Annotated in this window: 205 protein-coding genes and 6 tRNA genes (1 of these 211 only partly in view); 92 read left to right on the forward strand and 119 right to left on the reverse strand. The window is 65.7% G+C overall.

Features of this window, described 5'->3' with window-relative positions; translation table 11 throughout:
- Positions 1-294 precede the first annotated feature (294 nt).
- From AC3WJR_RS08855 to AC3WJR_RS08865, 3 genes are read right to left on the reverse strand one after another with little or no spacing between them, the layout of a single operon-like run.
- Complete coding sequence (locus AC3WJR_RS08855) at positions 295-1362, reverse strand: lipocalin-like domain-containing protein (RefSeq protein ID WP_492724267.1); 1068 nt, start codon at positions 1360-1362, stop codon at positions 295-297.
- Positions 1362-3887 (reverse strand): FtsX-like permease family protein, encoded by a 2526-nt coding sequence (locus AC3WJR_RS08860; protein ID WP_492724269.1) that lies wholly within the window; start codon positions 3885-3887, stop codon positions 1362-1364. Before AC3WJR_RS08860 ends, AC3WJR_RS08855 begins: the two co-directional genes overlap by 1 nt.
- Positions 3880-4674: an ABC transporter ATP-binding protein gene (locus tag AC3WJR_RS08865; RefSeq protein ID WP_492724271.1), complete on the reverse strand. Its 795-nt coding sequence runs from the start codon at positions 4672-4674 to the stop codon at positions 3880-3882. Before AC3WJR_RS08865 ends, AC3WJR_RS08860 begins: the two co-directional genes overlap by 8 nt.
- 85 nt (positions 4675-4759) lie before the next feature.
- On the opposite strand from AC3WJR_RS08865, the gene AC3WJR_RS08870 reads away from it, so the two are divergent.
- Positions 4760-4963: a DUF5818 domain-containing protein gene (locus tag AC3WJR_RS08870; protein WP_492724273.1), complete on the forward strand. Its 204-nt coding sequence runs from the start codon at positions 4760-4762 to the stop codon at positions 4961-4963.
- Positions 4964-4969: 6 nt separating this feature from the next.
- Here AC3WJR_RS08870 and AC3WJR_RS08875 read toward each other — a convergent pair whose 3' ends face one another.
- The gene (locus AC3WJR_RS08875) at positions 4970-6265 is read right to left on the reverse strand and encodes an MFS transporter (RefSeq protein WP_492724275.1); all 1296 of its coding nucleotides are present in this window, start codon (positions 6263-6265) and stop codon (positions 4970-4972) included.
- A complete protein-coding gene (locus tag AC3WJR_RS08880) occupies positions 6262-7140 on the reverse strand; it encodes a TauD/TfdA dioxygenase family protein (RefSeq protein ID WP_492724277.1) in 879 nt (292 codons plus the stop codon). Before AC3WJR_RS08880 ends, AC3WJR_RS08875 begins: the two co-directional genes overlap by 4 nt.
- A gap of 206 nt (positions 7141-7346) precedes the next feature.
- Here AC3WJR_RS08880 and AC3WJR_RS08885 point away from each other — a divergent pair, with 206 nt between their 5' ends.
- Positions 7347-7760, forward strand: coding sequence for a hypothetical protein (locus AC3WJR_RS08885; protein WP_492724279.1), 414 nt, complete (start codon positions 7347-7349; stop codon positions 7758-7760).
- Between the two features lie 27 nt (positions 7761-7787).
- Positions 7788-8855 carry an extracellular catalytic domain type 1 short-chain-length polyhydroxyalkanoate depolymerase gene (locus tag AC3WJR_RS08890; protein WP_492724281.1) on the forward strand — a complete coding sequence of 356 codons (1068 nt, stop codon included), beginning with the start codon at positions 7788-7790 and terminating at the stop codon, positions 8853-8855.
- 25 nt (positions 8856-8880) lie between these two features.
- Here AC3WJR_RS08890 and AC3WJR_RS08895 read toward each other — a convergent pair whose 3' ends face one another.
- The 3 genes from AC3WJR_RS08895 to AC3WJR_RS08905 are packed head-to-tail and all read right to left on the reverse strand — an operon-like array spanning position 8881 to position 10909.
- Positions 8881-9249: a hypothetical protein gene (locus AC3WJR_RS08895; RefSeq protein ID WP_492724283.1), complete on the reverse strand. Its 369-nt coding sequence runs from the start codon at positions 9247-9249 to the stop codon at positions 8881-8883.
- The gene (locus AC3WJR_RS08900; RefSeq protein ID WP_492724285.1) at positions 9249-10118 is read right to left on the reverse strand and encodes a metallophosphoesterase family protein; all 870 of its coding nucleotides are present in this window, start codon (positions 10116-10118) and stop codon (positions 9249-9251) included. Before AC3WJR_RS08900 ends, AC3WJR_RS08895 begins: the two co-directional genes overlap by 1 nt.
- Positions 10115-10909, reverse strand: a complete 795-nt coding sequence (locus AC3WJR_RS08905; RefSeq protein ID WP_492724287.1) for a hypothetical protein — start codon at positions 10907-10909, stop codon at positions 10115-10117. Before AC3WJR_RS08905 ends, AC3WJR_RS08900 begins: the two co-directional genes overlap by 4 nt.
- 215 nt (positions 10910-11124) lie before the next feature.
- Between AC3WJR_RS08905 and AC3WJR_RS08910 the strand changes: the two genes are divergently transcribed.
- Positions 11125-12240: an alpha/beta fold hydrolase gene (locus AC3WJR_RS08910; RefSeq protein ID WP_492724289.1), complete on the forward strand. Its 1116-nt coding sequence runs from the start codon at positions 11125-11127 to the stop codon at positions 12238-12240.
- Positions 12241-12322: 82 nt separating this feature from the next.
- Here AC3WJR_RS08910 and AC3WJR_RS08915 read toward each other — a convergent pair whose 3' ends face one another.
- Complete coding sequence (locus AC3WJR_RS08915; protein WP_492724292.1) at positions 12323-12844, reverse strand: hypothetical protein; 522 nt, start codon at positions 12842-12844, stop codon at positions 12323-12325.
- A 292-nt stretch (positions 12845-13136) separates the two neighbouring features.
- Here AC3WJR_RS08915 and AC3WJR_RS08920 point away from each other — a divergent pair, with 292 nt between their 5' ends.
- Positions 13137-13601 carry a hypothetical protein gene (locus AC3WJR_RS08920; protein WP_492724294.1) on the forward strand — a complete coding sequence of 155 codons (465 nt, stop codon included), beginning with the start codon at positions 13137-13139 and terminating at the stop codon, positions 13599-13601.
- A gap of 346 nt (positions 13602-13947) precedes the next feature.
- On the opposite strand, the gene AC3WJR_RS08925 is transcribed toward AC3WJR_RS08920, so the two are convergent.
- The 10 genes from AC3WJR_RS08925 to AC3WJR_RS08970 form a co-directional block, all read right to left on the reverse strand.
- Positions 13948-14745 (reverse strand): MetQ/NlpA family ABC transporter substrate-binding protein, encoded by a 798-nt coding sequence (locus AC3WJR_RS08925; RefSeq protein ID WP_354284542.1) that lies wholly within the window; start codon positions 14743-14745, stop codon positions 13948-13950.
- A gap of 17 nt (positions 14746-14762) precedes the next feature.
- Positions 14763-15428 (reverse strand): methionine ABC transporter permease, encoded by a 666-nt coding sequence (locus tag AC3WJR_RS08930; protein WP_492724296.1) that lies wholly within the window; start codon positions 15426-15428, stop codon positions 14763-14765.
- Positions 15425-16159, reverse strand: a complete 735-nt coding sequence (locus tag AC3WJR_RS08935; RefSeq protein WP_492724299.1) for a methionine ABC transporter ATP-binding protein — start codon at positions 16157-16159, stop codon at positions 15425-15427. Before AC3WJR_RS08935 ends, AC3WJR_RS08930 begins: the two co-directional genes overlap by 4 nt.
- Complete coding sequence (locus AC3WJR_RS08940) at positions 16156-17172, reverse strand: LLM class flavin-dependent oxidoreductase (protein ID WP_492724304.1); 1017 nt, start codon at positions 17170-17172, stop codon at positions 16156-16158. Before AC3WJR_RS08940 ends, AC3WJR_RS08935 begins: the two co-directional genes overlap by 4 nt.
- Positions 17172-18077: an ATP-grasp domain-containing protein gene (locus AC3WJR_RS08945; protein ID WP_492724307.1), complete on the reverse strand. Its 906-nt coding sequence runs from the start codon at positions 18075-18077 to the stop codon at positions 17172-17174. Before AC3WJR_RS08945 ends, AC3WJR_RS08940 begins: the two co-directional genes overlap by 1 nt.
- 112 nt (positions 18078-18189) lie before the next feature.
- Positions 18190-19539 (reverse strand): FAD/NAD(P)-binding protein, encoded by a 1350-nt coding sequence (locus tag AC3WJR_RS08950; protein WP_492724311.1) that lies wholly within the window; start codon positions 19537-19539, stop codon positions 18190-18192.
- A gap of 145 nt (positions 19540-19684) precedes the next feature.
- Entirely contained in the window at positions 19685-20032 is a 348-nt protein-coding gene (locus tag AC3WJR_RS08955) for a hypothetical protein (protein WP_492724313.1), read from the reverse strand.
- A 15-nt stretch (positions 20033-20047) separates the two neighbouring features.
- On the reverse strand, positions 20048-21541 hold the full coding sequence (locus AC3WJR_RS08960) for a L,D-transpeptidase family protein (RefSeq protein WP_492724315.1): 1494 nt from the start codon (positions 21539-21541) through the stop codon (positions 20048-20050).
- Positions 21542-21700: 159 nt separating this feature from the next.
- Positions 21701-24484 (reverse strand): autotransporter outer membrane beta-barrel domain-containing protein, encoded by a 2784-nt coding sequence (locus AC3WJR_RS08965; protein ID WP_492724317.1) that lies wholly within the window; start codon positions 24482-24484, stop codon positions 21701-21703.
- A gap of 93 nt (positions 24485-24577) precedes the next feature.
- Complete coding sequence (locus AC3WJR_RS08970; RefSeq protein WP_492724319.1) at positions 24578-25003, reverse strand: flagellar biosynthesis repressor FlbT; 426 nt, start codon at positions 25001-25003, stop codon at positions 24578-24580.
- 245 nt (positions 25004-25248) lie between these two features.
- On the opposite strand from AC3WJR_RS08970, the gene AC3WJR_RS08975 reads away from it, so the two are divergent.
- Positions 25249-26070: a flagellin gene (locus AC3WJR_RS08975; protein ID WP_354284522.1), complete on the forward strand. Its 822-nt coding sequence runs from the start codon at positions 25249-25251 to the stop codon at positions 26068-26070.
- Positions 26071-26409: 339 nt separating this feature from the next.
- Here the strand turns inward: AC3WJR_RS08975 and AC3WJR_RS08980 are convergent, their stop codons facing one another.
- Genes AC3WJR_RS08980 through AC3WJR_RS08995 form a run of 4 tightly spaced genes read right to left on the reverse strand, consistent with a single transcriptional unit; the run spans position 26410 to position 30312 of the window.
- Positions 26410-26721 carry a cytochrome o ubiquinol oxidase subunit IV gene (locus AC3WJR_RS08980; RefSeq protein ID WP_492724321.1) on the reverse strand — a complete coding sequence of 104 codons (312 nt, stop codon included), beginning with the start codon at positions 26719-26721 and terminating at the stop codon, positions 26410-26412.
- Positions 26718-27320: a cytochrome c oxidase subunit 3 gene (locus AC3WJR_RS08985; protein ID WP_492724323.1), complete on the reverse strand. Its 603-nt coding sequence runs from the start codon at positions 27318-27320 to the stop codon at positions 26718-26720. The genes AC3WJR_RS08980 and AC3WJR_RS08985 overlap by 4 nt, the downstream gene beginning before the upstream one ends.
- On the reverse strand, positions 27317-29404 hold the full coding sequence (locus AC3WJR_RS08990) for a cbb3-type cytochrome c oxidase subunit I (protein ID WP_492724325.1): 2088 nt from the start codon (positions 29402-29404) through the stop codon (positions 27317-27319). The genes AC3WJR_RS08985 and AC3WJR_RS08990 overlap by 4 nt, the downstream gene beginning before the upstream one ends.
- Positions 29401-30312, reverse strand: a complete 912-nt coding sequence (locus AC3WJR_RS08995) for a cytochrome ubiquinol oxidase subunit II (RefSeq protein WP_492724328.1) — start codon at positions 30310-30312, stop codon at positions 29401-29403. The genes AC3WJR_RS08990 and AC3WJR_RS08995 overlap by 4 nt, the downstream gene beginning before the upstream one ends.
- A 333-nt stretch (positions 30313-30645) precedes the next feature.
- On the opposite strand from AC3WJR_RS08995, the gene AC3WJR_RS09000 reads away from it, so the two are divergent.
- The 3 genes from AC3WJR_RS09000 to AC3WJR_RS09010 all read left to right on the forward strand — a co-directional run bounded on the left by AC3WJR_RS09000 (position 30646) and on the right by AC3WJR_RS09010 (position 36794).
- Complete coding sequence (locus AC3WJR_RS09000; protein WP_492724330.1) at positions 30646-33108, forward strand: TonB-dependent receptor; 2463 nt, start codon at positions 30646-30648, stop codon at positions 33106-33108.
- A 568-nt stretch (positions 33109-33676) separates the two neighbouring features.
- Positions 33677-35440, forward strand: coding sequence for an ABC transporter permease (locus tag AC3WJR_RS09005; protein ID WP_492724331.1), 1764 nt, complete (start codon positions 33677-33679; stop codon positions 35438-35440).
- 34 nt (positions 35441-35474) lie between these two features.
- Positions 35475-36794, forward strand: a complete 1320-nt coding sequence (locus tag AC3WJR_RS09010) for an ABC transporter ATP-binding protein (protein ID WP_492724332.1) — start codon at positions 35475-35477, stop codon at positions 36792-36794.
- 264 nt (positions 36795-37058) lie between these two features.
- Here AC3WJR_RS09010 and AC3WJR_RS09015 read toward each other — a convergent pair whose 3' ends face one another.
- A complete protein-coding gene (locus AC3WJR_RS09015) occupies positions 37059-37406 on the reverse strand; it encodes a hypothetical protein (protein WP_492724334.1) in 348 nt (115 codons plus the stop codon).
- Between the two features lie 118 nt (positions 37407-37524).
- Here AC3WJR_RS09015 and AC3WJR_RS09020 point away from each other — a divergent pair, with 118 nt between their 5' ends.
- Positions 37525-38784 carry a hypothetical protein gene (locus AC3WJR_RS09020; RefSeq protein WP_492724336.1) on the forward strand — a complete coding sequence of 420 codons (1260 nt, stop codon included), beginning with the start codon at positions 37525-37527 and terminating at the stop codon, positions 38782-38784.
- 57 nt (positions 38785-38841) lie between these two features.
- On the opposite strand, the gene AC3WJR_RS09025 is transcribed toward AC3WJR_RS09020, so the two are convergent.
- The 5 genes from AC3WJR_RS09025 to AC3WJR_RS09045 form a co-directional block, all read right to left on the reverse strand.
- Positions 38842-40047, reverse strand: coding sequence for a glycosyltransferase family 4 protein (locus tag AC3WJR_RS09025; protein ID WP_492724339.1), 1206 nt, complete (start codon positions 40045-40047; stop codon positions 38842-38844).
- On the reverse strand, positions 40044-41090 hold the full coding sequence (locus tag AC3WJR_RS09030) for a Gfo/Idh/MocA family protein (RefSeq protein WP_492724341.1): 1047 nt from the start codon (positions 41088-41090) through the stop codon (positions 40044-40046). The genes AC3WJR_RS09025 and AC3WJR_RS09030 overlap by 4 nt, the downstream gene beginning before the upstream one ends.
- Positions 41091-41093: 3 nt before the next feature.
- Complete coding sequence (locus AC3WJR_RS09035; protein WP_492724343.1) at positions 41094-42242, reverse strand: Gfo/Idh/MocA family protein; 1149 nt, start codon at positions 42240-42242, stop codon at positions 41094-41096.
- 131 nt (positions 42243-42373) lie between these two features.
- Positions 42374-42449, reverse strand: a tRNA-Ala gene (locus AC3WJR_RS09040).
- A gap of 158 nt (positions 42450-42607) precedes the next feature.
- Entirely contained in the window at positions 42608-42925 is a 318-nt protein-coding gene (locus tag AC3WJR_RS09045) for a TIGR02300 family protein (protein ID WP_354284600.1), read from the reverse strand.
- Positions 42926-43033: 108 nt separating this feature from the next.
- Between AC3WJR_RS09045 and aroA the strand changes: the two genes are divergently transcribed.
- The 6 genes from aroA to AC3WJR_RS09075 all read left to right on the forward strand — a co-directional run bounded on the left by aroA (position 43034) and on the right by AC3WJR_RS09075 (position 47984).
- A complete protein-coding gene (gene aroA, locus AC3WJR_RS09050; RefSeq protein WP_492724345.1) occupies positions 43034-44371 on the forward strand; it encodes a 3-phosphoshikimate 1-carboxyvinyltransferase in 1338 nt (445 codons plus the stop codon).
- A complete protein-coding gene (locus tag AC3WJR_RS09055; protein WP_492724347.1) occupies positions 44368-44625 on the forward strand; it encodes a CBU_0592 family membrane protein in 258 nt (85 codons plus the stop codon). Before aroA ends, AC3WJR_RS09055 begins: the two co-directional genes overlap by 4 nt.
- Positions 44622-45245, forward strand: coding sequence for a (d)CMP kinase (cmk, locus tag AC3WJR_RS09060; protein ID WP_492724349.1), 624 nt, complete (start codon positions 44622-44624; stop codon positions 45243-45245). Before AC3WJR_RS09055 ends, cmk begins: the two co-directional genes overlap by 4 nt.
- Before the next feature lie 409 nt (positions 45246-45654).
- Positions 45655-47382, forward strand: a complete 1728-nt coding sequence (gene rpsA / locus AC3WJR_RS09065; protein ID WP_354284491.1) for a 30S ribosomal protein S1 — start codon at positions 45655-45657, stop codon at positions 47380-47382.
- A gap of 154 nt (positions 47383-47536) precedes the next feature.
- A complete protein-coding gene (gene ihfB / locus AC3WJR_RS09070; protein ID WP_354284489.1) occupies positions 47537-47818 on the forward strand; it encodes an integration host factor subunit beta in 282 nt (93 codons plus the stop codon).
- An 83-nt stretch (positions 47819-47901) separates the two neighbouring features.
- Positions 47902-47984 (forward strand) — tRNA-Leu (locus tag AC3WJR_RS09075).
- Between the two features lie 140 nt (positions 47985-48124).
- On the opposite strand, the gene AC3WJR_RS09080 is transcribed toward AC3WJR_RS09075, so the two are convergent.
- Positions 48125-49237 carry an acyltransferase family protein gene (locus tag AC3WJR_RS09080; RefSeq protein ID WP_492724352.1) on the reverse strand — a complete coding sequence of 371 codons (1113 nt, stop codon included), beginning with the start codon at positions 49235-49237 and terminating at the stop codon, positions 48125-48127.
- A 265-nt stretch (positions 49238-49502) separates the two neighbouring features.
- On the opposite strand from AC3WJR_RS09080, the gene AC3WJR_RS09085 reads away from it, so the two are divergent.
- Together AC3WJR_RS09085 and AC3WJR_RS09090 are read left to right on the forward strand one after the other, a co-directional pair.
- Positions 49503-51011 carry an ABC transporter substrate-binding protein gene (locus AC3WJR_RS09085; protein WP_492724354.1) on the forward strand — a complete coding sequence of 503 codons (1509 nt, stop codon included), beginning with the start codon at positions 49503-49505 and terminating at the stop codon, positions 51009-51011.
- 27 nt (positions 51012-51038) lie between these two features.
- Complete coding sequence (locus AC3WJR_RS09090) at positions 51039-51452, forward strand: DUF4112 domain-containing protein (RefSeq protein ID WP_492724356.1); 414 nt, start codon at positions 51039-51041, stop codon at positions 51450-51452.
- Positions 51453-51493: 41 nt separating this feature from the next.
- On the opposite strand, the gene AC3WJR_RS09095 is transcribed toward AC3WJR_RS09090, so the two are convergent.
- The 3 genes from AC3WJR_RS09095 to nadC all read right to left on the reverse strand — a co-directional run bounded on the left by AC3WJR_RS09095 (position 51494) and on the right by nadC (position 53563).
- Positions 51494-52201, reverse strand: a complete 708-nt coding sequence (locus tag AC3WJR_RS09095; protein ID WP_492724358.1) for a ribonuclease T2 family protein — start codon at positions 52199-52201, stop codon at positions 51494-51496.
- Complete coding sequence (locus tag AC3WJR_RS09100; protein WP_492724360.1) at positions 52198-52623, reverse strand: hypothetical protein; 426 nt, start codon at positions 52621-52623, stop codon at positions 52198-52200. The genes AC3WJR_RS09095 and AC3WJR_RS09100 overlap by 4 nt, the downstream gene beginning before the upstream one ends.
- 82 nt (positions 52624-52705) lie before the next feature.
- Positions 52706-53563: a carboxylating nicotinate-nucleotide diphosphorylase gene (gene nadC / locus AC3WJR_RS09105; RefSeq protein ID WP_492724362.1), complete on the reverse strand. Its 858-nt coding sequence runs from the start codon at positions 53561-53563 to the stop codon at positions 52706-52708.
- Positions 53564-53904: 341 nt separating this feature from the next.
- Between nadC and AC3WJR_RS09110 the strand changes: the two genes are divergently transcribed.
- Positions 53905-54579, forward strand: a complete 675-nt coding sequence (locus tag AC3WJR_RS09110; RefSeq protein ID WP_492724364.1) for a Crp/Fnr family transcriptional regulator — start codon at positions 53905-53907, stop codon at positions 54577-54579.
- Positions 54580-54586: 7 nt separating this feature from the next.
- Here the strand turns inward: AC3WJR_RS09110 and nadA are convergent, their stop codons facing one another.
- The 6 genes from nadA to AC3WJR_RS09140 all read right to left on the reverse strand — a co-directional run bounded on the left by nadA (position 54587) and on the right by AC3WJR_RS09140 (position 60868).
- Positions 54587-55597 (reverse strand): quinolinate synthase NadA, encoded by a 1011-nt coding sequence (gene nadA / locus AC3WJR_RS09115; RefSeq protein WP_492726075.1) that lies wholly within the window; start codon positions 55595-55597, stop codon positions 54587-54589.
- Between the two features lie 53 nt (positions 55598-55650).
- Positions 55651-56409 carry a hypothetical protein gene (locus tag AC3WJR_RS09120; RefSeq protein WP_492724366.1) on the reverse strand — a complete coding sequence of 253 codons (759 nt, stop codon included), beginning with the start codon at positions 56407-56409 and terminating at the stop codon, positions 55651-55653.
- 338 nt (positions 56410-56747) lie between these two features.
- On the reverse strand, positions 56748-57431 hold the full coding sequence (locus AC3WJR_RS09125) for a DUF4230 domain-containing protein (protein ID WP_492724368.1): 684 nt from the start codon (positions 57429-57431) through the stop codon (positions 56748-56750).
- Positions 57428-58285 carry an MBL fold metallo-hydrolase gene (locus AC3WJR_RS09130; RefSeq protein ID WP_492724370.1) on the reverse strand — a complete coding sequence of 286 codons (858 nt, stop codon included), beginning with the start codon at positions 58283-58285 and terminating at the stop codon, positions 57428-57430. Before AC3WJR_RS09130 ends, AC3WJR_RS09125 begins: the two co-directional genes overlap by 4 nt.
- A 460-nt stretch (positions 58286-58745) precedes the next feature.
- The gene (locus AC3WJR_RS09135; protein ID WP_492724372.1) at positions 58746-60503 is read right to left on the reverse strand and encodes a M56 family metallopeptidase; all 1758 of its coding nucleotides are present in this window, start codon (positions 60501-60503) and stop codon (positions 58746-58748) included.
- On the reverse strand, positions 60500-60868 hold the full coding sequence (locus AC3WJR_RS09140) for a BlaI/MecI/CopY family transcriptional regulator (RefSeq protein ID WP_131528954.1): 369 nt from the start codon (positions 60866-60868) through the stop codon (positions 60500-60502). The genes AC3WJR_RS09135 and AC3WJR_RS09140 overlap by 4 nt, the downstream gene beginning before the upstream one ends.
- Positions 60869-61024: 156 nt before the next feature.
- Between AC3WJR_RS09140 and AC3WJR_RS09145 the strand changes: the two genes are divergently transcribed.
- From AC3WJR_RS09145 to AC3WJR_RS09185, 9 genes are all read left to right on the forward strand, one after another.
- Positions 61025-61717: a VIT1/CCC1 transporter family protein gene (locus tag AC3WJR_RS09145; RefSeq protein ID WP_492724374.1), complete on the forward strand. Its 693-nt coding sequence runs from the start codon at positions 61025-61027 to the stop codon at positions 61715-61717.
- Between the two features lie 71 nt (positions 61718-61788).
- A complete protein-coding gene (locus AC3WJR_RS09150; protein WP_492724376.1) occupies positions 61789-62490 on the forward strand; it encodes a CoA transferase subunit A in 702 nt (233 codons plus the stop codon).
- A gap of 182 nt (positions 62491-62672) precedes the next feature.
- The gene (locus AC3WJR_RS09155; protein ID WP_492724378.1) at positions 62673-63464 is read left to right on the forward strand and encodes an HAD family acid phosphatase; all 792 of its coding nucleotides are present in this window, start codon (positions 62673-62675) and stop codon (positions 63462-63464) included.
- The gene (locus tag AC3WJR_RS09160; protein ID WP_492724380.1) at positions 63464-64114 is read left to right on the forward strand and encodes a CoA transferase subunit B; all 651 of its coding nucleotides are present in this window, start codon (positions 63464-63466) and stop codon (positions 64112-64114) included. The genes AC3WJR_RS09155 and AC3WJR_RS09160 overlap by 1 nt, the downstream gene beginning before the upstream one ends.
- A gap of 162 nt (positions 64115-64276) precedes the next feature.
- Positions 64277-65122, forward strand: a complete 846-nt coding sequence (locus tag AC3WJR_RS09165; protein ID WP_492724382.1) for a c-type cytochrome — start codon at positions 64277-64279, stop codon at positions 65120-65122.
- Positions 65123-65172: 50 nt separating this feature from the next.
- Entirely contained in the window at positions 65173-66606 is a 1434-nt protein-coding gene (gene leuC, locus AC3WJR_RS09170) for a 3-isopropylmalate dehydratase large subunit (RefSeq protein WP_492724384.1), read from the forward strand.
- Between the two features lie 182 nt (positions 66607-66788).
- The gene (gene leuD, locus AC3WJR_RS09175; RefSeq protein WP_492724386.1) at positions 66789-67418 is read left to right on the forward strand and encodes a 3-isopropylmalate dehydratase small subunit; all 630 of its coding nucleotides are present in this window, start codon (positions 66789-66791) and stop codon (positions 67416-67418) included.
- The gene (locus tag AC3WJR_RS09180; RefSeq protein WP_492724388.1) at positions 67381-68382 is read left to right on the forward strand and encodes an NADPH:quinone oxidoreductase family protein; all 1002 of its coding nucleotides are present in this window, start codon (positions 67381-67383) and stop codon (positions 68380-68382) included. The genes leuD and AC3WJR_RS09180 overlap by 38 nt, the downstream gene beginning before the upstream one ends.
- A gap of 51 nt (positions 68383-68433) precedes the next feature.
- A complete protein-coding gene (locus AC3WJR_RS09185; protein ID WP_492724390.1) occupies positions 68434-69726 on the forward strand; it encodes a glycosyltransferase family 87 protein in 1293 nt (430 codons plus the stop codon).
- A gap of 38 nt (positions 69727-69764) precedes the next feature.
- Here AC3WJR_RS09185 and AC3WJR_RS09190 read toward each other — a convergent pair whose 3' ends face one another.
- The gene (locus tag AC3WJR_RS09190; RefSeq protein WP_492724392.1) at positions 69765-71225 is read right to left on the reverse strand and encodes an Nramp family divalent metal transporter; all 1461 of its coding nucleotides are present in this window, start codon (positions 71223-71225) and stop codon (positions 69765-69767) included.
- Between the two features lie 143 nt (positions 71226-71368).
- Here AC3WJR_RS09190 and AC3WJR_RS09195 point away from each other — a divergent pair, with 143 nt between their 5' ends.
- From AC3WJR_RS09195 to AC3WJR_RS09210, 4 genes are all read left to right on the forward strand, one after another.
- Positions 71369-71692: a DUF1476 domain-containing protein gene (locus AC3WJR_RS09195; RefSeq protein WP_354284448.1), complete on the forward strand. Its 324-nt coding sequence runs from the start codon at positions 71369-71371 to the stop codon at positions 71690-71692.
- A complete protein-coding gene (locus AC3WJR_RS09200) occupies positions 71692-71931 on the forward strand; it encodes a BolA/IbaG family iron-sulfur metabolism protein (protein WP_354284446.1) in 240 nt (79 codons plus the stop codon). The genes AC3WJR_RS09195 and AC3WJR_RS09200 overlap by 1 nt, the downstream gene beginning before the upstream one ends.
- A gap of 5 nt (positions 71932-71936) precedes the next feature.
- Positions 71937-72269, forward strand: a complete 333-nt coding sequence (gene grxD / locus AC3WJR_RS09205) for a Grx4 family monothiol glutaredoxin (RefSeq protein WP_354284444.1) — start codon at positions 71937-71939, stop codon at positions 72267-72269.
- Between the two features lie 129 nt (positions 72270-72398).
- On the forward strand, positions 72399-74048 hold the full coding sequence (locus tag AC3WJR_RS09210; protein WP_492724397.1) for a thiamine pyrophosphate-binding protein: 1650 nt from the start codon (positions 72399-72401) through the stop codon (positions 74046-74048).
- Between the two features lie 60 nt (positions 74049-74108).
- Here the strand turns inward: AC3WJR_RS09210 and AC3WJR_RS09215 are convergent, their stop codons facing one another.
- On the reverse strand, positions 74109-74279 hold the full coding sequence (locus tag AC3WJR_RS09215; RefSeq protein ID WP_354284440.1) for a CsbD family protein: 171 nt from the start codon (positions 74277-74279) through the stop codon (positions 74109-74111).
- 95 nt (positions 74280-74374) lie between these two features.
- On the opposite strand from AC3WJR_RS09215, the gene AC3WJR_RS09220 reads away from it, so the two are divergent.
- The gene (locus AC3WJR_RS09220) at positions 74375-74926 is read left to right on the forward strand and encodes a class I SAM-dependent methyltransferase (protein ID WP_492724400.1); all 552 of its coding nucleotides are present in this window, start codon (positions 74375-74377) and stop codon (positions 74924-74926) included.
- Between the two features lie 9 nt (positions 74927-74935).
- On the opposite strand, the gene AC3WJR_RS09225 is transcribed toward AC3WJR_RS09220, so the two are convergent.
- The 6 genes from AC3WJR_RS09225 to AC3WJR_RS09250 all read right to left on the reverse strand — a co-directional run bounded on the left by AC3WJR_RS09225 (position 74936) and on the right by AC3WJR_RS09250 (position 83000).
- Positions 74936-76117 (reverse strand): class I SAM-dependent RNA methyltransferase, encoded by a 1182-nt coding sequence (locus AC3WJR_RS09225; protein ID WP_492724402.1) that lies wholly within the window; start codon positions 76115-76117, stop codon positions 74936-74938.
- On the reverse strand, positions 76114-77523 hold the full coding sequence (locus tag AC3WJR_RS09230; RefSeq protein WP_492724404.1) for an NAD(P)H-hydrate dehydratase: 1410 nt from the start codon (positions 77521-77523) through the stop codon (positions 76114-76116). The genes AC3WJR_RS09225 and AC3WJR_RS09230 overlap by 4 nt, the downstream gene beginning before the upstream one ends.
- 87 nt (positions 77524-77610) lie before the next feature.
- Positions 77611-79332 carry a dihydroxy-acid dehydratase gene (ilvD, locus tag AC3WJR_RS09235; protein WP_492724406.1) on the reverse strand — a complete coding sequence of 574 codons (1722 nt, stop codon included), beginning with the start codon at positions 79330-79332 and terminating at the stop codon, positions 77611-77613.
- A gap of 8 nt (positions 79333-79340) precedes the next feature.
- A complete protein-coding gene (locus AC3WJR_RS09240; RefSeq protein ID WP_492724408.1) occupies positions 79341-80075 on the reverse strand; it encodes an N-formylglutamate amidohydrolase in 735 nt (244 codons plus the stop codon).
- A gap of 202 nt (positions 80076-80277) precedes the next feature.
- Complete coding sequence (locus AC3WJR_RS09245; RefSeq protein ID WP_492724410.1) at positions 80278-81102, reverse strand: 4-(cytidine 5'-diphospho)-2-C-methyl-D-erythritol kinase; 825 nt, start codon at positions 81100-81102, stop codon at positions 80278-80280.
- Positions 81103-81356: 254 nt separating this feature from the next.
- Positions 81357-83000, reverse strand: coding sequence for an electron transfer flavoprotein-ubiquinone oxidoreductase (locus tag AC3WJR_RS09250; RefSeq protein WP_492726077.1), 1644 nt, complete (start codon positions 82998-83000; stop codon positions 81357-81359).
- A gap of 156 nt (positions 83001-83156) precedes the next feature.
- Between AC3WJR_RS09250 and AC3WJR_RS09255 the strand changes: the two genes are divergently transcribed.
- Genes AC3WJR_RS09255 through moaB form a run of 3 tightly spaced genes read left to right on the forward strand, consistent with a single transcriptional unit; the run spans position 83157 to position 86216 of the window.
- A complete protein-coding gene (locus AC3WJR_RS09255) occupies positions 83157-83912 on the forward strand; it encodes a uracil-DNA glycosylase (protein WP_492724412.1) in 756 nt (251 codons plus the stop codon).
- Complete coding sequence (locus AC3WJR_RS09260; RefSeq protein WP_492724414.1) at positions 83909-85699, forward strand: lytic transglycosylase domain-containing protein; 1791 nt, start codon at positions 83909-83911, stop codon at positions 85697-85699. The genes AC3WJR_RS09255 and AC3WJR_RS09260 overlap by 4 nt, the downstream gene beginning before the upstream one ends.
- Positions 85689-86216, forward strand: a complete 528-nt coding sequence (gene moaB, locus AC3WJR_RS09265) for a molybdenum cofactor biosynthesis protein B (RefSeq protein WP_492724416.1) — start codon at positions 85689-85691, stop codon at positions 86214-86216. Before AC3WJR_RS09260 ends, moaB begins: the two co-directional genes overlap by 11 nt.
- Before the next feature lie 19 nt (positions 86217-86235).
- Here the strand turns inward: moaB and AC3WJR_RS09270 are convergent, their stop codons facing one another.
- From AC3WJR_RS09270 to AC3WJR_RS09305, 8 genes are all read right to left on the reverse strand, one after another.
- Positions 86236-88437, reverse strand: coding sequence for a fused MFS/spermidine synthase (locus AC3WJR_RS09270; RefSeq protein WP_492724418.1), 2202 nt, complete (start codon positions 88435-88437; stop codon positions 86236-86238).
- Positions 88434-88970 (reverse strand): GNAT family N-acetyltransferase, encoded by a 537-nt coding sequence (locus tag AC3WJR_RS09275; protein WP_492726079.1) that lies wholly within the window; start codon positions 88968-88970, stop codon positions 88434-88436. The genes AC3WJR_RS09270 and AC3WJR_RS09275 overlap by 4 nt, the downstream gene beginning before the upstream one ends.
- 16 nt (positions 88971-88986) lie before the next feature.
- Entirely contained in the window at positions 88987-89979 is a 993-nt protein-coding gene (hemB, locus tag AC3WJR_RS09280; RefSeq protein WP_492724420.1) for a porphobilinogen synthase, read from the reverse strand.
- A gap of 230 nt (positions 89980-90209) precedes the next feature.
- On the reverse strand, positions 90210-91700 hold the full coding sequence (locus AC3WJR_RS09285) for an MATE family efflux transporter (RefSeq protein WP_492724422.1): 1491 nt from the start codon (positions 91698-91700) through the stop codon (positions 90210-90212).
- 68 nt (positions 91701-91768) lie between these two features.
- A complete protein-coding gene (locus AC3WJR_RS09290) occupies positions 91769-94612 on the reverse strand; it encodes a valine--tRNA ligase (protein WP_492724424.1) in 2844 nt (947 codons plus the stop codon).
- 76 nt (positions 94613-94688) lie between these two features.
- Positions 94689-95192 carry a DUF2497 domain-containing protein gene (locus AC3WJR_RS09295; protein ID WP_492724426.1) on the reverse strand — a complete coding sequence of 168 codons (504 nt, stop codon included), beginning with the start codon at positions 95190-95192 and terminating at the stop codon, positions 94689-94691.
- Positions 95193-95252: 60 nt separating this feature from the next.
- Positions 95253-96770: a TolC family outer membrane protein gene (locus tag AC3WJR_RS09300; protein ID WP_492724428.1), complete on the reverse strand. Its 1518-nt coding sequence runs from the start codon at positions 96768-96770 to the stop codon at positions 95253-95255.
- Between the two features lie 21 nt (positions 96771-96791).
- Positions 96792-97457, reverse strand: a complete 666-nt coding sequence (locus AC3WJR_RS09305) for a protein-L-isoaspartate O-methyltransferase family protein (RefSeq protein ID WP_492724430.1) — start codon at positions 97455-97457, stop codon at positions 96792-96794.
- A gap of 210 nt (positions 97458-97667) precedes the next feature.
- Between AC3WJR_RS09305 and AC3WJR_RS09310 the strand changes: the two genes are divergently transcribed.
- Positions 97668-97741, forward strand: a tRNA-Cys gene (locus tag AC3WJR_RS09310).
- Between the two features lie 27 nt (positions 97742-97768).
- Here AC3WJR_RS09310 and AC3WJR_RS09315 read toward each other — a convergent pair.
- Positions 97769-98170 (reverse strand): (deoxy)nucleoside triphosphate pyrophosphohydrolase, encoded by a 402-nt coding sequence (locus AC3WJR_RS09315; protein WP_492724431.1) that lies wholly within the window; start codon positions 98168-98170, stop codon positions 97769-97771.
- Between the two features lie 69 nt (positions 98171-98239).
- On the opposite strand from AC3WJR_RS09315, the gene AC3WJR_RS09320 reads away from it, so the two are divergent.
- Both AC3WJR_RS09320 and AC3WJR_RS09325 read left to right on the forward strand, forming a co-directional pair.
- Complete coding sequence (locus AC3WJR_RS09320; RefSeq protein WP_492724433.1) at positions 98240-98437, forward strand: Flp family type IVb pilin; 198 nt, start codon at positions 98240-98242, stop codon at positions 98435-98437.
- Between the two features lie 133 nt (positions 98438-98570).
- Positions 98571-98738 (forward strand): Flp family type IVb pilin, encoded by a 168-nt coding sequence (locus AC3WJR_RS09325; protein ID WP_354284407.1) that lies wholly within the window; start codon positions 98571-98573, stop codon positions 98736-98738.
- Positions 98739-98841: 103 nt separating this feature from the next.
- Here AC3WJR_RS09325 and AC3WJR_RS09330 read toward each other — a convergent pair whose 3' ends face one another.
- From AC3WJR_RS09330 to AC3WJR_RS09345, 4 genes are read right to left on the reverse strand one after another with little or no spacing between them, the layout of a single operon-like run.
- Positions 98842-99789, reverse strand: coding sequence for an acetyl-CoA carboxylase carboxyltransferase subunit alpha (locus AC3WJR_RS09330; protein ID WP_492724435.1), 948 nt, complete (start codon positions 99787-99789; stop codon positions 98842-98844).
- A 12-nt stretch (positions 99790-99801) separates the two neighbouring features.
- Positions 99802-100740: a tyrosine-type recombinase/integrase gene (locus tag AC3WJR_RS09335; protein WP_492724437.1), complete on the reverse strand. Its 939-nt coding sequence runs from the start codon at positions 100738-100740 to the stop codon at positions 99802-99804.
- On the reverse strand, positions 100737-102647 hold the full coding sequence (locus AC3WJR_RS09340; RefSeq protein WP_492724439.1) for a hypothetical protein: 1911 nt from the start codon (positions 102645-102647) through the stop codon (positions 100737-100739). The genes AC3WJR_RS09335 and AC3WJR_RS09340 overlap by 4 nt, the downstream gene beginning before the upstream one ends.
- Positions 102607-102744, reverse strand: a complete 138-nt coding sequence (locus AC3WJR_RS09345; protein WP_354284399.1) for a hypothetical protein — start codon at positions 102742-102744, stop codon at positions 102607-102609. The genes AC3WJR_RS09340 and AC3WJR_RS09345 overlap by 41 nt, the downstream gene beginning before the upstream one ends.
- A gap of 89 nt (positions 102745-102833) precedes the next feature.
- Here AC3WJR_RS09345 and AC3WJR_RS09350 point away from each other — a divergent pair, with 89 nt between their 5' ends.
- From AC3WJR_RS09350 to AC3WJR_RS09360, 3 genes are read left to right on the forward strand one after another with little or no spacing between them, the layout of a single operon-like run.
- Positions 102834-103400, forward strand: coding sequence for a shikimate kinase (locus AC3WJR_RS09350; protein WP_354284397.1), 567 nt, complete (start codon positions 102834-102836; stop codon positions 103398-103400).
- Positions 103397-104488 (forward strand): 3-dehydroquinate synthase, encoded by a 1092-nt coding sequence (gene aroB, locus AC3WJR_RS09355; protein ID WP_492724441.1) that lies wholly within the window; start codon positions 103397-103399, stop codon positions 104486-104488. The genes AC3WJR_RS09350 and aroB overlap by 4 nt, the downstream gene beginning before the upstream one ends.
- A complete protein-coding gene (locus AC3WJR_RS09360) occupies positions 104488-104631 on the forward strand; it encodes a DUF2256 domain-containing protein (protein ID WP_354284393.1) in 144 nt (47 codons plus the stop codon). The genes aroB and AC3WJR_RS09360 overlap by 1 nt, the downstream gene beginning before the upstream one ends.
- Before the next feature lie 142 nt (positions 104632-104773).
- Here the strand turns inward: AC3WJR_RS09360 and AC3WJR_RS09365 are convergent, their stop codons facing one another.
- The 5 genes from AC3WJR_RS09365 to radA all read right to left on the reverse strand — a co-directional run bounded on the left by AC3WJR_RS09365 (position 104774) and on the right by radA (position 109541).
- Positions 104774-105112 carry a DUF423 domain-containing protein gene (locus AC3WJR_RS09365; protein WP_492724444.1) on the reverse strand — a complete coding sequence of 113 codons (339 nt, stop codon included), beginning with the start codon at positions 105110-105112 and terminating at the stop codon, positions 104774-104776.
- Positions 105109-106869, reverse strand: a complete 1761-nt coding sequence (locus AC3WJR_RS09370; RefSeq protein WP_492724446.1) for a cation:proton antiporter domain-containing protein — start codon at positions 106867-106869, stop codon at positions 105109-105111. Before AC3WJR_RS09370 ends, AC3WJR_RS09365 begins: the two co-directional genes overlap by 4 nt.
- The gene (locus tag AC3WJR_RS09375; protein WP_492724448.1) at positions 106866-107300 is read right to left on the reverse strand and encodes an iron-sulfur cluster assembly scaffold protein; all 435 of its coding nucleotides are present in this window, start codon (positions 107298-107300) and stop codon (positions 106866-106868) included. Before AC3WJR_RS09375 ends, AC3WJR_RS09370 begins: the two co-directional genes overlap by 4 nt.
- 27 nt (positions 107301-107327) lie before the next feature.
- Positions 107328-107903: a CvpA family protein gene (locus AC3WJR_RS09380; RefSeq protein WP_492724450.1), complete on the reverse strand. Its 576-nt coding sequence runs from the start codon at positions 107901-107903 to the stop codon at positions 107328-107330.
- A 264-nt stretch (positions 107904-108167) separates the two neighbouring features.
- Positions 108168-109541 carry a DNA repair protein RadA gene (gene radA, locus AC3WJR_RS09385; protein WP_492724452.1) on the reverse strand — a complete coding sequence of 458 codons (1374 nt, stop codon included), beginning with the start codon at positions 109539-109541 and terminating at the stop codon, positions 108168-108170.
- Between the two features lie 162 nt (positions 109542-109703).
- On the opposite strand from radA, the gene AC3WJR_RS09390 reads away from it, so the two are divergent.
- Both AC3WJR_RS09390 and AC3WJR_RS09395 read left to right on the forward strand, forming a co-directional pair.
- Positions 109704-110120 carry a BLUF domain-containing protein gene (locus tag AC3WJR_RS09390; protein WP_492724453.1) on the forward strand — a complete coding sequence of 139 codons (417 nt, stop codon included), beginning with the start codon at positions 109704-109706 and terminating at the stop codon, positions 110118-110120.
- An 88-nt stretch (positions 110121-110208) separates the two neighbouring features.
- A complete protein-coding gene (locus AC3WJR_RS09395; protein WP_492724455.1) occupies positions 110209-110688 on the forward strand; it encodes a GAF domain-containing protein in 480 nt (159 codons plus the stop codon).
- On the opposite strand, the gene AC3WJR_RS09400 is transcribed toward AC3WJR_RS09395, so the two are convergent.
- Entirely contained in the window at positions 110685-111389 is a 705-nt protein-coding gene (locus AC3WJR_RS09400) for a glutathione S-transferase C-terminal domain-containing protein (RefSeq protein ID WP_492724457.1), read from the reverse strand. The genes AC3WJR_RS09395 and AC3WJR_RS09400 overlap by 4 nt on opposite strands.
- Before the next feature lie 74 nt (positions 111390-111463).
- Between AC3WJR_RS09400 and AC3WJR_RS09405 the strand changes: the two genes are divergently transcribed.
- Complete coding sequence (locus AC3WJR_RS09405) at positions 111464-112615, forward strand: glycosyltransferase family 4 protein (protein WP_492724460.1); 1152 nt, start codon at positions 111464-111466, stop codon at positions 112613-112615.
- Between the two features lie 200 nt (positions 112616-112815).
- Here the strand turns inward: AC3WJR_RS09405 and AC3WJR_RS09410 are convergent, their stop codons facing one another.
- Positions 112816-113130: a DUF2218 domain-containing protein gene (locus AC3WJR_RS09410; RefSeq protein ID WP_492724462.1), complete on the reverse strand. Its 315-nt coding sequence runs from the start codon at positions 113128-113130 to the stop codon at positions 112816-112818.
- Positions 113130-113669: a PadR family transcriptional regulator gene (locus AC3WJR_RS09415; protein ID WP_492726081.1), complete on the reverse strand. Its 540-nt coding sequence runs from the start codon at positions 113667-113669 to the stop codon at positions 113130-113132. Before AC3WJR_RS09415 ends, AC3WJR_RS09410 begins: the two co-directional genes overlap by 1 nt.
- Positions 113670-113964: 295 nt before the next feature.
- On the opposite strand from AC3WJR_RS09415, the gene AC3WJR_RS09420 reads away from it, so the two are divergent.
- Positions 113965-115275, forward strand: a complete 1311-nt coding sequence (locus AC3WJR_RS09420; protein ID WP_492724466.1) for a replication-associated recombination protein A — start codon at positions 113965-113967, stop codon at positions 115273-115275.
- Between the two features lie 49 nt (positions 115276-115324).
- On the opposite strand, the gene budC is transcribed toward AC3WJR_RS09420, so the two are convergent.
- From budC to AC3WJR_RS09440, 4 genes are all read right to left on the reverse strand, one after another.
- A complete protein-coding gene (gene budC, locus AC3WJR_RS09425) occupies positions 115325-116086 on the reverse strand; it encodes a meso-2,3-butanediol dehydrogenase (RefSeq protein ID WP_492724468.1) in 762 nt (253 codons plus the stop codon).
- Positions 116086-116655, reverse strand: coding sequence for a type 1 glutamine amidotransferase domain-containing protein (locus AC3WJR_RS09430; RefSeq protein WP_492726083.1), 570 nt, complete (start codon positions 116653-116655; stop codon positions 116086-116088). The genes budC and AC3WJR_RS09430 overlap by 1 nt, the downstream gene beginning before the upstream one ends.
- 39 nt (positions 116656-116694) lie before the next feature.
- Entirely contained in the window at positions 116695-117780 is a 1086-nt protein-coding gene (locus AC3WJR_RS09435) for a catalase family protein (RefSeq protein WP_492724472.1), read from the reverse strand.
- Positions 117781-117883: 103 nt separating this feature from the next.
- The gene (locus AC3WJR_RS09440; RefSeq protein ID WP_492724474.1) at positions 117884-119005 is read right to left on the reverse strand and encodes an alpha/beta hydrolase; all 1122 of its coding nucleotides are present in this window, start codon (positions 119003-119005) and stop codon (positions 117884-117886) included.
- A gap of 116 nt (positions 119006-119121) precedes the next feature.
- Between AC3WJR_RS09440 and AC3WJR_RS09445 the strand changes: the two genes are divergently transcribed.
- The 3 genes from AC3WJR_RS09445 to AC3WJR_RS09455 all read left to right on the forward strand — a co-directional run bounded on the left by AC3WJR_RS09445 (position 119122) and on the right by AC3WJR_RS09455 (position 120918).
- The gene (locus tag AC3WJR_RS09445; RefSeq protein ID WP_492724477.1) at positions 119122-119898 is read left to right on the forward strand and encodes a Crp/Fnr family transcriptional regulator; all 777 of its coding nucleotides are present in this window, start codon (positions 119122-119124) and stop codon (positions 119896-119898) included.
- Positions 119888-120808, forward strand: a complete 921-nt coding sequence (locus AC3WJR_RS09450) for a hypothetical protein (protein ID WP_492724479.1) — start codon at positions 119888-119890, stop codon at positions 120806-120808. Before AC3WJR_RS09445 ends, AC3WJR_RS09450 begins: the two co-directional genes overlap by 11 nt.
- A 34-nt stretch (positions 120809-120842) precedes the next feature.
- A tRNA-Thr gene (locus AC3WJR_RS09455) sits at positions 120843-120918 on the forward strand.
- 34 nt (positions 120919-120952) lie between these two features.
- Here AC3WJR_RS09455 and AC3WJR_RS09460 read toward each other — a convergent pair.
- From AC3WJR_RS09460 to AC3WJR_RS09470, 3 genes are all read right to left on the reverse strand, one after another.
- Complete coding sequence (locus AC3WJR_RS09460) at positions 120953-123037, reverse strand: prolyl oligopeptidase family serine peptidase (RefSeq protein WP_492724481.1); 2085 nt, start codon at positions 123035-123037, stop codon at positions 120953-120955.
- A 235-nt stretch (positions 123038-123272) separates the two neighbouring features.
- A complete protein-coding gene (locus AC3WJR_RS09465; protein WP_492724483.1) occupies positions 123273-125786 on the reverse strand; it encodes a glycoside hydrolase family 9 protein in 2514 nt (837 codons plus the stop codon).
- 104 nt (positions 125787-125890) lie between these two features.
- Entirely contained in the window at positions 125891-126853 is a 963-nt protein-coding gene (locus AC3WJR_RS09470) for an alpha/beta hydrolase (RefSeq protein ID WP_492724485.1), read from the reverse strand.
- A gap of 728 nt (positions 126854-127581) precedes the next feature.
- Between AC3WJR_RS09470 and AC3WJR_RS09475 the strand changes: the two genes are divergently transcribed.
- From AC3WJR_RS09475 to AC3WJR_RS09495, 5 genes are all read left to right on the forward strand, one after another.
- The gene (locus tag AC3WJR_RS09475) at positions 127582-128271 is read left to right on the forward strand and encodes an endonuclease/exonuclease/phosphatase family protein (RefSeq protein ID WP_492724487.1); all 690 of its coding nucleotides are present in this window, start codon (positions 127582-127584) and stop codon (positions 128269-128271) included.
- Entirely contained in the window at positions 128268-130571 is a 2304-nt protein-coding gene (locus tag AC3WJR_RS09480; protein WP_492724489.1) for a patatin-like protein, read from the forward strand. Before AC3WJR_RS09475 ends, AC3WJR_RS09480 begins: the two co-directional genes overlap by 4 nt.
- Before the next feature lie 39 nt (positions 130572-130610).
- Positions 130611-130970 carry a hypothetical protein gene (locus tag AC3WJR_RS09485; RefSeq protein WP_492724491.1) on the forward strand — a complete coding sequence of 120 codons (360 nt, stop codon included), beginning with the start codon at positions 130611-130613 and terminating at the stop codon, positions 130968-130970.
- On the forward strand, positions 130967-131641 hold the full coding sequence (gene pyrF / locus AC3WJR_RS09490; protein ID WP_492724493.1) for an orotidine-5'-phosphate decarboxylase: 675 nt from the start codon (positions 130967-130969) through the stop codon (positions 131639-131641). Before AC3WJR_RS09485 ends, pyrF begins: the two co-directional genes overlap by 4 nt.
- A gap of 95 nt (positions 131642-131736) precedes the next feature.
- Positions 131737-132375 (forward strand): phosphoribosylanthranilate isomerase, encoded by a 639-nt coding sequence (locus AC3WJR_RS09495; RefSeq protein WP_492724495.1) that lies wholly within the window; start codon positions 131737-131739, stop codon positions 132373-132375.
- An 82-nt stretch (positions 132376-132457) separates the two neighbouring features.
- On the opposite strand, the gene AC3WJR_RS09500 is transcribed toward AC3WJR_RS09495, so the two are convergent.
- Both AC3WJR_RS09500 and AC3WJR_RS09505 read right to left on the reverse strand, forming a co-directional pair.
- Positions 132458-132532: transfer RNA gene (locus tag AC3WJR_RS09500), tRNA-Asn, on the reverse strand.
- Between the two features lie 143 nt (positions 132533-132675).
- On the reverse strand, positions 132676-133257 hold the full coding sequence (locus tag AC3WJR_RS09505) for a hypothetical protein (RefSeq protein ID WP_354284341.1): 582 nt from the start codon (positions 133255-133257) through the stop codon (positions 132676-132678).
- Positions 133258-133493: 236 nt separating this feature from the next.
- Here AC3WJR_RS09505 and AC3WJR_RS09510 point away from each other — a divergent pair, with 236 nt between their 5' ends.
- Positions 133494-134192, forward strand: coding sequence for a CC0125/CC1285 family lipoprotein (locus AC3WJR_RS09510; protein ID WP_492724497.1), 699 nt, complete (start codon positions 133494-133496; stop codon positions 134190-134192).
- A 312-nt stretch (positions 134193-134504) separates the two neighbouring features.
- Here AC3WJR_RS09510 and secA read toward each other — a convergent pair whose 3' ends face one another.
- Positions 134505-137237 (reverse strand): preprotein translocase subunit SecA, encoded by a 2733-nt coding sequence (gene secA, locus AC3WJR_RS09515; RefSeq protein ID WP_492724499.1) that lies wholly within the window; start codon positions 137235-137237, stop codon positions 134505-134507.
- Positions 137238-137333: 96 nt separating this feature from the next.
- Positions 137334-137597, reverse strand: coding sequence for a hypothetical protein (locus AC3WJR_RS09520; protein ID WP_492724501.1), 264 nt, complete (start codon positions 137595-137597; stop codon positions 137334-137336).
- A 517-nt stretch (positions 137598-138114) separates the two neighbouring features.
- On the opposite strand from AC3WJR_RS09520, the gene argJ reads away from it, so the two are divergent.
- The gene (argJ, locus tag AC3WJR_RS09525; protein WP_492724503.1) at positions 138115-139335 is read left to right on the forward strand and encodes a bifunctional glutamate N-acetyltransferase/amino-acid acetyltransferase ArgJ; all 1221 of its coding nucleotides are present in this window, start codon (positions 138115-138117) and stop codon (positions 139333-139335) included.
- Between the two features lie 191 nt (positions 139336-139526).
- Here argJ and trxA read toward each other — a convergent pair whose 3' ends face one another.
- The 11 genes from trxA to AC3WJR_RS09580 all read right to left on the reverse strand — a co-directional run bounded on the left by trxA (position 139527) and on the right by AC3WJR_RS09580 (position 153880).
- Positions 139527-139850, reverse strand: coding sequence for a thioredoxin TrxA (gene trxA / locus AC3WJR_RS09530; RefSeq protein WP_277968484.1), 324 nt, complete (start codon positions 139848-139850; stop codon positions 139527-139529).
- Positions 139851-139913: 63 nt separating this feature from the next.
- A complete protein-coding gene (gene addA / locus AC3WJR_RS09535; RefSeq protein ID WP_492724505.1) occupies positions 139914-143363 on the reverse strand; it encodes a double-strand break repair helicase AddA in 3450 nt (1149 codons plus the stop codon).
- A gap of 168 nt (positions 143364-143531) precedes the next feature.
- Positions 143532-146477: a double-strand break repair protein AddB gene (gene addB / locus AC3WJR_RS09540; RefSeq protein WP_492724507.1), complete on the reverse strand. Its 2946-nt coding sequence runs from the start codon at positions 146475-146477 to the stop codon at positions 143532-143534.
- Positions 146470-147234, reverse strand: coding sequence for a nucleotidyltransferase family protein (locus tag AC3WJR_RS09545; RefSeq protein ID WP_492724509.1), 765 nt, complete (start codon positions 147232-147234; stop codon positions 146470-146472). The genes addB and AC3WJR_RS09545 overlap by 8 nt, the downstream gene beginning before the upstream one ends.
- Entirely contained in the window at positions 147231-148199 is a 969-nt protein-coding gene (locus AC3WJR_RS09550) for an aminoglycoside phosphotransferase family protein (protein ID WP_492726085.1), read from the reverse strand. The genes AC3WJR_RS09545 and AC3WJR_RS09550 overlap by 4 nt, the downstream gene beginning before the upstream one ends.
- Complete coding sequence (gene tsaE, locus AC3WJR_RS09555; protein ID WP_492724511.1) at positions 148196-148636, reverse strand: tRNA (adenosine(37)-N6)-threonylcarbamoyltransferase complex ATPase subunit type 1 TsaE; 441 nt, start codon at positions 148634-148636, stop codon at positions 148196-148198. Before tsaE ends, AC3WJR_RS09550 begins: the two co-directional genes overlap by 4 nt.
- Before the next feature lies 1 nt (position 148637).
- Positions 148638-148937: a CcdB family protein gene (locus AC3WJR_RS09560; protein ID WP_492724513.1), complete on the reverse strand. Its 300-nt coding sequence runs from the start codon at positions 148935-148937 to the stop codon at positions 148638-148640.
- Positions 148937-149185 carry a type II toxin-antitoxin system CcdA family antitoxin gene (locus tag AC3WJR_RS09565; RefSeq protein ID WP_492724515.1) on the reverse strand — a complete coding sequence of 83 codons (249 nt, stop codon included), beginning with the start codon at positions 149183-149185 and terminating at the stop codon, positions 148937-148939. Before AC3WJR_RS09565 ends, AC3WJR_RS09560 begins: the two co-directional genes overlap by 1 nt.
- 52 nt (positions 149186-149237) lie before the next feature.
- Positions 149238-151592, reverse strand: a complete 2355-nt coding sequence (locus tag AC3WJR_RS09570) for a sensor histidine kinase (protein WP_492724517.1) — start codon at positions 151590-151592, stop codon at positions 149238-149240.
- A 168-nt stretch (positions 151593-151760) separates the two neighbouring features.
- Positions 151761-153176, reverse strand: coding sequence for an adenosylhomocysteinase (gene ahcY / locus AC3WJR_RS09575; RefSeq protein ID WP_492724519.1), 1416 nt, complete (start codon positions 153174-153176; stop codon positions 151761-151763).
- A gap of 143 nt (positions 153177-153319) precedes the next feature.
- Positions 153320-153880 (reverse strand): YqgE/AlgH family protein, encoded by a 561-nt coding sequence (locus AC3WJR_RS09580; RefSeq protein WP_492724521.1) that lies wholly within the window; start codon positions 153878-153880, stop codon positions 153320-153322.
- A 122-nt stretch (positions 153881-154002) separates the two neighbouring features.
- Here AC3WJR_RS09580 and AC3WJR_RS09585 point away from each other — a divergent pair, with 122 nt between their 5' ends.
- The 4 genes from AC3WJR_RS09585 to AC3WJR_RS09600 all read left to right on the forward strand — a co-directional run bounded on the left by AC3WJR_RS09585 (position 154003) and on the right by AC3WJR_RS09600 (position 156901).
- Positions 154003-154482, forward strand: coding sequence for a peroxiredoxin (locus tag AC3WJR_RS09585; protein WP_354284313.1), 480 nt, complete (start codon positions 154003-154005; stop codon positions 154480-154482).
- A gap of 90 nt (positions 154483-154572) precedes the next feature.
- Positions 154573-154845 carry a hypothetical protein gene (locus AC3WJR_RS09590; protein WP_492724523.1) on the forward strand — a complete coding sequence of 91 codons (273 nt, stop codon included), beginning with the start codon at positions 154573-154575 and terminating at the stop codon, positions 154843-154845.
- 85 nt (positions 154846-154930) lie between these two features.
- A complete protein-coding gene (locus AC3WJR_RS09595) occupies positions 154931-156388 on the forward strand; it encodes an AMP nucleosidase (RefSeq protein WP_492724525.1) in 1458 nt (485 codons plus the stop codon).
- A gap of 60 nt (positions 156389-156448) precedes the next feature.
- Entirely contained in the window at positions 156449-156901 is a 453-nt protein-coding gene (locus AC3WJR_RS09600) for a hypothetical protein (RefSeq protein ID WP_492724527.1), read from the forward strand.
- A 94-nt stretch (positions 156902-156995) separates the two neighbouring features.
- Here AC3WJR_RS09600 and AC3WJR_RS09605 read toward each other — a convergent pair whose 3' ends face one another.
- The 4 genes from AC3WJR_RS09605 to AC3WJR_RS09620 all read right to left on the reverse strand — a co-directional run bounded on the left by AC3WJR_RS09605 (position 156996) and on the right by AC3WJR_RS09620 (position 162340).
- Positions 156996-159386 (reverse strand): TonB-dependent receptor, encoded by a 2391-nt coding sequence (locus tag AC3WJR_RS09605; protein ID WP_492724529.1) that lies wholly within the window; start codon positions 159384-159386, stop codon positions 156996-156998.
- A 258-nt stretch (positions 159387-159644) separates the two neighbouring features.
- Entirely contained in the window at positions 159645-160892 is a 1248-nt protein-coding gene (locus AC3WJR_RS09610) for a CaiB/BaiF CoA transferase family protein (protein WP_492724531.1), read from the reverse strand.
- A 52-nt stretch (positions 160893-160944) separates the two neighbouring features.
- Positions 160945-162039 (reverse strand): Gfo/Idh/MocA family protein, encoded by a 1095-nt coding sequence (locus AC3WJR_RS09615; RefSeq protein ID WP_492724533.1) that lies wholly within the window; start codon positions 162037-162039, stop codon positions 160945-160947.
- A gap of 28 nt (positions 162040-162067) precedes the next feature.
- The gene (locus AC3WJR_RS09620; protein WP_492724534.1) at positions 162068-162340 is read right to left on the reverse strand and encodes a response regulator transcription factor; all 273 of its coding nucleotides are present in this window, start codon (positions 162338-162340) and stop codon (positions 162068-162070) included.
- Positions 162341-162623: 283 nt separating this feature from the next.
- Here AC3WJR_RS09620 and AC3WJR_RS09625 point away from each other — a divergent pair, with 283 nt between their 5' ends.
- Positions 162624-163301 carry a FadR/GntR family transcriptional regulator gene (locus AC3WJR_RS09625; protein WP_354284299.1) on the forward strand — a complete coding sequence of 226 codons (678 nt, stop codon included), beginning with the start codon at positions 162624-162626 and terminating at the stop codon, positions 163299-163301.
- Between the two features lie 135 nt (positions 163302-163436).
- Here the strand turns inward: AC3WJR_RS09625 and AC3WJR_RS09630 are convergent, their stop codons facing one another.
- A complete protein-coding gene (locus tag AC3WJR_RS09630) occupies positions 163437-163973 on the reverse strand; it encodes a gluconokinase (protein WP_492726087.1) in 537 nt (178 codons plus the stop codon).
- A 194-nt stretch (positions 163974-164167) separates the two neighbouring features.
- Between AC3WJR_RS09630 and AC3WJR_RS09635 the strand changes: the two genes are divergently transcribed.
- The 4 genes from AC3WJR_RS09635 to AC3WJR_RS09650 all read left to right on the forward strand — a co-directional run bounded on the left by AC3WJR_RS09635 (position 164168) and on the right by AC3WJR_RS09650 (position 173668).
- Positions 164168-167224 carry a glycosyl hydrolase family 28-related protein gene (locus AC3WJR_RS09635; protein ID WP_492726090.1) on the forward strand — a complete coding sequence of 1019 codons (3057 nt, stop codon included), beginning with the start codon at positions 164168-164170 and terminating at the stop codon, positions 167222-167224.
- A 57-nt stretch (positions 167225-167281) separates the two neighbouring features.
- Entirely contained in the window at positions 167282-170323 is a 3042-nt protein-coding gene (locus AC3WJR_RS09640) for a TonB-dependent receptor plug domain-containing protein (RefSeq protein WP_492724537.1), read from the forward strand.
- Positions 170324-170408: 85 nt separating this feature from the next.
- Positions 170409-173465, forward strand: coding sequence for a glycosyl hydrolase family 28-related protein (locus AC3WJR_RS09645; RefSeq protein WP_492724538.1), 3057 nt, complete (start codon positions 170409-170411; stop codon positions 173463-173465).
- A 129-nt stretch (positions 173466-173594) separates the two neighbouring features.
- Positions 173595-173668, forward strand: a tRNA-Gly gene (locus tag AC3WJR_RS09650).
- A 112-nt stretch (positions 173669-173780) separates the two neighbouring features.
- Here AC3WJR_RS09650 and AC3WJR_RS09655 read toward each other — a convergent pair.
- The 3 genes from AC3WJR_RS09655 to AC3WJR_RS09665 are packed head-to-tail and all read right to left on the reverse strand — an operon-like array spanning position 173781 to position 177551.
- The gene (locus AC3WJR_RS09655; RefSeq protein WP_492724540.1) at positions 173781-174674 is read right to left on the reverse strand and encodes an SDR family oxidoreductase; all 894 of its coding nucleotides are present in this window, start codon (positions 174672-174674) and stop codon (positions 173781-173783) included.
- Positions 174675-174723: 49 nt separating this feature from the next.
- Positions 174724-176541 carry a glycoside hydrolase family 15 protein gene (locus tag AC3WJR_RS09660; RefSeq protein ID WP_492726092.1) on the reverse strand — a complete coding sequence of 606 codons (1818 nt, stop codon included), beginning with the start codon at positions 176539-176541 and terminating at the stop codon, positions 174724-174726.
- Between the two features lie 5 nt (positions 176542-176546).
- On the reverse strand, positions 176547-177551 hold the full coding sequence (locus AC3WJR_RS09665) for an SDR family oxidoreductase (protein ID WP_492724543.1): 1005 nt from the start codon (positions 177549-177551) through the stop codon (positions 176547-176549).
- A 245-nt stretch (positions 177552-177796) separates the two neighbouring features.
- On the opposite strand from AC3WJR_RS09665, the gene AC3WJR_RS09670 reads away from it, so the two are divergent.
- Positions 177797-179257: an aminotransferase class I/II-fold pyridoxal phosphate-dependent enzyme gene (locus AC3WJR_RS09670; protein ID WP_492724546.1), complete on the forward strand. Its 1461-nt coding sequence runs from the start codon at positions 177797-177799 to the stop codon at positions 179255-179257.
- A gap of 15 nt (positions 179258-179272) precedes the next feature.
- On the opposite strand, the gene AC3WJR_RS09675 is transcribed toward AC3WJR_RS09670, so the two are convergent.
- The gene (locus AC3WJR_RS09675) at positions 179273-179650 is read right to left on the reverse strand and encodes a response regulator (RefSeq protein ID WP_492724548.1); all 378 of its coding nucleotides are present in this window, start codon (positions 179648-179650) and stop codon (positions 179273-179275) included.
- Positions 179651-179792: 142 nt separating this feature from the next.
- Entirely contained in the window at positions 179793-181283 is a 1491-nt protein-coding gene (locus AC3WJR_RS09680; protein WP_492724549.1) for an HWE histidine kinase domain-containing protein, read from the reverse strand.
- A 393-nt stretch (positions 181284-181676) separates the two neighbouring features.
- Here AC3WJR_RS09680 and AC3WJR_RS09685 point away from each other — a divergent pair, with 393 nt between their 5' ends.
- From AC3WJR_RS09685 to AC3WJR_RS09695, 3 genes are all read left to right on the forward strand, one after another.
- On the forward strand, positions 181677-182864 hold the full coding sequence (locus AC3WJR_RS09685; protein WP_492724551.1) for a DUF2252 family protein: 1188 nt from the start codon (positions 181677-181679) through the stop codon (positions 182862-182864).
- Positions 182865-182955: 91 nt separating this feature from the next.
- Positions 182956-184458 (forward strand): diguanylate cyclase domain-containing protein, encoded by a 1503-nt coding sequence (locus AC3WJR_RS09690; RefSeq protein WP_492724553.1) that lies wholly within the window; start codon positions 182956-182958, stop codon positions 184456-184458.
- Between the two features lie 160 nt (positions 184459-184618).
- On the forward strand, positions 184619-185764 hold the full coding sequence (locus tag AC3WJR_RS09695) for an FUSC family protein (protein ID WP_492724555.1): 1146 nt from the start codon (positions 184619-184621) through the stop codon (positions 185762-185764).
- Between the two features lie 33 nt (positions 185765-185797).
- On the opposite strand, the gene AC3WJR_RS09700 is transcribed toward AC3WJR_RS09695, so the two are convergent.
- The 3 genes from AC3WJR_RS09700 to AC3WJR_RS09710 are packed head-to-tail and all read right to left on the reverse strand — an operon-like array spanning position 185798 to position 188951.
- Complete coding sequence (locus AC3WJR_RS09700; RefSeq protein ID WP_492724557.1) at positions 185798-187825, reverse strand: TonB-dependent receptor; 2028 nt, start codon at positions 187823-187825, stop codon at positions 185798-185800.
- Between the two features lie 5 nt (positions 187826-187830).
- Positions 187831-188181 carry a hypothetical protein gene (locus AC3WJR_RS09705; RefSeq protein ID WP_354284276.1) on the reverse strand — a complete coding sequence of 117 codons (351 nt, stop codon included), beginning with the start codon at positions 188179-188181 and terminating at the stop codon, positions 187831-187833.
- 14 nt (positions 188182-188195) lie between these two features.
- Complete coding sequence (locus AC3WJR_RS09710) at positions 188196-188951, reverse strand: competence/damage-inducible protein A (protein WP_492726094.1); 756 nt, start codon at positions 188949-188951, stop codon at positions 188196-188198.
- A gap of 64 nt (positions 188952-189015) precedes the next feature.
- Between AC3WJR_RS09710 and map the strand changes: the two genes are divergently transcribed.
- The 5 genes from map to AC3WJR_RS09735 all read left to right on the forward strand — a co-directional run bounded on the left by map (position 189016) and on the right by AC3WJR_RS09735 (position 194892).
- On the forward strand, positions 189016-189840 hold the full coding sequence (gene map / locus AC3WJR_RS09715) for a type I methionyl aminopeptidase (protein WP_492724559.1): 825 nt from the start codon (positions 189016-189018) through the stop codon (positions 189838-189840).
- A 327-nt stretch (positions 189841-190167) separates the two neighbouring features.
- Positions 190168-190506 (forward strand): P-II family nitrogen regulator, encoded by a 339-nt coding sequence (locus tag AC3WJR_RS09720; protein ID WP_277968606.1) that lies wholly within the window; start codon positions 190168-190170, stop codon positions 190504-190506.
- A gap of 133 nt (positions 190507-190639) precedes the next feature.
- The gene (gene glnA / locus AC3WJR_RS09725; protein ID WP_277968607.1) at positions 190640-192061 is read left to right on the forward strand and encodes a type I glutamate--ammonia ligase; all 1422 of its coding nucleotides are present in this window, start codon (positions 190640-190642) and stop codon (positions 192059-192061) included.
- Between the two features lie 291 nt (positions 192062-192352).
- Complete coding sequence (gene trhO, locus AC3WJR_RS09730) at positions 192353-193297, forward strand: oxygen-dependent tRNA uridine(34) hydroxylase TrhO (protein WP_492724562.1); 945 nt, start codon at positions 192353-192355, stop codon at positions 193295-193297.
- A 95-nt stretch (positions 193298-193392) separates the two neighbouring features.
- Positions 193393-194892: a carbohydrate porin gene (locus tag AC3WJR_RS09735; protein WP_492724564.1), complete on the forward strand. Its 1500-nt coding sequence runs from the start codon at positions 193393-193395 to the stop codon at positions 194890-194892.
- Positions 194893-195015: 123 nt separating this feature from the next.
- Here the strand turns inward: AC3WJR_RS09735 and AC3WJR_RS09740 are convergent, their stop codons facing one another.
- The 4 genes from AC3WJR_RS09740 to AC3WJR_RS09755 all read right to left on the reverse strand — a co-directional run bounded on the left by AC3WJR_RS09740 (position 195016) and on the right by AC3WJR_RS09755 (position 199037).
- Positions 195016-195687, reverse strand: a complete 672-nt coding sequence (locus tag AC3WJR_RS09740; protein WP_492726096.1) for an outer membrane protein — start codon at positions 195685-195687, stop codon at positions 195016-195018.
- A gap of 300 nt (positions 195688-195987) precedes the next feature.
- Positions 195988-197520: an aminoacyl--tRNA ligase-related protein gene (locus AC3WJR_RS09745; protein ID WP_492724566.1), complete on the reverse strand. Its 1533-nt coding sequence runs from the start codon at positions 197518-197520 to the stop codon at positions 195988-195990.
- Positions 197521-197700: 180 nt separating this feature from the next.
- Positions 197701-197955 carry a GCG_CRPN prefix-to-repeats domain-containing protein gene (locus AC3WJR_RS09750; RefSeq protein ID WP_492724568.1) on the reverse strand — a complete coding sequence of 85 codons (255 nt, stop codon included), beginning with the start codon at positions 197953-197955 and terminating at the stop codon, positions 197701-197703.
- A gap of 107 nt (positions 197956-198062) precedes the next feature.
- Entirely contained in the window at positions 198063-199037 is a 975-nt protein-coding gene (locus tag AC3WJR_RS09755) for a quinone oxidoreductase family protein (RefSeq protein ID WP_492724570.1), read from the reverse strand.
- Positions 199038-199158: 121 nt separating this feature from the next.
- Here AC3WJR_RS09755 and AC3WJR_RS09760 point away from each other — a divergent pair, with 121 nt between their 5' ends.
- From AC3WJR_RS09760 to AC3WJR_RS09780, 5 genes are all read left to right on the forward strand, one after another.
- Positions 199159-200583: an aldehyde dehydrogenase family protein gene (locus AC3WJR_RS09760; protein WP_492724572.1), complete on the forward strand. Its 1425-nt coding sequence runs from the start codon at positions 199159-199161 to the stop codon at positions 200581-200583.
- A 347-nt stretch (positions 200584-200930) separates the two neighbouring features.
- On the forward strand, positions 200931-201635 hold the full coding sequence (locus tag AC3WJR_RS09765; protein WP_492724576.1) for a hypothetical protein: 705 nt from the start codon (positions 200931-200933) through the stop codon (positions 201633-201635).
- Positions 201636-201723: 88 nt separating this feature from the next.
- On the forward strand, positions 201724-202131 hold the full coding sequence (locus tag AC3WJR_RS09770; RefSeq protein ID WP_354284255.1) for a host attachment family protein: 408 nt from the start codon (positions 201724-201726) through the stop codon (positions 202129-202131).
- Positions 202132-202454: 323 nt separating this feature from the next.
- Complete coding sequence (locus AC3WJR_RS09775) at positions 202455-202907, forward strand: hypothetical protein (protein ID WP_492724583.1); 453 nt, start codon at positions 202455-202457, stop codon at positions 202905-202907.
- Between the two features lie 359 nt (positions 202908-203266).
- Positions 203267-203509, forward strand: a complete 243-nt coding sequence (locus tag AC3WJR_RS09780) for a hypothetical protein (RefSeq protein WP_492724586.1) — start codon at positions 203267-203269, stop codon at positions 203507-203509.
- A gap of 375 nt (positions 203510-203884) precedes the next feature.
- On the opposite strand, the gene AC3WJR_RS09785 is transcribed toward AC3WJR_RS09780, so the two are convergent.
- The 4 genes from AC3WJR_RS09785 to AC3WJR_RS09800 form a co-directional block, all read right to left on the reverse strand.
- The gene (locus AC3WJR_RS09785) at positions 203885-204403 is read right to left on the reverse strand and encodes a GAF domain-containing protein (protein ID WP_492724588.1); all 519 of its coding nucleotides are present in this window, start codon (positions 204401-204403) and stop codon (positions 203885-203887) included.
- Between the two features lie 270 nt (positions 204404-204673).
- The gene (locus AC3WJR_RS09790) at positions 204674-208846 is read right to left on the reverse strand and encodes a translocation/assembly module TamB domain-containing protein (protein WP_492724590.1); all 4173 of its coding nucleotides are present in this window, start codon (positions 208844-208846) and stop codon (positions 204674-204676) included.
- Positions 208843-210828, reverse strand: a complete 1986-nt coding sequence (locus AC3WJR_RS09795; RefSeq protein ID WP_492724592.1) for an autotransporter assembly complex protein TamA — start codon at positions 210826-210828, stop codon at positions 208843-208845. Before AC3WJR_RS09795 ends, AC3WJR_RS09790 begins: the two co-directional genes overlap by 4 nt.
- Positions 210829-210882: 54 nt before the next feature.
- The gene (locus AC3WJR_RS09800; protein WP_492724594.1) at positions 210883-211095 is read right to left on the reverse strand and encodes a hypothetical protein; all 213 of its coding nucleotides are present in this window, start codon (positions 211093-211095) and stop codon (positions 210883-210885) included.
- Positions 211096-211276: 181 nt separating this feature from the next.
- Between AC3WJR_RS09800 and AC3WJR_RS09805 the strand changes: the two genes are divergently transcribed.
- Positions 211277-211465 carry a hypothetical protein gene (locus AC3WJR_RS09805; RefSeq protein WP_492724596.1) on the forward strand — a complete coding sequence of 63 codons (189 nt, stop codon included), beginning with the start codon at positions 211277-211279 and terminating at the stop codon, positions 211463-211465.
- 15 nt (positions 211466-211480) lie between these two features.
- On the opposite strand, the gene AC3WJR_RS09810 is transcribed toward AC3WJR_RS09805, so the two are convergent.
- Positions 211481-212113: a S24 family peptidase gene (locus tag AC3WJR_RS09810; RefSeq protein ID WP_492724598.1), complete on the reverse strand. Its 633-nt coding sequence runs from the start codon at positions 212111-212113 to the stop codon at positions 211481-211483.
- 86 nt (positions 212114-212199) lie between these two features.
- Between AC3WJR_RS09810 and AC3WJR_RS09815 the strand changes: the two genes are divergently transcribed.
- Positions 212200-212385, forward strand: coding sequence for a hypothetical protein (locus AC3WJR_RS09815; RefSeq protein WP_492724600.1), 186 nt, complete (start codon positions 212200-212202; stop codon positions 212383-212385).
- A complete protein-coding gene (locus AC3WJR_RS09820; protein ID WP_492724602.1) occupies positions 212382-212690 on the forward strand; it encodes a hypothetical protein in 309 nt (102 codons plus the stop codon). Before AC3WJR_RS09815 ends, AC3WJR_RS09820 begins: the two co-directional genes overlap by 4 nt.
- Here the strand turns inward: AC3WJR_RS09820 and AC3WJR_RS09825 are convergent.
- Together AC3WJR_RS09825 and AC3WJR_RS09830 are read right to left on the reverse strand one after the other, a co-directional pair.
- On the reverse strand, positions 212687-213475 hold the full coding sequence (locus AC3WJR_RS09825; RefSeq protein WP_492724604.1) for a hypothetical protein: 789 nt from the start codon (positions 213473-213475) through the stop codon (positions 212687-212689). The two genes, AC3WJR_RS09820 and AC3WJR_RS09825, sit on opposite strands and share 4 nt — an antisense overlap.
- A gap of 177 nt (positions 213476-213652) precedes the next feature.
- Positions 213653-214234 (reverse strand): type 1 glutamine amidotransferase domain-containing protein, encoded by a 582-nt coding sequence (locus tag AC3WJR_RS09830; RefSeq protein ID WP_492724606.1) that lies wholly within the window; start codon positions 214232-214234, stop codon positions 213653-213655.
- Between the two features lie 120 nt (positions 214235-214354).
- Here AC3WJR_RS09830 and AC3WJR_RS09835 point away from each other — a divergent pair, with 120 nt between their 5' ends.
- The 3 genes from AC3WJR_RS09835 (at position 214355) to AC3WJR_RS09845 (ending at position 217147) form a co-directional block, all read left to right on the forward strand.
- Positions 214355-215383, forward strand: coding sequence for a DNA topoisomerase IB (locus AC3WJR_RS09835; RefSeq protein ID WP_492724608.1), 1029 nt, complete (start codon positions 214355-214357; stop codon positions 215381-215383).
- 10 nt (positions 215384-215393) lie between these two features.
- Positions 215394-216638, forward strand: coding sequence for a mechanosensitive ion channel family protein (locus AC3WJR_RS09840; protein WP_492724610.1), 1245 nt, complete (start codon positions 215394-215396; stop codon positions 216636-216638).
- 215 nt (positions 216639-216853) lie between these two features.
- Positions 216854-217147: a hypothetical protein gene (locus tag AC3WJR_RS09845; protein ID WP_354282288.1), complete on the forward strand. Its 294-nt coding sequence runs from the start codon at positions 216854-216856 to the stop codon at positions 217145-217147.
- 9 nt (positions 217148-217156) lie between these two features.
- On the opposite strand, the gene AC3WJR_RS09850 is transcribed toward AC3WJR_RS09845, so the two are convergent.
- Entirely contained in the window at positions 217157-217588 is a 432-nt protein-coding gene (locus AC3WJR_RS09850; protein WP_492724612.1) for a GAF domain-containing protein, read from the reverse strand.
- Positions 217589-217978: 390 nt separating this feature from the next.
- Between AC3WJR_RS09850 and AC3WJR_RS09855 the strand changes: the two genes are divergently transcribed.
- The 3 genes from AC3WJR_RS09855 to AC3WJR_RS09865 all read left to right on the forward strand — a co-directional run bounded on the left by AC3WJR_RS09855 (position 217979) and on the right by AC3WJR_RS09865 (position 220338).
- Positions 217979-218437 (forward strand): MaoC family dehydratase, encoded by a 459-nt coding sequence (locus tag AC3WJR_RS09855; RefSeq protein ID WP_354282284.1) that lies wholly within the window; start codon positions 217979-217981, stop codon positions 218435-218437.
- Positions 218438-218569: 132 nt separating this feature from the next.
- Entirely contained in the window at positions 218570-219748 is a 1179-nt protein-coding gene (locus tag AC3WJR_RS09860) for an acetyl-CoA C-acyltransferase (RefSeq protein WP_354282282.1), read from the forward strand.
- Positions 219749-219858: 110 nt separating this feature from the next.
- Positions 219859-220338, forward strand: a complete 480-nt coding sequence (locus AC3WJR_RS09865; protein ID WP_492724615.1) for a pyridoxamine 5'-phosphate oxidase family protein — start codon at positions 219859-219861, stop codon at positions 220336-220338.
- 342 nt (positions 220339-220680) lie between these two features.
- Here AC3WJR_RS09865 and AC3WJR_RS09870 read toward each other — a convergent pair whose 3' ends face one another.
- Complete coding sequence (locus AC3WJR_RS09870; protein WP_492724617.1) at positions 220681-221898, reverse strand: polyhydroxyalkanoate depolymerase; 1218 nt, start codon at positions 221896-221898, stop codon at positions 220681-220683.
- A gap of 152 nt (positions 221899-222050) precedes the next feature.
- Here AC3WJR_RS09870 and AC3WJR_RS09875 point away from each other — a divergent pair, with 152 nt between their 5' ends.
- Positions 222051-223865, forward strand: a complete 1815-nt coding sequence (locus AC3WJR_RS09875) for an ABC transporter transmembrane domain-containing protein (protein WP_492724619.1) — start codon at positions 222051-222053, stop codon at positions 223863-223865.
- A gap of 146 nt (positions 223866-224011) precedes the next feature.
- On the opposite strand, the gene rimM is transcribed toward AC3WJR_RS09875, so the two are convergent.
- The 3 genes from rimM to ffh form a co-directional block, all read right to left on the reverse strand.
- A complete protein-coding gene (gene rimM, locus AC3WJR_RS09880; protein ID WP_492724620.1) occupies positions 224012-224488 on the reverse strand; it encodes a ribosome maturation factor RimM in 477 nt (158 codons plus the stop codon).
- Positions 224488-224952, reverse strand: a complete 465-nt coding sequence (gene rpsP / locus AC3WJR_RS09885; protein WP_354282276.1) for a 30S ribosomal protein S16 — start codon at positions 224950-224952, stop codon at positions 224488-224490. Before rpsP ends, rimM begins: the two co-directional genes overlap by 1 nt.
- 62 nt (positions 224953-225014) lie before the next feature.
- The gene (gene ffh, locus AC3WJR_RS09890; RefSeq protein WP_492724622.1) at positions 225015-226526 is read right to left on the reverse strand and encodes a signal recognition particle protein; all 1512 of its coding nucleotides are present in this window, start codon (positions 226524-226526) and stop codon (positions 225015-225017) included.
- 316 nt (positions 226527-226842) lie between these two features.
- Between ffh and AC3WJR_RS09895 the strand changes: the two genes are divergently transcribed.
- The 3 genes in view from AC3WJR_RS09895 to ftsY are tightly spaced (at most 53 nt apart) and all read left to right on the forward strand, a layout consistent with a single transcriptional unit that may run on beyond the window.
- A complete protein-coding gene (locus AC3WJR_RS09895; protein WP_492726098.1) occupies positions 226843-228390 on the forward strand; it encodes a putative bifunctional diguanylate cyclase/phosphodiesterase in 1548 nt (515 codons plus the stop codon).
- A gap of 53 nt (positions 228391-228443) precedes the next feature.
- A complete protein-coding gene (gene mtaB / locus AC3WJR_RS09900) occupies positions 228444-229850 on the forward strand; it encodes a tRNA (N(6)-L-threonylcarbamoyladenosine(37)-C(2))-methylthiotransferase MtaB (RefSeq protein ID WP_492724624.1) in 1407 nt (468 codons plus the stop codon).
- A protein-coding gene (ftsY, locus tag AC3WJR_RS09905) for a signal recognition particle-docking protein FtsY (protein ID WP_492724626.1) crosses the window boundary here: on the forward strand, positions 229847-229902 show its start. It continues 874 nt past the right edge of the window; only the first 56 of its 930 coding nucleotides appear in the window; it begins with the start codon at positions 229847-229849; its stop codon lies off the right edge, out of view. The genes mtaB and ftsY overlap by 4 nt, the downstream gene beginning before the upstream one ends.

Genomic DNA, 229902 nt, shown 5'->3' on the forward strand with positions numbered 1-229902 from the left:
ACCGTGTAGCCGCCGCCCACATGTCCCTTCATCTAAAACCAACAATGTCAAAGAGCGCAGAATACCGACGCCTTGTCACACCCTTCTTTCAAAGGGCGAACCGAGCGCCGAGGATCTGGTGACTGCAGAAGCGAACCGTCCGGTCCGTCGCTGCGGTGGAGTGGTCTCTACGGGGCGAACCAAAGCCCGTCAACGCAAAAGTTTCACGCAATGCGATTTTTTCAAGAACCCCTTCAGGGCGCGCTGGTGCCCGTGCAAACGCCATCACGAGCCGTATGGCGGACCCACCCCGAGCTACATCGCCAAGGGCGCCGCATAACCGGTAAGCTCGAGATACCCTCGCCCCCCCGGCGTACGAACCGCACCCTCCCAATAGACGGGCAAGCCACTCCGTCGGGCATCGAGTTCCTGCGCAACGAACATCGGGGTCAGACGCCGTGTGATACGCCTCCCGCCGACCCGGATCGTGAGGTCCTGGATGACCGGGTAGGTCGCCCCGGTCGCGCGACTGCGCCATGTGGCCACAGGGCGGAACACCACGTCATTCGGCCCGAATACGGTCGTCGTGCCATCGCGCATTCGCAACGACCCTCCGGCCCATAGCGTCCCGCCATCCTTGCGACGGATGCGAAACGCCATCAGCGCCGACCCGTCATCGAGATTGAGCCCGGTCCAGTCCCACCCTTGCGCTTCCGGTGCGAGATAGTTGGACGACCATTCCCGATCTAGCCACGCACTGCCCCGCACGCCAACGTGGCGGCCACCGCGCTCGACCGTGCCGCTGACCTGCAGATGCGGGACCGAATAATAATAGCTGCCCTCGCCGGGCCGTGCGCCTTTGCGGCTATAGCCCCCCTGCCCTTGCGGTAGCGGCGGTTGGGTCGGATCGAAGGTGAGCGCGAGTTTGAACCCGTCCGCGGCGATGGTGGTGTGCCATCGCCCATCCGCGCCGCGGCGCAAACGCCAGTCGCGGATCGCGACGTCGGCGTCACCTGTCGTGGCGGAGGCGAGACCGAAGCCTTGCCGCGCGGCGCGCTCGCCGTGCAGGAGCTTGCCGTTGTTCGGGTCCGACAGCGCGGCGTGGGCAAACAGGATCTGCGACGGGGCAAATCGACTGGGGTTTGCGGGGTCGCCCGGGGGACGCGTGCGGAAGAACGTCACCTGAAAGCCGAGGTCCTTGCCCGCCGCGGTACGAAGCCAGCCGGTCACGTACCACCATTCGGTGCGAAACGTGGGATGCGCGCCGTGGTCGGCGGGAAACCGCAGGACGATTCCGGGGCGGACTTGCGGATATGGCGTCGCTGCAGGCGCCGCCACACCGATCGCACCGAACACAGCGATCATCGCACATAGGCGTAGCATCACCAATCCTCCCGAACCGAGGCGATCGCGCTGCGGGCGGTCGCGCGCCGCCCTGCCAATACCGCGGTCACCGTTGCCGCGCCGGTCAGGGCGGCGGTGACAGTTGCCAGTGTTAACAAGGGGATACGCGTCGTCATCGTCCAGTTGAACGACTGCGGGTTGATCACATGGATCAGCACCTGCGCCAGCACGAGCCCGAGCAAGATCCCGGCAAGCGCGCCCGTCAGCCCGACGATCGCGCCTTCGGTTGCAAGCATATCAGTCAGTTGGCGGCGGGTCAGCCCGAGATGGCGGAGCATGCCGAACTCGCGTTCGCGCGAGATCGTCTGGGCGGACATGGTTGCCGCGACCCCCGCCAGCCCCACGAGAATCGCCACCGCTTCAAGCAGATAAGTGACCGCGAAGCTGCGATCGAACAGCGTCAGCGCGAGACGGCGCAGGGTCGCGGGTCGCGTGATCTCGACCTGACCGCGCAGGCTCGCTGGGAGCCGTGCGGTCAGCCCCGCCGCGACGCGATCGATGTCGTAACCTTTTGCTACGGTTGCGGAAATCTCGTCCCGGCCATCGTCGCCGGTCAGCCGCTGGTAATCCGCTTCGTCGATCAGCACCGCCCCCGCCTGCCGCCCGTAATCGCGCCAGACCCCTGCCACGAAGAAGCGCCTTTTCCCCGCAATTGGCAGCAGAATCGTGTCGCCCGGGTCCCATTTGTAGAGCCGTTGCGCCGGTTCTGACACCCAAACGGGTATGGTTTGAGCCGGAATTAACCGCGCACGGTCGATCAATACGAGCAGCGGATCCCGCGCATTGCGCTCGGGCCGGGCGATCAGGCTGACCGGGGGTCGATCGGCGGTGATCGTCAGCGGGATCTGGCGGCTGAACGCGACGGTCGCGATCCCGGGGGTTGCCGCCAGCCGCGTGCGCGTCGCGGGATCGAACGACGCCCCCGCCGTGGTGCGCGCGTACAGGTCCGCGCCGAGCACCGCGCCGAGCCAGTCGTCGACCGCGCCCCGGAAGCTCGTCACCATCGTCGCCATCGCGATCATCAACGCGGTCGAGGCGACGATTCCGCACAAGGCCGTCGCGGCTTCGCCCGGTGCGCCGTACAGGTGGCGGACCGCGAGCATCCGGGGAACACCGCCCTGCCCGCGCGCCGCGATCGGGGCGAGCAGCGTTCGCGCGAACCACGGCACGCCTGCCACGCCTCCCGCCAGAATCAGCGCCATCCCGATGAACCCGAACACCGGCAATCCACCGACCGCGGGCAGCAACGCGACACCCGCGCCCGCCGCCAGCAGCACGACCGCCGGGATCCAGGGGACGGGTCGGCGCGGATCGAGCACATCCCCGGCGTTCTTGAGGGCTGCAGCCGGTGCCGCGCGGGCCGCCGCCAGCGCTGGGAGTGCGCTGCCGAGGCACGCCGCGGCCAAACCGAGCGCGAAGAAGCCGGACGCGGCGAGCGGCTGGAACACCATGCGCACCCCGCCCCCGCCGAAATATCCAGCGCCGAGATCGCCGCCGAACCAGCGCAACGCCCCCCACGCCAGCCAATAGCCCGCGAACAGGCCGACTGCGGAGCCGACCACGCCGATGACGACGCCTTCGGTGACGATCGCGGCGATGACTGCGCCGCGTGGCATGCCGAGCGTGCGAAGCAAGGCGAAGGCGCGCTGACGGCGCACCACGGACAGAGACTGCGCGGAATAGACCAGAAACCCGCCGGTCAGCAGCGCAACGAGCGCGAGCATGTCGAGATTGACGCGATAGGCGCGCGACAATGCATCGCCTTGCGCGTTCTGCGCCGCCGCGGTCGACAGGATCGCATCCTCGGGCAAAAGCGCGCGCAGCGCGGGTTCCGCAACGGACCGATCGGACAGTGCGAGATCGAGCCGGTCGATCCGTCCCAGCTTGCCGAACCGCCACTGCGCCGCCGCGATGTCGATCACGCCGATCGCGACGTCGTCGACCGCAGGCAAGGTTCCCGCAATCCGCAGCCGGACGGTCCGCCCGTTCGCGACCACGGGCACGGTCGCTCCGACCCGCGCCCCGGTCTGCTCCAGCGCCCGCTGCGACAGGTACAAAGCGGTTTCGTCGAACGCGGCGTCATTGTCGGCATCGGGCCCCGCCGCGCGTCGCCCGATCAGCGATGGCGTGACATTCGCCGCACGGACCACATCGACCCCCAGCACCGTCAGCCGGGTCTTGCCGATGCGTGCGGACAGGCTGACGACGGGGCTCGCGTCGGAGACACCGGTCGTCGTGGCGACGCGCGGATAGACGCGTTCGTCGAAGCCGAGCGGACTGGTGCCCCGGATCGACAGCTCGGCCGCACCGCTGACGCCGCGCATCGCGCCGTCGAACGACGACAGCGCGCTGCCGTTGACGAGATGGACCGCAAAGCCGAGCGCAACGCCGACCGCGATCGCGACGGCGGTCGTCACGAAACGCGCTGGGTGGAACCGCCACTCGCCGCCGATCAGCCAGCCGAGCGCAAGCCTTCCCGAGATCAGCCCGGCGCGTTCAGCCACGCCGCTCGACCAATCCGTTCGCGCCGAGCGTCAAGACGCGATCGGCGATCGCTGCGCTCGCTTCGGAATGCGTCACCATCACGCCCGCCGCGCCGTTCCCCCGCACCGCTTCCGCGAACAATGCCAGCACGCGTGCGGCGGTTTCCGGGTCGAGATTGCCGGTCGGTTCGTCCGCGAGGATCAGTGCGGGGCGGTGAACCAAGGCACGTGCGATCGCGACGCGCTGCAATTCGCCGCCGGACAGATCGCGCGCATAGCCGCTGCCGCGCCCTGCCAGCCCGACCGCTTCGAGCATCGCCTCCGCGCGCGCATCCGCGGCGCGCACGTCGGGGGACACGAGCGCGAGCGGGAGCGCGACGTTCTGCCGCAGCGTCAGATACGGAAGGATATGGAAGGCCTGGAACACGAAGCCGATCCGTTCGCGCCGCAAGCGGGTGCGTGCGGTCTCGTCGAGGGTGCCGAGAACGACGCCGTCGACCGCGACCGTGCCGCTGTCCGCATCGTCGAGCCCCGCGAGAATATTGAGCAGCGTGGATTTGCCCACGCCCGATTCTCCGATGATCGCAACCAGTTCGCCGGGCCTCACCGCAAGATCGAGATGGCGGAACAGGTGCCGCGGCCCGGGCACCGACTTGACCAGCGCCTGAACGTTGAGCAGCGCGCCGTTGCCGCCCTTCTCCCCAAGCGAGACTTCGCCCATCGCCAACGCTCCGTTCCCCCGGCGCGGATCGCGATCGACCGGCACCAGACGGGTACAGTCGATCCGGCCATTCGGTTCCCTGTGCAAGCGAAGATCGCGTGCCGGGCGGAAATGGGTGTCGATCGCGTCCGGTTGATGGCAAACCGACGCGCGCAGGGATCAAGCAGGAACGATGATGGACATTGGGACGAGCGTAGATGAAACCGGGACACTGATCCGCGACGGCGGGGCATTCTATTTGCAACGGGATTTGGGCGGCCGGTTCGCGCTCGAGTTGCAGCGGACCCCGGTCGATCTGGTCGAGAAACGCGTACGGTTGCGCGGGACAATCGTCGGCCTGGAGCGAGTCAGTGCCGACGGGGTCGCCCCCGCCTGACCGGCTTCATGCCGTGCCGGGGTCGAACGGGCGGTCCGGCCGCATGAAGAACGACAGACCTGCGCCCACGAGCAGGAGCGCGATCGACGCCAGGAACGGCGCAGTCCAGCTCCCCGTCAGGTCGAGCACCGCGCCGAACACTAGCGGCGACAGGATTCCCGCGAGGCCAAAGCCGAAGTTCATCATCCCGCTGGCGGCACCCGCATGGTCGGGCGCGATGTCCATCGGCACCGCCCAGATCGGCGCGACGACCAGTTCGGAGAAGAAGAAGGCAATCGACAGGCAGATCGCAACCGTGGTCAGGTCATGCGTGAGCACCACCGGGATCAGGAAGACGAACGCGCCGAGCATTCCGGTGATGATGACGTTGCGCCGTGCCGCCTGCAAATTGCCGGTCGCGCGGTAGATCCGGTCGCTGACCAGACCGCCGACCGCATCCCCCGCCACGCCGCCGAGCAGGACCCCGGCGGAAAACAACGCCGAATGCGCGAGATCGAGATGGAAGTTCTTGAAGAAGAACGAGGGTAGCCAGGTCAGGAAGACCCACAGCGTCCAGCCGTAGCAGAAGTCGACCGCGGTCACCGGCGCGATGCGGCGCGCGAGCCGCCACCAGCGCACCGGCGGCGTCTTCGATCGCGTGGATACCGGCGGCAGGGCCGCGATGTCGTCCGGGGTCATCCCGGGATGGCTGCGCGGATCGTCGCGTGCGACCCAGAACCACAACGCCACCCAGATCAGGTTGAACAATCCGAGCGCGACGAATGCGCCACGCCATGACGCGAAGGTCAGGACCGCGACCACCAGCGGCGGGGTCAGCGCATTGCCCAGCCGTGCCGCCGCATGGGTGATCCCCTGCGCAAACCCCCAGCGCGATACCGGCAACCATGTCGCGATCGCGCGCGTCGCGCTGGGGAAAGCGAACCCTTCGCCGAAGCCGAGCGCAAGCCGCAGGGCGAACAAGGAGGCAAGCCCGCCGACCAGCCCGGTCAGCATCGTCGCCACGGTGACGAGCGCGCCGCAGAATAGCAGCGTTCGCCGCGTGCCGAAGCGATCGCTGATCCACCCGCCGAACAGCTGGATCAACGCATAGGGGTAGGAGAAGGCCGAGACCGCCAGACCGAACTGCGCGTTGGTCAGCCCGAGGTCGGCGGTCATCGCGGGCGCGATCGTCGCGATGTTGACGCGCTCGACGTAGAGCACGAGGTACATCACGCAGAGCACCGCGAGCACCTGGCTCGGAACGCTCACCCCGAACCCGCGACGGCGCGGACCGTCCGTCGCCTGCCCTGCCCTGCCGATCACGCAGGGCGGCTTTCGCCCTTGATCTGCGTGCGATGCATCACGCGCCGCATGTTCGGATCGAACGGATCACGCCGGTGCATCGTGCAGCGATTGTCCCACAGGACGAGATCGCCGACCTGCCAGACGTTGGTCCAGGTCAGCGCCGCCTGATCGACATGGCTCCAGAGGTCGTCGAGCAACGCCTCGGACTCCGCCAAGTCGAGCCCCTCGATATAGGCGTTACGGCGGCGTCCCAGATACAAGGCGGGGCGGCCGGTTTCGGGGTGCGTGTAGACGAGCGGATGCAGCGCACCCGGCGCTTCGCGCGGATCGTCACTCGGGGTCACGCCCTGCCGCACATAGCCGCCGCTGTTGTACGTCCCGTCATGCTTTACGCGGCGACCCGCGATCCGCTGCTTCAGGGGATCGGGAAGCGAGTCGTACAGCGCGTACATGTTGATGAAGCTGGTGTTCCCGCCGGTCGGCGGAACCTCGAGCGCGTAGAGCGCGCTCGCCTTGGGGGGCTGCTCGACGTAGGACATGTCGGTGTGCCAGACCGCCTCGCCATTGCCGAGGCTGCCGATCGGCTCGCCATTCTCTACGACGTTCGAGACGACATATAATTCCGGCATCCCGCCGACGACGCGCCGCCCGGTCTCCTGGATCGGTGCATGGTCGAGCGCCCCGAGGCGTCGGCTGAACGCGATGAGATCGGCGGGCGTGAGATCCTGGTTGCGGAATAGCAGGACGAGGTTCTGCAGCCAGGCGGCGTGGATCGCGGCGAAATCCGCGTCGTTCAGCGTCCGCAAGTCGATGTCGCGGACTTCCGCGCCGAGTCCGCCGGTCGTTGGACGGACGTCCAGATGCGCGCTGCTGCGTTGGCGATCTTCGATCATAACCACTCCTGTTTCGCGCGACCCGCCAATATTCGGAGGGCGTGGTCGCGTCGCAGGAGGATAGGGAAACCGGCCGCCAGCGCTGCCTTGCAAATGTTTGGCCGCGGTAAAGTTTTGATGTTTCTCAGGGGCATCCGTTCGGCTGTCCTTGAATGCGCCCATTGAGCCATCCACATACCATCTATGTGGATGGTGGGATGATAAGCATGGCTGTCGGATTGCGCGAGGCAAAGCAGAGCGAAAGCGAGAAGATCACGATCAATCTCGGTTTCGTCGATCTTGGCTATGTCGATCTCCTCGTCCGCGAGGGGTTCTACGGCAATCGCACCGATTTCATTCGGACGGCAATCCGCAACCAGCTCGACCGCCACGGCGAGGCTGCGCGCCAGTCGACCGTCCGCCGCCAGTTACAGCTCGGCCTGTGCCACTATGCCGCACGCGATCTCGAAGCGACGCGCGCTGCGGGCGAGTTGCTCGACATTCGCGTGCTCGGCCTTGCCACCATCGCCGCCGACGTCACGCCGGAACTTGCACGGGCGACGATCGGTTCGATCACCGTGCTTGGCGCGCTGCATGCGAGCCCCGCGGTCAAGGCCGCGCTCGCCGACCGCATCGCCTGACCCCTTTCGTACGTGGAGTATCCTATCATGGCCCTGATCCCTTCAATGGCCGAGGCGCTACGGCTGACCCGGTCCGGCGATCTTCTCGGCGCGACCCGGCTGGTTCGCGGCGTGATGACGGGTGAGGCAGCGCCTGCCGCTTCGCCCGCGCGTCCCGCGACGCGCGTGATCGACGTGACGCCCGGCCGCACCGCGGCGAAAGCCGATCCCGTCGGCGCCCGCACACCTGATTCGGTGGGCAGTTTCGAGGCGCGATCACACCGCGGTCCTGCGGGGACGATCGACTATATGCTGTATCGTCCGGCGGGTGCCCGTCCCGACATGCCGCTCGTCGTCATGCTCCACGGCTGCACGCAATCGCCCGAGGATTTCGCGCGGGGGACGCGCATGAACCAACTGGCCGACGAGTACGGCTGTCTGGTCGCTTATCCGCGCCAGACCCCGTCCGCGAACATGCAGAAGTGCTGGAACTGGTTCCAGCCGGGCAACCAGCAGCGCGACCGCGGCGAGCCCGCGCTGATCGCCGGGGTGGTGCGCGACATCGTTGCGCAGGAACAGGCCGATGCGACCCGCGTCTACGCCGCGGGCCTGTCCGCCGGAGGCGCCGCCGCGGCGATCATGGCGGATGCCTATCCCGACGTCTTCGCGGCGATCGGAGTCCATTCGGGGATCGCCTGCGGCGCAGCCCGCGACTTGCCGAGTGCGCTGTCGGCGATGAAGAACGGCAAGCAAGGGAGCACGACACGCCATGCCGGTGCGACGGCGCGGTTCGTGCCCGTCATCACCTTCCACGGCGATCGCGACACGACGGTGGGCGAGGTCAACGCGCGCGATATCGTCCAGGCGGCCACCGCTGCCACGACCGTGAAGGATCCCGTGACCGTCGAGACGGGGAGCGCGCAGGGCCGCAGCTATTCGCGCGCGCTGACCCGCGATGCGCAGGGGGTCGTCGTGATCGAGCAATGGACGATCGCGGGTGCGGGTCACGCCTGGTCGGGCGGTGACGCGGCGGGGTCCTATGCCGACGCCGCGGGCCCCGATGCGTCACGTGCGATGCTGGACTTCTTTCTGACGCACAACCGCAGCGGATCGTAACGCTATCGCGTCGATCCAGCCTGCATCAATTTTCGAAATAGCGACGCGACCGCGGCATCCGCCGCCGCTTTCGCGTCGCAAATGCCCAGCAGACGAGCCCGATGCCGAGTTGCAGCAGGACGATGATCGCCACCATCACGATGTTCATCCCGGGCACCCCCCGCGCGAACGCAAGCGCCGCCGCGACGGGCACGAGATACGCGAGACACGCGAACAGCACGCGGTTCCGCTCGCGCAGTGCAGGCGCGTCGAACGGCGCGATCGCGGCGAGGCACGCCGCCGCCACGATCAACGCGATCGCCACCCCGATCGGCGCGCCCAGGACGAGCGACAGCACCATAGCCGCCAGCGTGACGACCGATACGATCGCCGCGAAAATTCTAAGACGAAGCATTATAAGCCTCCTGGGCTGATCTTTGGCCCACGCGGTGCCGATCCCGCCGCCGCGTCGTCGGGCGACCGGGCTTGCAGGAACCCGATGCGTCGGCCGTCGAGACGCACCGCGCTTAGGGCGCCGGTCGCATAGGCGCCAGTGTCGATCCCGATCCGGTTGGGCAGGACGACGGGTTCGGCGGAACTCCAGCTGTGCCCGTGGACGACGACTTTCTCGAACCGGTAATCCGATGTGAGGAATTCCTTGCCGATCCACAGACAGTCTTCGTCATCCTGCCGCGCAATCGGGACGCCCGGTTTCATCCCGGCATGGACGAAGACATAGTCCCCGCAGACATGCGTCACCGGTAACCCCCGCAGGAATTCGAGATGCGACGCGGGCATCTTGTCCATCAGGCGATCGCGCAGCCGGAAACATTCCTCGTCAAAGGCATCGGGCGCGATGTCGGAGAAGCGGACGCCGTAGGACGTCAGCGTCGCCTTCCCGTCGCGGCGCAACCACGCGAGGCTTTCCTCGGGCTGATCGATGAAATCGAGCAGCATCACCTCGTGATTGCCGCGCAGGAACACGACGTCGAGCGCGGCATGGCGCGCCAGCCAAATGAGCGCGGTCACGACGTTGGCGGTTTCCGGCCCGCGGTCGACGTAGTCGCCACAGAAGACCAGCAACGGCGGAACCGCGACGTCCGCCGCCTCGACATCCGCCACGATCGCCTCGAGCAATGCCGACAGCTGCGGGTAGCAGCCGTGGATGTCCCCCACCGCATAGACGATCCGCCCATCGGTCGACGTCGCACGCTGCGACGGCGGCGCGTCGGGCAGGCGCACGATCTCGATGTCGACGGCGGTTCCCTGGCCTGCCATCGTCATTCGTCCAGATCGCGCCGCGCGCGGTCGAGCGTGTCGGCGAGCGCGTCGTAGCGCTCGATCGTGCCGTCGGGATCGTCCAGCGACATCTCGCGTGCGCGAATCCAGCGACGATTGACCGCGGTGAGCTGACGGACCGAGACGCCGCTGCGCCGCGCGCGGCTATAGGCCAGACGAAGCCGTGCATCCGCGTTGAGCACGTCCTGATAGATACAGCGATCCTCGAGGCTGCCCGGCGCACAGCCCGCGGCTGTGCTTCCCCGACGCGCGGGGCGTGCAACCTCGGGCTCGGTCAGCATGGACGACGGGGCGGACCGCGCACCACGCTCTGCCGGGAGCGCGCGCGCGGCGGCGTCTTCGGTTTCGCCGGTCGTCCGGCGAAGCGGTTCGATCGCGGGCGCGCGTGGCTCCACCGTGCGGTTGCCGTCGGCGTCGACCAGCAATTCGGATCCGGTCCGCACCGATGGCGCGACCAACGCGACGGTCTGGACCGCGGCCGAAGGCGAAGCCGTCGACCGGAGCGAGGTCCGGTCAGGCGCGATTGCTGCGCGCGACGCCGATCGAGGATGCGACGAATCCTGGCTTACATAGCCCACCGCAAGCATCGTCGACGCAGCCACGACCAGCACCGGCGCGACGATCGTCAGCCCCCGCCAGCGACGCCCGCCCCGCGACGATTTCCCCGAACCGACGCGATCGAGCGGCACCGTGCTCGCCAGCCCACGTTTGGCCAGCGGCTTGAAGATCCGATCCATGTCGGCTGCCACGGGATCCGTCGGCAGGTTGGTTACCATCGATACGCTTCCTTTCAGCGCGCCCCTGTTGCGGTGGACGCCTGTACTCGCACTTAACAGCTATCCGAAACAGGTATGCCGATCCAAGCGGGCTTGTCCGGAGATCATGGCTCAGATCGGGAAACATGCCGCGATAAGGTGGGCCGTCAGCCCTGGAGGCGGCGTGGAACCAGCAATCGCTTGGCAGTCGCGCCGATCGAGGGCAGAAAAGTGCCATGTTATCCGCATTGCTGTTCGTGCTCGCGCAAGCGACGCCATCGCCGACGCCGAAACCCGCGCAAGTCCCGCCGCTGACCGCGGCGACGACTCCGGGCAAGCCATCGACAAGCTGGCCGGCACGCGATGCGCAATTTGTGCTGCGCAACTTCCGCTTCCGCTCGGGCGAAAGCATGGCCGAACTGCGGATCAACTACACCATGCTCGGCCAGCCGCATCGCAATGCGCAGGGCGAGATCGACAATGCGGTGATGATCCTGCACGGCACCGGCGGCACCGGGCGTCAGTTCCTCAGCCCGCAATTTGCAGACGAACTGTACGGCCCCGGGCAGCCGCTCGATATCCGGCGCTACTGGATCATCCTGCCCGACAACATCGGTCACGGAAAATCGTCCAAACCGTCCGACGGGCTGCACATGCGCTTCCCGCATTACGACTATGACGACATGGTCGACGCGCAATATCGGCTGCTCAAGGACGGGCTTGGCATCGCGCGGATGCGGTTGATCATGGGCACGTCGATGGGGTGCATGCACGGGCTGGTCTGGGGCGAGACGCATCCCGACTTTGCGCGCGCTTTGATGCCGCTTGCGTGCGAACCGGTCGAGATCGGGGGATTGAACCGGATGTGGCGGCAACTGGCGATCGACGGGATTCAGGCCGATCCCGCCTGGGCGAACGGCGACTATCGCGCGCCGCCGGTGCAGGGCCTGCGCACCGCCGCCAGCCTGTTGTTCGTCGCGGGCGCGGCGCCGCTGTATTTTCAGGCGCAATATCCGCGGCGGCAGGATGCGGAGGCGTTTGCGCGGCAGCGCGTGACGGCATCGATCGCGTCGACCGATGCGAACGACCTGATCTACCAGATCGACGCGTCGCGGACCTACGACCCGTGGCCGAAGCTCGAACGGATCACCGCGCCGACGGTATGGATCAATTCCGCCGACGACTTCATCAACCCGCGCAACCTCGACTTGCCGACCCGCGCGGTCGCGCGGATGAAGGACGCGCGTTTCCGGCTGATCGCGGAGACCGACGACACGCGTGGCCACGGCACGCATACGGCGGCACGCTTCTGGAAGCAGGATCTGGTGGAGCTGCTCGACCGGACGAAATGAGCCTGATTAGCAGGCCGTAGCCGCATCAGGCGGACTGGCTGCCAACGCGCAATTGCAGCACGTCGCGTTTGGGTCGCTTGCGCTATCTGCTCGCCAGCCACCCCAATAATGCGAACATCATCAGTGCCCACAAACCGCCCTCTGCGCGAAGCAGATAGGCGACGCCCATGACGCCCACCGCCGCCAGCGCGATCGCCAGGACGCTTCCGTCCGCGAGCGACGTCAGCACGACGATACCGCCCAGCAGCGTTCCCGCGGCGTTGGCGATGATCCAGAGATACGACAGGCCAGCGCCGATCGAGCCCCACAGCGGCAGCTTGATCGTCGCAAAGCCGCGCATTTGCCCCGGAAACAGATCGGCCACGAGATGGAAGCCGATCCCGAAGCCCAGACCCGCGGCGATCGCCCATGTGCGCTGATCGAGGAGCGCGACGAAGGGTGGCAAGACCCCGTGCAGCAACGCGCTCCGGTGCCCCAGCCGAAGGCGGCTATCCAGGTCCGGGAGTGTGATCCCCGCCGCCGTCGCGCTGACCACTGTCGCAATCAGGACCCACGGCCCGCCCCCGCCCTCGAACGCCAGAAGGACCGCAATCAGGAGAAACATCAGCGCTGCCATCGGGGCGCGCTAACCGGATCGTACCCGTTTTGTCCATGATTTGTATCTGCTATGGTGTCGTGGGAGGTTGGGGACACCTAACGTTTTGCGCAATGTCGTGCTCTCGGATCGCAAGGACGTTCCGCACCGGTTACGTACAGACGGCGATGACGGGAATCGCGCGATGCCGTGCAGATACTCGGCGATCGAGGATGATATCTCCGCCAGCTCAATCTGCCCGAAGTGATCAGTCTGCAAACGCCCAATTGCAGACACTGCATCATTGTGCGAGCGTGTGTGGGTGAAGATCCTGCTGCCTTTGGCGCTAGTTACGATGGGCGCGGCTCCGGTCGACCATCCTCGCACCTATCTTCTTTCAATCGGGCGGATACCGCTGAAGGATACAGAGAGCATTGAGGCTTTTGCCATAAAGACGTGGGGCGTCGAATTTAAATCAGTGTGCAGCATTCCGGGCGGCTGGCGGATCAAGGCCGGTAGTAGTGCCACGCCGAACGGCGACCTTGAGGGAGAAGGAAGCCAGGGCGCGACGTGGTTCAATACCGCCAACCCCAAAGAGCTTCGTAACTTCGTTCTCGTTACTCTCTACGCGCCGGTGCAGCGTGCTGACATTGGTTCACCCGATAATGGTGTGCCGGCGACGTTCAAGGGAACCGCGACTGTTAGCACTGACAACGGTGATGTGCAGCGCACGCTTAGCTATCGAAACATCACCCTCGTTCCAGCACGTCGTTGTCCTATTCGATAGGTCCGGTTTCCACCAATGTCGGCCATTCCGCTTCCCCCCAAAGGCTGCCGTCATGCTGAACGTGTTTCAGGATCCACCGCGGAACAAGCATGGTCTGGACTCGTGGAGGGCTGGATCCTGAAACACGTTCAGGATGACGGACGGTTTTGCAGACCTCTCGCCGACGCGGGAATGACGGCCAGGTTGCAGAAATTCCGCCCCCAACCGTCATTGCCGCAACGGCAGCGCTCCGCCAATCGGTCGTCCGGACGTTGTGCTGAAACCGGTCGGTTTGGGTTCACGACCCAAACCTCGCGGTGGTTCCGCCTTAATCCTTCCGATCCACCATTGGAGCAAGGGACAGCCCTCAGAACGCGGGCAGCACCGCCCCCTTGTAGTGCGTCTCGATAAATGCGCGCGTCGCCGGGCTCTGGAGCGCGGCGATCAGCTTGACCACGCGCGGATCCTTCTCCTCACCGCTGCGGCCAACGACGAAGTTGACATAGGGCGACTTCGCGTCCTCGATCACCAGCGCGTCACGGACCGGGTTGAGCTTCGCATCCAGCGCGTAATTGGTGTTGATCATCGCCAGATCGACCTGATCGAGCACCCGCGGCAAGGTCGCGGCCTCGAGTTCCTTGAACTGCAGCTTGCGCGGGTTGCTCGCGATGTCGCCGAGCGTCGCGAGCGGGTCGGCGGGGTTCTTCAGGCGGATCAGCCCGGCCTTCTGCAACAGCAGAAGCGCCCGCCCGCCATTGCTCGGTTCGTTCGGGATCGCGACGGTCGCACCCGCCGGCAGCGCGGCGATCGTCTTCCATTTGCGCGAATAGCCGCCGAGCGGTTCGACGTGGATCCCGGCATAAGGCACGAGATGCGTCCCCCGCGCCGCGTTGAACGAGTCGAGATACGGCTTGGTCTCGAAGTAGTTCACGTCGATCTGCTTCTGGTCGACTTGCAGATTGGGCTGCACGTAATCGTTGAAGACGCGGATCTGCAGGTCGATGCCCTGCTTGGCGAGCGCCGGTTTGACCGACTCCAGGATCTCGGCGTGCGGCACCGCGGTCGCCGCGACGGTCAGCGTATTGCCGTTCGACGGCGCGCCACCGCGCGAACAGGCGGCGATCGCAAGGATCGGCAAGGCGGCAAGCAGCAGGCGTCGGTTCATCTTGGGTGTCCTGAAGTTCAGCGGCGCGTGAAGGCGGCAGCAAGCCGGTCGCCGGCGAACTGGATCGCCTGTACGAGCAGCACGAGTAACGCAACCGTAACGATCATCACGTCGGTCTGGAAGCGTTGATAGCCGAAGCGGATCGCAAGGTCGCCGAGCCCCCCTGCCCCGACTACGCCCGCCATCGCGGTGAAGGATACCAGCGCCACCGCGGTCACGGTCGCGCCGGAGATGAGGCCGGGGAGCGCCTCGGGGATGAGCGTGCCGGTCACGATCTGGAGCGGGGTTGCGCCCATCGCCTGCGTCGCTTCGATCGTCGTGCGGTCGACTTCGCGCAATGCGCCTTCGACAAGGCGGGCGTAGAAGGGTGCTGCCCCGACCACCAGCGGCAGGATCGCACCGACCACGCCGAGCGACGTCCCGACCAGCGCGACGGTCAGCGGGATCATGACGATCAGCAGGATGATGAACGGCACCGATCGCAACACGTTGATGATCACGCCTAAGACGACATGGAACACGCGGTTCTCGCCGATCTGCCGCTTGCCCGTCGCGTACAGCAGCACGCCGAGCGGTAGCCCGAGCACGATCGTCAGCGCGAGCGACGCCGCGAGCATGACGAGCGTGTCGCCGGTGGCCGCGGCGATATCCGCCCAGTTCACGTTGGAAAACCAGCCGTTCATGCCTCGAGCCCCGCGAGCATCCGGCGCGTCGCCGGGTGCCGGGCGTCGGCGAACACCGCGTCGACCGTCCCGGTTTCCACCACCTGCCCGCGTTCCAGCACTGCGACCCGGTCGCAGACCGCACGAACGACGTCCATTTCGTGCGTGATCAGCACGATCGTCAGCCCCAGTTCCTGATTGAGCTGGCGCAGCAGCGCGAGCACGCTCCGGGTCGCTTCGGGGTCGAGCGCGCTGGTCGCCTCGTCGCACAACAGGATGTCGGGACCGGTCGCGAGCGCGCGCGCGATGCCGACGCGTTGCTTCTGCCCGCCCGACAGCTGGGCCGGATATTTGGCGGCATGGTCGGTCAGGCCGACGCGGTCGAGCAGCGTCGCGACCCGCGCCTGCCGATCCGTCGCTCCGATCCCCGCCAGCTTGAGCGGGAAAGCGACATTCTGCGCGACGGTGCGCGACGAGAGGAGCCCGAAATTCTGGAAGATCATCCCGATCCGCCGCCGCAGCGTGCGCAAGCCCCCGGGGGCCAGGCCAGTGACGTCGACTCCCTCGATCTCGACGCGCCCGCTCGTCGGCCGTTCCAGCGCATTGATCAGCCGGATCAGCGTCGACTTGCCCGCGCCCGACGGGCCGATGACCCCGAACACTTCCCCACGCGCAACCGACAGCGACACGCCGTCGAGCGCAGGCGCGCCATTCCCGTCAAACCGCTTCGCAATGTCGATCAGGTCGATCACGCGGTACCGATCACTTGGGCTGCGAACCGTTCCATTTCCTCGGCCTGTGGGCTCATCTGGAGCAGTAGCAAATCGAGCCCGACGCCTTCGTAATCCGCGATGCGTTGCCGCAATTGCTCGGGCGTGCCGACCAGATGTGGGCGAAGTCCCCGGTTGGACACAGAATATTCCTGGATCTTGAGATCGCGCTCCAACTGCGTGCCCGACAGCCATTGGTCGAAATTGGCGTATCCCGCGGGCAGATCGGTGACCGTGGTGATCCGCTCGAGCTCGCGCTGCGCCTCTGCCTCGCTGTCGCGGACGATCGCATAAGCGGCCATGCCGTATTGCATCGGCGCTCCTCCGGCCGCCTGGCGACGCGCGGCCATGTCGGCGATCTTGGGTGCGATCGCGTCGACCGGGTCGCCGTGCATGACATAGGCGTCGCATTGCGCCGCGATCAGCGTCTTGGCCTTCTCGCTTTCGCCCCCGGCATAGACGGTGGGGCGCTTGGCGGGCTTGGGCGCGCAAATCGCGTTCTCGGTGCGGTAGAATTGCCCGGCGAAGCTGAACCGCTCCTCGGTCCACAACCCGTCGACCACCGTCAGCCACTCGGCGGTGCGGGCATAGCGGTCGTCATGCTCGTCGAACTGCAGCCCATATTGCTTCGCCTCGTCCGCCCACCACGACGACACGACGTTGAGCGCGAGCCGCCCGCCCGCGATCCGGTCGATATTGGCGGCGGCCTTGGCGAACAGCGCGGGGTGGTGGAAGTTGGGGCGCACCGCGACCATCAGCTCGATCGTCTCGGTCACCGCGGCTAGCGCGGCGGCGGTCGACCAGGCATCCAGCGCGGGCTGTTCGACGCCCTTGATGTCGTTGAGGTTGAGCTCGGCGATCAGCGTCAGATCGTAGCCGATCTGCTCCGCGCGCTGGGTCAGACGCTTCGTATAGTCCCAGCTCGCCTCCATCCCCTCGTCCGCCACGTTGCGCAACCAGCCGCCGAAGACGGGAGTCCAATAGCCATAGCGCATCAGCGAGCGTCCTCGATCACGGTCAGGAGATAGTCGACCAGCCGGTCGTGCGGCTCCCAGCCGAGCACGTCGAGCGGCTTGGCGACGAAATTGGAGAGTGCGTTGATGTCGTAGAAACGGGGCACGCCATCGCGATCGTCGATCATCACCTCGACCCCGCCGACGTCCAGCCCCGCCGCCGCCGCGATCGCCTCTGCGGCGGCACGGAGTTCGGGCGCGGGCTCGGCCGACACCATCGGGATCGGTGCGCCTGGAACCTGGCACGCATCCGCCGGGCACAGGTCGAACGTCCCGCCGCCCGCGATGTCGAGCGCGTACAGATAGGCACGGTCGAGCGTTTCGATCCGCGTGACCGTGCCGTTCCGCGCGGGGACGTAATCCTGGACCAGCAACACGCCGTCGACGCTCGTCGGCAAGGTCTTGTCCGCAACCGCGGCGCGCAGTTCGTCCATCGAATCGTAGCGAACGATCCCAGCGCCCGATCCACCGATGTTGGCCTTCACGACCAGCGGGAACGCGAGCGTCGCCGCCGCCGCTTTGACGTCGGCCGCCCGGTGGACGACGCGCGTCGCGGGGATCGCGAGCCCAAGCCCCGCAATCAGCGACAATTGCCGCGCCTTGGACGAGTCGATCGCTAGGACTTCCGGACCGTTGACGATCCGTGCGCCGGCCCGCCGCCAGTGGTCGAGCAAGGCAATGCCGTGGAAGATCGGATGCTCGTCGCTGCGCAGAAAGCTCGACATTGCGATGCGGTTGAAGACGACCTTCGCGGGGGGCTGGCGGTCCGCCGGATCGTAATGCCCATCGGGACGCAGCGCGGCGTAATCGACACCGCGCCGGTCGAGCGCGGCAAACAGCGGCGTGAACCACGCGGGATGTTCGTAAAGCAAAGCGAGGTCGGTCACGCCGTCTCCAGTTCCTGTCGGGCTCTCCCCGCCTCCATGACGCGCGGGAACAGTTGCGTCGGCAAACACCTGCTTGCCGCAAACCAAGCATTTCTTGGAATTCGGGAAATCGCTAGAGGCCTTCCGCGACCCAATGCGCGTTGGAAAGCCGTCGGGCAAGCGTCCAGGCCTGCGTGCGGATATCGGGCACCGCGACGATTTCCCAGAACGCGCCGCGCGTCATCGGGCCGAGCGCGAACAGCCGGTCGTTGGGGGCGCCATCGTCCGCGACCACCCGCATCTGATCGTCCACGTCGATGCCGAGCCCCGCCGCATCCGGGCGGATCGCACCGCGCATCGTCAGGCGGTTGAGGACGGGTTCGCTGGTGCGGCGCAGGTCGCCTTGCGGGCCGGTGCAGTTGATGATCCGCTGGACCTCGATCCGTTGCTCCTCGCTGGCACCACGTGGCCTGAAACCGACCGACAAACCGTCCGAAGTCGGCTCGACCCGGGCGACCTTGCCCGCGATCAGCTCAAGCCGCCCGGCGTCGCGCAGCGCATCGATCCGGCTGGCGACATCGGGCGCGAGCCGATGGCGGTGGATGTCCCACCACGGTCGCGCATGGCGGATGAAGCGTGAGCGCTCCTCAGCGCTCGCGGCACGCCAGATGTCCTGCGTGAACGGACGTAGCTCGTCGATCGCGCCGCGCCAGCCGATCTCCGCGCCGCGCGCCCGCAATGCGCGCACGCGTTCCGACAGGATCGGCGCGGAACGTTCCTTGATCGGCACGAACGGCGCGCCCGGCGCGGCGTGGGCGTGCGGCAGCAATCCGCGCCGCGACAATGCGACGATCCGTCCGGCAAACCCCTTCGCATCGAGCAGCAGCACCACGTCGACCATCGTCAATCCGGTGCCGAGGATGAACACGGTATCGTCGGGGCCCAGCCCATCGGTTGCCGCCGCATCCCAGCAATTGCCCGCATATCGCCCAGGCGGAAGCCCATCGAGGTCGAGCCCGCCCGGGGTGGGCGGCGGTAAATTGCCGACCGCCAGGATCGCGGCATCAGCCTTGATCTGCGCACCGTCGCGCAGGACGACGCGAACCGCCGCCCCGTGGATGACGTCGATCGCCTCGCCCTGAACGATCTGGAGCCGGTCGGGATGCTCAGCCGCGACGCGATCGAGCACGCTGCGGAGATAGGTGCCGTACACAAGCCGGGGCACGAACGTGTGCCCGGTCGCGGCGTGACCCTGCGTCTCGAGCCAGCGCACGAAATGCGTGGGATCGTCTGGGAAAGCGCTCATGTTCGACGCGCGCACGTTGAGCAGATGCGTCGGATGCGCCGCGCCATACGCGAGCCCGATCCCGGCATCCGCCTGACGATCGACCAGCGTCGCGCGCGGACCATCATGCCGCACCAGGTTGATCGCGGCGAGCGAGCCCGAAAAGCCCCCGCCGATGATCGCAACATGTTCGATCACGCGGCAGCCCCGCCGTCGTCGAAGCGCTCAACGTCCATGATAGTCTCCAGCCGTCCGTCGTCTCAACGGTTCAAGCCGTGCAAAGGTCGCGCGCCGTCCCGCAGCACGACCGTCATGACCGGTCGGTCCATCGCTCCAACCGGCGTTACTTGTTTTCGACCGGGTCCGCCGCCGTCGTCGGATCCGCCCCGGCGTCCTTGCGCACGCTGCGTGCGGTCATTCCGGTGGCGGACGCGTCATCCATCATCTGCTCATCGGGCGCGGTCGGGGCCGGCGGCGGGGTGTCGTCGATCATTGCCGTGTTCGCCGTCTCGGTCGGCTCTACGGGCGGTGGTGCCGGCTCGGGCGTCGGCGTGGCAGGCTCGGGTGCGACGATCTCGGCGTTGTCCGATCCGTTGTCGGTATAGACGGCTTCGTCATCTCCGCCCGAGCAGGCGCCAAGGTTGAGGGTCAGCAGCGTCGCTGCAACGGCAAAGGCAAATTTGCGGTTCATTCGATGTTCTCCTGCTCAGCGCGCGGCGAGCGTTTGCGTCTGCCGGGCGGACCGTGCCTCGATCTTGCTCGCGAGCGTCCCGTCCCACTTGTACGGATCGTCGCGGAAGCTGACCTGCCCGTTCTGGTTCGCAAACGCGGTCCAGTACAGCAGATACACCGCAACTGGTGCCGCAAGCTTCGCGCGGACGGTCTTGCCCGCCGTCACCGTATCGTCGATCGTCTGCGCCGACCATTCGGGCGTGTTGCTCATCAACTGCTTGGCAAGCGCGCCCGGCTTTTCGAGCCGCACGCAGCCGTGGCTCGCGAGGCGGTCGAACCGCGCGAACCCCGCCTGCGCGGGTGTGTCGTGCAGATAGACGGCGAACGGATTGGCGAAATCGAACTTGTACCGGCCGAGCGCGCTGCGTTCGGACGACTGCTGCAACCGCTTGCTGCCGTCGCCATTGTCGATCACGCGGAAACCGTTGCGCGCGAGATAGCCCGGATGCGCCTTCTCCTTCGGCCACAATTCCTTGCCCGCGATCGTCGAAGGCACGTTCCATGGCGGATTGAGCACGATGCTGTGGATCTGCGACACCAGCATCGGGGTCTCGTCGCCCGGACGGCCGGTGACCGCCTTCATCGACATGACCGGCGCGTCACCGTCGAACAGCGTCAGCACGGCGGCGGCGATGTTGACCTGCACGCGGTTCTGCTCGAGCGTCGGCGGCAACCAGCGCCAGCGTTCCATGTTCGCCTTGATCTGGCGAATGCGCGCATCGACGGGGACGTTGAGCGCCGCCAGCGTCTGCGCGCCCAGCGTGCCCGTCGGGTTGAGGCCATAGCGGCGCTGGGCGCGGCGCAGTGCCTCGACCAGGCTCGTGTCGAACTTGTCGCCGCTCGCCTTGACCGTCGAGTCTTCTGCCGCGAGCCGCTTGCGCAGCGCGACGACGCGCGCGCCGCTGCTGCCGAAGGTCACGTCCGTTCCGGCGAGTTGCGACCAACCGCCGTCTTCCTCGATCGCGCGATAGCGGGCGAGCCCTTCGACCAGCGTGTCATACCCCGCATAGGGCGGCGGCAAGGCGGCGACCCATGCGCTCAGCCGGTCGTTGACGATCGCGCTACGGAGCGCAGGAAGCGGATCATAGGCGACGGGGCGCATCGCCCAGTCGCGCTGGAAGTCGCCCTCGGCAAGCCGCCCCGAATGGACCGCGCGCGCATGATCGAGCGCCGCGCGGATCAGCCCGTCGTTATCGCGCGGCACCGTGCCCGGCGTGTCGCTCAACCCCTGCGCGACCACGTCCTTGCGGATCAGCTCGGCAAGTTGCTTGGACTGGCTCGCGCTCAGCGTCGGCAAGATGATTTCCGGCGCGATCAGCGGCTGTACCGTCTGCGGCGGCGCGGTGGGGACGACCGGCGCCTGCATCGTCGGCGGGAGCAACGATACCGGCGGTGGAGTCTGGGCGAATACCGGGAACGGGGCAAGACAGGCACTCGCCACGGCATAGCGGGTCAGCCCGGATACCATGCGAGTAAGGGAAGATTCTGTGCGGCGCTTCATAGTCATGGAAGCGCCTCTAACACGGCATCGGCGTGCTCTGCATCGCCTAATTGGGGTTTCGGCCCGACTTGACCCGAACGATTGCAGATCAACGGGTTGCCGGGAGCAAACCGATGGCCCCCGACGTCACCCGTTCAGGCCGAACACCGTCAACGTAAGGTCCGGTTTGCGCGTGGTTACGACCGCGCTGCTCTGGATCCGGTCAAGCGCCGCCTGATAGCTTGCGGCTTGTGCAGACGCCCGCGTGACCGCCGCCTTGCTGCCCTTGGCCGATCCGCCGTTGGCCAGCGCAGCCTTGGTCGAATCCCAGTAGAGCGAGCGATAGCCGGTCTGGGTGATCGACATCGCCTGCTTGACCGCGTTGAGCGCGATCCCCGCGTCCTGCGCGGACGCCAACGAGAGGCCGGCGGAAAGGCCAAGCCCGAATTGCCCACCCGGCGACACCTTTGGGGCACGCGCCGCGCGCACCGGCGGCTGCGACAGGATCTGCGGATCGATCCCGATCTTCGCCAGCACGTCCTGTCCCGGCGGCCCCGCGATCAGTTCGATCGTCGCGCCGCCGCGCGCGGTGATCTGGAACGCGCGGCCGTCGCCCTTGATCGTGCTCGCGACGCTTGCCTTTCCGCCGGTGAGCAGTCCGACGCGGCTGGCAAGCGACGCGACCGTGTCGTTCGGGCCGATCGTCAGCTTGATCGCGGCCCCGCGGTTGATCCGGATCGAGACGCTGTCGCCGACGCGGACGCTCGTCTGCGACACCAGGTTCGCGGATACGTCGGGGGTCACCACGCCGCGATTGAGCCCGAGCGCCTCAAGGATCGTGTCCCCGCCCGCCACCGCAGCGATCCGCACCGTGCCGGTTCGCGCACCGCTGGTGCCGAACTGTTCGACCGTCTCGATCGCGCCGGTCGTCGGATCGATCCGCCCGACGAAGCCGTCGACCGCGCCCCGCTTGGCGGTGCCCAACGTCCCGCTCGTCCGCCCGCCGACGTAGAGCGCATCGCCGAGGAAGCCGACGCTGTCGATCTGGTCGTCCCCCGCCGTCGCCAGATAGGTCGTTGCGACGCTGGTGAAATCGGCGCTGATCCGCGTGACGAACCCGTCGCGCGCGCCACCGGTTGCATTGACCTGATCGCCCGCCACCGCCCCCAGCGTCGCGCCACCGATTGCGATTGTACCGTCTGCCGCCACCGCCAGTGCGCGAGCCTGTGCGGTGCCGAGCGAGACGCTCCCCGATGCTGGATAAAGGTCATTGGAATCATAGCGTTGCAAGACACTCGTTGTACCCTGTTGCAACAGCGCGAGGACCTGTCCGTCGCGGCCGAACGCCAGCGCGCTGACACGGTCGTCGCCACCGGTGTCGAGCACCTGCTGGTCGGTGACCTGCCCCTTTGCATCGAGCCGCGCGAGATACGCATCCCCGCCCCCGGTCGAAGCCCTCCCGCCGAGGAAGATTGTCCCGTCGTCGGCCACCGCCACCGCGGTTGCGCTGTCGAAGCTCGAGGTCCGGATCCGCTGCAGCATCTGTTCGTCGCCATTGCCCGCAAAGCGCGCGACGACCATTGCGCTGCCGTTGGCGATGGGGTCTGCGCCGTCGGACACCGTCCCCGCAATCACCACGCCGCCGCCGGGCGCCAGCGCGAGTGCGGACCCGGTCGACGTTCCCGGCGTCCCCAAACTGCGCTGCCACAGCACGGTCCCCGCGCTGTCGCGCTTGGACAGGAACAGCATCGGGTTGCCGTTGGAAAGCACGCCGCCAAGATCGCCCTGCGTCGTCCCGAGGACGTAACTGACGCCTTGCGGATCGACCACCAGCGCACTGACCGTCGTTTCGGCCGTCACGGGTGGCGGGGGTGGCGGTGTCACGCGGGGTTTGCCGGGGGTGGGCTTGATCGTCGGCTGGGGTCGCAACGCGGCGGTCGCGGTCGCCAGCCGGTCGGTCGCCGCGATCGTGCCGTCGAGCCGCTGCTCGATCGTCCCGTCGGGGGTGTCGAACCGCAGCATCTGCACTCTGGTCGCGGACGTCGTCCCCGTCACGTCGGCGGCGGCGACCACCGTCGCGGGTGCGCCGGGTTGGTCGATCGTGATCCGTTCGTTGCCGGTCCGGTCGATCGTCAGGCCCCAGGCGTCGCCGGTCTTGGTGACGCGAACCTTGACGTCCCAGCGCGGGATCACTGCCCCGTCGGCGGTATATTGGATCGCGCCGGCGGCATCGCGCGCCGGGATCGCCGCTATCGCGGTGGTGATCGCGGTGGCGATGCCGTCGAGCGTCGGGGGCTGCGGGGTCTGTGCCAGGTCGATGTCGACCACGTCGCTCGTTTCGCGCTGCGACAGCGTGATCCGCAGCCGTTCCGCCCCGCCGACGCCGGGCACCGTGGCGTACCGGTCGGCCACCACACCCTTGCCGACGATCGCCGGAATGACCTTTGGGCCACCGATCGCGATGCTTTCGGCGCGGGTGTGCGGCTGATCGAACGCAAGTTGCAACTGATCGCCCAGCGTCGTGCCGAGGTAGCCGCGCAGGTCTTTCAATCCGCGCTCGAAGCTTTGCTGCAAGCTCTTGCGCTGCGCTTCATTTGCGCTGCTGCTCGCCGCCGCCTGCGCCAGCACGCGCAACCGGTCGAGCGCCTTGTAGGTGGTGAAGTCGGTCTGGACGTCACGCGGCAACGTGCCAGAGGCGGACCGCGTGTCGACGATCGTCTTCATCGCCTGCACCGCCGCGACCGAAGGCGACGGGGTGCGCGTTTGCGTCCAGGGGGCCGTCGTCGCGGGGGTCTTGAACTGGGCGCGGGCGGTGCGTTGCGCGGTGGTCTCGGTGGCAGCGCCGCCCACGCTCACGCCATAGGTGTCGAACGCGTTGGTTCGCGTCAGCAGGCTCAGGCCGGCAAGGCTATTGGAGACATCCGCCGCCATGGATCGTCACTCCGGGTCAGGACCCTTCTGGGTCACTTCCCATGATAGACGGCGGGCAAACCTCCGGTCGCGGGGGCGCACATTTTTGCGGAATCAATGCAGCGATGCTTCCGCCTGCGCGCCCTCGCCCTGCCCGCGTTCGAGCGCGGCGGTTTCATAGGCGATCAGTTCGCGGCAGTCGGCGAGCGCGCGGTAGAATTCGCCCGCCGCGATGTGCCGTGCGAAGCTGACGACCATCGCCTTGGCGGTCTCCGACTGGATCGCGCTGAGCAGCGCGTGGACCAGCAGGACGACCTGATCCTGATAGCGATCGCGCGCCGGTTCATCGATATACGCCATCATCGCCGCAAAATAGAGCCGCCGCGCGGGGGTGTTGGCTTGCTCGGGCGTCATGATCTCGCGCTCGCGCAGGACCGCGGCATGGTTCTCGACCGCGAGCCGCGTCCGCCCGAGCGCAACCAAGACCGCGCCGTTGACGACGACCTTCTCCCCTTCCCGCAACCAGATCTTGAGCGCCACGACCGTTCCTTCCGCACATCCTTGGGCCATCATAGACGCCGGGCGGCGCGCGCGGTGCCGACCCGGAATTTTTTGCCTAGCTGCTCGATCGGGCCTTCATCAAAAGGTTCGTCCACGCCGCTTAACCATCAAAAAGCCCGGTGCGTGAAACCGCGGCCCCAACCGCTTTCTAAAAAGGACGCATGCCCCGCTTGTCGCGGCGCATCGGCTGCAGAAGCAGCCGTCTTTTGAGAAGGAATGTTATCATGGCAATGTCGGTCAACACCAATACCGCCGCCCTTACCGCGCTCCAGAACCTGAGCATGACGACCAACGAACTGGCGACGACTCAGAAGCGCATCAGCACCGGCCTCAAGGTCTCCTCGACCAAGGACGATTCGGCTTCCTACACCATCGCGCAGACGCTGCGCGGCGACGTCGGCAAGCTCGCATCGGTCGGGTCTTCGCTGAGCCGCGCAAAGAGCACGGTCGACGTGGCGGTTGCGGGAACGCAGCAGATCTCCGACCTCGTCAACCAGATGGCCGCCAAGGCCACGTCGGCGTCGGACGCGGGCCTCGACACCAACAGCCGCGATGCGATGGGCAAGGATTTCGACGCACTGAAGGAGCAGATCCAGTCGATCATCGACTCGTCGAGCTTCAACGGCACCAACCTGCTCCAGGGCAGCGGCGGTAGCGTCAGCGCACTCCAGTCCACCGATACCACCGCAGCAACGCTGGATGTCGCCAACCAGGACTTCGACACGGACGTCATCGACGCCATCGGTTCCACGTTCACGGACGCGGCATCGGCCAAGACGATGATCGACACGTTGAAGGACGTTTCGACGACGATCAACGCAAGCCTCAGCACGCTGGGCTCGGCGTCGCGCAAGATCGACGGCCAGGCAAGCTTCGTCAGCAGCCTGTCGGACGTGATCACGAGCGGTATCGGCAACCTCGTCGATGCGGATCTGTCGAAGGAATCGGCCAATCTGCAGGCGTTGCAGGTCAAGCAGCAGCTGGGCGTGCAGGCTCTCTCGATCGCCAACCAGGCGCCGCAGAGCATCACCTCGCTGTTCCGCTAAGACCACCGAAACCCGACGCCGGACCTACGGGTCTGGCGCCGGGACCAGAGATCGTCGGCACCTACCCCCCCTCAGGGTGCCGACGTTGCGACAGGGGCCGGCCGGTACGCTCCCTTGGCCCGCTGGCCCCTGTCCTTTCGTAATTCTGGCGCCGCGAAAAGCGCGATTCCACTTCCGATGCGCTTCCTTTTTACAAGCCACTTCCCCGGCGAAGGCCGGGGCCCAGTCGCGGAACGTGGATTGTCGAACGCTGCGCGAAGTTATTTCGACCTTCGCGACTGGGCCCCGGCCTTCGCCGGGGAAGCGGAATTTGGGGGAGCGGGGGGACAGAAGCCCCCGCTACATCATCCGCCCCCGCAAATTCATCAGCAGCACCAGCGTGCCGCCCACCATCATCACGATGATCAGCGTCGAGAACAAAATCAGCTGCAGGTCATGCCGCGACGCGCGCTGCATCGTGATGTGCAGGAAGCAGCGGAAATGCACGATTGCCTGAACCAGCGCGAGCCCCAGCACGATCGCCAGCGTCGTCCCGGCCGCGAAGGACGGCCACACCACCGCCGCGAACGCCGCGCCGGTCAGCGCAAGCGCGAGCAGATAGCCCACCGCATAGGTCCGCAACTCGCAGCGGCGTTCGGTCCCGTTCTTCATGCGATGTGTCCGCCCAGATAGACGACCGAGAAAATGGCGATCCACACCACGTCGAGGAAATGCCAGAACAGCCCCAGCCGCAACAGGTTGAGCTTCACGCGCCGGTCGAGCCCGATCACGCGGACCTGCACGATCATCACGATCAGCCAGAAACACCCCGCGACGACGTGCAGGCCGTGCAGCGGCACGAGCGCGAAGAAGGCGGACAGGAACCCGCTGCGGCTCGGATAGGCACCGTCCGCGACCATGTCCGCAAAGTCCTTTGCCTCGAACCCGAGGAAGACCAGCCCCAGCCCCAGCGTCACGAACAACCAGAAGAACAGCACGCGGCGCGGCTCGTCATATTTCATCGCGACCGATGCGCGCCCGAACGTCGCGCTGCTGGTCAGCAGCAGCAGCGTCTCGATGAATGCCGGCAGCAGCTTGAACTCCGCCGCCGCGGTCGGCCCGCCCGCGGTCGCCTGCGTCATCGTGCCATAGGTCGCGAACAGCAACGCGAAGATCACCGCGTCGCTCATCAGGAAAATCCAGAAGCCGAACAACGCGGTATCGTCCTGTTCTGCGTTCGGTTGTTCGATCTCGGTCGCTGTCTTGCTCATCGTTCCGCCAGCCCCTGATTGGCAGTCGTCATCTCACGCTGGCGCGGGATCGCCTGCGCTTCCGCCAGCGCTGCGCGCCAGCGGCGGTCCTCCCGTGCGACGTCCGCCGCCAGCAGGATACGGTGCTGATCGCGCCCGAAGCTGCGCGTCACCAGCGCCGCGATCACCACTACACCGCCCGCGACCCCGAGCCACCACATGTGCCAGATCAGCCCGAACGCCGACACCGCCGCGAACACGCCGATCGCGACCCCGCTCGCGCTGTTGCGCGGCATCACGATGTCTTCGTAAGCGTAGGGCTCCGCATAGGGTGGCGCCTGCTGCTCGGCGTGCTTGCGCCGGTAGAAGATGTCGCGTCCGTCGACATTGGGGACGACCGCGAAATTATACTCGGGCGGCGGCGATGCGATCGACCATTCGAGCGTTCGCCCGTCCCACGGATCGCCCGCGAAGACGCGCAGCGCTTCGCGGTTGCGGATGCTGACGACGAGCTGCACGAACAGCGACCCCAGCGCGCAGAACAGCACCCCTGCCCCCGCCATCGCAACGTAGAGCCACGGGCGGAACGCGGGATCGAAGATCTCGTGCGTCCGCCGCGCCATCCCGCTCGCGCCCAGCACGTAGAGCGGCATGAACGCGAGGTAGAAGCCGACCACCCAGCAGGTGAAGGCGATCCGCCCCCATTTCTCGTCGAGCCGGAAGCCGAACGCCTTGGGGAACCAGTAATGATAGCCCGCGATCATCCCGTAGAGCAGCCCCGGGATCAGCATGTTGTGGAAATGCGCGACCAGGAACAGCGTGTTGTGCACCAGATAATCGAGCGGCGGCATCGCCAGCAGGATCCCGGTGAACCCGCCCAGCACGAAGGTCATCATGAACGCGAGCGCATAGAGCATCGGCACGGTGAAGCGCACTTCGCCGCGGAACATGGTCCAGATCCAGTCGTAGATCTTGACCCCCGTGGGCACTCCGATCGTCATCGTCGCGATCCCGAACACCGCGTTCAGATTGGCGCTTTGCCCCATGGTGAAGAAATGGTGGACCCACACGGTAAAGCTCAGCACCGCGATCACCATCGTCGCGAGCACGAGCGAGGTGTAGCCGTAGAGTTCCTTGGTCGAGAAGGTCGACACGACCTCGGAATAGACCCCGAACGCGGGGAGAATCAGGATGTAGACCTCGGGATGGCCGAACAGCCAGAACAGGTTGGCGTAGTTCATCATGTTCCCGCCGAGATCGTTGGTGAACATGTGGAACCCGAGATACCGATCGAGCGCGAGCAGCGCCGTCGCCACGGTCAACGGCGGCATCGCGAAGATCATCAGGATCGACGTGCACAGGCTGGTCCAGCAGAACAACGGCATCGCCATGAACGCCATCCCCGGCGCGCGTTGCTTGTAGAGCGTGCAGGCGATGTTGATCCCCGCCATGGTCGATCCGATCGACCCGAGCGACACCGCCCAGATCCAGTAATCCGGCCCGACGTCGGGACTGAACGCGATTTCGGTGAAGGGCGGATAGCCCGTCCACCCGCCGGTCGAGAATTGCCCGACGACCAGCGACGCCATCATCAGTCCAGCGCCCCCCGCGGTAAGCCAGAAGGCGACCGAGTTCGCCCAGGGAAACGCCATGTCGCGCGCGCCGATCTGGAGCGGCATGACGAAGTTGATGAGGCCGGTCAGGAACGGCATCGCCATGAAGAAGATCATGATCGACCCGTGCGTGCTGAACAGCTCGCCGAAATGGTCGGGGGTGAGGAACCCCGGATTGTTGATCGCGACCGCCTGTTGCCCGCGCATCAGCACCGCCTCGACCAGCGCGCGCGACAGCATCACGAAGGCGAGCGCGATATACATGATCCCGATCTTCTTGTGATCGAGGCTGGTCAGCCACTCGCTCCACAGATAGCGCCACTTGCCGTAACGGGTCAGCAGCAGCGCAACGACGATCGCGCCGACCACCACCAGCCCGCCCGCAAACGCGCCGACCAGTTCGCTTGCGCTGGGGTTCATGATCGCGCGGACGAACGGCAAGTCGCGCCATTCGAAGCGGCCGAGCAGCAGCGGCCAGACCGGGGTGTTCATCGTGCGTCCTTCGCCTTCATCGGCATGCCGTGCATCGTTCCTGCGGAGCCCGGGCCACTCGTTTTTGCGATCACCTGTGCGAACAGGCCGGGCTGGACCGTGCCGAAGAACACCGGCTGCGGGGCAACCGAACGCGTCGCGACCTGCGCCCACGTCGTCTGGTCGAGCATCCGCGGCGCGGCATGCGCGCGGCCGAGCCACGCCTGATAGTCTGCGCCCGGAAGCGCCAGCACGGTGAACCGCTCGCGCGCGAACCCGGCCCCGTTATATTGCGTGTTCTTGCCGAAATACTGGCCCGGGCGGGATGCGGCGAGATTGAGCTCGGTGGTCATCCCCCCCATCGCATAGATCTGCCCGGCAAGCCGCGGGATCAGCATCGACTGCATCACCGTCGCGCTGGTCAGCCGGATATGGACGGGACGGCCGACCGGCATGGCGAGCTGGTTGACCGTGGCGATGCCCTCGTCGGGGTAGATGAACAGCCATTTCCAATCGAGCGCGATCGCCTGGACCTCGATCGGCGCGGCGCCGGGCAGCTTGCGATACGGATCGTCGATGTGGGTCCACGTCCACAGCAGCACCGCGAGGACGACCACGATCGCGATCGGCGGGATCCAGATCAGTGCCTCGACCCACCAGGAGAAGTTCCAGTTCGGGCGATAGGCGTCGTCGGCATTGCCCAACCGGTAATGCCACGCGAACAGCGGCGTCAGCAGCAGCACCGGCCCCGCGACGAACACCAGGATCGCGGAGACGATCAGGAACAGCTGGCGCTCGTGCGTCGCCACCGGCCCCGCCGCGGCGAGAAACCCATGGCCGAGCGCCGAGCATCCGCCGAGCGCCACCAGCAACCCGACCGATATAGCCCAACGGGCAACCGGCAACCGCACGAACTCGCGGCGAATCATCGTGAACGCGTCCCTTCGGCTGCGGACCCCACGTCCGTATGCCGCGCGGGTGCTTGCGCCATCGGACGCCGCATGTCGACGGATTGTAACGAAATTTGTCTGCGTTGCGGAAAGCACCCGTAGTCGCCCCGGTTTCCCCCTTCCCAGAATGCTGACAAAAACGAAAAATCCTCTCGATCTCATGCCAAAAATGCATATGGGGATCGCATTACTGGATAGGTCATCCGTGCAGGGGCATGATGACCGCGACGGGCAACCCGGGCCACGATCCGCAAGGCGAACACGCGGCGGATGGACCTGAGCGGCCCGTCCGCATGACACTTGGGGGGCACCATGACACCACTTCCGCGCTTTAGCAGTCTCGCCGCGCGTTGGGCCGCATCGGCGGCGCTCGTCGCCGTGTTCGCGCCATTGGCCGCACAGGCACAGTCCGCGCCACCGGCCGAACCCGCGCCATCGACCGAACTGACCGACATCGTCGTCACCGCCAATCGCGCGGGCGCGCAATCGTTGCAGAACGTGCCGATCGCGGTGTCGGTCGTCAACGTCGACCAGGTGACCAAGTCGGGCCAAGGCAATCTGTCCGATCTCGCCAAGTTCACCCCCTCGCTGTCGATCACCGAAGGCGCGCCGGGGTTCAACAAGTTCAACATGCGTGGCCTCGCGACCGGACCGTATCGTACCTCGGACACGTCGGATCGGTCGCTCGTCGCGGTCTATCTCGACGATACGCCGATCTCGGTGCAGGGCCAGACGCCCGACCTCAAGGTCTATGATCTCGAGCGCGTCGAGATCCTGCGTGGGCCGCAGGGCACGCTGTTCGGCGCGGGATCGATGGCGGGGACGATCCGCTTCGTGACCGCCAAGCCCAACCTGACGCAGGCGTTCGGCACCGCCGAAGCGGGCGTGGTGACCACCGAACACGGCGAGCCCGGCTTCAACTTCCGCGGCATGCTCAACGTGCCGCTGGTGACGGATACGCTCGCGCTTCGCACCAATTTTTATGTCGGGCGCGACGGCGGGTTCATCGACAATATCGGGCGACGCCGGAAGGAGGACGCCAACCGCAACAGCACTTACCAGGGCCGCGCCGCATTGCGCTGGACGCCCGATGCGTCGCTGACGGTGGACGCGTCGATCACCTACGAACGCAGCATCGCCAACGGGTTGAATGCCGCGTTCGACGGGCTCGAGCCGTACACGATCCTTACCAACGGACCCGAAGGCACCGACGACCGCTTCCGCCTCTACACACTGGGGGCGGATTATGACGCGGGCTTTGCGCATCTGATCGTGACGGGGGCCTATACCGACCGCGCAATCGGGTTCGACGCCAGTCTCGAGCCGCAGATCGCCTACTTCTTCGAGGGCAACCCGCCGTTCGGCACCGCGACCTATCCGCTGTTCAGCGCACCGACCGAATATGACTCGTTCATCGCGCGCAAGATCCCCGCGGAACTGTACCAGATCGACCAGAAGCTGAAGGACTATATGGTCGAGGGCCGGCTCGTGTCGAAGCCGGGTGGGCCGGTGGCATGGACGGTCGGCGCATTCTACGAAAAGCAGAAACGCAATCTGCGTCAGGACATTCCGGTCGCCGGGTTCGACCGGACGTCCTACCAGAATTTCTACTATGGCCCGTTCAATACGCCGAACGGCCTGTATGACTCGCAGCTCGTCGATGCCGCGTTCCAGCCCAATGACATCTACTCCGGGCTTCAGAACACCAACGAACATCAGTTCGCGCTGTATGCCGACGGCACGTGGCACGCGACCGACAAGCTCGATCTGACCGCGGGGCTGCGCTACTTCAATTTCAAGGAACGCTATTTCCTGTTCTCGGGCGGCACTTACGGCGTGATCGACAACAAGCCGCTGACGACCAACGCCACGCTCAAGTCGAACGGGGTCAATCCGCGCGCGAACGTGTCCTATCATTTTGGCCCGGACTTCATGGTCTATGCCGAGGCGGCCAAGGGCTTCCGTTACGGCGGCGGCAACCAGCCGGTGCCATTGTCGCCGAGCTACCCCGCGAGCGGCGGATCGATCGCGCAGCAATGCACGCGGCAGCTCGCAGGCTATGGCTATGACGCCGCGCCGCTGACTTTCGGGCCGGACAAATTGTGGAACTACACAATCGGCGAGAAGGCCAAGTTCGCGGACGGCCGCGTGACGCTCAATGCGAGCGCCTATTACATCGACTGGCGCGACGTGCAGACGCGGCTCCGGCTCGATTGCTCGTATTTCTTCACCGACAACAAGGGCCGCATCAGCAGCAAGGGCGTCGAGCTCGAGACGATGATCAAGGCGACGCCCGAGATCACGCTGTCGGCGAGCGGGTCGTACAATGATTCGACGGCGAACGGCGACATCCCGACGGTCGGCGCGTTCGACGGGGATCGCACGCCCTATTACCCGCGCTGGACCGGCAATCTGCAGCTGTTCTACGATCGCCCGGTCGGCAATGGCGCGCTGCACGTGCAGACCGGCTATCAATATCAGTCGTCGCAGACCACGAACTTCAACGAGTTCAGCACGATCATCGCCAATGGCACACTGACCCGCAACGGGTTGAACCAGAGCTTTGCGGTGATCCCCGAGACGCATAACCTGAGCGCGGCGGTGACTTACAACATCGGCCAGTTCGAATTCGGCGTGTACGGCAACAATCTCGCCAATGGCGTGCGCGTGACCGACATTGCGCGAGCGACCTATTACCAGGTCTATCAGGCGGGCAGCCGCGTGACGCTCGCGCGGCCGCGGTCGATTGGTTTCCGCGGGAAGGTGAGTTTCTAGAGGGCGTTTCGGGCCGGCTTCCTGTGCCCAAGCCGTTCGCCCTGAGCGAAGTCGAGGGGCTGCGTGCAGACAGAGCGTCGCTCGCGGTGAGAGCAAGGCTTCGACTTCGCTCAGCCCGAACGGATCGGGGTAGAGATCAGGGCGGAAGCGGAAGCAAACACCAGCCCGTTCACCCTGAGCGAAGTCGAAGGGCCGCGTGCAGACGGAGCGGCGCCCGCGGTGAGAGCGAGGCTTCGACTTCGCTCAGCCCGAACGGATCGGGGTAGAGGTCAGGGCGGAAGCGGAGGCGACCACCAGTCCGTTCGCCCTGAGCGAAGTCCAAGGGCCGCGTGCAGGCAGAGCGCCGCCCGCGGCGCGACCGTTTTGCCAAGCCATTCACGATCGTTTGACAACCGAGCCCGCCCGTCGCAAGCGGCGCAAATCGGCCCGGTGGCCGCGAATCAAGGACGCGAAACAGCAAATGCCAAGCGACAGTAGTCGATTGACCGCGCCGTCGGGGGCGCTTCGCCGGGCCTGATCCGATCAGTCTCGCGCGGGCGCCGTCGACGGCGTCCGATGAGGTGAGACGATGCGAGACTATCCTTCGATCGCGCCGGCCCGGATCATCCGCGGCCTGCGTCCCTTCCCGCGCGCCTGGCGCATCACGACGCCAAGCTGGGCGGACGGAATCGCCTTCCTGCTGCTTGCGGCACTCGCCGTGCTCGTCGCCAAGGGCGCAGCGGGGGTAGCACAACCGCTGGCGGACTTGCGGATCGATCCGGTCTCGCTCGATCCGTGGCACCTGCCGGGCTATGCGCTGCGCACGACGCTGCGGATGTTCGCGGCGCTTGGCGCGTCATTGCTGTTCACCTTCGTCGTCGCGACCCTCGCCGCCAAGAGCAAGCGCGCCGAGATGATCATCGTCCCCGCGCTCGACATCCTGCAATCGGTGCCGATCCTCGGGTTCCTGACGTTCACCGTCACCTTCTTCATGGGGCTGTTCCCGGGGCAGCAGATCGGCGTCGAACTCGCGGCGATCTTCGCGATCTTCACCAGCCAGGCATGGAACATGGCGTTCAGTTTCTACCAGTCGTTGCGCTCGGTCCCGGCGGATCTGGCCGAAGTATCGCAAGGGTTCGCGCTGTCGCCGTGGCGGCGCTTCCTGCGGCTCGAACTGCCGTTCGCGACACCGTCGCTGGTGTGGAACGCAATGATGTCGATGTCGGGTGGCTGGTTCTTCGTCGTCGCGTCCGAAGCGATCAGCGTCGGCAACACGCGGATCATGCTGCCGGGGATCGGATCGTGGCTCGCGCTTGCGATCGACCGGCAGGATTTCCGCGCGGTCGGCTGGGCGGTCGGGGCGATGGCGGTGGTGATCCTGCTGTACGACCAGCTCGTCTTCCGCCCGGTCGTCGCCTGGGCGGACCGCTTCCGTTTCGAACAGACCGCGTCGCAGGATGCGCCGACCAGCTGGGCGTATGACGTGTTCCGCAGGACGCGCTTGCTGCCCGTACTGTTCGCGCCGCTGCGGTGGCTCGGACAGGCGCTGATCGCGCTCGATCGTGCGCCCGTCAAAGCGCGGCGCGCTCCGCGCCCGATCGCACGCCGGTCGCTTGGGCAAATGCTGTGGCTTGCGCTCGTTACGATCACGCTGCTCGCGGCTGCCTGGGTCGTATTCGGCTATGTCGCGCGGCATCTTGCCTGGGGCGATGCGTTGACCGCCTTCGGGCTCGGGATGATCACGATGCTCCGGGTGCTCGTGCTGATCGCGCTGGCGAGCCTGGTCTGGGTGCCGATCGGCGTCTGGATCGGCCTGCGTCCGCGCTGGGCCGAGCGGCTCCAGCCGGTCGCCCAGTTCCTCGCCGCCTTCCCCGCCAACGTGCTGTTCCCGTTCGCGGTCATCGCGATTGTCCATTGGCATCTCGACGTCGACGTCTGGCTGTCGCCGCTGATGGTGCTCGGCACGCAGTGGTACATATTGTTCAACGTCATCGCCGGCGCGAGCGCGATCCCCAACGATCTGCGCGAGGCGGCGGGGATGTTCGGAGTGCGACGCTGGCAATGGTGGCGGCAGCTCGGCATCCCCGGGATCTTCCCGTATTATGTCACCGGCGCGCTGACCGCCTCGGGCGGATCGTGGAACGCGAGCATCGTCGCCGAAGCGGTGTCTTGGGGGAGCGAACGGCTCGAGGCGCACGGTCTCGGCAGCTATATCGCCAAGGCGACAACAGCAGGCGATTTCCCGCGCGTGACGCTCGGCATCGCGGTGATGTCGGTCTTCGTGATCGGCTTCAACCGGCTTCTGTGGCGCCCGCTCTACGCTTATGCCGACCGCCGTTTGCGCCTCGCCTGAGCCCGTTTCCCGAGTCCTCAAGGAGCCTACGATCATGGCCACCCTCGCCTCGCTTGCCCCCGCCCGCCCGCTCGTCGAAATCGAGCATCTGACGCACCGCTACGGCAAGGGCGGGACGAGCGGCGCGTTGCTCGTGCTCGACGATGTCGCGCTGACGCTGGTCGAGAATGAAGTCGTTGGGCTGCTCGGTCGGTCGGGCTCGGGAAAGTCGACTTTGTTGCGCTCGATCGCCGGGCTGATCCAGCCCGACGAAGGCAGCATCGCCTTCGTCCCCGAGGAGGACGGCAGCACACCCAGCGTCAGCATGGTGTTCCAGACCTTCGCCTTGTTCCCGTGGCTGACCGTGCTCCAGAACGTCGAACTCGGGCTCGAGGCGCAGCGCGTGCCAGCAGAGGAACGCCGCACCCGCGCGCTCGCCGCGATCGACCTGATCGGGCTCGACGGGTTCGAGAATGCCTACCCCAAGGAATTGTCGGGCGGAATGCGCCAGCGTGTCGGGCTCGCGCGCGCGATCGTGGTCAATCCGTCGCTGTTGCTGATGGACGAGCCCTTCTCCGCGCTCGACGTGCTGACCGCGGAGACGCTGCGCACCGACCTGCTCGACCTGTGGTCCGAGGGGCGGATGCCGATCAAGTCGATCCTGATCGTCACGCACAATATCGAGGAAGCGGTGCTGATGTGCGACCGCATCCTCGTCTTCTCCTCTAACCCCGGACGAGTCGCCGCCGAGATTACGGTCGACCTGCCGCAGCCGCGCGACCGGCTCGATCCGGCGTTCCGCGCGCTGGTCGACGACATTTACGCGCGCATGACCGCGCGCGCTACGCCCGAACCCGCGCAGGACGGCGTGTTCCCCGGCAGCGGCATCCAGATGGTCTTGCCGCGCGTGTCGACCAACGCGCTCGCCGGCCTGATGGAGGAAGTCGATGCCCCCCCCTTCGACGGACGCGCGCCGATGGCGGACCTCGCGGATCAGCTTCAGCTCGAGATCGACGACCTGTTCCCGATCGCCGAAACGCTCCAGCTGTTGCGCTTCGCGGAACTTCAGGGTGCCGATATCCTGCTCACCCCGGCGGCGCGGCGCTATGTCGAGGCGGACGTCGACGACCGCAAGGCGATGTTCGCGCGCGCTTTGCTCGCGCATGTCCCGCTGGCGCAGCACATCCGGCGGATCCTCGACGAGCGCAGCGGGCATATCGCCCCGGCGCGGCGGTTCCGGGACGAACTGGAGGACCATATGTCCCCCGACTATGCCGACGAGACGCTGCGCACCGTGACGCATTGGGGACGCTATGCGGAGGTCTTTGCCTATGACGAGGACGACGACCGCTTCTCGCTCGAGGACGCGGTCTGAGCCCTGCGTTTGGTGCGGTGCAGAATCGCGCCGCTACAACGCCATGCACCGCCCCGTCACAAGACGCTGGGCGTAACGAATATTTTTGTCTGAATGACGGTGAAACGTGGCGCAACTATGCCAAAGCGTTTCCGGCGTGCTTTGCCCAATATCAAAGAACCCAGTAGAAGCACTGTAACGCCAGTGTTTTCCAGTTCTGGCCATATCCCTTCTTATACATTCTCCCGAACAGTGGCGGTCGATCGGATTCTTCCGATCGACTCGCTATGGCTGAACATCTCGTGCTGGCGTGCGCACAGCACCGCAAGGAAAGTAGAAATCGGTGTCCAACAACAAGGTTGCAGAGTCTTCCGTCGGCGACGCATCGTCTGCGTCCTCCCGCAAAAAGGTCATTATCGGTACGCTGCTCGGCGCAACGATCATCGGCGGGGCATTCGCCGCCGGGGTTGGGGGATCGAGCACGAGCAACGGTTCCTCCACGCCGGTCATCGTGGTGAAGGGCAAACCCACGCCGACGCCGACGCCGGTACCAACACCGACGCCAACGCCGACGCAGGTACCGTCACCCGGCGCGGAAGCATTTGCGATTGGCATCAACGTGGCGGGCAGCAATTACTATAGTCCCGAACGTACATTCGCCAATCTGGCCTTCGCCACGGGAGCGTGGCGCAATCCCTCCGCATCCTGGGCAGATGTTCCCAAGGCGAAGCTGACCGCAGGTGGTACGCCGTTGATCGACGCGGCCTTGTTCCTCAACATTCCGCAGACGGTCTGGGCCGGGAAAGCCACGCAAATCAAATGTACCTGGAGTGGTAGCGGCACGATCCGGATCTCCGGCGCTACGCAGACGGCTCCCGCCAATCACGCTGTTACGTTTACCTGGCCGGGGCGGATTGGAACGACGCTTCCAAGCATGTTGCTCTATGTCGATTCAGTCAATGCATCGGATCCCCTTGCCAATCTCGACTGCCGCGAACCCGGCTTGGTAGCAAATGGCGTGTTCGATCAGAGGAGCGTGGACGACCTGAAATCCTATCGCGTACTGCGCTTCCTCGATTGGTCCGATGCCAACGGCAACCCGGCCAGCGTGACGTGGGCGGCTCGCTCGGTTCCCCAGCGTCTCGTCCAAGACGGCACTGACGGCATTGCCCTCGAACATATGGTCGATCTCGCGAATGCGGCCGGCTCGGATCCGTGGTTCACGGTGCCGTGGAATGCTGACGAGGGGTATGTCCGGGCACTGGGCAAATTGGTGCACGACCGACTGGCACCCGGTCGCAAGGCCTATTTCGAACTGTCGAATGAGACCTGGAACTATGCGTTCCCGATCGGCAACGTCGTGCTGAACGAGGGCTTGGCACGAAACCTGTCCCCGGATCGCTATTCGAATAATCTTCTGCGCTATGCGGAAAAGTCCGTCTGGTTCCACAAGCTGTTGACGTCTGCCTTTGAGGACAATCCGGCACGTCTCGTGCGCGTACTGAATCTGCAGAACGGCAACGGGTCCGGCATCGATCAGATGATGAACTTCCGAGATACCAAGCAATGGGTCGATGCCATCGCAACCGCGCCGTATTTCGGCCACAGCCTGTTACGGACGGTCAACGTCGGGGTAACGGACCTGCCAACGCTATTCGCCTCGCTTGAAACGATGCGAGCTCAGACGATCGAACTGGCGGTGTCGGACAAGGCCAGCGCGACCAAATGGGGCAAGCGTTATCTCTCCTATGAGGGGGGGCAACACATTGTTCCGCCGGCGGCCAGCGCGGACGTTGCGATGCGGATGCAGCGCAGCCCGCTGATGCACGACATCTACCAGCGCTATCTGAGCGACTGGAAGACCAAGGTGGGTGGTACGGTGACGCTCTATTCGGCGACCGGCGCGATCAACCAATATGGGGCGTGGGGTATTCGGGAATATGCGGGGCAACCCGTTTCCGAAACACCGAAGCGCCGTGCGGTCCTGGAGGCGATTGCCGCCAACCAGTAAAGCTATGCAAGCGCGGCAGGACGGGCCTCGATGGCCCGCCCTGCCGTCGCTTCGCGATTAGCCTGCCACCGTGACCGGCGAGACCAGTGCACGTTCGAGCAGTTCGGCCGAACGGGTCGCGTCGTGCCGCGCTTCGATCCGGCGACGGCCTTCCTGCCCGAGCGCCATCAACTGCTCCGGCGATGACCGCAGCGCCGCGCGGAGGGCATCTGCGATCGCTTCGACCGAGCCCGAGGGGAAGATCCAGCCGCAGCCGTCATCGACCAGTTCGGGGATCCCCGCGATCGTCGTTGTCAGCACCGGACGCCCCAGCGCCAGCGCTTCCATCAGCACGATCGGCAACCCTTCGGCGTAACTGGGCAGCAGCAAGGCCGACGCGCGCGTGATCGCGCTGCGGACTCCCGGCGCATCTGCCCAGCCGAGGATGCGGACATGGTCCTGAACCCCGTGGCGCAGGATTTCCGCCTCGATCAGGGCGCGGTCTTCGCCATCGCCGATCAGGTCAACCTGCACCTGCGGGAATTCCCGACACACCATCGCGACTGCGGCGGGGATCAGGCTTTGCGCCTTGTTCGGGCAAAGCCGGCCAACGCAGACGAACCGCCCCGCTTCGCCGGGGGTGGCCGCCTGCGTGAACTTGGTCAGATCGATCCCGCAGTGGATGATCTGGACCTTGGCCGCATGATCGGGCGCTTCTTCCAGAATCCGCCCACGGCAGTATTGCGTGATCGCGACGGTGAAGGCCGAATCGGCAACCTTGCGGCCCAGGGCGTTCTCTTTCGGATCGACCAGCTCGTCGGGGCCATGCACCGTGAAGCTGTAGCGCGCCCCGCCAAGGTGATGCGCGAGCAGCGCGACCGTCGTGGCATTGGTCGAGAAATGCGTGTGGACATGATCGATGCCGAGCGCCCGCGTCCGCCGCCGCAGATAGATCGCCTGCAACAGATAGTTGACGTTCTTGGCGAATCCGCCGCGCGACTGGCTCAGCACGTGGCGGAACACCGGCAGCGTGCGCAACAGGCCGCCCGGGTTGACCAGCGGCTCGGCCAGCGCGGACAGGATCAGCCGACCGAGGTTGCCCGTCAGCAGATATTCGGTCCGCCCCTGCTCCGCGATATCGTCGGGATCGAGCAGCTTGCCTTCCCAATGCCGCACCGCGAAGCGCTTCACCGGTTGACCGAGCGCTTCCAGTTGCTCGATTTCCCCGCGGATGAACGTTGTGCTCGTCATCGGGTAGGAGTTCATCAGATAGGCGAGCTTCATCGGCGATCTTCCCGTGCGGCATCGAGCACGCGCATGACGTCCAGGGACAATTCCACCGGCAGTACGGGGCTCTCGATCGCACCCGACCGGTAAAGATCCCGGAAATGCAGCAGCTCGGGGACGTAAGGACTAGCGCCAAACGCGGCGAAGCGCGTCTTGCGCATCCGCGCGAGGTCCGCCAGCCGCCGGAAGGCAGGCCGCGCCTTGATGCGGTCGCGCAGACCGCTTTCCCCCGTCGGGCGCGATGGCGGCGCGACCGTATCGAGCGCGATCTTCTCCGACGACAGCAATGGCGCGGCGACCGTCACCGCACCACGCTCGCACCCGATCGTCATCGCATTGCCCAGCAGCGCGGTAAGCGATGCGGAGAGTTGCGCGGTCGCGCCGCTTGCATGCGTGAGCAACAGCGCAGCCTCGGTATCGATGCCGTTCGCGCCACGCGTGATCTGCGCGCGCACGTCCACCACTGGCCCCAACGCCAGCCGCGCGAGCGTCACCAGATAGACCGCGCGGTCGAGCAACACACCACCCCCCACCGCGGCATAGCAGCCGGGATGGCTCGCGGGCGTGGTCGGATAGCCGAAGCTTGCGGACAAATGCCGCACCGGCCCAAGCTGCCCAGACGCGACATCGGCAAGCGCGGTATGGACCGCCGGAAGGAACGGCGTCGCGACCGCTTCCATGAACAACACGCCGGTGCGCCGCGCGGCCGCAACGACTCGCTCGGCCTCGGCTGTATCGACCGCGAACGGCTTTTCGGTCAGCACCGCCTTGCCCGCTTCCATCGCCTTGATCGCCGCCGCCGCGTGATCGGCGCTATTGTTCGCGATATAGACCGCGTCCACGCCCGGATCGGCGAGCACTGCGTCGAGCCCGGGGAAAGCGGTCGCGATCCCAAGCGCGTCCGCCACGCTCCGCGCTCGCTCGGCGCTGGCGGAACAGATGCCGACGACGGTCAGACCCGGCACATGCCCGATCGCGGCGACCATTGTATGCGCGATATAGCCCGTGCCGATCACCGCGACGCGAATGTCCTGCGCCATCGCTCAGGACCCCTGCACGCTGGTCCGCTGGCCCGCCCAGTGCGTCACCGGCGACGGCGTGAAGCGCGTCGTCATGTGCTGCGCGCCGGTGTTCTCCCCCGCTGACTGGATCGCGAGCGATACCTCGGTCAGATGCAGCGCGAAATCGCCCGCCTGGCGCGCCTCGCGCCCCGCCGCGATCGCGTCGAGCATCTCCGCTGGCCCAAGCATGAAGTTCATCGATGCCGCGCCGCGACGCTTGACCGTGGGGTGGCGCGTGAACGCGGGCGACGGGACCTTGCGCGCGATCGGGCTATTGATCATCCGGCGGCGGATGACGTGCCGCGTCCGCACCTTGACTGCCGCGCGATTGTCCCAGGATTCGGTGACGCTCGCCACGCCACGATCGCCGATCACGCGGATCCGGTGGTCATGCGGCGCGAGGATGCTGCACGTCAGCCGCGCGACCACCCCGCTTTCGAAGAACAGCGTCGCGGACGAATAATCGGGTGCGGTCTCTGCGCTGGTCAGGCCGGACACGTCCGCCAGCCCGGCCGACGCCGACACCGTCGTCCGCACTGGGCCGAACATCGCCATCAGCCACGTCAGATAATAGCCTGCATGTTCGAGCGTGCAGCCGACGACGAGCTCGTCCTCGATCGGCCACGGCGTCCCCGACTCGCTCTTCCACTTGGTCAGTGGCGCCTGCGAAATGTAATCGTCGTCGAGTTCGGCATAGACCAGCTTGGGCACGCCGATCCGCCCCTGCTCGACCGCGAGCCGCAACGTCTGCGCGGCTTCGCTGAGAAGGCTGCACGGCGCCGAGGCGATCTGCAGACCGCGCGCCTTGGCGAGCGCGTGGAGCACGACCGCATCCTCCATCCGCATGCTGAGCGGCTTCTCGGAATAGACGTGCTTGCCCGCCTCGAGCAATTGCCGGCTGACCTCGAAATGCGCGTGCGGGTTGGTGAGGTTGAGCACCAGCGTCGCCGGACCGGTCAGTACCGCATCGATGCTGTCGACCGCGGGAAGCTGCCAGTGCGCGCAAAAGCGCTGCAACCGCTCGGCGTCCTTATCATAACAGGCGACGACCTGAATATCAGGGAAGGTGCGCAGCGAGGCCGCGTAGAGATCGGCCACGAACCCCGTACCGATGATCGCCACTGTGCGCATGATTTCCCAACTTCGAATAGGCGTAGGCCAAATGGCGGATGGGAGAAGCGTCTAGCTTAGGGTTTTGGGGTTCGCAATGCGAAGGGGAGTGTCATGCCGAGACAATGGAAGTCCATCGGTATGACGAAAGATGGTGGAGCCGAGGGGGATCGAACCCCTGACCTTTCGCATGCCATGCGAACGCTCTCCCAGCTGAGCTACGGCCCCATCGTTTCTGCGCTGACCCAGTGGGTCTGCGGCGGGAAGGCGCTGCCCCTACCGAGGGGCGGCGCGGTTGGCAAGCGCGGAACGTCGCTTTGCCGAAAATTCGAGAAAATTTTATCGCGACCGACCCGCGCGCCAAGGCGCGCGGGTCGGTCCGCCGATCAATGCTCGTCGTCTTCCGTGGGCGCTTCCACGCCGAGGTCGTCGTCGCCGCCGAGATCGACTTCGTCGTCGGGCGAGGGCTCCTCGTCTTCACCGGTGTCGATATCCTCGTCGTCGCCGGCGAGATCGTCGTCCTTCTTGACCTGCTCGGGCTTGGCCTGCTCGAACGGCAGCGGCTGCTTCGACTTCAGGATGGGCTCGGGCTCCCAATGCGCACCGCAATTGATGCACGTGACGGGATCTTCCTTGCCCAGATCATAGAAGCGGGTAGCGCATTTCGGACACGTACGCTTCGTGCCCCATTCCGGCTGTATCATGGGCCGATTGACCTTCTTCAAAATTGAATTTGAGAGCTTGCAACGCGAACGCCGCAAAGTGGGGCGCGCCTTGCCATAGCGCAAGCGCACTGTCAAAGCGCAGGGCCGATGCAGCATCCCGCCCCCACCCCGCTCGAAATCCCTTCCTCCGGTCCGCTGGCAGGACGCGTCCGCGTTCCCGGCGACAAGTCGATCAGCCATCGCTCGCTGATGTTCTCCGCGCTCGCGGTCGGCACCAGCCGGGTCGAGGGGCTGCTCGAGGGCGAGGACGTGCTCGCCACCGCCGCGGCACTCCGCGCGATGGGCGCGACGATCGTGCGCGGCGACGATGGCGTGTGGACGATCGACGGCGTCGGGGTCGGCGGGTTGCTCCAACCCGCGGGCGCGCTGGAGATGGGCAACAGCGGCACGTCGACGCGTCTGCTGATGGGGCTGGTCGCGAGCCACCCGATCACCGTGACCTTCACCGGCGACGCTTCGCTGTCGAAGCGCCCGATGGGCCGCGTCATCACGCCGCTGTCGCAAATGGGCGCGGAAGTCACCGCGAGCCCCGGCGGGCAATTGCCGCTGATGCTGCGCGGGATCTGCCCGGCGATCCCGATCAGCTACACCCTCCCCGTCGCTTCGGCGCAGGTGAAGTCCGCGGTGCTGCTCGCGGGCCTCAATACGCCGGGGGTCACCCGCGTGATCGAACCCGTCGCGACTCGCGATCATAGCGAGCGGATGCTGCGCGGGTTCGGCGCGGACGTGACGGTCGAGGAGTCGCCTGAGGGCAAGATCATCTCGATCCGCGGCGAGGCCGAACTCAAGCCGCAGCAGATCACCGTTCCCGGCGATCCCTCGTCCGCCGCCTTCCTGGTGGTGGCCGCGACGATCGTGCCGGGGTCGGACATCACGGTCGAGAATGTCGGCCTCAACCCGACCCGCGCCGGCCTGTTCACCGCTTTGCGGATGATGGGCGCGAGCATCGAGGAATGCGACGCGCGCGACGTCGGTGGCGAGCCGGTCGCCGATCTGCGCGTCCGCTATGCGCCGCTGTCGGGAATCGAAGTGCCCGCCGACCTCGCGCCGAGCATGATCGACGAATATCCGATCCTGTTCGTCGCCGCCGCCTTCGCGAGCGGTACGACGATCGCGCGCGGCGCAGAGGAACTGCGCGTCAAGGAATCGGACCGGATCGCCGCGATGGCGGCCGCACTCGGTGCGATCGGCGCGCGGGTGGAAGAAGTCGAGGACGGGATGATCGTCCACGGTTCGGGCGGCGCCCCCCTCCCCGGCGGCGCGACGATCGCGACGCTGCTCGATCACCGCATCGCAATGAGCATGGCGGTCGCCGCGCTCGCTTGCCATACGCCCGTGACGCTCGACGACATGTCGCCCGTCGCCACCAGCTACCCCGCGTTCTTCGACCAGATCGCGCAACTCCAGGGTGCCACCGACCGATGACTGCCTCCACTGCCGATTTGATCGGGTTCGTCGGCGCGCTGACGATCCTGATCGGCTATGCCCACCAGACGCTGCGCAACGCCGCGCCCGATCTGTTCTCCACGCTGCTCAACTTCCTCGGCGCGGCGCTGCTCGCGCTGTCGCTGAGCGTGAACTACAATCTGCCCGCGCTGTGCCTCGAACTCGCCTGGGCGGCGATCGCGGCGTTCGGGCTCGTCCGCATGACCGTGGCACGATCGGGAGCGCGTGCATGATCATCGCCGTCGATGGACCCGCCGCCTCGGGCAAGGGCACGATCGCGCGCGCATTGGCGCGGCATTACGACCTGCCATATCTCGACACCGGCCTGCTGTACCGCGCGGTCGCGGCGCGGGTCGCGCAGCTTGAACTCGATCCCGCGATCGAGGCGGATGCCGTGGCGGCGTGCGATTTCGAGGATGCGCTGCTCGAGGACGCCAGTCTGCGCAGCGACGAGATCGGATCGCTTGCTTCGGTCGTCTCGGCGCATCCGCTGGTGCGCGCGGCGCTGTTCCACCGGCAGAAGCGGTTCGCTTATCAGGACGGTGGCGCGGTGCTCGACGGGCGCGACATCGGCACGGTGATCGCCCCCGACGCCGACGCCAAGCTGTTCGTCCGCGCCACCCCCAACATCCGCGCGAAACGCCGCCACGCGGAACTCAAGGAGCGCGGATCAACGCTCAGCCTCGATAAGGTGCTTGCCGACATCCGCGCCCGCGACCTGCGCGACTCGACCCGTGCGACCGCGCCGTTGGTGCCCGCGCAGGACGCAGCATTGCTCGACACGAGCTTCCTGTCGATCGAGGCCTCGGTCCAGCGCGCGATCGCGATCGTGGATGCGAGAACCGCCGCCTGACGGATGCTCTCCTGCGCAAGCAGCAACACAGGGTTACACGGCACAACGCCTGCACCTCTGGGCCCCTGCTTGCACAGCAGGATGCGCGTGCATTGGCGTCAGCAGCGCTCCCCAGATCGGCGGCATATTCCACCCGACGCCAACCACCGTCGCGCCACCGCGCCACAAGCGCCGGCACCTTGCTTTTCACCACCGCTTCGGCTAGGGCGCGCTGTCCGATTGGCAGGCATTCCTGGTCAGGAAGGCGCGGAGATTTATCCTCCTGCGCCTTTTTCGCGTTTTGCGGAAAAACCTTTCCCGTGCCCGCTGACTGGATGTCGCGTCCGGCATTCGGTCGTCGCGGCAATATTGGCCAAGACCGCCGGAGACAACCGGCTGGCCGGAACATGATTTAGGAACGCATCACTTTATGGCCACTCAGCCAAACCCAACCCGCGACGATTTCGCCGCCCTTCTCGAAATGACCCTCGGCGGTGCCGACAGTTTCGAAGGTCGCGTCGTCAAGGGCACCGTTACCGGGATCGAGAACGACCTCGCCGTCATCGACGTCGGCCTGAAGTCGGAAGGCCGCGTGCCGCTGCGCGAATTCGCGCTGCCGGGCCAGAAGGCAGACCTCAAGGTCGGTGACGAAGTCGAAGTGTTCGTCGACCGCGTCGAGAACGTCCACGGTGAAGCAATGCTGTCGCGCGACCGCGCACGCCGCGAAGCCGCATGGGACACGCTCGAAACCGAATTCGCCAAGTCGGCACGCGTCGAGGGCGTCATCTTCGGCCGCGTCAAGGGCGGCTTCACGGTCGACCTCAACGGCGCCGTGGCCTTCCTGCCGGGTTCGCAGGTCGACATCCGCCCCGTGCGCGATGTCACCCCGCTGATGGATATCCCGCAGCCGTTCCAGATCCTCAAGATGGACCGCAAGCGCGGCAACATCGTCGTGTCGCGTCGCGCGATCCTCGAAGAGACCCGCGCCGAGCAGCGTTCGGGCCTCATCCTGTCGCTGGCTGAAGGCCAGATCATCGACGGCGTCGTCAAGAACATCACCGATTACGGTGCGTTCGTTGACCTCGGCGGCATCGACGGCCTGCTCCACGTCACCGATCTCAGCTACAAGCGCGTCGGCCATCCTTCGGAAGTTCTCAACATTGGCGATACCGTCAAGGTTCAGATCATCCGCATCAACAAGGATACGCAGCGTATCTCGCTCGGCATGAAGCAGCTCGAGAGCGATCCGTGGGAAGGTGCAGCAGCGAAGTACCCGGTTGGTGCCAAGCTCACCGGCCGCGTCACGAACATCACCGAATATGGTGCGTTCGTCGAACTGGAGCCGGGCATCGAAGGCCTGGTGCACGTTTCGGAAATGTCCTGGACCAAGAAGAACGTCCACCCGGGCAAGATCGTCTCGACCTCGCAGGAAGTCGATGTCGTGGTCATCGAGGTTGATCCCGACAAGCGTCGTATCTCGCTTGGTCTCAAGCAGGCGATCAACAACCCGTGGGAGGCCTTCGCTGAAGCGCATCCGATCGGTTCGACCGTCGAAGGCGAAGTCAAGAACGCGACCGAATTCGGTCTGTTCATCGGCCTCGACAACGACGTCGACGGCATGGTCCACATGTCGGACATCGCCTGGGGCGTGTCGGGCGAGGACGCGCTCAACCTGCATCGCAAGGGCGAGGTCGTTCAGGCGATCGTGCTCGACATCGATGCCGAGAAGGAGCGGATTTCGCTTGGTATGAAGCAGCTCGAGCGTGGCGCACCGGCGGCAGGCACGGTTGCAGCAGGCGGCAATGCGTCGTCGGGCCTCAACAAGAACGCGATCGTCACCGTCACGGTGCTCGAAGTGCGCGATGCAGGGCTCGAAGTGCAGGTCGGTGACGACGGCGCGACGGGCTTCATCAAGCGGACCGATCTCGGCCGCGATCGTGACGAGCAGCGTCCGGAGCGTTTCCAGGTCGCACAGAAGTTCGATGCGATGGTGACCGGTTTCGATCGTTCGAAGAAGCCGACCTTCTCGATCAAGGCGATGCAGATCTCCGAAGAGAAGCAGGCTGTTGCACAGTATGGCTCGTCCGACTCGGGCGCGTCGCTTGGCGACATCTTGGGCGCAGCGCTCAAGGCACAGAACAGCGATACCAAGAAGTAAGACTATTCAGGGGTCGTTCGAAAGAACGACCCCTGTCTCTCTTTTGACGTCGTAATTTGCCTTTGTACGTTGGTGGAGTTGCGGTAAATCAGTGCCGATACGGCCTTATCCATACCGTGGGGGCATGGGTCCGTAAGGGGTGGGAAAAAACGCAATGATCCGTTCCGAACTCGTCGAGATGCTCGCCAACGAAAACCCTGATCTGTCGCCGCGTGATGTCGAAGCGCTGGTCACGACATTTTTCGAAGAAATCACCAAACGCCTGGCCTCGGGAGGCCGTGTCGAGCTTCGTGGCTTCGGCGCCTTCTCCACGCGCCCGCGGGACGCCCGTACGGGCCGCAACCCGCGCACCGGCGAACTGGTCGCGGTCGACGCCAAGCGCGTCCCCTATTTCAAGCCCGGCAAGGAAATGCGGCAGCGACTCAACGTCGCCTGACGCGAACATCCCGTACGTGCCAGGACCGCAAGCGGCATCGTCCGCTTGACGCAGGCCGCAACTTGCGCTTGGCACGTCGCGTTGCGGACGTGGCGAAATCGGTAGACGCAGGAGACTTAAAATCTCCCTCTTCGGAATGCGGGTTCGAGTCCCGCCGTCCGCACCAAGCTCCTGGCACTGCACACTTTCAATCCGGGGACGCCGGCGCGGGTCCTGCACGGACCCGGCCCGGCGCCTGTTGACGCGCCATCAACCGCAGCACGACCGCCCCCTCTCCGGCTCGGCCGGATCGGAGCGACGGGCGGTTCAGCCCTGCACCGCCAGGGTACGCCGCGCACGATCGGGTGCTGTCGATGCCCAGACCTTGTAGACGCAGAACCCGATAAACAGCAGCAAGCAGCCGACCGTGCCGATCGCCTCCGGCAACGTCGGGGCGGCCCAGCGCAGCAGCGCCACGCCCGGCAGGACCAGGCTATGCGCGACGTAGATGCTCAACGGATAGCGCCCGATACGCTCCAGCACGAACCCGACAACCGGTACCGTATAGCGGTCGAGCGCGACCAGCGCGGACAGCATCGCGCCGCCGACCATCGCCAGATACCAGAATTGCGGCGGTGCCGCGTACCCCGATGCCAGATCCCCCAGCGTCCGCCAGCCAACAACGCGACCGTCGCTCAAGCCCAGCAACGCCATGCCAAGCGCGATCGCCATCACGTCGCGGTGGAACGACGTGCCGTTCGCCCGGTGATTGCGGATCAGCACGCCGACGCCGATCATCAGCCATGCACAGCCCATCATCACGAACACGCCGTACTTGCCCGAGACGAACAGCAATCGCACCAGTTCGATCGCTTTCTCGCCCTGGAAAGGGAAGGCCTCATAGCCAAGCACACTGCCGATGAAGATCAGCAGCGCACCCCCCAGGAAGCCGATCCGCACAGGATCCTGCGCGATGAACCGGACCGCGAGCGCGGTGAGGAAAATGGCGACGGTATAGAACGTCAACACGCTGTATTGCGCGAGGAGCAAGCGAAACCAGAAGGCCGGCTCGTCGCTCGTCATCAGGACATTGACCGTCCCGTGCAGCGAGACGATCAGACTGCATAGCAACACCAGTCCGGATCGATTGATCAGCCCGCGCATCGTCGCATCCGGCGCTTTGCGCGCCTTCGGCACGTAGATGATCGCCAGCGTGATTCCGAAGATCAACACGAAGGCGGGGGTCGCCAGTCTGCCGATAAGATCGAGCATCGCACGCGGCGTACCGCCGATCCCCAGGCGCTCGTAAACGCCGGGTCCGAAGTGCGCGAGGATCATGCAGAAAATGGCAAGGCCGCGGACCTGGTCGAGCGCCCTGAATCGTGCGGGTCGCTTGGCAACCACGTCGCCATGGGACTGCCGCAGCGGCTGAGTACTCAATACAAATTCCCGAACGCTGCCAACAAAAGTTAGGTGCCTATTAACCAAATACTACATCATGCTCAAACGATTTGGTTTCTGATGTCCGGCATCCGCCCGATCTTTTACACGGCGCGACGCCTGAAGCATTTCGCTCTACCCGACGGACGATCTCCCGCCGCGCTGGGATCAATCGTCGAAACGGGTCGCTTCCGGGCAAGATCGTGGTGCCCCGTGATTGCCGAGAGGAGTGGCGCAGGCGTGCTCGCGATGGCAGAGGTAGCCAATGCTGCTGCCGCCCCCCCGCCGCTCCCCCCCGCCCCGCTCCCCCTTGCCCCGCCCTGCAGTATCGCTGCTACTGCTCGGCATCGCGACAGTGCTCGCGGCGTGTGCGCCCAAGCCCGATAGCGGCCCGGTCGTCGTCAGCGCGATCGGTGCCGCGCCCGCCCTTGCCGATCCTGCCAAGGGACGGCTGGACCCGTCCGCGCGCGTATTGCTCGATGCGACCGCGCAGGGCCTCGTGCGGTTCGACGCCGCGGGACAGATCGAGCCCGGCATCGCCGAACGCTGGAGCGTGATCGACAATGGCACCAGCTACATCTTCCGGCTGCGGGATGCCGAGTGGCCCGACGGCCGCAGCGTGACGGCCGCGGACGTCGTCAAGCTGCTGCGCCGCCAGCTGGCAACACAATCCCGCAACGTCCTCGTGCCGTTCCTCACCGCGATCGACGAGATCGTCGAAATGACCCCCGAAGTCATCGAGATCCGGCTGAAGCGTCCGCGTCCCGATCTGCTCAAGCTGTTCGCGCAGCCCGAACTCGCGATCGTCCGGATCGCGCAACCGGGCGGCAGCGGGCCTTACCGGATTCTCGCGCAGCGCGGACCCGTCGTGCGGCTGCGCCCCGCGTTCGATCCATCGCGCGCAGCCGATGACCAGGCCACCGAGCCCTCCGCGAATGACGACGCCCGGCTGATCGGCGAACGCGCGGCAATGGCGATCGCGCGTTTCGAGGCGGGTCATTCGGACGCGGTCCTGGGAGGCAGCTTCGTCGACTGGCCGATCGTGCTGGAAACCAGGATCGCCCCGATCAGCCGGCGGTTCGATCCAGCTGCGGGTCTGTTCGGCCTGGCGTTCACCAGCCGTGATGGCGTGCTTGCCAGTCCGGTCAACCGCGCTGCGATCGCGCGCAGCATCGACCGGGCGGGCTTCACGGCGGCGATCTCGCCCGAGTGGGAATCCACGACACAATTGCTCCCCGAGCAGCTCGATTCCGCGGCACCGCCCGCGCTTGCAGCGTGGACGCAGCCCCTTGCCCCCGACGAACGATCCCCGCGCGCGACGATCGATGCGTGGCGCGCGGCCAACCCCGGTGACGTTCGGATCCGCGTCGCGCTCCCCGATGGACCCGGCGCGACGATCCTCTACGGCTATGTCGCCGGGGCCCTGCTGTCGCTTGGCATGGCGCCCGAACGCGTTGGCCCCGATGCGCCCGCGGACCTGCGCCTGATCGACGAAGTCGCCCCCTATGACAGCGCCCGCTGGTATGTCGCGCGCGCCTGCCAACCGTGCAGCGGGGCCGCGCAACTCGCGATCGAAGCGGCGCGCGAGGCGGACTCGCCCCGGCTGCGCGCGCAACAGATCGCCGCGGCGGATGCGGCGCTCGCGAGCGATGTCGCCTTCATCCCGATCGCCCGGCCATTGCGATGGTCGCTCGTTGCGCCGCGGCTACGCGCATGGGCCGCGAACAGCCGAGCATGGCACCCGTTGAATCATCTTCGTACAGACACCAATTGATACACTATGGCCCAGAACACGACACGCATGTCTTCCCCGCACTTCGCCGAGATGGCGGCGCGTTATGCCAGCAAGGATCCTGCGGCGGTACGCCAGCGGATCGAGGCGATGGAGCGCCTGCTGGAAGGGCTGTTCACCATTCCGGGGCTCAACCGCAAGGTCGGGCTCGATTTCATGCTCAACATCCTGCCGATCGGCGGGGACATCGTCGGTGCGGCGATGGGCAGCTGGATTGTCTGGGAAGCACGCAACCTGGGCATGACCAAGATGCAGATGGCGCGGATGTTCGGCAATGTCGGGCTCGATTTCACGCTGGGGCTCGTGCCGTTCATCGGCGCGATCCCCGATCTGATGTTCCGCTCGAACACGCGGAACCTCAAGATCATCAAGCGGCACCTGGACAAGCACTATCCCGCGGGCGCGGTCGTCGATCAGGTGTGAGGCGGCAGATCACGCAACCAGCGTGATCTGCGCCCCTGCCCTCAGGCTTTCCCCCGCCACACCTTCACAGCGGTGGCCGGGGATACGCCCCCGGAATTTGCATGACAGGGCTCGTAAACGAAACGCTTGTCCAGGCACAGCCATAGTTCGTCGAGCCAGCCGCGTTTGTTGACGGTCACGCGTACTGCCTGCGCGGGAAGCCCGGGATTGGCGCGCGCCATCGCTGCGGCGATCTGTCCGGCATTGAGCGGCCCGCGCGACATTGCGCGCAGGTCAGGGAAGCGAAGCCGCCCGTACAGGCCTGTCGAACGCGCGAAATAGGCGTCGGGGGTGATCCCCATGCACGTCCCGTGCTTTGCCCACTCATGCTGGATCAACTGCGGAGACGGGGTCGCGCAGACCGTCCGCCGGATCAGCGTCGCGGGGAGCAGCGGGGTCGCGGCGCAATATTGCGGCCACTCCTTGCCGACCCCGTCGGGCCACAGCCCGTGAAGCGTGAAGCCGAACGTGTTGCCGCTGCGACATTGGAAGCGCGCTTGCGGATCGCGTGCATTGGTGTGGCAATATTCCGGCGCCCAGGTCAGCGCGAGCGTGTAGCCGCCGATCGGCAGGATCCGCTGCGGCTGGTTGGCCGACGGCAGATCGGGATGCGGGCGCGGCAGCGTCGCTGGAACGCTGCATTGCTCGGTTTGGGCAGTCGCAACGCCCGGTGCGGCGAGCATCGCGAGCGCGATGAGGGCGTTCTTCATGCTGCAGTTTCCTCAAACCAGACGCGCGCGTCGGGGCGAAACAATTGCCATACCGCGATCCCGTTGAGGACGAGGCCGACGATTCCCAGCACGCCCGACAGTCCCGGCTGCAATTTGCCCGTCAGCGCGGCGCTGAGTGTGGTGACCAGCACCAGCGCAAAGAATGCGGTGATCAGCCACTTGGCGACGACCGCGCGACGACGCGCGGCGAAGAACCACAGCGCCCCCGAGATAGCGACGCTGATCGCGGTCCCGATCAACAGCATGTTGACCGCGAAAGACGGTCCGAACTGCTGTGCGCCGGGGTTTGCGACCAGTCGACCGAGCGACTGGTTCCACGATAGCGCGACGTTGAGCAGCCCGACCGCGACGCCGCCGAGATAGCAGCGCTCGAACCAGGTAATGGAAATGGGACGGTGCATGATTCGTTTCCCCCAAAACGATGATGATGAGCTTAGCCTGTTTGTCTCGCGACACTAGTAGCTTGCGACCAATAGGCTGGCGTCAGGACTGCGGCGTGAAGTCGAGCCCGATATCGACTGCGGGGGCGGACTGGGTCAGGCGGCCGACGCTGATGTAGGTCACCCCCGTCTCCGCGATTGCGCGGATCGTATCCAGCCGAACGCCGCCCGATGCTTCGGTCGGGACACGCCCGCTGACTTCCGCCACCGCGCGGCGGAGCGTCGCCGGATCCATGTTGTCGAGCAGCAGATGCGTCGCGCCCGAATCCAGCGCGGGGGCGATCTGGTCCAGCGAGTCGACTTCGACAATGATCCGTGCGATCCCCGCCGCAACCGCGCGCGACACCGCTGCCGCCACACCGCCCGCCACCGCGACATGATTGTCCTTGATCATCGCTGCGTCCCACAGCCCGAGCCGATGATTGGTCGCGCCGCCCATCCGCGTCGCATATTTCTCCAGCCGCCGCAGCCCGGGGATCGTCTTGCGCGTATCGAGCAAAGTCGCGCCTGTCCCTGCGATCGCGTCGACGTACGTGCGCGTCAGCGTCGCAATTCCCGACAGATGCTGCACCGTGTTGAGCGCGGACCGCTCCGCGGTCAGCAAGGCGCGCGCGTTGCCCGACAGGCGAAGCACGTCGCTTCCAGCCGCGACCCGGTCGCCGTCCGCAACCAGCCACTCGATCGTCACCGCAGGGTCGAGCGTCCGGAAGAACGCCTCGGCGATCGGCAATCCCGCGACGACGATCTCCTCGCGGCTATCCATCACCCCGGTGAAGCGCGCGTCCGCCGGGATCACCGCCTGCGCGGTGATGTCGCCGGCCTCGCCCATGTCCTCGGCAAGCGTGGCGGCGACGAAGGCGGCGAGATCGAACCCGTCGAGGGCAAAGCATGGATCGGTCATGCCCCGCCTTACCGTGGCAGCGAGAGCGGGTCAGCCCAAATTCGTGGCCCGTCGCGTGCGTGATCCGGCGCAATCCTGACATGGAATTCCCGTCGGAACAGCGAGTCCCCGAAGTTGCAAGATATCGTTTATCAACCTTTTTGTACTTAACCTGTGTTCCGACTTTATGTTGCAAAAAGTCGGCAACAATATTTACGCTTGTGCTACGTCAAGATGACACCGGACGATTACAATGACTTCCACACATTTTACGTGACGTGCACTAGACCCCCTTCGTTTGGAACGTGATGCCGATACCCTCGATACACGACGTCATTATCGCTAGTCTTTCACGCCACAGCGTGCTCGATCCGGATGACCACGTTGCGATCCGCAGGTTGATCCTCACCCAACGCCAGGTCGAACCCTCCGCCTATCTGGTCCGGGAGGGCGAGAAGCCGGTACGCTGTTCGTTCATCCTCGGCGGCTTTACCTATGCCCAGCGATTGACCAGCACCGGCGCGCGCCAGATCGTCTCGCTGCAGATCCCCGGGGATTTCGTCGACCTCCAGAATCCGTGGTTCGAAGAAGCGGATCACAACGTCCAAGCGCTGACTCGCGCGCAGGTCGTCGACATCGACGCCGGGGCGCTCCGCACGCTCGTGGCCGATCGTCCTGCGGTCGCGGCGGCGCTATGGCGGATGTCGCTGATCGGATCGTCGATCCTGCGCGAATGGATCGTCAACATCGGGCGACGCGACGCGCATACGCGGGTCGGTCATCTGCTATGCGAATTCTCGCTCCGCCGCGAAGTCGCCGGAATCCCGTCGACCCGTGCGGATCACTTGCCGATGACGCAGGAACAGCTCGGCGATACCGTCGGACTGACGCCGGTCCACGTCAACCGCGTGCTCAAGGCGCTCGCCCAGCGCGGGTTGATCGAGCGCGATCGTCGCCAGATCCGCATCGTCGACTGGGCCGGCCTGCGCGACGCGAGCGACTTCAACCCGCGCTACCTTCACCTTACCCCGCGCTGACGGGGGCTCAGTCGCCCGTCACGCGCAACGGGCCGAGGTCGCCCATCCCGACCGTCCCGCTCGCCATCGCGAGCATCGCGTCGAGGCTCTTCTTCGCCTGCAACCGCAGCCCTTCCTCGATCTCGATCCGCGGACTCAGGTCGCGCAACGCGACGTAGAGCTTTTCCATCGTGTTGAGCGCCATATACGGGCAGATGTTGCAGTTGCAGTTCCCGTCCGCGCCCGGCGCGCCGATGAACCGCTTCCCCGGGGCAGCCTTCTCCATCTGGTGGATGATGTGCGGCTCGGTCGCGACGATCAGCGTGTCGCCCTGCATCGTATCCGCGAAGCTGAGGATCCCGCTGGTCGACCCGACGTAATCGGCATGGTCAAGGATGTACGGCGGGCATTCGGGGTGCGCCGCGACCGGCGCGCCTGGGTGCTGCAATTGCAGCTTGAGCAGCTCGGTCTCGCTGAACGCCTCGTGGACGATGCACACGCCCGGCCACAACAGCATCTCGCGCCCGGTCTTGCGCGCGAGATAGCCGCCGAGGTTCTTGTCCGGCCCGAAGATGATCTTCTGGTCGAGCGGGATCTGGCTGAGGATCTTCTCGGCGGACGACGACGTGACGATCACGTCGCTCAACGCCTTCACCTCGGTCGAGCAGTTGATGTAGGTCAGCGCGATGTGATCGGGATGCGCCGCGCGGAACGCCGCGAACTGGTCGGGCGGGCAACTGTCCTCGAGGCTGCAGCCCGCATCGAGATCGGGCAGCACGACGATCTTGTCGGGGCTGAGGATCTTGGCGGTCTCCGCCATGAAACGCACACCGCAGAAGGCGATGACGTCGGCATCGGTCGCCGCGGCCTTCTTCGACAGATCGAGACTGTCCCCGACGAAGTCGGCAAGATCCTGGATCTCGGGCTTCTGGTAATAATGCGCCAGGATCACCGCGTTGCGATCCTTGCGCAGCCGGTCGATTTCCGCACGCAGGTCGAGCCCCGTCAGCGTCCCCCCGATACCACCGCGTGCGTCCATACCCATGCTCCCGCCTTTATCTGCGGCTCACATGGCCCGTGCGGGAGCAGCGATCAACCCGTGAGTGTTTCCGTGAGTGCGAGAACGGGGGGCGAGAAGGCAATCGGCCGCATCGCCGCAACCGTCACCGTGATCACGCCGACGCCCCACAGATAGGCCGGGTGAACCTTCCCGCGCGTCAACAGGTCATACGCAATCGCTACCGATAGATAGACCATCATCACCAGCCAGATCGACCACAGGATCCACGTTCCCATCAGCGGCAGCGGTAGCAACCGCCCTATCCCCGGCGTCATTACCTGTACCGCGCCACACAGCATCAGCCGCCGGTGCCAGTCGAACTGCGCGCGCAACGCCACCCCCGCCCAGGTGAACCCTGCGAATACCGCGGTGTTGAGCCAGTCCATCACGAGGAAGACGTTGGGTTCGAAGAACGGCGGTATGCGGTGCGCCGCTGCCGACAGAACCGTGATCGACAGCCCCGCCACGACCATCCAGGCGAGATAGACGCTGGCAAACATGCCGAGCCGCTGGTGCGCCACGAAGGACCCGCGGAACACAAGGAAATTCTGCGTCGCATAAAGCGCGAGCCACCCGACCGCGGTGACGCCGTGGAGATGCACCCACCACGGCGATGCAAGGCTGGAGCGACCCGCCGCGAATTGCAGCGCGAAGCCGGAAATCGTCGTGACGACGATCGCCATCGCCATCGCCATCGCGAAAAAAAACGCGCGGTCGCGTTCGACCGAAGCCCCCGCCGCGCCAACTTGCGTCGCCACCCCCGATTCTCCCCCGAAAATCTCGATACGCAAGCGTTACCATATTGCGGGTGGACGGGAAATAGCGGGACGCTTCACGCCGCCGCCGAAGCCGTGGCACGCCCCCCTCATGCCTGCGAAGGCATGGCCTCGGCAAAACCCGCCCGTCATCCTGAACTCGTTTCAGGATCCAGCTCTCCGCCAGTCCGAACTATGCCCGTTGCGCAGTGGATGCTGAAACAAGTTCAGCATGACGGCAGCTTTTGGGCGCGGGGCGACGAACAAACCTCCGATTGCCTTCATGCAGAGGTCTTGCCTGCGCGGGAATGACGGAGAGGTGGGTAGCAACTCCGTGTGGCGCTTGCATACACGACGTCAGGCAAAGGCACTGGCTACCCGCGGTTGCCCAGAACCTCCGCGATCGACCGCGTGGTATCCCAGACTTCGCTATTGTCATGCGCCTCGTCCGCGAAACGCACCTTGACCGTCGCATCGAGCCCGGCAGCACTCAGCGGCAACGCGAAGCTCCGCTCGACCGCGCGGCGCGTTGCGTCACGTGCCAGCTTCATCGGTACCGGCTCATGCGCCTGGCGGACCAGTTCGCGCTGCCCCGCCGAACGGTTCGCGGCTTCCAGCTTGGCATCCGCGTCGCTGATCGCGGAGAGCAAGCCGCCCTCGCCATATTCGCGGATCTGCGTCAGGTCGATCTGCGGCGGGGAGACCTCGATCGGCGGCAACGTCACCCCCAAAGTGCGCGTCTTCGCATCCCAGGTCACGTCGCGCGCGGTCAGCTTCGCCATATCGACGCGGTATTCGACATTGCCCGGCATGATCAGCGTCTTCTTGCTGGTCAGCCCATATTGCGACTGGGTCGATGTCGACACCGCAACGTAGCGCGCCGCGAACGCCGACAGCCGGTTCTGCTCGCGCAGGCCCTGCAACGATCCGCTCGCGATCGTCACCGGGTCCGGCCCCGCGAGCTTATGCTCGACCAGCGCCCCCAGTCCCCAGAAGACGGCGAGAATGAAAACAGCGATCAGCGCCAGCGCGCCCGCAAATTTGCCGAGGAATTTCATGCCGCTGCGCTCCATAGGTCCCCCGTCTCGCGCACCTGCCCGCGCTGCCGCAAGTCGATCAGATGCGCCAGCACCGAGCGTTCGGCGGCGGAGAACAGCCGCGGGTCGATCCCGACGTACATCCGCGCGACCATCGCGGGGATCGTCTCGGACGACGCGCGCAGCAGCCGCAGGATCTGCCCCTCGCGCTGCTTGCGATGCCCGAGCATCCCGCGCACCAACCGCTGCGGGTTTTCGATCGGATCGCCGTGCCCGGGATAATAGATCCGGTCGTCGCGCGGGAGCAGCTTCTCGAGGCTCGCCATATAGGACGCCATGTCGCCATCGGGCGGCGAGACGATGCTGGTCGACCAGCCCATCACATGATCGCCGGGAAACAACGCCTTGCTCTCGGGCAGCGCGAAGGCGAGGTGGTTGGACGTGTGCCCGGGCGTTGCGATCGCGCTGAGCGTCCACCCCTCCCCGCCGAAGCTGTCGCCCTCCGCCAGCACGCGGTCAGGCGCATAGTCTGCGTCGAATGAGGCGTCGGCGCGCGGGCCCAGATCGTCGAGCGCGAGCGGGGCACACCCGACGATCGGCGCGCCGGTGATCGCCGCGAGCGGGCGCGAGGCCGGGCTGTGATCACGGTGCGTATGCGTGACGACGATCGCGGTGACGGGCCGTCCGGCGATCGCCGCCACCAGCGCGGCGACATGTGCGGGATCGTCCGGGCCGGGATCGATGACCGCGAGATCGGTCGTTCCGACCAGATGCACTTGCGTGCCGGTGTAGGTAAAGGGCGACGGATTGGGTGCCAGCACCCGGCTGACGAGGCGCTCGCGCTGTTCGGGCACGCCGGTCTGTTGCTCGCTCATGCGGTTGAAATGGCGGCTTGCGCGAAGTGGCGCAACCCCGGCGTCAGGCAGCCCTCCCTCTCCCACCGTCACCCTGAACTCGTTTCAGGGTCCACCGCGCCGCAAGTCCGGTTCGCGCCCGTTGCACGGTGGATGCTGAAACGAGTTCAGCATGACGGCGGCGTGGGGGTAGCAGCGGCACCTCTTACAATCGCCGTCACCGTGAACGCGTTGCAGGGTCCACCGCGCCGTGGGGATAATAACGACACTCCCCTACCCGCCGTCACCCTGAACTCGTTTCAGGGTCCACCGCGCCGCAAGTCCGGTCCGCGCCCGTTGCACGGTGGATGCTGAAACAAGTTCAGCATGACGGAAGCTTTCGGAGAGGGGCGACGCTCCCCTTCCCACCGTCACCCTGAACTTCTTTCAGGGTCCACCTTGCCACAAGTCCTGCCCGCGCCCGTTGCGCGGGACAGGCGGATCACTGCCCCCGCGCGATGTCACTTTCCAGTTCGGCAATCGCGGTATTGATCCCCTCCAGCGCCCCGCGCCGCGCGTCCGCCGGCATGTCGCGGTTGAGCAGCATTTGCGCCCGCGCCGCGCGCAACCCGTCCAGCGCTTGGCGATAGGCGCGTTGTTGCATCTGCTCCCCGTTCATCGCGAGTTGCGCGCCCCGGGCCGCAGCGGCAGCGCCGCGAGCGGCGGCTGCCGCACCCCGCGCCTGCGCAGCGGCAATGCGGTCGGTGCAGACGGTGATCCGCCGACGCCCTGCATGCCGATCCTCGATCGTCATGCGGTGCCCGTCGCCGCGCGTTCCGCACGCCAGCGAGCGGACTTCGGGAACATCGGGACGCTGCGGCACCGCGGGTACCTCGGCGACGTGGGTGATCGTGCCGTCGTCACCGATCAAGCTCGCCTGCCCGTTCGGGCCGAGCTTCACATAGCGACCGTGCCGGACGATCCGCTTGCCGTCTTTGTCGACGGTGACGACCGTCGTCCCGCGCTGCCCCGCGGCAGCCTCCGGGGGAAGCGGTGGCTCCGGTGCACGCGGGGCCGACCACGCGTCCGGCGCGTCCGGCACCGTCACTGGCGCGGGCGCAGCCGGGGCCACCGGGGCGACGGGCATCGCGTCCTCCGGACGATCCGGCGTCTCGGCTACCGGCGGCGCGGCCGGCACGGGCGGCACCTGGTCGTCCCCGCTCATGCCGACTGCGGGCACGGCTGGCGGCGCGAGTGCGGCGATATCGACCCCGGTCGCACGTTCCACACCCGAGCGCACGCGTTCCGCCGCCGCACTACCCGACGCGGTCAGCCCCAGCCCGCCGAGCGTCAGCGCCGCGATCACCGCACCACCGCCGACCAGCCGCACGCGCGACGTCCGCTGCGTCGTCAGCATCCGCAGCCGCCGCTTGAGATCGTCGATCGGGTTGAGATGGCAGGTCGCGGCAACCTCGCCGTACAGCGACGGATGCGCCGCCTTGACGATCGCGCACGCATAGACGTGCCGCCGCATCGGGTTCATCCCCGCCAGCACGCGCGCATCATTGGCGATTTCCTGGTCGGCGCGAAACGCCCGGAAGGCGCGCCATGCGATCGGGTTGAACCAATGTACCGCAAGCACGCCAAGCGCGATCCAGTTCGCGATCAGGTCGCCGCGCGCATGATGGCCAAGCTCGTGCGCCAGCGCGAGGTCGCGTTCCTCGGGTTCATAGCGTTCCGCGAAATCGCGCGGGAAGGCGACGTAGCGGCGCACCACCCCGAAGGCGAGCGGTCCGCTCGCGGCGTCGCTCTCGATCACGCGGACGCCGTCGAGGTCGATCTGCTGCCCGACGCCCGCCAGCATCCGTGCGCAGAACCGGCGATGCGATACGACATGCCACACGAAGAACCCGCCCGCGCCGATCAGCCAGAGCGCGGCGATCGCCGGGACGATCCAGGGATTTCCGGCGGCAGCATCGATCTCCGAAGCAGGTGCGTTGAGCAGCATTCCGACCGGATGCGTCGCAAAATGCATCGGAACCGCGGTGGCTTCCGTAACCGCCTGCCGAGTCGCCTCGGTCCAGGCGGCGGGCAACGGCGGCAGCACCAGCCGCAGCACCGGCAGCGCCCACAGCGCATAAGCAACGTTGGCCCCGAACGCGCGCCGCACCGGCGTCCGCAGCACCAGCACCAGAACCATCAGCACGCTCGACGCGATCATCGCCTCGATTGCGCAGCTTATTCCGTCCGGCCCGATCATGACTTCAGTCCTTTCAACAAGGCTTCGATCTCCGCGATATCCTGCGCGGTCAGTTCATCGCGTTCGGCGAGATGCGCAACCAACGGGGTCAGCTTGCCGCCGAACAATCGGTCGATCAGCCGCTTCGATTCGCCTGCGACATAATCTGTACGCTGCACCAGCGGCCGGTACAAATAGCGGCGACCATCGGCTTCATGCGCGATGATGTTCTTGGCCAGCAACCGGCCCAGTAACGTCTTGACGGTATTGGCGCTCCACTCGCGCGTGTCGGGAATCCGCTCGGACACGTCTTGCGCGGTCAGCGGGCTTTCGTCCCACAGCACCTCCATCACGGCATGTTCGGCATCGCTGATCTTCTCGGGCATTCGAGTCGCCTCCGTACTGACTACAGCTGTAATCGTACCGTTTACGTCTGTAGTCAATAGCCCCGCCGACGTTCCCCTGTGCGACCTTGGCGACTTTTGACGGACGGGCGCGCCACTGCATCTGGCCTGATCGCGGCGGGGCGGTTACGGCGGGGCATGATCCGCCATTCCGAAAAGCATCTTGTTCAGCGTGTTGGCTGGCTCCGCGCCGCCGTCCTGGGCGCCAACGACGGGATCCTGTCGACCGCCAGCCTGATCGTCGGCGTCGCCGCCGCCGCCCGCGCGCCCTCCGAAGTCGTGCTGACCGGAGTCGCCGGGCTGGTCGCGGGCGCGATGTCGATGGCGGCGGGGGAATATGTCTCGGTCAGTTCCCAGTCCGACACCGAAGCCGCCGACCGCACCCGCGAAGCCGCTGAACTGGAAGAAGATCCCAAGGCCGAGACGCGCGAACTCGCCGCCATCTACCGCCACCGCGGGCTGGATGCGGCGCTGTCGCTGCAGGTCGCGGAGCAGCTGATGGCGCACGATGCGCTCGGCGCGCACATGCGCGACGAACTGGGCATCCACGAGGTAATGGAGGCACGTCCGGTCCAGGCCGCGCTCGCCTCCGCCGCCAGCTTCGCGCTGGGCGCGATCTGCCCCGTGCTAATGGCGTTCCTGTTCCGCGGCACCGCGCTGATCGAAGCCGTCGTCGTGACGACGCTGCTGCTGCTCGCGCTGCTCGGCGCGACGGGCGCGCGGATCGGAGGCGCACCGCTGTGGCGCGGCGCGCTGCGCGTGCTGTTCTGGGGTGCGCTGGCGATGGCCGTGACCGCGGGGATCGGGCATCTGGTGGGGACGCAGGTTTGAGGTGATGCGGGCGGGTTGACCCCTCGCCCCGCCCCGCCCTAATCGGGCGAAACCCTCCGAAAGGACCGTTCATGCGCAAGATCTACCCCGATGCCGCCGCCGCCCTGGAAGGGGTGCTCCACGACGGCATGATGATCTGCGCGGGCGGTTTCGGGCTGTGCGGCATTCCCGAACGGCTGATCGACGCGATTCGCGACGCGGGCACGAAGGACCTGACGATTGCGAGCAACAACGCCGGGATCGATGGCGAGGGCCTCGGCAAGTTGCTCCGCACCCGCCAGATCAAGAAGATGATCTCGAGCTACGTCGGCGAGAACAAGGAGTTCGAACGTCAATATCTGTCGGGCGAGCTGGAAGTGGAGTTCTGCCCGCAGGGCACGCTCGCCGAACGCTGCCGAGCGGGTGGTGCGGGCATCCCCGGCTTTTACACCAAGACCGGCGTCGGCACGCTGGTGGCCGAGGGCAAGGAAGTGAAGACCTTCGACGGGGAGGACTATATCCTCGAACGCGGCATCCGCGCCGATCTTGCGATCATCAAGGCGTGGAAGGCGGACGAAAGCGGTAACCTGGTCTTTCGCAAGACCGCGCGCAACTTCAACCAGCCGATGGCGACCGCTGGCAAGGTGTGCGTCGCCGAGGTCGAGGAAATCGTGGCCGTAGGTTCACTCGATCCGGACGCGATCCACTTGGCGGGCGTGTATGTGCAGCGCCTCGTGCTCGGCGCGCCATACGACAAGAAGATCGAATTCCGCACCGTCCGCGAGGCCGCGTGAAGTGCTCGAGCCTTCTTAGCCCCTCCCCTTCAGGGGAGGGGTTGGGGTGGGGAAGTCCAGCAGAACCCAGCTCTCTGCGAGGCACAGCCCCACCCCCAACCCCTCCCCTGAAGGGGAGGGGCTTTACGCTCCTTGCTGCGCTGGCGCTCTCCGCTTGCACCACGACACCGCCCGTGGCGGTAGTGCCGCCAAGCAGCCCCACAGTCCCGCCGGGGATGCAATATCTCTACGGCTCAGGCGAAGCCGCAGCGCAGGTGCTCCAGACGTGGCGGCAACTAACGCAGTTCGCCGCAACGCAAGTCGCGACGGCCCCAACCGACTCGGTCATCCTCGCCCCCGACGCCACGCTCGCCGCGCCCAAATGGATCCCCTGCGGCGACAAACCCAAGGCCGCCGTATTCGACGTCGACGAGACCGTCCTCCTCAACCTCGGCTTCGAGGCGAACGACGCCGCGCACCCCGCCCCGTACAACCAGAAGACCTGGGACGCGTGGGAGCTGACCGACCTCGACAAGGTCGCCCCGCAGCCCGGCGCAGTGCAGGCGCTCGATGCACTCCGCCGGATGGGCGTGACCGTGGTGTTCAACACCAATCGGTCCGCAGCGCACGCCGACATCACCCGCGCGACGATCGAGCGCGCCGGGCTGGGGCCAGCGGTGCACGGCGAGACGCTGTACCTGTCGGGCGACGATGCGATGGGTAGCCGCAAGGATGGCCGCCGCGCGACGATCGCCGCGAAGTTCTGCGTGATCGCGATGGGCGGCGACCAGCTCGGCGACTTCAGCGATCTGTTCAACGCCAGCCTGCCCCCACCCACGCGCCGTGCCGCCGTTCAGCGCGAGCCCGTCTCCGCCAAGTTCGGGGCCGGCTGGTTCATCCTCCCCAACCCCGTCTACGGCAGCGCGCTCAAGGGCAGCTTCGACGACGTATTTCCGCAAGACAAACGCTGGGCCCCGCCCGCAGGAGACAAGTGATGGCCGACCATGCAAAGGGCTGGACCCGCGACGAAATGGCCGCACGCGCCGCGCGCGAACTGAAGGACGGTTTCTACGTCAACCTCGGCATCGGCATCCCCACGCTGGTTGCCAACCACATCCCCAATGGCGTCGAGGTGACGCTGCAGTCCGAGAATGGAATGCTCGGCATCGGCCCCTTCCCGCTTGCGGGCGACGAAGACGCCGATCTGATCAACGCAGGCAAGCAGACGATCAGCGAACTACCGCAGAGCGCCTATTTCAGTTCGTCCGACAGCTTCGCGATGATCCGCGGCGGGCACATCGACCTGACCGTGCTTGGTGCGATGGAAGTCGCGGAGAATGGCGACATCGCCAACTGGATGATCCCGGGCAAGATGATCAAGGGCATGGGCGGCGCGATGGATCTGGTCGCAGGGGTCAAGAAGATTATCGTCGTGATGGAGCATACGTCCAAGAACGGCGACCCCAAGTTCATCCCCGCCTGCACACTGCCGCTGACCGGCAAGAACGTGGTCGACATGATCGTCACCGATCTGGCCGTCTTCCAGCGCCCCGATCACCAGTCGCCCTTCAAGCTGCTCGAAACCGCCCCCGGCGTCAGTGCCGAGGAAATTGCCAGCAAAACAACGGCACATTACGTCGTATAAACGGCATTTATTTGCTGGAAGTACCGCAGTCTGCGTCCATTACGGACAAGCTTTGTCGTTTTGGTCACTGAATTTCTTACGACTACTCGCGCAATAGCCTCGACTGTGGTATCCCCTGCTTCGTACTGATCGACGCGGACTTGACCTTGCCGGGGGGCTTCGATGAAGTGGCTCAAGCGTGCTGCGCTGATACTGTGCGGGGCCATCGTCGTGGCCATGGCAACGCTGTACGGCGGGTCCGAATGGATGCTGCGCCGCGCCTATGCGGCGCCTCTGGATACGATTGTTGCCGACCACTCGGCCGCGGGCGTGGCGGAAGGCGGACGGATTGCGCGGATCATCGGATGCCGCGGTTGCCATGCAAGCGACGCGACCGGCAGGGTGCTGGTCGAGAATGCCTTGCTCGGCCGTTTCGCGGCCCCCGCGATTGCCCGTCGCGCGGCGGACTATAGCGACGCGCAACTGTCCCGGCTGATCCGCCACGGTATCAAGCGAGATGGCACTGCCCTTCACGTCATGCCGGTCCAGGCATTCCGGCATCTCTCCGACGATGACGTTGCACGGCTGATCGGATGGATCCGGACGCTCAAGCCGCAGTCGAAGGATCTTCCGGGGACGATATCCTATGGGCCGATGGCACGCCTGCTGATCCTGACCGGCGGTCTGCCCAGCCAGGCGCATCCCGAGACCATCGCCGGGCACCACCGACCTGTCGCTGCCGGAGCATATTTTGTCCACGTTTCGTGCATGGCGTGCCACGATCTGCGGCATGCGCAGCCACAGGAAACCGATCCGACGGTGACGGTCCCTGCCTTGGCGGACGTCGGTTCATCCTATGATGCCAATGCCTTCCGACATTTGCTCCGGACGGGCGTTGGCATGTCGGGACGCGACCTCGGGCTGATGACGCGGGTCGCCACCACAGACTTGAGCAGGCTCACCGACAACGAGATTGCGGCCGTCCACACGTACCTGATCGAGGAACACCAGCGTCCCGCTACGCAATAAAGGCCCTGCCAAACATTGCATTTGCGCAGTTTTCGGCTAGAGCGCGCGGCATGTCCAACCAGCCCCTGACCCTGTACGAAAAGATCTGGGCCGATCACGTGGTCGAGCGCCGCGACGATGGAACGTGCCTGATCTACATCGATCGTCACCTCGTCCATGAGGTCACCAGCCCGCAAGCCTTCGCCGGGCTGCGCGCCAACGGACGCACTGTCCGTCGTCCCGATCTCACGCTTGCGGTCCCCGATCACAATTTGCCGACGACTCCGCGCCGCGACGCGAACGGCGCGCGGCTGCCGATCGCCGATCCTGAAAGCCTCCAACAGCTCGACGCGCTCGAGCGCAACACCCGCGACTTCGGGATCGATTACATCGATGCGGTCGCGGTGGCGCAGGGGATCGTTCACGTCGTAGGGCCGGAACAGGGGTTCACCCTCCCCGGCACCACGCTGGTGTGCGGCGACAGCCATACCTCGGCGCACGGCGCGCTGGGCGCGCTCGCCTTCGGGATCGGCACGAGCGAAGTCGAGCATGTGCTCGCCACGCAGACGTTGCTGCTCGGCCAGTCCAAGACGATGGAAGTGCGCGTCGACGGTAAACTCGGCTTCGGCGTCTCGGCCAAGGACGTCGCGCTGGCGATCATCGGCAAGCTCGGTGCCGCAGGCGGGACCGGCTATGTGCTCGAATATACCGGCTCGACGATCCGCGAGATGTCGATCGAGGGTCGGCTGACGATCGCGAACATGTCGATCGAAGCGGGTGCGCGCGCGGGTCTGGTGGCGCCGGACGAAACGACCTTCGCCTATATCAAGGGACGGCCGATGGCCCCCAAGGGTGCCGACTGGGACGCAGCGGTCGCCTATTGGCGGACGCTGCCGAGCGACCCGGGCGCGGTGTACGACGCCGTCGTCACGATCGACGCGACCGACATCGCGCCACTGCTGACCTGGGGCACCAGTCCCGAGGACGTCGTCGCGATCACCGGCCATGTGCCCGATCCAGACAGCTTTGCCGATCCGGCAAAGCGGGACGCGGCGCGCAAGTCGCTCGACTATATGGGGCTGACCCCCGGCACCGCGATGCAGGACGTCGGCGTAGACTATGTCTTCATCGGCAGTTGCACCAACAGCCGGATCGAGGACCTGCGCGCCGCCGCGCAGGTTGCCGACGGTCGCCACGTGGCAGAGGGCGTTCATGCGCTTGTCGTTCCAGGGTCGGGACTGGTCAAGCGCCAGGCCGAAGCCGAGGGACTCGACCGCATCTTCCTGACCGCAGGGTTCGAATGGCGCGAGCCTGGCTGCTCGATGTGCCTTGCAATGAACCCCGATAAAGTACCGCCCGGTCTCCGTTGCGCTTCCACTTCGAATCGCAACTTCGTAGGACGGCAGGGTCCGGGTGCGCGCACGCATCTGGTTTCCCCGGCAATGGCGGCTGCGGCCGCCGTTACCGGTCGACTGAGCGACGTGCGCGATTTTGTAACGACGTAAGGGGGACGATGTATGAAGCGTGTTCTGGTTCTTTTGGTGATGGGTACCCTGGCTAGCGGGATCGCCGCCTATGCAGCGACCGCGCGCACCAGCGCCAACGACGCGATCGCCGCCAAGCAGCGATAACGGCAGGCGCGCGCCCGCACGTCTTTCGGCGCATTGCCCCAAAGTAGGATCTTACGATGCAACCTGTCACGCACGTCTCGGGCACGGCCTATCCGTGGGGACAGAAGAACGTCGACACCGACGTCATCATCCCGGCGCACTGGCTGAAGACCGTGACCCGCGAGGGACTCGGCAAGGGCGCGTTCGAGACCGTGCGCGCGAAGCCGGGTAACATCTTCGATGACCCGCGCTACGCAGGGGCCCCGATCCTGATCGCGGGCGACAATTTCGGCTGCGGGTCCAGCCGCGAGCATGCCGCCTGGGCACTCGCCGACATGGGGATCAGCGCGGTGGTCGCGCCGAGCTTCTCTGACATCTTCTCGGGCAACGCGTTCAAGAACGGGATCGTCACGGTGGTTCTGCCACAGGCTGCGATCGACCGGCTGATCGAGGTCGCGCAGGATCAACCCGTGACGATCGATCTCGAGACGATGACCGTCACCACCCCCTATCAGGATCGCTTCGGGTTCGAACTCGACGCATTCCGCCGCCAGTGCCTCATGGAAGGGCTGGACGAGATCGGTCTGACACTGGCAAGAGATACCGCGATTTCGAAATACGAAGCCGGGGTAAGCAAACACCGGCCGTGGATGAGCGGAGAACGGGCGGATGCGAGCACTCTTGTCGAAAGCGCCGGGCGGACCTGAAACCCTAACGATCGATACCCTGCCCGATCCCGTCGCGGCGGCGGGTCAGGTCGTGGTGGCGGTCAAGGCGTGCTCGATCAACTATCCCGACGTTCTCATCATCGAGGACAAATACCAGTTCAAGCCACCGCGCCCGTTCGCTCCCGGAAGCGAAATCTCGGGTGTCGTCGAAAGCGTCGGCGACGGCGTGACCGACTGGAAACCCGGCGACCGGGTGATCGCGACGACCGGATCGGGCGGTCTCGTAGAAAAGATCGCGCTCCCTGCGGTAAGCCTGTTCGCGCTGCCCGGAGGACGCAGCTTCGCCGAGGGTGCCTCGCTGCTATTGACCTACGGAACGACCATCCACGCGTTGCTCGACCGCGGTCGTCTGGCGGAGGGGCAGACCCTGCTCGTGCTTGGTGCGGCGGGCGGCGTCGGGCTGGCGGCGATCGAACTCGGCAAGGCGTTCGGAGCGCGGGTCGTCGCGGCGGTGTCATCGGACGAAAAGGCGCAGGCCGCGCGGAACGCGGGCGCGGATGACGTCATCGTCTATGCGCGCGCGCCATTCGACAAGGATCAGTCCAAGGCGCTTGCCGAGCAGTTCAAGGCCGCTGGCGGCAAGACCGGCTATGACGTGATCTACGACCCGGTGGGCGGCGATTATGCCGAACCCGCGCTCCGCTCGATCGGATGGGAGGGCCGGTATCTCGTCGTCGGCTTCCCCGCGGGCATTCCCCGCCTGCCGCTTAACCTTACCCTGCTCAAGAGCTGCGACGTTTGCGGCGTGTTCTGGGGGGCGTTCGCGGCGCGCGACCCGAACGCGAACCGGGCGCATATCGAGCGCCTGTTCGGTCTATGGAAAGACGGCAAGATCGCCCCGCGCGTCACCGAAACCTTCGCGTTCGAGGATGGCGGCAAGGCGATCGCCAAGATGGCCGCGCGCGGCGCGATCGGGAAGCTGGTTGTTACGGTTTCGCAATGATGCTATTGGACACGATAGAATGACGTTTAACCCAGCGGGGGCACGGTCGACATGGGAACGCCTGCCCACGCCGCCGTTCTTGATCTCGTAAAACGTGGAACCAAGCCCGAGAGACTTCTGGTATCGGGCTTACTACTCTTCATAGTGTTGCTTCTGCTGCGACAGGTGTTCGCGAATCATCTCTCGAGCGACTTTGCCTATATCTGGACGGCTGGAAAAATGTGGGCGCTGGGGATTGATCCCTACGGCGTCTCTTATCGCGTGTTTGGCGCGTCGGCTTTGGCCAACGAGGCCGTTCCCGCGCCGCGGGGGACATGGGTCTATCCCCCGCAGTGGATTGCCATTGCGCTTCCGTTCGGGCTGTTGCCGTTTCAGACTGCGGCATGGGTCTGGCGGATCCTCACGGCTGCAACCCTGTGCCTGGCAATCGTAATTGCCTGGCGCGCTTCCGACGAGCTCGATGCGCCACCGCCCTTCTGGGTCAAGGCTCTGGCTGCGCTGGCGATCATCTCAGGCAACGGCGCTGCCAAGCTGTTCGACAATGGACAAACCAACGGGCTCATCTTGCTTGGGATAAGCCTTGTCATGATCGGCAGACCCCGGAAGGACCTATTCCTCTGCACGGCCGGGCTATTGCTCGTGTTGCTCAAGCCTCAGATCGGAATACCATTTTCGGCCGTTGCCCTGTGCGATCGGTCGTTGCGGGTGCCGACACTTGTCGCTTTTATGTTGACCGGCCTGTTATGTTTGCCTGCTTTCTGGAGCATCGGTTTCGACAACACCCTCGGGAGTTTGATGTCCCTGCAAGCCAATTTGGCTTCTTACGCGGCGTCCGTTTTCAACGATCCGCGAACGTTGTCTGGCGTGGTGAGCATCGTCGCATACACGCGATTCGCGACCTTGCCGGCAACGGTCTATGCCTTTGCCGCTGCGGTGGCCTGCCTGAGTCTTCTGTGGACAACGCAGCAGCGCACGGTCCGCGAGACGCTCTTCTTTCCCGCCCTGCTAGGGTGCGAGTACTTGTTCATGCCGCTGCATCTCAACGATCTGCTGGCATATCCGCTCATACTGCTGTTCTGCGTGCGGTGGCGAACCAGCAGCAAGGTGGCGCTGGCACTGGGCCTTGCCATTTTATACCGTCCTCAGAACCTGACCTCGATCATCTTGAACGGCGTTTCCGACCGGGTGTTCGAAGCGCAGATCGTCTTGGCCGGCATCGTCCTGATAACGATCGCACTGCTCATCGAATGGTGGCGGTCAAAACCGCTCAGCCCCGCAAGACTTTTGCACGACACGCACCACCCCGGCCCGTCGCGCGAGGCGTTTCGCACCGATGCGGCGTAAGGCCGTCGCAGCGACCACGCCATCCCGCACGGTTCGGATCAGTCGGTCGAGCGGGCCGGGATTACCGTTGCTGGCGCGGTGTAGACGAAGCGCACATACCCGGTGAACGCGAGCATCACCGCAGCAATCGCGCCGACCCAGACCGGCCCGATCGTCTCCCACAGCAGATAAACGTTAAGCCCGGCAATCACGCTACAGATCGAATAGCCGATCAGCTTGACCCACATGGGATTGGCATAATCGCCCATCCGCGCCCGGCTGCTCGTTACCATCATCAGCGGGAAGATCGCGAAGGGCAGCTGCATCGACAGCACGACCTGGCTCACTACCAGCAGTTCGACGGTATCCTTCCCCCCGGTAGCCGAGATGACGATCAGGGCCGGAATGATTGCTAGCCCGCGCGTCACCAGACGGCGCAGCCACGGCGCGACCCGGATGCGCAGGAACCCCTCCATCACGATCTGGCCTGCGAGCGTCCCCGTGATCGTGCTCGACTGGCCCGAGGCGAGCAACGCCAGCGCGAACGCCGTCGCAGCGGCCCCACCGAGCGCGGGGCGGAGCAGTTCATGCGCTTCCTGCAACTCGGAAACGGCGATGCCATTGCGCCAGAACACCGCCGCCGCCAGCACGAGGATCGCCGCGTTGACGAAGAACGCCATTCCCAGCGCCAGCACCGTATCGACGGTATTGAACGCCAGCGCCGCCTTAACATCACGCTTGCCCGTACCGAATGCGCGGGTCTGGACGATCGACGAATGCAGATAAAGGTTATGCGGCATGACCGTCGCGCCAAGGATGCCGAGCGCGATCAACAACGCCGCAGTATTCGGGATCGCCGGTGTGATGGCCCCCAAAGCCACCGCATTCCAGTCGGGCTTCGCGAGAAAGATGGTGTAAGCGAAACACAAGCCGATCGTGGCCACCAGGACTACGATGACCGCTTCGATCTTGCGGAAACCCCGGTTGACCAGCAACAGCAGCAAGAGCACGTCGAGCCCGGTCAGGATCACCCCGTACAGCAGCGGCAACCCGAGCAACAGATTAAGCGCGACCGCCGACCCCACCACTTCTGCCAGGTCGCATGCGATGATCGCAAGTTCACACAATAGCCAAAGCGCGATGCCGACGGGACGTGCATAGTAATCGCGGCACGACTGGGCCAGGTCACGCCCGGTCACGATCCCCAACCGCGCGCACAGCACCTGTAGGAAAATCGCCATAAGGTTCGAGGCGAGGATCACCCACAACAGCGTGTTGCCGAACTGACTGCCCCCTGCGAGATCGGTGCCCCAATTGCCGGGATCCATATATCCGACCGAGACTAAGAATCCCGGTCCGGCAAACCCCAACCACTGCCGAAAACGCGAACGCTTGGGATCGCCCGTCTCCCACACCTTCACGCTGCGATGCGCCTCCGGCAGCGATCGCGCGAAGTCGGGGGAGTCCGCCGGGGCAATCATGCGCTCGAATAGTGCACGTTTCGGGTGTGATGCTGCCATGCCGTGTTGCCTACCTGAATTCCCGCGATTCTCCGACGCGGATTTGCGCCACGAACGGTTGCGACAGCGATGCGTTGCACCAAGGCGTTGCTGCCCCTATCTCGTTACAATCCTTTCTTACCGTTTCCGGGGACTAACGGCATATGAGCAGCTTCGACGATCGCGAGCGCGCATTCGAAACCAAATATGCACGCGACGAAGAAATGGCGTTCCGTATCATCGCCCGACGCAATCGCTTGCTCGGACACTGGGCGGCAACCGAGATGCGGCTGACCAAGGAAGAGGCGGATGCCTATGCCACCGCGGTCGTCCAGGCCGATTTCGAGGAAGCCGGCGACGAGGACGTGATCCGCAAGCTGGTCAGCGACCTGACCGCCGCCAACGTCGCGATCGACGAGGCGACGATCCGTCGCACGATCGAGGAAAAGACGATCGAGGCGCGCCGCCAGTTGATGGGGGTCGAATAATGCCCATGTCTGCGCACGAGATCGAGACGCTGATCGTCGCGGGTATCCCCGACGCGCGCGTCGAGATGACGGATCTGGCGGGTGACGGCGACCATTGGGCCGCGCGTGTCACCGCCGAGAGTTTCCGCGGAATGCCGCGGTTGAAGCAACAACGTGCCGTTTACGCCACGTTGGGTGACCGGATGGGCGGCGTGCTCCATGCACTGCAGCTCACCACCGCCGTCCCTGTTCAGGAGTAAAGATGATGACCGACGAATCCCACAGCCGTATCGCCGACATCGTCGGCAAGTCCGACGTAGTCCTGTTCATGAAGGGCAGCCCGTTGTTCCCGCAGTGTGGCTTCTCAAGCCGCGCGATCGCGATCCTCAACCATGTCGGCGTCGAGTTCGATAGCGTCGACGTGTTGCAGGACCAGGGCATCCGTCAGGGCATCAAGGCCTTTTCGGACTGGCCGACGATCCCGCAGCTCTACGTCAAGGGCGAGTTCGTCGGCGGGTCGGACATCATGATGGAGATGTACGAGAGCGGTGAGCTCGCCACGTTGCTGGAAGAACAGGGCGTCGCCAAGGCGAACTGACCGATTCGGGCGGGTCGCCGCGCCCTGTTGGCCGCGACCCGCCCTGCTTGAGCGTTCCGCTCGACAGGCTTGCGGCCTGGACCGCCTTGGCCTTTTGCGATCTGCCCGATGCCTCGCTAAGACCGGGCCATGACGACGCTTTCTCCGCATTCCGACGGCCGCACGGGTGGCCGCATTCTGGTCGACAATCTCCTCGCGCAAGGCTGCGACCGGATCTTCACCGTTCCCGGCGAAAGTTTCCTGGCGGTCCTCGACGCGCTGCATGATTCCCCCGAAATTGACCTGACCGTCTGCCGTCAGGAAGGTGGCGTCGCGTTCATGGCCTGCGCGGATGGCGCGTTGACCGGGCGACCGGGCGTCGCCTTCGTTACCCGCGGCCCCGGCGCGACCAATGCGTCGATCGGCGTCCATGTCGCGATGCAGGATTCGCAGCCGATGATCCTGTTCATCGGCGACGTCGACCGCGCAACGCGCGACCGCGAAGCCTTTCAGGAAATCGATTTCCCCGCCATGTTCGGTCCGATCGCGAAATGGGCGGCGAAGATCGACGATGCCCGCCGCATTCCCGAATATATCGCACGTGCCTGGACCGTGGCGATGTCGGGACGGCCCGGACCCGTCGTGCTCGCCTTGCCCGAGGACATGCTGCTCGACGTCGTGGAAACGGTCGATCGCCCGCGCGTGATGCCCGCGGTGCAGGCCTGTGATCCGTTCCAGCTTCACGCGCTGGGCGAAATGCTGGAAGCCGCCGAGCGACCGCTCGCGATCATCGGGGGCGCGGGGTGGAACAAACGCGCAGCCGACTCCTTCGGTATGTGGGCAGAACGTAGCGGCCTCGCGGTCGCGTCCGCATTTCGCCGTCAGGATGCGTTGCCGAACACCTCGCCGGTCTGGGCGGGGAACCTCGGCTACGGCCCGAACCCGGCACTGGTGAAGCGCGTCCGAGACGCCGATCTCCTTCTGGTCGTTGGCCCGCGGCTGGGCGAAGCGACGACCGATGGCTACACGCTGATCACGCCGGACCATCCGGGACAGCGGCTGGTCCATGTCCACCCCGACCCCAACGAACTGGGCCAGACCTACCGTACCGACCTCGCGATCTGCGCGGATATGGGGTCGTTCGCCGACGCGCTGCATTCGATCGCAAGCCGCCCGCGCGAGGATAGCGGCGCGCATCACGACTATCTCGCCTGGTCGACACCCGCCCCGCGCGACGGCGTTGCGCTCGACCTCGGCCCGTGTGTCGCCGAGATGCGCGCGCGACTTCCCGCCGACAGCATCATCTGCAACGGTGCTGGCAATTACTCGGGATGGTGGCATCGCTACTGGCGCTATGCCGGTCCGGGGACGCAGCTTGCCCCGACCGCGGGGGCGATGGGGTATGGCGTTCCCGCGGCGACGGCCGCCGCGCTGCGCCACCCCGGGCGCACGGTCGTCGCGCTGGCGGGCGACGGGTGTTTCCTGATGAACGGGCAGGAGCTGGCGACCGCGGTGGCGCACGGTGTGGACATGCTCGTCCTGGTCATCGACAATGCGGGGTACGGTACGATCCGCATGCACCAGGAACGTGAATTTCCAGGCCGGGTCAGCGGGACGGCGCTGCGAAACCCCGATTTCGCTGCCTTGGCGCGCGCCTACGGCTGCTGGGCCGAGACGGTAGAAAGCACCGAAGCGTTCGCGCCCGCGCTGGAACGCGCAATGGCCGAGCCCGGGGTCCGGCTGCTTCACCTCAAGACGGACATGAAGGTCATTACCGCTGGTGCGATGATTTCGACATGACCCCAAGAAAAAGCCGCCCCGGTTTCCCGGAGCGGCCTGTATCAATCAGTCAGTCGCAGCTCAGATATCGTCGCCGAGCGCGCCCTTGACCTTGCCACCAAGCTGCTGGGCCTTGCCCTTGGCTTCCTGTGCGGCACCGTCTGCCTGCGTATCAGGATTGTTGCTTTCCTGCTTCGCCTTGCCGATGGCCTCGTTGACGTTGCCTTTGATCTTGTCGATGAGTTCGCCCATGGCTTTAATCCTTTCGGTATCAGGTGATGTCGCCAGCCGACATCCGCTACTCCCGAGTAATAAACGGCTGATATCCGCAGGGGTTCCCTCGACAGATGGCTAAGCGCGCGACCACGGTTGGGTTCATCGGCCAGGCGTGGGTTGATCGGCTGGTCGCACCCTTGGCGCCCGGCAGCGCGATTCTCGATCTCGGTTGCGGGGATGGCGAACCAATCGCGCGCTATTTGATGGATCGCGGGTTCGATCTGACCGGCGTGGATTCAGCCGGATCGGTCGTCACGCTTGCAACAACGCGCTTCCCGCGCGGTCGATGGATCAAGGGCGACATGCGGGTCGTCGACATCCCCCAGCGTTTCGACGCGGTCATTGCGTGGAACTCGCTGACGTGGCTGACACATGCCGATTGCGCATTGATGGCAAAGCGCGCCGCGGCGTGGCTGAAGCCTGAAGGACGGATGCTGTTTAACGCGGCCGCGGACCTCGATCCGAGCCGTGAGGATTATCGCGACGGGTCACCGTACCGCGTGGATCTCGAGGCTGCCGACTATTCGACCGCGATCGCCGACAGCGGGCTAAGCCTGGTCGCACGCGTTCTGGCCGACCCGGCGTGTGAAGATGCTGGTATCTGGCTGGCGGAGAAACGCTAGCCCGCCCGCTTAGCGCCGGAACAACGCAGCAAGTTCGGCATGGGTCGACCACCGAAACTGGCCGACCGGCTGAACCCACTCCAGCCGATACCCACCCTTGCACAAGATATCCGCATCTCGCGCGAAGCTGCTGGGATTACACGAAACGTAGGCAATCACAGGGACGGTCGAGGCCGCCAGTTGCGTAATCTGCTCGCGTGCGCCAGCCCGCGGTGGATCAAGCACGACCGCACCGAAACGCGAGCACTCCGCGCTGGTCAACGGTCGCCTAAACAGATCGCGGTGCTCCGTGAACAGCGATCGCCCGGCACGACTGGCCCCCGCCTGCAACGCCAGGATCGCGTCGCGCCCGGCCTCGGCGGCATAGACCTTCCCCGGCAAGGCAAGCGCGAACGTGCCGAGACCAGCGAACAGATCGGCGGTCGCGCCGCTTGCTGTTGCTAGCGCCTCGTGCACCGCACCGATCAGGCTCGCCTCCCCTTCGCGCGTCGCCTGGAGAAACGACGCCGCGGGAAACGGGACCGGGACATCCCCCAGTGTGATCGTCGCGCCTTCGGGCTCCCACCGGGTTTCCGGCCCGAGACCATCGTCGACCGCAAGCCGCGCGATCGCATGGTCCGAACAGAATTGCGTCAGCGCCTCGGCCACCGCCAGACTTTCGGACAGTGTGCCTTCGATCAGCAAGTCGATGCCCTGATCAATCTCGGTCAGGTGGATCCGTGCCCGCCCCTTCAGAGTCCGTGCAAGCAGTTTGCGCAGCGGCGTTAGCACAGCGAACAGCGCGGGTGTCAGGACGTGGCATTCCTTGACGTCGATGATCTCGTGGCTCGCCGCCGCGCTGAACCCGAGCTTGATCGCACCACCCTTCACCTCGGCATGCAACGTCGCGCGGCGGCGCGTGCGCGGCGGTGACAGCAACGGCGCGCGGATCTCCGTGCGCACATTCTGCGCGGTCAGTGCCCCCGCGATCCGGTCCACCAGGAAATCGGCGTAGCTCGCATCGTCGAGATGTTGGAGCTGACACCCGCCGCATTCGGGGAAGTGGCGGCAAGGCGGCGTCTGATGGTGCGGCCCCGGCACGACCGCATTGTCAGCAGTCAACGTATCGCCGGGTGCCGCGAACCGCGCATGACGGCCATCTGCGGTCACGCCATCGCCGCGCGCAGCTACTCTTACAATCGTATCGCTCATAGCGCCGCCCTAACGGCGCTGAGCGCGTGTGCAAGATCATCCGCCAGGAAAGCCCCCGGCAACTGCCGTGCCGCCTGAGAATGGAGCCATACCCCAGCGGCGACACGATCGATCAACGGAATGTGCCGGATGTCCTGCGCCGCGATCACCGCAGCGATTGCGCCCGTCAGCACGTCCCCGGTTCCCGCCGTCGACAACCACGGGTCAGCCGGTGCCGTGACGATCGCTGTGCCGTCGGGCGAAGCGATGATCGTGCTTGCCCCTTTCAATACCACGAACACGCCCGTATCCCGCGCCGCCGTCAGCGCGCGTTCGATCCGTGGGGCATCGCTCTTTCCGAACACCGCATCGAACTCGCCTTCGTGCGGCGTCAGGATCGTGGGCGCCGTGCGCGCGCGGACCGTCGCCAGGCGCCCGGCGTCGAGCAACTGCAATGCATCGCCGTCGATGATCAGCGACGTATCTGCCAGTACTGCGTCGTCCAGCAGGGAGGCTGCCGCGGCATCGCGGCCCAAGCCGGGGCCGATGACGACAGCCCCGATCCGCGTGTCGCCGAGCGCATCCCCTGAATACTGCCGCCGCACGATGGCATGGGGTATGGTCGTGCCGGTGTTCCCGAGCAGGAGAACATAACCAGCCCCCGCGCGCAACGCCGCCTCGGCCGAAAGCTCGGCGGCACCGGGCATCGCGCCCGCCACCACCGTAACCATCCCGCGCGTGTATTTGTGGGCCGAAGGACCAGGGGTCTTGAGAAAGTCCGGCCGCCGGGCAACGCGCAACGCAGCACCGATGTCCGGCCCCAGCCCGATATCGAGCAACCGTATCGTCCCGCAGTGACTCGCCGCAGGCACCAGCAGATGCGACGGTTTCACCGCTCCGAGCGCAAGCGTGACGTCGCCCAAGACCGCATCGCCGGGCACCGCGCCCGTATCCGTCGTCACGCCGCTTGGCAGGTCCACCGCGATCGTCAGACGGGCAGCCGAAGACAAACGCTCCAACGCCGCCGCAAGCTCTGGCTCCAGCGCGCGTGTTAATCCGGTGCCGAACACCGCATCGACCAGGATCGCCGCCGGGTCGGCAGTCAGCAATGGTTCGACCGGCCCCATCCAGCGCGACCGTGCCGCCGTCGCAGCCTCGCTACGCGGTTCGCCGAGCGCCGCTACGCGGACGTCCAGCCCCATGTCGCGCAACGCCACGGCCGCGACATAGCCATCGCCCCCGTTGTTGCCCGTCCCGCAGGCAACGAGGATCTCGGCGTGTGCGGCAAGACGCCGAACCGCCGCCGCTACCGCCCGACCGGCGGTCAGCATCAGGCTGTCCACGGTTGCACCCGCAGCCATGGCCGCGTCCTCCGCACCCCGCATCTGCGCGGCCGAGAGAATGGGCGTACCGTCGATCGGCGTCATCGCGTCAGCCGTTGCAGCGTGACCGTCCGCCGTCCGCCCGATGCCGCCGCCGGGAGAACCGGCGGCGATAGCGACCGGTCCCTCGCCTCAGATGTCCGCGTAAACATGACGTTCGGTTGCTGCCCCAGGATGCGTTACCGCGCCCTTATAGGCAGGCCCGACCGTCTGCGAATAGCGCCAGAGCGCGCCCGACTGGTAATCGTTGACGCGTGCGACCCAATTGGCCTTGCGCGTCGCCAGCGTGTCCGCGTCGACGTCGAGGTCGATCGTCCCCGCTTCGGCGTCGATCCGGATCGTGTCGCCATTCTCGACGAGGGCGATCGGCCCGCCCTCAGCCGCTTCGGGACCGACGTGGCCGATACAGAACCCGCGAGTGCCGCCGGAAAAGCGCCCGTCGGTGATCAGCGCGACCTTCTCGCCGAGCCCGAGGCCGTACAAGGCCGCGGTGGTCGACAGCATCTCGCGCATGCCGGGACCACCCTTTGGTCCTTCGTAGCGGATTACGATGACTTCGCCCTCGTTGATCGCACGCGCCTCGACTGCCGCGAAGCAATCCTCCTCGCAATCGAAGACGCGCGCCGGACCTTCGAACTGGAGCCGGTGCATCCCGGCGACCTTGACGATCGCGCCATCGGGCGCGAGCGAGCCACGCAGGCCAACCACGCCGCCAGTCGCCGACAGCGGCGTCTTGACGTCGTAGATCACTTTCTGGTCGGGGTTCCACGTCACCTGATCGATGTTCTCGCCGAGCGTCTTGCCCGTCACCGTCATGCAGTTTCCGTCGAGGAACCCGCCCGCCAGCATCGTCTTCATCAGCATGTAGACGCCGCCAGCCTCGTACATATCCTTGGCGACATACTTACCGCCGGGCTTGAGGTCGGCGATGTAAGGTGTTGATTTAAAGGCCTCAGCGACATCGAACAGATCGAATTCGATCCCCGCTTCGCTCGCCATCGCTGGCAGGTGCAATGCCGCGTTGGTCGATCCGCCGGTCGCCGCCACGACGCGGGCTGCGTTGATGAAGGCTTCGCGCGTGCAGATGTCGCGCGGGCGGATGTTGCGGGCGATGAGCTCCATCACCTGATTGCCCGCCGCGATCGCGATCTCGTCACGGCCGCGATACGGTGCGGGCATCATGTTCGAATTGGGGAGCGACAGGCCGATCGCCTCGCCGACGCACGCCATCGTGTTGGCGGTGAACTGGCCACCGCACGCGCCGTGGCCGGGGCATGCGACTTTCTCGAGCTCGATCAGCTCCTGCAGCGGGCAGCCGCCCGCCGCATATTTGCCAACCGCCTCGAACACGTCGACGACGGTGACGTCCTTGTCGTGGAACCGCCCGGGCAGGATCGATCCGCCATACACGAAGATGCTCGGCACGTTGAGCCGCAGCATCGCCATCATCATTCCCGGCAGCGACTTGTCGCAGCCAGCGAAGCCGACCAGCGCGTCGTAGCAATGCCCGCGGACCGACAGCTCGACCGAATCGGCGATCACTTCGCGACTGACGAGCGAGGATTTCATCCCCTGATGCCCCATCGCGATCCCGTCGGTCACGGTGATCGTGTTGAAGCGGCGGGGCATGCCACCGCCCGTGATGACGCCTTCCTGCGCGGCATCCGCCTGCGAATCGAGCGTGGTGTTGCAAGGCGCGGAGTTGTTGCCGGCGCTCGCCAGGGCGACGAACGGCTTGGCGATGTCCTCCTCGGCGATCCCCATCGCGTAATAATAGCTGCGGTGCGGGCTTCGCTCGGGCCCGACCGAAACGTGACGGCTGGGGAGCTTCGATTTGTCGAAAGTGCGTGTCATGCGCGCGCCTATGTCGCGACAGCACCCGTTTGCGCAAGTCTATTACGTATCTCGACCAAAATCGGGGCGAGAATGTCGCGCCACCGCACGACGCCCGCATTGTCCGCCAACAGGTCGTTGCGAACCTCGATCGCAATGCTGGGGATCCCCCGCGCTTCGCCGTGACGGTTGAGCGTCGCGTTGAGCAGGCGGCCGGAATAGGGTTCGTTGTCGCCGACCACCAGTCCTTGGTCTCGCAGCAGGGCCAGCGCGAGATCGGCGGCGCGGCGATCTCGGTTCGAGAGAATCCCGATGTCCCAAGGCCGCGTCGGACCATCGGCGGTTTCGAGACGCGGTGTGAAGCTGTGGATCGATGCCAGCAACGTGGGTTTAACCGTTCGAATCACGTCATTTAAAGTCGCATGATACGGCTGGTAGAAACGCGCGATCCGGTCGAACCGGTCTGCCTCGACATTGCCGGGAATGGCGTGGCCATCACTGACTGCTGGAATGAGTCCCGGATGGTCCGGCTGCCGGTGCAGATCGATTACCAGCCGCGAAACCGTCGCAAGCACCGCTGGTGCCCCCAACGTGGTTGACAGCGCCTCGGTCAACGGCGCCGTCCCGATATCGACGCCGATATGCTTGTCGAGCAATGCCGGGTCGATCCGTAGATCGATCCCCGCGGGCGCGGCATTCGATGCGTGATCGCAGATCAGCAGGATGCCGCCCGGAACACCGTCGAGGACGATCGGGCGGCTCATGCGCGCGGTGGGGCGACGAAGTTGCCCGCGTCGCCCCTGAGCCTGAATGACGCGCGGCGCGACCGCGGGCCATCGACGGATGCACCACGGAGAGCGGTAGACCCATCGTGCATTCCATCAGCAAACATCGCGCCAATCCCCGTTTCGCGCCATTCGGTGTTGGCCGCCGCCGCACTGCGTTCCATAGTGATACACCTTTCTGTCACGCGAGTGCCGTTTCAAGACACCACCAGTCTGGTTGGTCTGCTCGAATGGTCGCGGCAGCGGCGCTCCGATCCGCGGCAGTGGCGTACAGCGCGAAACACGTCGCACCCGACCCCGACATTCGCGCGAGCAACGGATTGCCCGCACCGAGCCGTTCGAGCACCGCATCGATCGCGGGGGCCAAAGCGCGCGCCGGGGCCTCGAGATCGTTCCGCCCGGCAAGCGCCAGCCCCAGCACGTCGCCGTCCGGCATGGGGCCACGATCGACCCCGTCCCACGCCTTGAACACCGCCGCCGTCGACACAGCGACCCCCGGATTGACCAGCAGCACCGGCATCCCCGACGGCCCGTCGAGCCGTTCCAGCCGCTCGCCACGCCCCAGCCCCAAAGCGGTGTGGCCGAGCAGACAGGCCGGCACGTCCGACCCGAGCGCCTCCGCGATCTCGAACAGGCGCGGATCGTCGATGGCAACGTCGTTCGCCCGTGCCAGCGCCCGCAGTGCTGCCGCTGCATCCGCCGAACCACCACCGATCCCGGAGGCGACCGGCAGATGCTTGTCCAGCGTGAACGCCCCCCCGACGCTCGTGCCGAACCGCTCGGCAAACGCCCGCGCCGCGCGCAGGACGAGATTGTCCCCCTCGCCCGACAGGCCCCCCGCGAAGGGCCCGGTGACCGCTAGCGACAACGCGCCAGGCGCGAGCGTCACCGTGTCGCCGTCCGTCACGAAGGCGAACAGCGTTTCCAGTTCATGATAGCCATCCGCCCGCCGCGCCCGGACATGGAGCGCAAGGTTGACCTTGGCGGGAGCGCGTTCGGTGATCATCGGGCCAGTCCAACCATTTCCCTTCCCCGGCGGAGGCCCGGGCCAGTCGTGGCCGGTCTATGGCGAGCACCGCGCGCGATAACAACGCCCTTCGCAACTGGACTCCGGCCTGCGCCGGGGGAGAAGCAGGCTCAAACCATTGCCCTTCCCCGGCGAAGGCCGGGGCCCAGTCGTGAATGGTCCATGACGAGCGTCACGCGCGCCAACAACGCCCTTCGCAACTGGGCCCCGGCCTTCGCCGGGGAAGAAGCGAGTCACATATTCGGATAGTTCGGCCCGCCACCACCCTCGGGCACTACCCAGGTGATGTTCTGCGTCGGATCCTTGATGTCGCACGTCTTGCAATGCACGCAATTCTGCGCGTTGATGACGAACTTGGGGTCGCCCTCTTCCTCGCCGACGATCTCGTAAACCCCCGCCGGGCAATAACGCTGCGCAGGCTCGTCGTAGAGCGGCAGGTCGTATTTCACCGGGATATCCGGGTCCGCCAGCTTGAGATGAACCGGCTGGTTCTCCTCGTGATTAGTGTTCGAGATGAACACCGAGGACAGCCGGTCGAACGTCAGCACGCCGTCGGGCTTGGGGTAGGTGATCGGATGCACCTGGTCCTTGCGCCACAGCGTCTTGTGGTTGGCGTGGTGCTTCATCGTGAAGGGCATCTTCACGCCCCAGCTTTCCAGCCACATCGTCACGTTCGCGAGCCCCGACCCGACCAGCTCGCCGAACTTCTCGACCAGCGGCACGACGTTGCGGACGATCGACAGCTCCTTCTTGACCCAGCTGTCCTCGAACGCCGCCGGATACGCCACCAACTCGTCATGCTGGCGCTGCGACGCGATCGCCTCGACCGCGGCTTCGGCGGCCATCATGCCCGACTTCATCGCGGTATGCGTACCCTTGATCCGCGGCACGTTGAGGAACCCCGCCGAACAGCCGATCAGCGCCCCGCCCGGGAACACCAGCTTGGGGATCGACTGCAACCCGCCATCGTTGATCGCGCGCGCGCCATAGGACACACGCTTGGCCCCCTTGAGGATCTCCGCGATCGCAGGATGCGTCTTCCAGCGCTGCATCTCGTGGAACGGCGACAGATGCGGATTGGTGTAGCTCAGCCACGTCACGAACCCGAGTGCGACCTGACCGTTCGCCTGATGATACAGGAAGCCGCCACCGTTCGAGCCCGGCGTCTCGTTGAGCGGCCAGCCCTGCGTATGGATCACGCGCCCGGGCACATGCTTGTCGGGCGCGATGTCCCACAATTCCTTGATCCCGATCCCGTACACCTGCGGCTGGCTGTCGCGCGCAAGATCGAACTTCGCGATGATCTGCTTGGACAGCGACCCGCGCACGCCTTCGCTGAGGAAGGTGTACTTCGCGTGGATCTCCAGCCCCGGCGTATAGTCGGGCTTGTGCGAACCATCGCGCGCAACGCCCATGTCGCCGGTCGCGACGCCCTTCACCGAGCCGTCGTCATTGTAGAGGATCTCGGCCGCGGCGAACCCGGGGAAGATTTCGACCCCCAGCTCCTCCGCCTGCCCCGCCAGCCAGCGGCACAGATTGGCCAGGCTGCCCGTATAGGTGCCCTTGTTGTGCATGAAGCCGGGCGTGATGAAATGCGGCACCGCGCGCTTGCCGCGCTTGGACAGCATCCAATGCTGGTTGTCGGTCACCGGCACCTCGGCGAGCGGACAGCCCATATCGCGCCAGTCCGGCAGCAATTCGTCGAGCGACTTCGGGTCGATCACAGCCCCCGACAGGATGTGCGCGCCGACTTCCGACCCCTTTTCGAGGACGCAGACCGACAGCTCGATCTCGCGTTCGGCCGCAACCTGTTTCAGCCGGATCGCGGCGGACAGGCCCGCAGGCCCCGCTCCGACGATCACAACGTCATAGGGCATCGACTCACGCTGGGTTTCGGTGTCGCTCACGGTGTCTCTCCACTGCGGTTGGGGCAGCGCGGTCTCGTCGCGCACGCGGAACGTCCGGCCCCATCGCTATGAAAACCGAGTGCCAGTGAATTGACCTTCGCGTCAACATAGGACTCTAAGGAACGCATGGGGGCGGACCAGAATATCGATTGGCAAATTGCCGCGGCGAGCGTGCTCGAATGGTGGCGCGATGCGGGCGTCGACACGCTTGCGGATGAAGTCCCACGCGACTGGACCGCCGCCCCTGCACCGGTCGTCCGCGAAACGAAGCGACACGCCGTAGCGGAACCCTCCGCTCCGGTCGCAGCCCCCTTGCCCACCACGATCGACGCCTATGTCGCCTGGCGGACTGGGCCGGAAGCCCCCGAAGCCGACTGGTCGGGCTCACCCATTTTTGCGAGCGGCGATCCACAATCCGACATCATGATCGTCACCGACGTCCCCGATCGCGACGATACCGAATCGGGCGCGGTGTTGAGCGGCGCGGCCGGGCGGCTGTTCGACCGGATGCTCGCCGCGATCGGGCGCGACCGTAATTCGGTCTATATCGTACCGATGTGCACGATCCGCCCGGTCGCCGGGCGCATCGCACCCGAGATCGAGCAACGGTTGAGCCAGCTGATCCGGCACCATGTCGCAATAGTGGAACCGAAGCGGCTGTTTGTGCTAGGGAACGCGCCGAGCCGTGCGCTTACCGGGGCCGATGTGGCGCGGTCGCGGGGAAGTTTGCAATTGGTTAATGTGGAAGTTGGACAATCCGGCAGCACCATCGCCGTCGAGGCCGTCGCCAGTTTTCATCCGCGACTGCTGCTCGAACGGCCGGCGGAAAAGGCACGTGCCTGGAAGGACTTACAAATGCTTATCGCGGGGTTAGGCGCATGAGCGCAAAACGGTTTCTGTCGGTCTCGCTGACATTGGCAAGCGCGCTGACGCTTGCTCCGGGAATGGCGCAGGCGGCGATCGAGCCGGCGACCGTCGAGACGGCCAACGTTCGCGCCGCGATTCCCCCGCAGCTCGATCCCGAACAGCGCGAAGGGTATCGCGCGGTGTTCGCCGCGATCCGCGAGCAGAAGTGGCTCGATGCGCAACTCGCGCTCGACGTGATGAAGCCGGGTCCGCTCCACGCGATCGCCCGCGCCGAACTGCTCACCGCCAAGGGGTCGCCCAAGGCGGATCTCGATCCACTGCTCAAGCTGCTGTCCGAAGCGCCCGAATTGCCGCAGGCGCGCCAGCTCGCCACGATGGCCGCCTCGCGCGGCGGCGTCGGCCTGCCCCCGCTTCCCGAGGCACGGGCACTGATCTGGATCGACGGCGCGCCGGTGCGCAAGCGTGCGCGCAGCCTGGTCGCAGGCGACATGATCGCCGCCGAACTCGCGATCAAGATGCAGCCCTATGTCAAGGAGGACCGCGGGTCCGAAGCGCAGGCGTTGCTCGAATCGACCCCCGGACTGTCGCAGGACTCGATCACCGAGTGGCAGCGCAAAGTCGCCTGGATGTATTATCTCGCGGGCGACGACAATAACGCCCGCGCGATGGCCGCCAAGGCGATGACCGGATATGGCGACTTCGCGGTCGAGGCGATGTGGGTCGGTGCGCTCGCGGCATGGCGTCAGCATGATTGCGTCGCAGCCAGCGCCGCTTTCCAGAACGTCGCGGCGCGTGCGGGCGATGTCGATCTCCGCGCGGCGGGCCTGTACTGGGGCGCGCGCGCCGACATGCAGTGCGGCCGCCCCGACAAGGTCGAGGGCCGACTGAAGAACGCATCGCAATATCGTGAGACCTTCTACGGCCTGCTGTCGCGGCAGGCGCTCGGCATCAAGGATGCGCCGCTCAAATCCAACGCGAAGGTATTCGCGGGTGACTGGCAGGCGCTGGAACACCGGCCCAACATTCATGTCGCTGCGGCGCTGGTCGAGATCGGCGAGAACGGCCTCGCGGATCAGGTGATCAAGCAACAGGCACGGATCGGCACCGCAGCGGAATATCCCGCGCTCGTCCGCCTGACCTCGGCGCTCGATCTTCCCTCCACGCTCGTCTGGCTGTCGCACAATGGTCCGCTCGGCGCGGCACCCCCGGTCGAGGCGCGCTTCCCCGCCCCCAATTGGACTCCGGACGGTGGCTGGCGCGTCGACAAGGCGCTCGTCTATGCGCACACGCTCCAGGAATCACGCTTCCGCACCGATGTCGTCAGCAAGGCCGGCGCTTACGGTCTGATGCAGGTGATGCCGAGCGCGGCGACCGATATCGCGCGCAAGCAAGGCCGGATTTTTGATCGCACCGCGCTGTCGCGCCCCGGCACCAACATCGAGGTCGGCCAGAGCTATCTCGAGCAATTGCGCGACCAGAGTTGCACCAACGGGCTGCTCCCCAAGGTCATCGCCGCGTACAATGCTGGCCCCGGTCCGGTGCAGGCCTGGGACGCGCAGGCGCATGATGGCGGCGACCCGCTGCTTTACATCGAATCGATCCCGTACTGGGAGACGCGCGGTTATGTGACGACCGTCCTGCGCAATTACTGGGTGTATGAAGCGCAGACCGGTCGCCGCGCGTCGGTCAGCCGCGCTGCCCTGGCGCAGGGGCTTTGGCCCCGCTTCCCGGGGATGAAGGGCGCCACCGCGGTCCGCCTTAGCTCCAGCAACGCTCGTCAGGCGGTCGCCAGTGCCAATTGATCTGAACGCCGACTTCATCCCCGTCCGGATTGCCGTCCTGACCGTTTCCGACACGCGCGGGCTTGCCGAGGACCGTTCGGGCGACACGCTGATCGCGCGGCTGGGCGAGGCAGGCCATGTCCTCGCCGAACGCGAGATCGTGAAGGACGATGTCTCGCTGATCATTGCGGTGCTGCATCGCTGGATCGATGACGAATCGGTCGATTGCATCATCACCACCGGCGGCACCGGTGTGACCGGCCGCGACGTCACCCCCGAAGCGATCGAACGAATCGCCGAGAAGATGATTCCGGGGTTCGGCGAACTGTTCCGCTGGCTGAGCTTCAAGACGATCGGAACGTCGACGGTCCAGTCGCGCGCCTGCGCGTGCGTCACGCGTGGCACCTACATCTTCGCGCTGCCCGGTTCGACCGGCGCGGTGAAGGATGGCTGGGACGGCATTCTCAAGGACCAACTCGACAGCCGCCACAAGCCCTGCAACTTCGTCGAACTGATGCCGCGCCTGCGCGAGCGCTGATCTTTCCCGTCGACGGTTCCTACAGCCCCTTTACCAACGGCAGGATCGACGAATAGCCGTCGCTCCACGGTACGAACCCGGGGCGGCCGCGAGTCGGTTTCCATGCCGCGTCACGCGCCTGCAAGACGCGGATCGTCGCCGGGTCGCGGGACAGGGCGATCCACTGCGACATGGTTGCTCCGGGCGCCGAGTAGAACAAAGTGGCGGCCTGCCAGCCTCCGGCCTTTGCGGCAGCCGCAACGACCGGTTCGAGGTCGAGGAACCGGTTTGAGATATGCACCAGCAACAGCCCGCGCGGGGACAGTACGCGCGCATAGCTGTCGAACGCCTCGCGCGTCATCAGGTGCATCGGTACCGCATCCGATGAAAACGCATCGAGCGCCAACAAATCGAGCGTATCGGTCCGCTGCTTTGCGATATTGACCCGCGCATCCCCGATCACGATCTTCGGGTCGGGGAGGCAGTTCGACAGGAAACTGAACTGTCCGCTGTCGCGCGCGATCCGGACGATCGCGGGATCGATCTCGTAGAACCGCCAGTCCTGCCTCGGCCGCGCATAGCAAGCGAGCGTCCCGGTCCCCAGCCCGACGACGCCCACGCGCGCGCGCGGACCGTACAGCACCGGGAGCGCCTGCATCGCCTGCCCCACGCCGGATCCCGGCACGTAATAAGCAGTCGGGGTGCGTTCGCGTTGCGGCGATCCGCGCAATTGCGTGCCGTGTACGGTCGTACCATGCGCGAGTTGCTGTTCGGTCGGCGTACTATGAACCGTATAGATCCCGAAATAGCTCCGCGTCCGCGCACCGGGCTCGAGCGAAATGGCGATCGCCTGATACCCGCCAAAGGCAATCAGAACCCCCACCAAGGCAAAACCGAACGCAGGCGGGGTCCCGATCGCGAGCACGCCGACTGCTACGACGATCAGCAGCATCGCCTGCTGCAACGATGACGGCGCATCGCCCGTCGTGTGATCGAGCAAGACAACGGCGACCAGCGCAGCGATGATCAGCGCAACGGCCCACAGCAGGATGCGCCGCCGCTGCGGATTGCCCTGCCAGACGCGCTGCAACGGCGCGAACATATAGGCGTGCGGCGTCAGCACCCCTGCCGCGAGAATCAGGATCGGATATTCATACGTCCAGTCGAACAGCATCGGCGCGACCAGTGCGCTGAACACGCCGCCAAGCGCACCGCCGAACGACATGGCGAGATAGAAGCCGGTCAGCCGGTCGGGTTCGGGCCGCAGGCGATACAGCCCGGTGTGCAACGCGACCGACACGAGGAACAGCAACGCCAGCGCCATGATCGCGCCGAGATACGGCATTCCCGGCATCCCGCTGACGAGGATCCCGCCGAACAACAGGATCGCGATCGGCGCGATCCGCGTCTGGATGTCCGCCGCGGTACGATCCCGTGCGAACGCAATCGTGAAGCTCAACAGATACAACGCGAGCGGAATCACCCACAGCAACGGCATCGCAACGATGTCGGTGGTGATGTAGGTCGACGTCGCCAGCATCAGCCCCGACGGCACGAACGCGAGGAGGATCCAGTGCGCAACCCGCTTGCGCCCCGGCGGCGCGGAGGTGACGGGCGTCGCCGCCTGCAGCGGCCGGTCGCGCGGCAACGTCCCCGCACATAGCGCAACCAACAGCCCGAGCAGGATATAGCCGCTGCTCCACAGGATCCGCTGGTTGAACAGCGTCATCATCGGTTCGACCAGCAACGGATAGGCGATCAGCCCCGCAAAGCTGCCGAGGTTGGACGCCGCGTACAGCGCGTACGGGTCCTGCCCCTTGCACGCCAGGCTGAACCAGCGTTGCAACAGCGGCGACTGCGCCGAGACCGCGAAGAACAACGGCCCGATCGACAGCACGAACAGCCACGGCACCCAGAACGCAGGCGGCACCCCCGGTCCCGGCTGCAACCCGCCCAGCCCGATCGGCAGCCACAGGGCCGCGATCAGCAGCACCCCCAGATGCACGCGCCCCTGCAACCGTGGTTCGAGCCGCCCGAGCCAGTGCGCATAGGCGTATCCGCCCAGCAGCAGCGCCTGATACACCAGCATCGCCGAGTTCCACACCGCAGGCGCCCCGCCGAGCCGGGGCAACGCCATCCGCGCGACCATCGGCTGGACGAGGAAGAGCAGGAACGCACTCGACAGGATCGTAACCACGAACAGCGGGCGAACCCCGCTGCGCGGCCTAGGCAAAAGCATCATGCACGCGGCCGATCGATCCGATATTGGATGTGTCGTTTCAACGGACTGTCGTCCGCAACCAGCGGATGGTCGAAATCGCCATCTGCGATCCGGTGCATCCCGATCCGCTCCATCAGTCCCCAGCTCGCCGCATTGGCGGGCACCGTGATCGCGGCGATCTCGCGCGCGGACAGATGGGCCCAGGCCCAGTCGAGCGTTGCGAGGGCTGCCTCGCGCGCGTACCCCTGCCCCCAATAGGCTTGCGAAAACCGCCACCCGATCTCGAGCACGCCTTCGATCGGTGTGTCGGGGGCACCCGGCTTCAACCCGCAAATTCCCGTCATAGCTCCATCCGTGCGCCGCTCGACGATCCAGAAGGCGAAGCCATGCTCGGCCTGCGACGCGTGCATCCGCGCGATCATCGCATCGAGTGCCGCTTCGTCCGCGACGGGGAGCAGATACTGCATCACCGCCGGGTCGCGGCATTGCGCCCACAGCGCCGCACGGTCGCGGGGCTCAACCATCCGCAGGATCAGCCGCTCGGTCTCGATCATGCGCGCAGGCTCGGTCTCACGCGCCGAGCAACCGGGCGGCATGCGCGGCGTGATAGGTCAGCACCCCCGCCGTCCCCGCGCGCTTGAACGCCATCAGGCTTTCCAGCACCATCGCATCGCGGTCCGCCGCGCCGGCGGCCACCGCGGCCTCGATCATCGCGTATTCGCCGGATACTTGGTAAGCAAATACAGGCACTTGAAACTCAGATTTCACCCGCAGGATGATGTCGAGATACGGCATACCCGGCTTGACCATCACGCTATCCGCGCCTTCCGCCAGGTCCAGCGCGACCTCGCGCAGCGCTTCCTCGGCATTGGCCGAGTCCATCTGATAGGTCTTCTTGTCGCCCTTGAGCAGCCCGCGGCTCCCCACAGCATCGCGGAACGGACCATAGAAGGCGCTCGCATATTTGGCGGCATAGGACATGATTTGGACATTGTGGTGCCCGCCCGCCTCCAGCGCCTCGCGGATCGCGCCGATACGCCCGTCCATCATGTCCGATGGCGCGATGATATCCGACCCGGCCTCAGCCTGCGTCAGCGCCTGCTGGACGAGCGCCTCGGACGTCACGTCGTTGACGACATAGCCCGCCGCATCGACCAGCCCGTCGTGCCCATGCGTGGTATAGGGATCGAGCGCGACGTCGGTCAGCACGCCGATTTCAGGCACCGCGTCCTTGAGCGCACGGATCGCGCGGCACATCAGATTGTCGGGGTTGAGCGCCTCGCGCCCATCGTCGGTGCGCAAATGCGACGGCGTGTTGGGGAACAGCGCGACGCACGGAATGCCAAGATCCCGCGCTTCCCGCCCGCGTGCGACGATCCCATCGATCGACCAGCGCGATACGCCGGGCAGCGCGGCGATCGGATCCTCGACGCCCTCGCCCTCGGTAATGAACAGCGGCCAGATGAAATCGGCGGGCGTCAGCACGGTTTCGGCGTGAAGCCGGCGGCTCCAGCCACTGGCGCGCGTACGACGGAGGCGGAGTGCGGGGTATTGAGCTGTCATGCAACGCGTTCTGGAACTTCGCCGGGGGTCGCGCAAGGTTTAGAACGCGATAGCGGCGACAGCAGATGGGGGCTCCCCCTCCCCCCACATTCCGTCATCCCCGCGAAGGCGGGGATCCATACTGGCTGACCTGGGGTAACGAACGTGGCGCTAATGGATCCCCGCCTCCGCGGGGATGACGAATGGGGTTTGGGTGCCGCCCCAATACCAGGCGTAGCCCCGTTCCCGAATCACCCCGCCGGATGCAACCGCCCGCCCGGCTCCGCCGGGTTCTGGCTCTGCTCGCTCGCCTCTCCCTCGGGGACGACCAGCCGCTGTTTGCGCCAGCCGCCAAAGCGATAGTAGCCCACCGCCATCACGAAATTGGCAACCGACCCCAGCGGAAAACTCCACCACAGGGCATCCGCCCCCAGCGACGGCTGGAACGCCAGTGCGAAACCCAGCCGCACCGGATACATCGCGATGAACAGCATCGTCAGCGGCGCCCATACCGCACCGTTCGCGCGCACGGTCGAGAACAATACCATCGTCATCCCGAAGATGATGAAGTTCCAGCTGGCCAGCACCTGGATATGCCGCGCGATCGGCAGTGCCGCACTCTCGCCGCCGAGGAACAGCAGCATCACCGGTCGATCGAACGCGATGATCGCGATCACCATCGTCGTCGTCAGCACCGCGCTGAACACCAGCCCCGCGACGGTGATGCGATCAACCCGCCCCCACAGGCCCGCGCCGATGTTCTGCGCCGCCATGCTGCTCACCGCAGCGCCGACCGCTAGCGCAGGCATCTGGATATAGCCCCACAGCTGCATCGAGATGCCGTAAGCCGCAGTCGTGTCGACGCCGTAGCGGTTGACCAGCCCGGTCATCGTCAACGCCGCCACCGACACGACCAGCATCTGCGCGCCCATCGGCAAGCCCTTGAGCAGGATCGTCCGCGCCAGCGCCGCCGACGGGATCAGATACCCCAGCTCCGCGCCGCGCAACCGGATCGGCAAATCGCGCCGGTAGATGAAGGCGAGCAACCCGAGCGATGCGACATGGACCGAAATGAGCGTCGCGACCGCCGATCCCGCGATCCCCATTGCAGGCATCCCGAACCACCCGCGAATGAACACGGGGTTGAGCCCGCTGTCGAGCAGCACGCTGAGCGCGGTGAACCACAAGGGCGTCACCGAATCGCCGACACCGCGTAGCGCCATGCCAAGCAGCACCAGCAACATCGTCGCAGGCAGGCCGAGGAAGATCACCCGCAGATACGCAAGCGCGAGCGGTTGCACACTCGGCGGGGTCGACAGGCTCGTCAGGATGTCTGGCGAGAAGATCCAGCCCAGCGCCGCGATCACGACCGCACCGCCCATCACCAGCCCGATCGACGCACCGAACGCGCGCCGCGCCGCCTCGACGTCGCGTCGTCCGATCGACTGGCCGATCAGGATCGTCGCCGCCATGCCGAAGCCGAAGACTGCGGCGAACATCAGGAACATGATCGTATTGGCGTTGGCGGTCGCCGCGACAGCGCCTTCGCCGAGAAACCGCCCGACCCAGATCGTGTTGATCGACCCGTTGAGCGATTGCAGGATGTTCGACCCCAGTGTGGGGAGCGCGAACGCGAGCAACGTCCACGCGATCGGGCCGGTGGTGAGGTCGCGCTGTTTGCCCCCCCTCCCGCGTGAAGGCGGGGATGAAGGAGGGGCTGTTATCTCACCAACGTCGCTCACAGACCCTCCCCTGACCCCTCCCGCAAACGGGAGGGGGATTGTGCGTTCGCCAGCGTCAGCCGGCTATCTCACCCCAAACGCGCCAGGGCAGCGCTGAGACGCTCGGCCTCGGCGGATTTTTCGGCATGATCGGCGCGGGCCTTCTCGACCGCCTCGGGCTTGGCGCGTTCGACGAAGCTCGGGTTGTTCAACCGACCGGCGAGCGCGTCGCGCTCCTTGGCGGCGGCTTCGATCCCCTTGGTGAGCCGCGCGCGTTCCGCATCGAGGTCGATAACGCCTTCGAGCGAGATATGGACCGTCACGCCTTCGCCGAAAACTGGGATATCGCTGGTAGATACCGTCGGGCTAGGCTTGTCGACCAATGCGTATACGTCGGTAATACTGTCCAGATTGACCCGCGCGAGCCGTTCGATCCACAAGCGTTGCCGCTCAACGCGCGCTAGCGGGTCAGCCCCACTCGCCCACACGACCGCGCGCAGACGGGCGCCCGGCGGAACGTTAACTTCGGTGCGCGCCGCGCGAATGTCCGACACCAATCGGATTAGCCAATCAATCTCCTTACTTGCCGCGGGATCGATCGATCGCGCATCCGCAATCGGCCAGCGCGCGACGATCAGGTTGGTCTCGCGCGACCCCATCGCGTTCCACAGTTCCTCGGTGATGAACGGCATGAACGGGTGGAGCAGCACGAGGATCTGGTCGATCACCCAGCCCGCGACGGCGCGCGTCTCGTCCGCGTCCGGCCCGGTGGCGGGCGCGTCCATCTGGCCGAGCACCGGCTTGATCAGTTCGAGATACCAGTCGCAAAAGCGGCTCCACACGAACTGATACACCGCATTCGCCGCACCATCGAAGCGCAGGTCTGCAAGCGCGAGATCGACTTGCTGTACGGTCGCGATCGTTTCCGCGACGATCCACTTGTTGACCGCAAGCGTCGTCACCGGCGCTTCGAGCGTCTTGCTCGCGCCGATGCCGTTGCCTTGCGCGAAGCGGCATGCGTTCCACAGCTTGGTCGCGAAGTTGCGATAGCCCTCGACGCGCTTCTCATCCATCTTGATGTCGCGGCCCTGGCTCTCCATCGCCGCCATGAAGAAGCGCAGCGCGTCCGCGCCGTACTGGTCGATGAGGCCGAGCGGGTTGACGACATTGCCCTTCGACTTGGACATCTTGGCACCGTCTGCCGCGCGGACAAGACCGTGCAAATACAGGGTCTTGAACGGCACATCGCCCATGAAGTGCAAACCTTGCATCATCATGCGAGCATCCCAGAAGAACAGGATGTCGAACCCGGAAATGAGCACGTCGTTGGGATAACGACCGCCCAACGTTTCCTTTAGCCCCTCCCCTTCAGGGGAGGGGTTGGGGTGGGGCCGTCCAGCAAACGCCCCGCTCTGCGAGGCATCCCCCACCCCTGGCCCCTCCCCTGAAGGGGAGGGGTAAGAAGGAGAAGAAGTGCCATCCCAACCCAGCGTCGCAAACGGCCACAGCGCCGAGGAGAACCACGTATCCAGCACATCGCTGTCCTGCGTGAGCGCAACGCCCTCACCCGCCTGCGCCTGAGCCTCGGCCTCGCTCATCGCAACGAACACCGACCCGTCCTCAGCGAACCACGCCGGAATCCGGTGCCCCCACCAAAGCTGCCGCGACACACACCAAGGCTGGATATTCTCCATCCAGTTGAAGAACGTCTTCTCCCACGTCTTGGGCACGATCTTGATCGCCCCAGACCGCACCGCCTCGATCGCAGGCTTCGCCAGCGTCGCCGCATCGACATACCATTGGTCGGTCAGCCACGGCTCGATCACCACGCCCGATCGATCGCCATAGGGCGTCTGGATCGTGCGCGGCTCGGCGTCATGCCCCGCGCCGTCCTTGTCGACGTGCGGGATCAGGAACCCCTCCGCCTTCAACTGCGCAACGACCGCCTTGCGCGCTTCGGCGGTGGTGAGCCCGAGGAACGCCTCGGGGATCAATCCGTCCGCAACCTGCACCACCCGCGCCTTGGCATCGAGCATGTTGAGCATCGCGCCCGCCGCGATCCCCGCGCGCTTGCCGACCTCGAAATCGTTGAAGTCATGCCCCGGCGTGATCTTCACCGCACCCGACCCGAGCTCAGGATCGGCATGGTCGTCGGTGATGATCGGGATCAGCCGCCCGGTGATCGGCAACCGCACCTGCTTGCCGACCAGCGCGGTATAGCGCTCGTCCGATGCATTCACCGCAACCGCCATATCGGCGAGCATCGTCTCGGGCCGCGTCGTCGCGACCTCGATGAAGCCCGAACCGTCTTCGAGCGGATAGCGCAGGTGCCAGAAGCTCCCCTTGATCTCGCGAGTCTCGACCTCGAGGTCGCTGATCGCGGTGCCGAGACCCGGATCCCAGTTCACCAGCCGCTTGTCGCGGTACAGCAAGCCATCGCGATGCAGATCGACGAACACCTTGAGGACGGCCTTGGAAAAGCCCTCGTCCATCGTGAACCGCTCGTTCGCCCAGTCCATCGAGCAACCGAGCCGACGGAGCTGCTGCGTGATCTCGCCGCCGCTCTCTTCCTTCCACGCCCACACCTTGTCGACGAACTGCTCGCGCGTGAAGTCGGTGCGCTTCTCCGGCGGGTTGAGCGCGCCCATCTGCCGCTCGACCACCATCTGCGTCGCGATCCCTGCGTGATCGGTCCCGACCACCCACAGCGCATCCTTGCCCTTCAGCCGCGCATGGCGCGTCAGGATGTCCTGCAACGTGTTGTCGAGCGCATGGCCGATGTGGAGCGAGCCCGTCACGTTGGGCGGCGGATTGACGATCGTCCAGGGTTCGGCACCGGGACGGTCGGGTCGGAACTGGCCGGTCGCCTCCCAATGCGCATACCAGCGCTTTTCGATTTCGGCGGGGTCGAAGGTTTTGGGGAGTTCGCTCATGATGCCATCGGCTTTAGCCGGGGACGCGCAAAAAGAAAGGGCGCTGGCACCTGTAGGCCTAGGCGCAGGACCGCGGCTATTTGCCGGTGATGCGGTCGATCTCTTTCGCGACCATTGCTTCCACCATGGTCGGCAGGTTCGCATCGAGCCATTCACGCAGCATCGGGCGCAGCATCTCGCGCACCATCGATTCGAGCGTATCGCTCCCCGGCGTCTCGGGCTTCACCACCAGCCGCGACAGCGTATCGAACGGCCCGCGGGTTGCGGCAGCGGCACTCTGCGACAGGATTCCCGGAGTTTCGGGCGGGCTTGGCGGCGCGGGCGGACGCGGTGTCGAAGCGGGGTCCGCGGCGGTCGCGCCATCCGCGGGTTCAGGCTGCGACACGGTGGGGGGCGTTACCGGCGGCACCGTCGGCATCGCGGCGGCAACGGCTTCGCGCAGTTCCAGAATGTCGTCGCGGACCGCGGGGTCGACATCGCCGCGGCGCGCAAGACTGCGATCCGGACGCTTGGTCCGCCCCGGCAAGGTGTCGTTTTCCTCGGCAATGATGCGTTTGATCGATGAGAGGATGTCCTCCATCGATGGCTCTCCGCTCAAATCCGCCATCGAAACCCCCGCGAAAGAAACCTACTCGCCGCGTCAGCGGTTCTTCGTCTGCTCACCTGCGGTAATCTGCGCGCTCCTGTCAACTGGTCGCGAATCGAGCATCGGGTCGAGCGCACGGGTGACCGCCGCGGTCTGGGCGGGCGTATCGGTCGTTCGCGTTCCCGTCACCGCCGGATCGGGCTGCGACGAAAAGTCCCAGATCTTGCCGCGGACGCTCTCGTAATGCTTGACCGGATCATACAGCGGTCCACCGTCGAGCCCTAGGTCGCGCGCTTCCGCCTGCCCCATCGATGCGAGCAGTGCAAAACCGGCTACATACGCGTCGCGACGTGCTGTAACCAGTGTCACTTGGGAGTTAAGCAGCTCCTGTTCGGCATTCAAAATGTCTAGAATTGTGCGGTTTCCGACACTGTTTTCGGCGCGCACGCCCTCCAGCGAGAGCTTGTTCGCGTTGACCGCCACCTCGCTCGACGCGATCACGTCGAGCGATGATTTCCATACCGCATAGGCGGAACGCGCCTGGGCGATGACGCTCCGCTCGGTCTCGGTCACGCGTTCGATCGATTGCGCGCGCGCGTCCTGCGCCTGGCGAATCTGTGCGGCCGGCCGGCCACCCTGGTACAGCGGCAGCGTCAGACCGAGCCCGACCGTTGCCGCCGTGCCGGCCTGGGCGATCGCCACGCCCGTGCCCGACCCCAGCGTTCCCAGATAGTTGTAATAGTTTCCGCCGACATTGGCATTGATCCGCGGCAGCCGGTTGGCGCGGGCCACGCCAATGTCAAACCCCGTCGCGTCGCGTTCCTTTGCCGCCGCCAGCAGCGTCGGGTTGTTCCGCAGCGCAACGGTAACAGCACCGTCGGGATTGGCGGGCAGGTTGGGCAAGCTCGGCGGCAAGTCCAGCCGCCCCGGCACAGCGCCGACCAGACGAATATAGCTTTCCCGGCTCGAAATCAGCCGCGCCTGCGCCGACTGCAACTGGCTCTGTGCAAGCGCCAGCCGCGCCTCCGACTGCGCAACGTCGGTCCGTGTCAGATCGCCAACCTGAAAACGATCGCGGCTGGCCTGCAAGTTAACGTCCAGGACGCGTACATTCTGCGTGTTCAGCCCGACGATCGCCTCGTCGCGGATGACGTCCATATAGGCGCCCACCACCGCCGAGAAGAGGTCGGATTCCGTACCGCGCAAACCCATTTGGCCGCCTTCGACCCGTGTCTGCGCGGCGCGAATCCCGTTGCGGACCGCGCCGCCCGCATAAAGCGGTACCGAAATCGACGCACTTGCCGTCCCGCTGCGATCCGGCGCGACAAAGCTGTTCTGTGCCTTGATGACGTTTTCGGTGAAGGCGCTCTGCAACTGCACGTTGGGCAAAGCCTGCGATCGGGCGATCGGCACATTCTCGTCGATCGCCCGAAGGCTAGCACGCTGCGCAGCGAGCGTCGGGTTGCTTGTATAGGCCTTGATCAGCGCATCGCGCAGCGTTTCCGCGGAAAGCGGAGCCGCCGCTATTACCATCACCACTGCAGAGCCGCTCAGAAGGGACAGAAATCGCATCGCAGGCGGCTCTTTTCTTGGTCAGAAAGTGAAGGAACGCGGGCTGGCGAAGCCCGGCAATGGTACGCAATCGATGTCGGCGAAATCGAGCAGGGCGAAACCGCCAGCGGTACGACGCCCGGCCGCCAGCCGGGTCACGCCGCGATCCGCGATGCCGCTGACGATCCGGCCGCCGATAGCAAGCTGATCGACCAGAGCCTGCGGCACGGCATCGACCGCACCATCGATGAACAGGACGTCAAACGGTCCGTCCGACGCATGGCCTTCATGAAGCGGCGCATCGACCACCGTGACATTGGCATGACCCGCCAATGCCGTGCGCGCAATCGCCAGCAGCGCCGGATCGCTCTCGACCGCGACCACCGAGGCCACCAGTTCGGCGAGTACCGCCGCGGTGTACCCGCCGGCAGCACCGATCAGCAGCACGCGATCCGTTGCGCGCAGCTCTGCCTGGGTCAGCAAGCGTCCGGTCGCGATCGGCACGTTCTGCGCACGTCCGTGGCTCAGCGGAACCGACGTATCGCGGTATGCAAGCTCAGCCACCGTTTCCGGCAGGAACGCCTCGCGTGGAACCAGGTCCATCGCGGCTACGACCCGCGGGTCACTGACTGCGTTGGTCCGCAACTGGCTCGCGACCATCGCATGGCGCATGGCCGTCATATCCTGCTTGCGCAAATCCAAATTCATGATGCCACCCTCGTCGCGGTACTGTTATAGTGCAACAATACACCTATCGTCAATGCACCGCTTCTACCGTGCGTCCTCTACTTCGCCAAGCGAGCGCTTGTTTCAAATGCGTCTCTGTCGGTTTTGGGTAAACAGCGCGTTAACTGCGTTGCTTTTTTTGACCGCGAGAGTTGACAGCGCGACGATCCGCTTGCATCTGCGCCGCTCTCCGGCCCGATGGCGGAGTGGTGACGTAGAGGACTGCAAATCCTCGCACCCGGGTTCGATTCCCGGTCGGGCCTCCAATATTCAAGCAGGTTGCGCGCTGTCGGCTATGCCGATGACGCCAGCGCGGCTTCCAGAACGGCAATGAACGGCGCGTCTGCCGGCGGCATTTCAAGTTGCCGCAAGCCCGCCGAATGATGCCACGCAAGCGCACTGGCCTCCAACGGGCGCGGGTCGCCACGCCATTCGCGACACACGTACAGCAGCAGCAGAAGTTGCCGGTCGGTCAGCGGCATACTGGCGAACGTCAAGGCGGTCAGCGCCGTGGCGTCGATGTCGATCGCCAGTTCCTCGCGCAATTCGCGCACCAGGGCGTCCTCTGGCGACTCCCCTGGTTCCACCTTGCCCCCTGGAAACTCCCACAGTCCTGCCAAAGCCTTGCCGGCAGGCCGGCGCTGTACGAGGACACGCCCGCGATCGTCGATCAGCGCTGCCGCGACGACCATCATGACTGGAAACGCAGCACTGGGTTTAGGCATTCGGTAACGCTCTCCTGGTAACGGTGCGGGCTTCTTTACATGGCCGGGGGTATTGCCGACATGATCGTCGGAATAATAAAACGGCTGTTTGCCGACCGCACCGGTGGCACTGCGATAGAATATGGATTGATCGTTGCGCTGGTCGTGATCGCGACCGTCGCAGCGATCGTCCAGCTTTCCAATGTCACGACGGGAATGTGGAACCGCGTCAGCACGGCGGTCATCACGTCCAGTTAGCGTGTCGAAGCGGCGCCAATCAAAATGAAGCGCCGTTTAAGCCTTTCTAAACCCGCCGCGCCTACATCGTTCAGCGTTGGCCCGGCGCACCGGTCCGACCGGGTATTGAAGCCATCCTACGGAGATCCAAATCATGAAGACCGTCCGCAACCTGATCAAGAACTCGAAGGGCGCGACCGCAATCGAGTACGGCCTGATCGCTGCTCTCATCGCCGTTGCCGCGATCACCGCGATGTCTGGCCTTGGCTCGAAGCTGAGCAACACGTTCAATAATGTTTCGTCGAAGATGGTTCAGTCCTGAGCCTCGACCCGGACTTGACGCTGGGGGAGCGGTGGAACTTCGGTTCCGCCGCTCTTTGCGTTTCTGGCGTACGCAGCCCCAATCCGTCGTTGCCGGCTTGAAATCAGAGGCGTCCCATCGCCAGAAACTTCTTGCGCCGCATCTGGCGCAACTCGGTCGGCGCGAGGTCGACCAAGCGGGTCAGTGCCGCACCGATTGCGTCACCTAGCGAAGCGATCGCCGCCGCCGGATCACGCTGCGCACCGCCCAGCGGCTCCGGAACGATCGTATCGATGACCCCAAGCCCCTTGAGGTCCTGCGCTGTCACCTTCATCGCCTCAGCCGCATCTGCTGCCTTGTCGGCCGTGCGCCAAAGAATCGACGCGCACCCTTCGGGCGAGATGACCGAATAGACGGCGTGCTCGAACATCAGCACGGCGTTGCCCGCCGCAAGCGCGATCGCACCGCCGGAGCCGCCCTCGCCGACCACTGCCGCAACCATCGGCACGCCAAGCGCAAGGCATTGCTCGGTCGACCGGGCGATCGCCTCGGCCTGGCCACGTTCCTCGGCCTGAATGCCCGGAAACGCGCCCGAGGTATCGACCAGCGTCACCACGGGCAGACCGAAGCGATCCGCCAATTGCATCAGCCGGATCGCCTTGCGGTAGCCTTCCGGCTTGCCCATGCCGAAATTATGCCGCAACCGGCTGGCGGTATCGTCACCCTTCTCGTGGCCGATCACGAGCACGCGGCGCCCGCGGAATGTCGCGAACCCGCCGAGAATCGCCTGATCGTCGCCAAAGGCACGGTCGCCCGCAAGCGGCATCCAGTCGTCGAACAGACCAGCGACATAATCCTTGAAATGCGGACGTGCGCCGTGGCGTGCGACTTGCGTCTTCTGCCACGGGGTCAGCTTGGTGTAGGTATCGCGCAATAGCTTGTCCGCCTTGGCCTGCAAGCGCGCGATTTCGGCGCTCAGGTCGACGGTGCCGTCCGCAGCGGTGTCCCGCAATTCATCGATCTTGCCCTGGAGTTCGGCGATCGGTTTTTCGAAGTCGAGGAAGGTTGCCATAACCTCGGGCGGTTAAGCCCCACGCGGCGTCGCGTCAACGCGCCGCTGCTCGTCCGCCAGCGGATGCCGTGCGTTGACCAGCGCGACGAGATGGCTCGCATCGACATGCGTATAGATTTCGGTCGTAGCGATGTCCGCATGACCGAGCATCGCCTGCAACGCGCGAAGATCGGCACCGCCCGCCAGCAGATGCGTCGCGAACGCGTGGCGCAGAACGTGCGGACTGACCCGGTCCGGTGGAATACCCGCCTCCGCCGCCAGGGCCTTGAGCAACTGGTACAAGCGGATACGGCTGAGATGCGCCTTGCCCGAGGGGAACAGCCACGGGCTGTCCTCCGCGACGTACTCGCGCCAGATCGCCACCGCCGCGCGTGCCCGATCCGACAGCGGAACGAGCCGTTCCTTGCCGCCCTTGCCGCGCAGGATCAGATACGGCCGGTCGGGCGCCACCGCTCGCCGCGGTAGCGACACCAGTTCCGTCGCGCGCAATCCCGATCCGTACAGCAACTCGACCAGCGCGGACAGACGCAGGTCGTTGGGATCCGGCGGATCCCGCGCGATGCGATCCGCGATTGCGCCGAACAGCCGGTCGACGTCCGCATGATCGAGCACTTTAGGCAACCCGCGCGATGCGCCCGGTCGCGGCAATGCGGCACCCGGGTCATCCATGCGATGCCCTTCCTCCGCCAGGAATGCGAAGAACCTTCGCAACGCCGCCGATTTGCGGGCGACGCTTGCCTTCGACAGGTCAAGCCACGCCGTACCGACCCGCGTGAGATCATTCGCCGACGCCGCGGCAAGACGACCGCCCAGGACACCCGACGCGAGCATCAGGTCGCTCCGGTACGCGGCGACGGTGTTCTTCGCGGCCCCCGCCTCCGCTGTCATCATCTCGAGAAACCGTTCGATCAGCGCACGGTCCTCACCCGCCCCGGGTGGGGGCGTCGTCAAAGCCGTGCGATCGCCTCAGCGGCGATCATCCGGGCTTCGCCGACCATCCCGACCGATCGGAGCGCCGCACAGACGTGATAGAGCGCCTCAGGCGGAATGCCGCGCCACGACCGTGACTGCATCCCCGTCGCCGCGAGCAGGACGACCGTACCCGGTTCATCGTCCAGCGCCGCCTTTGAGATCGCGCGAGTCCAGCTGTCCGCTCGGCTCACGGGAACGTTGAGCGCCTCGGCACCCTGCGTCACGTCCGCCGCCGAGAGCCGACCCAACCCGGCTAGTGCGGCAAAGAACATCCGCCGCTTCAGGCCATCGGCATCCTTTGCACCGGCATAAGCGCTCACTTCGCCATAACCAATCACCGCCCCCGCCGGATCGGCCAGCGTGAGCATCGCCCAGCCGTCACTGCCCCGCTCCGCCTTGCCACCCCACCGCAGCGCCTGCGTATCATATCCGGCACTGAGCATTGCCGCGATCAGCCGGTCGGTGTCGGGCTTCACCAGCGACATCGGAATCCGCGCCGCAGCGCTTGCCGTCAACACAAGCCGCGAATAGCGCGCCTCATCGTCCTTGGGCTGATCCCAGACCTTGCCCAGCGCATCGGCCCGGGCATCGGCATCGGTGCCTTCATAGGCGGTGCGCAAATTGCGCGCGACACCCGCCGGGGCGGAAGGCTGATCGTCCCCGGCATCGATCGCCGCGTACAGATCGACCAGCGCCGCGCTCGACAGGATACCGCGGGCGGCGGCGATATCGGCTGCGGCCGCACGCACACCGGGGGCCAGGCTCGGCGACAGGGCACGCCACCCCTGAACTGCGGGCGAGCTCGACTCGAGCAGACTTTCCGGAATCTCGACGCCCGTCGCGGTCGCGAGCCCGAAGCGCCATGCGGTGAGATAGGGCACGCTGTCCCATTCGATCGTTACCGCCTGCCGCGCACGGCCACCATTTCCGATGACTTTTTGCGCAAGCAGGAGATCGACCCCGCCGGCAATCCGCGACTTGCGGGCGGCGGCGAGCATCGGTTGCGCCTTGGCGGCGGTTCCGGAGAGCCCGGCACACATGGCCCGCGCGAGCACCCACCCGCGTTCGCGCCCGAGTGCGGCACCATCCTCTGCGGCCGGACACAGCGCTGCGGGGTCGCCAGAAGCGAGCGCCGCCTGCATCGCGGCCTCGAACATCTTGGGCGTATAGTCTTCGGTATCCACCGCCTGCGCCATCGCGCGTGCAGCAACCGATTCGCCCATCCGGACGAGCAACCAAGATCGCTCTGCTGCGAAGTCCGCGCCGTTGACGCCGCGCGGTGTGTCGACCCGCGCCATCAGCGCGCGACGCAAGGCGATCGACAGCCACCGGGACGCAAGCGGGGGACGCAGACGCCGCATCAGCGTTTCGAGATAGCGCCCGTCCGCGCGACCGAATGCATCGGGTGCCATCGCACCTTCGGTCGGCCCCGCGACACCGACGCGGCTCAGCGAACGGCGCGCGTAACTCGGCATGTCGGCGCGGACGAAGGCGGCGAAGTCCGTCGGGGAAGGCGGCGTCGCCAGTGGCGTCGGTGTCGCGCCGGGTGCGGGCACGTCAGTCGGCAGCAGCGGTACGAGCGGCGGCGCGGGTGGCAATGTCGTCGGAACGACTACCGGGGCGACCGGCGACACCGCCCGCGGCGTTGCGCTCGGCGAAGGGTTCGCGCCAGGCGACGACACGGGCGCTGGCCGCGCGCGCGGGCGCGCCGGCGGTGCGACCGGTGCCGGGTTGGGATCGCCGAACCCCGGCGGCAGAATCGATTCGGGACCTTTTTGCCCCGCGGCGGGAATCGTCAGCGTCGCCGCGAGCACGGCGGTCGCGAAGATCGCCGGTAGCGCGCGACTACTTCTGAAGGTTCGCAAGCGGCACGGCCTTCTCGACATGCTTCAGCGGCTTTTCATGCGCCACCCCCGACAGCGCGAACAGGCCGCCGACCAGGACGGCCACGACGACCAGAAGCACGAGAAGCAAGCGGGGCATGGGCAAGACCTGTAACGGACCGAAAAGACAAGAGCGGCGCAAGCGAGCTTTTGCCCGATGCGCAGGGGCGCTGTATAGCCCTCGTTTCAATGTTGCAAAGCCCGCCATCTTCTCAGGATACCGCCCTGCCCGACCCATCTCCTTGGAATGGCCAACCGATCGTGCTCGTCGGTCTGATGGGCGCTGGCAAATCGACCGTCGGGCGGCGGCTTGCGGTGCGGCTCGGCCTGCCGTTCGTCGACGCCGATACGGAGATCGAAACCGCGGCCGGAATGTCGATCCCGGACATCTTCGAACGATTCGGCGAAGCCTATTTTCGCGATGGGGAACGCCGCGTGATCGCGCGGTTGATGGACGGCGAACGCCGCGTCATCGCCACCGGCGGCGGGGCGTTCATCGACCAGAAGACGCGCGAGACGATCCTGGCGCACGCCTTCGCAGTCTGGCTCGATGCGAAACCGTCCGTTCTCGCCGACCGCGTGTCGCGCCGCGATACCCGACCGCTGTTGCGCGGCAAGGACCCGCTCAAGGTGCTCGAAGAACTGGCGCGGGTGCGCAACCCGTTCTACGCGATGGCCCCGCTCCGCGTCTCCAGCCACCGCGCGCCGCATGACGCCACCGTCAACGCCATCCTGAAAGCTCTTGGACAAATATGACGACGATCCCCGTTTCGCTTGGTTCGCGCAGTTACGACGTCGTGATCGAGGCCGGCCTGCTCGCGCGCGCCGCCGATTGGCTCGCGCCGCTGTCGCGCGGGCGAAAGATGGCGATCGTGACCGACTCGAACGTGCTGCCGCATCTGGAAACATTGCAAACATCGCTGTCTGCGGCGGGGGTCGAGAGCGAGGCGATCGTTCTAAACCCTGGTGAATCGACGAAAAGCTGGGCGCAGCTCGAGGCGCTGACCGATCGGTTGCTCGATCTCGGGATCGAGCGTGGCGACCATGTCATCGCGCTCGGCGGCGGGGTGATCGGTGATCTCGTCGGCTTTGCCTGCGCCATCCTCAAGCGCGGCTGCGGGTTCGTGCAGATCCCGACCACGCTGCTCGCACAGGTCGATTCGTCGGTCGGCGGCAAGACCGCGATCAACAGCCGCGCGGGCAAGAATCTCATCGGGGCGTTCCACCAGCCCGCGCTGGTGCTGATCGACCCGCAAGTGCTCGACACGCTGCCGCTGCGGCAAGTCCGCGCGGGCTATGCCGAAGTCGTCAAATACGGGCTGATCGACGATCCCGAATTCTTCGACTGGTGCGAGGCGAACGCCGCCGCGCTGCTCGCGGGCGATCCGGACGCGCGCGTTTATGCGATCGCGCATTCGGTCGGTGCCAAGGCGCGGATCGTCGCGGAGGACGAACGCGAGACTACCGGCAAGCGCGCATTGCTCAACCTCGGCCACACCTTCGGCCATGCGCTGGAAGCCGAAGCGGGCTTCTCGGATCGCCTGCTCCACGGCGAAGGCGTCGCGGCGGGGATGGCGCTCGCGTTCCAGTATTCCGCCACGCACGATCTTGCCCCGGCGGCGGACGCTGAGCGCGTGGCGGCGCATCTGCGCGCGGTCGGGCTGCCTGACGGCGTGGCGGCGGCAGGCATTTCGGCGAGCGCGGACGTGCTGGTCGATCACATGCTCCACGACAAGAAGATGGACGCGGGCACCCTCCCCTTCCTGCTCGCGCGCGGGATCGGGCAGACGTTCCTCGACAAATCGGTCGACCTCGCGGACGTCCGCGTGTTCCTGGCGGCCTGATGCCGCGCGGCGTCGCCAAGCGGGATTTGCCGACCAAGGTCTGCCCGGTCTGCCAGCGCCCGTTCGCGTGGCGCAAGAAATGGGAGCGCGACTGGGAGAATGTCGTTTATTGTTCGGACAAGTGCCGGATGGCGAAGGGGTAGTTCCCATCCCCTAACGCGCTTCCCCGGCGAAGGCCGGGGCCCAGTAGAGATGGCCGAGGTAACGAAGCGCAGTTCCCAGTTAACGATCGTTCCGCAACTGGACCCTGGCCTTCGCCGGGGAAGCGAAGGTTAGGAGGGGCCGTCAGACCCCCGCCCGCATCGCCCCCCACGCCAGCCACAACCACCCCGCGATCAACAGCGCCCCCCCGATCGGCGTGATCGCGCCCAGCCAGCGCGGCAGGCCCAGCGCCATCAGATACAGCGTCGTGGCGAAAATCACCCCGCCGATCACGAACAGCCACGCCGGCCCCCGCGCCCCCATTTGCAGCGCAACCAGCGCCGCGACCGCGTGGATCATCTGATAATGCGCGCCCGTCGTCAGCCACTTGGCCGAATCACCGGTCGCGCCATGCGCGCCGAACGCACCCGCACCGACTGCCATCGCGCCGCACAGCGCCGCAAGCATCGCCAGAAAATTCATCCGCCCAACGCCTCGCTCGGTCCCTCGCGCGAGACCTGGGTTATGATCCGGTCGCGGGCGACGCGAATGTCCCCGGCCTCGACTTGCGCCTTCAACCGTTCGCGGTCCTCGCGGCGATAGCGATCCTCGCTGCGATCGATCTCAGCCTGGTCGACCCCGACCTTCAGCAACGCAAGCCGCGCCATCCGCACCGCCGATTCGAGAACCTCGCGCACGATGCCATCGGCCGGCGCACCCTTGAGCTTGATCACCGCGCGGCGATCATAAGCGCGCACGAAGATCGCCGCGTCGGGGAACGCCGCATGCACGCCCTCGACCAGATCTGCGGACAGTTGATCGCCATCGATGCAGAACATGATGAGTTCGGCCTCGCTTGCACCCGCTTGCCGCAACAGGTCCATCCGCGTGCCATCGCCATAATAGACCTTCGCGCCGAACTCGCCCGCGATGTCGATCATCTCGATATCGTTGTCGATCAGCGTAACCGGGATCCCCTGCGCGATCAGCATCTGCGCGACCGTCTGGCCGAACCGCCCGTAGCCGACGATCAGTGCGTTCGCGCCATCCGCCTGCGGCCCATCGCGGTCACCGGTCTGGACCGGCTCCTCACGGATGCGGCGCGTCATCGACATGAGGAACGGCGTGGTCGCCATCGACAGCGTCACGATCGCGCCGAACAGGCTTGCCGCCTCGGGCGCGATCAGCACCGCTTTCTGCGCCTGGGCGAACAGCACGAAGCCGAATTCGCCGCCCTGGCTGAGCAACAGTCCAAGCGCGAGCGCCGACCGCCAGGTCATGCGAAACAGCATCCCGATCCCGAAGATGATGATCGCCTTGGTCGCGATCAGCGCAAGCGCCATGCCGATCACGAAGAACGGCCGCTCGGCGATCGCATGGAGATCGAGCATCATGCCGACCGCCAGGAAGAACAGCCCGAGCAGGATCGAGCGGAACGGCTCGACATCGGCTTCCAGCTCGTGCCGGTACGGGCTGTCCGCGAGCATCACGCCCGCAACGAACGCGCCGAGTGCAGTCGACAGGCCAAGCGCCTCCATGATCGCCGCCGAGGCAACCACCGTAAACAGCCCGGCAAACACGAACATCTCGCGCTCGCCGAGATTGCCGATGATCCGGAAGAACGGCCGCAGCAGGAACCGGCCCGCCAGTACCAGCCCCGCGACCGCGGCGACGGTGTAGAGGAACAGCAGCCAACCCGGCGGCGCGTTCGCATCCGCCGGGTTGCGCGACAGCACCGCGACGATCGTGATCAGCGGGACGATCGACAGATCCTGGAACAGAAGGATCGAAAAGGCGCGCTCACCAAACGGCGTGCGCATCCGCCCGGCGGACTGCAGCATGGGGAGCACCTGCGCCGTCGACGACAGCGCGAGCGGCAAGCCGAGCACCAGCGCCGCCGCGCCCGAGAAATGCGTTGCGATCCAGACGACCACGGTCACGGCAAGGCCGCAGCCGACGACCTGCATCAGTCCGAGCCCGAAGATCTCCTTCTTGAGCGCCCACAGTCGCGTGGGATTGAGTTCCAGCCCGACGATGAACAGCAGCAGCGTGATGCCGAGTTCGGCGACACCGATCTTGGACTGCGCATTGCCGACGAGGTGAAGCACCTGCGGCCCCGCCACGGCACCGGCAACAAGGAAACCCAGCGTCGCACCGAGCCCGAGGCGACGGAAGATGAGAACGAAAACGAGAGCGAAACCGCCGAGGACGACACCGTCGAACAGCAGCGATTCGCTCATGCCGGCGCCTTTGCGGCGGCTGCGAGCGCCGCCTCCGCCGCGGCCTCGAACGCGAGCCGGATCGAGGCATGGCGCGCGCTGTGTGGCAAGGCCGGGGTCAGCACGTCGACCCCGGGCCATTCGGGTACCGGCCCCTCACCCGCGAGCCATGCCGCAACGGCATCGCGCGCCGTCGCGAGCTCCTCCGCCGATTTGCCGATCACGGTCGCCCCCATCAGCGAGGCTGATGCCTGCCCCAGCGCACATGCGCGCACGAGCATCCCGAGCTCCGAAACGCGCCCCTCGGCATCGACCGCGACGTCGACTGTTACGCGGCTGCCGCAGATCGGCGATCGCTTCTCCGCGCTCCCCATCGGATCGGGCAGACGCGCGTGATTGGGGATGGACGCGGCGAGGCGCAGGATCTCGGTATTGTAGAGCGGGGCGTTCATGCGCCTTATGTAGGCAGCCCGATCGTTTCAGTCACCCCGTTTGGGATCTTTGATCGGTTGCGCGGGCGTGGTCTTGCCAAGCGTGGGTTCGAACAGCGGCAGGCCCTTGCGCCGGCGGTCGACAAAATCCGCGATCCCTGCGCTGGTGACGTTGAGCAAAGGATAGACGCGCGCCGACTTGAGCCAGATTGGTCGCTGGGTCGGGCCGCCGCCCATCGTGTCGGTGACCAGCACGACCAGAAGGAACCCGAGGCTTACGAGAATCAGCCCCTTGAGCGCGCCGAAACCGAACCCTAGCGCCCGGTCGATCGGGCCGATCACCGATTCGCGAGTCCGCGCACCGACTGCATTGGCGATCATCCGACCAACGAAATACGTCCCCCCCGCGAGCAGCGCGAATGCCAGCACCGCCGCGCCCGCGGTCGTTCCGACCACGCCGGTCAGCGCGTGGGTCAGCGGAACGTGAAACAGCTTGAGCGCAAAGACGATCGCGACCCAGGCGAACAGCGACAGGAATTCAGTGACGAACCCGCGTGCCACGCCAAGCATGGCCGCGCCGCCGACGGCGATGAGGACGATGATGTCGAGCGCGGTGAGGTTCATGACGTTGCTCTATCCGGAGCGGGCCGGGGGAGTCGAGGGCGTTGCGGCCGGGGAGGCAGCCTCGTCCCTCGTAAGGGTGCGACGTGGTCCCCCCTCTCCGTTTGTTTCGAGGCCCGTGCGACAAGCAAGCCCCTCCCCTTCAGGGGAGGGGTTGGGGGTGGAGGGCGCCTCGCAGAGACCTCGGCCGAACGCGCGGCACGGCCCCACCCCAACCCCTCCCCTGAAGGGGAGGGGCTAAGGGGAGTCATACCCGCGAGTGCCCCACTACTTCCCCAGCATATGCCCGACGAAGTCGGCAAGCGTCCGAAACCCGGTCAACTTCAGCCCGCTCTTGTCGTCGGTGATCGCGGACGGGAGCAACGCGCGCTCGAACCCGAGCTTGCCCGCCTCTTTCAACCGCAGCGGCGCATGTGCGACCGGACGGATCTCGCCCGACAGCGCGATCTCGCCAAACGCGACCGCATCGACCGGGACCGGCCGTTCGCTTAGCGCCGAGACCAGCGCCGCCGCTACCGCAAGATCCGCCGCGGGATCCTGCACTTTGTAGCCGCCCGCGATGTTGAGATAGACCTCGCATGCCGAAAAGCTGAGGCCGCAGCGCGCCTCGAGCACCGCGAGGATCATCGCCATCCGGCCGCTGTCCCACCCGACGACGGCACGGCGCGGCGTCGCGCCGCTCGCAAGCCGGACGACCAGCGCCTGGATTTCCACGAGCACCGGCCTTGTGCCCTCCAGCGCGGGGAAGACGGTGGTGCCCGTCACCCCCTCTTCGCGCTGCGTCAGGAACAGCGCGGAGGGGTTGGCGATTTCGGTCAGCCCTTCCGCGACCATCGCGAACACGCCGATCTCGTCGGTCCCGCCGAAGCGGTTCTTGATCGCGCGGAGGATGCGATATTGGTGGCTGCGCTCGCCCTCGAAGCTCAGCACCGTGTCGACCATATGTTCGAGCACGCGCGGGCCCGCGATGCTGCCGTCCTTGGTGACATGGCCGACGAGCACCACCGCGGTGCCGCGTTCCTTGGCGAAGCGGATCAGTTCCTGCGCCGAGGCCCGAACCTGGCTGACGGTGCCCGGCGCGCCCTCGATCAGGTCGGAATGCATCGTCTGAATCGAATCGATCACGAGCAACGCGGGCGGGGTCGCCTGCGACAGCGTCGTCAGGATATCGCGCACCGAGGTCGCCGCCGCGAGCATCACCGGCGCACTGCCGAGCCCGAGCCGCCGCGCACGCAAACGGACCTGATCCGCGGCTTCCTCGCCCGAGACATAGGCGACCGGCAATCCCGCCATCGCCATCTTGGCGGCGGCCTGCAGCAGCAGCGTCGACTTGCCGATCCCCGGATCGCCGCCGATCAGCGTCGCCGACCCCTCGACGAACCCGCCACCCAGCGCGCGGTCGAGTTCCGCGATCCCCGACTGCATCCGTTCGGGGAGCGTGATCTCGGCGTCCAGCCCGACCAGCTGGATTGATCGCCCGCCCCCCATCAGATTGTGCTTGGCCTGGAACGGCGTGACGTTGGCGCCCGCTGTATCCTCGACCATCGTGTTCCACTCGGAACAATCGCCGCACTGTCCGGCCCAGCGATGCGAGACCGAGCCGCAGGATTGGCAGACGTAGCGCTTCTGGGGTTTTGCCATCGGGACAGCCTAGCCCAACTGGAACGTTAAGGGAACAGGGCTTGTCGACGAACGGAAGCGTCGGCCAGACGCGATAACATGCGTCAGTATAGTACTGACCATCAAATTAACGAAACGTTCGGCTTTCGCGGCAATTCTAGGGGCGTTCAACGGAGTTCCCTCATGCAGCGTATCCTCTACATCAGCACCGCCCGCGACGGCTTCGACGAGGCTGCGCTGGACGGTATCCTGCGGAGCTCGCGCCGGAACAATGCCGCCGTCGGGGTAACCGGATTGCTGGTCGTCGGTGGACGCCGATTCCTGCAAGTGCTCGAGGGTCCGGAAGAAGCAGTCGCGAGCGTGTTCGAGCGAATCTCGCACGATCCACGGCATTTCGCGGTCGTCCGACTGTCGAACAAGACGATCGAGACACGGGCGTTCGGCGAATGGGCGATGGGGTATCGTTCCGCACGGGTGGTCGACCGCAACGGACAGAAGCGCGATTTGCGAGCGATCGTCGAGCAACTGGTCGCGCCGATCGACGACCCCATGCTGCGCGCGGAATTCACCGAGTTCGCGACGCTGCACGCGGCCGCCTGATATCCCCGCATCAGCGAATTTCCCCTGCGCACAGTGTAGCTTGCCCGTCTCGCCAGACGCGGTATAGATGCGCCTGGGGAACATTCCGATGCAGAGTAAAGCTACAGGTTGCGTTACTCTGGCCGGGAACCCGCGCGTTGCCGAAATTCTTGCGCGCGTCTGCGATCTTACCGGAATGGGATTTGCCGCGGTCGCACAGGTCACAGAGCAGACGTGGACGGCGTGTCATGTGCTCGATCAGATCGAGTTCGGGCTAGATCCGGGTGACGAACTCGATTTGAAGACGACGATCTGCAACGAGATCCGCGAACATGGGCAACCGGTTGTGATCGATAGCGTGTCGGGAGACGCCTATTGGCGGACCCATTCGACACCTATCCTCTACGGTTTCGAAAGTTACATTTCGCTGCCAATAACTTTGTCCGACGGCCGGTTTTTCGGAACGCTTTGTGCGATCGATCCTGGCCCCGCCAAGATCGACATGCCCGAACTGATCGCAACGATCCGCGGATTTGCCACGGAGATCGCCGCGATCCTGGATGCGCCCTCGCGCGACAGCCTCGGCTAGCCGCGCGCGGGAATCTCCAACCCGCGCTGGACCGCCGGACGGGCAAGGCCCCGATCGAGCCAGGCCCGCACATTGCCGAAGGCGTCGAACCCGACCAGATCGCCCGCGCCGTAGAAATCGACGAGCGCGCGAACCCAGCCGATCATCGCAATATCGGCGATCGTATAGCTGTCCCCCAGGAACCACTGTTTCCCCGCCAGCGCCGCGTCCATCACGCCGAGCAACCGCTTTGCCTCCGCGACGTATCGGTCGCGTGGGCGCTTGTCCTCGTAATCCTTGCCCGCAAACTTCACGAAGAAGCCGAGCTGCCCGAACATCGGACCGACGCCGCCCATCTGGAACATCACCCACTGGATCGCCTGAAGCCGCTCGGCCGGATCCGCGGGCAGGAACTTGCCCGTCTTCTCGGCGAGATACAGCAGGATCGCGCCGGATTCGAACAATCCGAACGGAACGCCGCCGGGACCGTCCGGATCGATGATCGCAGGGATCTTGCCATTCGGGTTGAGCGAAACGAACGCAGACGACTTCTGATCGTCGTTCGCAAAGTCGATCAGATGCGGCTCATAAGCTAGACCGGTTTCCTCCAGCATGATCGAGACTTTCACGCCGTTGGGGGTCGGCAGCGAATACAGTTGCAGCCGGTCGGGATGCGCCGCTGGCCAACGCTGCGTGATCGGAAAACGCGAAAGATCGACCATGGCGGGACTCCTGACAAAATGGGGGCACCGAGGGAGATAGTCATCCCCCCTGCGCTTCGCTATGGCCCCTGCCAATGGACGTATCCGATCTCCGCGTGGCCCTGTTCAGCGGCAACTATAATTATACGCGCGATGGTGCGAATCAGGCGTTGAACCTGCTTGTCGGGCATCTGCTGCAACAAGGCGCACAGGTACGCGTCTATGCGCCAACGAGCCGACGCCCAGCGTTCGCGCCGACCGGCGATCTGGTCAGCGCGCCGTCCTTCAAATTTCCGGGACGCGCCGAATACAAGGTGTCGCTTGGACTCAACGCGCAATTGCGGGCCGACCTAAAAGCGTTCGCCCCCAATCTCATCCACGTCTCCGCCCCCGACGTCCTGGGCCACAGCGCGGTTAAGTACGGAGAAGACCACGGCATTCCCGTTGTCGCATCCTACCATACCCGCTTCGAGACCTACATGAGCTATTATGGGCTCGGCTTTCTGGTCCGCACCCTGGTCCGGCTCCAGGCCAAATTCTACTCGCGGGTCGACGAAGTCCTCGCACCGAGCCAGATGATGGGCGAGATCCTGCGCGAATGGGGCGTGCCGACCCCCGTCAGCCGCTGGTCGCGCGGGGTCAATCATGATCGCTTCAGCCCCGCGCGGCGCGATCTAGAGTGGCGTCGAAGCCTAGGCATCGCGGATGACGAGATCGCGGTCGGGTTCCTTGGCCGGCTGGTCAAGGAAAAGGGCCTCGATGTGTTCGCTGACGCGATGCACGCGCTCGACCGCCGCGGGGTGCGCCACAAGACGCTGGTAATCGGCGAAGGCCCCGCGCGCGACTGGTTCGCCAAGGAAGTGCCCGACGCGGTGTTCGCCGGGTTCCAGTCGGGCGATGACCTCGGTCGCGCGGTCGCGTCGATGGACGTGTTCTTCAACCCGAGCATTACCGAGACGTTCGGCAACGTCACGCTCGAGGCGATGGCGGCAGGCGTCCCCGTCGTCGCGGCGCGCGCCTCGGGTGCGGTCGGACTGATCGACGACGGCGTGACCGGGTTGATCGTCCCGCCGACCGACATCCAGGGCTATGCCGATGCGCTCCAACGGTTCTGCGAGGACCACACCTTCCGCCGCGCGGCGGGCGCGGCGGGCCATGCCAAGGCGGCGGGGTATAAGTGGGACACGATCAACCAGGCCGTGCTCGACACCTATCTGCGCGTGATCGAGCGGCGTTCTGGGCGATAGGCAGGACGGTCGGACAGCGTAAGGCGGCAACAGCCTTTTTTCTGGCGTCATGCTGAACTCGTTTCAGCATCCACCGTGCAACCGAGGCCTGCCCCAGTGGCGCGGTGGACCCTGAAACGAGTTCAGGGTGACGCAGGGAGTAGGGAAAGGACGCCGAACGCGCGCATCCGCGCGGGATCAGCGTCCGGCACACGCCATCTTCACCCCCAGTCGTACACCAGCGGTGCCTCCCGAAACGCAAACCGGTCGACGTGCCGGGCAACCGCCCCCTTCAGCCCCTCGAGTTGCTCCAGCGACGTGGCCTCGACCCGCACGACCAACGCGTCCGGTTCGGCATCGAACGTGACGGTCGCATCGCCCGGATAGTCCGCGCCGCGGGCATCCCGCGGGAAAACGATCGTGCCGTACGTCGCGGTATAGGCGACCGTCAGATTGTGCTCCCAATGCTTGCACGTCTGCTGCAAATATTTGCTGGCGTGCGCAGTGGACACGCGCGCGGTTGCGACATGCTCCATCACAGACGCTCGATCTTCTGCGCCGCATCGTCGATCAGCGCGACGGCGGCATGGATCGTCTCGATCGCAACGTCCTCGCTGCGCAGCTTGTTGATCAGCACCTCGCGCAAATTGCCCATCGCGCGGCGTACCGACGCGCCATCGGTGCGCGCGCGTTCCGCCCCAACGCCCGCAAGCCGCGCGAACAGCGCCTCGACCAGATCGGCATTGTCGACGAGATGCTGCGTCCCCGTCGGAGTCGCCTCGAACAGCTTCTTGGCACCGTCCGCCTGTCGCGCCGCGATCAGATCCATGTCGTCGAGCAACGTCAGCGTCGGATAGACCACGCCGGGGCTCGGCGCATAGGCACCACCGGTCAGGTCCTCGATGCTGCGGATCAAGTCATAGCCGTGGCGGGGTTCGTCCGCGATCAGCTTGAGCAGCACCAGCCGTAGCTCGCCACCGTCGAACATCCGACGGCCGCGCGGACCGCCCCTGCCGCCGGAACGTCCCTCGGAATGAGCGCCGCCACCGAAACCGCGACCACCCCCGCCCCGCATCATGCCCATCCGCGACGCGCCTTCGCCGTGCCGATCGCCGAAGCGATGCCCATGCCGTTCGCAGCCGCGACTACCGTGTTGATGAAATCCAAACATACTGTCTCTTCCTATCTATGATGGCACTAAGATATATCTTTTAACGGCGCGTGCAAGGGTGACGTGCAAATTTTCGTCCGGGACCTTATCTTCCCGCGATGGTCAGCCTCCCCGATGCATTCGGAGGCTGGCCGCGTTTCAAAGCGCCAGGCGACCCTTTCCCACTCGACCACGCCATCCGCGCGCATAAGGCAGCCCAATGACCGACTCGCTCTTCTCCTCCCTCGCCAAGCAGCCGCTCGCCGAGCTTTTGCGGCCCAGCAAAATCTCGGACGTCATCGGTCAGGAGCAATTGTTGGGCCCCGACGCGCCGCTCAGTCGCATGATCCAGCGTAAACGCCTGTCGTCGTTCGTGCTGTGGGGACCACCGGGCGTCGGCAAGACGACCATCGCGCGGTTGATGGCACAGGCGACCGATTACGAGTTCATCCAGCTGTCGGCGGTTTCGACGGGCATCGTCGATCTCCGCAAGGCGATCGCCACCGCGGCGTCGCTGCGCGCAAGCGCGGGCCGCACGACCGTGGTGTTCATCGACGAGCTTCATCGCTTCTCGCGTCCCGTCCAGGATGCAATGCTCCCGGCGATCGAGGACGGGACGTTCGTGCTGATCGGGGCGACGACCGAAAACCCGAGCTTCAGCCTGGTCTCCGCGTTGCTTTCGCGCGCCAAGGTCTACACGTTGAGCAGGCTTGATAGCGAAGACCTCGGTCGCGTGATCGGTCGCGTCGAGGAACATCAGCAGCGCCCGTTACCGCTCGATCCGCGTGCGCGCAGCGCGCTGATCGGCATGGCCGATGGCGACGCGCGCTATCTGATCGGCTTGTGCGAGGACATCTTCGCCGGGGCCGTCTCGGAGCCGCTCACCGTGGAACAGCTCGCCACGATCGTGCAGTCGCGCGCGCCGCTCTACGACAAGGGGCAGGAAGAGCATTTCAACCTGCTCAGCTGCTTTCACAAGAGCCTGCGCGGGAGCGACGTCGACGCCGCGATGTACTGGGCGGCGCGGATGATGGAGGGCGGCGAGGACGCATCGGTGATTTTCCGCCGCCTCAGCTGCGCGGCATCGGAAGACGTGGGGATGGCTGACCCCAATGCGATGATCCAGGTCCTGACCGCATGGCAGGCGTTCGAGCGTGTCGGGCTACCCGAAGGACGGCTCTTCATGGCCCAGGCGATCGCTTATGTCGCGACCGCGCCCAAATCGAATGCCGCCTATCTGGCGTTCGACCGTGCGCGGGCACTGGCGAAAGCGACCGGCTCGGTCGCGCCCCCGAAGCGAATCCTGAACGCGCCGACCAAGCTGATGAAGGAACTGGGGTATCACGAGGGCTATCAGTATGATCACGATCACGCCGATGCCTTTTCGGGGCAGAATTTCTTCCCGGACGAACTGTCGCAGAAAGGCCGCCCGGTCTTCTACCAGCCGAACGAGCGCGGCTATGAACGCGAGATAAAGAAGCGTGTCAACTTCTGGTCCAACCGCCGGATCGATCCTTCCCGCGAACAATAATACGGCATCGGCAACGATCCGGGGGACAGCGTCCCTGCCCCCCAGACGTTCAAGACAGCGGCGGTTGCCCGTTGGACGCCGTCAGCCCGCCGTCGACCGGCAGGTTCACCCCGGTGACGAACCGCGCATCGTCACTTGCGAGGAACGCGACCACGCCCGCAATATCGTCGGGCTCCGCACCGCGACCGAGCGGGATACGCTCCTCGAACTTGGCGATCAGATCGGGCTGTTCCTTCATTCCCGCGGTCAGCGCGGTATAGGTCAGCGACGGGTTTACCGCATTGACGCGCACGCCGTTCCGCGCCTCGTCCATCGCCAGCGCGCGGGTGAAGTTGGTGACGGCACCCTTCGCCGCACAGTAAAAGCTGTGGTTCCAGTCCCCGCCAAGACCCGACACCGACGAGACGTTGACGATGCACCCCTTTGCTTGTCGCAGGTGCGCAATCGCCGCGCGGCTCATGTGAACGACGCCGTAGAGATCGGTCTCGATCACCTTGGTGAATTCAGAGAAGGCGCCCTCGTCGAGCTTGCCGAGATGATCGACGCCCGCATTGTTGACGAGGACGTCGATACGCCCGAAGCGATCGACCGCCGCCTGCACGAGCGCCGCACACGCCGCGCGATCGGAAACGTCGGTCGGCAAGATCGCGACCGCGCCGCCAAGCGACTCCGTTAATCGGTCGAGGCCATCCGCGTCGATGTCGCCGAGCATCAGGCTTGCGCCTTCCGCGGCAAACCGGCGCGCCACGCCCTCACCGATTCCCGAGGCGGCGCCAGTGATCACGATCACCGTGTCGGAGAACCGCGCCATCACGCGTTCTCCGCCTGCGCCGCATGACGGCCCTCGCAGAATTCCTCGACCAGCTTTGCGCAGAAAGCGGGCAAGTCATCGGGCGTGCGGCTGGTGACGAGTCCCTGATCGACGACGACGTCCTGGTCGACCCAATGGCCGCCCGCGTTGCGGATATCGGTCTCGAGCGTCGGATAGGAGGTCAGCGTACGACCGCGCACCTGATCGGCCTCGATCAGCGTCCAGGGCGCATGGCAGATCGCGGCAACGGGTTTGCCGGCGGTAAAGAACGCGCGCACGAATGCGATCACCGCGTCCGACGACCGCAGTTTGTCCGCGCCGACGCAGCCCCCCGGGATCACTAGGCCATCGAAGTCGGATGCCGATACATCCGATATCGCTGCGTCGATCGGGAAGGTTGTGCCGGGGTCGAGGTCGTTGTTGACGGTCTGCGCCTCCCCCGCTTCGAGGCTGATCACCGTCACCGTGCCGCCAGCCTGTTCGACCGCGGATTTGGGTTGCGCGAATTCGGGCTCCTCGGTGCCGCGGGGTGCGATCAGGATTGCGATTTTCTTGCCGTCGAGTTTCATGGTCGTCTCCATCATGGTCGGTGTGGTGCTGGGCGGCGGTCAGGCGGGAATGTCGTCGATCCGCGCGGTGTTTGCGGCCGGGATGCCCGTCTCCCGATGGCGGAAGTCGCTCAGCGCGCGATACACCTGCATGCGCGCGCGCATCACGCCGCCGAGCGGGCGATGTGCGGCCAGGCTGTGGGCCGGCCGGAACGTCATCACCTCATCGAAATAGCGGACCCGCTCCGCGCCATAGGCGGCCTGGCGCGGCAGGCGGATCGTGGCGATCGTGCGGTATGCACTGTCCTGTTCGGGCCATTCGACCGACGTGTCTTCGATCGGCTGGGTTTCGGCGTTGGTCCAGATTTGCGCGCGCAGCTCGTACACCGCGTCGTTGCGGTCGAAATAGTCGATCGCCGCGTGGCGAAAGCCGTCTTCGTCCTGATGCGGATCGAGCCGCCAGTCCGCGAGCGCCCGTTGCTCGGGCGCGACCGCGAATGCACCGATCTTCGCGACGTAATCGCCAAAGCGGATCGGGCACTGGCTGTAATAGTCTTCGTGGAGCGGATGGCTGAAGGGATGCCCGTAAAAGTCGAGCGCGGCATTCGGCCCCGCACCGACGGCGTTGAGCAGCGTGTTCATCGTGCGCGCAACCGATGCCGCCGCACTCTTCACGCCCTCCGGCATCGGCACCGTCGCGCCGATCTTCTTCGCCTGCTGCAGAAAACCGTCCGCTGTACCCGCCGGGAAGGTGGTGCCGCTCGCCAGCACGAAATCCTGCGTCGGCGCATCATGGCTGGGAAGCGTCTCGCCTTCGACTCCGAACACCTTGATCGCCATCCCGCGATGGGTCGACACACGGTCGTCGAGCTTCTCGCCCGGCCCCTGCGCAAAACGGACCGCGACATCAAACGTGCCCGGCGCGCCGAACAAGCCTTGCGCCAGTTCCGGCGGCAGACCGTCGGACACGGTCATCTTGCCGATGACGCAGGCGGTGCTCTTGGCGTGGCTTGCCCGAACGGCATGACCGTCGCGCTTCTCGACCGTCTGGGTCTCCTGGGTCATGCCCTCGATGATGCCGTCGATACTGTCCTGCTCATTGGGTTCGAGCGTCTCGATATCGTCGCGATACGGTAGATGCGTCATGGCAAAATTTCCTTGAAAGGTTGGGAAAAGCCATGTCGCGCGCTTCGCCGCGGGCCCTTCCCCACACATATTCAGGGGCGGCGGCCTGCCGCCCCCGTGTCGCTCAACGCTGGCGCGGTGCCGCCGCGAACGCTGCCTTCAGCCGCGCGACCGCGAGATCGTTGGCGTCCTTCGCGCCGCGGACGACCTTGGCCATGCCGAAGAACTCGTGCGTCACGCCGGGGAACGTGCGCTGCTCCACCTTGTCCCCTGCCGCCCGCATCGCGCTCGCCAGCGTTTCACCGTCCGAGCGCAGCGGATCGATCTGCGCGTTGATGATCGTCGTCGGCGGCAGGCCACGCAGGTTGGCCGCGACGAGGTTCAGCCGCGGGTCCTGCGCATCCGCCTTGCTGGTCTGATAGTAATGGCCGAACCAGCCGAGCATCGCGGTGTTGAGCGGCTTGGCATTCGCCGAATCCTTGCGCGACGGCAGCGTCATGCTGCTGTTCGCGATCGGATAGACCGATACGATGTGGAGCGGCGCGGTCAGGCGGTTGTCGCGGGCGTAGATGGCGGTGGCGACCGCCAAATTGCCGCCGGCGCTCTCGCCTGCGACCGCGATCTTGGCCGGATCACCACCCCAGCTCGCGGCGTTCTGCAGTGTCCAGCGATAGGCTGCCGCGGCGTCGTCATGCTGCGCCGGGAACTTGAACTCGGGCGCATGGCGATATTCGACCGACACGACGATCGCGTTGAGCGCCTTGGCCATCGCGCGGGGTGCCGCGTCATAGGTCGCGACGTCGGCGATCACCCAGCCGCCGCCGTGATAATAGACGACGATCGGCATCGGCTTGCCCGCCGGCGCGCCCGCTGGCTTGTAGATGCGCGCGAACTGCTGGGCGTCGGTGCCATAGGGCACGTCCTGCGTCGTGACCGACGCGTCGGGCGTCGTGGGCATGCCCTTCTTGGCCATGGCCGCCTTCGCGCCATCAGCGGCGGACGGCTGCTGGCGGGCCTGCGCCGGGGTCAACGTCTCGATCGGCTTGCCGCCGAGGCCGGCCAGCGCATCGAGCACCATCTGCATGTCGGGCGCCGCCTTGGGCGGCTGGGTTGCAGTGGCGGGGGGCGGCGGCGGGGGCGGCGCATCGGCCGACGGCGCGGACTGCGCGTAAACGCCGGACGACGCCGAGAGCAGCGCGGCGACGAGTATCGCGCGGGCGGGAAGGTGCTTGGGGGTGAAAGTCATGGTCGCTCCTGCTTGTATCAAAAGGTGAACAACCCGACGGCATGAACGTTTCTGTACGGTTCCGGGCCAAGCGGCCTGTCCAGCGAGCAGGCCAGCCTTCCATGTCCCCAGCCTTTATGAGCAATGTCACCCCGATCTCGGCGAGTATCTCGCACGCGCAGCCCGATACCGTTGCGGCCGGCGGCAACCTGCTGCTCGCCAGTCTGTCGGCCGAAGACTTGGCGCTACTAATGCCGCATCTGACTCCGGTATCGTTCGCGGTGGGGGACTTCATCACCCGCGCAGGCGACCCGATCGACAGCCTGTGCTTCTTCGAGCAGGGGATCGCGGGAATTCTTGATTCGCTTGAGGACGACCGGCGCTATGCGGTTGGCCTGATCGGCGCCGAGGGCTTCATCGGCTGGCCCCTGCTCCTGGGGGATGGGCGGTCCCCCTATGACGTGACGATGCGCGCCGAACATGGCCGCGCATTGCGCATCCCGGCGGACGCAATGCTGTCCGCGATCGCGGCGAGCCCGACCCTCCACCGGACGCTGCTGCGGTTCGTCCACGTCTTCATGCTGCAGATGAGCCGCACGATCGTATCGTCGCTGGCCCACCCGATCGAGCGGCGGATGGCGCGGTGGATCCTGCTGTATCACGACCGCGTGCAGTCCGACGAAATCTGTATGACCCATGAGGAATTTCGGCTCATGCTGGGGGTGCGTCGCAGCAGCATCACCGATGCCCTGCACCGGCTGGAAGAGGAACAGGCGATCCGCGGATTACGAGCTAAGGTTGTCGTGCGCAGCCGCGACAAGCTGCTGCAACTGGCCGGGGATACCTACGGCCACCCGGAGCAGGAATATCGCCGGCTGATCGCGGACGGATATGCGGTCGTCAATGGACGGTGACGCGGCCCCGCCGGCCGAATACGTCGCGGTGACGGCCAACCAGGCGAACGAAGTTCCGAGCCACTTTACCCGCTTCGCGGCGATCGATTGGTCAGGCGCGAAGGGTGCGCGGCATCCCGGTATCGCACTGGCGATCTGCGACGAGGGGCGCACAGCACCGCTTCTCGTCGAGCCGCCGCGTGGCGTCTGGTCACGCACCGACATCCTCCACTGGTTGCACGACCGTGCGGATGACTCCTTGCTGGTCGGGTTCGACTTCAGCTTCTCGGCGCCGTTCCTCGATCGCGGCGCCTATCTGCCGGGCGAAACCGACGCGACCGATCCGCGCGCGTTATGGGCCTATGTCGACCGGCACAGCAGCGATGCCGATCTTGGCGCAGCATCGTTCCTGGAGACGCGGCGGGGGCGGCATTTCTATCTGGGCGCGGCCGACGGCGTAAAGGCGCACTTCATGCACTATCGCCGCTGCGAACAGCATTTCAACGCGAACGGCGGCGGCAAGGCGTCGACCGTCTACGACGCGATCGGCGCGGCACAGGTCGCCAAGGCAAGCTTCGCAGGGATGCGCCTGCTGCATCATCTCGATCCCGCAATTCCGGTCTGGCCGATCGATCCCCCGCCCCGGCGTGGCGCCTGCGTCGTCGAAATCTACACGACGATCGCCGCCCGCGCCGCGGGGATCCGCAAGGGCCTGAGCAAGCTGCGCGATGGCGAAGCGCTCGACCTGGCGCTCGCCGCGATGGGGAGCGATCCGCATCTGCCGATGCCGCGCTATACCGATCACGCGACCGATGCGATCCTCACCGCGGCATGGCTCCGCACGAACGCACGACGCGACGATTTATGGCATCCGCCCGCGATGACGCGCCAGATCGCACGCACGGAGGGCTGGACCTTCGGCGTGTCTTGACGCATGGAATGCGCACGAGGACAGCGTCCTCCACGCCGGTTTAGCTCAGTTGGTAGAGCGCCAGTTTTGTAAACTGGATGTCGCGGGTTCGATTCCTGCAACCGGCACCATCCCCCCATCTATGCGCATCGCCTCCCGCACCGATCAGGGCTTGGGAGCGGCATTGCCCCCCGCGCCGGTCCGATACCGATCGAACCATGCGAGGATCGCGGACGCCTTGGCCGCCGATTGCGACGGGCGCGACGTGAAGCCGCCGTGGCTCGCCCCCGGCACCTTGACCAGCGCGGTCGGCACGCCGCGGATCTGGAGCGCGGCGTAATATTGCTCCGACTCGGATACCGGCGTGCGATAATCGTCGCTGCCCACCACCACCAGCGTCGGCGTCTTGACGTTGCCGACGAGGCTGAGCGGCGAACGGTTCCAATAGCTCATCGGGTCTTCCCACGGCAGCTTGGTGAACCAGTAGCGCGAGGTGAACAGCGTGTTGTCCATCGTCAGCGCTTCGCTCGCCCAGTTGATGACCGGTTTCTGCGTCGCGGCGGCCTTGAACCGGTCGGTCTTGCCGACGATCCACGCGGTCAGCACGCCGCCGCCCGATCCGCCCGTGACGAAGAGATTGTCGGGGTCGGCGGTGCCATCCGCGATTGCGGCATCGACCGCGGCGATCAGGTCGTCGTAATCGGCGGAGGGATATTTCTTGTCGATCAGATTGGCGAACTCCGCGCCATAGGAGGTCGATCCGCGCGGATTGGTCCACAGCACCGCATAGCCCGCCGCCGCATAGAGTTGCACGTCGGTCGCGAAACTCGGGCCATAGGCGCTGTTGGGACCGCCGTGGATCTCGAGGATCAACGGCACGCGTTTCCCGGCAGGCTGGCCGGGCGGTGTTGCAAGCCATGCATCGATCGACCGCCCATCGGGTGCGGTCACTGCAATCTTGCGGATGGGCGCGAGCGCCTTGGACGCGGCCATCACCGCGTTGAGCTGCGTCAGGCGACGCGGCTTGCCCCCACTTGATATCCAGACGTCCGCGGGCGCGGACGCGTCGCCGCCGGTATAGGCGATCGTGCCGTTGCGCGAGACCGAGAAGGCACCGCCGGTATAGGGACGGTCGAGCCCGTCGCCCCCGACGTTGTCGATGATCGGCGTGACGCGGCCATCGAGCCCGATCCGCGCGACCTTGCGTTGCCCGCGATCGTCGTAGCTGGCGAACAGGCTGCGCCCATCCGCAGCCCATACCGCATCCTCGATCCCGCGATCGAGCGGCGCGGTGAGCGACTTCGCCCCGCCGGCGTTGCGGTCGCCGATGTAGAGTTGCGTATTCTCGTAGCTGCGGCGCTTGTCGTCGAACCCGAGCCACGCGATCCGGCTGCCGTCCGGGGACACGAGCGGCTTGGCATCCGGCCCGTCGCGGCTCGTCAGCGTCCTGAGCGCGCCGCTGGTCACGTCGACCGCGATCACGTCGGAGTTCATCACTTGCCGATCGGCCTCGGGGCCGCGGATCGCCGCGAAGACGATCGAGCGGCCATCGGGCGTCCAGGAGAGCGGACCACCGTCATCGAACGCGCCGAATGTCAGCTGGCGGGCGGCACCGCCTTCTGCCGCGACGACGAACAGATGATCCCGCCCCGGCTTGACGTATCCTGGCCCATCGTTGCGATAGTTGATCCGATCGATGACTGTCAGCGGCTCGGCCCATTTCGCGCCCTCGGGCTTGGGTGGCGCCTTGCCCAGCGTCGTCGCCTCGCCCGCGACCGTCGCGACATAAGCGAGCTGTCGCCCATCAGGCGACCAGGCGAGCGCCTGCGGATCGCCGGGAAAACTCGTCACGCGCGCGCTGCTGTTCGACGATAGCCAGCGGACGAACAGTTGCGAGCGATCCCCGTCAGCGGCGGCATAGGCAACGCGCGTACCGTCGGGTGACCAGCGCGGGCTCGACCCTTGCGCCGCGAACGGAGTCTGCCGTCCAGAGGCAACGTCGATCAGCCAGAGCGACGACTGCATCCGGTCGGTCATCACGTCGGCACTGCGGCGAACGTAGACGATCGTACGCCCGTCCGGGCTGATCTGCGGGTCCGCCGCGATCGACAGCCCGAACAGGTCCGCGCCGGTGAACGCGCGCGTCGGCCCCTCGGCGGGTGCTGCATTCGGCTGTTGCTGCGCGATGCCCGCGACCGGCGTGGCAACCCCAAGCGATGTCGCGAGGGCTATGGCGAGGGTCAGGCGCATGCGGGGTCTCCGGATAGGTCGCCGCCGTTCATGCCCGATTGGGCGCGCCATGCAATAGCAGGAGAGCGGTCGGCGACCGACGCAGCAGCAGCGCATACGATCGAGAAAACTCCCCCCTTCCGTTCGCTTCGAGCCCAGTCGAGAAGCCGCCACGATCGCTGTGCCAGGTTTCTCGACGACGCACGAAACGAACGGTGGGGAGGTTTTTCAACAAGGGAAGCACACCCGCCCCCCGTCAGGGCGTTTCCGCCGCCGTCGCCATCGCCGCCCGCGCCGCCAGAATATACGCCGAGGTCGTGCTAACCGTATATTCGTTTTCGAACCACAGGAACGGCCAGTCGGGCTTCGCCTCGGGGAAGTCGGGTTTGACGATCAGCACGCCTGGCACCATCCCGCCCGGGATGAAGCTGTAGTCGGCGCGATTGTGGCCATAACCGATCAGCTTCGACGCGGTGCCGACGGTGGACACCAAGGACAGGTTGTTCGCCGGATGCCGCCCCAGCACGTAATCGAGCGCGGCCAGCGTGTGCTCGGTCCCGATCAGTTCAGGGAACGCCTTGTGCATCAGGTACATCGTCGTACCGAAGCTGACGACCTGATTGGACCCCGCCCACGACCCGTCGCTGATCGGCACGCCGAACGGGTTCTTGGTCATGTCCTGATCGACCTTGGCCTTGAGCGCCTGCACCAGCGGCAGGAGCTGCGCGCGATACGCCGGATCCATCAGCGGGATCGCCCGGACCGCCGCGCTGCCAACCCATTCGAAGTGTTGCTGGATCACCGGCATCAGCGTGCGGAGCCGGTCGGCATAGACCTTGTCGCCCTTGCTGGTGATCAGCAGCTCGACCGTGGCGACCACGTTCGCCATCTCGGGCGAGCGGCGCGACGACGAATCGTCCCGTCCGTCGCCACCGTCCTTCACCCCGGCCTGTTCCTTGGTCCATAGCGCCTTGGCCGCGGCCAGCGACTCCGCCGCCATCGCGGGATCGCTCTCGCGCAACGCGCGGCTTGCGCCTGCGAGCGCCCCTGCGACCGCAAGGTTGTTCGCGGGGAAGTTGGTGGTGAACGCCCAGCGATCGTCCTGCGCGCCCGATCCGTCGCCCTTGCGCTCGGTCGCCTTCAGCTTGGGATTGTAGACCAGATTGTCGGTCTGCGACCCGGCATCGCCGAGATGCGCATATTGCCGCAGCGCCGGATCGACGATCCCGACGATCGCATGGCCGAACACCTTGTACTGCGCGAGCAATTGCAGTGTGCCGTGGCGGATCTGCTGGACCGCATCCTCGACCCCGTCGGGCTTGCGGATCTCGACCGCACGCGCCGCCTCATCGACGCTGGTTTCGTCCCAATCGAGCCCGAACAGCTCCCGCGCCCACACCAGATCGCGCACGACCGAGGCGTTTTCGGGCGTCTGGATGTCGTAATCGCCCGCATCTTGAAAGCCGCCGACCGCGAGCCCCGGAATATGCTCGCCCGCCTTGAACGGGGAATCGAGATTGGGGCCCATCTTGTAGCCGTCGAAATGGGTGATGTTCGGCGGGGCCTGGCGCGCATCGTCGAGGTGAGACGGAGCGGACCAGACGCGATACTGTTCGCGGATCCCGACATGATCCATCTGTTCCGCGATGAAGGTGTCGAGGGATGTCTGCCAGATCCGGCCGTAGGCATCGGTGGCAATCCGGAACGGGTTGGTCGTCTGCCCGGCGTAGGAGATCGCATAGACGCCCGGCTCACGCACGCTCGAGAAGTCGAACGCGGCATAGGCATAGCGCGTCCAGCGGCCCCGTGGCTTCGTTTTGGCGCGGAACACCGACTGCTTGCTGCCGTCCGACCCGAGCTTGACGAGTTCGGCCTCGGCGGGGGCGGTGAAATTGGGGTCGAGCTCGATCAGCGCGACCTTGCTGCGCCCGGGCGTATAGCCTGCCTGGTTGAACGACACGACGGGCTCGCGCACCCAGTTTTTGATGACATTGGGGCGGACGTGCCAGACGACCGCATTCTCCTTGGCGCCCGCTGCGATCTCCGACCGGACGACGAACCAGCCGTTCTGCGCCCGATTGCGCGCGTCATAGAGCGACAACGTCCCCGCGTCCGAGGTGATGCTGACGCGGGTCAGCGGGTCCTCGGGCGCAAGCGTGACCGACTTGCCGCCCGTTGCCATCGGCAGCGGATCCCCCGAGCCGTCCTTGGCCATCGGGCCGGTCGGATGGCGCGGGAACAGGCCGGGGGCAGCGTCCATCAAATAGCTCTTGCCGAAATAGGCGGTCGGCAGGAAATCGAGGTTGAACCCCGCCTTGCCCGCGAGCGACGCGGGGAGCGGCCGGTCGAGATCGACCGCGATGCGGAAGCCCCCCGCCTCGGCCGTAACCTTGACGCTATACGCGAGGTCGACCGCCTTATAGTCCGACCGGACGACGATCTGATTTGGCTCGGTGCCGCGGGTGCGGCTGATGAAGGCGGGCACCGGCGCCCATTGTTCGGGCGTACGGTCGAGCCGCACCGCGCCGTCGGTCGCGATCCGGTTACCGTGGAGGACGAGCTGGATACCCGCGTTCTTCTCATCGAAGAAGATCGGGCTGAACTTGTTCTGGTCGACGATGACCGACAGGCCCTGCGCCTCCAGCGTCTCGGCGGGCGTGACGACCAGCGCCGGCCCCTTGGCCGGGGCGGTGCGGGACTGGCCCGACACCGCGGTGATTCCCGCCATCAAACTGGCACTCGTAAGCAACGCGACAACAACCCGCTTCATACAGTCTTCCTCATGTCCGGAACCTGTCCGACGGACGGCGCGACAGGGCATTCGATCGGCAAGCCGCGCCGCCCGGGCGGCGGCGCGGGGTGGTCAAGCGGCGGTCAGGCGGCGCGCTTGAGATAACCGTGCATGTCGAGCCAGCGCGCGAACGCATCGAACCAGCCGGTGCTCGTCGTGGTCTTCTGGTACATGCCGAAGCCGTGGCCGCCCTGTTCGAACAGGTGGAATTCGACCGGGCGCTTCGCCGCGCGCCAGCTGTCGATCAGCCCGAAGCCCGTGCCCCCGAACAACGGGTCGTCGGCCGCCAGCGCCACGAACAACGGCGGCGCGTCCGCAGGCACCGTCATCGGGCTGACCGGGCCGTAGATGTCGCCGATAAACGCGGGTTTGGCGTCCTGGCCCGCCATCGTCGTCGCCATCGTCAGCATTGCGCCGGCCGAGAAGCCGACCATCCCGATCCGGTCACGATCGACATGCCATTCCCCGGCACGCTTGCGCACCAGCGCGAACGCCGCACGCGCATCCGCGATCTGCGGCGCGAGGTTCGCCATCATCGCTTCGGCGCTGGGGCGCGGCGGGCGTGGGCCCGCGCCAGGGCCGGAGCCCTTCTGAAACGCTGCCATGTCCTCAGGGGTCTGGTTAAGACGATATTTGAGGACGAACGCGGCCACACCCTTGGCGGCAAGCGCGCGCGCGACGTCCCAGCCCTCGTTCTCCATCGACAGCGTCTGGAAGCCACCACCGGGCGCGACGATCACCGCGGCACCGGTCGCCTTGGCGGGATCGGGCAGGAAGGGGGTGAGAGTCGCTACGGTCACGTTGCGGGCGAAGACGCTGCCATATTGGCTGTGCCATGCTTCCGGCGCCTTGGCATTGGGCAAGGGGCCCGTGCCGAGGTCGATCGCGGATGGCTGGGGTGGGATCGCGATCGGCGCCATCTTGTCGCTCTGCGCCTGCAACGGCGCGGCAAGGACAAAGGCGGCGGCAATGCCGCAGCACGTGAGGCAGGCTCGAACAGGTTTGACGGCCCACTTCGACGCACGGTTCCGTGACGCAAGACTCATGATCGCTCTCCCAAGCTTTTGTTATTGTCTGACTAGATTATCGGTAACGTTACCATCACGCAATCCGCGCCGTGAGAAAGATAGTTGTTCTCCATCAAGTCGTTGTTGATGGTAGCGCTATGTCAGGCGCGACGACCGGCCGAACCGGCAACCCCGGGGACGTCCACGGTGACTGCATGCTCTGCCGAAGCCAGATTGTCCCCGTTCGACCGCGGCGCAGTCACCCCTTCGCCTCGTCCCGGACGATCAGCAACTGCCACCCTTCCTGTTCGCGAACCATGCGACGGTTGCAGCCCTTGCAAACGCTATAGCGCTTGCCGCCTTGCCATCGCACGCGGTGTCCATTGCGACTGTGGAAACCGAACCTGCACTTTACCCATTGTAGAATAGCCATGATCCGCCCCCGCGCCTTGGATTCGCCTTATATCATATCGGGCGCTCGTGTCATTCGCTTGACGGTTGCTTTTCGCAGTTATGCCGCCGTTTGACTATCCATTCTGTTCGTGCCTCACCATTTTACGTGCGTATTACGCCGCGTGTCGCAGACGTTACTTACGCTACAAAACCCACGGCAGTTTGTCGCGATTTGGGCGTCGCGTTGTCCCCCACTCGCAACGCGGCGGCTTGCCTCCCTTTGCCGCTCCGTTCGTCGCGCATCCCGTGGCGATGAACCGTACGATCGACCACTCACGATTGCATGACGACGCGATCCGCCCGATAGCGATCGGGTGATCAAGGTTGTCAGCTACAACATGCACAAGGGAGTCGGACTGGACCGACGCCGCGACCCGCGTCGCATTCTCGATGTGCTGTGCGAAATCGACGGGGATGTCATCGCGTTGCAGGAGGCGGATTTGCGCCACGGCACCCGCGCGGCGATCATCCCGCACCGGATGCTCGAGGACCATTCGCCCTGGCGCGCCGTCCGCCTGCATGATCGCCTCAGCATGGGGTGGCATGGCAATGCGCTGCTCGTCCGCAAGGACTGCACGATCCTTCGGCCAACCCAGCTGCATATTCCGACGCTGGAACCGCGCGGCGCGATCTGTGTGGATCTGACGGTCGATTCGAAACCGATCCGCGTCCTCGGCATGCATCTCGACCTGTCGGGCCTGTGGCGACGGCGTCAGGCGCGCGCGATCCTGACGCATGTCGAGGATTGTGCCCCGCCGATGCCCACGGTGATGATGGGGGACCTCAACGAATGGACCCCCAATGGCGGGTGCCTGCATGATTTCCGCCATTCGTTCGATATCGCGCCGACCGGACCCAGCTTCCACGCGCGCCGTGCGATCGGGCGGCTCGACCGGATCATGACGCGTGGCTTCCGGGTGGAGGCGTGCGGGGTCCACACCAGCCCGCTGGCGCGCAAGGCGTCCGACCACCTCCCGATCTGGGCACTGATCGAGCCGCAATGACCCGCCATAAGGAGCTGCGCCTAGCCCTAGTTTGCTACGGCGGCATCAGCCTCGCGGTCTATATGCACGGGATCACCAAGGAAATCTGGCGACTGGCGCGCGCGAGCCAGGCGTTCCACGCCGGGGCGTCGCCACCCGATGCGGACGCCGGCAGCGCGGGGATTTACCGCGCGCTGCTCGACGAGATCGAAGCCGAAACCGGCGTTCGGTTGCGCGTGCTGGTCGACATCATCGCGGGCGCGAGCGCAGGCGGCATCAACGGCGTCTTTCTCGGGCAGGCGATCAGCACGGGGCAAAGCCTCGAACCACTGACGCAACTGTGGCTCGATTCGGCGGATGTCGAAGCGCTGATCGACGAGCGACAGGCCCCCACGACGCGATTCTCGAAGGCCTGGGCGCTCCCGCTTGCCTGGGTCGCCGCGCGGAGCGCCGACGGGGTCGAGGCCACGGTCGAATCGGGCGCGCGCGACGAGGTGCGCGCGAAGCTGTCGCACTTCATTCGCTCGCGCTGGTTCGAGCCACCCTTTGGGGGCGAGCGGTTCACCGGTCTGATCCTCGACGCGCTGGAAGCAATGGCGGCGGCACCCCGCGCGCCGCGGCTGCTGCCGCCGGGCCAGCCGCTCGACCTGTTCGTCACCGTCACCGATTTCCGCGGCCACCCCGAACGCCTCACGCTGCACTCGCCCCCCGAAGTGGTCGAGACCGAACACCGCGTGGTGGTGCCCTTCTCCGACCACGGCGTTGCGTGCGAGACGCTTGCCGATCCGGCGGAGCTGGCGTTCGCGGCGCGCGCGACGTCCTGCTTTCCCGGCGCATTCCCGCCCTTCATGGTCGGCGAACTCGATCGCGTGCTCCAAGATCGCGCGACGACCTGGCCCGAGCGCGAGGCGTTCCTCAAACGTATCCTGCCGCGCCAATATGCCGCCAATGCCGCTGAGACCGCGGTGTTGATCGACGGGTCGGTGCTCAACAACGCCCCCTTCCGCCCCGCGATCGAGGCTTTGCGCGAACGCCCGGCGCAACGCCAGATCGACCGACGGTTCGTTTATATCGATCCGCACCCACGCGGCAGCTTTGGGTTCGGCACCGGCGGCGACAAGCCCCCCGGCTTCTTCCAGACGATCATCGGCGCAATGTCGGAACTGCCGCGCCAGCAACCGATCCGCGACAATCTGGAAGACATCGCGGACCGATCGCGCCGGATCGAGCGGATGCGGACGATCATCGCCGGGATCCGTCCAGAGGTCGAGAAACAGGTCGAGGGACTGTTCGGCTATACGCTGTTCCTGGATTCGCCGACCCCGGCACGCCTTGCGGCATGGCGGCAGCGCGCGCAGAATGCAGCGGCGAAAAGCTCGGGCTATGCCTATGCCGCCTACGGGCATCTGAAGCTGACCGGGGTGGTCGAGGCGATCACTGCGTTGCTCGACGGCGTGGGCGCTGAGGCAAAGCCGCATACGAGCGCGCACGTCCGCAATCGTATCGAAAGCGCGGTCGCGGCGCAGGGGTTCGACGATCCCAAGGGCGGTTTTGCGGGCGGGGTCGGCCAGACCACCATCGTCTTCCTGCGCACCTTCGATCTGGGATTCCGGTTACGCCGTCTGCGGTTGCTGGCGCGGCGGATCACCGAACTTGAGGGCAATCATCCCGAAACCGAACTCGGCCCGATCCGGGAGGCGGTTTATGCGAGCTTGTCCGATTATCTCGAATGCAAGCGGTCCGACCGGTATGCCGCGCTCCTGCCGGACGTCAGCGCGGTGGACGGTGACGCCGCGGCGTTGCTCGAGCGACTGGGCACGGCAATGCGCCTGCGCGATCTCGACACCGCGACCGACACAAGGCTGGCGGCGGCCTTTGCGGGCCTGTCGCGCGAAGTGAAGCGGCCGATCCTGCTGACGTATCTCGGCTTCCCTTATTATGACGTCGCCACCCTGCCGCTGTTGCAGGGAGAAGGCCTCGACGAGTTCGACCCGATCAAGGTCGACCGGATCGCCCCCGACGACGCGACGACGATCCGGTCGGGGGGTGCCGAGGCGACGTTGAAGGGCATCCAGTTCAACAGTTTCGGCGCGTTCTTCAGCCGCGCCTACCGTGAGAACGACTATCTGTGGGGGCGGCTGCATGGGGCCGAACGGATGATCGACATCGTACTGTCGACGCTCGACACCGACCAGCGGCTCAAGCCCGGTCGTACCGCAGCGATCAAACGCGCCGCCTTCCTCGCGATCCTCGACGAGGAGGCCGATCGGCTGACCGCAATTCCCGGCCTGTTCGAGACACTTCGTCGCGAAATCGGCTGACGCTGGTCAAGCCGCACGGTTTTGAGTAGCCTTGCCCCCATGCAATTCCTCAAGATCCTGTTCTGGTGCCTGCTCGCGTTCATCGCGGCGGTGTTCACCGTCGCCAACTGGACCAGCGTCGCGATTCGCCTGTGGGGCGGGATGGAAGCGCTGGTAAACTTGCCGCTGCTGCTGCTCATCACGTTCCTCGCCGGATTGCTGCCGACGCTGGCCTGGCATTCGACGCTGCGCTGGCGGCTCCGCACGCGACTGGCGACCGCGGAACGCACGCTCGCCGACATGCGCGCGGCAATGGCGCCACCCGTGCCGCCTGCCCCTGCCCCCAATTTGCTGCCGGATTCGCCGCCAATGCCCGCCGAACCCGTTCAGACCACCCCCGCCAGCGGAGCGTTGTTGTGAGTAACCGCCTGTACGTCGCCCTCGACACGCCCGATCTCGCCAAGGCCCATGCGATGGCGGAGCGCGTTCGCCATCATGTCGGCGGGATCAAGCTCGGGCTCGAATTCTTCTTGGCAAACGGTCAGGCGGGGGTGCGCAGCATGGCGGGAGTCGGCCTGCCGATCTTCCTCGACCTCAAGCTGCACGACATTCCCAATACCGTCGCCAAGGCGATCATGGCGTTGCACGGGATCGAGCCAGCGATCCTGACGGTGCACGCCGCGGGCGGCCGCGCGATGCTGGAGGATGCCAAGGCAGCCGCGCCGGTCGGGACCAAGGTCGTCGCGGTGACCACGCTGACCAGCCTCGATGCCGCCGATCTCGCCACGATCGGGGTTCCCGGCACGCCGCACGACCAGGTCCTGCGGCTGACCGAGCTTGCGCGCGAGTCGGGGATCGACGGGGTCGTGTGTTCGGGTGCCGAAGTGGCGGCGGCGCACGCCTTGTGGCCCAAAGGCTTCTTCGTCGTCCCGGGGGTCCGTCCGCTCGACGGCGCGCTGGGCGACCAGAAGCGTGTCGTGACGCCGCGTGCGGCGATCGATGCGGGGGCGTCGGTGCTGGTCGTCGGTCGCCCGATCACCCAGGCCGAAAACCCCGACCTGGCGGCCCGTGCGATCGAAGCCACGCTTTAAGGTGAGTCGGCGCGCGACCGAACGCTTGTTCGGCGCGCATTAAGTCCTTCGTGATAACGCTTGCGTGCCTAACGACGAGCGCCGAGGACTCTTGCATGCCTGTTACCGCCAAAATCTGCGGGCTATCCACGCCCGAAACACTCGACTGTGCCATTGCCGGGGGCGCGAGCCATGTCGGGCTGGTGTTCTTCCCGCCCTCCCCCCGCCATGTCGGGCGCGACCGTGCCGCGCAGCTTGCAGCGCGCGTTCCGTCGCACGTTGCACGCGTCGGCGTGTTCGTGAACCCTGATGATGCGATGCTCGACGCAGCGATCGACGTCGGTCGTCTGCAAGTCCTTCAACTCCACCAGACCTCGCCCGAACGCGCCGCCGCGATCAAGGCGCGAACCGGAATCGAGCTATGGGCGGCGGTGGCGGTGCGGACACGCGCCGATCTCGCCGAGGCATTGCCCTATCAGGGTGTCGCAGACCGAATCCTGTACGATGCCAAGACGCCCCCTGGCGCTGCCCTGCCCGGTGGGATGGGCGTACGCTTCGACTGGACGCTGCTGCACGGTTACCGCCATGCGCAGCCCTGGGCGCTCTCCGGCGGCCTGGACGCGGTCAATGTCGGCGATGCTGTGCGGACGACAGGTGCGACGCTGGTGGACGTATCGTCGGGGCTGGAAAGCGCGCCGGGGATCAAGGACGTTACCAAGATCACCGCATTCCTAGGCGCGGTCGCCGCCTGCTGAGGCGATCGCATCGCTAGGTACCGTTGGTGGATTGGGGTCCGACCTTGCACGCTGTGCAACGGTCGGATCGTCCGACGAGAAGTGGCTCCCTGAGTAGGATTCGAACCTACGGCCGCTCGATTAACAGTCGAGAGCTCTACCGCTGAGCTATCAGGGAACATCGCGGAGGCGCGCCTATAGCAACGGGTTGCGCGGCAATGCAAGCGCCGTGACGCAGGTTTTTTAGATTACTGAAAAAACGGCGGATTTCCGCCGTTTTCTAATCGGACGATCGCTGCGCGACCGAATCGTTGCGTCGGCTCAGAACTTCATGCCCACCACGAGGTTGGCGATCGGGTTGAGCCCCCCGCGGCGTTCGCCCAGCGCGCGATAGGAGCGCGGGAGGTCGGCATTCGCCGCACCGACCAGCGTCCCCATCTCGACCCCGAACAGCGCGTTCTTGTATTTGCCGCTATACCCCACCGTCGCGGCAGGCGTACGCCGGTTGAAGCCGGTGCGCACGCCGCTGCTGGTGCCCGGCAGACGCGGTATATAGAGTAGCCCGCCGGTCGCCTTCTCGGCGTCACGGACGAAGTTGGCGACCGAGAAGAACTTCATCCCGCCCGACAGGTGCAGCCCGCTGCCGTGGAACGGATAATAGTCGATCATCGAACTCGCGAACCGGTGCTGCATCGCGCCGTCCGGGCCGAGCAGCGTATCGGTCACCGCCGCAGACGTCACCATCGCCAGCCTGACGCGGAAATCGGGCGTCACCTTGGCTTCGACCGGGGTCAGCTTGCCGAGCGCCGACGGAACCGGGTCGGGCAACATCGCCCCGGGATCGGCATGCGCCGCCCGCGCCAGAGTCGCCCCGACGATCAAGCTCGCTGCCGTCAATGCCACGATTCGCATCGAAACCCCCAATACGCTTCGCCAACGCCCACTTCGCAACATAAGCGCATGTCAGGCGTTCGCGCGATTACATAATGTCGTACATAGGCCCAAAACGGTAATACATTCGTTGACGCCTGTGGAGCAATTCGTCGCGCGTCAGTCTCCGTTCATCTACAGGCGCTTATGCGCAGCAAGATCGGACCGAGAACCCGGAGCCTTGCATCGGGTCGATCGTTCTGCGCTTCATGGCCTCGACGGCACGGCTCGCCGCACAGACCAGTTCACTGGAGACCGAAATGCCCAAGTTCCCGCCCAACTTCCGCCGATCCGCGCTCATCGTGGCGCTTGCGGCATCCACCCTGCTGACGGCCTGCGCATCCGAATCGACCTATCGTCCGGCGGTTGGCCGCGGTTTTGCCCGGTCTGGCTACACCGACCGCCAGATCGAGGACAACCGCTTCCAGGTCAGCTTCTCGGGCAACAGCTACACCTCGCGCGACACGGTCGAGAAGTACCTGCTGTTCCGCGCCGCCGAGCTGACCGTCCAGCGCGGTTTCGATTATTTCGTCTTCGCCGACCGTAACGTCGACAAGAGCACGCGAACCTACGCCACGCCGGGGATCGGCGGCTTCGGCGGCGGGTATGGCGGCCTCGGCTACGGCGGCGGGTTTGGTGGCGGGTTCGGCTATGGCGGCGGCTTCGGCGGCGGCTATTGGGGTCCGAGCTGGCGCTACCGCGGTCGCGGCTTCGGCTGGCGCTCGTGGGATCCCTTCATCGGTGATCCGTTCTTCGATCGCGGGATCGATATCAACACGATCGACAAGTATGAAGCGAACGCCGAGATCGTCGTCGGCAAGGGCCCCAAGCCCAAGGACAACATCCGCGCGTTCGACGCGCGCGAGGTGCTCCGCAACCTCGGGCCAAGCATCGTCACGCCGAAGTAACGGCTACCGATCAGCGGCATCAAAAAGCCCCCCTCCGCAGGCCGGAAGGGGGGCTTTTTTTGCGTCTGCGGTTTCTGCGGACGCGGTGGTGGAGGCCCCCGCCCCCACATTCCGTCATTCCCGCGAAGGCATGGCCTCAGCGAAGCCAATGCTGTTCTCCCGCGAAAGCGGGGGTCCAAGAGTCACAAGAACTGCAAACCGTTGGTCTGAATGACTCTGGATTCCCGCCTTCGCGGGAAAACAGAAATGACCACTCCGTAACCCATCGTCCGCAGAGGTCGCCTCCGCGGGGATGAAGTTAGCGGCGGGGGATCACACCGCGCCGTGGCAGTGCTTGTATTTGTTCCCCGACCCGCACGGGCACGGCGCATTGCGGCTGACGTTGCCGGCCCACTCCGACGGATCTTGGCCGAGTTCCTTGCCCTCCGGCCGCGGGATCGACAGCGGCGGCAGGCGCGTGGTGATCAGGCCGCTGGCACCATCCTGGTCGTAGGTATCGTCGTCGCCGGTGAACGGGTCGAAATGGCTGGTGATGAAGTCCGGCAAGGTCGGCAGCGACGGGGTCGGCTCGACGTTGAACTCAGCGAAAGCGATCGTGCGAGTCACGTCCTCGCGGATGTTGGTCAGCATCCGTTCGAACAGCGAGAACGCCTCCTGCTTATACTCGTTGATCGGCGTCTTCTGCGCATAGGCGCGCAGGTGGACGACCTGCCGCAGAGCGTCGAGCGTGGCCAGATGCTCCTTCCAGTGATGATCGAGGTTCTGCAGCAGGATCGACTTCTCGACCCGTACCCACGTCTCGGGATCGAGCGACTCGGCCTTTTCACGGACCAGATCGTCGGCCTGCGTGCGGACGCGTTCCTCGATGATCTCGGGGTCAATCGCCTCTTCCTCGAGCCATGCCTCGATCTGCGGTTCGAGGTTGAGCGTTGTCGCGAGCTGCTCCTTCATCCCCGCGATATCCCACTGCTCGGGATAGGTGCCGGGAGGGCATGCCGCGCCGACGATGCCGTTGACCGTCTCAGACCGCATATCCTCGACCACGTCTCCGACGGTCGATGCGTCCATGATGTCGCTGCGCTGCTCGTAGATGACCTTGCGCTGGTCGTTCATCACGTCGTCATATTCGACGACCTGCTTGCGGATGTCGTAGTTGCGCGCCTCGACCTTCTTCTGCGCGGTCTCGATCGCCTTGGACAGCCACTTGCTGCCGATCGCCTCGCCGTCGCCGATGTTCGAGCGCATCATCTTGGCGAACAAAGTGTCCGGCCCGAAGATACGCAGCAGATCGTCGTCCAAGCTGAGGTAAAAGCGCGAGAGCCCCGGATCGCCCTGACGCCCCGAACGCCCGCGCAACTGATTGTCGATACGACGGCTCTCGTGCCGCTCGGTGCCGAGCACGAACAGCCCGCCCGCCGCGAGCACTTCGGCCTTCTCGACCGCGATCTCCTGTTTGATCCGCGCAACCGCCGCCTCGCGCTCGGGGCCCTCGGCCATCGCCGACAGCTCGTCGTTGACGCGGAACTCGAGATTGCCGCCGAGCTGAATGTCGGTGCCGCGGCCCGCCATGTTGGTCGCGATCGTCACGACGCTCTTGCGCCCAGCCTGCGCGACGATGTGCGCCTCGCGCTCATGCTGGCGTGCGTTGAGCACCTCATGCTTCACGCCTTCCTGCACCAGGAATTCGCTGAGCAATTCGGACTTCTCGATCGACACGGTGCCGACCAGCACCGGCTGGCCGAGATCGGCGTGATGCTTGATCTTCTTGGCGATCGCGCGGAATTTGTCCGCGGTGTCCTTGTAGAATTCGTCTTCCTCGTCGACGCGCTGGACCGGCACGTGCGTCGGGATCGTCACCACGTTCATCTTGTAGATGTCGTAGAATTCCGCCGCCTCGGTCGCCGCCGTCCCGGTCATGCCGGCAAGCTTCGGATACATGCGGAAATAGTTCTGGAAGGTGATCGATGCCATCGTCTGGTTCTCGGGCTCGATCTCGACGCCTTCCTTGGCTTCGATCGCCTGATGCAGACCGTCCGACCAGCGGCGGCCGTCCATCATGCGGCCGGTGAACTCATCGATGATGATGACCTTGCCGTCCTTGACGATGTAGTCGATGTCCGCCCGGAACATCATGTTCGCGCGCAGCGCCTGGTTGGTGTGGTGCACCACCTGCGTGTTCTCGAAATCGTACAGGTTCGCGCCCTCGAGCAGCCCTGCGGTCTCGAGCAGCCGCTCGATGTTCTCGGTGCCGTCCTCGGTCAGGATGATCGATTTCTGCTTTTCGTCCTTCTCGTAATCGGTCGGCTGGAGCTGCTTCACGATCAGGTCGACCGAACGATACAGGTCGGACTTGTCGTCGGTCGGGCCGGAGATGATCAGCGGCGTGCGCGCTTCATCGATCAGCACCGAATCGACCTCGTCGACGATCGCCATCGCGAACGGGCGCTGGACCATCGATTCGCGCTCATACTTCATGTTGTCGCGCAGGTAATCGAAGCCGAACTCGTTGTTCGTGCCGTAGGTGATGTCCGCGGCATAGGCGTCGAGCCGCTGCTGGTCGGACAGGTTGGGGATGATCACGCCGACCGTCATGCCGAGGAAGTTGTAGACCTGCGCCATCCAGCCCGCGTCGCGCGCCGCCAGATAGTCGTTGACGGTGATGACGTGGACGCCCTTGCCCGGCAGCGCGTTGAGATAGGTCGCAAGCGTCGCGACGAGCGTCTTGCCCTCGCCGGTGCGCATCTCGGCGATCTCGCCGCGGTGTAGCACGATGCCGCCGATCAGCTGGACGTCGTAATGCCGCTGCCCGAGCGCGCGCTTGGCGGCTTCGCGCACGGTGGCGAACGCTTCTGGCAGCAGCGCGTCGAGGTCTTCGCCCGCCGTCAGCCGTTCGCGAAAGCGCGCGGTCTGGCCTGACAGTTCCTCGTCGGACATGGCGGAGATGGTCGGTTCGAACCCGTTGATCTTCGCAACGACCGCGCCGAGCGACTTGACGTAACGGTCGTTGGACGAGCCGAAGAGCGATTTGGCAATGCCGCCGAACATGGGCAATTCCTGTATTTTCAAAGAGGATGAGCGGCGCGCTACACGCGGCCACCGAAAGATGTCGTTAAGAAGGGCAGCGCGGCAGGCGCCACCGGATCAAGCCCGCGGGCGATCCAGGTACAGGCGCGACGCTGCAATCACCGGCAGGGTAAGACTGCTGACCGAGAAGACCGGCGTTTCCATGAAGCCACCGGCGAGATGCAGATGGCCCGCCACACGCAGCACCCGCGCGGGGAGCGCGACCTGTGCACGAGCCGCCGCGACCGACTGGCATTCAACCTGCACGTCCGGCGCGCGAACGCCCGTCACCACGCCGGTCAGCGCAGAAAGGATCGCAGAAAAGAACAACAGCCATTCCATGGGTATTTGGGCATGTAATGGCTGCGACGCACTTCGTCTATCGGCAAACACCACTCGTCGTGGGGGGCTGTTCGTGCGGAGAGGGCCCTTCGACTTCGCTCAGGGCGAACGGAGAACTTCGCCCAATGCGAACGGGGAGGACGGTTTCGACGAGCAACCCGCGCCCGAAAGGTTGAACAAAGGAACTGGCCTGAATTCCGTTCGTGCTGAGCGAAGTCGAAGCACCGCCCCACGCGAGACGCACGAAACCGCGCGCTCCCCTTCCTGGAAGGGGGTGGGGTGGGTAGCCCGGAGGCGGGTGCTACGCGCTCCCCACACCGACCCACCCCCGCCCCCTCCCTTCCAGGGAGGGGAGAGAGAAACGTCCCGCAAGTTCCTCCCCTCCCTAGAAGGGAGGGGCTGGGGGTGGGTGGGCCTGAGGCAGGTGCTGCACTCTCCCCCACCGCCCCCGCCCTTCCAAGGAGAGCAACAGGAGCCACTGCTTGAGACGCGGTAGCGATCTGCTACAGCCGCGCACATGGACCGCTCCCCGCTCGCTCGCCCCTTCCCCGCCCTGCCCGCGATCGCCGGGGTCACGCCGCGTGTCGCGCGCGCCGGGTATAAGCCGTGGGAGCGCAACGACCTCACCTTCATCACGCTCGACCCCGGCACGACCGTCGCGGGCGTGCTGACGCAAAGCAAATGCCCCTCGCCCGAAGTCGAATGGTGCCGCGCTGCGCTGATCCTCGGCGAAGCGCGCGCGGTCGTCGTCAACGCAGGCAACGCCAACGCCTTCACCGGCGGGCGCGGACGCGCTGCGGTCGAGGCGATCGCCGCCAAGGTCGCGGGCGCGCTCGCCTGCCGCCCGTCCGACGTGTTCGTTTCCTCGACCGGGGTAATCGGCGTGCCGTTGCCGATCGACAAGGCCGAGGCCGGGCTCGACGCGGTCTTCGCGGCCGCGCCCTGTTCGTGGGAGGACGCGACCAACACGATCGGCACGACCGATACCTTCGCCAAGGGTGCGATGGCGACCGCCGTCATTGGCGGGCGCACGGTCACGCTGGTCGGGATCATCAAGGGCTCGGGGATGATCGCGCCGGACATGGCGACGATGCTCGGCTATATCTTCACCGACGCCGCGGTTTCAGCCGAGTTCCTCCAGGCGACGCTCAGCGAAGCCAATCGCGCGACCTTCTCGTGCATCACCGTCGACAGCGACACCTCGACCAGCGACAGTGTGCTGGCCTTCGCAACCGGCAAGGCGGGCAACGCCGCGCTGACCGCCGCCGAGGACGATGGCGCGGACGCGTTCCGCGCGGCGCTCGGCGACCTGTGCCGCCAGCTCGCACATCTTGTCGTCCGCGACGGCGAAGGCGCGACCAAATTCATCGAAGTCGCGGTGACCGGCGCGGAAAGCGACCGCAGCGCGCACCGCATTGCGCTGAGCATCGCCAACTCGCCGCTGGTGAAAACTGCAATCGCTGGCGAGGACGCCAATTGGGGCCGCGTCGTGATGGCGGTCGGCAAGGCGGGCGAACCTGCCGAGCGCGACCTGCTCGCGATCCGCTTCGGGGATACGCAGGTGGCGCGCGAGGGGCTGGCGGTGACCGGCTATGACGAGACGCCGGTCGCGGCGCATCTCAAGGGCCAGGACATCGAGATCGGGGTCGATCTCGGGCTCGGCGACGGCGCGGCGACGGTGTGGACCTGCGATCTGACGCACGGGTATATTTCGATCAACGCGGATTATCGGAGCTGAGGAAGGCATCGCCCTGCGAGAACGCTACCCCGGCGAAGGCCGGGGCCCAGTAGCGGAGGTTTCTCCAACTGAGCGCAGCGTTCGGCAACTCAGGTTTCGCTACTGGGCCCCGGCCTTCGCCGGGGAAGCGCAACGGTAGGGTGCAATCAAGAAAAAGGCCCCCGGATCATTCGATCCGGAGGCCAATCACCTTAAGCCAGCTCACCCTCAAGCCAGGACTTCAACTTGCTCTTCGGCTCAGCCCCGACCTTGGTCGCCGCCGGCTGCCCGTTCTTGAACAGGATCATCGTCGGGATCCCGCGGACGCCATACTTGCCCGGCGCGTCGGGGTTCTCGTCGATGTTGAGCTTGGCGATCGTCACCTGCTCGCCCAATTCCTCGGAAATTTCCTCGAGGCTCGGTCCGATCATCTTGCACGGGCCGCACCATTCCGCCCAGAAATCGACCAGCACCGCGCCCTGCGCATTGGTGACGTCGGCATCCCAGCTTGCGTCGGTGATCTTCTTGGTCGGCATGTCTGTCTCCTTGTGTTGGGCTGAACGTAAGGTCGCCGCCCTCGCACCTCAAGCGCACGAAGCCTAGCTTTGCTCCGCGCTCGCAAAGCCGGGCTTGTGCGTGGCGAGCGCCTCGGGCGACAGCAGGTACAGCGTCGGCCCGCTGGTATAGAGCAACGCCGCCTCCACCAGCCGCCCCGGGAAGATCACGCGCAGCGCCGCGGCATAGGCCGCCATCTGCTTGATATGATAGGGCGGAATCTCGGCTTCGCTGCCAGGCACGCTGCGCCCGGTCTTGAAATCGACGATCCGGATCCGCTCGGGCTCGACCAGCAGGCGATCGACCGTGCCCGATACGACGAACCCGTCGGGCAGCACCGCCGCGATCGGCGCCTCGGCGAGCGACCGCTCCCCGAACGCCTCTGCAAAGCGCGGATCGTCGAGCACCGTCAACACCGGGTCGGCAATCGCCGCGCGCATGGCAGGATCGGCGACCGCCCCGCTCCGTTCGAGCCAGCGATCCGCCGCCACCGCGCGCTCGTCGGGCGCAACCGGCGGCAAGCGTTCGAACAGGGCGTGGATCAGCCGCCCGCGCTCGGCGGCATCGCGCATCGCCGGCGTCGGCGGCGCGTCCGACACCACGTCATCGCCCAGCGACGATGGCGCGAGCGGGCGCGGTGGGCGCGATTCGACCGGCGCGTCGCGTAGCGCCCAGTCCGGCACCGTCACGGGCTCGCGCCCCTCGCCGCTCTTCGCGCGCACCAGCGGCACCGGCTTTTGCGGCGCATGGCCGATGAAATCGCGCGGCGCAGCCTCCACGGGCAACCCGAGCGCAGTCATCGCACGGTCGGCGGCGGCGTACCAGCTTGCCTCGGGGGCAACGCCCTTCGCGCTCGGCCCGACCGATCCCGCGATCACCAGCCGCTCCTCGGCGCGCGTCGCAGCAACATAGAACAGCCGCCAATGCTCCTCCAGATCGCGCGCCGCGGCATCGTCGACCAGCTCGGCGAGCGGCCCGGTCGCCTCGCCCTTGCGCGGGCGGATGATCGGGATCGCCGCCGCCATGTCGCCCGCGGTCCATTTGAGCGTCGAGCGCGGCGAGCGCGTCGGGTCGACCGCCGCGTCCGCGAGGATCACCAGCGGGGCCTGCAACCCCTTCGCGCCATGCGCGGTCATCACGCGGACCGAATCACGCGGCGTGGAGGGATCGCGCTTGATCTCGACCTCACCGCGATCGAACCAGTCGAGGAAGCGTTGCAGCGACGGCGTCCCGAGTGATTCGAAGTCGAGTGCTGCGCTCAACAATTCCTCGATCGGGTCGCGCGCTTCCTGCCCCAGCCGCCGGAGCAGCTTGCGCCGCCCGCCGAGCGGCCCGGACAGCAGTTCCTCGAGGAACTGATAGGGCGTCGCGAAATCGGCGCGATCGAGCATCGCATAGACCGGTGCCAACTCGCTGCGCGGCATGGTCTTGCTGATATGCCGCCACAGGCTGACCGCGCGCTTGGGCGCGGCGTCCATCAATTGGTCCTGGCTCCACCCGATCAACGGCGAGACCAGCAGCGACGCCAGCGACAGATCGTCCTCCGGCTGGAGCACGAAGCGGATCGCGGACAACAGATCCTGCACCGACAGCGGCGCGTTGAGCCGCAGCCGGTCGACCCCCGCGACGGGCACGCCCTCGGCATACAGCCGCGCGACGATCAGCGACGCGAGGTCGCCACGCCGCTTGACGAGGATCATGATGTCCTCGGGCTGGAGCGTGCGCCCCTTGCTCTCGAGCATCAGCGTGCCGACCCAGCCTTTGATAGTCCGCGCGATCTGCCCGGCAAGTGCACGGGTCGCGTCGCCGATCCAGCCTTCCTCATCCTCGTCGCCCGCGCCTGCGACCACCAGCGGCCACAGGCTGACCGTCCCCGGCCCCGGGACTTCGCTCGCGTGGCGCTCGCGGTCCGCGATCAGCCCCATGCCGGGTTCGGGGAGCAGTTCGAGCGCCGAATCGACGAATTCGAGCACCGGCCTGGTCGAGCGGAACGATTGCGTCAGCGACAGCCGATGCCACGGCCGCGCGCGCATTTCGCCGGTCCGCGCGCGTTCGGCGCTGTCCGAATCCCACGCCGCCTCCGCCAGCCGCCCGAAACTGAGTTCCGCCGCACCAAAGTAGCGCGGGTCGGTCCCCTGGAACCCGAAGATCGCCTGTTTGAAATCGCCGACCGTGAACAAGGTGCGGACGCGCTCGCCGTGGCTGCCGTCGCCCGCGAAGAATTCCTCGGCGAGCGCGCGGATGATCGCCCATTGCTCGGGGTTGGTGTCCTGCGCCTCGTCGATCAGGACATGCTCGGTCGCCTGGTCGAGCTTGTAGCGGACCCATTCGCCCATGCCGGGCTGTTGCAGCAACGCGATCGTCGCGCGGATCAGATCGTCGAAATCGACCGCACCGAGCCGGTGTTTGGCGCGGTCATAGGTCGCGGCATAATCGCGCCCGACCATCAGCGCATCGGCGAGCAGATCGGCATAAGCCGCACGCTCGCGCAGGCCGAGCAGCGTGGCGCAGGCTTCGCCGACCTCGATCGCGATGCCGGCATAATCCTCGTCCGCGGCCAGCAGCTTGGGCGAATATTTGCGCGGTTCGCGCTTGGCGGTGAACGGCACGCCGATCAGGTCGCCGAGCATCCGCACGCGCATTTCGGGCGTCGCCTCGACCCAGCATTCGGCGATGTCGGCGTGGTTGCCGCCGGTCGCGGTCCCCCACGCGCGGTTCGCCGCCGCGAGCCGCGCGACGCTGTCGACGTCGAACTCGCTATCGTCGCACGCTTCGCACAACACCGCCTCGATATCGCCGGGCGGCAAGGCGAGTGCGCGGCGGATGAAGGGCTGGACGCCATCGCCAATCGGCAACTCCGCCATCGCGGCGGGCGCACGCGCGCAGGCGAGCAGATACCGTTCCGCCTCGCCCTCGCCCAGCCGCAGGCTCAGCGCGCCGACGGTGGTGATCGGTTTCTCGCGCCCCTCGCTCTCGGCGGCGACGAGCATCTCGGCGAGCGCGTCGCGCGCCATCACCGCTTCCTCGCGCGCCTCGATCGGGCGGAAGCCGGGGACAAGCCCCGCCTCGACCGGGAAGCCCGACAACAGGCTCTGGCAGAAACCGTGGATCGTCTGGATCCGGATCCCGCCGCCGGGCGAATCGAGCACGCGCGCGAACAGCGTCCGGGCGCGCTGCTTGAGCTCGGGGGACGGGTCTTCGCCGAGCGCATGGAGATCGCGCGCGAGATCGGGCTCGGCCATCCGCACCCACGCCGCGAGCCGCTCGCCGATCCGCCCCGCCATTTCGGCCGCGCCCGCCTTGGTGAAGGTCAGGCACAGGATCGCCGCCGGATCGACCCCGCGCAGGAGCAAGCGATAGACGCGCGCGGTGAGCACCTGCGTCTTGCCCGTCCCCGCCGAGGCGGACAGCCAGACGTGCCCGCCGGGATCGCTCGCACGCGCCTGCGCGTCCTTGAGGATCGGGAGCGGGCGGTGGCCCTTGGGTTCGCTCATCGGGCGTGGCTCCCCGCCATAGCGCGGCGCTTACCCATTTTTCCTGCTGCCTTCCCCGGCGAAGGCCGGGGCCCAGGAGTGAGCGGGTTGTTGGAGAGCACAGCATTGCCAAACCTGGGCCAGCGCGACTGGGCCCCGGCCTTCGCCGGGGAAGGGAATTTGGAAAAGCTACTCACGCCCATACCATTCATCCCGGCGCATCAACTGATCATATTCCGCAAACGGCGCATAATCCGGGTGCAGCTTCGCCTCGAACCCGCGCATCCCCGTCAGCCATTCCCCCGCCGCATCGCTGAAGTGCCGCGCGGCGAGCGTCACGAAATCCTCGGGCAGCACCTTGTCGAGCTTCCCCGCCGAATCGACCGGGGACGATACCTTCCCGAACGCATCGCCATTCTTGGTCAGCGACCAATATTCGAACCCGCGTGCGATCCCCGCAATATCCTCGAATCCGCCGCGCTCCGCGATCAGCCCGAGCAGCCCGAGCTGCAGACTGAACCCCTCGCGCACCGCCGCCGCCGAGGGGGCCTTGCCGGTCTTGTAATCGATGATCGCGAGCGTCCCATCCGGATTACGATCGATCCGGTCGAACTTGCCGGTCAGCGTGACCCCCGCAATCGCGACCTTGCCCGATTGCTCGACCGCGAGCACGCTCCGCCCCGCATCCGCCTGCTTGCCCATTTCCGCGACGATCCAGTTGATCGCCTCCATCAGCCGCGGCCGCCACAAAGCCCGCTGCATCGGATGTGCGCCATCGAACATCGCCAGCGCACGACCATGAAGCGTGTCCAGCGCACACGCATCCTCGCGCGCCCATTGTTCGAGGATCGCGTGCACCGCGGTGCCGCGCCACGCCGCACTCGGATCGGCGTCGACCGGGTCGAGCGGCACGAGGCCAAGGATGCGCTTGGCGTAAAAGGCGTAAGGGTCGGCCTTGAGCCGGTCGACATCGGTCACCGCGATCGTCGTCGGGCGACGCTCGGCGGGGGGCACCGGCACCGGGCGCGTCGCGGGCTCATGCGCGCGCGGATCGTCGACCGCGCGCGCCCAACCCTCCAGCGCGGCAGCCCGCTCGAACCGCTCGCCCGCCAGCGCCTGCAACCGCAGCCAGAAGCGCGACGCGATCGCGGGTTGCGTGCCCCCGCGCCGCGCACGCGTGATGAGAGCGCTCGGCGCACCCAACGCCTGGGCGAGATCATGCGCCGCCATCCCGACACCACGATCCAATCCGGGAAGCCCGAGTTCGATCCGGATCCGCGGTGCAAGCCACGGGTCGGGCGCGGGCAGGCCCGGCCACGTTCCCTCGTTGAGCCCGCCGAGAATCATCACGTCGGCGGTCTGCAACCGCGCCTCGATCAATCCATAGATCGCGATACGTGGGTGCCCGCCCTGCTGCGCGCGCACTGCGACCTCGTCCATCAACGTCGCAAGCAACGGCGCGAGGCTCGCCGGGTCGACCATTGCCGGCCCCTCGCCCGCATGATCCTCGATCCCGCGCAGCAATTCCGCCGCAGCACGACCGTTGGGGCCAGCCCAGAGCGCATCGCCGCACAGCATCTGCGCAGTCTCGCGCAACCCCGCAACGAGCGCCGCCAGCGGAGCCGCGCGCGAGAACAACGGTTCGAGCGGCTCGAGCAAGGCGCGGGCCTCGGGCCACCACGCGGTCGCATCGCCCGCGCGCCGTGCCTGTCGCAGATGTGCGTCGATCCCCACCAGCCCCGCCGCCGGACGCGGCCCGCGCAGGACTCGGTCGAGCGCGCGCACCCCGTCGAGCCAGCCCGTCCGCTCCGGCCCCGAGCGTACCAGCGGATGCTTGAGCAACGTCAGCAAGGCGAGCGGCGCGAACCGCTGGGTTGCGGCTTCCGCGAGCGCAGTCAGCAACGTCCCCGGCGGCAGGATCGACAAGGGTCGCCCGGCCGAATCGTCCACGATGATGTTCCACCGCTTGCAATGCGCCGCCACGCGCCGCGCGAGCCCGCGATCGGGCGTCACCAGCGCAGCGGTCCGTCCAGGCATCTCCACCACTTCGCGCAACGCCAGCGCAATCGCCTGCGCCTCTTCGCCGGGGGTCGCGAGTTCGGCGGCGGTGATCCCGCTCAGCCTGCGCTCCTCGGCGGGAAGCGTCGTCCATTTGGCAGTCGCCTCCGCCGCAGCCAGCGCATTCGCCACCGCCTTGCCGCGCGCGACCGTCGCGTCATGGTCGCTGCCGTCGCGCCACTGGCGGACTTCGGTGCGGTTGACGCTCATCCGCTCGAGCAGCAGCTTCAGATGGAATTGCGGATGCGTCTCGATCGAGCGGCGCGTGCTGCCGGTGTCGGGATCGAACCGGTGCGGCCCGAGCGCCTGCCATTCGCCCTCGTCCATCGCGATCGCGAGATCCGCCATCACGACCATCCCGCGCGGGCTGTCCGCGACGCAGCGCAGCAACCGCGCCACCGCGGGCGCGCTGTCGGTGATCCCCGCCGCACAGACGAACCCCGCGGGCGGCGTCGCATCCCATCGCTCCGCCAGCCGCCGCAGCAACCGCGCGCGCCGGTCCGCCAGGTCGATCCGCCCGATCCGCGCGAGTTCGCCCGGCCAGCGGTCGAGCACGATCTCGAACAGCGCGAGCGCGCGTTCCCAATGCGCCGACATCGCTTCGTTGAGCTCGATCTGGCGCAACCGGATCGGCGCGACATCCTCGACCAGCAACTGATCGAGCGTCCGCGCGAGATCGCCCGCCAGCCGGACCGCTTCCGCCGCATCGATCGGCTGTCCGCCACGCTGGCGTTCCTCGCCGATCAGTCGCGCGAGGATCATCCGCCGTTCGAGCGGCTCGACCGCGGGCGGGATCGGCTCCGCGCTATCCGCCGGATCGAGCGCCGCGCCGACGCCTTCGTCGAGCGCCGGATCGCCGATCGCGACCATCCGCGGGAGCAGCAATCCCTTGTCGCTTGCGCGGACGAACGCCTCGGTCAGCGCGCGCTTGGCGCGATTGTTGGGGAGCAGCACCAGCCCGCGCGCGAGCCCGAGATCATCGCTTCCGAACTGCCGGATCAGCCCCGCCGCCAACGCATCGGCAAAGGCGCGGTGGGCGGGGATCGTGAAGATCTTGGGCCGGACGGGCTCAGCCATCCGCGAGCATGACCTCGGTCTTGCCGACCGCCGCGGGCGTGCCGACGTCGAACCACAGGCCCTGATGCACCAGCCCGTAGGCACGCCCCGCCGCGATCGCGCGTTCCCAGAACAGCATCGTCGAGAACGGCCCCTCGGGCCAGTCCGCGATCACGCGCGGCGACAGGATCTGCACCCCGGTATAGACGAAGGGCGCGAGCTTGCCGGGTTGCCGCCGCCCGATGATCTTGCCGTCGGCGGCAAGCCGAAAGTCCCCCTGCCCGGCATGATGATTGGCGCGCGCGAGCGGCACCATCAGCAGCAGCGCATCCATCTTGGCGTCGTCCCACCGTGCGGCGAGCATGCGGATCGCGTCGCTCGGGCCATCGACCCACAGATTGTCGCTGTTGACGACGAGGAACGGATCGTCGCCGATCAGCGCGCGCGCCTGAACGATCCCGCCGCCCGTCTCCATCAGCTGCTTGCGTTCGTCGGAGACGACCACGTCGATCCCCGCGACGCGGTTGTGGAGATGCGCTTCCAGCGTGTCCGCGAGATAATGGACGTTGACCACCGCACGCTCGACGCCGCCCGCGCGAAGCCGGTCGAACACGTGATCGATCAGCGCGCGCCCGTTGACCACCACCAACGGCTTGGGTCGCGTCGCGGTGAGCGGGCGCATCCGCTTGCCGAGTCCTGCGGCCATCACCATCGCGGTCTTCGGCACCGTGCCCCCCGGATCGGGCCGGATGTGCAACGTCCGCTTGGGTCCGATCACGCCGACAGCTCCATCGGATTGCCGCGCAGCTCAGGCGGGATCGTCGCGTCAAACCATTCCCTGACCGGCGCAAGCGCGGGATGCGCGAGATCGCGATCGAGATAGGCCCACACCCTCGGACACAAAGCGGCGTAGCGCGGCTTGCCATCGCGCTGCCACAGCCGCGTGAAGATGCCGACGATCTTGGCGTTCCGCTGCGCGCCGAGCACGGCATAAGCGGTATCGAAATCCTCGCCGGCGGCAGACGCGGCACGGTAATAAGCGAGCATCTCGGTCTCGACCGTTTCCGCGACATCGCGACGCGCATCCTGCAGCAACGACACCAGATCATACGCCGGATGCCCCGCCAGCGCGTCCTGGAAATCGAGCAGGCCAAGCGCATCACCGTCGCCCAGCAGCATCAAATTCTCGGCATGATAATCGCGCAGCACCGTCACCATCGTGCCGTGGAGCGTCGTGCCCAGCACCGCATCCCACGCCTGGTCATACGCCGCCTGGTCCGGCGTCACGCCGATCGCGGGGCAATACCATTCGGTCAGCAGATTGGCCTCGCGGTGGAGCACCGCCAGATCGTAGCGCGGCACGGGCGCCGCTTCCTCGCGCTGCAACCGGACCAGCGTGTCGATCGCCGACCGGTACAGGCCCGCTTCGCGTGCGGGGTCCGCATCGATCGTCTCGCGCATCCGCACGTCCCCGAAATCCTCGAGCAGGACCAGCCCCGTCGCCAGATCAGTCGCGTGGATCGCGGGCGCGGCAAACCCGCGTTCAGTCAGCCAGCGCGCGATGTCGATGAACGGCTGCGGATCCTCCTCCGGCGGCGGTGCGTCCATCAGGATCGCGCTGCGATCCCCCGCGCGCACACGGAAATATCGCCGGAACGACGCATCGCCCGCAACCGGATCGATCGTCGCGTCGGACCAGCCGTGCGCCGCAAGGAACGCCGCGGCGGCGGCGGGTGGGGTCATATCTGCTGCCATCGCTCTCTCCAGCCCGGCGGGACGGCGGCTGTCAAGCGACGCTGCCCGTCTTCTTCGTTCGCCAGCGTCAGCATCAGCGCATCGGGCCAGTAACCGGGCGCGCGTTCGGGCCATTCGATAAGCAGCAGCGAATCGCTTTCGGCTTCGTCCAGCCCCAGTTCGGTAATCTCGTCCGCGTCGTCGATCCGGTAGAGATCGACGTGCAACACCGGAAAGCGCACCTCGGGCGGCGCATAAGGCTGGACGATCGCGAAGCTCGGCGACGGGGCCTCGCCCACCAGCCCCAGCGCCGCAAGCAGACCGCGCGCAATGCTCGTCTTGCCCGCGCCGAGCGGCCCGGCCAGCGTAATGACGTCGCCGGGGCGAGCAAGGCCCGCCAGCCGCGCGCCCAGCGCCTCGGTCGCGGCGGGATCGGCAAGGATCATCTCAATATCCCGTCAGCAGCATGTCGAGCGCATTCATGATCGCCGTCTGCTCATCGACAAACCCGGCAACCCTATTTCCCATGCGATTGCAGGGCACGGTTCCCGCCATTTGCGTCGCCAAGACATACTCCGCGTGCGCGATACGAAAAATAGGGTTCAACCTCGCATATAAAGCCCGAAACCGGACCGCCGGGACCAATGGCACGACGAACCGGGTTGGTAGCATGGTCAGCAGGTCGGCCTGGCAGTCCAGCACGATGTCGCTGGAGTCGCGCATCCGATACGCCTCGAACCGCGCCATCAGAACTGGCGGTATCGTTCGAGCGGCAGGCCGTAGGTCGCAATATATTCGGTATAGGCTTCGGTGGCCTCCCTGTTTTCCTCCTGCCACCGCCGAATCCGCTCGGCACTGACCGCGTCGCTCAGGCCCTGTTCGCAGGCACGCGATACGTTGATGCCTAGCTCTTTCGCCGACGCGACGAGCTGCTCGTCCAGCGTCACGTTGGTGGGGCGACGAACGGCCGTACGATCTTCCCGAACCCGCGCCATCCCGTCCTCCCGCTATGCGCACAACCTATGCGCATAGCCGCGCCGGTACAAGTCAACGCCGCGGCAAGCGGACCGTGATGAGCGTGCCCCGCCCCGGTTCGGACACCAGCTGGATCGTCCCGCCATGCGCTTCGACGAACTGCCGTGCGAGCGGCAAGCCGAGCCCGAGCGCGCGTTCGCCATTGCGGGTGATGCCGGGCTGCCCGAACCGATCGAACGCGCGCTCGACCATTTGCGGGGTCATGCCGATCCCATCGTCCGACACGATCATCCGAACCGCCGCAGCCGTGCCGTCGACCCGCAACAGGATCCGCCCGCCCTCACGCGTCCCCGCGATCGCGTGGCGGAGCAGATGTTCGACCATCTGCTGCAGGCGCCGCGCATCGCCGAACACGTGCCCGGTCGAGGGTTGCAGGTCCGTCACGAAGTCGAGCTTGCGCTTGCTCGCAAGCCCCGCGACCGATGCCGCCGCCGCCTGCGACGTGACGACGAGATCGACCTCGCGCTTGTCGAGCGTAACGGTACCGCCCTCCGCCTGGGTCAAGTCAAGCACTTCGTCGACCAGCATCCCGAGCCGCTCGACCGATTCGAGGATCGCTTCGACATAGCCTTCCGCCGCCTTGCTCAGCTTGCCCGCATAACCTTCGTTGAGCATCTCGGCGAACCCGCTGATCGACGTCAGCGGGGTGCGCAATTCATAGCTCATCGTCGCGACGAAGGCGGTCTTGATCCGGTCCGCCGCTTCCAGCGCCTCGTTGCGGTCGCGCAGCGCGCGCTCGATCCGTCGGCTGTCGGAAATGTCGAGCATCGTGAACAGCCCGTTGCCATCGGGCAGCGGCACCGCGGCGAATTCGTAATGCCGACCGTCGGCGAAGGCGACCCGCCCGGCGCGCTGCTGGCGCTCGACCGTCGCCGCGCGGACCAGATCGCCGATCAGCCCCGCCCGCGCCGGGTTGGCAAGCTGCTTGGCAGCCGCCTCCGCCAGCACGTCGACGCGCGGATGAGTCGCGAGGAACTCTTCTTCGAACCCCCAGAGCGTGCGGAACTTGTGGTTCCACAATTGCAGCCGACCGTCCGCCGCGAACACGCCGAGCGCCTCGTACAGATTCTCGAACGTCGCGGTCCGCACCCGCAGCAGCGTGTCGCGCGCGCTGGCGAGCTGGACCTGTTCGGTGCGATCCTCGAAAATCAGCAGCAACCCGCCATCGGGCAACGGCTGCGCCACGACGCGCAGATGTACCCCGCCCGGCAGATGCCATTCTTCCTCGATTGCACCGCCCGCCGCGAGGAACCATTCGCGCCGTTCGTTCTTCCAGCCCGGAAAATCGCGGACTTCGGGCAGACGCGATGCCTCGCGCATCCGCTCCAGCACGCGATCGAATTCGGGACGATCGGCGAGCCACTCGGGCTTCATCGCGAAGATCCGGCGGAACGGCTGGTTGCAGAACACCAGCGCCCGGTCCGGGCCGAACTGCACCACCGCCGCCGAGACGCGATCGAGCATCGCGCGCTGCGCATCGTCGAACCGCTTGAGCTGTGCGCGCGCCTGTTCGAGGTCCTCGATATCGATCGCGAAGCCCGCAACCCCGCCCGCCGACAGCGGCGCGTCATACACGCGCAGCATCCGTCGTTCGCCGCGGATCGTGGCGGGAAGCGTCTGTGTCTGGATCGCCTTCGCATCGCGCGCCATCACCGCGCTCGCAAGCGGTCCGCCGACCCCCGACCCCTCGACCAGTTCGAGTCCGCGTTGAACCACATCCTGCGGCGAGATCCCCTCGACCGCATCGACATAATGCGAGTTGACCATCGCCAGCCGCAGGTCCGGCCCGCGGTACCACATCGGCATCGGCGCAGCCTGGATGATGCCGCTCAATTCGTCATAATGCGTCGTCGCCTCGTCGACCGCAGCGCGCAACTGCACGATCTCGGCTTCGCTGTCGGTCGCGTCGAACACCCACACCACCACGCCCCCCGAAATCCGCACGTCGCGCGCCGCGCGACTGCCCCGGATCATCAGCGCGCGCGACGATCCCAGCGCACGGATCGCGCGGGCGAAGGCACGCCCCGACTTCTGCGCGGCGGCGACATCCCCCGACAGCGCGGTAAAATCCTCGGGCGCGATCCCCGCGCCGTGCACCGACAGGTCGTTCAGATAGCGCGGCGGGGTCGTCAGGCCGAACCAGTCGGCGAGTCGTTCGGAACAGTCCACCCGCCCGTCGGCATGCACGATCATCGCGAGCGCAGGCGCGGAGGCGAGCATCGCGGAAAGCCGCGCATTCTCGGCAAAGGTCGCGGCCGCCTCGCGACGCGCGCGCAGACCGCCGTACAGGATCACCGAAGCGCCCGTCAGCAGAACTGCCAGCCCAACCCCGCTCAGCAGCAGCGAGCTCTGCACCAAACCGATCATCCCGCCCCTTTACGACGGCGCATTGCCCGTTCCTTCACGTACCCGCTGCGCTCCACCGGTACCACCGCGTTGACAGAGCGTGCGGCGGATCCACCGCATAGATCAAGAAAAAAGGCGGCGAGCCAGTGCTCGCCGCCTTCGTTCGACATCGATTGCCGTGGTCGGCGATCAGTAGCGATAGTGATCCGGCTTGAACGGACCCTCGACCGGCACGCCGATGTAATCGGCCTGCTTCTTGGTCAGCTGGGTCATCTTCACACCGAGCTTTTCGAGGTGCAGCGCCGCGACCTTCTCGTCGAGGTGCTTGGGCAGGACGTAGACGTCGTTCTTATACTGCTCAGGGTTGGTGAACAGTTCGATCTGCGCCAGCGTCTGGTTGGTGAAGCTCGCCGACATCACGAACGACGGGTGGCCGGTCGCGTTGCCGAGGTTCACCAGGCGGCCCTTGGACAGGATGATGATCTGCTTGCCGTCGTCGAACTCGACGAGATCGACCTGCGGCTTCACTTCGGTCCACTTGTAGTTCGACAGCGCCGAGATCTGGATCTCGGAGTCGAAGTGGCCGATGTTGCAGACGATCGCCATGTTCTTCATCGCCCGCATGTGGTCGGCGGTGATGACGTCGGCATTGCCGGTCGCGGTCACGAAGATGTCTGCGCGGGTTACCGCCTCTTCCATCGTCACGACCTCGAAGCCCTCCATCGCCGCCTGCAGTGCACAGATCGGATCGACTTCGGTCACCAGCACGCGGGCACCGCCGTTGCGGAGCGACTGGGCTGAGCCCTTGCCGACGTCACCGAAGCCGGCAACGGTCGCGACCTTGCCTGCGAGCATAACGTCGGTGCCGCGACGGATCGCGTCGACCAGCGATTCCTTGCAGCCGTAGAGGTTGTCGAACTTCGACTTGGTCACGCTGTCGTTGACGTTGATCGCGGGGAACGGCAGCTCGCCCTTCTTGGCGATCGCATACAGGCGGTGCACGCCGGTCGTGGTCTCTTCCGACACGCCCTTGATGTTCTTGACCGTCTCGGTGAGGTAGCCGGGCTTCTTCGCGATGAACGCCTTCACGGCGCGCTGCATCTCGACTTCTTCCTCATTCTCGGGCTCGCCGAACGAATGGCCGGCTTCGAGCTTGGCACCCCAGAGCGCGAACGCGGTGGCATCGCCACCGTCGTCGAGGATCATGTTGCAGGTCTGGCCGTCGCCATTGTCCCAGTCGAAGATGTTGCCGACATAATCCCAATAGTCCGCGAGGCTCTCGCCCTTGATCGCGAACACGGGCACGCCCGACGCTGCGATCGCGGCAGCGGCATGGTCCTGCGTCGAGTAAATGTTGCACGTTGCCCAGCGGACGTCGGCACCGAGCGCGGTCAGCGTCTCGATCAGCACCGCGGTCTGGATCGTCATGTGGAGCGAACCGGTGATGCGCGCGCCCTTGAGCGGCTTGGCCGTGCCGAATTCGTCGCGGAGAGCCATCAGGCCGGGCATCTCGGTCTCGGCGATGTTGATTTCCGCGCGACCGAAATCGGCGAGGGTAATGTCTGCGACGACATAGTCGGTCGGCTTGTCGAGAACGGTGGCCACGGGGCATCTCCGATTGAGTTGATGCCCGCGCCCTTACTGCCGAATAGCCGTCGGATCAAATATAAAGATGTCTTTATATGTCGGTCCGAAGGGGCGCCGTCATGCGCTCGATCGCTGTCTGTGCGACGATCGCGACGTTTGCCTCAGGCATTCCCCGCCCCGCTGACGAGCAACCGCGAGTCGATCCCGGCCCCGCCGAACGCCTGCTCCCACCGGCGCTCCGCTTGCGTATCATAGAGGATCGCCGGGTCGCCGGGCGTGCTGAACCAACCATGCCGGCTCATCTCCGCATCGAGCTGCCCCGCCCCCCATCCGGCATAACCAAGCGCGACGATCCAGCGCGACGGCCCGGCTCCGGCGGCAATCGCGCGGAGCACGTCGGTCGTGCCCGACAGCGCCCAGCGGCTGGCGACGCTCACCGTGTCCTGCCCGCCCCAGTCCTGGCTATGCACGACGAACCCGCGCTGCGGTTCCACCGGTCCCCCGATATGGACCGGGGCATCCGGTGCCACGCCCGGATCGATATCGAGCTGCCCCAGCACCGCGTGGAGACCGATGCCGGGAAGCGTGTCGCCGATCCCGATCCCGAGCGCGCCTTCCGCGTCGTGCGCGCACATCGCAATGATCGCGCGCTCGAACCGCGGGTCGCCGATGCCGGGCATCGCGAGCAGGAACTGGCCGGTCAGATATGTCGTTGAGTCCATCATCCCGCATCATAGGCATGTGGGTGAGCGCTCGCCATGCTTGAAATTTGGCTGCCGCTGGCCGACGTACCGCCCAGCCGTTTCCCCATTTCGGGTCGGAGCGGCCGCATCAGGAGATTCTCATGACGATCAACGTCGGCGACCGCGTCCCCACCACCATGCTCACCAAAGTCACGCCCGATGGCCCGGATCAGGTCAGCTCGGACGAATTCTTCAAGGGCCGCAAGGTCGCGCTCGTCGCAGTTCCAGGGGCCTTCACGCCGACCTGCTCGGCGCGCCACCTCCCCGGCTTCGTCGACAAGGCGGCGGACCTGAAGGCCAAGGGCATCGACGAGATCGCCTTTACTTCGGTCAACGACGCCTTCGTCATGGGTGCCTGGGGCAAGGCCAGCGACGCCGGCGACATCACGATGCTCGCCGACGGCAACGCCGAGTTCGCCAAGGCCGTCGGCCTGACCTTCGATGGCTCCAAGTTCGGCATGGGCGAGCGCAGCCAGCGCTATTCAATGCTGATCAACGACGGCGTCGTCGAACAGCTCAACGTCGAGGCACCGGGTGAATTCAAGGTTTCGTCGGCAGAACATCTGCTGAGCGAAATCTAACGCACGACGAAACGAGTGTGGCGACGGAACCTCCGCTCGCCGCACTTCGTTTCTCATCCGGAACACGTCTTTATGCGAAGGGAGATCATCATGACGGATACGATCAAGCAGGCTACCGACACCGCGCAGGATCTTGGCAACAAGGCCGCGACCGAGGTCAAGAAGGTGGTCGATCCGTCGATCCTGACGCAGGCGCAGGAAGCCGTCACCGACGCGTTCAACGCGACCGTCGAGGCGGTCAAGGAACATCCGGTCGCGGCAGCCGCAATCGCAACCAGCGCGGCCGCCGCAGTGGCGGGCACGGTATATGGCGTGAAGAAGCTTCGCGAAGGCGAAGACGTGATTCCGCCCCTCAAGAAGTAAGGCGATCGGGCACGCGCCTCTCCGGTGCGTGCCCCAATCCATAGCCGGTCTTGCGCGTGTAACGATACCGCATTAGCCGCTGTGCATGACGCAAGCATCCGACATCGTCGCCGAGCTCGACCGCCTGTACCGCGCGTCGGTCGAACGCCTCCAGGCGGCCCTCACCACCTATATCACCACCGGCCAGCCGCCCGCGCGCGAAAGCCGCAGCGACGGCAGCTTTGCCTACCCCGAAATCCGGCTGCACTATCGCGGCGGCGAGGATCGTCCGGTGCCCCCCCGCTCGTTCGGCCGTCTCGTCAGCGAAGGTGCCTATGCGATCAGCGTCACCAAGCCCGCGATCTTCGCCGACTATCTGACCGAACAGCTAACGCTTCTGATCGAGGATTACGACGTCACCGTCGAGGCGGTTCCCGGCCGGCAGGAAATCCCCTTCCCTTATGTGATCGATCCCGGCCATGCGCTGAGCCTCGACGCGGTCACCGCGACCGACTTGTCGCGCCACTTCCCCGCGACCGAACTCGCGCATATTGGTGACGAGATCGCGGACGGGCGCTATGCCGTGCTGGCCGGCGGGGCGCGTCCGCTGGCGCTGTTCGACGGGTTGCGCACCGATTTCTCGCTGGCGCGGTTGCGGCATTACACCGGCACGCCCCCCGAGCACGTCCAGCGCTACGTGTTGTTCACCAACTATCACCGCTACGTCGACGAATTCGTCCGCTGGGCGTGCGCGCAGCTCGAGCCACACGCGGACGGCACGCCAAGCCGTTATGTCGGCGTGTCGGGCGCAGGCGGCGTGATGATGCGCGCGGGCGATGACGTCGAGGCGATGCTCGCCGACACCAGCGCGTGGCGGCGGCACCAGATGCCCGCCTATCATCTGATGGCGGCGGACGGCACGGGGATCACGTTGGTCAACATCGGCGTCGGCCCGTCCAACGCCAAGACGATCTGCGACCATCTCGCGGTGCTGCGTCCCGAGGCGTGGCTGATGATCGGCCATTGCGGCGGCCTGCGCCCGAGCCAGCGGATCGGCGACTATGTGTTGGCGCACGCCTATCTGCGCGACGACCATATTCTCGATGACGTGCTGCCGCCCGAAATCCCGGTGCCGGCGATCGCCGAAGTCCAGTTGGCACTGGCGCGCGCGGCCGAGACGGTCTCGGGCCAGACCGGTGACGAGCTCAAGCGCCGCCTGCGCACCGGCACGATCGTGACGACCGACGACCGCAACTGGGAACTGCAATATTCGCGCTCCGCCTTGCGCTTTTCGCTGTCGCGCGCGGTTGGAATCGACATGGAATCGGCCACGATCGCGGCACAAGGCTACCGATTCCGCGTGCCCTATGGCACGCTGCTGTGCGTCTCGGACAAGCCGCTCCACGGCGAGTTGAAGCTCCCCGGCCAGGCCAACCGCTTCTACGAACGCGCCATAAGCGAGCACATGCGGATCGGCATCGAAGCCTGCGAGGAACTCCGCCGCGAAGGCAACAAGTTGCACTCCCGCAAACTCCGCGCCTTCAACGAGCCGCCGTTCCGGTAAGAGACGGGAAACCAGCGTCGCGTTGCGCGTTGAGGTTGCGACCAATGCAAGGATGAACCGATGGCCACGCCACCGAAAAAGCCGACCGATACCGAAACGCCGACCGAGGCGGCCGCACCGCCCAGCCCAGCGAAGCCGCCCAAGCCCCCCAAGCCGGACAAGCCCGCACGGGCAAAGTCCGGATCAGCCGGCAAGGCTCCTGCGCCGCGCAAGCCCGCCAAGCCGCGCAGCGCGGCCTCGGGGCGCCCGGTCAATCCGGGCAAACCGATCGTGAAGCCGGCACCCCCCGCCGCCCCCACGTCCGCGACCCGGAAGCGCTGGGGCTCGGCAGCGGCCGTCGTTGGCGGACTGGCTGCCGTGGTTGCCACCGCCGCTGCGCTGTTCGCGCTGCGCGGAAGCACGCCGGTTGCCGACAAGCCCAACCGCGGCAAGCGCGCGCATCAGGCCGACGGCAGCAATTCGAGTGCATCGTTCGAGGCAGGCATCGCCGACGAAGGCACGATCCCGGAATAAGCCACACCCGCACTTTGCCGGTTCGCGTTGCGCAATATCAACAACAGACCCGGGGCCGTACCGCCATCACTGGCGGTCGGCCCCGGTATCACGATCAGAAGCTCACGCTCACCGTCCCGAACACCTGCCGCGGTGCCAGCGGGAACACACTGTACGTGTTGGTTGCCGAACCAATGCTCAGCGACGACGCCGCCTTGCGGTCGGTGATGTTCGTCACGTTGACGCTGACATGCAGCGCCTTCGCCAGCATCCGCTGATCGAGCGGGATCGTCGCCCCCACTTGCCCGGCCAAAGTGAAGTAGCCCGCCACCGACAGATCGTTGGTATAGGTCGCATAGCGGCGGCCGATATAGTCGCCGATCAGCTGCGCATCCAGGATGCCGTGCCCGACCGACAGCACCGTCTTGTTGAGCCAGTCCGGCGACCCCGGAACGTTCTTGTCGCGCGTCGGCACGGTCGTCGTTCCGCTGACGTAGTCCTGCTGATATTTCGACGTATTGTACGACAGCGCATTGTACAGCGACACACGCGGCCCGGCATGGAGCGTGAACGCGACATCGGCCCCGGTCGTCTTCACCCCACCGACGTTCTGCAGGATCGCCGCGCCGCTGGTGATCGCATTGACGGTCGGGTTGGGCGAGATGCCAAGCAACCGGTTCGAGAAATCGACGTGATAGACGCTCACCTGTCCCTCGATCGAGAAGATGCCGCCCAGCCGGTGATGCGACCGCAGACCGCCTTCATAGGTCCAGCTCGTCTCCGGCTGGACGTTCGCGGCGAACAGGTCGAACGCGCCCTGGCTGCCAAGCGCGAACGGCGACAGCCCCGCCGCCGCACTCGTCTGGAACTGGCGGATGTTCTTCTGGGCATTGGCGAACAGCTGGTCGTTCGGCGTCACGTCCCACACTGCGCCGACCTGCGGCAGGAACACCTCGGTCGTTTCCAGCGCACCGTTGGGCAGCGCGATCGAGCCGGCGAAAGACCCCGGCAGCGGCTGGACCTTCACCCGCTGGGTCGCGAACTGGTAGGTCGACTTGAACCCCGCGAGGATCGTCACCGTCGGCAGCACATGCCACGCGTCCTGGATATGGCTCTGCAGTTCGTCGACGCGGACTTCGCTGTAATATTGCGTGATCAGCGGGGTCAGCGTGTCGCGCGGACGCTGATACGGCGTCGAGGGGTTGTTGACATCGAGCGCATACCAGCGACGGAATGCCGACGAACTCTGATGCTCGAACCAGCCGCCGAACTCGATATCATGGTTACCAAGCGCCAGCTTCATCGTCTGAACGATCCCGCCGCGATCGATCCGATACTCGGTCGTCCGCGTCGCGAAGCCCGAGCCGCCGAACACGCTCGAGAGGTTCCGCCCGGGGTAATAGACCGAGAACAGCTGCGGCAGCCCCGCCACGGTGATCGGCCCGGCGACCACGCCGACGCCGTCATTGTGATGATAATAGACCTTGGCGTCGTAGCTGACCTTGTCGCTCAACCGCGCGGTCATCGCGAGATAGCCGAGATAGTCGGTCCGCTGCGCATCGCTGTAATAATTGCGGTAATTGTCCTTCGCCGCGGTGTAGGCAGGCGACGTCAGATATGCGACCGCGCTCTTGAAATCCGGGTAGAGGAACGGGCGGACATACGGCACGTTGCCCGGCGTCTCGCCCTTCGAGATGTTGACGACGGTCGCATCCTCGTTCGGCTCGGTCTTGTCCGAATAAGCAAAATATCCCGTCAGCCGCAGCGCACCGCTGTCATGGACGAACTTGCCGTTCGCCTGATATCCGCCCTGCTTGCCGTTGAAGTCCCACGCGCGCGCATCCTGCCGCACGCCCGAAACATAGAAGGCATTGCCGCCGCCAAGATCGCCGCTGTCGACGCGCGCGAAGGTGCGGAAGGAGTCATAGCTGCCGACCGTCTGCGCGATCGTGGCGCCGCGCTCGCGCTTGGGGTCGCTGGAGAAGGTATCGATCGTTCCGCCGAGATTGCTGGTCGACGCGGTCCCCAGATCGCCCGCGCCACTCGCGAGCGTGACACGCCCGACATTCTCCGAGATGATCGCACGTTGCGGCGACAACCCGTTGTAATTACCGTAATTCTGGTCGCCCAGCGGGATCCCGTCGAGCGTATAGCCAAGCTGCTGCTGGTTGAAGCCGTGGATGAACAGCGAGATATTCTGTTCGTTGTTCCCCCACGGATCCGCGGTCAGGAAGGTCACGCCCGGCAGCGTCTGGATCGCCTTCAGCGGGTTGATCCCCGGCAGGATCTTCTGCATCTCGACGCCCTCGAGCTGCGTCACCGACCGAGTGCTGCGACGGGCGGTCACGACTATCTGCCCGGTTTCGGTGGCATCCTCAACAGGCGTGGCGACGGGGTCGGCGGGAACCGCGACTGGCGGGGTTTCGGGCGCAGCTGCTGCCATCGTGGGCAGTCCACCCATCATGCCGAGCGCAAGCGCACCCCAAGAAACCATCCGGAACGTCATGTAAAATCCCCCTGTCGCACTGCAACACACGGGCGCTTAGGCGGGATATGCGACGGGATGGCGTCAGTTGGATGACGCGCAGAAGTCAGTCCGGCGGGGCATGTTCTCTCTTCGCTTTCAACCGCCTTCGCTTCCCCGGCGAAGGCCGGGGCCCAGTCGCGGAACAGAAGAGTGCTGGCGACTGCGCGATGTTACGTCCGCCAGCGCGACTGGGCCCCGGCCTTCGCCGGGGAAGCGGACGTATATCAGCGCGCGCTCCTACCCGGGAATGACCCCCGCCGCCGCCAGACCATCGAGCGCATCCGCCGACAACCCCAGCGCCTCGCGGAGCGCATCCCGCGTATCCGCCCCGGCGCGCGGCGGCGCGTGGTCGTACCGTGCAGGGGTAGCAGACAGCTTCGCAGGAAAACCCACCACCCTCAGCGGCGTGCCGTCCTCCCGGTGCATCGTCTGGACGCTGGCGCGCTCCACGACATGCGGGTCCCCGATGATTTCGGGCACGCTCTGCACCTTGCCGGCCGGAAGCTTGGCGGTTTCCATAGCAGCCACCAGATCGTCGACCCGCCACCGCGCGACAATCGGGCCGATCACCGCATGCAGCGCCTCGCGGTTGACGCTGCGTAGCGCCACGGTGGCAAAGCGCGCGTCCTCGATCAGCGGCGCGAGGCCCAGAATCGCGACGAAGTCCCGAAACTGCCGGTCGTTGCCCAATGCGACGACGATGTCGCCGTCGGCACACGCATAATCGCGATACGGCACGATGTCGGGATGGTCGTTGCCCAACCGCCCCGGCACCGCGCCCCCGTTGAGATAGCGCGACGCCTGGTTCGACAACAGGCTAAGCTGCGTGTCGAGCAGCGCGCAGTCGATATGCTGCCCCTCGCCGGTCGCATCGCGGTGCCGCAGCGCCGCGAGGATCGCGACCGTCGCATACGTCCCCGTGAACAGGTCGATGATCGGCACGCCGACCTTCATCGGCCCACCGCCGGGGACGCCGTCGGGCAGGCCGGTGATGCTCATCAGCCCGCCCATCGCCTGGATCAGGAAATCATAGCCGCCTTTGTCCGCATAGGGCCCGGTCTGGCCGAACCCGGTGATCGAGCAATAGACCAACCGCGGGTTGAGTGCGGAAAGGCTCGCGTAATCGAGCCCGTATTTGGCAAGCCCGCCGACGCGGAAGTTCTCGACCAGCACGTCGCTCTGCTGCGCCAGCCGACGGATCAGATCCGCCCCCTCGGGCTTGGCGAGATCGATCGCGAGCGACCGCTTGTTGCGGTTGGCGCACAGGAAATAAGCGGAATCGCCCGAACCGTCATCGAGCGCGGGGCCGCCCCACCGGCGGGTGTCATCCCCCTGCCCCGGCTGCTCGATCTTGAGCACTTCGGCACCCAGATCCCCCAGCATCTGCGTCGCCCACGGGCCAGCGAGCACGCGTGAAAGATCGAGGACCTTGATGCCGTTCAGGGCGGCGGGAGACGGTAGACCGGGAGGGGGAACGCTGGACATACGCAAGGTGCTGCCACGAAACGCAGCAGCATACGAGGGGGGAGCGCGACGTTCAGAGCTTGATCGTCCGCCCCTCGCGCGCCGAACGATAGATCGCTTCCACGATCCGCATATCGCGCAGCCCCTCCTCGCCCGAGACGATCGGCTGCCGACCCGTCATCACGCTTTGCGCCATGTGGTCGAGCTGTCCCGCAAACTGCGTCTTGGCCGGACCGGGTGGCGGCGTGATCTTGCGTTCGCGGCCGTCCTTGCCGACCCACATCTGGTTGCCGTCATAGCGCGTCGCGGGTTCGAGCTCGATCCGCCCGGCGTCGCCCATCAGCAGGATGTGGTTCTGGTTCGCGCTGTACATCGACTGGCACCCGGCGATCGCCCCCGACGGGAATTCGAGCGTCCACTCGATCATGTCCTCGACTTCGCTGAAGCGGGGATCGCGCCGGTCGGTGGATTCGCGCGCGGTCACCGCGACCGGTTCCTCGCCCGTCATGTAGCGTGCCGCCTGCAGGCTGTAGATGCCCATGTCCATCAGCGACCCGCCCCCCGACAAAGCGCGCTTGAGCCGCCATTTCGACGGATCACCCTGGACGAAGCCGTGCTCGGAGCGAACATAGCGGATCTTGCCCGCCGCCCCGCTCCGCGCCAGCCGCATCGCCTCCAGGTTATGCGCCTCGAAATGGCAGCGATAGCCGATCATCAGCTTGCGATCCGCCTTGCGGCATGCCGCGATCATCGCCTCGCATTCGGCGACCGAGATCGCCATCGGCTTCTCGCACAGCACATGCTTGCCCGCACGCGCTGCGCGGATCGTGTATTCCGCATGCATCCCGTTGGGCAGGCAGACATAGACGATGTCGATTTCGGGATTGTCGCGGATCTTGTCGAAATCGGCGTAGGAATAGATCGCGCGCTCGGGCACGCCGTGCGCGCGCGCGACGCGCTGCGCCTTGGCGCGGTCCCCGCTGACCAGCGCCACGAGCCGGCTGTGCTCGCAATTGACGAATTGCGGGATGATGACGTCGAGCCCGTAATAGCCAAGGCCGACGATCGCATAGCCGAGCGGGCGCTCCGTCGCCGCGCATGCCGACCCCGCGGGTGCGAGCAACACGGCGGCCGAGCCGAGCAAAACGTCGCGACGTCCGATATCCATGCGCATCCTTCCCAAAACCGTTATTCGCTCAGTGCGCGAGCGTTCGCCCGTTCCAGCCGAGCAACTGGGCGGTTATTGCAAGCTGCGTGCGATTGCGCACCTGCAACTTGCGCATCAATGCGGTCATATGCGCCTTTACGGTCGCCTCGGCGATCCCGAGGTCGAACGCGATCTGCTTGTTGAGCTGCCCGGAATAGACCCCGTCGAGCACCTTGCGCTGCGTCGGCGTCAGTAAAGCGAGCGGTGGCGACGACGCGGTCGCGGCTTCGGTCGCCGATGCTTCTTGTCGATTGGTTTTCACACAACCTCTCCCTGATGATCTGCCCGACGCTGCAGGCAGTGCACGGTCGGCCCCAACCGCCGTTCGAGTCCCGTTTTCGGATCCTTCGTGTGTCAGTCTAGGCAAATTGGTTGGACAGATTCAACCTACAATCGCATTTTGCCGTGCGATTGGTATCAATCGTTGCAGATTTAACGCAAACGTTGTCGGACAGGTTGGTCATGCGGATGAACGGGTGCGTTGGCGTTGGCAGTCATTCGATGCGTCCGCTAACCTGCATCGAGCGCGGACGAGGAAAGAAGCGATGAGCGAAGGGCGCCTGGCGGACCGTGCCTATGCCGGCATCGTCGAGATCATCAACACCGACGATTTGTCCGTCGGGGATCGGCTGCCGTCCGAGGCGCGCCTTGCCGAGATGTTCGGCATGTCGCGCACGATCGTGCGCGAGGCGCTGGTGCGGTTGGCGTCCGACGGGATCACCGAGGCGCGGCGCGGCGCGGGCTCGTTCGTCAAGAACCGTCCGTCGAACCAGCTGATCGCCTTCATGCCGATGGACCACATGTCCGCCACGCTCGGCACCTACGAGGTGCGTTTCGTGCTCGAATCCGAGGCGGCCCGGCTCGCGGCGACGCGACGGTCGGAGGATGAGATGGCGCAGATCGAGGATGGCCTCGACCAGCTTCGCACCGCGCTGTTGTCGAGCGCGCCGGCGCATGACGAGGATATGGAGTTTCACCGCCGCATCATGCTCGCGACCGCCAACCCTGCGTTCCTGGTGACGTTCGAGGCGCTGTTCGCCGATGTCGACCGGATCATGCGCGCCGGCGTCGACATCTCGCGCTCGCGCCCGCCCGAAGTGATCGGTGCGATGCTGCGCGAACATGAGATGATTGTCGCGGCGATCCGTGCGCAGGACGCGGACGGCGCGGCGCTGGCGATGCGTTGGCATCTGTCAGAAGGGCGCAAGCGGTTGATGCCGTAAGGCTTCCCCTCCCTTCGCCGCCCGCCCCTCCCCGCCTGCCCCTCACTGCCTGCCCCTCACCGTCCCGCCCCCAACTCCGTTCGGGCTGGGCGAAGTCGAAGCCTGCTCATACCGTCGCACAGAGCTCGATGACCCTCAGCGCTGTACCGTATCCCGTGCGCGCAACTGTGACGCCTCGTCGACAAGCCATTCAACCGACGCCGCACACGATGCCTCAGGCGTTGCTCCGGCATCGAGGATCATCGCGGGCTCGTCCGCCGTAGGGCGTTCCAGCGTGGCGATCTGGCTGTCGAGCAGGCTCGGCGGCATGTAATGCCCCACCCGCGCGGCCATCCGCCGCTGCAGCTCCGCCGGACTGTTATCGAGCAGGATGAACCGCGTGGGTTCGACGATCGCATCGATCAGCCGTGTGCGATATCGCCGCCGCAGCGCGGAACAGGCGGCCACCGCGATACCGTCGCGGCGCACCGCTGCCCCCAACGCCGCACCCAGCCGGTCAAGCCACGGCCAGCGATCCGCGTCATCGAGCGGGTGACCGCTGCGCATCTTGGCGACCGCGGCGGCGTCGTGATAGCTGTCGCCCTCGAGAAACGGTGCGCCCAGCGCCTCTGCCAGCCGTTCGCCGAGCGTGGACTTGCCGCTCCCGCTGACGCCCATGATGATCACCGCCATCGGCGCGATCGTGCTGTTGCAATATGGCCGCTGCACTCTTGATCCTTGTACCTGGGGCCATCTCGCAGTTCTTCTACGGTGCTCCCGTCGGTTCGGGGAACTACGACCTTGGTCGCGGATGTCACGCGCCAATCCCCGGCCTATCCCGCACGAAACCGGCCACGCAGGCGCTGGTTGAGGAGAGCGGCGACGTGATGAGACATACCGGACGCTGGCTGGTGACGACCGCGGCAGTGCTGCTGCCGTGCACCGCGTTTGCCGCGCCTCCCCAGGCCACGCCTTCATCCCGGTCGACGCTCGCGTCGGCGCCGAAGGACGTTGACGCCATCACGGTCAATGCCCCGACCGACGGCAAGACCGACGCAACCGCCGCGATTCAGCAAGCGATCGACGCATCGCGCCGCGCGAGCGGCCAGGGTGCAGGGATCGTGTTCCTCCCCTCGGGGCGGTACCGCCTCACCCGCAGTATCCTCGTTCCCCCGGGCGTCCGCATCTTCGGGGTAGGACGCACGCGTCCGGTGCTCGTGCTCGCCGACGCGACGCCGGGGTTCCAGCAGGGCGTGGGGACGATGGTCGTCTTCACCGGCGGCGACCAGTATAACGTCGGCAAGGTCCCCGTTCCCGTCCCCACCGTCGTCCCGCCGCGCGACGACGTTCGCGACGCCAATTCCGCGACCTTCTATTCGGCGATGAGCAACGTCGATGTCGAGATCGGCGCGGGCAATCCGGCAGCGACTGCAGTGCGCTTCCACGTCGCGCAACATGCGTTCCTGACGCACATGGACTTCCGCCTCGGGTCGGGGTTCGCCGGAGTCTATCAGGCGGGCAACGTGATGGAAGACGTCCACTTCCACGGCGGGCGATACGGCATCGTCACCGAAAAAACCTCGCCCGCGTGGCAGTTCACGTTGCTCGATTCCAGCTTCGACGGGCAACGCGACGCCGCGATCCGCGAACATGAGGTCGATCTCACCCTCATCAACGTGGCGATCCGCGATACACCCGTCGGGATTGAGATCGACCCGGGATACAGCGACTCTTTGTGGGGCAAGAACGTCCGGTTCGAACGCGTATCGCGCGCGGGCGTCGTCATCAGCCGCGAGAACAGCGTCTTCACCCAGATCGGCTTCGACAATGCGGTCGCGACCGACACGCCGGTGTTCGCGCAGTTCCGCGAGAGCGGCAAGACGGTCCCCGGCAAGGGCCGCACCTACCGCGTTTCCGCATTCAGTCACGGCGTCGCGGTCCCTGCGCTCGGCACCACCGGCACGATCGCGACCGACGCGCGGATCGAACCATTGCGGGCAATGCCCCGGTCCGGACCCGCCGCCATTCGTGCAATCCCCGCGGTTGCCGAATGGACCGATGCCAAGACGCTCGGTGTCATCGGCGATGGCAAGACCGACGACACCGCCGCGCTGCAACGCGCAATCGACACGCACCGCGTCGTCTATCTCCCGATCGGCTTCTACCGCGTGACCGGAACGATCAAATTGCGTCCCGACAGCGTCCTGCTCGGGCTGCACCCGGCGCTGACGCAATTAGTGCTCCCCGACAGCAACCCCGCCCATGCCGGTCCCGGCAGCGTCGTCCCGCTGCTCGAAACGCCGCGTGGCGGGAACAACATCGTGTCGGGGCTCGGCCTGTTCACCGGACGGATCAACCCGCGCGCCACCGCACTGCTGTGGAAGTCGGGCGCGACCTCGCTGGTCGACGACGTCAAGATCATGGGCGGCGGCGGATCCCCGACCGCCGACGGACTATCGCTGGGTGCCAAGGCCGCGCGCAGCGGCGACCCGGTCGCGGACAATCGCTGGGATGCGCAATATCCGAGCATCTGGGTCACCGATGGCGGCGGTGGAACGTTCGCCGACGTGTGGACCCCCAACACGTTCGCACATGCCGGCTTCTACGTATCCGATACGAAGACACCCGGCTATGTCTATGAATTATCCGCAGAACATCACGTACGCAACGAGATCGTCCTGGACGGTGTGGAGAATTGGGAATTCCACGCCCCGCAGACCGAACAGGAAGTCGGCGAAGGCATGGACGCGGTGTCGCTCGACATCCGCAATTCGCGCAACCTGCTGTTCGCCAACTATCATGCCTATCGCGTCACGCGGACCTACCACCCCGCTGCGACCGCGGTCCAGTTGACCAACAGCAGCGACATCCGCTTCCGCAACGTCCACATCAACGCCGAAAGCGCGTTCGCCAGTTGCGAGGCGGCGGGCTGCGGCACCTATGTCCGCGCCAGCAAATTCCCGTTCGAGAATGCGATCGTCGACAAGACTCGTCACGTCGCCTTGCGCGAACGCGAATTCGCCAGGCTCGACCTGCCCGCAACCCCGGTCGTGGCGGCAGCGGCACCCGCGATCCCCGGCATCGGCGCGGTGCGCAAGCTGGAGGACGGGTTCTTCTCGATCTCGGGCGCGGCAGTGGACGCCAAGGGCGCGCTCTACTTCGTCGAGCACCGCTTCCAGCGGATCCTGCGCTGGAGCGAAGGGGCCGGCCTCGAGACCGTCCGGGACGTTCCGCTCGACCCGGTCAATCTCGCGGTCGATGCGTCGGGCAAGCTGCTCGTGCTGTCCTCGCTCGGCGCGGAGGCGACGGTCTACGCGTTCGATCCGCGCGGCCCCAAGACCGACGTCCAGCTGATCCCGGCCACGCCCACCGCGTCGCATCCGGCGGCGGACACGCTGCTCCCGGTCAATTGGTGGAACAACGGCGAGTTCCGCGACCAGTATGACGCCGCGACCGACCATTTCACCACGCTCGGCGAAATGTTCGCGCGCGATGCCGGAACGGCCAAGACGCGCGAATATGTCTCGCCGGACGGAAGCCTCGTCCTGCCCGCTTTCCGCGTATGGCAGCAGGGCGCGCCCGACCACGTCGGCTGGCGCTTCTCCGATACGCTCGACAGCTACGGCTTCGTCCGCGGCAAGGTTGGCGAGCGGGTGTTCGTCAGCAACGAATCCGAAGGGCGCACGCTGAGCGGGCTGGTCGGCGCGGGTGGTGCGCTGACCGACCTCAGGATGTTCACCGAGCGCGGCGGCGAGAGCGTCGCGGTCGCGAAAGATGGCCGCGTGTTCATCGCCAACGGACAGGTCTTCGTCCACGCGCCCGATGGTAGCGCGATCGGCACGATCGACGTGCCCGAGCGTCCGCTGCAACTGATCTTCGGCGGGGCGGACGGGCGGACCCTGTTCATCCTGACGCACCATTCGCTGTATTCGGTGCGCGTATGAGCGACGGGTCTTTCAAGCATAACAATTAGCAACAAAAACAACGGGGTGGGGACTAACATGAAGATCATCGCAAAGGACATTCCTTCCGCCGCACGCCGCCGCGGCATGCTCCTGGGCGCAAGCCTTGCATCCCTGATCGCGGTCACTCTCGCGGTGCCAGCCACCGCGCAAACGGTGCCGAGCGAACAGACAACGCCGGCCGAAACGCCGTCACCCTCGGCATCGCTGCCCAGCGACACCGCCGCCGCCGCGACGCAGGCGAGCGACGACATCGTCGTCACGGGCTCGCGCATCACCGCAAGCGGCTTCACCGCGCCGACGCCGACGACGATGATCGGGGCCGCCGACATCGCGCGCAACGCGGAACCCAACGTGTTCACGACGATCGCGCAATTGCCCTCGCTACAGGGATCGAGCGGCGTCACCACCGGCACCAACAGCACGTCGAGCGGCCAGCAGGGGCTGAGCTCCTTCTCGCTGCGCGGTCTGGGGACGATCCGCACGCTGACGCTGCTCGACGGCCAGCGGGTCGTCGGCGCGAACGTCACCGGCGTTCCCGACATCAGCCTGTTCCCGCAACTGCTGATCAAGCGCGTCGACGTGGTGACCGGCGGTGCGTCCGCGTCTTATGGCTCGGATGCGGTCGGCGGCGTCGTCAACTTCATTACCGACAAGCGCTTCGTCGGTTTTCGCGCGAACGTGCAGGGCGGCATCACGACGTATGGCGACAACAAGCAGGGCCTGTTCCAGGCCGCCATCGGCAAGAGTTTCTTCAACGATCGCCTGCACGTACAGCTCAGTGGTGAGTATGATCACGAAGACGGGGTCCCCGCCGGCGGCTTTGGCGAAGCGGCCCCGAACGGGCGGCAGTGGTATCGCACGACGACCTTCGTCAATCGCAACGTCACCAACGACGGGTCGCCGCAATATCTGGTCCGCGATCATGCGCAGGCGTATCAATACACCAAATACGGCCTGATCAGCGCCGGACCGCTGCAAGGCACGGCGTTCGACGTCAACGGCAATCCGTTCCAGTTCCAATACGGTTCGAACGGCGTGCCCGCGAAGAATGCGGCCGGCACCGTCTCGGGCTGCTTCTCGGCGGGCGGGTTCTGCCTCGGGGGCGATCTGTCCGGCAACGTCGGGATCGGCACGACGCTCCAGTCGCGCCTCGATCGCTACAACGGCTATGGGCGTATCGGTTTCGACGTCGATGCCAACAACGAGATCTACGCGACCGTCAACATCGCGCAGGTCGATACGATGAACCAGCCCAACCCCGGCGCAACCAAGTCCGGGCTGACGCTGCAATGTTCCAACCCCTATGTTCCCGCCTCGATCCAGGCGGCCTGTGCCACCGCGGGGATCACGCAATTCCAGTTCGGCACCAGCAACGGTCAGTTGCCGCGCAACATCACCGTCTATCCCTCGCGCAAGCAGTATCGCTTCGTCGGTGGCGCGGCGGGCAAGCTGCCGGTGTTCGGGACCGATTGGTCGTATGACGTGTCGTATGAGCACGGTGAGAACATCACCGACATCAACGTCGAGAACATCACGCTGACCCCGCGCTACAATGCCGCGATTCAGGCGATCCGTCTCAACGGCGAGATCGTCTGCGCAAGCGCGACGGCGCGGGCCAACGGGTGCGTGCCGATCAACATCATCGGCGGTGCCACGCCCAGCGCCGCGGCGCTCGCCTATATCACCCCCGCCAATGGCCCGATGCAGCATACCCGCCAGACGCAGGACGCGTTCACCTTCGCCTTCAACGGTTCCCCGCTCGAACTCTGGGCCGGCCCGGTGTCATTCGCTGCGGGTGCGGAATATCGCAACGAATTCTACCACGTCGTCGGCGATCCCTATGGCAACGGCGTGTCGGACGAGAGCCCGTACAGCGCGGATTACCCCGCAGATCCGTTGCTCTCGACCAATGGGGCGAACTGGTACGCGGGCAATTACCACAATGGCCGCGGCAGCTATCATGTCGCCGAGGGCTTCCTCGAGGTGAACCTGCCGTTCCTCAAGTCGGAACAGCTTGGCAGCGCCAACCTCAACGTTGCCGGTCGCGTGACCAATTACAGCACGTCGGGCACGGTCTATACGTGGAAGGTCGGCGGCACCTGGGACACACCGATCGACGGCATCCGCCTGCGCGCGGTCACCTCGCGCGATGTACGCGCACCCAATTTGTCCGAACTCTTCGCCGCGCCGATCACCACGACGATCCCTAATTTCACCAACCCGTTTACCGGGACCGCGTTGACCATCCTGCAGAACGCGATCGGCAACACCGCGCTCAAGCCCGAGATCGCGCGCAACACCACGGCGGGAATCGTACTGTCGCGCGCGGCGTTCCTTCCCGGATTCAGCGCATCGTTCGATTACTACCGGATCAAGCTCAACGGTGTGATCTCTACGCTCAACGCGCAGCAGGAGGTGAACCTGTGCCGTGACGGGGTGACTTCGCTGTGCAGCGCGTTCGATCTCGCCCCGGCGACCGGCACGCCATACGTCAATCTCCAGGCGTTCAACCTCGCGTCGATCTTCACCGATGGCTTTGACATCGAGGCGAGCTACCGGACCCGGCTCGACAAGCTCAGCATCCCCGGCCAGATCGAGCTGCGGGGGCTGGCCACCAATGTCCGCAACTTCATCACCGATCCGGGCGTACCGGGCACGATCCCGACACAGGGCGCGGGCGTGAACGCGGGCAATACACCATCGTGGAAGCTGCTCGCGATCGAAACCTGGTCGACCGACCGGTTCAGCTTCAACCTGCAGCAGCGCTGGTTCAGCGACGGTGTCTACAGCAACGAATATGTCGTGTGCAGTACCGGCACTTGCCCGGTCGGTCGCACCGCACTCCAGAACACGCAGCACCCGACGATCGACAACAACACGATGCGCGGCGCATTCTATCTCGATCTCGGCGGCGCGTTCGACATCACCAAAAAGCTGAACGTCTACTTCAAGATCTCGAACGTGCTCGATCGCGATCCGACCCCGTCGCCGCAGACCAACACCGGCATCGACGTCAATCAGGGCCTGTACGATACGCTCGGCCGCCTGTTCCGGGTCGGTGCACGCTACAACTTCTGACGTCCGTTTCCCGCGCCGCGGCCGGTGGTCACGGCGTAGCTTCGTCTCGGCCATCGGCCGGGACATTTTCGTTCGAGGATAGGCCATGCCCCGCCGATCGCTTCCGTTCCGCGCATTCCTGCTGGCCGGGCTGGCGTGCGTCGCAGCGCCGGCGGTGGCATCCCCATCGGTCTATACGACCGCACCGGACGATCCGCGCGCGGTGACGGTGGCGGGTGTCGGCAACGGACACGCCGACGACACGACCGCGCTGCAAGGCGCGATCGATGCCGCCGCGGACAAGGGCGGCGGCGGGATCGTGTTCGTGCCCTCGGGGCGGTATCGCATCAGCCGGACGATCTTCATCTGGCCGGGCGTCCGCGTCTTCGGGGTCGGCAAGACTCGCCCGGCGATCACGCTCGGCAACGCCACGCCGGGGTTCCAGAAGAGCCTCGCCAACATGGTGATCTTCGCCGGCGCCAAGCCGGGCGCGGTCGATACGGCGGCAACCTATCGCACGCCCTTCCCGCCCCCCGGCAGCGTGCCCTTTAACCCGCGGATCGCAGATGCCAACCCGGGCACCTTCTACCCCGCGCTGTCGAACGTGGATTTCGTCATCGGCAAGGGGAACCCCGCCGCCATCGCAATCCGCTTCCACGCCGCACAGCACGCCTATCTCGCGCATATCGATTTCCACATCGGGTCGGGTCTGGCGGGGATCTACCAGGTCGCCAATCAGGCGGAGGACCTGCATTTCCACGGCGGGCGCTATGGCATCCTGACCGAAAAGCCCTCACCCGCCTGGCAGTTCACGCTGCTCGACTCGAGTTTCGACGGGCAGCGCGAGGCTGCAATTCGCGAGCATGAGGCGAACCTCACGCTCGTCAACGTGTCCTTCCGCGCCATGCCGACCGCGATCGACATCGACCGCGGCTATGGCGACTGGCTGTGGGGCAAGAACATCCGGTTTGACCGCGTGCGCAAGGCGGCGGTGGTCATCAGCAACGAAAATAATGTCTTCACCCAGATCGGGTTCGAGAATGCGGTTGCCCGTGCGACGCCGCTCTTCGCGCGCTTCCGGGACAGCGGCAAGACCGTCGCGGGGGTCGGCGCAACATACCGCGTCGCGGCGTTCAACTATGGCCTCACCGTGCCGGCGCTGGGCAGCACCGGCAGCTACCAGACCGTCCTGAAGGCAAGCGCGATCCCGCGGCTCCCTGCGCCGCCACCGCCCGCAATCCGCGCGGTGCCGCCGACCACCGCGTGGAACAACGTCCGCACGCTCGGTGCAAAGGGCGATGACCGCACCGACGACACCAAGGCGATCCAGCGCGCGATCGATACGCATCGCACCGTCTATTTCCCGGCGGGCCGCTACGTCGTCACCGACACGCTGCGGCTCAAACCCGACACCGTATTGGTCGCACTTCACCCGAGCCTGACGCAGATCATCCTCCCCGACGGCACCCCTGCTTTCCAGGGCATCGGCGCACCCAAAGCACTGATCGAAAGCGCACGCGGCGGCGATGCGATCGTCTCGGGACTTGGCCTTGCCACCGGCGGGATCAATCCGCGCGCGACTGGGCTGCTATGGATGGCGGGCGAACAATCGCTGGTCGAGGACGTCAAGTTCCAGGGCGGCCACGGCACCAACCTTGCCGACGGCACGCGCTTCGATCCCTATAACGCCAACCACACCGGCGATGCGGACCCCGCCAAACGCTGGGACGCGCAATATCCGAGCCTGTGGGTGACACGCGGCGGTGGCGGCACCTTCGCCAACCTTTGGAGCCCCAGCACTTATGCGACCGCGGGGATGCTGGTATCGGACACCAGCACGCCGGGCCACGTCTACCAGATGTCGAGCGAGCATCACGGCCGCAGCGAGTTCGCGCTCGACCATGCCGCCAACTGGGAGTTCCTCGCGCCGCAGACCGAGGAGGAAGCGGGCGAGAGCCAGGACGCGACTTCGTTTGAGATCCGCGATTCCCACGATATCCTGATCGCGAATTACCACGCGTATCGCGTCACGCGCTCGCTCAAGCCCGCCCCCACCGCCGTCAGGCTGTACGGCCGCAATACGGTCCGCTTTCGCAACGTCCATGTGAATGCGGAGAGCGGTCTGGGCACTTGCGACGAGAATGGTTGTGCGACCTACCTCCGCGTCAGCAAGTTTCCGTATGACAATGCAATCCAGGACAGCGCCAGCGGGCTGGAGGTCCGCGAACGCGAATTCGCCATGCTCGACGTGACCGACGCCGTGAGCGCATCTCCGACAGGGCAACCATATGCCAACGCCAGGGTCGACCGTATCGCGGACGGCTTCTATTCCGCATCCGGTGGCGCGGTCGGGCGGGATGGATCGCTGTATTTCGTCGACCATCACGCACAGCGCATCCATCATTGGGCACCCGACACGGGGCTGACGGTCGTCAGCGATGCCGCGCTCGATGCGGTCAACCTTGCGGTCGACGCATCGGGCCATCTGCTCGTGCTGTCCTCGGCGGGGCGCAACGGAACGGCGTTCAGCCTGAACCCCGAAGCGCGCGATGGCGCGATCACGCCGATTGCCGCCACGCCGACAGCCCCGCACTCGAAAGCGGCGAGCGTGCTACCGGTCAACACATGGGCCAATGGCGAGTTCAGGGATCAGCTCGATCTCGCAGACTATAGCTATCCGACGCTCGCCGACATGTACGTGCGCGACATGGGGGCCGCCAAACCTCTGGAATACGTGTCCCCCGACGGCAGCCTCGCGCTGCCCGCCTACCGCACGTTCCAACAAGGCCCGGCGACCTTCCGCGGATGGCGTTTTTCGGACTCGCTTGATGCGTATGGTTTCACCACCGCGGCGGTGGGCGCGCCGGTGTTCGTCACCAACGGATCGGAGAACAGGACCTACCGCGGTCGCGTCGCTGCGCAGGGTGCGGTCGTTGACCTGAAGCCCTTCGCGGACCGCGGCAGCGAGAGCGTCGCGGTCGATGCCCGGGGCCGAGTGTACGTCGCGAACGGCCAGGTTTTCGTATACGGCGCGGACGGTTTGGCGCTCGGACGGATCGACATCCCCGCGCGTCCCTTGCAGTTGCTCGTCGGCGGAGCGGACGGACGGACGTTGTACGTGCTGACACATCATGCGGTCTATCGGGTCGGTCTGGCGGACTGATCTAGCGTGCCGCGAACTGCGCAGTAGGCGTTGACCTCTGCCCGCAGAATGTGCCAATGCCCGCACATCGATGGCTCGGTCGCCTTCCCACGTGGTTTCACGTCGGATCCGGATGACGCAGTTCGATATGCGGGTGTAGCTCAATGGTAGAGCTTTTGCTTCCCAAGCAAGTGACGAGGGTTCGATTCCCTTCACCCGCTCCAATTCCTCGCTGACCCTGCAACGTTGCGCTCAGGTGCGACGCTTTCGCTCCATCCCGCCGGCAGCGGGTAAAGAAGCCGACCGACATTGACCACAATGCCGGTCGGCCCGACGTCAGGCGACCCCCGCCCCGCCGGTGACGCCGTAAACCTCGCCACTGATGAAGCTTGCTTCCTGGCTGGCGAGCAACACGTAGACCGCCGACAGCTCGACCGGTTGACCGGGACGCCCGAACGCGCTCTTGGCGCCGAACTGTTCGACCGCCTCGGCCGGCTGCCCACCGGACGGCTGCAACGCGGTCCAGAACGGTCCCGGCGCCACGACATTCGCGCGGATGCCCTTCTCGAGCAACTGCTTGGCCAGCGCCTTGGTATAGGCGACGATGCCCGCCTTCGATGTCGCATAGTCGAGCAGGATCGCCGAGGGATCGTATGCCTGCACAGACGCCGTCGTGATGACGCTGGCACCCGCGGGCAGATGCGGCACGGTGGCCTGCGCGATCCAGTGCATCGCATAGAGATTGGTCTTCATCGTCTGGTCGAAATCATCCGACGTGACCTGAGAGACGTCCTCCCGGTACTTCTGCCGCGCGGCGTTGATGACCAGGATGTCGATGCCGCCCAGCGCGTCCACCGTCTTGGCGACCATCTCGCGGCACCAGTTCTCGTCGGTAATGTCGCCGGGAAGCGCGAGCGCCGTGCGGCCTTCCGCCTCAATCAGCGCGATGACCTCGGCGGCGTCGGACTGCTCGCTTTCGAGGAAGGAGATCGCCACATCGGCCCCCTCGCGCGCGAAGGCGATCGCCGCCGCACGACCGACGCCGCTGTCCCCGCCGGTGATGAGCGCCTTGCGCCCCTTGAGCTTGCCCGACCCGACATAGCTCGTCTCGCCATGATCGGGTTTCGGGTTCATTTCGGCGGCCAATCCCGGCGTAGGCTGCGGCTGGCGTGGGAAGGGCGGGCGCGGATATTGGGTGCGCGGGTCCTGCATGGTCAAACGATCGGACATGAGACGTCTCCTTGAGATAATTGGGAAAAGGTCGGAACGGACCGCGCGGTCAGCACGCGTCCTGCTGCGCCAGCACGTCCAGCGCCATCACGTGCGCCAGATGCGAAAGGCCCTGCGGAAGATTGCCGAGGAACGCGCCCGTCTTCGGGTCGGCCATCTCGGTCAGGATGCCGACACCCCGATCAAGCGCCGTGGTGATCGCCTGTAGCGCCGCCTGCGCGCGATCACGCTGGCCGAGCAGTGCACGCGCCTCCACGATCCAGAATGTACAGGCGAGGAAGCATCCCTCCTCCGCGTCCACGCCGCTGTAGCGATAGTGATAGGGTCCGGCGCCCAGTTCGGCATCGATCGCGTCGAGCGTCCTCGCGAGCTTGTCATGGCCGTCGAACCCGAACCGGACCGCAAGCGCGAGCGATGCGTCGAGCTTGTCGCTGCCGGGGTAGAAGACGAACGCCTGCTTCTTCTCGGACCAGCAATGCTCCTCGATCCAGTCCGCGATCCGGTCGCGTTCGCGCTCCCAGCGGTCGCGGCATGTCGTCGGCAGCTGCCCTTCGTCCGCCAGCTCGACCGCACGAGCGAGCGCCTGCCAGCAACTCACCTTCGACATCGTGTAATGCTGCGGCTCTTCCAGCTCCCAGATCCCGGCATCCTTCTTGCGCCAGGCATCCGCGCACTGGTCGGCGAGATGCGAGAGGAGCTCCGCGCTCGATGGATCGAGAATATTGCCGCATCCGACAAAGCACGACGCGGTTTCGAAGATGTCGCCGTAGATGCCGTGCTGGTGCTGGTCGGTCGCCGCATTGCCGATCCGCACCGGTTGCGAGCGTCGATAGCCGGGGACTTCGATCTCGGTGAGATCCGGCACCAATTCCCCGCCAAGCGTGTAGCAGACGCGCGCATCCTTCTCTGCCAGCCGCTTCAGGAGCCAGGTGAACGCCGCCTTGGCTTCCGCCTGCGCGCCGGCGGCGAGAAACGCCTTGATCGTATATCCGGCATCGCGGATCCAGGCGTAGCGATAGTCATAGTTCTTCGTGCCCCCGATCCCCTCGGGAAGCGACGTCGTCGCTGCTGCCGCGATCGCGCCCGACGGCGAGAACAGCAGAAGCTTCAACGCGAGGACGCTGCGGATGAAGGCAGGCCGCTGCTCGCCCGTATAGGCGACGCGCGATGACCAGGTTCGCCATTCCGCATCGGACACGTCGATCCGATCGTCGATATCGGCCAGCTTCGGCACGACCAGCGGCTCGCCCTCGCCGGCGACGATCGCGAGGACCTCGCGCCGTCCCTGCGTCACGGTCAACGTTCCCTTGACCGCTTCGTCGGCGCGCTCAGCAGTGAAGCCGTCGGTGTGGAGGAACAGGCCCAGCACCGATCCCACATGAAACACCGAATGCCTGCCGATCGTCGACTGGTACGGACTGGCGCCGTTGGCCCGGCGTCCCGGGCGCATTTCGACCGTAAACGCGACCGTGCCGTCGAGCCCCTCGACCCGCCGCGCCAGTTCCGCCCAGGGCAACCGGCCGGCAGTGCCGCTGTTCATCGATTCGATCAGACGGGCCCGCCCGCGGGCCGTCGTGAAGATCGTCTCCAGGACGTTGCTGTCGGGCAAATAGCGACGCTCGACCTCGAACGGGTCGACCGGCGTGATCGTGAAGCGACCACCCTCCTCCGGGTCGAGCAAGCGGTCGAACAATGGCGGGGAATCGAGATTGGGAACGCACCACCAGTCGATCGACCCATCCGCCCCGGACAAGGCTACCGAGCGGCCATCGCCGAGCGCCCCATAATCCTCGAGTGCCAGATACCCGTCGACCCGGTTTCCTCCCGCAACGGGCTGCACCGGGCGCGGTCGCACCGCGTCGAGCAACCCCGTCACGAACGCGTCCGTGGCAACAGGCGCGACAATCCATAGCCCGCTGCAAGACCGACGCTGACCAATGCACCGGCCGTGCCCGCCTTGAGCAAATCGCGTTGTCGGCTCGAGAAGATCTCGGTGCGCGTCGACTTGGCCCGCTCAGGCCAGGGGCCGTCGATCTGCGCGGGGCCCGGGACTGCCTGATCGAGATTGCCCGCACGATCCGGCACGGACTCGCCCGTCATATCCGCAATCATCGTGGCGGCCTGCCGGTCGGCCCGTTCAGGCGCAAGCGACTGACCGATCGCCATCATCGCGGTAGAGCGCCCCACCCAGAACTCGCGCTGCGGCTTGGTCACCGCGGTGAACACCGCTTCGGCACACAGGCGTGGGTCGAACAGCGGATCGGGCAGGATCTGCTCGCGCCCGCTATGATTGCGCGCCCAGGTCGGCTGCGGCGTGTTGACGGCGGGCAGATAGACGATCGACAGCGACACCGCGCTGCGATCCGCGATCAGTTCGGCGCGCAGCGAATCGGTAAATCCCGTCACCGCGGATTTGGCCGCGCAATACGCTGCCTGCAACGGCGCGGCGCGGATCGCGAGTCCCGACGAAATCTGCACGATCGCGCCACGGTTGCGAGGTTTCATGTGCCGCAACGCCGCCAGCGTGCCGTGCACCTGGCTGAGGTACGTCGTCGCCGTCACGCGCGCATATTCTGCTGCGGTAATCCGATCGGCCGGCGCGACCACGGTCGACATCGCGTTGTTGACCCACGCGTCGATCGACCCGAGTTCCGCCTCGACCCGATCGGCGGCGCGGTCGACGGCATCTGCGTCTGCCACATCGGCGCTGATCGCAAGCACCTTCGCGCCGCCGCCCGACAGCATCTTGCGGGCGCCTTCAAGTCGATCGGCATCCCGCGCGATGATCGCGACCTGCCAGCCTGTTTCGGCAAACCGTTGTGCGATCGCAAGGCCAATGCCCGCGCTGCCACCGGTAACGACAATCGTCTTGGCCATGTCTGCTCCATGATATTGGTTTTGACCGCACGACCTGCTGGCCGACGTTGAACGCTCGGTGCGAAGAAGAACCAAACGCCGCCGCAGCAAACCATATCCCTGCAAATTGGCTGGTAGAGCCGGGACGTGCCGCTGGCGAAAGGCTTCGAATTCAAACAAGCACCTCATTGAAAACGAAATTTTTACTGCAGCGGGGGCTTTTCCTCCCCTGTGCGTTTGGTCGTCCGACAAGGAGTGGGCGTGGCATGGACCAGAAGATCGCACCGTTGGTAGAGGCACTGACGAGGATCGAACGCAGGCCGGTGATCGGGTTCGGCGCTCCCGGTCATAACCAGGGCGCCGCCATGCCGGGCGGAATGCGGACCTTGCTTGGCAAGCGTGTTTTCCGGGCCGATGTGCTTACCCCCAAGGGTCTGGACGATCGGACGGAGGGCAAACTTGTCCTGCAACGCGCGCACGAGATCGCGGCGGAAGCATGGGGTGCCGATTTCTGCCGCTTCGTGACGGGCGGCTCGACGCAAAGCCTGCATACGGTGATGGCGGCAATTGCCGCCCCGGGCGACACGATCCTCATCGCGGCGAATGCACACAAGGCCGAGCGCACCTATGCGCTGGCGACAGGGCTCGATGCCGTCGTCGTCCCCGTACAGATCGACGCGACCTGGGACATCGAACATGGTGTCACGCCGCAGGCCCTGCGCGAGACCCTCGCGGCGCATCCGAATGCCAAGGCGTTCATCGTGGTCAGCCCGACTTATTACGGCGTTACCAGCGACGTCGCCGCGCTTTCCGCCATTTGCCACGACCACGGGATCCCGCTCATCGTCGATGCCGCTTGGGGCGGTGCCTTCGCCTTCTGTACAGAGCTACCAGACGATCCGCTCACCAAGGGCGCGGATGTCGCGGTCTATAGCGCGCACAAGACGATGGGTGCGTTGGCGCAGGGGTCGGTCATCGTTGCCAAGGGCAAACAGGTCGATCTTCAACGGCTCTGGATGGCCTACGAATTGTTCGAGACGACCAGCCCCTCGGTACCGATCCTTGCCTCCCTAGATGCGACCCGCCGCGACCATGCCGTGGATGGCGAGCAAATCTGGGCCGCCGTCATCGCACTGGCGGAAAAGATGCGAAGGAAGGTCGCGGAAATTACGCCGCTGCGCGTTTTGACCCGTGCCGACATTCCGGGCGACGCCGATCTGGATGTTACCAAGATCCTGATCGACGTCTCGTCGCTCGGCGTATCGGGATATGCGGTCGATGACTGGCTGTACGAAAACCACCGCATCAGCATGGGGCTGTCCGATGCCCGCCATATTCTCGCGGTCGTATCGGTGGGCACGACCCGAACGGATCAAAAGGCACTGGTCCGTGGATTACGCGATCTGGTAGCGCGTCTTGCCGCCGATCCCTCGTTCCTCCCAAAGACGGCGGTTCCACCCGGCATCGGTACCCTCTCCGTCGACATGGTAATGCCAGGACCTGCCGCGCTGAACGGTCCTGCGGAGATGGTGCGGTATGAAGCAGCCGCCGGACGGATCGCGGCCGAGATGATCGCCCCCGCTCCGCCAGGCGTGCCGCGCCTTGTTCCGGGTCAGCGGATCACCGCGGCGCACGTCGCGTGGCTTGTCGCCAACCGCGATGCCGGCGCTTTCATGATGGATCCGATCGACCCGACCGAAGCGACGCTGCGCGTGGTGAAGGAATGACCCGTGGCGTGAGGGTCAGCAGTCGGGCGCGATCGTCTGGAACGTGGAAACGAGCAGCCGATCATCGACGGGTTTGACGAGCATCCGCATCGCATCGGAGCGTGGCTCGCATACGTCGGGCGAGCCGGTGACGAACAGGACAGGGATCGTGCCGAGCGTCGCGAGGATCCGCTGAACCGCAAGCGGGCCGGTCCCTTGCGGCAAGTTCACGTCGGAAATGATGATTGCCGGCGGATGATCCAGTGCGACCGTCACCGCCTCGTCTTCAGTCCCCGCGATGTCGACCGAGGTGGCACCAGCGGTCTCGATCAACTGCGCGATATGATCCGACAGGAGCCAGTCATCTTCGATAATCAGAACATGACACATGGTGGTTTCCAGATCGTACAGCATGTTAATGCTTCAGGATCGGTTTCGGGCTCGCATGTTTGAACGGTCGATCGTTATTATGGCCCGCTCGGCCATGATCTGCATGGAACACATGCGGGCGTGCGGGACCATTACCGGGGTGCCCGGCCATGCCCGCCACGTCGCGTCAGATCGGCGCCTCGATCTCGAAACGCACGCCCGCTGGCGGATAGGACAGCTTGGCTTCGCCGCGAACATGCCGCGACAGCACCCGCTCGATCATGCGCGACCCGAACCCCGTACGGGTTGGCGGCGTCACGCACGGTCCCCCATGCTCGACCCAGGCAAAGCGGAAATGGCGATCGCCGTCCGATCCCTGCAGCGCCCAGCGCACGTCCACCGACCCGTCGGCGTTCGACAGGGCGCCATATTTGATCGCGTTGGTCGCCAATTCATGCAGCGCCATCGACAAGGCCAGCGTCACCTCCGGCGACAACCGGATCGATGGGCCACCGACGACGATCCGTTTGCCGTTCCGATCAACGAACGGTGCCAGGACCCGCTCGACAATATCGCCGATCACCGCGCCATCGACTTCGTCGCGGACCAGCAGTTCATGCGCCGCGCCCAGGCTGGCGATCCGTCCGGCCACGGTGACACGCGCGTCCGCCAGCGACGCTGCGTCGCGGAGCGTCTGGCTGACGACCGCGCCGACCGTCGCCAACGTGTTCTTGACCCGGTGCGTCAGCTCGCGCGCGAGGATCGTGCGGTGTTCCTCGGCAAACTTGCGTTCCGAGATGTCCGTCGAAAAGCCCGACATCAGCAGCGGTGTGCCGTCGGCGCGATATTGCATCTCGCCCCGGATCGCGATCCAGCGCTGATCCCCCGCGGGCGTCAGAATTCGGTATTCGATCGCCAGCGGCACCCCCGTCTCGACCGTCGACGCAACCGCCGCCTGCTGGCCAGCCAGGTCGGCCGGGTGGATCATCTGCAGGATATCGGCATAGGTCAGCGGTGCGTTCGGGTCACAGCCGAAGTTCGCCTTGCAACTCCTCGATGCGGTCAGCTCCTGCGTGGCGGGATCCAGCGTCCATGTTCCGAGCCCCCCTGCGCGGAGCGCAAGCTTCAATCGCGCCTCGCGCTCGGCAAGATCCACTTCGCGCGCCGCCACTGCCGCCGCCAGCGTCTCGCGATCCTGCTCCAGCTGGATCATGCGATGCCGCTCGAGCGTCACATCGAGCTGCGACGCGACGAAGTACCGGACCTGTCCGTCCGCATCGAACACCGGTGATACGATCAACCGGTTCCAGAACGGCGTACCGTCGCGATGGTGATTGAGCAGGTCGATCTCGATCCGCTCGCGCTTCGCGATCGCCTCACGGAGCCGCTTGACGTCGGCTTCCTCGGTCAGCGGCCCCTGCATGAACCGGCAGTTGCGACCGATCGCTTCTTCCGCGGCAAAGCCCGTCAACCGCTCGAACGCCGGATTGACGTAGATCAGTGGATTGTCGGGCAACGTCGGGTCGGTGACGACCATCGGCACGATCGCCCCGTCGAAGGCGGCAACGATCGGATCGTTTGGATCGAGCCTCCCGACAAACGCATCGATCGCCGATCGCACTTCGGGTGGCGCATCATACGGTTTGAGCGGGGCGGGCGGGAGAGGCTGTCGATCCAAGGCAGGCATACTTCCAAAAGGGGGATAAAACGGCATGAAAGATGGCGATGCCAAGCTGATACGGACGTCAAAACAGGTCGATACGCGTCTAAATGATGGGTCTCGCCCGCTGAAATGTGCTGCCATCGGACCAGTGCCCGGTGCGATTTACGGGGAGGACCAGGTCGCCTTCGACCGTCTTCATGCAAGGGCTGGTCGACGTAATCATCACGGTAGAACCCACCCAACGGTGTTGGGGTCCCGCAAATAATCGGTTTTTGGTCGGGTCCGCACGCCAACCTGGCACGTCAGGGGACGGGTCCCCAGGCCGCCAAACGACCCCAGCGGCAATGTTCCGTTACATTCTGGCAGGGCGTGCGTTAGGCATGTTCGTCCAACCTAGGTGACCCATCAATGCCCAGTTCGACCGAACGCCCTGCCATCCTGGAAGCCAATCGCATGCGCAAGATGGCGCGTTCCGCCCACGCCTATGTCCGCGGGAATACTGTCAAATTCTACGAATGGCTGGAGGCGTCGCCGGTGGCAAAACGGGTGCCCGCCGGTCCGAAGGTGTGGATTTGCGGGGATTGTCACCTCGGTAATCTCGGACCGCTGACGAACGGGGACGGCCGTGTCGAGATCCAGATCCGGGATCTCGATCAGGCCGTGATCGGCAATCCGGCGCATGACCTCATCCGCCTGGGCCTGTCGCTCGCGACCGCCGCTCGGGGTTCCGACCTGCCCGGCGTCACCACCGCGCGGATGGTGGAGGAAATGGTCGAAGGCTATGCCGCCGCGATGGAAGATCCCACCAGCGGCAACGCTGGCGTCGAACCCGACGTGGTACGCAGCGTCCAGCGCGCGGCAACCAGCCGCAGTTGGAAACACCTGGCGAAGGAACGGCTGGAGGCGGTCGATCCGCGACTGCCGATCGGCAAGAAATTCTGGGCGCTCGCGACGACGGAGCGCGATGCGCTCGAAGCGGTGTTTACCGACCCTAAGGTCAGCCGGATGATCCTCGCCCTCGACCACAAGGACAAGCATCGTACGGTCAAACTGGTGGATGCCGCTTATTGGATGAAGGGCTGCAGTTCCCTGGGCTTACTGCGCTTTGCGGCGATCGTGGGATTGAAGAATGCCAAGGGCCGCTCCGATCACGCGCTGGTCGACCTGAAGGAAGCCGTCGCACCGATCGCCCCTGCCGCGCGCGGTGCGGTGATGCCGACCGACAATGGCGAGCGCGTCGTCGCCGCTGCACGCGCACTCTCCCCGCACCTGGGCACGCGCATGATGCCCATCCGGTTGTTGGGCCGCTCGCTGTTCATTCGCGAACTGGCCCCGCAGGATCTCAAGCTCGAAGTCGACCAGTTCAACCATGCGCAGGCAGTCAAGGCGGCACGCTACCTCGCGTTTGTCGTGGGCAAGGCGCATGCGCGCCAAATGGACGCCGCCAGCCGCACCGAATGGTTGAGCGTCCTCGAGGCAGACCGCAGGGGCATGATCGATGCGCCGTCATGGTTGTGGGAAAGCGTCGTGTCGCTCGCAGGCAGTCACGAGGCCGGTTATCTCGATCACTGCCGCCGCTATGCGCTTGCCGCCTGATGACCTGCAACGACATCGGTAAAAACCCGGCCGACGCTAGACTAATGCGGCATTTATTCAATGTTAACCGAGCCATACGCACAATGCTTGAATGTCGGACACGCACCAGTTCCATTCTATTCGCGAAAGCGAGCGGCTAGAAAAACTTGGAAGCCTCGCGCTTCTGGACTCTCCTCCAGAGCGCGAATTCGACATCATCGTCTTGCTCGCTCAACGCCTCTTCGATGTGCCGATCGCACTCGTCTCGCTGGTTGACGATCACCGGCAGTGGTTCAAGGCACGCTGTGGCCTGACCATGACCGAAGGTCCGCGCGGTGACGCTTTCTGCGCGCATGCAATGCATGTGGAAGACGTGATGGTCGTCGAGGATGCGACCCTCGACGAGCGTTTCGTCGACAATCCGCTGGTGACCGGCGACGCGGGCATTCGTTTCTATGCGGGCGTGCCGTTGCGGCCCGCTGCCGCCGGCTTCTCGCCCGATCTCCCCGGAATTGGTACGCTGTGCATTCTCGACACGAAACCGCGGGCGTTTTCGACCGCCGACAAGCGCACGTTGCGCGACTTGGCGCATCTTGTCGCCGGTCTGATCGAAGCCCGGTCCGCCGCGGCCTCGCTGCGGACGCTGACGGGCACGCTTCAGGAGCACGCCTCCACGCTCGAGGTGCAGCATCTCCAGCTTCGCCAGGCTGAACGGATGGTCGGGATCGGGTCGTGGCGGTACGATCTTGTCGACGGATCACTTCACTGGTCGGATCAGGTGTATGCGATCTACGGCCTCCCGCTTGGGCAGATGCCCTCTGTCGAAGAAGGGCTGAGCTTCTATCCCCGCGAACGACGCCCGGAAATTGCGCGTCTGTTGGACCGCGCGGTGACAAATGGAGAGTCCTTTGATTTTGAAAGCAATTTTACGACGGCGGACGGACGGGAGCGGCGCGTGCGCAGCATGGGCGAAGTGCAGGTCGCGGATGGACGGCCTGTCGCGCTGACCGGCGTTTTTCAGGATGTGACGGATCGCCATGCGAACGATCAGGTTCTGCTCCATTCGGCTAATACCGATGCGCTGACCGGCCTCGCCAATCGTGCCTGCTACGAGCGGCATCTTGCCGGCATTCTCGATCGTCGAAAGGGCGCGAACGCCCCGCTTTGCCTTGTCCTGCTCGACCTCGACGGATTCAAGGCGGTGAACGATACGTTCGGTCACGCCGCCGGCGACGATGTCCTGCGCATGATGGCTGACCGCCTGCGGCAGATCGCTCCGCCGATGAGCTTTGTCGCACGGCTGGGGGGCGACGAATTCGTCCTGTTGCTGACCCGGCCCCGGGACTGCGCGCGGGCCGAGGCGCAAATCACGATGATCCTGGAAACGTTACGCCACAACGTCGAGCGCGAGGGCCAATGCCGCCCGGTCTCTGCAACAATCGGCGCCGCCTTTCTGGAGGATACGCTGGTCTCGCCCGCCGAACTGACGCACCGCGCAGATCTCGCATTATACGAGGCCAAACGGCGACGGCGGGGCACGGGCCAGATCTACGGAATGACCGAGCCCATCGTCGCGCCGCGCCGCCTTTATGCGGTCGGCACCACCGGACGGTAACTTGGATCCTGCGCATAACACCGTGATGCGCGTTGAATTGCGCACCAAAATGTAGCACACGCGAGCCCGGACAAACCACCAACCGTGCAGTTCGCAGGGTCAGGCGCACGCAGATCGTGGAGCATCTCTCCCTCGCCTGCTTCGGCACCGTCTCAAACGGTTGCCGCTCCGTCCTGACCGGGCGATTCTCAGGCTCCGGGACAAAACACTGACCGTCGTTTCTCACATCCGTACCACGCTCGCCGGCAACGCCGCCAACCTGCGCCAGGTGGCGCGGGTGATGGTCGGGACGGTCGCGGCGTTTGCGGCGTATCGGATGCTCGGGCTGCACGAAGGCTATTGGTCGGTCTTCACTGTGCTGATCGTCATGCAGGCGTCGATCGGCGGCACGCTCACCGCAGCGACCGATCGTCTGCTTGGCACCCTGATCGGAGCAGTCCTCGGCGGATTGGGCGCAGCGTTGCAGCGAACCACGACGATCGAGGTTGGCTTGGTGCTCGTGATCGTCACGGGTCTGGCGGCGCTCGTCGCGGCGATCCGCCCACGCTTGCGGGTCGCGCCCGTCACCGCTGCCATCATGCTGCTCAGCGCGCCGCCGGGCGCGCCAGTGCAGGACTTCGTACGGGATCGGATCATCGAGATCGGGATCGGCGGCGTCATCGGCGTGCTCGCCGCAATGCTGGTGTTTCCCGCGCGCTCGCACGCAGTCGTCATCGCGCGCACCGCCACGGTGCTGCGCCAGATCGCGCGGATGCTGGCGGAACAAGCCCGCGCGCTGGAGGCGGGAGCGCCGCTTCCCTCCTCCCCCGACCATGTCGCCTTGCGTCAGGCGCTGGGCAACGTCGAAGCCGCAATGAAGGATGCAGACCGCGAACGCGCCACCCGGCTGGCGGACCATCAGATTCCCGCATCGGTGCCGCGCACATTATGGCGCGTCCGCAACGATCTGGTGCTGATCGGCCGTGCGCTGGACGAAGTGCTGCCGCCCGTTGCATTGGCCGCGCTGGCGACACCCGCCGCCGCTATGCTTGATGCCCATGCCGCACTTGCGACCCGTTGCGCCGTCGCACTGTCCGCCGGAACGTCGGTCGACCGCATGGATGCGTCCGCCTGCTACCGCAAGTTCGGAGCCGCGCTGGACCTGTTCCGGACGAGCGACGCCGCGGCAACGCTCGATTTCGAAGCGTCGGGGCGGGTGTTCGGACTCGCGTTCGCGGCTGGGCGATTGCACCGCGACATGATCGATCTTGCCGGGCGGGTCGACGATATCGCCCCCGGCAAGGTGCTTGCGGCAAAACCGGCGTAGCCGCCGGCAAGACGCAAGCTTGCGGTAGATGCCCTACCGCGCTGGGCCGCCCAGCCGCACCCCGATCCACAACCGGCGCGGCGTGCCGAGGTCGATCGAACCACCGGCATTGCGGGTGATGATGGTCGTGTCGGTCAGGTTCTCCCCGCGCGCGACCACGGTCCAGTGCGCCGCCACGGGCACGCTCACCACGCCGTCGAGCGTCGTGAAGGCGGGGAGCACGTCAGTCTGCAGATCGTCCTCATACTGCTTCCCGACGTGCCGCCCTGTGAGCGACAGCCCGAAACCGCGGCGATCTTGCCAGGCGAGCGTGGCGCTCGCGGTATGCCGCGGGCTCTGCGCGGGGATATAGCCGTCGAGCTGCGCCGAAGCGCCGGACGCACGCACCTTGCTGTCGCTGAACGCATAGGACCCGTCGAGCGACAGCTGCCCCTGCGTCGCCCGCGCAGTGACCTCGACCCCGCGCGCGACGATCGCATCGACATTCTGACGTTGCCGAACATTCGGCGCGATCGTCACGTTCGCGATCGCTCCTCCCAGCCGGTTATAGAACCCGGTCACCCCGACCGAAATGCCACGCGCCGGGGTCAGATCGAACCCGCCCTCGACTCCGCGCAACCGTTCGAGCCCTAAGGCGGCGTTGGCTTGCGTGGTGATCGGGAAGACGACGAACGGGCGATACAGTTCGTTGAGTGTCGGTAGCCGGAATCCAGTATAGCCCGCCGCCCGGAGCGCGACCGCATTGCTCGCGTGGAACAGCGCACCTGCGCGGCCAGTCGCCTCGACCCCGTCGCGGTTCGCGAACCGCCGGTCGGTGGTGATCGCCCCCGTCCGGGTCCGCTCGCGGAAGAACCCGTCGGTGATCGTCCAACGATCGCCGCGCACGCCCGCGGTCAGCACCAACCGCCCGAGCGTCCAGTCGTCCTCGGCAAAAAGCCCTGTGGTGCTGGTGTTGCCGCCTGCGGTCCGCCGCGTCGTCACTGCGCCAGTTGCGGCATAGGCGTCCTCGTACAGCGTCCCCTCGCCCAGCCGCATATCCGCGCCGATGCGTAGCACATGGTCCGGCCCGACCGGCGGGCGCAGCTCGATCTTGCCGCCGATCCCGGTCGCGGGCGTGTTGCGCTGATCGAGCGTCAGCCGCGACGTGGTCGCGCTGATGACGCGATTGGTGAAGTTGCGCGCCTGGACATAAGCGAGCGCATCCACCGCCCAGGCCCCGCGATGGATCAGCCGGACGCTCGCATCCTCGCCCGAGGAACTGCTGTCGGCCCCCGCGAACCGCAGGGTGCGATTGTCACGGAACACGACCGCGCGCGCCTGCAGTTCGGTCTGCGCGTCGATCGGGACGACCGCGCGCGCCTGCCCCGACCAGTCGCGATAACGCGCACGCACGGTTGCGGCGGTGCGCTGGTCGACCGGGGTGGTGAAGAAACCATCGCCGCGCTCGAACCGTCCCGCGACCAACAGATACCCCGCGCCGACATCGGGCGACACGCTTGCGCTCGTCTCGACCGTATTGTTGCTGCCATAGAACGCGCTGCCCGCGACCCTTGGCAAATCTGCGCGGGTCGCACTCGCAAGTTCGATCGTGCCGGCGACCGCGCCTGCGCCGAACGCCCCCGCCCCGCCCCCACGCGTGATCCGCACGCTCGACAGCCGATCGGGCGACAGCGCGTTGAACGGGATATAGCCGAAGAACGGATCCGCCAGCGGTACGCCATCGAGCAGCACCAGCGCGCGTGACGACGCGTTCCCGCCGAGCGCCCGCAACGTCACGCCTTGCGCCGACGGGTTGGCCGAACGGCTGTCGCTCCGCCGAAACTGCTGGAAGCCCGCGACGTCGGACAGGACGTTCTCGACCCGGCCCGATGCGTCATTGGTCAGTCGATCCCGATCGATCGAGACCGATCCATAGGCGGGCACTCCCGGCGGCAGCGGCAACGGGGACCCGAGCACGACGATGTCAGGGCCGTCGGTTTCCGGTTCGGCCAGGGTCGCCTGTTGTGCGGACAGGCCAGCGGGGACGCCCGCTACCGCGAGCGCCAATGTCCAGAATTTCACGTCCGTCAGAGTTTCTTGGTCTGGGGAACACCGCTGACCCAGAACACCCCGTCCGGCTTCAGCGTGATGACATATTGCCCGCGATCATCGCATTCCGCGATCCATACCGCCTCCCCGTCGATCGGCGCGTGCTTCTCGAACCGGACGATCTTCTGGCAGGTGTAGCCACCGTCGCGAATAGCGCGGAAGAAGGTGGTTTCCTGCAAGCTCTTGGGCAGCGCGTCGATCTTGGCTTCCATCGGATCGGGCTTCGCTGTCGCAGCGGTCGTGTTGCCCGCATTGGTGGCGGGGTCACAAGCTGACAATCCGACGAGCGGGCCCGAAAGCAGGACGATGAGGGGTAGGACGTTCTTCATCACAGCGCTCCCGATCAGATACCGTCGCTAACGACATTGCGACCGGATTGCTCCAGTGCCGCGGTCAAATCCGCAATACAACGGTCGGCCAGTGCGGCATTGGTCGCGCGGACGACGAAGTTTGCACCGACGCGGCCGTCGCGGAAGAACGGATAGCTGCCGATCGCAACGCCCTCATGCGTCTTCTCGGCTTCGCGCAGCACGTCTGCGACTTCGCTTTCGCCGACCCAGCAACCGATCGTACGCGAGATCACGGGCAGTCCGCCCTCCAGCGTGCCGGTCAGCGCGTCCAGCATCCCGGCCGTGATGTGCGGCACGCCCGCCATGATGAAGATGTTGTCGATCTTGATGCCGGGCGCGCCGGACATCCGGTTCTCGATCAGGTCGGCGCCCTCGGGGACGCGCGCCATCCGCTTGCGCGCGTCGTTCAGCCCGCCACGATCGGCGTAATAGGTTTCGAGCACCGCCACCGCCTGTGGATGGAACACGACCGGCACGCCCAGCGCCTCAGCGATCGCGTCGACCGTGATATCATCGTGCGTCGGCCCGATCCCGCCGGTGGTGAACAGATAGTCGTTGCGCTCGCGCAGGATGTTGACCGCCTCGACGATCGCCTCGGTCCGGTCCGCGACGATCCGCACCTCGGCCAGGCGAATGCCCTGCACGTTGAGCCAGGCCGCGATTTGCGCGACGTTCTTATCCTGCGTGCGACCCGAGAGGATCTCGTCGCCGATCACCGCGAGCGCGGCTGTCCAGATGCGGTTGGTCATCCCGCCCGCATAGCCCCGCGCCGCCCCCTCGCAAAGCCCGCAGCGTGCCGCTATATCGATTGTCATGACCGAATATGTAACCGTAACCGCCGACGCCCCGATGGGCCGGACCGGCGCGATCAAGCTCCACGGCCGCGACGCGTTCGACGGGATGCACGCCGCAGGCAGGCTCGCCGCCGAAACGCTCGACATGATCGTGCCGTTCATGGTGCCGGGAATGGCGACCGCCGATCTCGATGACATGATTCGCCGCTTCATCGCGGATCGCGGCGGCATCCCCGCGACGCTCGGCTATCGCGGCTATACGCATTCGAGCTGCATCTCGACCAACCACGTCGTGTGCCACGGCATCCCGAGCGAGAAGACGCTCAAGAATGGCGACATCGTCAATGTCGACGTGACGCCGATCCTCGACGGCTGGCACGGTGACAGCAGCCGGATGTATCTGGTCGGCGACGTGCCGATCAAGGCGAAGCGGCTGGTCGACGTGACTTACGAGTGCCTGATGATCGGGATCGAGCACGCCAAGCCAGGCAACCATCTCGGCGACATCGGCCACGCGATCCAACGCCATGCGGAGAAGCATCGCTACGGCGTGGTGCGCGATTTCTGTGGGCACGGGCTTGGGCGGCTGTTCCATGATGCGCCTGAGGTGGTCCATGCCGGACGTCCGGGCACCGGGCCGGAACTCAAGCCGGGGATGATCTTCACGATCGAACCGATGATCAACACCGGGCGTGCGGACGTGAAGCTGCTCGACGACGGCTGGACCGCGGTGACGCGCGACCGTTCGCTCTCCGCACAATTCGAACATTCGATCGGGATCACTGAGGACGGTTGCGAGATCTTCACGCTTAGCCCTGGCGGGTTCGACAAGCCGCCCTATTGAGGGGTTGGGTAGCGCACTCCCCGAAGCGCCAAGCACCACCACCCCGGCGAAGGCCGGGGCCCAATCGCGATGGCAGATGTTTGTGGCGCTGTGCATCGTTACTTCCACCTTCGCTATTGGGCCCCGGCCTTCGCCGGGGTGGTGGGTTTGTTCGGCACGCTCCGCTACGACGAGCACAATGCCGCAAAATCAGGCACACCCCCGCCACCTGCGCGCCAGCTAGGCACTGCACCCCCCGCTCCCCACGCGAAACCCACGCAATTCCGCCCCTCGCGCTCCTGGCATGGTTATTGTAAGGTGAACGGACATTCCGGGAGGCGTACCAGCGTGAAAAAGATCGAAGCGATCATCAAGCCGTTCAAGCTCGATGAGGTGAAGGAAGCGCTGCACGAAGTCGGAGTCAGCGGGATCACGGTGACGGAAGCCAAGGGCTTCGGACGCCAGAAGGGCCATACAGAACTGTACCGCGGTGCGGAATATGTGGTCGATTTCCTGCCGAAGGTGAAACTCGAAGTCGTCGTCGAAGACGGCCTCGCCGATCGCGTCGTCGAGGCGATTGCCGCCGCCGCGCAGACCGGCCGCATCGGCGACGGGAAGATTTTCGTCATTCCGGTCGAAACCGTCCTGCGGATTCGCACGGGCGAACGCAACGAAGACGCGATCTGACCGCGCAATGATCGGAATGCGCGTTTGACGCAACGCAACATCTTGTGACAGCGTAATAGGACGATCCTATACGAGTCCCGTGGTCGAATTTTGGCGCGGGCAATTTTTCAGTATTTAGAAAGGGCGTGGGGACATGGCTAAGACGGGCAACAGCGCAAACGACGTGCTGAAGATGATCAAGGACCAGGAGATCGAGTGGGTCGATCTGCGTTTCACCGATCCCAAGGGCAAGTGGCAGCATCTAACGATGGTCGCGGGCGTCGTCGGTGAGGACGAACTGACCGACGGCTTCATGTTCGACGGATCGTCGATCGAGGGCTGGAAGGCGATCAACGAGTCCGACATGATCCTCATGCCGGATCTGGACGCAGTGTGGACCGACCCCTTCTCGGCGACCCCAATGCTGATTTTGGTGTGCGACATCGTTGAGCCGTCGACCGGCGAGCTGTACGCGCGCGATCCACGCTCGACCGCCAAGCGCGCCGAGGCGTATCTCAAGACCACGGGCATCGGCGACACGATCTTCATCGGTCCGGAAGCCGAGTTCTTCATGTTCGACAACGTCCAGTTCGAGAACAGCTACGCGACCAGCTATTACAAGATCGACGATATCGAGCTGCCGACCAACACCGGTCGCGAATATGAAGGCGGCAACCTCGGGCACCGTCCGCGTGCCAAGGGCGGCTACTTCCCCTGCGCGCCGATCGACAGCGCGGTCGACATCCGTGGCGAGATGGTCTCGACGATGCTCGAAATGGGCCTGCCGTGCGACAAGCATCACCACGAAGTCGCCGCCGGCCAGCACGAACTGGGCCTCACTTTCGGCACGATGACGCTGACCGCGGATCGCATGCAGATCTACAAATATGTCTGCCACAACGTCGCGCAGGCTTACGGCAAGACGGTCACGTTCATGCCCAAGCCGATCAAGGAAGATAACGGCTCGGGGATGCACACGCATCTGTCGATCTGGGACAAGGGCAATCCGCTGTTCGCCGGCAATGGCTATGCGGGTCTGTCGGAGACGTGCCTGTTCTTCATCGGCGGCATCATCAAGCATGCCAAGGCAGTGAATGCCTTCACCAACCCGACGACCAACAGCTACAAGCGTCTGGTCCCGGGCTATGAAGCACCGGTGCTGCTCGCTTACTCGGCGCGCAACCGTTCGGCCTCGTGCCGCATTCCGTACGGCACCGGCCCCAAGGCGAAGCGCGTCGAAGTGCGCTTCCCCGACGCGATGGCGAACCCGTATCTCTGCTATGCCGCCTTGTTCATGGCGGGCATGGACGGGATCCAGAACCGTATCCACCCGGGTGAGGCAATGGACAAGAACCTGTACGACCTGCCCCCGGCAGAGCTCGCCGAGGTTCCGACCGTCTGCGGTTCGCTCCGTGAGGCACTCGACTCGCTGGCGGCGGATCACGACTTCCTGCTCAAGGGCGACGTGTTCTCCAAGGACCAGATCGAATCGTACATCGAACTCAAGATGCACGACGTGCTGCGCTGGGAAATGACCCCGAGCCCGGTCGAGTTCGATATGTACTACAGCTACTGAGGCGCGGCACGCGCCGGTGCGGACGAGGCGTAGCCAAGTCCGCGCAGGAGCTGTCGGCCGGCTTCGCCAGAGCGAGGACCGACGGCGTGACTTCGCCACGACGAGATTTTAGAAAGGGCGTCCGGAGCAATCCGGGCGCCCTCTTCTAATTCACCACACAACCCATGCGTTTTGAGCGAAGTCGAGAAACCCGGCACAGCGCAGGTTTCTCGACTTCGCTCGAAACGAACGGCCGGGGCAACTTCCCAACCCACATTCCAAACCCGCCCGAAACCCCGTAAAGCCGCCGCCATGATCCACGTCGCCGCACTCTACCGTTTCGCCCGCTTCCCCGACCCGCACGCACTGCGCCAGCCGTTGCTCGACCTTTGCACCGAGCAGGGCATCAGGGGCACGCTGCTCCTCGCGCACGAAGGGATCAACGGAACGATCGCGGGCATCGACGCCGCGATCGAAACCGTGCTCGCACATATCCGAACCCTCCCCGACTGCGCGGACATCACTGTCAAGCAAAGCCAGGCCGAGACGATGCCGTTCCACCGCATGAAGGTCCGCATCAAGCGCGAGATCGTCACGATGGGCGAACCCGCGATCGATCCGCTGGGCGATACGGGCACTTATGTGAAGCCCGCCGACTGGAACGCGTTGATCGACGATCCCGACACGGTGGTCATCGACACGCGCAACGCCTATGAAGTCAAGGTCGGGACCTTCGCGCAGGCGATCGACCCCAAGACCGACAGTTTCAGCGACTTCCCCGCCTGGGCCCGCGCACATCGCGCCGAGCTAGAGGGCAAGCGGATCGCTATGTTCTGCACCGGCGGGATCCGCTGCGAGAAATCGACCGCGTTCCTCAAGGCCGAGGGGCTGACCGACGTCTTCCACCTCGAAGGCGGCATTCTGAAGTATCTCGAGGAGATCCCGCAGGCACAAAGCCGGTGGGAAGGCGAATGCTTCGTGTTCGACGAGCGCGTCGCGGTCGGGCACGGGCTCGCGCCGGGAACGCATGGTCTGTGCCGCGCGTGCCGGATGACCGTATCGCCTGAAGAGCGCGCTTCGCCGCTGTTCGAGGAAGGGATCGCTTGCCCCGCCTGCGCAGGCACGCGCGATGAGGCCAGACGCGCAGCCTATGCAGAACGGCATCGGCAAGTGGGGCTGGCACAGCAGCAGGGGCGCGCGCATGTCGGGGCCGTCGCCCCGAAACGCGATGGTTCGCCCACTAACCCGGAAGAATGACGCGTTTCCTCCCGCGTTGGGACTAGCGTAAATCCCGCGCACATGGCTTGTGCGGCGCGCGGCAATGTTCGGCCGCTTTGTACGCGAGAGTTCCGATGATTCCGTCTACCGTTGGCCGCCTTGCCGTGGCGACGTCCGCGACCGCCTTGTGCTTCGCGCAGCCCTCATTCGCGCAGCAGGTCGACATCGGTGCCCGTGCCCCGCCGCCAGCCGCGGATGCCCCGGCCGCGCAACCGCCCGCCAACGACAGCCAGAAACCCGCGACCGAACCCGCCGGCCCATCCGGCCCGAACACACCCAGCGAAACCACCGCGCCCGCCAGGCGGCGGGTGCCAGGCCGCATGCAGCGTCCGCGCAACACGCTGTTCAATCCGCAGATCGGCGATACCCAGAGCAGCGCCCCGCCAGGGCTGTTCGCCGACTGGCGGCATGCACGGACCTGGCTGGGGGATCGTGGCTTCGATGTCTCCGCGCGCTATGCGTCGGAAAGCGGGTATAACGTCACCGGCGGCCAGCGCAGGAAGCTGACCGAAACCGGTCAGGTCGATTTTGGCGCAAAGATCGACATGGCCAAGATCGCCGGGATCGATGGTGGCACGTTGCAAGCGACCTTCACATGGCGCCGCGGGCGCAACCTGTCCGACGATGCCGGGCTCGGCACCTTGCAGCAGGTCCAGGAAGTCTTCGGCCGCGGCCAGACCGTCCGCGTCACGGAATTATGGTATGAACAGAAGATCGGCGAGACGATCGAGGTCAAGGTCGGCCGGACCAATCCGGGCGCCGATTTCGCAGGCTTCTCCTGCCATTTCCAGAACCTGTCCTTCTGCGGCGCGCAGCCCGGCAATCTCGTCGGCGATTATTGGTACAACTGGCCGGTCAGCCAGTGGGGCGGGCGGCTGCATGTCGACGTCGGTAGCGGGGCCTATGTCCAGCTCGCCGCGTATGAGGTCAACCCGCTCAACCTCAAGAACAACTTCTTCGTCGCGCGCTGGCATGGCGCGACCGGCGCGCTCCTTCCGGTGGAGGCCGGCTGGACCCGGCTCGGCGATACCGGGCATGTCGGATCGTACAAGGTCGGTGCCTGGTATTCGACCGCCAATGGCGACGACGTGCTGCTCGACCGCAACCGCCGTCCGATTGCGATCACCGGCCTCGCGCCATTGCAGCGTTCCGGGCGGTACGGCGTCTACGCTACCATCCAACAGCAGATCAGCGGAACGTCCAAGGACGGCAAGGCGCTGACCGGGCTCGGGGTCTTTGCCAATGTGACGCAGGCGGACCGCGCGACCAGCGTGACCGACAATCAGGCGACGATCGGGATTTTCTACAAGGGTTTGCTGCCCGGGCTCGAAGGGGACGTGCTGGGCGTCGCGATCGGGCGTACCAACGTCAATGGCCGCGCCGCCGCAGGGGACCGCCTGATCCCGGGAACGCCAGTGCGCGATGCCGAATATGCCGCCGAACTCTATTACAGCCTGACGCCGGTCGCCTGGCTCGAACTTCAGCCCAACGTCCAGTGGATCCACCAACCGGGTGGCGTGCGAACGCGCGGCAACGTGACGGTACTGGGCCTAAAAGCCGCGCTGACGCTGTAACCGTCCGTCTAGTTCCGACCGATCGCACGCTGACAGCACCGTGCGATCGTCGCCACAACAAGAAAGGGCGGAGGATGTTGCCATCCCCCGCCCCCTCAAGGCTGTCCGACTATTCGGGAAATATTAGAAGTGCGTGATCACGCCCAGCATCGGACGGAAGCTGTGGAAGTCACCGAACGTGTTGACTTCTGCACGGATGCGGAAGCCGGCGTTGCCGGTGATGCCCTGAAGGCCGATGTCCTTCGGACCGAACTCGGTGCCGATGCCGTAGGTGACGCCGTCGACCTTCTTGTTGTTGCGGTCGCCGCTGACGAAGGCGGGGTAGTTGTCGAAATCGACCCACTGATACCCGACCTTGCCGTAGAACATGCCGCTATCGCCAGCGCGAACGCCGAAACGGCCTGCTGCGCCATATTCCCAATCGATGTTGCCGGAAACGCCCTTTGCGACGTTACCTTCTGCACCGACGAAGACCGGGCCGAGCGGAACGTTGAAGCCGACAACGCCCTGAACCAGCGCGCCTGCGAGACGGTAGTTGTTGCGCAGCGTGCCGTTCGAGTTGATCGCCTGCGGGATGCCGTGGTTCGGTTCGTTGTCGAACTGCTCCCAGCCGCCCATCACGCCGACATAAGGCTCGATGCCGAATGCGCGCGTGCCGTCGGGTGCCTGCGGCGCGGTGTCAGCAGGTGCTGCCATCGCGGTGTCGGCAGGAGCGGCAGGTGCCATGTCCTGTGCGAAGACCGGGGCTGCGAAGAGGACGCCAGCGGCTGCGGCGGCAAGCTTGAGTGTACGCATTTGTAATGGCCTCATGATTTGGCAGTTGGATCGCACCCGGGGGATGCGTCGGGTGTCCCGTAGCGGGTTGAACTTAATTGTCCGCAGGTTGTTGCATCGCGGCGGAATTAAAATCGCGAAACGCGGATCTGTCACATTTGTGCAACGCTTTCTTTCAAAAGCCTGAACAAAATGCGGCACGATCATGGCGTCGGTTGGGGGAGAATGTGATGAAGTGCCCCGCAGTCACGACGACCGGATGATCACCGACCGATTCGCCGTTTCGGAGAGACACATTCCCCCTGCAGGGTTCACCGGCGATCAGTAGGCGCGACCGATCAGCACGCGTTCGACCGCAGGCTCACCCGTGAAGATGCACGTCCCTACCGGCGCTGCCTGTTCCATCGGCGCGTTGCGGATCGTCAGCTTGAGCGCCTTCAGGCGCGCAACCACCGCATCGAGTGCGGCGCCGGTCGGGCGCGACCACTGTACCTCTAGCCAGCCGGGGTTTTTCACGCCGTCTGCAAAGTGCGTTTCCACGGCCGCAAAGTCCGCCGCCTGCGTAATGCTCGCGTCGAGCCGCGCCCGCGCCTCGCTGTGGAGCGATGCCTGAATGTCCTCGAGCATCGCAGCCGCCGCAGCGACGAAGTCGCCCCGCGCGATGACGGCGCTGTCGAGCTTGCCGTCCTCGCGGTACAGCCGATCGCGGCGGATCACCGAGACGTTGCCACCGGACACGTCGCGCCCGCCGACCTCGATCACGATCGGCGCGCCCTTCTTGACCCAGCCCCAGCGCTTGGTCGCGGTCTTGCCGAACTTGAGGTCGAGCAGCGCGCGTACAGGTTCGCCCAGCGCGTTTTGCTGCGCGAGTTCCGCCTGCAACGCCTTGCAATAGTCGACGATCGCGGCGTCCTCGGGGCTTTCGCGCAGCATCGGCACGATCACGATCTGCCACGGCGCGATCCGCGGCGGGACGCGCAAGCCATCGTCGTCGCCGTGGACCATGATCACGCCGCCGATCATCCGCGTCGACACGCCCCAGCTGGTCGTATTGGCGAGCTCGAACACGCCCTCGGCATTCTGGAACTTGATGTCCTGCGCGTGCGCGAAGTTGGTGCCGAGGAAATGCGAGGTGCCCGCCTGGAGCGCCTTGCCGTCCTGCATCATCGCCTCGATGCTGTAGGTCGCGACCGCGCCGGGAAAACGTTCGTTCTCGGGCTTCTCGCCAGCCACCACCGGCAGCGCGAGACAGGTTTCGGAGAATTCGCGGTAGACTTCGAGCATCTTGAGCGTCTCTTCGCGCGCCTCGTCCGCGCTGGCGTGCGCGGTATGGCCTTCCTGCCACAGGAACTCGCTGGTGCGCAGGAACATCCGCGTGCGCATCTCCCAGCGGACGACGTTCGCCCATTGGTTGATCAGGACGGGCAGATCGCGCCACGACTGAACCCAGCGCGCGAATGCCGCGCCGATCACCATTTCCGACGTCGGCCGCACGACGAGCGGCTCTTCGAGCTTTGCCTCGGGATCGGGAATCAACCGTCCGAGACCGTCCGCCTTCAGACGGTGATGCGTGACGACCGCCATTTCCTTGGCGAAGCCTTCGACATGCTCAGCTTCCTTCTCGAAATAGGAGAGCGGGATGAACAGCGGGAAATAGCAATTCTCGTGGCCCGTCGCCTTGATCCGGTCGTCGAGCAGACGCTGGATCCGCTCCCAGATGCCATAGCCCCACGGCCGGATGACCATGCAGCCCCGCACGCCGGATTCCTCGGCGAGGTCGGCCTCGGTGATGACGGACTGGTACCAGGCGGAAAAGTCGGCCTCGCGGGTGACGGGAAGTGCGCGTTTGATCATGACCGCGCGGATAGCGGCAAATGCGGCGGGGGCAAAGCCCGGAGGCGGTCTGTATGCGGACTACTTAGCCCCTCCCCTTCAGGGGAGGGGTTGGGGTGGGGCCGTCCAACAAAACCAAACTCTCTGCGAGGCACCGCCCCACCCCCAACCCCTCCCCTGAAGGGGAGGGGCTAGAAAGGATCAGCGATAGCGCCAGCCGTTGCGATAGCGATACCGGCTCTGCCAATATCGGCCATTGTTCCAATAGCCACGCCCCCGGTAGTAATACCCCACCCGCGGCGGTCCGCGATGGGCATATACTGGCGGTCCATTCGGACGGCAGATCCCCCGCGGCCCGGGGTGGAAGCCGCGACCGCATCCGCCCGCCGCTTCGGCAGGACCGACTGCAGCCAAGGCAATGCCCGCGGCGAACACCGCGGCAAGAAGCTTCTTCATAAGCACCTCTCGATAACGCTTTTACACCTCCCGGAAACACGGGAGATCGAAAAAACGCCAATGCCTTGCCCGCGTTCCGTTCCCGCCGCATCGGTCCTTTTCGTTGGTCAGACGGTCAACAGCGTCGCCCCCGATGTCTCCCCCGCCGCAAGCGCGCGGTGCGCGTCCGCCGCATCCTCCAGTGCAAAGGTCTGGCCGATCACCGGCACGATCGCGCCCGATCGCAGCATCGTGAACAGCCGGTCAATCCCCGCCTGGCGTTCCTCGGGCGTGACATAATAACTGAACAACGTCGGCCGCGTGACGAACAGCGACCCGCGCGTCGAGAGCGTCCCGAGATCGACCCCGGTTACCTTGCCGCCCGCATTGCCATAGCTGACGATCAGCCCGCGCCGCGCGGTGCACGCCAGCGACGTTTCCCATGTCGCCATCCCGACCCCGTCGAGCACGATCGGCACCAGCGCCCCGCCGGTAATCTCGCGCACGCGCGCGACGACATCCTCCTGCTTGTGCAAGATGACGTGATCCGCCCCCGCCGCCCGCGCCTGATCGGCCTTCTCCGGCGAGCCGACCGTCCCGATCACGGTCGCGCCAACCGCCTTCAGCCAACCGACGAGCAGATGCCCGACCCCGCCCGCCGCCGCATGGACCAGCACGGTCTGCCCCGCCTCGACCTTGGCACAGCGTTCGACGAGGAATTCGGTCGTGCAGCCCTTGAGCAGGACCGCGGCGGCAGTACGGTCATCGATGTCGTCGGGAAGCTTGAACACCGTCTTCGCGGGGAGGTTGCGCGCCTGGGCATAGGCCCCCGGCGTCGGACCGAAGGTGCCGACCCGGTCGCCGGCCATGAGCCCGGTAACGCCCTCGCCCACCGCCTCGACCACGCCCGCCGCTTCGGACCCGAGCCCCGTCGGCAGACTGGCGGGATAGACGCCGCTGCGGAAATAGATGTCGATGAAGTTGAGCCCGACGACGGTGTTGCGCATCCGAATTTCACCGGGGCCGGGATCGGGGAGATCCACGTCGATCCATTCGATCACCTCGGGTCCCCCCGTGCGTTCGATCCGTGCGGTGCGCGTCATACCTTGGTACCTTCCTGTGTCGCGCGCCAACGTACCGGACGGGTTTCAGGTTGCAACGCGTGTTGCTCCGCGCCAGAACGGCGTCGACGTACCCCAAGTTCAAAAACCGCGGAGGCTGAGGATGAAGAGCTATCTCGAGCACTATATCGATGGTGCCTGGGTCGAGAGCCAGGGCGGCGTGCGCCATGCCGTGATCGACCCCGCGACCGAGCAGCCGTGCACCGAGATCACGCTCGGCACCCCCGCCGATGTCGACGCCGCGGTCGCCGCCGCGCGTACCGCGTTCGAGACCTTCTCGCAGACCAGCGTCGCCGAGCGCGCCGCGCTGCTTGAGCGGATCATCGAGGAATATAAGAAGCGCATCCCCGATCTCGCGCAGGCGGTCAGCAGCGAGATGGGCGCGCCGATCGGCTTCGCGATGGCCGCGCAGGTCCCCGCCGGGCTCGGGCATTTCCTCTCGACGCTCAAGGCGTTGAACGCGTTCCAGTTCGAGGAACGGCTCGGTCGCTCGACCGTCGTGCACGAGCCATTAGGCGTCGTTGCGATGATTACGCCGTGGAACTGGCCGCTCAACCAGATCACCGCCAAGGTCGCCCCCGCGCTCGCCGCTGGCGACACGATGATCCTCAAGCCCAGCGAGGAATCCCCCGGCTGCGCGGTGATCCTCGCCGAGATCATGGACGCCGCAGGCGTGCCGAAGGGTGTCTTCAACCTCGTCAACGGCGACGGCGCGGGCGTCGGTTCCGCATTATCGAGCCACAAGGACGTCGACATGGTCAGTTTCACCGGATCGACCCGTGCGGGGATCGCGGTCGCGCAGGCCGCCGCTGCGACGGTCAAGCGAGTCCACCAGGAACTTGGCGGCAAGGCCGCGAACCTCGTGCTCGAAGGCGCAGATCTGGGCGCTGTCCTGCCGCCGACGGTGCAGGGCGTGCTCGCCAATTCCGGGCAAAGCTGCATCGCCCCGACTCGCCTGCTCGTCCACGCGAGCCAGGTCGAGGAGGCCACCGCCATCGTCAAGGCGATGATGGAGGGCACCGAGGTCGGCGACCCTGCACAGATGGGCGCGCACATCGGCCCGGTCGTCAACAAGGCGCAGTTCGACAAGATCCAGGGGCTGATCCAGTCCGCGATCGACGAAGGCGCGACGCTCGTCACCGGTGGCACCGGGCGCCCGGATGGCCGCAACGCAGGCTATTTCATCAAGCCGACGCTGTTCGCCGACGTCACCCCCGAGATGCGGATCGCGCAGGAGGAAGTGTTCGGACCCGTGGCGACGATCACGCGCTACGAGACCGAGGACGAGGCGGTGAAGATCGCCAACGGCACGCCGTTCGGCCTGTCCGCGACGATCTCGGGCGACCCCGCCGCCGCCGCCCGGGTCGCGCCGCGGCTGCGCGCCGGGTTGGTGACGATCAACTCGTGGAGCCCCGACGGCAACGCACCGTTCGGCGGGTACAAGCAATCCGGCAATGGCCGCGAGAACGGCAAGTTCGGGCTGACCGATTTTATGGAAGTGAAGACGGTGGTGGGGATGCCCAGCTGACGGGGGTTGCGCGCTCACCCAATCCTGCGCTTCCCCGGCGCAGGCCGGGGCCCAGTCGAGGAACAGAAGATTGCGAGCGATTGCACGCAGTTACCTCAGCCATTTCTCCTGGGCCCCGGCCTGCGCCGGGGAAGCGCAACAGCGGACAGCGGCAAGCTGAAGCATCGCTTCGGCACGCCCGAACCGGACGGTTAGCGCGTCCAGAGCGGCGAAACGATCCATGCGGTTGACCGCTGCCACCCAAACCCGATTATAGCCGACCGCGATTCTGATAAGGGAAGTTCCCCCGACCGTGCCGGGTCGTGATTTTGCGCGCGGTCGATGCCGAGGGGAAGAACGAGGTTGCGATGCGCCGTAGTACAGCTTTGACCACGATCAGCCTCGCGCTGCTGTCGGCCTGCACCCGCAAGCCCGCGATCGTCACGACCATCCCGCCGCCGCCTGCGCCAGTCGCAGCACCACTGGCGATGCCCGCAGGTGCCTATGTCGGCATGAAGACGCCTGCGGTGATGAGCGATGGCCGGTATCTCACGCCCAATCGCAATCTCTCCACCGACGGCACGGTCTGGCATTTGCGCGCCGCGCTCAACGTCGCCGCCTTGGCGTGTCGCGGTCCCGACGAAGACAGGATCATCGCGGCGTACAATGCGCTGCTGACCAGTCGCAAAGCGGTGCTGAACACGGCACAAACGCGGCTTTCCGCCGAGTATAAGGCACGCGGCGGCGACTGGCAGGACCGTTACGACGACCAGATGACGCGGCTCTATAATTTCTTCTCGCAATCCCAGGCGCGCGACCCCTTCTGCCGCGCCGCAATCACGACGCTCGCCGACAGCGCGACGTCGACACAGATGGACTTTACCGCCTTCGCGGCCGAGCGCCTTCCCTTGCTCGAAAAGCCGTTCACCGATTTCTACGCCGCCTATGACGCCTGGCGCGCCGCGAACCCCGCCGCCAGCCGTCCGGCGACGGCAAGTGTCGCTCCGTCGGCCCCACCCAGCGTGCAGGCACTGCCGCCTGCGGTTGCGACCAAAGCCAAGCGGGTGCGGTGAACGACGAATCCCGTCGCAGCACAAAATGAACCGTTCGGGGCGTGTGGGAGTTGGCCCTCGGTAACCCACAACCCGATTGGAAGAGATAATGGCCGATTTGAAAAAAGGTGCGCTCGTCGCGGTGGTCGACGGCGAGCATCTCAAGCTGTTCAAGAATACCGGCGACGCAGGCTCGCTGAAGTTGACCGAACAGCCGACCGGCGACGTGTCGACCGACAATATGGGTTCGGGCGGACGCCATCAGAGCAGCTCCGCCAATCCGTCGGACAGCCAGCAGGACGAGGACGCGTTCGCCGCAGGTGTGGCGGAGATCCTCAACAAGAAGCTGATGGGCGGATCGATCGACGAGCTGGTGATCATCGCGGCCCCGCGCACGCTCGGCGAGTTGCGCAAGCATTATCACAAGACGCTCAGCGCCAAGCTCGTTGGGGAGGTCTCGAAGGACCTTACCGGTCATTCGGTTGCCGACATCGAGAAAGCGGTCAACGCGGCCTGATCGTTCTCCAAGCGATTGACTGTTTCTCCTACATGGCCTGCCGCAGTGATGCGGTAGGCCTTTTTCGTTGGGCTGGGTCAGCGGCGGATTGTCCCGCGCCGCGTCACCGGATTGGATAAGCTCAGAACGGGGCACTTGGGCACGATGGCCGCTCACGCCCAATGGCAGATGCTCCGGTGCCAATGTCGACCCGAGCACTGTCCGAGGAACACTGGCTTTGTGAATTAATCTAAACCTAACGGGTAGCTATCATACTTTCGTACCATCCTCGAAAGGGGCGTTTTACTAGGGGGAAGATGATGCGATATCCGTTAGCTCTCTCAATGATGGCTACAAGCGCCATGGCGGGGGCGCATGACACAGGCCCGATCCATGTCGAGTTGGGGAACGCTCGAGGCGGTTTCTTCGGCACTGAGAAGCCAAATACCTCGGCAGTGTGTCAGACCACCGGCCCAACCACCTCGTGCGACATTCAAAAGCAAGTGAATGTCGGCTGGCTTTCTGTTTTCAATATGGAACGGCATCGGGCGAAGAAACTCGGCTTGTTACTCGCCAGCGGAGATTGTGAGGGAGCACGTTCCTATGCCTTCGGCAAAGGGGACTTCAAACTCGTTCACAATGTCACGAAGTATTGCCCCGGCTACGGGCAGGCTCGACCAATTGCCAATGTCGGATTTTCGAACCTTGATGGACTACCGACCGAAATAAAGCCAGGCATGACCCCGGAGCAAATTGGAAGGGTTCAGGGCAGGCAAGCCCTCGAACGAGGATATTAATGACGAAGGGAGCCATAACTGGCTCCCTTTTCTCAAAACGAGTCTGATCGAGGGTAAGTTGCTCAACTTTAGCATCTTGAACTTCACTGAGGGTTACGAAGAGTACGCAACGAGACGCCGCAAAAGCGGTCGTTCGGCTATCCAACACATCTGCCCATTCTGGCGCGTTCTTCTGCACTGACAGCGCCATCATTCGGACCCAATGCGCGCCATGGCAAACCGCGGGAACCAGCGTCCCGTGCGCGGAATGGAGGGGCGAGGCCTGCTAATCCCGCGAATGTAGCAACTACGGCCTTGCTGGCGTGTTCAGCCTCCGCACGCCGGGAACCTCCGGCAGAACATCGCAAGCGAGGCATTCAATGGTTTCACCAAACGAACTGACAAGCGCACTGGATGCAGCACTCGCCACGGCCCGCGCCGAATACCGCCAGGCCGTAATCGAACTCGCCACCCGTGAGGCAGCGAAGGACTCGTCACCCACCCGCGAGCCCGCCGACGTCGATCGCATTCATCATGCGCGGACCCGGGTAATAGCGCTCGATGCCGCGCGGGACGAGCTTTCGACGATCGTCGATGAAGGCGCGCCTCTTACCAGCGACTAACGGCAGGCGTCCGTGTGGTGAGTCCCAATGCGGATGCGATGGTCGAGACGGTGCTGAAGGCGCCGCGGCATAATTCGGGCGGCGTGATCGAGGGCGCGCAGGCCTGAGGTTACTTCTTCTTAAGCCCCTCCCCTTCAGGAGCGCCGGGTGAGCGGCGCCCCACGCTGTTTAAGGCGTGCCGGGGGCATGACCGACCCGGCGCTGAATTGGGGGTGGGGAAGTGCCTCTCAGAGAACAGAGTTCTGCTGGACTCCCCCACCCCAACCCCTCCCCTGAAGGGGAGGGGCTTTGAGGTCTCGTTGCCCACCTCACACAAATCCCCACACGAGCCCCGGTGGTTCCGCGCCACCCGCCGCAACCAGTTTTTCCGTCCAATCACTCCGGTACTGGCGACCGGGGCAGGACATGAGGGGTCACTGACCGCGCTAGGGACGTCAGCAGTTCGAGTGCGTCAGGCGCTATTATCTCGAGGGGCTGTGGGTGAGTGACGCACAGGACGCCCACCGCCAGGCCAGCGGCATCAAAGATTGCAACGCCCGCGTAAAAGCCGATCAGGCCATCTTCGACAAACGGGTTGCCGTGAAAACGCTCGTCTTGAAGTGCGTTTGCAATGCAGAACGGTTGATAAGGATACGCAACGACATAGCTGCTCAAGGCGGTTGAACGTCGATAGAGACCGAGCATTCCGCCAGAGGATGCAATGACGTGTTGCCAGTCATCAACGACGGCGGATATTCCGGCCCATCGGACGTCAAAAATCGCTTTGGCTTCGTGCGATATCCTTTTCAGCCGTGGCAAATCAGCGGTTATGTCTCTTGCCCATTCTGCGGCCGCGCGGCTTCTCGAAAATTCATTCAACGGCTTGGGTGCTGGTGTGAAAACGGAAATGCCCATGCCGAATTGCGTCCTTCGAACTGGCTCAATATGTGTAGGCATTGGTCAGCCGTCCATTAGACGACGCGTTTATTCTTCAGTTCCAATATATGATCGTTCGCTGTTGTGACAGGATTCCCGTTCGGGCCCGTCGCAGACGAACCACGACGTCTACCGTCGGCGCGATTCACGCCACCGTCGCAGATTGTCGCCGTCCCTTCGTAGCCTTCCCGAAACCCGCCTGTTCGCCGACGACCAACGTCAGACATACCCGTCGCCCATCCGACGTTCTCAATAATCCTTGGAAACCCGCAAGTTCGCGCTTTGCCGCCCGAGCGTCGAGATCGACGACAGCACCGATAGCCAGCGCGTCACCTGGAACTCGACCTGCGTCGCGGAATAGCCCGCGCCGTCCGTCACGATCTCCGCATAGAAGCGCCGCGTGATATATTTGCCCGCCGCCACCGAGGTCCGCTGCCCGGTCTGCGGGTCGGCGGAGACGATGCGCAGCCGGTCGAGCCCCGCCACGCGCCGCACCGCATTGATCGGGTCGAGCCCGCCCTTGCCGTTCTGCAACGCCGCCACCGCCGACGCGAGTTGCAGCGCCTCGGGCGCGGACAGGTTGGTAATCGAGGTGCCGAACAACAGCCGCGACAGCAATTCGTCCTGCGGCAGCGCGGGCGTGCTGGAGAAGGCGATCTCGGGCTTGAGCGCCTGCCCGGTCACGTTGATCGTCGCGTTCAATCCGGTGGTGCTCGCATTCGCCGCAATGTCGAGCGCGGGGTTGGCGGGAACGTCGCCGGTGAACAGGATCTTGCCGCGTTCCAGCGCGAAGGTGCGTCCGGCGAAGTCGTAATTGCCGCGCACCAGATCGGCGCGGCCTGAAATCGCGGGATTGTCGGGTGCGCCGCCGATGTTCAGATCCGCCGACCATTCGCTGCGCAGGCCAAGCCCCGAGACGATCAGCTGGTTGGGCGCGCGTGCATGGATCGCGAGCCGCCACGGCGCGGGCGCGACATCGTCGTCCTCGGTCCCGCCGCCGGGCAAGTTGATCTCGCGGATGTTGAGCTGCGGCACCGCGCTCGCCGCGGTCGCCTGGCCAAGCCGGTAGCGGCTCTTGTCGAGGCGGAGTTCGCCCGAGATCGTCCCGCCGCGCTTGTTCGACAGAAAGCGCAACGGGCCCGTCACGGTCGCGCCGATATCGTCGCGCGCGATCATCACCGCATGGTCGGCCTGGACCGACAGGTCGAACCCGCTGTTCGCGCCGAAATCGAACGCGCCCTTGCCGACGACCTTGCCGCCCTTGCCCGCCTCGGCGGTGAAGGTGTCGATCGTCAGGCGCGATCCGCCGAACTGGCCGCTCGCGACCACGTTGGTCAGCACGGTGCCGGTTGTCGCACTTTCGATCCGTGCGCCGCGTGCCTGGACGACGCCCCTGATCTGCGGGTTGCTCACGCGCCCGCCGACATCCGCGCCGATCGCGACCGGGCCGGTCAGGTCGAACAGCTCGATGCCGGTCAGCCGCCACAGCGTGTCCGCCGCGCCGTCGTAGCGCAGTTGCGCGAACACGCCCGCCTCCTCCACGCGTTTCGCCAGATCGGTCCCGGCGGGGAGGTTGAGCAGCAACTGCGCGCGCCCGACGGTCTTGCCCCCGGTTGCCGCGACCGCGCGCGCGGCGATCCGGTCGGCCGACAGGATCCCCGCGATGCCGACGTCGACCGGGCGCGAGGTCAGCACCAGCCCTGAGCGGGTGAGCCCGCGGACGGTCATGTCGATCCGCCCCGTCGGCGGATTTGTCCCGCCTTGTGAATAGGATAGGCTCCCCGACGCACTCCCGCCCAGCCCCAGTCCGGGGTAGCCGATGTCGAGGATCGCAAGCGGCATGTGTGCAACCTTGGCATCGATTGCGTTGGCGCCGCGGGTGAACCGGCCCGACAGTTGCGCGTCCCCGCCGGCAAAGGTCAGCTCGGTGCGCGCCAGCCGCCAGCCGTCCGCGCCATCCCGGCTGAACACCGCGGGCGTCACCAGCTTGATCGGCCGCCGGTCCAGCGTGCCCTGCGCCGATACGGTATAGCGATCGGGCGTAACCTGCGTCACGGACTGGATATCGAACGCGCGCCCGCCCGATCCCGCGATCGATGCGGTGATCGTGCCGACCCCGCCGCGCAGCGACGCCTTGCCCGCGAACCGCGCGAGCACCAGCGACCCGCGCCGCAACCCGCCCCCGGTCAGCGACGCCTCGATCGACGTGCCCGCCGGATCGAGCACCGTCACCGCATCCAGCCGCGCGCGCCGGACCGTGATCCCATCCGCCAGCGTCGCCGCGCGTGCGTCGAGATGCGCTTCGATCCGCTGGTTGTCGCCGACCGGCGCGAACAGCAATGCGCCGGTAACGCCGCCGCCCGCCACCGCGAGCCGCCCGTTGAAGCCGCCATCGACGATCGCGAGCGGCCCCGACAGATGCGTCCCGCTGACCGCGAGATCGGCGATCGCGATCGTCCCGCCGCCGCCCTTGGGCAACAGGATCGCGCCATTGCCGGTGAACGGCCCGAGCCGCGATCCGCCGCGCGCGGTGAAGGCGAAGCCCGCCTCGGTCGGGTCGAGATGCGCGACCACGTCGTGCAGCCCGAGGGTCTCGTTGGGCCGCTGGAACACCAGGTCGATCGTCGGCCGATCGATCTTGCCGTCTAGCTTGAGCGTCAGCGGGCCATAGGTCTGCTGCGTGCCCGTCCCCTCGAAGTGGAACGTCCCGTCGCGCCGCCGGATGCCGTTGCCGGTGATGCGGATCTGCGGCCCGGTCAGCACCAGATTGTTGAGATGGAGCACCCCGTCGGTGGTGCGTTCGAGCCCGGTGACGATCCGCGGCAACCCGCCCGCGAGCGAACGGAAGAAGGCGTTGTCGAGCCGGACCATCTGCGCGGTCCCCTGCCCCATCACGCGCGTGCCATGCCCGTCCGCGCCGGGCACCACCTTGAGCAAGGTCGCGACATCGACGATGCCGAGCCCGGGGATCAGATACCGCTTCAACCCGCCGTTGAGCGCGATTTCATACCGCCCGTTGCGCAGGTCGAGTTGTAGATCGAACCGTCCGTTGAGCTTGTCCGAGGTCAGCCGCATCGCGTTGCCCGTCACCGTCGTCGCGGTGACACGAAGCACGCCCTGCATCGTCAGATTGCGCAGGATCCCACCCGCGACGTCGCCCACCCCGGTCACGCGCTTGGCGACGAAGCGGATCGGGACCAGTACGGGGGCTTTGGACAAGCGTCCGCTGCCAGCGGCGTAGGCGTCCTCGAACCCGGTCGCATCGAATGCGAACCGTTTGGCGGCGAGCCGATAATCGAACCGCGCGGTGGCGAACGCGCCATCTAGCAGCACGCGCAGTTCGATCGCGCGGCCGCTCATGTTGCGGAACAGTCCGCTCGGGCGCAGCAGCACGGCGTGCAGCCGGACGGAGCGGAACGCGTTCGCGGCGAGATCGAGCGTCCCGTCGCCCATCAGGTTTAGCGACCCCGAACGCACCGACAGCGTGCCCTTCAACTGGCGATCGACCAGCGTCGCGCTGCCGTGCGCCAGCACGCGCGGTGTCGACAGGGTCTGCAATTTGCCGTGCGACAGCGGCGCTGGGATCAGCACGCCGTCGAGCGCATACGTTCCTGCGCGGTTGGTCAGCTTCAGGTCGATCAGCCGCACCGTGCCGACATCCGCGATCGCGTGGCCGTCCCATTGCTTCCACGTTCCGCGTCCGGCGACATCAAGCGCGATCGGCCGGGCGAACCCTGCGAGTTTTGCAAGCAGCCCGTTGGCGGTGCCCCGCGCATGGGCGTCGATGTCGAACATGTTCCGGTCGGGCGCGGCATCCAGTTTGAGCCGCAGCGTGTCGCTGCCGGCGACCGCCGCATCCAGATCGACCAGCGCGCGGCCACCGCGAATATCTGCGCGACCGGCAAGACGACCGACGCGTTCGGTGCCCGTCACGGCCTTCGCCAGCACGAGCCGATCCACCGACAGCGCACCGATCCGAATGTCGAACGACGGCAGGATCGGCCGTTTCCGCGTTGATGGGATGAGGTCGGGCAATCGCTCGAGCCGCGCCTGCGCGATGTGCAGGCGTGTGATGTCGAGCCGGTTGTGCACCCACCGCAGCGGTGCCCAGTCGAGCTCGGCGCGGGGTGCTGCGAACACCAGCCCGCGCCGGTCGCGAATGCGCACGTCGATCAGCCTGGCCTTGCCGTAGATCGACCCGTCGATCCGCCCGATCTGGTAGCGCAAGCCGTTCGCCGGGCGCAGCGCGGCGATCCGGTCGGTCAGGAAGCGATGGCCGATCCCGGTGTCGAGCGACGCCACCAGCGCGCCCGCGAGCAGGATCAGGCCGACGATTGCCCCAAGCAGCTTGCGTCCCCAGCGCCGCGGCGTCGGGGCGACCGCAGGGGTGTCGATCGCTTCGGGTGCTGCCTGATCGGTCAAAACGCCTGTCCCAGCGAGACATAGACCGCGACGCGCGGATCGCCCTTGACCGGGTTGACCGGCGTGCCGACGTCGATCCGGATCGGGCCGAAATTGGTGTAATAGCGCACCCCGATCCCGGCACCGTAGCGCATGTTCGTGAAGGTCGGCAGCGCGCGGGTGTAGATGTTGCCGCCGTCGAAGAACGGCACGATCCCGAAATTGCCGAACGCCTTGACCCGCGCCTCGATCGAGAATTCGGAAAGGCTGCGCCCCCCGATCGGATCGTTATTGGGGTCGCGCGGGCCGATGTCCTGATAGCCATAGCCGCGCACCGATGCGCCGCCGCCCGCATAGAAACGCCGTGACGGCGCAATCGCATCGCGCGGCGCGCCGACGATCGTCCCCAGCCGCACACGCCCGGCCAGCACGGTGCCCTTCGCGACGCTGCGATAGGTGCTCGCGTCGAGCTGGACGCGGGAATAGCCGAACACGTTGCCCTGCAGTGACAGTTCGGGCGAGAAGCGCCCGCTCAAGCGGAAACCCCGCGACGGGTTCAACAGATCGTCCGACCCGTCGTAGCTGAGCGTCGAGGGCAACGCGCCGATGAAATAGGTCCGCCGCCGCGGCGCACCCGTGGTCACGATCACATCGCGCTCGTCCGATGCCAGCAATTCCCCGCCGAGCGACCACGTCCATTTCTTCTGGAAGAAGATGTTGGTCTGCCGCTCGAGGCTTGCCGCCAGCCCGAACGTGCGCGCCTGATAGGCGTTACGCTTCAGGTTGGAGGCAGTGATCGACGCCGTCAGGATCCGGTCACGGCCCTTGAAGTTGTTGCGCCGAAAAATGACGCTTGCCAATTGCTCCTGCGTGCCGAGCACGCCGCGCAGCGTCAGCCCGCCCTCGGGCGGGAACAGGTTGCGATGCGTCCAGCTGATTTCGGAGCGCGCGCCTTCGCCAGTGCCATAGCCGATCTCCCCCGCGATCGTGTGCGGCGGCGCGCGTTCGACGCCGACCGCGATGTCGACCGTGCCGGGGGTCTGGCCCTCGACCGGCTCGACCTTGACCGTCGAGACGAGCGCGGTCTGGATCAACGCGCGTCGCAAATCCACCAGCGCGGACGCATCATACGGGTTACCAGGCGTGAAACGCGCGATATCCTGCACGTGTTTCGCATCGAACACCTGCTCGCCGGACGTCATCACGACATGCCCGAACCGCCGCTCCGCCCCCGGCACGACCGCCACGTCGAGCGTCGCGGTGCGCGCCGCGCGATCGACGACGATCGCGGGATCGCCGACCACCGCGAAGGGAAAGCCCTTGTCTGTGATCGTCGTGGCCAATGCGGTCTGTCCCGCAACGATCGTATCGGAATTGACCGGGTCGCCGGCACGCACGCCGAACGCATTGCGCAGCAACGCCTCCTTGTCGCCTGCACCTGCAACTCCTGACAGAGTCACTCCGCTGAACTTGTAGAGGACCCCCGGATCGGCATCGAGCACCACGAGCGGTCGAAGCGTATTGGGCTCGACCCGCGTTGCGACGCGCGCGTCATAATAGCCGTCCGCCTTGAGCAGCGAGGTGAGTAACGTCGCATCTTCGCGAGCGCGGCGATCGAGTTGTGCGGCGTTGGCGGGCTGGCCGTCATTCGCCTTCAGCGTCGACAATTGATCGAACCGTTCGCGCAGCAGCGCGCTGGCAACGCTGTCGATCCCGTCGACACGGTAGCTGTAGCGGACCTCGCCGGTCACCGTGGCGGCGCTGGTCGCGGCGACGGGCTCGGTCGGGGCCTTCGACAGGTCGGGCCAGTCGACCCCCAGACCCGGAAGATCTGCCATCGGCGATTGCGGGTCGAGGCGTTGCGGTTCGGCGGGAATGGCGGGAATCGGTGGACCGGCGGACTCCTCGGCCGGACGCACTTGTGCAACCGCGCCCGGACACCCCACGACAAAGACCCCGACGGCGGCAAGCAACTGGCCCCGCCGCCCAACCGGAAACGACATGGTCGTCCTCCTAGCCCGCCAATCTGCGAAGCGACAGAGGATTGCTGTAGCGCTTTAGTGGACCGTGCCGATCGCGCGGTCGGACGAAAGCCAGCCAATCAACCGTTCGATCTGACGCCAGCGGCAAAAATGCAGGTAATTGCCAAGATCGCGGCTGCGGTCCGCACGTGCCGCCGCTTCGGTCCGCGCATCGCTGCCGAACATGGTGATCAGGTCGCTCGCATCGGTCAATTCGGCGCGGTCGGCGAGGTATGGGAGATGCGGCATTCTGGCTCCATAAGGTCCCGAGGCAACGCAAGATCCGCCCGGAACAGGGGGCGCCTACCAACTCTTGTCGGCCGCGTCACGCGTCCGCAACACGGCATTTGCGCGTTTGTGTTCCGGGTGATCCACGCTTCCCGGATCGGGACGCTGGCGTCCGTGCACGCGACATGGCAGAGCGCCGATCATGCCCGCTCCCCAACCGCCCCGCTCCCCGCTCGCCGGTGGTTTCCTGATCGCGCTGGGCGCCATGCTCGGCGCTGCGATCGGCCTGCTGACCGCGCTGGGGCCGACGCGGGGGTTCCTCGCGGGGTTGTCGGCGGGTGTCGCCATGTCGCTGGCCATCTGGCTGCTGGACCGCAAGCGCGACCGCTGAACCGCCAATCGCGCGTCATCGCAGCGCGCGTGACAGCCACACGACCCGCCCGATGATGTCGGCATGCGACGTCTGGATCACGGGATAGGCCGGATTGTCGCTGGCGATGACGATACCGTCGTCGCGCCGTGACACCCGCTTGACCAGCAGCACGCCCTCGTGCCGCAAGACGAAGATCGCGGGACGAGGCCCCATTTTCCGGTCGCGTTCGTCCACCACCAGCGTATCCCCGTCCGCGATCGTCGGCAGCATCGAATCACCGCGCGCGGTCAGCATGCTTGCGTCCTCCGATGCCAGCCGCAGGTCGGCAAGCAGCCGGGGATCAAGCAGCATCGTGCGAGCGCCATCCCGCTCGTCGGACGGGTCGACCGACGCGCCGGCCCCCGCGGATGCCTCCACCGCCAGACGGCGGATCGCGGCCATCGACGGCGTCGGCGGGCCACCCAATTCGCTCTGATCGATACGGAAATACGCCGCGAGCAACGCACGATCGCGTTCTGCGAGGATCCGCGGGGTCCCGCGTCGGACATATTGCTGAAGGTACGCGTCGTTCCGTCGCAGCATCCGCGACAGCGCGGCATAACCAACGCCGTGCTCAACAATCAGCGCCTCAAGGCGGGCACGAGGATCGGCTGCGACCATGGTCATGACGGTACCATAGGAAAATTCCTAGACAAGTTGGAAATAGCGGAACACATCGTGAACATACAGCGACTCAACTGGGAAGGGCAAACATGTCGGTGCTGCACAAGATCGATCGTTATCTGCGTGAAACGGCCATGCCACGAACCAGGTTCGGGCGTCTGGCGGTGGGCGATCCGCGGCTGGTCGACGACCTGCGACGCGGGCGCGAGCCAGGCGAGCAGATGGTGCGCCGGATCGAAACCTTCCTTGCCCAACATGACGAGGCATCGCAATGAGCCGGGGCCCGGATGCAGCGACATTGCTGCGGCGCGTGCTGGAACGCCATGCCGAGCGGTGCGGCCTTTCGCTGTCATGGCACGCGACCGAAAGCTGCCGCTGGGCGAGCGCGACATTCGTCGGCGCGTGTCACAGGATGGCACTGGCGATTGAAGGTGCCGGAACCGACGCGTGGATCGCTGGGCTGGACGAAGTCGACTTGCCGCTACGCGGGCATCTGGTCGCGGACCTGATCGTCGCGACGGTGGTGCGAACCGATACTGGCGCAGATGTCGGCATCGAGGTGCTGACCGTTGAAACCTAGCGCGAGCGCTGTGCCAGCGCGCGCAGCGTTGCGAGCGTATCCTCGAATGCGCCCGCCGGTGGCCGGGCCGGCGGCGCCGTCGACATCGCACTTGCGGTTGCATCCTGCCCCGCCGCCCCACGTTGCAGGACCCGCTCAAGCCGGTCGAGCAAGGCGTGGATCGTTTCTGCCGGGTCACCCTTGACCGAAGGGCTCGGGGCCGCGTGCGTGCGGTCTGATGCCGCATCTCCCTTCGACGGGTCCGCGTCATAGGCGGCCACTGGTTCGGCCTGCGTATCAGGCAGCGTGCGCTCGCCAACAAGGATCGATGGATTGCGATCCCCTTCCGCCACCGTGGGTCGCATAGCCACGGCGGGGCGAGACGAAACGTCCGGAATCCCCGTGCCAAGATCGCGATGTGCGCGCAGTGGAGCGCGGGGCGGCGCATCGAACCGTGGGTCCGCCCTGCGCAGCAACGGCGCGTCATCCTCGTCTTGCCCGGACCAATGCAGAACGAAGCCCTCCCCTGCAATCGGGGCATCGGCCGGACCGAACAGCAGGCCCGAGGCCAACCACGCGATAAGGCCGAGCCCCCCGCCGCCGACCACCACGAGCAGCACCCGCGCAGTGAAGCCAAGCGAAGGCGCCGCCGCCGAAACGAGCGACGCGATTCCGCTGGCGATGAGGATCCGCTCTACCAACGCCGTAGGCACGATCGCAAAGGCAACCGCCGCGCAGGCACTGACGATCGCCCCGACGATCGGTGCGACCGGGATCACTTGTTCAGGGTTGGAGCGGATGGCCACGGCGCGGACGTTGCCATGTCATCGGTGTGGATCTGGTAAACACGCGCGCGGCGGGCGCTAGTGCGGAAACCTCGCGCCCGTCCTCGGAAGTTGGTCCGGGCGGTATACGGGGGGCAAACGCGCGGTGCAGGATCCGGTGGACGGGCTCGCCAAGCATCGGCGAGCCCGTCCGGGCACTCATGCCTCCTCGGTGTCGTCCTCGTCCGCTTCTTGATCGTCGAGGTCTTCCTGCAGCGCCGCCAGGATCGCCTTGTTGAATGCCGGGATGTCATCGGGCTTGCGGCTGGTGATGAACGGACCGTCGCGGACGACTTCCTCGTCGACCACTTCGGCGCCGGCATTCGCCAGATCGACGCGGAGCGACGGCCAACTCGTCATCCGGCGGCCATCGACCACATCGGCTTCGATCAGCAACCACGGTGCATGACAGATCGCCGCGATCAGCTTGCCATCGTCGGCGAACTCCTCGACGATCTCGACCGCGCGATCGTTCATCCGCAACTTGTCCGGATTGCCGACGCCGCCCGGCAGCAACAACGCGGTGAAGTCCTCGGTATCGACTTCGTCGAGCGTCGTGTCCGGGGTGATCGTGTCGCCCTTGTCGTCGAACACCATGCCCTGGATGGGATCGGTCTTGATCGACGCCAGCGTGACCTTGACGCCCGCATCGAGCAACGCCTTGCGCGGCTCGAACAGTTCGGCCTGTTCGAAACCGTCGGTCGCGATGATGAGCACGTGCGCTTGCGATAGCTCGGCCATGATAGTCTCCGGTACGTAAAAGATCGGGGGGTGGAGCCTTTAGGGGCTCGCGCTGCTCAACCCGTGAGGCGGGGCGGCTGTTCCGGAACGATGCGCCCAGCCGTGCATTCATCCCGGACAATGTCGCACCAGACTCCGGCCATCTCCTATCACGACGACAGCGACCCCGGCATTACGCGGCGCAAGATGCGACATGGCTGGGGCTATTATGACGCCGACGGCATCCGCATTACCGATCGCGCGGAAATTGAACGGCTGAACGCGATCGGCCTGCCCCCTGCTTATCGCGACGCGTGGTTCTGCCCCTCCCCGAACGGGCACATCCAGGCGGTCGGGTGGGACGAAAAGGGTCGCAAGCAATATCGCTATCACGTCGGTTTCCGCGAAACGCAGGAAGCCGCCAAGTACGAACTCTGCGCACCGTTCGGTTACGCTTTGCCGAAGCTGCGGGCGCGGGTCGAGGCTGACCTGAAACGACGCGGGCTCGACAAGGACATGGCGGTGGCCGCGGTCGTCCGGCTGCTTGATCTTGGCAAGGTCCGCATCGGCAACGAAGGCTATGTGAAGTCGAACAAGAGCTTCGGGGCGACAACGCTGCGCAAGCGCCATGCCGCGCTGAAGGGACAATCGCTCAAGCTGCAATTCAAGGCCAAGTCGGGCAAGATGCGGATGCTGACGATCACCGACGGGTCGCTCAGCCGGTTCGTCAAGCGTTGCCAGGATCTTCCGGGTCAGCATCTGTTCCGCTGGGTCGACGCCGAGGGCTGCTGCCACCCGGTCAGTTCGTCCGACGTCAACGCCTACATTCGCGATGCGATGGGCAGCGATTTCACGGCGAAACATTTTCGCACATGGAGTGCGAGCGTCCTTGCGTTCGAAGCGTTGGCGCAAGCGAAACAGGACATCAGCCTGAAGACGATGCTCGAGCCGGTATGCGAGGCGCTTGGCAATACGCCCGCGATTGCGCGCAAATCCTACGTGCATCCTGCCGTTCTGGCGCTGGTTAAGGACGGCCAGAGCGCATTTCGTGTCGGTTTGCGCCTGCCGCGGTCGACCCAATATCTCAGCCGCACCGAACGCGGCCTGATCGCATTTCTGGAGAACGGCGCGGTCACCGCCGACGCCCCCGTTCTCGTCGGCGCAGCCTGAAGGTAAATCCATGAGCAACAAGCAAGCGGCAATCCTGCCGCCGATCCGCGTGCGCGACGTCAACAGCCAGGTCCAGGGCCTCGTCAAGACGACGCTCGACTGGATCGGGGATTACTGGCTGCAACTGCTCGTGTCGTTCGCGGCCGGTGCCGCGATCGTGATCGCGCTGCACTTCGCGCGCCGGATGGGCCGACGCCTGTGCCAGCGCGAGGGGCAGTTGGGCGGCTGGGGCATCGTCATTGGCAAGGCAGTGACACGGACCGGGAACCTCTTCATCCTGATTCTCGCCGCCAAACTGGTGATCGGGTTCGCCAACCCGCCCGCCGAGGTGACGCGCGTCGTGAACTTCCTGTTCACGATCTCGGCCGTGTTCCAGGCGGCGATCTGGGCACGCGAGTTGATCCTCGGTGCGATCGAGCACCGTACTCACGGCGAACATTACACCGGCGAAGCGATCGGGAGCGCGATGGGGATCATCCGCTTGCTCGTCAGCTTCGCGGTGTTCGCGATCGCGTTGATCGTGGTGCTCGACAATCTCGGGGTGAACGTTACCGGGCTGGTCGCAGGTCTGGGCGTCAGCGGCATCGCGATCGGTCTCGCCGCGCAAGGCATTTTCGCCGATCTGTTCGCGGCGCTCGCGATTATTTTCGATCGCCCGTTCCGGCGCGGCGATGCGATAAGCTATGATTCGTCCGCAGGGACCGTCGAAGCGATCGGGCTCAAGTCGACACGCATCCGCGGCGTCACGGGCGAGGAACGGGTCGTCGCAAACAAGCAATTGCTCGAAAAGGAAATCATCAACAACAGTTCGCGAGATTACCGTCGCGTGGTGTTCACGCTCGGGGTCGTCCAATGGACCCCGATCGATACGATGGAGGCCTTGCCATCGATGCTCAAGGACCTGATCGAAGCGAATGGAATGAAGTTCGTCCGCTGCGGCTTCACCGGCTTTGGTGCCAACAGTTACGACTTCGACGTCCAGTTCGACTCCCCGAGCGCGGCGTTCCAGGATTTCTACGACGCGCGGCACACGCTCGGTCTCGCCATCGTGCGACGGTTGAACGACGAAGGGATCGCGCTCGCCTATCCGACCCAGACCACTTTCCTCAATCCCCCGGCCGAACCCGACCCCCGCCCGGGTGCCGTCGCACCCGCCGGTGACACAGCGCGGAATGCACGACCATCCGATCGTCGCCAGGGAACGGGCGCAACACCAAACACTTCCGCCGTCGATGAGGATGGAACGGAGCGTTAACCATGCCAGTGCCGACATCGGGGAGACGGTCAACAAGTCTACACCATTCGGATTAGATAGTACGTCGTTACTGCACCACCGTCTGAAACGGACTCTTCGAGACTGGCGTTTAAACCGTTCTTGACCTATATTTTGCCTGTATACTTAGAGCGCTTGGGATCATCCCGGACCGATGTCTAACGGGATTTTAGCACGACGCCAATGTATTAGGGGCGATGATATTGGCTTTGCAGTGGGTCCATGACGATCCGGACAACATCGAGGTGCGGCTCAATCAGGCCGCGCTCTCGTATCTCCGGAAAAGCTGGCCCAATCCGGTCAACCTGTCCCCGACGCAATTGGGCAACGAGTTTTCCCCCGAAAGCAGGGCGTTCGTTCGGATCGTCCAGGCGCTGATCGACGAGGGAATGTTGTCAGTCGAATTCTTCCTGATCGGGACCGGGGACGAGCCGACAGCACGCGATGCCATCCTGACCCGGAAGGGGGTCACGGCGACCAACGATCTCTGACCGATCGCGTCAGACTAAGCGTTCGACGATCTCTGCCATCTTGCGGAGCGTCGTGAGATCCTCCTCGCAGACGGTGCGGGTCTGCTCGCTCAGGACCGCTAAGGTGCCGAATCGGATACCGAACGCGTCGCGGAGCGGCGTCGCGACGTAGAATGCGAAACCGTGCGCTTCCGCGAAGATAGGGTTGGCCAGTGCGGCCAGATCGGATGCCTCGATGCTTGCGGCAACGCCGCTGGCGGTATCGACTGCGGTGCCAACCTTGCGGGTCGTCCAGCCGTTCACGCCACCATCGACCACGATCAGCGCGACGGGGACCTGCAACGCGCGCATCGTCAAGTGCGCCAGATCGTCCAGTAGTGCCGCCGTCGACGCCCCCCGGTCGTCTGCGCGCATGTCGCGCACCACGTACATGTCACCCCTGTCGTCCGGCCGCTGTTTCATAGCTACTCGCATCTCGAATTGCCCCACCATGATCTGCAAACGTTTGTTGGAAGAATGTAGGAGGGGCTATGCAGCGATCCGTCACGGACGCCATCCGTCTAAAGAAGGGTTTCATTCCTATTGACTATTTTCTGTGACATTCCTTCGTCGAAATAGGGTCAGTTTTAGGTATTTCTTCACCACCCTACGTATTTTCCGAATCATCGCAATACGCGGTTTTCGAACATCGGGTCCGCGCCCTTTGGTCGACTCGCCGCTCGATTTCCGCCGATTAACGCTACGGCGTGCGTATCCTTCCGGTTGCGGGTTTCCACGATGCTTGCATGACGTGTCGGCTGGTGCCATCTCCCGCTCGATACCGCACCAAAATGCCGCTTTCAGGGGAATGCCGTGACGACGATAACCATCCAGGAACTGGCGACCCGTATCGGCAGCGAACAGGTGTCCGACTGGGTCGAGGTGAGCCAGGAGATGATCGACAAATTCGCCGACGCCACGGGCGACCATCAGTTCATCCACGTCAATCCGCAGATGGCGGCGATGACGCCGTTCGGCGGAACGATCGCGCATGGCTTCCTCACGCTGTCGCTGATGCCGCTGCTGTCCTCCAAGATCATCGACGCGGTCCAGATCGAGGGCGTCAAGATGGGGATCAATTACGGCGGCAACAAAGTCCGCTTCCTCCAGCCGGTCCGCTCCGGCAAGCGCGTGCGCGGGCGGTTCAAGTTGCTCGAGCTGATCGAGAAGCGCCCCGGTCAGTGGCAGCAGACCAACGAATTCACGGTCGAGATCGAAGGCGAGCAGAAGCCCGCGATGATCGCGGAGTGGATGTCGCAGATCTTCGTTTGAATCTAGAAAGCCCCTCCCCTCGGGGGAGGGGTTGGGGTGGGGCCGTGCCGCGAACATACCGGCTGCCTCCATCCCACGTCCCCACCCCAACCCCTCCCCTGAAGGGGAGGGGCTTACAGAAGGAGAAGCCCGATGCGTTCAGCCGTCATCGTTTCCACCGCCCGCACCCCGATCGGCCGCGCCTATCGCGGTGCATTTAACAACACCCCTGCCCCAACCCTCGCCAGCCATGCGATCAAGGCCGCGGTCGAGCGCGCCGGGATCGACGGCGGGATGGTCGATGACGTCGTCTTCGGCTGCGCACTTCAGCAGGGGCATCAGGCCGGCAACATCGCACGCACCTCGCTGCTCCGCGCGGGGCTCCCCGTCACCGTGCCGGGCATGTCGGTCGATCGCCAGTGCGCCAGCGGCCTGATGGCGATCGCCACCGCCGCCAAGCAGATCATCACCGACAACATGGACGTCACCATCGGTGGCGGCGTGGAGAGCATCAGCCTCGTCCAGACCCCGCAGATGCGGCTCGCGCCCGACCCCGAGCTGATCGCGATGCACAAGGACGTGTACATGGCGATGCTTGGCACGGCGGAAGTCGTCGCCAAGCGCTATAACATCAGCCGCGAAGCGTGCGACGAATATGCGCTCAAGTCGCAGCAGCGTACTGCCGCCGCGCAGGCTGCTGGTTATTACGATCAGGAGATCGTCCCCGTCACCGCGACGATGGCGGTGACGAACAAGGAAACTAAGGAAGTCACGCACAAGGAGGTCACGCTCTCCAAGGACGAAGGCAACCGCCCCGAGACGACGCTCGAAGGCCTCCAGTCGCTCCAGCCCGTCATGGGTCCGGGGATGAACGTGACCGCGGGCAACGCCAGCCAGCTGTCGGACGGGTCGTCCGCCTCGGTGCTGATGGAAGAGTCGCTCGCCTCGAAGCGCGGCCTCACCCCGCTTGGCCGTTATGTCGGCATGGCGGTGGCGGGCACCGAGCCCGACGAGATGGGCATCGGCCCGGTCTTCGCGATTCCCAAGCTGCTCGAGCGCTTCAACCTCAAGATGGACGACATCGGCCTGTGGGAGCTCAACGAAGCGTTCGCAGTGCAGGTGCTGTATTGCCGCGACAAGCTCGGCATTCCCGATGAGCTGCTCAACGTCTCGGGCGGCGCGATCTCGATCGGCCACCCCTACGGCATGACCGGCGCGCGCGCGACCGGCCACGCGCTGATCGAGGGCAAGCGCCGAGGCGCAAAGTACGTCGTCGTCACCATGTGCATCGGTGGCGGCCAGGGTGCCGCCGGTCTGTTCGAAGTCCTCTGAATCCACTGCCGCCGCGTCCATCCGATGGGCGCGGCGGACGGGTTGTTGTTTCGCTCGGCAACCAACTTCGCGGTTCGCGGTTCTCCCTTTACCAAATCAGGAGAACCCCAATGGCCGACACCCACGAAATCAAAGAGACGCTGTGGAAGAAGATGGCCGACAGCCCCTACCTCATGGTGGGCAAGGCCGACGGATCGTCGCACAGCGAGCCGCTGATGGCGCAGCTCGACAAGGATCTGGTCGACACTTTGTTCTTCTTCACGGGGAAGGATAACCGCCTGGCCGATGGCGGCAAGGTGATGGCGCAGTTCGTGTCCAAGGGGCATGACTATTTCGCCTGCATGGCCGGCACGATCCGCCAAGACAACGACAAGGCCATGATCGACAAGCTGTGGAGCAAGCAGGTCGAGGCATGGTTCCCCGAAGGTAAGGAAGACCCCAATCTCGCGCTGCTGCGGATGGACATAGACAGCGCCGAATTGTGGGAAACCGACATTTCGCTGACGGGTCGCGTCAAGATGCTGTTCGGCGGCACGATCACCGCGGACGAGAGCAGCAGCCACGCCAAGGTCAGCACGACCGCCGCGTAACCGGTATTTTATTTGACCTCGTTGGATCCCGGCAGCAGACCGGGATCCAGCGAAAACCGATCTCGACCGGTGCGCCATGCCTAATAGTGCACTTCCCCGGCGAAGGCCGGGGCCCAGTCGAGGAAGTCTAGGTAACGAAGAGTAGCGCGTCGTCTTCAAACGTTTCGCTACTGGGCCCCGGCCTTCGCCGGGGAAGGGAGAGAGGACTGACGACGCTACCCCAGCATCATTTTCTCAAGCTTTGCGTGCACTGACAAAAAACGCAGGTCGGACTCGCACCGTTATGACCGTTGAAACACGTTCAAGGTCGCGAACCACGTAACGGCAACGTGCCAAACGGCCTTAGCCGTGCGCCTTCATCCACTCCTCAACGACCGGCGCGACCTTGTTGCGCCACTTCGAACCGTTGAAAATGCCGTAATGCCCGGCTTCCTCGGCCATATAATAGCGCTTCTTCTCGTCCGGCAGATTAGTCGCGATCGTCAGCGCAGCACGCGTCTGCCCAAGCCCCGAAATATCGTCCTTCTCGCCCTCTATCGCGAGGATCGCGATGTCGGTGATCGCGCCCGGATCAACCGGGCGACCGCGATGGAGCATCGTCCCCTTGGGGAGCGAATGGTCCTGGAACACCACGTCGATCGTCTGGAGATAGAATTCCGCGGTCATGTCGCAGACCGAGCGATATTCCTCGTAGAAGCGCTTGGTCGCGTCGGCTTCGAGATCCGCGCCCTCCACCAGATGTTTGAACATCTCGTAATGCGACATCATGTGGCTGCCGAGGTTCATCGACATGAAGCCGGCCAGCTGCAAGAACCCCGGATACACCTTGCGGCCCGCACCCGGATGCATCGCGGGAATCGTCGCAATGACGTTCTGGCTGAACCAGCTGTGCGGGCGTTCGGTGGCGAGCGTGTTGACCGACGTCGGCGCTTCGCGCGTGTCGACCGGCCCACCCATCATCGTCAGCGTCTTGGGACGGCACGGGTTCTTGTCCGCGCTCATCACGCAGGCGGCGGCGTAGCAGGGCACCGAAGGCTGGCACACCGCCAGCATGTGCGCACCCGGCCCGATCGCCTCGAGAAACTCGATCAGATAATCGATGTAATCGTCCAGATCAAACTTGCCGTCAGACAGCGGCACCAGCTTCGCATCACGCCAGTCGGTGATGTACACGTCCGCCACCGGGAGCATCCGCTCGACCGTGCCGCGCAGCAGCGTGGCGTAATGCCCCGACATCGGCGCGACGATCAACAGCTTCGGGCCTGTCTCGACGCCTTCACGGACGAACCGCTTGAGCTGGCCGAACGGCTTGCGCGCGATGATCTCTTCGCGGACTGCAACGGTCGCGCCGTCGATTTGCGTCGTATCGAGCCCGAACTCGGGCTTGCCACGCGGTGCGGCCGCGTGCGCGAACACCTCGAGCGCCGATCCCATCACCGCGCCGCCGCCGAAATAGGCGAACGGGTTGGACGGGTTGCTCAGCCAGCCAGCACTGAAGTCGGCCATCGCGCTCGCCCCGGCGAGCATGGATTTCTGGATTTCATAGGCATTGTACAGCATGGGCGGCCTTCTAGCATACCGGGCTTACGATTCTATCATCATATGCGGCCGTGCGACGAACGGACGCCTGATGCATATGGCTTATACGCGCGACCACGGAATACGATGCGCGCCCGATTGAGGCGCCTGCCCGTCCCTGCTAGGCGTTCGGCATGGCAGACCCCGTCCAAGCCGCTACCCCGCCCAGCCTCACGGCAAGCGACACCAGCCCACCCAGCCGGCGGAAGCTCAGCAATCTGCTGATGATCTGGCACTATGGCTCGCGGTATCCGGCTCAACTGTCGATCGCGCTGCTCGCGTTGCTGACGACGTCAGCGACCACGCTCTATATTCCGTGGACCTTCAAGTCGGTGATCGACCGTGGCTTCAGTACCGGCGGCAGCGCAGAGCATATCGATCGCGTCTTCTACGGACTGTTCGGGCTCGTCGCCGTGCTGGCGATCGCCACCGCGGTCCGCTTCTACTTCGTGTCGTGGCTGGGCGAGCGCACCGTCGCGGACATTCGCACGGCGGTGCAGGCGAACCTGCTCCGGCTCGCGCCGCGCTGGTTTGAGGAGAACCGCCCCTCCGAAGTTGCGTCGCGTCTGACCTCCGACACCGCGCAGATCGAGAACGCCGTCGGCACCACCGTCTCGGTCGCTTTGCGCAACGTCATTACCGGCATTGGCGGGATTATCTCGCTGTTCGCGCTGGCCCCCAAGCTCGCCGGGCTGCTGCTCCTCGGTATCCCGGTGATGGTCTTGCCGATCGTGTTGCTCGGGCGCCGCGTCCAGGCCTATTCTCGCTCCAGCCAGGATCGTATTGCCGATATCGGCGCGATGGCGGTTGAGACGTTCGGCGCGATGAAGATCGTCCAGGCGTTCGGCCAGGAACAGCGCGAAACCGAACGATTCGCCGGCGCCGTAGAGCGCAGCTTCGCCGCCGCCAAACGGCGGATCCGCATCCGCGCGGTCATGACCGCGCTGGTGATCGGGCTGATCTTCGGCGCGGTGACGCTGCTGATGTGGACGACGCTTGCGGACGTGTCCGCCGGTCGGCTCACGGGTGGTGCGCTGACCGCGTTCATCTTCACGGCGGGGTTGGTGACGGGCGCGTTCGGCGCGCTGACCGAAGTCTACGGCGACCTGCTGCGCGCCTCGGGTGCCGCCGAGCGGCTTGCCGAACTGCTCAACGAGGAACCCGAGATCGCCGCGCCAACGGCACCCGCGGTGCTGCCGACCCCGGCGCGCGGGACGCTGACGTTCGATCACGTCGAGTTCCGCTATCCCACCCGGCAGGACGTCGCTGCGTTGCACGACTTCTCGCTCGACATTGCGAGCGGAGAGACCGTGGCGATCGTCGGCCCTTCGGGAGCAGGCAAGACCACGCTGTTCCAGCTGATCCAGCGCTTCTACGATCCCGATGCGGGCGCGGTGCGGATCGACGGCGTCGACCTGCGCGACGCCGACCCTGCCGAAGTCCGCGCGCGCATCGCGATGGTGCCGCAGGAAACCGTGATTTTCGGCGCGACCGCGCGCGACAATCTGCGCTACGGTCGCTGGAGCGCGCACGACGACGAACTGTGGGCCGCTGCCGAGGCCGCCAACGCCGCCGAATTCCTGCGCAAGCTCCCCGAAGGGCTCGACACGTTCCTTGGCGAAAGCGGTGCACGCCTGTCCGGCGGGCAGCGTCAGCGCGTCGCGATCGCGCGTGCTTTGCTGCGCGATGCACCGATCCTGCTGCTCGACGAGGCGACCAGTGCGCTGGATGCGGAGAGCGAACGGTTGGTGCAGGAAGCGCTCGAACGGTTGATGGATCACCGCACCACGCTCGTCATCGCGCACCGTCTCGCAACCGTGCGTGCGGCGAAGCGGATCATCGTGATGCGTGATGGGCAGATCGTCGAGCAGGGATCGCACGGCGCGCTGATCGGCCAGAACGGGCTCTACGCGCGGCTTGCCAGCCTGCAGTTCAACGAAGCAGCGTAAGTCCTGACTCACCGTGTTCCTGCGGAAGCAGGAACCCAGGGTCCAGTAGAACATCGGCGGACGGCACGTGCAACCCGGGACTCCAGCTTTCGCAGGAGAACGGAGGGCTTTTACCGCGCCTTACGCGCCGATCGCCCGCATTTGGTTCAGACGATGAACGCCCCGTCCACGACAACGCGCTCGCCGTTCCACTCGGGAACCGCCTCGGCGTTCATCGGGATCATGAAGCGCTTCTTGTCGGGGCGCTCGATCTCGAGCACGTCGCCCGCGCCGAAATCGTCGATCGCGACGACATGGCCGAGCGCCTCACCCTCCAGCGATACCGCCGGCAGGCCGAGCAGATCGGCATGATAATATTCGCCCTCTTCCAAAGGCGGGAGCGCCGAGCGCGGCACGGTCAGTTCGGTCCCGCGCATCGCCTCGGCGGCGTTGCGGTCGGTGACTTCGGCGATCCGTGCGATCGCGCCGTTGCTGCCGGGGCGCACCGACTTGAGGGTCAGCGCGCCGCCGTTGAACAGTTTGTACTTCCCAAGGTCTTCGGTGAAGACCTTGAGACGCACCTCCCCCGTGACCCCATGCGCGCCGATCACGACGGCAAGCGTAACGGGGGAGTCGGCCGACATCAGCCTTCGACCGGTGCCGAGGCGCTTTCGCCCTCGTTGGTCGCGTCTTCGGTTGCTTCGGCAGGCGCGGGTGCAGCTGCGGCCTCAGCGGCGGCTGCCGCTGCTGCTGCCTTTGCCTCTTCGGCGTCGGCGAGCTTCTTCTCACGCTCTTCCGCACGCTCGGTTGCCTTCTCGCCGGGCTTGCCCTTGTTCGGGTTGGTGCGCGCCGCGCGCTCCCGGATGCCGGCCACGTCGAGGAAGCGGGCGACACGATCGGTCGGCTGCGCGCCGACGCTCAGCCAATGCTTCGCGCGGTCGGCGTCGAGCACGATGCGCTTCTCGTCGTCCTTGGCGAGGAGCGGGTTGTAGGTGCCCAGCTTCTCGATGAACTTGCCGTCACGCGGGCTGCGCGCGTCTGCAACGACGATGCGGTAGTACGGACGCTTCTTGGAGCCGCCACGCGACAGACGAATGCTGATTGCCATAGTAAACTACTTCCTTCTTGGTCGTTCTTGGGTTTTGCCAGCGGCTGAAGGCCGCATGGCGATCACTTCTTCTTGAGCAAATTCTCGAAGCCCGGAGGGAGCTTCGTCTGGCCGCCGCCGAGGCCGGGAAGGCCCCCGCCACCGCCGCTGAACATCTTGGACGGATCGATCCCGCCGAGACCGCCGAGGCCACCAGCACCACCGTCGGGACCACCCATCCCGCCCATGCCACCGCCGCCACCACCAAACAGCTTGGCCATGCCTTTCAGCCCGCCCATCTTTTTGATCTTCTTCATGGCGTTCGCCATTTCCTGATGCATCTTCAGGAGCTTGTTGACCTCCTGCACGGTCGTGCCGGAGCCCTTGGCGACGCGGATCTTGCGCTTGGCGTTGAGCAGTTCGGGCTTGCGCCGCTCCTTGGGCGTCATCGACGTGATCATCGCGTCGAAGCGGACGAGGATCTTCTCGTCCATCGCGCCCGATGCCATCGCCTGCTTCGCCTTGGCCATGCCGGGAATCATCCCCGCGAGCGCGCCGAGGCCACCCATGCGGCGCATCTGCCCGAGTTGCGCGCGCAGATCGTCGAGGTCGAACTCGCCCTTGGCGAGCTTGGCCGCCATCTTCTCGGCGTCCTCGACCTGAATCGCTTCCGCCGCGCGCTCGACCAGCCCGACGACGTCGCCCATGCCGAGGATGCGACCCGCGACACGCTTGGGATCGAACGCCTCGAGCGCGTCGAGCTTCTCGCCCATGCCCGCGAACTTGATCGGCTTCCCCGTGACCGCGCGCATCGACAGCGCCGCACCACCGCGCGCATCGCCGTCCATGCGGGTCAGCACGACACCGGTCAGCGGCACCTGATCCGAGAAGTTCTGCGCAACGTTGACCGCATCCTGCCCGGTCAGCGAGTCGACGACGAGCAGGATCTCGGTCGGCTTGGTCACCTCGGCGACCGCGCGCATTTCGTCCATCAACGCCTGGTCGACGTGGAGACGACCCGCGGTATCGAGCATCAGCACGTCGAAGCCCTGCAGCTTCGCCGCCTGCACCGCGCGCCGCGCGATGTCGACCGGCTGCTGCCCCGCGACGATCGGCAGGGTCGAAACCTCCGCCTGCGTGCCGAGCACAGCGAGCTGCTCCTGCGCGTTCGGGCGGTTGACGTCCAAGGACGCCATCAGCACCTTCTTGCCCTGCCGCTTGGCAAGGCGCAGCGCGATCTTGGCGGTCGTCGTCGTCTTGCCCGACCCCTGCAGGCCGACCATCATGATGATCGCGGGCGGCGAGACGTCGAGTTCGAGCTCGGACGCTTCCGCGCCCAGCATCTCGACCAGAGCGTCGTTGACGATCTTGACGACCTGCTGCCCCGGCGTGACCGAACGCAGCACGTTCTGGCCGACCGCCTGCTCGGTCGCGCGATCGACGAAATCGCGCGCCACCGGCAAGGCGACGTCCGCCTCGAGCAACGCGACTCGGACTTCGCGCATCGCCGAACGCACGTCCGCCTCGGTCAGCGCACCGCGCCCCCGCAACCGATCGAACACACCGCCAAGACGGTCGCTCAGGCTCTCGAACATCCGAAAAAACCCTTCCAATTCAGCGCATTCGCCGCGTAACGCAAAGAGCGCCGGCGGACGAAACCTCGTCGGCCGGCGTAGTCCCGCAGGACAGCCTTCACGCTTCACGGTGGAGCGATCGGTCTGTCTCTTAACGCAAGGCGTTCGTCGCTGCAACTATCCCAGTTTAACGACCTGTACATGTATCGCGTGAGATGTGCGGATCACGGAAGGTTGATCCTAAATGATGAGACGCGACAGACGATCCCGAAAGGGAGAAGCCGACGGCGTCCGGGCGTCGTTGGTGCCCGGATCGCTGAACGGCGCGATCACGATCATGGCGATCCTGCTGTTCGTCGCGCTCGGCAGCGCCGCCATGTCCGATGCGGTCCAGCATTATTTCGGTAGCGGCGGGCATACCGACCAGGCCCTCGCGGTCGCGCTGCTCCTCAACATCGCGTTGATCCTGGTTGGATGGGGGCACAATCGTCACTTGCTGCGCGAAGTCGGCGTCCGCACCGCCGCGGAGGAACGCGCGCACCAGCTTGCCGCAAAGGATCCGCTGACGGGATTCCTCAACCGCCGCAGCCTGGCCGAAGCGGGCGCGATGATGTTCGCCAATGCCGCCGGGCGCCCCAAGGCGATGGCGCTGTTGCTGCTCGACCTCGATCATTTCAAGATGGTCAACGACCTGCACGGTCATGCGACCGGCGATGCGCTGTTGAAGGAAGTCGCACGCGAGATCGCCGAAGCGATGCCGCCCGCGGCGATTGCGGCTAGACTCGGCGGGGATGAATTCGCCTGCGCCTTCCCGTTCGACCGCACGCATCCTGCGCTAGTCGAGGACGTTGCAGACACGATCGTGACGCGGCTTGCGCGCCCGTTCCATGCCGACGGTCTGCACCTCCACATCTCCGCCTCGGTCGGCATCGCCCGGTCGGACATTAGTTGCGCTGGCTTTGATGCGCTGATGCGCTCGGCCGATACCGCCATGTATGCCGCGAAGAATGCCGGGCGAAACCGCTTCGCCTGGTTCGATCAGTCGATGGAACGCGACCTCAAGGCCCGAAACGCGCTCGAGACCGAATTGCGCAACGCGATCCCGCGCGGCGAGATCGTCCCCTATTTCGAACAGCAGATCGATCTCATGACCGGGCGGATCACCGGGTTCGAGGTTCTGGCGCGGTGGGAACATCCCGCTCGCGGCCTGATCGAGCCCGCCGTCTTCATCCCGATCGCCGAACAGACCGGGCTGATCAGCGAATTGTCGTTGTCGCTGATGAACCAGGCGTTCCATGCCGCGCGCGACTGGGATGCGGGGCTGTCGCTTTCCGTCAATTTCTCGCCGCTCCAGTTCCGCGACGCATGGTTGGCGCAGAAGGTCATTAAGGTGCTGACCGAAACGCGCTTTCCCGCCAACCGGCTGGAGATCGAGATTACCGAGGCCGCGCTGCTCGACAATCTCGCGCTGACCCAGTCGATCGTCGGCAGCCTCAAGAACCAAGGTGTCCGGCTCGCGCTCGATGATTTCGGGACGGGCTTTTCGGCGCTGGCGCATCTGCGGGCACTCGCGTTCGACCACCTCAAGATCGACCGCAGCCTGATCATGTCGATCGAAAGCAGCGCGGAGAGCACCGCGATCGTCACCGCGATCACGCGCCTTGGGGACAGCCTCAACCTGCCGATCACCGCTGAGGGAATCGAAGACGCGCGGATCGAGGAGCGCTTGCGCGCGCTCGGCTGCGCGCGGGGGCAAGGCTATCTGTACGGCCAGCCCACCAGCGTGGCGAACACCCGTCGCCTGCTCGCCGAACGCCGGCTGCTGCAGACTCCTGCGGCAGGAATCGCCGCGGTGCCGGGCAAGGACCATCGCCGTATCGCGTGAGCGCACCAGCACGACGCATGGACTTCGCCCCCCACCGCCCCTAGATCGCCGCCATGCCCGAACCGCGGATCATCAGCCTCGGCTGCCGTCTCAACATCGCCGAAAGCGAGGCGATTCGTACGCTTGCCGGTCCCGGCACGATCGTCGTCAACAGTTGTGCGGTCACCAACGGCGCGGTCGCCGAGACGCGCAAGGCGATCCGGCGCGCGCGCGCCGAGCGCCCCGATGCGCAGATCGTCGTTACGGGATGCGCCGCGCAGATCGACCCGGCTAGCTTCGCGGCGATGCCCGAGGTCGACCGCGTCCTCGGCAATATCGAGAAGCGCGCGCCCGCCGCCTGGGCTTCGGACGAAACACTGCTGGTCGGCGATATCCTCTCCGCGCGCGAGACCGCCCCGCAATTGTCCGCGGTGTTCGCCACCCATGCGCGCGCCTTCGTCGAGGTGCAGAATGGCTGCGACCATCGCTGTACCTTCTGTGTCATCCCTTACGGGCGCGGCAACAGCCGCTCCGTCCCGGCGGGCGCGGTGATCGATCAGGTCGCGGCGCTGGTCGACGGCGGCCACCGCGAGGTCGTGCTGACCGGGGTGGATCTGACGAGCTACGGCCCCGACTTGCCAGGCGCCCCGACGCTTGGGTTGCTGGTCGAGCGGATCCTGCGGCATGTCCCGACGCTGGAACGATTGCGGCTGTCCTCGCTCGACGGGGTCGAGATCGACGACCGCCTGTTCGCCCTGCTGACGCAGGAAGCGCGGGTGATGCCGCATGTCCATCTCTCGCTTCAGGCGGGTAACGATATGATCCTCAAGCGGATGAAGCGCCGCCATGCGCGCGCCGACAGCGTTGCGCTGGTCGACCGGCTCAAGACCGCGCGGCCGGAGATCGCGATCGGCGCGGACCTGATTGCGGGGTTCCCGACTGAGGATGACGCGATGTTCGCCGACACGCTCGCGCTGATCGACGATTGCGACATCGTCCATGCGCACATCTTCCCTTATTCCGAGCGCGACGGCACGCCTGCCGCGCGGATGCCTGCGGTGCCGGTGCCCGAGCGCAAACGGCGTGCGGCGTTGCTGCGCGCGGCGGCGGCGGTGCGTAAGGCGGCGTGGCTGCAGGGGATGATCGGCACGACGCAGGACGTGCTGGTCGAGCGGCCGGGCGACCGCGGGCATATCGGCAGTTTTGCGGAAGCCCGGTTCGAGCCGCTTGCGGTCGGGACGGTCCAGCGCGTGCGGATTACCGGCAGCGACGGGAACACGCTCACCGCCACCGCGCTTCCCTCCCCTACCGCTTCCCCCCTTCTCGCTTCCCCGGCGAAGGCCGGGACCCAGTCGCGAGACGCTGGTAGCGAAGCGCCGTCCTCACCAACCTCTGACATCGCTCCTGGGCCCCGGCCTTCGCCGGGGAAGCAAAACCAGCAGGCACAGCAGCAAGCATTTTTACAAGAGACCCTCGCATGACCCCAAGCTGGCACGACAAACTCCTCGGCGGGTTCAAGCGCACCTCCGACCG

Source organism: Sphingomonas sp. FW306-05-A, assembly GCF_058782275.1.

Bases quoted from the DNA above. Each gene is read 5' to 3' on its own strand.
- AC3WJR_RS09875 (WP_492724619.1), top strand. From the start codon at position 222,051: ATGGCAGACCCCGTCCAAGCCGCTACCCCGCCCAGCCTCACGGCAAGC.
- trxA (WP_277968484.1), bottom strand. From the start codon at position 139,850: ATGCCGACCAAGAAGATCACCGACGCAAGCTGGGATGCCGACGTCACC.
- AC3WJR_RS09460 (WP_492724481.1), bottom strand. From the start codon at position 123,037: ATGCGCCTGACCCTCGCCATAGCCCTCGCGACATCGCTTGGGGTTGCC.
- ffh (WP_492724622.1), bottom strand. From the start codon at position 226,526: ATGTTCGAGAGCCTGAGCGACCGTCTTGGCGGTGTGTTCGATCGGTTG.
- AC3WJR_RS09330 (WP_492724435.1), bottom strand. From the start codon at position 99,789: ATGGCAACCTTCCTCGACTTCGAAAAACCGATCGCCGAACTCCAGGGC.
- AC3WJR_RS09760 (WP_492724572.1), top strand. From the start codon at position 199,159: ATGAAGAGCTATCTCGAGCACTATATCGATGGTGCCTGGGTCGAGAGC.
- AC3WJR_RS09145 (WP_492724374.1), top strand. From the start codon at position 61,025: ATGATCCGCCATTCCGAAAAGCATCTTGTTCAGCGTGTTGGCTGGCTC.
- AC3WJR_RS09645 (WP_492724538.1), top strand. From the start codon at position 170,409: ATGCCCCGCCGATCGCTTCCGTTCCGCGCATTCCTGCTGGCCGGGCTG.
- AC3WJR_RS09185 (WP_492724390.1), top strand. From the start codon at position 68,434: ATGGGAACGCCTGCCCACGCCGCCGTTCTTGATCTCGTAAAACGTGGA.
- AC3WJR_RS09785 (WP_492724588.1), bottom strand. From the start codon at position 204,403: ATGGGCATTTCCGTTTTCACACCAGCACCCAAGCCGTTGAATGAATTT.
- AC3WJR_RS09520 (WP_492724501.1), bottom strand. From the start codon at position 137,597: ATGGAATGGCTGTTGTTCTTTTCTGCGATCCTTTCTGCGCTGACCGGC.
- AC3WJR_RS09840 (WP_492724610.1), top strand. From the start codon at position 215,394: ATGAGCAACAAGCAAGCGGCAATCCTGCCGCCGATCCGCGTGCGCGAC.
- AC3WJR_RS09275 (WP_492726079.1), bottom strand. From the start codon at position 88,970: ATGATCGAGACCGAGCGGCTGATCCTGCGGATGGTTGAGCCCCGCGAC.
- AC3WJR_RS09480 (WP_492724489.1), top strand. From the start codon at position 128,268: ATGACCCGCCATAAGGAGCTGCGCCTAGCCCTAGTTTGCTACGGCGGC.
- AC3WJR_RS08885 (WP_492724279.1), top strand. From the start codon at position 7,347: ATGGCTGTCGGATTGCGCGAGGCAAAGCAGAGCGAAAGCGAGAAGATC.
- AC3WJR_RS09365 (WP_492724444.1), bottom strand. From the start codon at position 105,112: ATGAATTTTCTGGCGATGCTTGCGGCGCTGTGCGGCGCGATGGCAGTC.
- AC3WJR_RS09570 (WP_492724517.1), bottom strand. From the start codon at position 151,592: ATGATCGGTTTGGTGCAGAGCTCGCTGCTGCTGAGCGGGGTTGGGCTG.
- AC3WJR_RS09635 (WP_492726090.1), top strand. From the start codon at position 164,168: ATGAGACATACCGGACGCTGGCTGGTGACGACCGCGGCAGTGCTGCTG.
- AC3WJR_RS09250 (WP_492726077.1), bottom strand. From the start codon at position 83,000: ATGCCCTATGACGTTGTGATCGTCGGAGCGGGGCCTGCGGGCCTGTCC.
- AC3WJR_RS09210 (WP_492724397.1), top strand. From the start codon at position 72,399: ATGACGACGCTTTCTCCGCATTCCGACGGCCGCACGGGTGGCCGCATT.
- AC3WJR_RS09850 (WP_492724612.1), bottom strand. From the start codon at position 217,588: ATGAAACAGCGGCCGGACGACAGGGGTGACATGTACGTGGTGCGCGAC.
- AC3WJR_RS09025 (WP_492724339.1), bottom strand. From the start codon at position 40,047: ATGAAGCTCGCCTATCTGATGAACTCCTACCCGATGACGAGCACAACG.
- ihfB (WP_354284489.1), top strand. From the start codon at position 47,537: ATGATCCGTTCCGAACTCGTCGAGATGCTCGCCAACGAAAACCCTGAT.
- AC3WJR_RS09755 (WP_492724570.1), bottom strand. From the start codon at position 199,037: ATGACGCGCACCGCACGGATCGAACGCACGGGGGGACCCGAGGTGATC.
- AC3WJR_RS08890 (WP_492724281.1), top strand. From the start codon at position 7,788: ATGGCCCTGATCCCTTCAATGGCCGAGGCGCTACGGCTGACCCGGTCC.
- AC3WJR_RS09300 (WP_492724428.1), bottom strand. From the start codon at position 96,770: ATGCGATTTCTGTCCCTTCTGAGCGGCTCTGCAGTGGTGATGGTAATA.
- AC3WJR_RS08930 (WP_492724296.1), bottom strand. From the start codon at position 15,428: ATGAACGGCTGGTTTTCCAACGTGAACTGGGCGGATATCGCCGCGGCC.
- AC3WJR_RS09260 (WP_492724414.1), top strand. From the start codon at position 83,909: ATGAGCGCAAAACGGTTTCTGTCGGTCTCGCTGACATTGGCAAGCGCG.
- budC (WP_492724468.1), bottom strand. From the start codon at position 116,086: ATGGCGCGGTTCTCCGACACGGTGATCGTGATCACTGGCGCCGCCTCG.
- AC3WJR_RS09370 (WP_492724446.1), bottom strand. From the start codon at position 106,869: ATGAGCGAATCGCTGCTGTTCGACGGTGTCGTCCTCGGCGGTTTCGCT.
- AC3WJR_RS09010 (WP_492724332.1), top strand. From the start codon at position 35,475: ATGGCCACCCTCGCCTCGCTTGCCCCCGCCCGCCCGCTCGTCGAAATC.
- AC3WJR_RS09100 (WP_492724360.1), bottom strand. From the start codon at position 52,623: ATGCACCGTCCCATTTCCATTACCTGGTTCGAGCGCTGCTATCTCGGC.
- AC3WJR_RS09315 (WP_492724431.1), bottom strand. From the start codon at position 98,170: ATGATGGTCGTCGCGGCAGCGCTGATCGACGATCGCGGGCGTGTCCTC.
- leuC (WP_492724384.1), top strand. From the start codon at position 65,173: ATGTCCAACCAGCCCCTGACCCTGTACGAAAAGATCTGGGCCGATCAC.
- AC3WJR_RS09735 (WP_492724564.1), top strand. From the start codon at position 193,393: ATGATTCCGTCTACCGTTGGCCGCCTTGCCGTGGCGACGTCCGCGACC.
- AC3WJR_RS09710 (WP_492726094.1), bottom strand. From the start codon at position 188,951: ATGACCAACCGCATCTGGACAGCCGCGCTCGCGGTGATCGGCGACGAG.
- AC3WJR_RS09325 (WP_354284407.1), top strand. From the start codon at position 98,571: ATGAAGACCGTCCGCAACCTGATCAAGAACTCGAAGGGCGCGACCGCA.
- AC3WJR_RS09585 (WP_354284313.1), top strand. From the start codon at position 154,003: ATGACGATCAACGTCGGCGACCGCGTCCCCACCACCATGCTCACCAAA.
- argJ (WP_492724503.1), top strand. From the start codon at position 138,115: ATGGACCGCTCCCCGCTCGCTCGCCCCTTCCCCGCCCTGCCCGCGATC.
- AC3WJR_RS09130 (WP_492724370.1), bottom strand. From the start codon at position 58,285: ATGAGCGAGCAACAGACCGGCGTGCCCGAACAGCGCGAGCGCCTCGTC.
- AC3WJR_RS09290 (WP_492724424.1), bottom strand. From the start codon at position 94,612: ATGAGCGAACTCCCCAAAACCTTCGACCCCGCCGAAATCGAAAAGCGC.
- AC3WJR_RS09135 (WP_492724372.1), bottom strand. From the start codon at position 60,503: ATGATCGGGCCGGACGGAATAAGCTGCGCAATCGAGGCGATGATCGCG.
- AC3WJR_RS09495 (WP_492724495.1), top strand. From the start codon at position 131,737: ATGCCTGTTACCGCCAAAATCTGCGGGCTATCCACGCCCGAAACACTC.
- AC3WJR_RS09215 (WP_354284440.1), bottom strand. From the start codon at position 74,279: ATGGGCGAACTCATCGACAAGATCAAAGGCAACGTCAACGAGGCCATC.
- AC3WJR_RS09610 (WP_492724531.1), bottom strand. From the start codon at position 160,892: ATGTCCAGCGTTCCCCCTCCCGGTCTACCGTCTCCCGCCGCCCTGAAC.
- AC3WJR_RS09705 (WP_354284276.1), bottom strand. From the start codon at position 188,181: ATGAAGAACGTCCTACCCCTCATCGTCCTGCTTTCGGGCCCGCTCGTC.
- AC3WJR_RS08925 (WP_354284542.1), bottom strand. From the start codon at position 14,745: ATGAACCGACGCCTGCTGCTTGCCGCCTTGCCGATCCTTGCGATCGCC.
- AC3WJR_RS08905 (WP_492724287.1), bottom strand. From the start codon at position 10,909: ATGGTAACCAACCTGCCGACGGATCCCGTGGCAGCCGACATGGATCGG.
- addB (WP_492724507.1), bottom strand. From the start codon at position 146,477: ATGGCTGAGCCCGTCCGGCCCAAGATCTTCACGATCCCCGCCCACCGC.
- AC3WJR_RS09795 (WP_492724592.1), bottom strand. From the start codon at position 210,828: ATGTCGTTTCCGGTTGGGCGGCGGGGCCAGTTGCTTGCCGCCGTCGGG.
- nadA (WP_492726075.1), bottom strand. From the start codon at position 55,597: ATGGACGCACGCGGTGGTATCGGGGGGACGCTGACGGGGCTCGACCTG.
- aroA (WP_492724345.1), top strand. From the start codon at position 43,034: ATGCAGCATCCCGCCCCCACCCCGCTCGAAATCCCTTCCTCCGGTCCG.
- AC3WJR_RS09470 (WP_492724485.1), bottom strand. From the start codon at position 126,853: ATGAGTCTTGCGTCACGGAACCGTGCGTCGAAGTGGGCCGTCAAACCT.
- AC3WJR_RS08855 (WP_492724267.1), bottom strand. From the start codon at position 1,362: ATGCTACGCCTATGTGCGATGATCGCTGTGTTCGGTGCGATCGGTGTG.
- AC3WJR_RS09090 (WP_492724356.1), top strand. From the start codon at position 51,039: ATGTCTTCCCCGCACTTCGCCGAGATGGCGGCGCGTTATGCCAGCAAG.
- AC3WJR_RS09305 (WP_492724430.1), bottom strand. From the start codon at position 97,457: ATGAATTTGGATTTGCGCAAGCAGGATATGACGGCCATGCGCCATGCG.
- AC3WJR_RS09830 (WP_492724606.1), bottom strand. From the start codon at position 214,234: ATGGCCGAGCTATCGCAAGCGCACGTGCTCATCATCGCGACCGACGGT.
- AC3WJR_RS09615 (WP_492724533.1), bottom strand. From the start codon at position 162,039: ATGGATATCGGACGTCGCGACGTTTTGCTCGGCTCGGCCGCCGTGTTG.
- AC3WJR_RS09220 (WP_492724400.1), top strand. From the start codon at position 74,375: ATGGCTAAGCGCGCGACCACGGTTGGGTTCATCGGCCAGGCGTGGGTT.
- AC3WJR_RS09895 (WP_492726098.1), top strand. From the start codon at position 226,843: ATGGCGATCCTGCTGTTCGTCGCGCTCGGCAGCGCCGCCATGTCCGAT.
- AC3WJR_RS09820 (WP_492724602.1), top strand. From the start codon at position 212,382: ATGAGCCGGGGCCCGGATGCAGCGACATTGCTGCGGCGCGTGCTGGAA.
- AC3WJR_RS09630 (WP_492726087.1), bottom strand. From the start codon at position 163,973: ATGGCGGTGATCATCATGGGCGTCAGCGGGAGCGGCAAGTCCACGCTC.
- AC3WJR_RS09055 (WP_492724347.1), top strand. From the start codon at position 44,368: ATGACTGCCTCCACTGCCGATTTGATCGGGTTCGTCGGCGCGCTGACG.
- leuD (WP_492724386.1), top strand. From the start codon at position 66,789: ATGCAACCTGTCACGCACGTCTCGGGCACGGCCTATCCGTGGGGACAG.
- AC3WJR_RS09625 (WP_354284299.1), top strand. From the start codon at position 162,624: ATGAGCGAAGGGCGCCTGGCGGACCGTGCCTATGCCGGCATCGTCGAG.
- AC3WJR_RS09380 (WP_492724450.1), bottom strand. From the start codon at position 107,903: ATGAACCTCACCGCGCTCGACATCATCGTCCTCATCGCCGTCGGCGGC.
- AC3WJR_RS09685 (WP_492724551.1), top strand. From the start codon at position 181,677: ATGCCCAGTTCGACCGAACGCCCTGCCATCCTGGAAGCCAATCGCATG.
- AC3WJR_RS09445 (WP_492724477.1), top strand. From the start codon at position 119,122: ATGAGCAATGTCACCCCGATCTCGGCGAGTATCTCGCACGCGCAGCCC.
- radA (WP_492724452.1), bottom strand. From the start codon at position 109,541: ATGGCAAAACCCCAGAAGCGCTACGTCTGCCAATCCTGCGGCTCGGTC.
- AC3WJR_RS09805 (WP_492724596.1), top strand. From the start codon at position 211,277: ATGCCCGCTCCCCAACCGCCCCGCTCCCCGCTCGCCGGTGGTTTCCTG.
- hemB (WP_492724420.1), bottom strand. From the start codon at position 89,979: ATGACAGCTCAATACCCCGCACTCCGCCTCCGTCGTACGCGCGCCAGT.
- AC3WJR_RS09150 (WP_492724376.1), top strand. From the start codon at position 61,789: ATGCGCAAGATCTACCCCGATGCCGCCGCCGCCCTGGAAGGGGTGCTC.
- AC3WJR_RS09035 (WP_492724343.1), bottom strand. From the start codon at position 42,242: ATGCGCACAGTGGCGATCATCGGTACGGGGTTCGTGGCCGATCTCTAC.
- AC3WJR_RS09510 (WP_492724497.1), top strand. From the start codon at position 133,494: ATGGCCTCGACGGCACGGCTCGCCGCACAGACCAGTTCACTGGAGACC.
- AC3WJR_RS09410 (WP_492724462.1), bottom strand. From the start codon at position 113,130: ATGGAGCATGTCGCAACCGCGCGCGTGTCCACTGCGCACGCCAGCAAA.
- AC3WJR_RS08985 (WP_492724323.1), bottom strand. From the start codon at position 27,320: ATGAGCAAGACAGCGACCGAGATCGAACAACCGAACGCAGAACAGGAC.
- AC3WJR_RS09095 (WP_492724358.1), bottom strand. From the start codon at position 52,201: ATGAAGAACGCCCTCATCGCGCTCGCGATGCTCGCCGCACCGGGCGTT.
- AC3WJR_RS09390 (WP_492724453.1), top strand. From the start codon at position 109,704: ATGCAGCGTATCCTCTACATCAGCACCGCCCGCGACGGCTTCGACGAG.
- AC3WJR_RS09765 (WP_492724576.1), top strand. From the start codon at position 200,931: ATGCGCCGTAGTACAGCTTTGACCACGATCAGCCTCGCGCTGCTGTCG.
- trhO (WP_492724562.1), top strand. From the start codon at position 192,353: ATGATCCACGTCGCCGCACTCTACCGTTTCGCCCGCTTCCCCGACCCG.
- AC3WJR_RS08940 (WP_492724304.1), bottom strand. From the start codon at position 17,172: ATGCGCTATGGCTATTGGACTCCCGTCTTCGGCGGCTGGTTGCGCAAC.
- AC3WJR_RS09405 (WP_492724460.1), top strand. From the start codon at position 111,464: ATGGACGTATCCGATCTCCGCGTGGCCCTGTTCAGCGGCAACTATAAT.
- AC3WJR_RS09030 (WP_492724341.1), bottom strand. From the start codon at position 41,090: ATGGCGCAGGACATTCGCGTCGCGGTGATCGGCACGGGCTATATCGCG.
- AC3WJR_RS09125 (WP_492724368.1), bottom strand. From the start codon at position 57,431: ATGAAATTCCTCGGCAAATTTGCGGGCGCGCTGGCGCTGATCGCTGTT.
- aroB (WP_492724441.1), top strand. From the start codon at position 103,397: ATGACGACGATCCCCGTTTCGCTTGGTTCGCGCAGTTACGACGTCGTG.
- AC3WJR_RS09085 (WP_492724354.1), top strand. From the start codon at position 49,503: ATGCTGCTGCCGCCCCCCCGCCGCTCCCCCCCGCCCCGCTCCCCCTTG.
- rpsP (WP_354282276.1), bottom strand. From the start codon at position 224,952: ATGGCAATCAGCATTCGTCTGTCGCGTGGCGGCTCCAAGAAGCGTCCG.
- rimM (WP_492724620.1), bottom strand. From the start codon at position 224,488: ATGTCGGCCGACTCCCCCGTTACGCTTGCCGTCGTGATCGGCGCGCAT.
- AC3WJR_RS09590 (WP_492724523.1), top strand. From the start codon at position 154,573: ATGACGGATACGATCAAGCAGGCTACCGACACCGCGCAGGATCTTGGC.
- AC3WJR_RS09690 (WP_492724553.1), top strand. From the start codon at position 182,956: ATGTCGGACACGCACCAGTTCCATTCTATTCGCGAAAGCGAGCGGCTA.
- AC3WJR_RS09845 (WP_354282288.1), top strand. From the start codon at position 216,854: ATGATATTGGCTTTGCAGTGGGTCCATGACGATCCGGACAACATCGAG.
- AC3WJR_RS08900 (WP_492724285.1), bottom strand. From the start codon at position 10,118: ATGACGATGGCAGGCCAGGGAACCGCCGTCGACATCGAGATCGTGCGC.
- nadC (WP_492724362.1), bottom strand. From the start codon at position 53,563: ATGACCGATCCATGCTTTGCCCTCGACGGGTTCGATCTCGCCGCCTTC.
- tsaE (WP_492724511.1), bottom strand. From the start codon at position 148,636: ATGATCCTTGCCGATCCCGCCGCGACCGAGGCGCTGGGCGCGCGGCTG.
- AC3WJR_RS09340 (WP_492724439.1), bottom strand. From the start codon at position 102,647: ATGTCGAGAAGGCCGTGCCGCTTGCGAACCTTCAGAAGTAGTCGCGCG.
- AC3WJR_RS09000 (WP_492724330.1), top strand. From the start codon at position 30,646: ATGACACCACTTCCGCGCTTTAGCAGTCTCGCCGCGCGTTGGGCCGCA.
- AC3WJR_RS09225 (WP_492724402.1), bottom strand. From the start codon at position 76,117: ATGAGCGATACGATTGTAAGAGTAGCTGCGCGCGGCGATGGCGTGACC.
- AC3WJR_RS09005 (WP_492724331.1), top strand. From the start codon at position 33,677: ATGCGAGACTATCCTTCGATCGCGCCGGCCCGGATCATCCGCGGCCTG.
- AC3WJR_RS09295 (WP_492724426.1), bottom strand. From the start codon at position 95,192: ATGGAGGACATCCTCTCATCGATCAAACGCATCATTGCCGAGGAAAAC.
- AC3WJR_RS09245 (WP_492724410.1), bottom strand. From the start codon at position 81,102: ATGATCACCGAACGCGCTCCCGCCAAGGTCAACCTTGCGCTCCATGTC.
- AC3WJR_RS09780 (WP_492724586.1), top strand. From the start codon at position 203,267: ATGGTTTCACCAAACGAACTGACAAGCGCACTGGATGCAGCACTCGCC.
- AC3WJR_RS09345 (WP_354284399.1), bottom strand. From the start codon at position 102,744: ATGCCCCGCTTGCTTCTCGTGCTTCTGGTCGTCGTGGCCGTCCTGGTC.
- AC3WJR_RS08960 (WP_492724315.1), bottom strand. From the start codon at position 21,541: ATGGTATCCGGGCTGACCCGCTATGCCGTGGCGAGTGCCTGTCTTGCC.
- AC3WJR_RS09415 (WP_492726081.1), bottom strand. From the start codon at position 113,669: ATGCGGGGCGGGGGTGGTCGCGGTTTCGGTGGCGGCGCTCATTCCGAG.
- AC3WJR_RS09565 (WP_492724515.1), bottom strand. From the start codon at position 149,185: ATGGCGCGGGTTCGGGAAGATCGTACGGCCGTTCGTCGCCCCACCAAC.
- AC3WJR_RS09800 (WP_492724594.1), bottom strand. From the start codon at position 211,095: ATGCCGCATCTCCCATACCTCGCCGACCGCGCCGAATTGACCGATGCG.
- AC3WJR_RS09195 (WP_354284448.1), top strand. From the start codon at position 71,369: ATGAGCAGCTTCGACGATCGCGAGCGCGCATTCGAAACCAAATATGCA.
- AC3WJR_RS09400 (WP_492724457.1), bottom strand. From the start codon at position 111,389: ATGGTCGATCTTTCGCGTTTTCCGATCACGCAGCGTTGGCCAGCGGCG.
- AC3WJR_RS09770 (WP_354284255.1), top strand. From the start codon at position 201,724: ATGGCCGATTTGAAAAAAGGTGCGCTCGTCGCGGTGGTCGACGGCGAG.
- AC3WJR_RS09775 (WP_492724583.1), top strand. From the start codon at position 202,455: ATGATGGCTACAAGCGCCATGGCGGGGGCGCATGACACAGGCCCGATC.
- AC3WJR_RS09180 (WP_492724388.1), top strand. From the start codon at position 67,381: ATGCGAGCACTCTTGTCGAAAGCGCCGGGCGGACCTGAAACCCTAACG.
- AC3WJR_RS09230 (WP_492724404.1), bottom strand. From the start codon at position 77,523: ATGACGCCGATCGACGGTACGCCCATTCTCTCGGCCGCGCAGATGCGG.
- AC3WJR_RS09160 (WP_492724380.1), top strand. From the start codon at position 63,464: ATGGCCGACCATGCAAAGGGCTGGACCCGCGACGAAATGGCCGCACGC.
- AC3WJR_RS09350 (WP_354284397.1), top strand. From the start codon at position 102,834: ATGTTGCAAAGCCCGCCATCTTCTCAGGATACCGCCCTGCCCGACCCA.
- AC3WJR_RS09560 (WP_492724513.1), bottom strand. From the start codon at position 148,937: ATGGCGCGGTTCGAGGCGTATCGGATGCGCGACTCCAGCGACATCGTG.
- AC3WJR_RS09200 (WP_354284446.1), top strand. From the start codon at position 71,692: ATGCCCATGTCTGCGCACGAGATCGAGACGCTGATCGTCGCGGGTATC.
- AC3WJR_RS09450 (WP_492724479.1), top strand. From the start codon at position 119,888: ATGGACGGTGACGCGGCCCCGCCGGCCGAATACGTCGCGGTGACGGCC.
- AC3WJR_RS09360 (WP_354284393.1), top strand. From the start codon at position 104,488: ATGCCGCGCGGCGTCGCCAAGCGGGATTTGCCGACCAAGGTCTGCCCG.
- AC3WJR_RS08995 (WP_492724328.1), bottom strand. From the start codon at position 30,312: ATGATTCGCCGCGAGTTCGTGCGGTTGCCGGTTGCCCGTTGGGCTATA.
- map (WP_492724559.1), top strand. From the start codon at position 189,016: ATGACCGAATATGTAACCGTAACCGCCGACGCCCCGATGGGCCGGACC.
- AC3WJR_RS08895 (WP_492724283.1), bottom strand. From the start codon at position 9,249: ATGCTTCGTCTTAGAATTTTCGCGGCGATCGTATCGGTCGTCACGCTG.
- AC3WJR_RS09420 (WP_492724466.1), top strand. From the start codon at position 113,965: ATGACCGACTCGCTCTTCTCCTCCCTCGCCAAGCAGCCGCTCGCCGAG.
- AC3WJR_RS08965 (WP_492724317.1), bottom strand. From the start codon at position 24,484: ATGGCGGCGGATGTCTCCAATAGCCTTGCCGGCCTGAGCCTGCTGACG.
- grxD (WP_354284444.1), top strand. From the start codon at position 71,937: ATGACCGACGAATCCCACAGCCGTATCGCCGACATCGTCGGCAAGTCC.
- AC3WJR_RS09675 (WP_492724548.1), bottom strand. From the start codon at position 179,650: ATGCTGTACGATCTGGAAACCACCATGTGTCATGTTCTGATTATCGAA.
- AC3WJR_RS09745 (WP_492724566.1), bottom strand. From the start codon at position 197,520: ATGATCAAACGCGCACTTCCCGTCACCCGCGAGGCCGACTTTTCCGCC.
- AC3WJR_RS08915 (WP_492724292.1), bottom strand. From the start codon at position 12,844: ATGTTTCTCCTGATTGCGGTCCTTCTGGCGTTCGAGGGCGGGGGCGGG.
- AC3WJR_RS09740 (WP_492726096.1), bottom strand. From the start codon at position 195,687: ATGCGTACACTCAAGCTTGCCGCCGCAGCCGCTGGCGTCCTCTTCGCA.
- AC3WJR_RS08975 (WP_354284522.1), top strand. From the start codon at position 25,249: ATGGCAATGTCGGTCAACACCAATACCGCCGCCCTTACCGCGCTCCAG.
- AC3WJR_RS09600 (WP_492724527.1), top strand. From the start codon at position 156,449: ATGGCCACGCCACCGAAAAAGCCGACCGATACCGAAACGCCGACCGAG.
- ilvD (WP_492724406.1), bottom strand. From the start codon at position 79,332: ATGACACGCACTTTCGACAAATCGAAGCTCCCCAGCCGTCACGTTTCG.
- AC3WJR_RS09165 (WP_492724382.1), top strand. From the start codon at position 64,277: ATGAAGTGGCTCAAGCGTGCTGCGCTGATACTGTGCGGGGCCATCGTC.
- AC3WJR_RS09815 (WP_492724600.1), top strand. From the start codon at position 212,200: ATGTCGGTGCTGCACAAGATCGATCGTTATCTGCGTGAAACGGCCATG.
- AC3WJR_RS09810 (WP_492724598.1), bottom strand. From the start codon at position 212,113: ATGACCATGGTCGCAGCCGATCCTCGTGCCCGCCTTGAGGCGCTGATT.
- AC3WJR_RS09435 (WP_492724472.1), bottom strand. From the start codon at position 117,780: ATGACGCATCTACCGTATCGCGACGATATCGAGACGCTCGAACCCAAT.
- mtaB (WP_492724624.1), top strand. From the start codon at position 228,444: ATGCCCGAACCGCGGATCATCAGCCTCGGCTGCCGTCTCAACATCGCC.
- AC3WJR_RS09190 (WP_492724392.1), bottom strand. From the start codon at position 71,225: ATGGCAGCATCACACCCGAAACGTGCACTATTCGAGCGCATGATTGCC.
- AC3WJR_RS09595 (WP_492724525.1), top strand. From the start codon at position 154,931: ATGACGCAAGCATCCGACATCGTCGCCGAGCTCGACCGCCTGTACCGC.
- AC3WJR_RS09240 (WP_492724408.1), bottom strand. From the start codon at position 80,075: ATGAGCCGCCCGATCGTCCTCGACGGTGTTCCGGGCGGCATCCTGCTG.
- AC3WJR_RS09665 (WP_492724543.1), bottom strand. From the start codon at position 177,551: ATGGCCAAGACGATTGTCGTTACCGGTGGCAGCGCGGGCATTGGCCTT.
- AC3WJR_RS09140 (WP_131528954.1), bottom strand. From the start codon at position 60,868: ATGCCCGAGAAGATCAGCGATGCCGAACATGCCGTGATGGAGGTGCTG.
- AC3WJR_RS08955 (WP_492724313.1), bottom strand. From the start codon at position 20,032: ATGAACCGCAAATTTGCCTTTGCCGTTGCAGCGACGCTGCTGACCCTC.
- AC3WJR_RS08870 (WP_492724273.1), top strand. From the start codon at position 4,760: ATGATGGACATTGGGACGAGCGTAGATGAAACCGGGACACTGATCCGC.
- AC3WJR_RS08880 (WP_492724277.1), bottom strand. From the start codon at position 7,140: ATGATCGAAGATCGCCAACGCAGCAGCGCGCATCTGGACGTCCGTCCA.
- AC3WJR_RS09655 (WP_492724540.1), bottom strand. From the start codon at position 174,674: ATGTCCGATCGTTTGACCATGCAGGACCCGCGCACCCAATATCCGCGC.
- AC3WJR_RS09465 (WP_492724483.1), bottom strand. From the start codon at position 125,786: ATGAAGCGGGTTGTTGTCGCGTTGCTTACGAGTGCCAGTTTGATGGCG.
- AC3WJR_RS09430 (WP_492726083.1), bottom strand. From the start codon at position 116,655: ATGAAACTCGACGGCAAGAAAATCGCAATCCTGATCGCACCCCGCGGC.
- AC3WJR_RS09750 (WP_492724568.1), bottom strand. From the start codon at position 197,955: ATGAAGAAGCTTCTTGCCGCGGTGTTCGCCGCGGGCATTGCCTTGGCT.
- AC3WJR_RS08910 (WP_492724289.1), top strand. From the start codon at position 11,125: ATGTTATCCGCATTGCTGTTCGTGCTCGCGCAAGCGACGCCATCGCCG.
- AC3WJR_RS08990 (WP_492724325.1), bottom strand. From the start codon at position 29,404: ATGAACACCCCGGTCTGGCCGCTGCTGCTCGGCCGCTTCGAATGGCGC.
- AC3WJR_RS09320 (WP_492724433.1), top strand. From the start codon at position 98,240: ATGGCCGGGGGTATTGCCGACATGATCGTCGGAATAATAAAACGGCTG.
- AC3WJR_RS09640 (WP_492724537.1), top strand. From the start codon at position 167,282: ATGAAGATCATCGCAAAGGACATTCCTTCCGCCGCACGCCGCCGCGGC.
- secA (WP_492724499.1), bottom strand. From the start codon at position 137,237: ATGTTCGGCGGCATTGCCAAATCGCTCTTCGGCTCGTCCAACGACCGT.
- AC3WJR_RS09395 (WP_492724455.1), top strand. From the start codon at position 110,209: ATGCAGAGTAAAGCTACAGGTTGCGTTACTCTGGCCGGGAACCCGCGC.
- addA (WP_492724505.1), bottom strand. From the start codon at position 143,363: ATGAGCGAACCCAAGGGCCACCGCCCGCTCCCGATCCTCAAGGACGCG.
- AC3WJR_RS09550 (WP_492726085.1), bottom strand. From the start codon at position 148,199: ATGACCCCACCCGCCGCCGCCGCGGCGTTCCTTGCGGCGCACGGCTGG.
- AC3WJR_RS09865 (WP_492724615.1), top strand. From the start codon at position 219,859: ATGGCCGACACCCACGAAATCAAAGAGACGCTGTGGAAGAAGATGGCC.
- AC3WJR_RS09580 (WP_492724521.1), bottom strand. From the start codon at position 153,880: ATGGACTCAACGACATATCTGACCGGCCAGTTCCTGCTCGCGATGCCC.
- AC3WJR_RS08980 (WP_492724321.1), bottom strand. From the start codon at position 26,721: ATGAAGAACGGGACCGAACGCCGCTGCGAGTTGCGGACCTATGCGGTG.
- AC3WJR_RS09605 (WP_492724529.1), bottom strand. From the start codon at position 159,386: ATGACGTTCCGGATGGTTTCTTGGGGTGCGCTTGCGCTCGGCATGATG.
- AC3WJR_RS09045 (WP_354284600.1), bottom strand. From the start codon at position 42,925: ATGATACAGCCGGAATGGGGCACGAAGCGTACGTGTCCGAAATGCGCT.
- glnA (WP_277968607.1), top strand. From the start codon at position 190,640: ATGGCTAAGACGGGCAACAGCGCAAACGACGTGCTGAAGATGATCAAG.
- AC3WJR_RS09440 (WP_492724474.1), bottom strand. From the start codon at position 119,005: ATGACTTTCACCCCCAAGCACCTTCCCGCCCGCGCGATACTCGTCGCC.
- AC3WJR_RS09270 (WP_492724418.1), bottom strand. From the start codon at position 88,437: ATGATGCTTTTGCCTAGGCCGCGCAGCGGGGTTCGCCCGCTGTTCGTG.
- AC3WJR_RS09485 (WP_492724491.1), top strand. From the start codon at position 130,611: ATGCAATTCCTCAAGATCCTGTTCTGGTGCCTGCTCGCGTTCATCGCG.
- AC3WJR_RS09255 (WP_492724412.1), top strand. From the start codon at position 83,157: ATGGGGGCGGACCAGAATATCGATTGGCAAATTGCCGCGGCGAGCGTG.
- cmk (WP_492724349.1), top strand. From the start codon at position 44,622: ATGATCATCGCCGTCGATGGACCCGCCGCCTCGGGCAAGGGCACGATC.
- AC3WJR_RS09670 (WP_492724546.1), top strand. From the start codon at position 177,797: ATGGACCAGAAGATCGCACCGTTGGTAGAGGCACTGACGAGGATCGAA.
- rpsA (WP_354284491.1), top strand. From the start codon at position 45,655: ATGGCCACTCAGCCAAACCCAACCCGCGACGATTTCGCCGCCCTTCTC.
- AC3WJR_RS09375 (WP_492724448.1), bottom strand. From the start codon at position 107,300: ATGAACGCCCCGCTCTACAATACCGAGATCCTGCGCCTCGCCGCGTCC.
- AC3WJR_RS09860 (WP_354282282.1), top strand. From the start codon at position 218,570: ATGCGTTCAGCCGTCATCGTTTCCACCGCCCGCACCCCGATCGGCCGC.
- AC3WJR_RS09870 (WP_492724617.1), bottom strand. From the start codon at position 221,898: ATGCTGTACAATGCCTATGAAATCCAGAAATCCATGCTCGCCGGGGCG.
- AC3WJR_RS09835 (WP_492724608.1), top strand. From the start codon at position 214,355: ATGTCGCACCAGACTCCGGCCATCTCCTATCACGACGACAGCGACCCC.